The sequence below is a fragment of the Jannaschia sp. 2305UL9-9 genome (assembly GCF_041403465.1).
In the GTDB taxonomy this organism is placed as follows: domain Bacteria; phylum Pseudomonadota; class Alphaproteobacteria; order Rhodobacterales; family Rhodobacteraceae; genus Jannaschia.
The window spans coordinates 168,339-395,424 of the sequence record NZ_JBGEHM010000001.1 but is presented as its reverse complement, the minus strand read 5'-3'; the positions used below and the strand labels follow the sequence as shown (position 1 = coordinate 395,424).

215 protein-coding genes and 3 tRNA genes (1 of these 218 running past the window's edge) are annotated in these 227,086 nt (G+C 65.3%); 110 read left to right on the top strand and 108 right to left on the bottom strand.

The window, feature by feature from the left end; translation table 11 throughout:
* Positions 1–13: 13 nt before the first annotated feature.
* Genes V6N07_RS01910 through V6N07_RS01900 form a run of 3 tightly spaced genes read left to right on the top strand, consistent with a single transcriptional unit; the run spans position 14 to position 2,775 of the window.
* Entirely contained in the window at positions 14–877 is an 864-nt protein-coding gene (locus V6N07_RS01910) for an ABC transporter permease (protein ID WP_371153601.1), read from the top strand.
* Positions 878–1,675 (top strand): ABC transporter permease, encoded by a 798-nt coding sequence (locus V6N07_RS01905; protein WP_371153600.1) that lies wholly within the window; start codon positions 878–880, stop codon positions 1,673–1,675.
* Positions 1,672–2,775: an ABC transporter ATP-binding protein gene (locus V6N07_RS01900; protein WP_371153598.1), complete on the top strand. Its 1,104-nt coding sequence runs from the start codon at positions 1,672–1,674 to the stop codon at positions 2,773–2,775. The genes V6N07_RS01905 and V6N07_RS01900 overlap by 4 nt, the downstream gene beginning before the upstream one ends.
* Positions 2,776–2,839: 64 nt before the next feature.
* Here the strand turns inward: V6N07_RS01900 and V6N07_RS01895 are convergent, their stop codons facing one another.
* The 5 genes from V6N07_RS01895 to pdxH all read right to left on the bottom strand — a co-directional run bounded on the left by V6N07_RS01895 (position 2,840) and on the right by pdxH (position 9,020).
* Positions 2,840–6,502, bottom strand: a complete 3,663-nt coding sequence (locus V6N07_RS01895) for a vitamin B12-dependent ribonucleotide reductase (protein ID WP_371153597.1) — start codon at positions 6,500–6,502, stop codon at positions 2,840–2,842.
* Positions 6,503–7,097: 595 nt separating this feature from the next.
* A tRNA-Pro gene (locus tag V6N07_RS01890) sits at positions 7,098–7,174 on the bottom strand.
* Between the two features lie 62 nt (positions 7,175–7,236).
* A complete protein-coding gene (locus V6N07_RS01885; protein ID WP_371153596.1) occupies positions 7,237–7,734 on the bottom strand; it encodes a DUF192 domain-containing protein in 498 nt (165 codons plus the stop codon).
* Positions 7,707–8,231: a cold-shock protein gene (locus V6N07_RS01880; RefSeq protein ID WP_371155365.1), complete on the bottom strand. Its 525-nt coding sequence runs from the start codon at positions 8,229–8,231 to the stop codon at positions 7,707–7,709. Before V6N07_RS01880 ends, V6N07_RS01885 begins: the two co-directional genes overlap by 28 nt.
* A 177-nt stretch (positions 8,232–8,408) precedes the next feature.
* Positions 8,409–9,020, bottom strand: a complete 612-nt coding sequence (pdxH, locus tag V6N07_RS01875) for a pyridoxamine 5'-phosphate oxidase (RefSeq protein ID WP_371153595.1) — start codon at positions 9,018–9,020, stop codon at positions 8,409–8,411.
* Between the two features lie 93 nt (positions 9,021–9,113).
* On the opposite strand from pdxH, the gene fabI reads away from it, so the two are divergent.
* Genes fabI through gpt form a run of 4 tightly spaced genes read left to right on the top strand, consistent with a single transcriptional unit; the run spans position 9,114 to position 11,663 of the window.
* Positions 9,114–9,929 carry an enoyl-ACP reductase FabI gene (gene fabI / locus V6N07_RS01870; RefSeq protein WP_371153594.1) on the top strand — a complete coding sequence of 272 codons (816 nt, stop codon included), beginning with the start codon at positions 9,114–9,116 and terminating at the stop codon, positions 9,927–9,929.
* Positions 9,929–10,543 carry a LysE family translocator gene (locus tag V6N07_RS01865; RefSeq protein WP_371153593.1) on the top strand — a complete coding sequence of 205 codons (615 nt, stop codon included), beginning with the start codon at positions 9,929–9,931 and terminating at the stop codon, positions 10,541–10,543. Before fabI ends, V6N07_RS01865 begins: the two co-directional genes overlap by 1 nt.
* A complete protein-coding gene (locus tag V6N07_RS01860) occupies positions 10,540–11,151 on the top strand; it encodes a LysE family transporter (RefSeq protein ID WP_371153592.1) in 612 nt (203 codons plus the stop codon). Before V6N07_RS01865 ends, V6N07_RS01860 begins: the two co-directional genes overlap by 4 nt.
* Before the next feature lie 11 nt (positions 11,152–11,162).
* Positions 11,163–11,663, top strand: a complete 501-nt coding sequence (gene gpt / locus V6N07_RS01855) for a xanthine phosphoribosyltransferase (protein WP_371153590.1) — start codon at positions 11,163–11,165, stop codon at positions 11,661–11,663.
* Positions 11,664–11,696: 33 nt separating this feature from the next.
* Here gpt and V6N07_RS01850 read toward each other — a convergent pair whose 3' ends face one another.
* Both V6N07_RS01850 and V6N07_RS01845 read right to left on the bottom strand, forming a co-directional pair.
* Complete coding sequence (locus V6N07_RS01850) at positions 11,697–13,049, bottom strand: cytochrome P450 (RefSeq protein WP_371153588.1); 1,353 nt, start codon at positions 13,047–13,049, stop codon at positions 11,697–11,699.
* Positions 13,046–14,242, bottom strand: coding sequence for a hypothetical protein (locus V6N07_RS01845; RefSeq protein WP_371155364.1), 1,197 nt, complete (start codon positions 14,240–14,242; stop codon positions 13,046–13,048). The genes V6N07_RS01850 and V6N07_RS01845 overlap by 4 nt, the downstream gene beginning before the upstream one ends.
* A 79-nt stretch (positions 14,243–14,321) precedes the next feature.
* Between V6N07_RS01845 and V6N07_RS01840 the strand changes: the two genes are divergently transcribed.
* Positions 14,322–14,543 carry a sulfurtransferase TusA family protein gene (locus tag V6N07_RS01840; RefSeq protein WP_371153586.1) on the top strand — a complete coding sequence of 74 codons (222 nt, stop codon included), beginning with the start codon at positions 14,322–14,324 and terminating at the stop codon, positions 14,541–14,543.
* Between the two features lie 47 nt (positions 14,544–14,590).
* Here V6N07_RS01840 and V6N07_RS01835 read toward each other — a convergent pair whose 3' ends face one another.
* Positions 14,591–18,025, bottom strand: coding sequence for an indolepyruvate ferredoxin oxidoreductase family protein (locus V6N07_RS01835; RefSeq protein WP_371153585.1), 3,435 nt, complete (start codon positions 18,023–18,025; stop codon positions 14,591–14,593).
* Positions 18,026–18,119: 94 nt separating this feature from the next.
* On the opposite strand from V6N07_RS01835, the gene V6N07_RS01830 reads away from it, so the two are divergent.
* Positions 18,120–19,025, top strand: a complete 906-nt coding sequence (locus tag V6N07_RS01830) for a LysR family transcriptional regulator (protein WP_371153584.1) — start codon at positions 18,120–18,122, stop codon at positions 19,023–19,025.
* A gap of 154 nt (positions 19,026–19,179) precedes the next feature.
* On the opposite strand, the gene V6N07_RS01825 is transcribed toward V6N07_RS01830, so the two are convergent.
* Complete coding sequence (locus V6N07_RS01825; protein WP_371153583.1) at positions 19,180–19,596, bottom strand: hypothetical protein; 417 nt, start codon at positions 19,594–19,596, stop codon at positions 19,180–19,182.
* A 62-nt stretch (positions 19,597–19,658) separates the two neighbouring features.
* Entirely contained in the window at positions 19,659–20,084 is a 426-nt protein-coding gene (locus V6N07_RS01820; RefSeq protein WP_371155362.1) for a SufE family protein, read from the bottom strand.
* Positions 20,085–20,229: 145 nt separating this feature from the next.
* Here V6N07_RS01820 and V6N07_RS01815 point away from each other — a divergent pair, with 145 nt between their 5' ends.
* Positions 20,230–20,655 carry a hypothetical protein gene (locus V6N07_RS01815; RefSeq protein ID WP_371153581.1) on the top strand — a complete coding sequence of 142 codons (426 nt, stop codon included), beginning with the start codon at positions 20,230–20,232 and terminating at the stop codon, positions 20,653–20,655.
* Between the two features lie 16 nt (positions 20,656–20,671).
* Here V6N07_RS01815 and V6N07_RS01810 read toward each other — a convergent pair whose 3' ends face one another.
* The 5 genes from V6N07_RS01810 to V6N07_RS01790 form a co-directional block, all read right to left on the bottom strand.
* The gene (locus V6N07_RS01810) at positions 20,672–21,802 is read right to left on the bottom strand and encodes a cobalamin-independent methionine synthase II family protein (RefSeq protein ID WP_371153579.1); all 1,131 of its coding nucleotides are present in this window, start codon (positions 21,800–21,802) and stop codon (positions 20,672–20,674) included.
* A 103-nt stretch (positions 21,803–21,905) separates the two neighbouring features.
* A complete protein-coding gene (locus V6N07_RS01805; protein ID WP_371153578.1) occupies positions 21,906–22,865 on the bottom strand; it encodes a cupin domain-containing protein in 960 nt (319 codons plus the stop codon).
* A gap of 64 nt (positions 22,866–22,929) precedes the next feature.
* Positions 22,930–23,898, bottom strand: coding sequence for an ester cyclase (locus tag V6N07_RS01800; RefSeq protein WP_371153577.1), 969 nt, complete (start codon positions 23,896–23,898; stop codon positions 22,930–22,932).
* Positions 23,895–24,914, bottom strand: a complete 1,020-nt coding sequence (locus tag V6N07_RS01795) for a LacI family DNA-binding transcriptional regulator (protein WP_371153576.1) — start codon at positions 24,912–24,914, stop codon at positions 23,895–23,897. The genes V6N07_RS01800 and V6N07_RS01795 overlap by 4 nt, the downstream gene beginning before the upstream one ends.
* Before the next feature lie 32 nt (positions 24,915–24,946).
* Positions 24,947–25,702: an SDR family NAD(P)-dependent oxidoreductase gene (locus tag V6N07_RS01790; protein WP_371155360.1), complete on the bottom strand. Its 756-nt coding sequence runs from the start codon at positions 25,700–25,702 to the stop codon at positions 24,947–24,949.
* 140 nt (positions 25,703–25,842) lie between these two features.
* Here V6N07_RS01790 and V6N07_RS01785 point away from each other — a divergent pair, with 140 nt between their 5' ends.
* A complete protein-coding gene (locus V6N07_RS01785) occupies positions 25,843–26,415 on the top strand; it encodes an exopolysaccharide biosynthesis protein (protein WP_371153575.1) in 573 nt (190 codons plus the stop codon).
* Positions 26,416–26,425: 10 nt separating this feature from the next.
* Here V6N07_RS01785 and V6N07_RS01780 read toward each other — a convergent pair whose 3' ends face one another.
* From V6N07_RS01780 to V6N07_RS01765, 4 genes are all read right to left on the bottom strand, one after another.
* Complete coding sequence (locus V6N07_RS01780) at positions 26,426–27,358, bottom strand: ester cyclase (protein WP_371153573.1); 933 nt, start codon at positions 27,356–27,358, stop codon at positions 26,426–26,428.
* A gap of 95 nt (positions 27,359–27,453) precedes the next feature.
* Positions 27,454–28,779 carry a histidinol dehydrogenase gene (gene hisD, locus V6N07_RS01775; RefSeq protein ID WP_371153572.1) on the bottom strand — a complete coding sequence of 442 codons (1,326 nt, stop codon included), beginning with the start codon at positions 28,777–28,779 and terminating at the stop codon, positions 27,454–27,456.
* Positions 28,780–28,875: 96 nt separating this feature from the next.
* Positions 28,876–29,862: an alpha/beta hydrolase gene (locus tag V6N07_RS01770; protein ID WP_371153571.1), complete on the bottom strand. Its 987-nt coding sequence runs from the start codon at positions 29,860–29,862 to the stop codon at positions 28,876–28,878.
* Between the two features lie 58 nt (positions 29,863–29,920).
* Complete coding sequence (locus tag V6N07_RS01765) at positions 29,921–30,664, bottom strand: alpha/beta fold hydrolase (RefSeq protein WP_371153569.1); 744 nt, start codon at positions 30,662–30,664, stop codon at positions 29,921–29,923.
* 128 nt (positions 30,665–30,792) lie between these two features.
* On the opposite strand from V6N07_RS01765, the gene V6N07_RS01760 reads away from it, so the two are divergent.
* The 4 genes from V6N07_RS01760 to V6N07_RS01745 all read left to right on the top strand — a co-directional run bounded on the left by V6N07_RS01760 (position 30,793) and on the right by V6N07_RS01745 (position 32,742).
* Positions 30,793–31,545, top strand: a complete 753-nt coding sequence (locus V6N07_RS01760) for a metalloregulator ArsR/SmtB family transcription factor (protein WP_371153568.1) — start codon at positions 30,793–30,795, stop codon at positions 31,543–31,545.
* A gap of 90 nt (positions 31,546–31,635) precedes the next feature.
* Positions 31,636–32,067 (top strand): hypothetical protein, encoded by a 432-nt coding sequence (locus tag V6N07_RS01755; RefSeq protein ID WP_371153567.1) that lies wholly within the window; start codon positions 31,636–31,638, stop codon positions 32,065–32,067.
* On the top strand, positions 32,064–32,474 hold the full coding sequence (locus V6N07_RS01750) for an MAPEG family protein (RefSeq protein WP_371153565.1): 411 nt from the start codon (positions 32,064–32,066) through the stop codon (positions 32,472–32,474). The genes V6N07_RS01755 and V6N07_RS01750 overlap by 4 nt, the downstream gene beginning before the upstream one ends.
* Before the next feature lie 52 nt (positions 32,475–32,526).
* Positions 32,527–32,742, top strand: coding sequence for a hypothetical protein (locus V6N07_RS01745; protein WP_371153564.1), 216 nt, complete (start codon positions 32,527–32,529; stop codon positions 32,740–32,742).
* On the opposite strand, the gene V6N07_RS01740 is transcribed toward V6N07_RS01745, so the two are convergent.
* A complete protein-coding gene (locus V6N07_RS01740; protein ID WP_371153562.1) occupies positions 32,739–33,461 on the bottom strand; it encodes an RlmE family RNA methyltransferase in 723 nt (240 codons plus the stop codon). The genes V6N07_RS01745 and V6N07_RS01740 overlap by 4 nt on opposite strands.
* A gap of 106 nt (positions 33,462–33,567) precedes the next feature.
* Positions 33,568–34,683: a Ppx/GppA phosphatase family protein gene (locus V6N07_RS01735; protein ID WP_371155359.1), complete on the bottom strand. Its 1,116-nt coding sequence runs from the start codon at positions 34,681–34,683 to the stop codon at positions 33,568–33,570.
* A gap of 267 nt (positions 34,684–34,950) precedes the next feature.
* Here V6N07_RS01735 and V6N07_RS01730 point away from each other — a divergent pair, with 267 nt between their 5' ends.
* Genes V6N07_RS01730 through V6N07_RS01715 form a run of 4 tightly spaced genes read left to right on the top strand, consistent with a single transcriptional unit; the run spans position 34,951 to position 39,182 of the window.
* Positions 34,951–35,262, top strand: coding sequence for a virulence factor (locus V6N07_RS01730; RefSeq protein ID WP_371153560.1), 312 nt, complete (start codon positions 34,951–34,953; stop codon positions 35,260–35,262).
* Positions 35,262–36,164, top strand: coding sequence for a methylenetetrahydrofolate reductase (locus V6N07_RS01725; protein WP_371153559.1), 903 nt, complete (start codon positions 35,262–35,264; stop codon positions 36,162–36,164). The genes V6N07_RS01730 and V6N07_RS01725 overlap by 1 nt, the downstream gene beginning before the upstream one ends.
* The gene (locus V6N07_RS01720) at positions 36,161–37,147 is read left to right on the top strand and encodes a methyltetrahydrofolate cobalamin methyltransferase (RefSeq protein ID WP_371153557.1); all 987 of its coding nucleotides are present in this window, start codon (positions 36,161–36,163) and stop codon (positions 37,145–37,147) included. The genes V6N07_RS01725 and V6N07_RS01720 overlap by 4 nt, the downstream gene beginning before the upstream one ends.
* Positions 37,148–37,187: 40 nt before the next feature.
* Positions 37,188–39,182, top strand: coding sequence for an ASKHA domain-containing protein (locus tag V6N07_RS01715; protein WP_371153556.1), 1,995 nt, complete (start codon positions 37,188–37,190; stop codon positions 39,180–39,182).
* On the opposite strand, the gene V6N07_RS01710 is transcribed toward V6N07_RS01715, so the two are convergent.
* The 6 genes from V6N07_RS01710 to V6N07_RS01685 form a co-directional block, all read right to left on the bottom strand.
* On the bottom strand, positions 39,183–39,812 hold the full coding sequence (locus V6N07_RS01710) for an ATP-binding cassette domain-containing protein (RefSeq protein WP_371153554.1): 630 nt from the start codon (positions 39,810–39,812) through the stop codon (positions 39,183–39,185).
* Entirely contained in the window at positions 39,805–41,490 is a 1,686-nt protein-coding gene (locus tag V6N07_RS01705) for an ABC transporter permease (protein ID WP_371153553.1), read from the bottom strand. The genes V6N07_RS01710 and V6N07_RS01705 overlap by 8 nt, the downstream gene beginning before the upstream one ends.
* A complete protein-coding gene (locus V6N07_RS01700) occupies positions 41,474–42,667 on the bottom strand; it encodes an ABC transporter substrate-binding protein (RefSeq protein ID WP_371153551.1) in 1,194 nt (397 codons plus the stop codon). Before V6N07_RS01700 ends, V6N07_RS01705 begins: the two co-directional genes overlap by 17 nt.
* A 10-nt stretch (positions 42,668–42,677) precedes the next feature.
* On the bottom strand, positions 42,678–43,283 hold the full coding sequence (locus V6N07_RS01695; protein WP_371153549.1) for a CDP-alcohol phosphatidyltransferase family protein: 606 nt from the start codon (positions 43,281–43,283) through the stop codon (positions 42,678–42,680).
* A gap of 88 nt (positions 43,284–43,371) precedes the next feature.
* Positions 43,372–44,577 (bottom strand): organoarsenical effux MFS transporter ArsJ, encoded by a 1,206-nt coding sequence (gene arsJ, locus V6N07_RS01690; RefSeq protein ID WP_371153547.1) that lies wholly within the window; start codon positions 44,575–44,577, stop codon positions 43,372–43,374.
* Positions 44,574–45,569: an ArsJ-associated glyceraldehyde-3-phosphate dehydrogenase gene (locus V6N07_RS01685; RefSeq protein WP_371153546.1), complete on the bottom strand. Its 996-nt coding sequence runs from the start codon at positions 45,567–45,569 to the stop codon at positions 44,574–44,576. Before V6N07_RS01685 ends, arsJ begins: the two co-directional genes overlap by 4 nt.
* Before the next feature lie 129 nt (positions 45,570–45,698).
* On the opposite strand from V6N07_RS01685, the gene V6N07_RS01680 reads away from it, so the two are divergent.
* Positions 45,699–45,788, top strand: a tRNA-Ser gene (locus V6N07_RS01680).
* Positions 45,789–45,905: 117 nt separating this feature from the next.
* Here V6N07_RS01680 and V6N07_RS01675 read toward each other — a convergent pair.
* Genes V6N07_RS01675 through V6N07_RS01665 form a run of 3 tightly spaced genes read right to left on the bottom strand, consistent with a single transcriptional unit; the run spans position 45,906 to position 48,180 of the window.
* Positions 45,906–47,222, bottom strand: coding sequence for an MATE family efflux transporter (locus tag V6N07_RS01675; RefSeq protein ID WP_371153544.1), 1,317 nt, complete (start codon positions 47,220–47,222; stop codon positions 45,906–45,908).
* Positions 47,219–47,722 carry a PaaI family thioesterase gene (locus V6N07_RS01670; RefSeq protein WP_371153543.1) on the bottom strand — a complete coding sequence of 168 codons (504 nt, stop codon included), beginning with the start codon at positions 47,720–47,722 and terminating at the stop codon, positions 47,219–47,221. Before V6N07_RS01670 ends, V6N07_RS01675 begins: the two co-directional genes overlap by 4 nt.
* Positions 47,719–48,180: a PaaI family thioesterase gene (locus V6N07_RS01665; protein WP_371153542.1), complete on the bottom strand. Its 462-nt coding sequence runs from the start codon at positions 48,178–48,180 to the stop codon at positions 47,719–47,721. Before V6N07_RS01665 ends, V6N07_RS01670 begins: the two co-directional genes overlap by 4 nt.
* 114 nt (positions 48,181–48,294) lie before the next feature.
* Here V6N07_RS01665 and V6N07_RS01660 point away from each other — a divergent pair, with 114 nt between their 5' ends.
* The 9 genes from V6N07_RS01660 (at position 48,295) to V6N07_RS01620 (ending at position 56,721) form a co-directional block, all read left to right on the top strand.
* On the top strand, positions 48,295–48,672 hold the full coding sequence (locus V6N07_RS01660) for a MerR family DNA-binding transcriptional regulator (protein WP_371153541.1): 378 nt from the start codon (positions 48,295–48,297) through the stop codon (positions 48,670–48,672).
* A gap of 253 nt (positions 48,673–48,925) precedes the next feature.
* Positions 48,926–49,321: a MerR family DNA-binding transcriptional regulator gene (locus tag V6N07_RS01655; RefSeq protein ID WP_371153540.1), complete on the top strand. Its 396-nt coding sequence runs from the start codon at positions 48,926–48,928 to the stop codon at positions 49,319–49,321.
* A gap of 69 nt (positions 49,322–49,390) precedes the next feature.
* Complete coding sequence (locus V6N07_RS01650) at positions 49,391–51,166, top strand: acyl-CoA dehydrogenase C-terminal domain-containing protein (RefSeq protein ID WP_371153539.1); 1,776 nt, start codon at positions 49,391–49,393, stop codon at positions 51,164–51,166.
* A gap of 57 nt (positions 51,167–51,223) precedes the next feature.
* Complete coding sequence (locus V6N07_RS01645; protein ID WP_371153538.1) at positions 51,224–51,451, top strand: hypothetical protein; 228 nt, start codon at positions 51,224–51,226, stop codon at positions 51,449–51,451.
* 185 nt (positions 51,452–51,636) lie between these two features.
* Entirely contained in the window at positions 51,637–52,272 is a 636-nt protein-coding gene (locus tag V6N07_RS01640) for a glutathione S-transferase family protein (RefSeq protein ID WP_371153537.1), read from the top strand.
* Positions 52,273–52,282: 10 nt separating this feature from the next.
* Positions 52,283–53,494: an acetyl-CoA C-acetyltransferase gene (locus V6N07_RS01635; protein ID WP_371153536.1), complete on the top strand. Its 1,212-nt coding sequence runs from the start codon at positions 52,283–52,285 to the stop codon at positions 53,492–53,494.
* Positions 53,495–53,498: 4 nt separating this feature from the next.
* Positions 53,499–53,948, top strand: a complete 450-nt coding sequence (locus V6N07_RS01630) for a hypothetical protein (RefSeq protein WP_371153535.1) — start codon at positions 53,499–53,501, stop codon at positions 53,946–53,948.
* Complete coding sequence (locus V6N07_RS01625; RefSeq protein ID WP_371153534.1) at positions 53,948–56,137, top strand: 3-hydroxyacyl-CoA dehydrogenase NAD-binding domain-containing protein; 2,190 nt, start codon at positions 53,948–53,950, stop codon at positions 56,135–56,137. Before V6N07_RS01630 ends, V6N07_RS01625 begins: the two co-directional genes overlap by 1 nt.
* A 221-nt stretch (positions 56,138–56,358) precedes the next feature.
* Positions 56,359–56,721, top strand: coding sequence for a hypothetical protein (locus V6N07_RS01620; RefSeq protein ID WP_371153533.1), 363 nt, complete (start codon positions 56,359–56,361; stop codon positions 56,719–56,721).
* Here V6N07_RS01620 and V6N07_RS01615 read toward each other — a convergent pair.
* Together V6N07_RS01615 and V6N07_RS01610 are read right to left on the bottom strand one after the other, a co-directional pair.
* The gene (locus V6N07_RS01615) at positions 56,715–57,347 is read right to left on the bottom strand and encodes a Type II secretory pathway, pullulanase PulA (protein ID WP_371153532.1); all 633 of its coding nucleotides are present in this window, start codon (positions 57,345–57,347) and stop codon (positions 56,715–56,717) included. The two genes, V6N07_RS01620 and V6N07_RS01615, sit on opposite strands and share 7 nt — an antisense overlap.
* Positions 57,344–58,243, bottom strand: a complete 900-nt coding sequence (locus V6N07_RS01610) for a DMT family transporter (RefSeq protein ID WP_371153530.1) — start codon at positions 58,241–58,243, stop codon at positions 57,344–57,346. Before V6N07_RS01610 ends, V6N07_RS01615 begins: the two co-directional genes overlap by 4 nt.
* Before the next feature lie 76 nt (positions 58,244–58,319).
* On the opposite strand from V6N07_RS01610, the gene V6N07_RS01605 reads away from it, so the two are divergent.
* Together V6N07_RS01605 and V6N07_RS01600 are read left to right on the top strand one after the other, a co-directional pair.
* On the top strand, positions 58,320–59,966 hold the full coding sequence (locus V6N07_RS01605; protein ID WP_371153529.1) for an AMP-binding protein: 1,647 nt from the start codon (positions 58,320–58,322) through the stop codon (positions 59,964–59,966).
* The gene (locus V6N07_RS01600) at positions 59,963–60,952 is read left to right on the top strand and encodes a hypothetical protein (RefSeq protein ID WP_371153527.1); all 990 of its coding nucleotides are present in this window, start codon (positions 59,963–59,965) and stop codon (positions 60,950–60,952) included. The genes V6N07_RS01605 and V6N07_RS01600 overlap by 4 nt, the downstream gene beginning before the upstream one ends.
* A gap of 21 nt (positions 60,953–60,973) precedes the next feature.
* Here V6N07_RS01600 and V6N07_RS01595 read toward each other — a convergent pair whose 3' ends face one another.
* Together V6N07_RS01595 and V6N07_RS01590 are read right to left on the bottom strand one after the other, a co-directional pair.
* Positions 60,974–63,235 (bottom strand): glycosyltransferase family 2 protein, encoded by a 2,262-nt coding sequence (locus V6N07_RS01595; RefSeq protein ID WP_371153526.1) that lies wholly within the window; start codon positions 63,233–63,235, stop codon positions 60,974–60,976.
* Entirely contained in the window at positions 63,232–64,290 is a 1,059-nt protein-coding gene (locus V6N07_RS01590; RefSeq protein WP_371153524.1) for a glycosyltransferase family 2 protein, read from the bottom strand. Before V6N07_RS01590 ends, V6N07_RS01595 begins: the two co-directional genes overlap by 4 nt.
* A 189-nt stretch (positions 64,291–64,479) precedes the next feature.
* Between V6N07_RS01590 and V6N07_RS01585 the strand changes: the two genes are divergently transcribed.
* Positions 64,480–65,454: a phosphoadenosine phosphosulfate reductase gene (locus V6N07_RS01585; RefSeq protein WP_371153522.1), complete on the top strand. Its 975-nt coding sequence runs from the start codon at positions 64,480–64,482 to the stop codon at positions 65,452–65,454.
* A 15-nt stretch (positions 65,455–65,469) separates the two neighbouring features.
* On the opposite strand, the gene V6N07_RS01580 is transcribed toward V6N07_RS01585, so the two are convergent.
* The 7 genes from V6N07_RS01580 to V6N07_RS01550 form a co-directional block, all read right to left on the bottom strand.
* Positions 65,470–65,910 carry a hypothetical protein gene (locus tag V6N07_RS01580; RefSeq protein WP_371153520.1) on the bottom strand — a complete coding sequence of 147 codons (441 nt, stop codon included), beginning with the start codon at positions 65,908–65,910 and terminating at the stop codon, positions 65,470–65,472.
* Between the two features lie 29 nt (positions 65,911–65,939).
* Positions 65,940–67,718: an SLC13 family permease gene (locus V6N07_RS01575; protein ID WP_371153519.1), complete on the bottom strand. Its 1,779-nt coding sequence runs from the start codon at positions 67,716–67,718 to the stop codon at positions 65,940–65,942.
* A gap of 118 nt (positions 67,719–67,836) precedes the next feature.
* On the bottom strand, positions 67,837–68,649 hold the full coding sequence (locus V6N07_RS01570) for a YmdB family metallophosphoesterase (protein ID WP_371153517.1): 813 nt from the start codon (positions 68,647–68,649) through the stop codon (positions 67,837–67,839).
* 105 nt (positions 68,650–68,754) lie between these two features.
* Complete coding sequence (locus tag V6N07_RS01565; protein WP_371153516.1) at positions 68,755–69,918, bottom strand: carbohydrate ABC transporter permease; 1,164 nt, start codon at positions 69,916–69,918, stop codon at positions 68,755–68,757.
* 48 nt (positions 69,919–69,966) lie between these two features.
* Positions 69,967–70,986, bottom strand: coding sequence for a carbohydrate ABC transporter permease (locus V6N07_RS01560; RefSeq protein ID WP_371153515.1), 1,020 nt, complete (start codon positions 70,984–70,986; stop codon positions 69,967–69,969).
* Positions 70,987–71,208: 222 nt separating this feature from the next.
* Positions 71,209–71,580 (bottom strand): STAS/SEC14 domain-containing protein, encoded by a 372-nt coding sequence (locus V6N07_RS01555; protein WP_371153514.1) that lies wholly within the window; start codon positions 71,578–71,580, stop codon positions 71,209–71,211.
* 120 nt (positions 71,581–71,700) lie between these two features.
* Positions 71,701–72,921: an ABC transporter substrate-binding protein gene (locus tag V6N07_RS01550; RefSeq protein ID WP_371153512.1), complete on the bottom strand. Its 1,221-nt coding sequence runs from the start codon at positions 72,919–72,921 to the stop codon at positions 71,701–71,703.
* 201 nt (positions 72,922–73,122) lie between these two features.
* Between V6N07_RS01550 and V6N07_RS01545 the strand changes: the two genes are divergently transcribed.
* From V6N07_RS01545 to V6N07_RS01515, 7 genes are all read left to right on the top strand, one after another.
* A complete protein-coding gene (locus tag V6N07_RS01545; protein ID WP_371153511.1) occupies positions 73,123–74,088 on the top strand; it encodes an ester cyclase in 966 nt (321 codons plus the stop codon).
* 92 nt (positions 74,089–74,180) lie between these two features.
* The gene (gene argC, locus V6N07_RS01540; protein WP_371153510.1) at positions 74,181–75,089 is read left to right on the top strand and encodes an N-acetyl-gamma-glutamyl-phosphate reductase; all 909 of its coding nucleotides are present in this window, start codon (positions 74,181–74,183) and stop codon (positions 75,087–75,089) included.
* An 82-nt stretch (positions 75,090–75,171) separates the two neighbouring features.
* Positions 75,172–75,708, top strand: a complete 537-nt coding sequence (locus tag V6N07_RS01535) for a tetratricopeptide repeat protein (protein ID WP_371153509.1) — start codon at positions 75,172–75,174, stop codon at positions 75,706–75,708.
* 81 nt (positions 75,709–75,789) lie between these two features.
* Positions 75,790–76,833, top strand: a complete 1,044-nt coding sequence (locus V6N07_RS01530) for a FliG C-terminal domain-containing protein (protein ID WP_371153508.1) — start codon at positions 75,790–75,792, stop codon at positions 76,831–76,833.
* A 122-nt stretch (positions 76,834–76,955) separates the two neighbouring features.
* A complete protein-coding gene (locus V6N07_RS01525; protein ID WP_371153507.1) occupies positions 76,956–77,963 on the top strand; it encodes a ligase-associated DNA damage response exonuclease in 1,008 nt (335 codons plus the stop codon).
* The gene (locus tag V6N07_RS01520) at positions 77,960–78,838 is read left to right on the top strand and encodes an alpha/beta hydrolase fold domain-containing protein (protein WP_371153506.1); all 879 of its coding nucleotides are present in this window, start codon (positions 77,960–77,962) and stop codon (positions 78,836–78,838) included. Before V6N07_RS01525 ends, V6N07_RS01520 begins: the two co-directional genes overlap by 4 nt.
* The gene (locus tag V6N07_RS01515; protein ID WP_371153505.1) at positions 78,835–80,433 is read left to right on the top strand and encodes an ATP-dependent DNA ligase; all 1,599 of its coding nucleotides are present in this window, start codon (positions 78,835–78,837) and stop codon (positions 80,431–80,433) included. The genes V6N07_RS01520 and V6N07_RS01515 overlap by 4 nt, the downstream gene beginning before the upstream one ends.
* 16 nt (positions 80,434–80,449) lie before the next feature.
* Here the strand turns inward: V6N07_RS01515 and V6N07_RS01510 are convergent, their stop codons facing one another.
* The 5 genes from V6N07_RS01510 to V6N07_RS01490 all read right to left on the bottom strand — a co-directional run bounded on the left by V6N07_RS01510 (position 80,450) and on the right by V6N07_RS01490 (position 84,726).
* Positions 80,450–81,223: a gamma-glutamyl-gamma-aminobutyrate hydrolase family protein gene (locus tag V6N07_RS01510; RefSeq protein WP_371153503.1), complete on the bottom strand. Its 774-nt coding sequence runs from the start codon at positions 81,221–81,223 to the stop codon at positions 80,450–80,452.
* 173 nt (positions 81,224–81,396) lie between these two features.
* Positions 81,397–81,825 carry a heme-binding protein gene (locus V6N07_RS01505; RefSeq protein WP_371153501.1) on the bottom strand — a complete coding sequence of 143 codons (429 nt, stop codon included), beginning with the start codon at positions 81,823–81,825 and terminating at the stop codon, positions 81,397–81,399.
* Between the two features lie 58 nt (positions 81,826–81,883).
* Complete coding sequence (locus tag V6N07_RS01500) at positions 81,884–83,992, bottom strand: malate synthase G (RefSeq protein ID WP_371153499.1); 2,109 nt, start codon at positions 83,990–83,992, stop codon at positions 81,884–81,886.
* 64 nt (positions 83,993–84,056) lie between these two features.
* Positions 84,057–84,209 carry a DUF2256 domain-containing protein gene (locus tag V6N07_RS01495; RefSeq protein ID WP_371155358.1) on the bottom strand — a complete coding sequence of 51 codons (153 nt, stop codon included), beginning with the start codon at positions 84,207–84,209 and terminating at the stop codon, positions 84,057–84,059.
* Between the two features lie 61 nt (positions 84,210–84,270).
* Positions 84,271–84,726, bottom strand: coding sequence for a MarR family winged helix-turn-helix transcriptional regulator (locus V6N07_RS01490; protein ID WP_371153497.1), 456 nt, complete (start codon positions 84,724–84,726; stop codon positions 84,271–84,273).
* A 132-nt stretch (positions 84,727–84,858) separates the two neighbouring features.
* Here V6N07_RS01490 and hmgA point away from each other — a divergent pair, with 132 nt between their 5' ends.
* Both hmgA and V6N07_RS01480 read left to right on the top strand, forming a co-directional pair.
* Positions 84,859–86,151: a homogentisate 1,2-dioxygenase gene (gene hmgA / locus V6N07_RS01485; RefSeq protein WP_371155357.1), complete on the top strand. Its 1,293-nt coding sequence runs from the start codon at positions 84,859–84,861 to the stop codon at positions 86,149–86,151.
* An 82-nt stretch (positions 86,152–86,233) separates the two neighbouring features.
* A complete protein-coding gene (locus tag V6N07_RS01480; protein WP_371153495.1) occupies positions 86,234–87,175 on the top strand; it encodes a fumarylacetoacetate hydrolase family protein in 942 nt (313 codons plus the stop codon).
* Positions 87,176–87,207: 32 nt separating this feature from the next.
* On the opposite strand, the gene V6N07_RS01475 is transcribed toward V6N07_RS01480, so the two are convergent.
* Positions 87,208–88,338, bottom strand: coding sequence for a mandelate racemase/muconate lactonizing enzyme family protein (locus V6N07_RS01475; RefSeq protein ID WP_371153493.1), 1,131 nt, complete (start codon positions 88,336–88,338; stop codon positions 87,208–87,210).
* Between the two features lie 51 nt (positions 88,339–88,389).
* Positions 88,390–89,325, bottom strand: coding sequence for an ornithine cyclodeaminase family protein (locus V6N07_RS01470; protein ID WP_371153491.1), 936 nt, complete (start codon positions 89,323–89,325; stop codon positions 88,390–88,392).
* 162 nt (positions 89,326–89,487) lie between these two features.
* Here V6N07_RS01470 and V6N07_RS01465 point away from each other — a divergent pair, with 162 nt between their 5' ends.
* The 4 genes from V6N07_RS01465 to V6N07_RS01450 all read left to right on the top strand — a co-directional run bounded on the left by V6N07_RS01465 (position 89,488) and on the right by V6N07_RS01450 (position 94,139).
* Positions 89,488–91,911 (top strand): FAD-dependent oxidoreductase, encoded by a 2,424-nt coding sequence (locus V6N07_RS01465; RefSeq protein WP_371153490.1) that lies wholly within the window; start codon positions 89,488–89,490, stop codon positions 91,909–91,911.
* Between the two features lie 174 nt (positions 91,912–92,085).
* Positions 92,086–92,673 carry an NTP transferase domain-containing protein gene (locus V6N07_RS01460; RefSeq protein ID WP_371153489.1) on the top strand — a complete coding sequence of 196 codons (588 nt, stop codon included), beginning with the start codon at positions 92,086–92,088 and terminating at the stop codon, positions 92,671–92,673.
* 102 nt (positions 92,674–92,775) lie between these two features.
* Positions 92,776–93,240: a cytochrome c gene (locus V6N07_RS01455; RefSeq protein ID WP_371153487.1), complete on the top strand. Its 465-nt coding sequence runs from the start codon at positions 92,776–92,778 to the stop codon at positions 93,238–93,240.
* 11 nt (positions 93,241–93,251) lie between these two features.
* Complete coding sequence (locus tag V6N07_RS01450; RefSeq protein WP_371153486.1) at positions 93,252–94,139, top strand: c-type cytochrome; 888 nt, start codon at positions 93,252–93,254, stop codon at positions 94,137–94,139.
* 78 nt (positions 94,140–94,217) lie between these two features.
* On the opposite strand, the gene lipA is transcribed toward V6N07_RS01450, so the two are convergent.
* Positions 94,218–95,174 carry a lipoyl synthase gene (lipA, locus tag V6N07_RS01445; RefSeq protein ID WP_371153484.1) on the bottom strand — a complete coding sequence of 319 codons (957 nt, stop codon included), beginning with the start codon at positions 95,172–95,174 and terminating at the stop codon, positions 94,218–94,220.
* Positions 95,175–95,326: 152 nt separating this feature from the next.
* Here lipA and V6N07_RS01440 point away from each other — a divergent pair, with 152 nt between their 5' ends.
* Positions 95,327–96,835 (top strand): catalase, encoded by a 1,509-nt coding sequence (locus V6N07_RS01440; RefSeq protein ID WP_371153483.1) that lies wholly within the window; start codon positions 95,327–95,329, stop codon positions 96,833–96,835.
* A 54-nt stretch (positions 96,836–96,889) separates the two neighbouring features.
* Here V6N07_RS01440 and speB read toward each other — a convergent pair whose 3' ends face one another.
* Positions 96,890–97,852 carry an agmatinase gene (speB, locus tag V6N07_RS01435; protein ID WP_371153482.1) on the bottom strand — a complete coding sequence of 321 codons (963 nt, stop codon included), beginning with the start codon at positions 97,850–97,852 and terminating at the stop codon, positions 96,890–96,892.
* Positions 97,853–97,952: 100 nt separating this feature from the next.
* Here speB and V6N07_RS01430 point away from each other — a divergent pair, with 100 nt between their 5' ends.
* On the top strand, positions 97,953–98,447 hold the full coding sequence (locus tag V6N07_RS01430; RefSeq protein WP_371153480.1) for a flavin reductase family protein: 495 nt from the start codon (positions 97,953–97,955) through the stop codon (positions 98,445–98,447).
* Between the two features lie 12 nt (positions 98,448–98,459).
* Here the strand turns inward: V6N07_RS01430 and V6N07_RS01425 are convergent, their stop codons facing one another.
* The 3 genes from V6N07_RS01425 to cysS all read right to left on the bottom strand — a co-directional run bounded on the left by V6N07_RS01425 (position 98,460) and on the right by cysS (position 102,383).
* Complete coding sequence (locus tag V6N07_RS01425) at positions 98,460–99,236, bottom strand: squalene/phytoene synthase family protein (protein ID WP_371153479.1); 777 nt, start codon at positions 99,234–99,236, stop codon at positions 98,460–98,462.
* 94 nt (positions 99,237–99,330) lie between these two features.
* The gene (gene cimA / locus V6N07_RS01420) at positions 99,331–100,938 is read right to left on the bottom strand and encodes a citramalate synthase (protein ID WP_371153477.1); all 1,608 of its coding nucleotides are present in this window, start codon (positions 100,936–100,938) and stop codon (positions 99,331–99,333) included.
* Between the two features lie 47 nt (positions 100,939–100,985).
* Positions 100,986–102,383, bottom strand: coding sequence for a cysteine--tRNA ligase (cysS, locus tag V6N07_RS01415; protein WP_371153476.1), 1,398 nt, complete (start codon positions 102,381–102,383; stop codon positions 100,986–100,988).
* A gap of 196 nt (positions 102,384–102,579) precedes the next feature.
* Here cysS and V6N07_RS01410 point away from each other — a divergent pair, with 196 nt between their 5' ends.
* A complete protein-coding gene (locus V6N07_RS01410; RefSeq protein WP_371153475.1) occupies positions 102,580–103,752 on the top strand; it encodes a pyridoxal phosphate-dependent aminotransferase in 1,173 nt (390 codons plus the stop codon).
* A gap of 60 nt (positions 103,753–103,812) precedes the next feature.
* Here the strand turns inward: V6N07_RS01410 and eda are convergent, their stop codons facing one another.
* The 3 genes from eda to hisI all read right to left on the bottom strand — a co-directional run bounded on the left by eda (position 103,813) and on the right by hisI (position 106,823).
* The gene (gene eda, locus V6N07_RS01405) at positions 103,813–104,445 is read right to left on the bottom strand and encodes a bifunctional 4-hydroxy-2-oxoglutarate aldolase/2-dehydro-3-deoxy-phosphogluconate aldolase (RefSeq protein ID WP_371153474.1); all 633 of its coding nucleotides are present in this window, start codon (positions 104,443–104,445) and stop codon (positions 103,813–103,815) included.
* Between the two features lie 73 nt (positions 104,446–104,518).
* On the bottom strand, positions 104,519–106,324 hold the full coding sequence (gene edd / locus V6N07_RS01400; protein WP_371153473.1) for a phosphogluconate dehydratase: 1,806 nt from the start codon (positions 106,322–106,324) through the stop codon (positions 104,519–104,521).
* 121 nt (positions 106,325–106,445) lie between these two features.
* Positions 106,446–106,823 (bottom strand): phosphoribosyl-AMP cyclohydrolase, encoded by a 378-nt coding sequence (gene hisI / locus V6N07_RS01395; RefSeq protein ID WP_371153472.1) that lies wholly within the window; start codon positions 106,821–106,823, stop codon positions 106,446–106,448.
* Between the two features lie 49 nt (positions 106,824–106,872).
* On the opposite strand from hisI, the gene V6N07_RS01390 reads away from it, so the two are divergent.
* Entirely contained in the window at positions 106,873–107,328 is a 456-nt protein-coding gene (locus V6N07_RS01390) for an iron-sulfur cluster assembly scaffold protein (protein ID WP_371153471.1), read from the top strand.
* A gap of 57 nt (positions 107,329–107,385) precedes the next feature.
* The gene (locus tag V6N07_RS01385; RefSeq protein ID WP_371153469.1) at positions 107,386–108,813 is read left to right on the top strand and encodes a methyl-accepting chemotaxis protein; all 1,428 of its coding nucleotides are present in this window, start codon (positions 107,386–107,388) and stop codon (positions 108,811–108,813) included.
* Between the two features lie 246 nt (positions 108,814–109,059).
* Here the strand turns inward: V6N07_RS01385 and V6N07_RS01380 are convergent, their stop codons facing one another.
* The 5 genes from V6N07_RS01380 to V6N07_RS01360 all read right to left on the bottom strand — a co-directional run bounded on the left by V6N07_RS01380 (position 109,060) and on the right by V6N07_RS01360 (position 115,228).
* Positions 109,060–109,185: a hypothetical protein gene (locus tag V6N07_RS01380; RefSeq protein WP_371153468.1), complete on the bottom strand. Its 126-nt coding sequence runs from the start codon at positions 109,183–109,185 to the stop codon at positions 109,060–109,062.
* Positions 109,186–109,286: 101 nt separating this feature from the next.
* On the bottom strand, positions 109,287–111,371 hold the full coding sequence (gene recG / locus V6N07_RS01375) for an ATP-dependent DNA helicase RecG (protein ID WP_371153467.1): 2,085 nt from the start codon (positions 111,369–111,371) through the stop codon (positions 109,287–109,289).
* Positions 111,368–113,611, bottom strand: a complete 2,244-nt coding sequence (ligA, locus tag V6N07_RS01370; protein ID WP_371153466.1) for an NAD-dependent DNA ligase LigA — start codon at positions 113,609–113,611, stop codon at positions 111,368–111,370. The genes recG and ligA overlap by 4 nt, the downstream gene beginning before the upstream one ends.
* Positions 113,612–114,142: 531 nt before the next feature.
* Entirely contained in the window at positions 114,143–114,856 is a 714-nt protein-coding gene (ctrA, locus tag V6N07_RS01365; protein WP_371153465.1) for a response regulator transcription factor CtrA, read from the bottom strand.
* Between the two features lie 93 nt (positions 114,857–114,949).
* Entirely contained in the window at positions 114,950–115,228 is a 279-nt protein-coding gene (locus tag V6N07_RS01360) for a DUF1153 domain-containing protein (protein WP_371153464.1), read from the bottom strand.
* Between the two features lie 125 nt (positions 115,229–115,353).
* Here V6N07_RS01360 and mnmA point away from each other — a divergent pair, with 125 nt between their 5' ends.
* The 4 genes from mnmA to V6N07_RS01340 all read left to right on the top strand — a co-directional run bounded on the left by mnmA (position 115,354) and on the right by V6N07_RS01340 (position 118,737).
* Positions 115,354–116,493: a tRNA 2-thiouridine(34) synthase MnmA gene (gene mnmA / locus V6N07_RS01355; protein WP_371153463.1), complete on the top strand. Its 1,140-nt coding sequence runs from the start codon at positions 115,354–115,356 to the stop codon at positions 116,491–116,493.
* A gap of 241 nt (positions 116,494–116,734) precedes the next feature.
* Positions 116,735–117,166 carry a DUF2852 domain-containing protein gene (locus V6N07_RS01350; protein ID WP_371153461.1) on the top strand — a complete coding sequence of 144 codons (432 nt, stop codon included), beginning with the start codon at positions 116,735–116,737 and terminating at the stop codon, positions 117,164–117,166.
* An 87-nt stretch (positions 117,167–117,253) separates the two neighbouring features.
* Positions 117,254–117,703, top strand: a complete 450-nt coding sequence (locus tag V6N07_RS01345; RefSeq protein ID WP_371153460.1) for an RDD family protein — start codon at positions 117,254–117,256, stop codon at positions 117,701–117,703.
* A gap of 167 nt (positions 117,704–117,870) precedes the next feature.
* Positions 117,871–118,737, top strand: coding sequence for an arginyltransferase (locus tag V6N07_RS01340; RefSeq protein WP_371153458.1), 867 nt, complete (start codon positions 117,871–117,873; stop codon positions 118,735–118,737).
* A 21-nt stretch (positions 118,738–118,758) separates the two neighbouring features.
* Here V6N07_RS01340 and V6N07_RS01335 read toward each other — a convergent pair whose 3' ends face one another.
* Entirely contained in the window at positions 118,759–120,354 is a 1,596-nt protein-coding gene (locus V6N07_RS01335; RefSeq protein WP_371153456.1) for a divergent polysaccharide deacetylase family protein, read from the bottom strand.
* A gap of 109 nt (positions 120,355–120,463) precedes the next feature.
* Between V6N07_RS01335 and V6N07_RS01330 the strand changes: the two genes are divergently transcribed.
* The 6 genes from V6N07_RS01330 (at position 120,464) to lexA (ending at position 125,326) form a co-directional block, all read left to right on the top strand.
* Positions 120,464–121,045, top strand: coding sequence for an aminodeoxychorismate/anthranilate synthase component II (locus V6N07_RS01330; RefSeq protein ID WP_371153455.1), 582 nt, complete (start codon positions 120,464–120,466; stop codon positions 121,043–121,045).
* Positions 121,042–122,058: an anthranilate phosphoribosyltransferase gene (gene trpD, locus V6N07_RS01325; RefSeq protein WP_371153454.1), complete on the top strand. Its 1,017-nt coding sequence runs from the start codon at positions 121,042–121,044 to the stop codon at positions 122,056–122,058. The genes V6N07_RS01330 and trpD overlap by 4 nt, the downstream gene beginning before the upstream one ends.
* A complete protein-coding gene (trpC, locus tag V6N07_RS01320; protein WP_371153453.1) occupies positions 122,055–122,867 on the top strand; it encodes an indole-3-glycerol phosphate synthase TrpC in 813 nt (270 codons plus the stop codon). The genes trpD and trpC overlap by 4 nt, the downstream gene beginning before the upstream one ends.
* Positions 122,864–123,346 carry a cyclic pyranopterin monophosphate synthase MoaC gene (moaC, locus tag V6N07_RS01315; RefSeq protein ID WP_371153452.1) on the top strand — a complete coding sequence of 161 codons (483 nt, stop codon included), beginning with the start codon at positions 122,864–122,866 and terminating at the stop codon, positions 123,344–123,346. Before trpC ends, moaC begins: the two co-directional genes overlap by 4 nt.
* Positions 123,343–124,521: a gephyrin-like molybdotransferase Glp gene (glp, locus tag V6N07_RS01310; protein WP_371153450.1), complete on the top strand. Its 1,179-nt coding sequence runs from the start codon at positions 123,343–123,345 to the stop codon at positions 124,519–124,521. The genes moaC and glp overlap by 4 nt, the downstream gene beginning before the upstream one ends.
* Before the next feature lie 115 nt (positions 124,522–124,636).
* A complete protein-coding gene (lexA, locus tag V6N07_RS01305) occupies positions 124,637–125,326 on the top strand; it encodes a transcriptional repressor LexA (RefSeq protein ID WP_371153448.1) in 690 nt (229 codons plus the stop codon).
* Positions 125,327–125,378: 52 nt separating this feature from the next.
* Here the strand turns inward: lexA and V6N07_RS01300 are convergent, their stop codons facing one another.
* A complete protein-coding gene (locus V6N07_RS01300; protein ID WP_371153446.1) occupies positions 125,379–127,472 on the bottom strand; it encodes a ComEC/Rec2 family competence protein in 2,094 nt (697 codons plus the stop codon).
* Between the two features lie 119 nt (positions 127,473–127,591).
* Here V6N07_RS01300 and gltX point away from each other — a divergent pair, with 119 nt between their 5' ends.
* The 3 genes from gltX (at position 127,592) to V6N07_RS01285 (ending at position 130,885) form a co-directional block, all read left to right on the top strand.
* Positions 127,592–129,004 (top strand): glutamate--tRNA ligase, encoded by a 1,413-nt coding sequence (gene gltX / locus V6N07_RS01295; protein WP_371153445.1) that lies wholly within the window; start codon positions 127,592–127,594, stop codon positions 129,002–129,004.
* Positions 129,005–129,087: 83 nt separating this feature from the next.
* Positions 129,088–130,383 carry a citrate synthase gene (locus tag V6N07_RS01290; protein ID WP_371153444.1) on the top strand — a complete coding sequence of 432 codons (1,296 nt, stop codon included), beginning with the start codon at positions 129,088–129,090 and terminating at the stop codon, positions 130,381–130,383.
* Positions 130,384–130,486: 103 nt separating this feature from the next.
* Positions 130,487–130,885 carry a hypothetical protein gene (locus V6N07_RS01285; RefSeq protein ID WP_371153442.1) on the top strand — a complete coding sequence of 133 codons (399 nt, stop codon included), beginning with the start codon at positions 130,487–130,489 and terminating at the stop codon, positions 130,883–130,885.
* 12 nt (positions 130,886–130,897) lie between these two features.
* Here the strand turns inward: V6N07_RS01285 and V6N07_RS01280 are convergent, their stop codons facing one another.
* The gene (locus V6N07_RS01280) at positions 130,898–132,001 is read right to left on the bottom strand and encodes a DUF6456 domain-containing protein (RefSeq protein ID WP_371153440.1); all 1,104 of its coding nucleotides are present in this window, start codon (positions 131,999–132,001) and stop codon (positions 130,898–130,900) included.
* 205 nt (positions 132,002–132,206) lie between these two features.
* Between V6N07_RS01280 and V6N07_RS01275 the strand changes: the two genes are divergently transcribed.
* A complete protein-coding gene (locus tag V6N07_RS01275) occupies positions 132,207–132,488 on the top strand; it encodes a DUF6477 family protein (protein ID WP_371153438.1) in 282 nt (93 codons plus the stop codon).
* 7 nt (positions 132,489–132,495) lie between these two features.
* Here the strand turns inward: V6N07_RS01275 and V6N07_RS01270 are convergent, their stop codons facing one another.
* Positions 132,496–134,040 carry a trimethylamine methyltransferase family protein gene (locus V6N07_RS01270; protein WP_371153437.1) on the bottom strand — a complete coding sequence of 515 codons (1,545 nt, stop codon included), beginning with the start codon at positions 134,038–134,040 and terminating at the stop codon, positions 132,496–132,498.
* 139 nt (positions 134,041–134,179) lie between these two features.
* On the opposite strand from V6N07_RS01270, the gene guaA reads away from it, so the two are divergent.
* Positions 134,180–135,769, top strand: a complete 1,590-nt coding sequence (gene guaA / locus V6N07_RS01265) for a glutamine-hydrolyzing GMP synthase (protein WP_371153435.1) — start codon at positions 134,180–134,182, stop codon at positions 135,767–135,769.
* Between the two features lie 10 nt (positions 135,770–135,779).
* Here the strand turns inward: guaA and V6N07_RS01260 are convergent, their stop codons facing one another.
* Together V6N07_RS01260 and V6N07_RS01255 are read right to left on the bottom strand one after the other, a co-directional pair.
* On the bottom strand, positions 135,780–136,265 hold the full coding sequence (locus tag V6N07_RS01260; protein ID WP_371153433.1) for an N-acetyltransferase family protein: 486 nt from the start codon (positions 136,263–136,265) through the stop codon (positions 135,780–135,782).
* Positions 136,265–137,812 (bottom strand): helicase HerA-like domain-containing protein, encoded by a 1,548-nt coding sequence (locus V6N07_RS01255; protein ID WP_371153432.1) that lies wholly within the window; start codon positions 137,810–137,812, stop codon positions 136,265–136,267. Before V6N07_RS01255 ends, V6N07_RS01260 begins: the two co-directional genes overlap by 1 nt.
* Positions 137,813–138,242: 430 nt before the next feature.
* Here V6N07_RS01255 and V6N07_RS01250 point away from each other — a divergent pair, with 430 nt between their 5' ends.
* Positions 138,243–138,935, top strand: a complete 693-nt coding sequence (locus tag V6N07_RS01250; protein ID WP_371153431.1) for an invasion associated locus B family protein — start codon at positions 138,243–138,245, stop codon at positions 138,933–138,935.
* 54 nt (positions 138,936–138,989) lie between these two features.
* On the opposite strand, the gene V6N07_RS01245 is transcribed toward V6N07_RS01250, so the two are convergent.
* The 4 genes from V6N07_RS01245 to V6N07_RS01230 are packed head-to-tail and all read right to left on the bottom strand — an operon-like array spanning position 138,990 to position 143,183.
* Positions 138,990–140,198 (bottom strand): beta-ketoacyl synthase, encoded by a 1,209-nt coding sequence (locus tag V6N07_RS01245; RefSeq protein WP_371153430.1) that lies wholly within the window; start codon positions 140,196–140,198, stop codon positions 138,990–138,992.
* Positions 140,198–140,470, bottom strand: coding sequence for an acyl carrier protein (locus V6N07_RS01240; RefSeq protein WP_371153428.1), 273 nt, complete (start codon positions 140,468–140,470; stop codon positions 140,198–140,200). The genes V6N07_RS01245 and V6N07_RS01240 overlap by 1 nt, the downstream gene beginning before the upstream one ends.
* Complete coding sequence (lpxD, locus tag V6N07_RS01235) at positions 140,460–141,566, bottom strand: UDP-3-O-(3-hydroxymyristoyl)glucosamine N-acyltransferase (RefSeq protein ID WP_371155355.1); 1,107 nt, start codon at positions 141,564–141,566, stop codon at positions 140,460–140,462. The genes V6N07_RS01240 and lpxD overlap by 11 nt, the downstream gene beginning before the upstream one ends.
* A gap of 36 nt (positions 141,567–141,602) precedes the next feature.
* Complete coding sequence (locus V6N07_RS01230; protein ID WP_371153426.1) at positions 141,603–143,183, bottom strand: murein L,D-transpeptidase; 1,581 nt, start codon at positions 143,181–143,183, stop codon at positions 141,603–141,605.
* A gap of 291 nt (positions 143,184–143,474) precedes the next feature.
* Here V6N07_RS01230 and V6N07_RS01225 point away from each other — a divergent pair, with 291 nt between their 5' ends.
* Positions 143,475–144,038: a YcbK family protein gene (locus V6N07_RS01225; protein ID WP_371155354.1), complete on the top strand. Its 564-nt coding sequence runs from the start codon at positions 143,475–143,477 to the stop codon at positions 144,036–144,038.
* Between the two features lie 69 nt (positions 144,039–144,107).
* Here V6N07_RS01225 and V6N07_RS01220 read toward each other — a convergent pair whose 3' ends face one another.
* The 5 genes from V6N07_RS01220 to V6N07_RS01200 all read right to left on the bottom strand — a co-directional run bounded on the left by V6N07_RS01220 (position 144,108) and on the right by V6N07_RS01200 (position 152,157).
* Positions 144,108–145,178 (bottom strand): ABC transporter ATP-binding protein, encoded by a 1,071-nt coding sequence (locus V6N07_RS01220; RefSeq protein ID WP_371153424.1) that lies wholly within the window; start codon positions 145,176–145,178, stop codon positions 144,108–144,110.
* A gap of 68 nt (positions 145,179–145,246) precedes the next feature.
* Positions 145,247–145,678: a hypothetical protein gene (locus V6N07_RS01215; protein ID WP_371153423.1), complete on the bottom strand. Its 432-nt coding sequence runs from the start codon at positions 145,676–145,678 to the stop codon at positions 145,247–145,249.
* 138 nt (positions 145,679–145,816) lie between these two features.
* Positions 145,817–150,334, bottom strand: a complete 4,518-nt coding sequence (locus V6N07_RS01210; RefSeq protein WP_371153421.1) for a Hint domain-containing protein — start codon at positions 150,332–150,334, stop codon at positions 145,817–145,819.
* Between the two features lie 825 nt (positions 150,335–151,159).
* Positions 151,160–151,244 (bottom strand) — tRNA-Leu (locus V6N07_RS01205).
* Between the two features lie 55 nt (positions 151,245–151,299).
* Positions 151,300–152,157: a neutral zinc metallopeptidase gene (locus V6N07_RS01200; RefSeq protein WP_371153420.1), complete on the bottom strand. Its 858-nt coding sequence runs from the start codon at positions 152,155–152,157 to the stop codon at positions 151,300–151,302.
* A gap of 70 nt (positions 152,158–152,227) precedes the next feature.
* Between V6N07_RS01200 and V6N07_RS01195 the strand changes: the two genes are divergently transcribed.
* Together V6N07_RS01195 and V6N07_RS01190 are read left to right on the top strand one after the other, a co-directional pair.
* Positions 152,228–152,806 carry a YqaA family protein gene (locus V6N07_RS01195; RefSeq protein ID WP_371153419.1) on the top strand — a complete coding sequence of 193 codons (579 nt, stop codon included), beginning with the start codon at positions 152,228–152,230 and terminating at the stop codon, positions 152,804–152,806.
* Positions 152,803–153,267, top strand: a complete 465-nt coding sequence (locus tag V6N07_RS01190; RefSeq protein ID WP_371153418.1) for a disulfide bond formation protein B — start codon at positions 152,803–152,805, stop codon at positions 153,265–153,267. The genes V6N07_RS01195 and V6N07_RS01190 overlap by 4 nt, the downstream gene beginning before the upstream one ends.
* Positions 153,268–153,285: 18 nt before the next feature.
* Here the strand turns inward: V6N07_RS01190 and V6N07_RS01185 are convergent, their stop codons facing one another.
* Complete coding sequence (locus V6N07_RS01185) at positions 153,286–153,564, bottom strand: usg protein (RefSeq protein ID WP_371153417.1); 279 nt, start codon at positions 153,562–153,564, stop codon at positions 153,286–153,288.
* Between the two features lie 203 nt (positions 153,565–153,767).
* On the opposite strand from V6N07_RS01185, the gene gyrA reads away from it, so the two are divergent.
* The 5 genes from gyrA to gluQRS all read left to right on the top strand — a co-directional run bounded on the left by gyrA (position 153,768) and on the right by gluQRS (position 160,382).
* Positions 153,768–156,527: a DNA gyrase subunit A gene (gyrA, locus tag V6N07_RS01180; protein ID WP_371153415.1), complete on the top strand. Its 2,760-nt coding sequence runs from the start codon at positions 153,768–153,770 to the stop codon at positions 156,525–156,527.
* A gap of 109 nt (positions 156,528–156,636) precedes the next feature.
* Positions 156,637–157,470: a LysR family transcriptional regulator gene (locus V6N07_RS01175; protein ID WP_371153413.1), complete on the top strand. Its 834-nt coding sequence runs from the start codon at positions 156,637–156,639 to the stop codon at positions 157,468–157,470.
* 61 nt (positions 157,471–157,531) lie between these two features.
* Positions 157,532–158,881, top strand: coding sequence for a methylenetetrahydrofolate--tRNA-(uracil(54)-C(5))-methyltransferase (FADH(2)-oxidizing) TrmFO (gene trmFO, locus V6N07_RS01170; protein WP_371153411.1), 1,350 nt, complete (start codon positions 157,532–157,534; stop codon positions 158,879–158,881).
* Positions 158,878–159,495: a class I SAM-dependent methyltransferase gene (locus V6N07_RS01165; protein WP_371153409.1), complete on the top strand. Its 618-nt coding sequence runs from the start codon at positions 158,878–158,880 to the stop codon at positions 159,493–159,495. Before trmFO ends, V6N07_RS01165 begins: the two co-directional genes overlap by 4 nt.
* Before the next feature lie 11 nt (positions 159,496–159,506).
* The gene (gene gluQRS / locus V6N07_RS01160) at positions 159,507–160,382 is read left to right on the top strand and encodes a tRNA glutamyl-Q(34) synthetase GluQRS (protein WP_371153407.1); all 876 of its coding nucleotides are present in this window, start codon (positions 159,507–159,509) and stop codon (positions 160,380–160,382) included.
* On the opposite strand, the gene V6N07_RS01155 is transcribed toward gluQRS, so the two are convergent.
* Entirely contained in the window at positions 160,379–161,542 is a 1,164-nt protein-coding gene (locus V6N07_RS01155; RefSeq protein ID WP_371153405.1) for a M20 aminoacylase family protein, read from the bottom strand. The genes gluQRS and V6N07_RS01155 overlap by 4 nt on opposite strands.
* 56 nt (positions 161,543–161,598) lie before the next feature.
* On the opposite strand from V6N07_RS01155, the gene mazG reads away from it, so the two are divergent.
* The 11 genes from mazG to V6N07_RS01100 all read left to right on the top strand — a co-directional run bounded on the left by mazG (position 161,599) and on the right by V6N07_RS01100 (position 171,881).
* On the top strand, positions 161,599–162,465 hold the full coding sequence (gene mazG / locus V6N07_RS01150) for a nucleoside triphosphate pyrophosphohydrolase (RefSeq protein ID WP_371153403.1): 867 nt from the start codon (positions 161,599–161,601) through the stop codon (positions 162,463–162,465).
* Positions 162,466–162,536: 71 nt separating this feature from the next.
* Complete coding sequence (locus tag V6N07_RS01145) at positions 162,537–163,544, top strand: extracellular solute-binding protein (RefSeq protein WP_371153401.1); 1,008 nt, start codon at positions 162,537–162,539, stop codon at positions 163,542–163,544.
* A gap of 94 nt (positions 163,545–163,638) precedes the next feature.
* Positions 163,639–164,577: a nucleoside hydrolase gene (locus V6N07_RS01140; RefSeq protein WP_371153400.1), complete on the top strand. Its 939-nt coding sequence runs from the start codon at positions 163,639–163,641 to the stop codon at positions 164,575–164,577.
* A gap of 49 nt (positions 164,578–164,626) precedes the next feature.
* On the top strand, positions 164,627–166,015 hold the full coding sequence (locus tag V6N07_RS01135) for a YdiU family protein (protein ID WP_371153398.1): 1,389 nt from the start codon (positions 164,627–164,629) through the stop codon (positions 166,013–166,015).
* 35 nt (positions 166,016–166,050) lie between these two features.
* Positions 166,051–166,458, top strand: coding sequence for a Fur family transcriptional regulator (locus V6N07_RS01130; protein ID WP_371153396.1), 408 nt, complete (start codon positions 166,051–166,053; stop codon positions 166,456–166,458).
* Positions 166,459–166,545: 87 nt separating this feature from the next.
* A complete protein-coding gene (locus tag V6N07_RS01125) occupies positions 166,546–166,917 on the top strand; it encodes a PilZ domain-containing protein (RefSeq protein ID WP_371153395.1) in 372 nt (123 codons plus the stop codon).
* Positions 166,856–167,761, top strand: coding sequence for a DMT family transporter (locus tag V6N07_RS01120; protein ID WP_371153394.1), 906 nt, complete (start codon positions 166,856–166,858; stop codon positions 167,759–167,761). Before V6N07_RS01125 ends, V6N07_RS01120 begins: the two co-directional genes overlap by 62 nt.
* A gap of 30 nt (positions 167,762–167,791) precedes the next feature.
* Positions 167,792–169,069 (top strand): phosphopyruvate hydratase, encoded by a 1,278-nt coding sequence (gene eno / locus V6N07_RS01115; RefSeq protein WP_371153393.1) that lies wholly within the window; start codon positions 167,792–167,794, stop codon positions 169,067–169,069.
* 231 nt (positions 169,070–169,300) lie between these two features.
* On the top strand, positions 169,301–170,209 hold the full coding sequence (locus tag V6N07_RS01110) for a DMT family transporter (protein ID WP_371153392.1): 909 nt from the start codon (positions 169,301–169,303) through the stop codon (positions 170,207–170,209).
* Complete coding sequence (locus tag V6N07_RS01105) at positions 170,206–170,634, top strand: cupin domain-containing protein (protein ID WP_371153391.1); 429 nt, start codon at positions 170,206–170,208, stop codon at positions 170,632–170,634. The genes V6N07_RS01110 and V6N07_RS01105 overlap by 4 nt, the downstream gene beginning before the upstream one ends.
* Positions 170,631–171,881 (top strand): cation:proton antiporter, encoded by a 1,251-nt coding sequence (locus V6N07_RS01100; protein WP_371153389.1) that lies wholly within the window; start codon positions 170,631–170,633, stop codon positions 171,879–171,881. Before V6N07_RS01105 ends, V6N07_RS01100 begins: the two co-directional genes overlap by 4 nt.
* A 95-nt stretch (positions 171,882–171,976) precedes the next feature.
* On the opposite strand, the gene V6N07_RS01095 is transcribed toward V6N07_RS01100, so the two are convergent.
* From V6N07_RS01095 to V6N07_RS01075, 5 genes are all read right to left on the bottom strand, one after another.
* Positions 171,977–172,582: an HNH endonuclease gene (locus tag V6N07_RS01095; protein ID WP_371153388.1), complete on the bottom strand. Its 606-nt coding sequence runs from the start codon at positions 172,580–172,582 to the stop codon at positions 171,977–171,979.
* A 226-nt stretch (positions 172,583–172,808) separates the two neighbouring features.
* Positions 172,809–173,465: an alpha/beta hydrolase gene (locus V6N07_RS01090; RefSeq protein ID WP_371153386.1), complete on the bottom strand. Its 657-nt coding sequence runs from the start codon at positions 173,463–173,465 to the stop codon at positions 172,809–172,811.
* Positions 173,462–174,133, bottom strand: a complete 672-nt coding sequence (locus V6N07_RS01085) for a DNA-3-methyladenine glycosylase (protein WP_371153384.1) — start codon at positions 174,131–174,133, stop codon at positions 173,462–173,464. Before V6N07_RS01085 ends, V6N07_RS01090 begins: the two co-directional genes overlap by 4 nt.
* On the bottom strand, positions 174,063–174,791 hold the full coding sequence (locus V6N07_RS01080) for a precorrin-6A/cobalt-precorrin-6A reductase (protein ID WP_371153382.1): 729 nt from the start codon (positions 174,789–174,791) through the stop codon (positions 174,063–174,065). Before V6N07_RS01080 ends, V6N07_RS01085 begins: the two co-directional genes overlap by 71 nt.
* Complete coding sequence (locus V6N07_RS01075; RefSeq protein WP_371153381.1) at positions 174,781–175,806, bottom strand: cobalt-precorrin-5B (C(1))-methyltransferase; 1,026 nt, start codon at positions 175,804–175,806, stop codon at positions 174,781–174,783. The genes V6N07_RS01080 and V6N07_RS01075 overlap by 11 nt, the downstream gene beginning before the upstream one ends.
* Before the next feature lie 97 nt (positions 175,807–175,903).
* Here V6N07_RS01075 and cobA point away from each other — a divergent pair, with 97 nt between their 5' ends.
* From cobA to V6N07_RS01060, 3 genes are read left to right on the top strand one after another with little or no spacing between them, the layout of a single operon-like run.
* Positions 175,904–176,749 carry a uroporphyrinogen-III C-methyltransferase gene (gene cobA / locus V6N07_RS01070; RefSeq protein ID WP_371153380.1) on the top strand — a complete coding sequence of 282 codons (846 nt, stop codon included), beginning with the start codon at positions 175,904–175,906 and terminating at the stop codon, positions 176,747–176,749.
* Between the two features lie 49 nt (positions 176,750–176,798).
* On the top strand, positions 176,799–178,058 hold the full coding sequence (locus tag V6N07_RS01065; RefSeq protein WP_371153378.1) for a cobyrinate a,c-diamide synthase: 1,260 nt from the start codon (positions 176,799–176,801) through the stop codon (positions 178,056–178,058).
* Between the two features lie 52 nt (positions 178,059–178,110).
* Positions 178,111–179,337: an MFS transporter gene (locus V6N07_RS01060; protein ID WP_371153377.1), complete on the top strand. Its 1,227-nt coding sequence runs from the start codon at positions 178,111–178,113 to the stop codon at positions 179,335–179,337.
* 21 nt (positions 179,338–179,358) lie between these two features.
* Here V6N07_RS01060 and V6N07_RS01055 read toward each other — a convergent pair whose 3' ends face one another.
* The 5 genes from V6N07_RS01055 to V6N07_RS01035 all read right to left on the bottom strand — a co-directional run bounded on the left by V6N07_RS01055 (position 179,359) and on the right by V6N07_RS01035 (position 185,558).
* On the bottom strand, positions 179,359–179,994 hold the full coding sequence (locus V6N07_RS01055; protein ID WP_371153375.1) for a response regulator: 636 nt from the start codon (positions 179,992–179,994) through the stop codon (positions 179,359–179,361).
* A 4-nt stretch (positions 179,995–179,998) separates the two neighbouring features.
* Positions 179,999–182,161, bottom strand: coding sequence for a sensor histidine kinase (locus V6N07_RS01050; RefSeq protein WP_371153373.1), 2,163 nt, complete (start codon positions 182,159–182,161; stop codon positions 179,999–180,001).
* Between the two features lie 228 nt (positions 182,162–182,389).
* A complete protein-coding gene (locus V6N07_RS01045) occupies positions 182,390–183,643 on the bottom strand; it encodes an ABC transporter permease (protein ID WP_371155353.1) in 1,254 nt (417 codons plus the stop codon).
* 10 nt (positions 183,644–183,653) lie between these two features.
* The gene (locus V6N07_RS01040) at positions 183,654–184,457 is read right to left on the bottom strand and encodes a taurine ABC transporter ATP-binding protein (protein ID WP_371153371.1); all 804 of its coding nucleotides are present in this window, start codon (positions 184,455–184,457) and stop codon (positions 183,654–183,656) included.
* 93 nt (positions 184,458–184,550) lie between these two features.
* On the bottom strand, positions 184,551–185,558 hold the full coding sequence (locus V6N07_RS01035) for an ABC transporter substrate-binding protein (protein WP_371153369.1): 1,008 nt from the start codon (positions 185,556–185,558) through the stop codon (positions 184,551–184,553).
* Between the two features lie 598 nt (positions 185,559–186,156).
* Here V6N07_RS01035 and V6N07_RS01030 point away from each other — a divergent pair.
* The 12 genes from V6N07_RS01030 to V6N07_RS00975 all read left to right on the top strand — a co-directional run bounded on the left by V6N07_RS01030 (position 186,157) and on the right by V6N07_RS00975 (position 200,182).
* Positions 186,157–187,554, top strand: coding sequence for an aspartate aminotransferase family protein (locus V6N07_RS01030; RefSeq protein ID WP_371153367.1), 1,398 nt, complete (start codon positions 186,157–186,159; stop codon positions 187,552–187,554).
* A gap of 61 nt (positions 187,555–187,615) precedes the next feature.
* Positions 187,616–187,837, top strand: coding sequence for a hypothetical protein (locus V6N07_RS01025; protein WP_371153366.1), 222 nt, complete (start codon positions 187,616–187,618; stop codon positions 187,835–187,837).
* A 53-nt stretch (positions 187,838–187,890) separates the two neighbouring features.
* A complete protein-coding gene (locus tag V6N07_RS01020) occupies positions 187,891–189,390 on the top strand; it encodes a PLP-dependent aminotransferase family protein (RefSeq protein WP_371153364.1) in 1,500 nt (499 codons plus the stop codon).
* Between the two features lie 149 nt (positions 189,391–189,539).
* A complete protein-coding gene (gene xsc / locus V6N07_RS01015) occupies positions 189,540–191,312 on the top strand; it encodes a sulfoacetaldehyde acetyltransferase (protein WP_371153363.1) in 1,773 nt (590 codons plus the stop codon).
* 79 nt (positions 191,313–191,391) lie between these two features.
* Positions 191,392–192,330 carry a phosphate acyltransferase gene (locus V6N07_RS01010; RefSeq protein ID WP_371153361.1) on the top strand — a complete coding sequence of 313 codons (939 nt, stop codon included), beginning with the start codon at positions 191,392–191,394 and terminating at the stop codon, positions 192,328–192,330.
* On the top strand, positions 192,327–193,409 hold the full coding sequence (locus tag V6N07_RS01005; RefSeq protein ID WP_371153360.1) for an acetate/propionate family kinase: 1,083 nt from the start codon (positions 192,327–192,329) through the stop codon (positions 193,407–193,409). The genes V6N07_RS01010 and V6N07_RS01005 overlap by 4 nt, the downstream gene beginning before the upstream one ends.
* Positions 193,406–196,225: a molybdopterin oxidoreductase family protein gene (locus V6N07_RS01000; RefSeq protein ID WP_371153358.1), complete on the top strand. Its 2,820-nt coding sequence runs from the start codon at positions 193,406–193,408 to the stop codon at positions 196,223–196,225. Before V6N07_RS01005 ends, V6N07_RS01000 begins: the two co-directional genes overlap by 4 nt.
* Before the next feature lie 133 nt (positions 196,226–196,358).
* Entirely contained in the window at positions 196,359–197,117 is a 759-nt protein-coding gene (locus V6N07_RS00995; protein WP_371153357.1) for a 4Fe-4S dicluster domain-containing protein, read from the top strand.
* Complete coding sequence (locus tag V6N07_RS00990; RefSeq protein WP_371153356.1) at positions 197,117–198,004, top strand: dimethyl sulfoxide reductase anchor subunit family protein; 888 nt, start codon at positions 197,117–197,119, stop codon at positions 198,002–198,004. The genes V6N07_RS00995 and V6N07_RS00990 overlap by 1 nt, the downstream gene beginning before the upstream one ends.
* Positions 198,005–198,060: 56 nt before the next feature.
* The gene (locus V6N07_RS00985; RefSeq protein ID WP_371153354.1) at positions 198,061–198,765 is read left to right on the top strand and encodes an ABC transporter permease; all 705 of its coding nucleotides are present in this window, start codon (positions 198,061–198,063) and stop codon (positions 198,763–198,765) included.
* Positions 198,759–199,406 carry an ATP-binding cassette domain-containing protein gene (locus V6N07_RS00980; protein WP_371153353.1) on the top strand — a complete coding sequence of 216 codons (648 nt, stop codon included), beginning with the start codon at positions 198,759–198,761 and terminating at the stop codon, positions 199,404–199,406. Before V6N07_RS00985 ends, V6N07_RS00980 begins: the two co-directional genes overlap by 7 nt.
* On the top strand, positions 199,403–200,182 hold the full coding sequence (locus V6N07_RS00975) for a substrate-binding domain-containing protein (protein WP_371153352.1): 780 nt from the start codon (positions 199,403–199,405) through the stop codon (positions 200,180–200,182). Before V6N07_RS00980 ends, V6N07_RS00975 begins: the two co-directional genes overlap by 4 nt.
* Before the next feature lie 14 nt (positions 200,183–200,196).
* On the opposite strand, the gene V6N07_RS00970 is transcribed toward V6N07_RS00975, so the two are convergent.
* From V6N07_RS00970 to V6N07_RS00960, 3 genes are all read right to left on the bottom strand, one after another.
* Complete coding sequence (locus V6N07_RS00970) at positions 200,197–201,663, bottom strand: carboxypeptidase M32 (RefSeq protein ID WP_371153351.1); 1,467 nt, start codon at positions 201,661–201,663, stop codon at positions 200,197–200,199.
* A gap of 3 nt (positions 201,664–201,666) precedes the next feature.
* Complete coding sequence (gene ctaA, locus V6N07_RS00965) at positions 201,667–202,797, bottom strand: heme A synthase (protein ID WP_371153350.1); 1,131 nt, start codon at positions 202,795–202,797, stop codon at positions 201,667–201,669.
* Positions 202,798–202,946: 149 nt separating this feature from the next.
* Positions 202,947–203,684, bottom strand: coding sequence for an RNA methyltransferase (locus V6N07_RS00960; protein WP_371153349.1), 738 nt, complete (start codon positions 203,682–203,684; stop codon positions 202,947–202,949).
* A 195-nt stretch (positions 203,685–203,879) separates the two neighbouring features.
* Between V6N07_RS00960 and V6N07_RS00955 the strand changes: the two genes are divergently transcribed.
* Positions 203,880–204,491: a thiamine phosphate synthase gene (locus V6N07_RS00955; RefSeq protein WP_371153348.1), complete on the top strand. Its 612-nt coding sequence runs from the start codon at positions 203,880–203,882 to the stop codon at positions 204,489–204,491.
* 17 nt (positions 204,492–204,508) lie between these two features.
* On the opposite strand, the gene V6N07_RS00950 is transcribed toward V6N07_RS00955, so the two are convergent.
* The 3 genes from V6N07_RS00950 to V6N07_RS00940 all read right to left on the bottom strand — a co-directional run bounded on the left by V6N07_RS00950 (position 204,509) and on the right by V6N07_RS00940 (position 206,400).
* On the bottom strand, positions 204,509–205,342 hold the full coding sequence (locus V6N07_RS00950) for a lysophospholipid acyltransferase family protein (RefSeq protein ID WP_371153346.1): 834 nt from the start codon (positions 205,340–205,342) through the stop codon (positions 204,509–204,511).
* Positions 205,343–205,360: 18 nt separating this feature from the next.
* The gene (locus V6N07_RS00945; RefSeq protein WP_371153345.1) at positions 205,361–206,110 is read right to left on the bottom strand and encodes a GNAT family N-acetyltransferase; all 750 of its coding nucleotides are present in this window, start codon (positions 206,108–206,110) and stop codon (positions 205,361–205,363) included.
* A 107-nt stretch (positions 206,111–206,217) separates the two neighbouring features.
* Positions 206,218–206,400, bottom strand: a complete 183-nt coding sequence (locus tag V6N07_RS00940) for a DUF3553 domain-containing protein (protein WP_371153344.1) — start codon at positions 206,398–206,400, stop codon at positions 206,218–206,220.
* Positions 206,401–206,411: 11 nt separating this feature from the next.
* On the opposite strand from V6N07_RS00940, the gene V6N07_RS00935 reads away from it, so the two are divergent.
* Positions 206,412–207,041 carry a histidine phosphotransferase family protein gene (locus V6N07_RS00935; protein WP_371153343.1) on the top strand — a complete coding sequence of 210 codons (630 nt, stop codon included), beginning with the start codon at positions 206,412–206,414 and terminating at the stop codon, positions 207,039–207,041.
* Between the two features lie 15 nt (positions 207,042–207,056).
* Here the strand turns inward: V6N07_RS00935 and V6N07_RS00930 are convergent, their stop codons facing one another.
* Both V6N07_RS00930 and gmk read right to left on the bottom strand, forming a co-directional pair.
* Positions 207,057–207,575, bottom strand: coding sequence for a gamma carbonic anhydrase family protein (locus V6N07_RS00930; protein ID WP_371153342.1), 519 nt, complete (start codon positions 207,573–207,575; stop codon positions 207,057–207,059).
* Entirely contained in the window at positions 207,572–208,234 is a 663-nt protein-coding gene (gmk, locus tag V6N07_RS00925; protein ID WP_371153341.1) for a guanylate kinase, read from the bottom strand. Before gmk ends, V6N07_RS00930 begins: the two co-directional genes overlap by 4 nt.
* Positions 208,235–208,555: 321 nt before the next feature.
* On the opposite strand from gmk, the gene V6N07_RS00920 reads away from it, so the two are divergent.
* A complete protein-coding gene (locus V6N07_RS00920) occupies positions 208,556–209,176 on the top strand; it encodes a PAS domain-containing protein (RefSeq protein ID WP_371153339.1) in 621 nt (206 codons plus the stop codon).
* A gap of 82 nt (positions 209,177–209,258) precedes the next feature.
* Here the strand turns inward: V6N07_RS00920 and V6N07_RS00915 are convergent, their stop codons facing one another.
* Positions 209,259–210,623 (bottom strand): class II 3-deoxy-7-phosphoheptulonate synthase, encoded by a 1,365-nt coding sequence (locus V6N07_RS00915; RefSeq protein ID WP_371153338.1) that lies wholly within the window; start codon positions 210,621–210,623, stop codon positions 209,259–209,261.
* A 156-nt stretch (positions 210,624–210,779) separates the two neighbouring features.
* On the opposite strand from V6N07_RS00915, the gene V6N07_RS00910 reads away from it, so the two are divergent.
* Entirely contained in the window at positions 210,780–211,817 is a 1,038-nt protein-coding gene (locus V6N07_RS00910) for a GlxA family transcriptional regulator (protein WP_371153337.1), read from the top strand.
* Here the strand turns inward: V6N07_RS00910 and V6N07_RS00905 are convergent.
* The 10 genes from V6N07_RS00905 to V6N07_RS00860 all read right to left on the bottom strand — a co-directional run bounded on the left by V6N07_RS00905 (position 211,807) and on the right by V6N07_RS00860 (position 222,220).
* Positions 211,807–212,076: a hypothetical protein gene (locus V6N07_RS00905; protein ID WP_371153335.1), complete on the bottom strand. Its 270-nt coding sequence runs from the start codon at positions 212,074–212,076 to the stop codon at positions 211,807–211,809. The genes V6N07_RS00910 and V6N07_RS00905 overlap by 11 nt on opposite strands.
* A gap of 31 nt (positions 212,077–212,107) precedes the next feature.
* The gene (locus tag V6N07_RS00900) at positions 212,108–214,837 is read right to left on the bottom strand and encodes a glutamine-synthetase adenylyltransferase (RefSeq protein WP_371153333.1); all 2,730 of its coding nucleotides are present in this window, start codon (positions 214,835–214,837) and stop codon (positions 212,108–212,110) included.
* A gap of 136 nt (positions 214,838–214,973) precedes the next feature.
* Positions 214,974–216,194 carry a cysteine desulfurase gene (locus V6N07_RS00895; protein WP_371153332.1) on the bottom strand — a complete coding sequence of 407 codons (1,221 nt, stop codon included), beginning with the start codon at positions 216,192–216,194 and terminating at the stop codon, positions 214,974–214,976.
* A gap of 90 nt (positions 216,195–216,284) precedes the next feature.
* A complete protein-coding gene (locus tag V6N07_RS00890; RefSeq protein WP_371153330.1) occupies positions 216,285–216,716 on the bottom strand; it encodes a YIP1 family protein in 432 nt (143 codons plus the stop codon).
* Between the two features lie 52 nt (positions 216,717–216,768).
* Positions 216,769–218,022 carry a Fe-S cluster assembly protein SufD gene (gene sufD, locus V6N07_RS00885; RefSeq protein WP_371153329.1) on the bottom strand — a complete coding sequence of 418 codons (1,254 nt, stop codon included), beginning with the start codon at positions 218,020–218,022 and terminating at the stop codon, positions 216,769–216,771.
* A gap of 1 nt (position 218,023) precedes the next feature.
* Entirely contained in the window at positions 218,024–218,779 is a 756-nt protein-coding gene (gene sufC, locus V6N07_RS00880; protein WP_371153328.1) for a Fe-S cluster assembly ATPase SufC, read from the bottom strand.
* A 13-nt stretch (positions 218,780–218,792) separates the two neighbouring features.
* On the bottom strand, positions 218,793–219,152 hold the full coding sequence (locus V6N07_RS00875; RefSeq protein ID WP_371153327.1) for a hypothetical protein: 360 nt from the start codon (positions 219,150–219,152) through the stop codon (positions 218,793–218,795).
* The gene (gene sufB, locus V6N07_RS00870) at positions 219,149–220,657 is read right to left on the bottom strand and encodes a Fe-S cluster assembly protein SufB (protein ID WP_371153326.1); all 1,509 of its coding nucleotides are present in this window, start codon (positions 220,655–220,657) and stop codon (positions 219,149–219,151) included. Before sufB ends, V6N07_RS00875 begins: the two co-directional genes overlap by 4 nt.
* Positions 220,657–221,691, bottom strand: coding sequence for a cysteine desulfurase family protein (locus tag V6N07_RS00865; RefSeq protein WP_371153325.1), 1,035 nt, complete (start codon positions 221,689–221,691; stop codon positions 220,657–220,659). Before V6N07_RS00865 ends, sufB begins: the two co-directional genes overlap by 1 nt.
* A 70-nt stretch (positions 221,692–221,761) precedes the next feature.
* The gene (locus tag V6N07_RS00860) at positions 221,762–222,220 is read right to left on the bottom strand and encodes an Rrf2 family transcriptional regulator (RefSeq protein ID WP_371153323.1); all 459 of its coding nucleotides are present in this window, start codon (positions 222,218–222,220) and stop codon (positions 221,762–221,764) included.
* 217 nt (positions 222,221–222,437) lie between these two features.
* Here V6N07_RS00860 and V6N07_RS00855 point away from each other — a divergent pair, with 217 nt between their 5' ends.
* The 6 genes from V6N07_RS00855 to V6N07_RS00830 all read left to right on the top strand — a co-directional run bounded on the left by V6N07_RS00855 (position 222,438) and on the right by V6N07_RS00830 (position 226,736).
* A complete protein-coding gene (locus V6N07_RS00855; protein WP_371153322.1) occupies positions 222,438–223,091 on the top strand; it encodes an alpha/beta hydrolase in 654 nt (217 codons plus the stop codon).
* A gap of 161 nt (positions 223,092–223,252) precedes the next feature.
* The gene (locus V6N07_RS00850) at positions 223,253–223,489 is read left to right on the top strand and encodes a hypothetical protein (RefSeq protein WP_371153321.1); all 237 of its coding nucleotides are present in this window, start codon (positions 223,253–223,255) and stop codon (positions 223,487–223,489) included.
* Positions 223,482–224,075, top strand: coding sequence for an HD family hydrolase (locus tag V6N07_RS00845; protein ID WP_371153320.1), 594 nt, complete (start codon positions 223,482–223,484; stop codon positions 224,073–224,075). Before V6N07_RS00850 ends, V6N07_RS00845 begins: the two co-directional genes overlap by 8 nt.
* A gap of 371 nt (positions 224,076–224,446) precedes the next feature.
* Entirely contained in the window at positions 224,447–225,655 is a 1,209-nt protein-coding gene (locus tag V6N07_RS00840) for an NADP-dependent isocitrate dehydrogenase (protein WP_371153319.1), read from the top strand.
* Positions 225,656–225,781: 126 nt separating this feature from the next.
* On the top strand, positions 225,782–226,402 hold the full coding sequence (locus tag V6N07_RS00835; RefSeq protein ID WP_371153318.1) for a YitT family protein: 621 nt from the start codon (positions 225,782–225,784) through the stop codon (positions 226,400–226,402).
* 1 nt (position 226,403) lies between these two features.
* Positions 226,404–226,736: an SMR family transporter gene (locus V6N07_RS00830; protein WP_371153317.1), complete on the top strand. Its 333-nt coding sequence runs from the start codon at positions 226,404–226,406 to the stop codon at positions 226,734–226,736.
* Here V6N07_RS00830 and alaS read toward each other — a convergent pair.
* Positions 226,733–227,086, bottom strand: the end of a protein-coding gene (alaS, locus tag V6N07_RS00825) for an alanine--tRNA ligase (RefSeq protein WP_371153316.1). Its footprint extends 2,292 nt past the window's final position; only the last 354 of its 2,646 coding nucleotides appear in the window; its start codon lies beyond the right edge, outside the window; its stop codon occupies positions 226,733–226,735. The two genes, V6N07_RS00830 and alaS, sit on opposite strands and share 4 nt — an antisense overlap.

The window sequence follows — 227,086 nt, the reverse complement described above, 5'->3', positions numbered from 1 at the left end:
GTTGGTTCGGGGGATGTCGTTGAATCAGGAAAGCAAACGCGGGCTGACGTTGATCGCGCCGCCGTTCCTTTATGCGATGGCCCTGCTGGCGGGGCCCTTGTTGGCCGTTCTCGTGTTCAGTTTCTGGACGCAGGATTACCTGACCATCGACCGGACACCAACGGTCGCGAATTACACACGCGCATTCACCGACCCCATCTACCTGACGATCCTTGGTCGCAGCCTCGTGATCTCCGGGGTCGTGACCTGCGTGACCGTGATCCTTGCCTTTCCGGTCGCCTACTACGTCAGCTTTCACATCCGCGCGGACCGCAAGTCGCTGTGGCTGTTCCTGATCACCATTCCGTTCTGGACCAGCTACCTGCTGCGCATCTTCCTGTGGAAGGTGATGCTCGGGTATAATGGCGTCATCAACTCGGCCCTCACCGGCCTTGGTATCGTGGATGAGCCGCTGACCTTCATCCTCTACAACGCGAATGCCGTGGTGATCACCCTGGCCCACGCCTTCGCCCCTTTCGCGATCCTTCCCATTTTCGTGGCCCTCGAAAAGATAGACCGCAGCCTGCTCGAGGCCGCCCGCGATCTGGGCGAGAACGCCGTCATGACCTTTCTGCGCGTGACCCTGCCCCTTGCCATGCCGGGGGTCATCGCAGCCCTTCTGATCGTCTTCATCCCGACCGTCGGTGACTACGTCACGCCCGCACAGGTCGGCGGGCCGGGTGGCCTGATGATCGCGAACCTGATCCAATCCCACTTCGGCGGGCTCAACGATGCGCCGATGGGGGCAACCCTGTCGATCATCGCCATGGCCAGCGTGACGGTCATCGCGCTTGCGACCGTCTGGATCGCGCGGCGCCTGTCCGGTGGGGGGCGCTGAATGCTGCGCGGCTATGTCATCGCCTTCCTGGTGTTCCTCTATGCGCCGATCCTTCTGCTGCCGGTGTTCGCCTTCAACGACGGCACGGTCATCGCGTTTCCGCTGAACGGGTTAACGACGAAATGGTTCGCCGAACTTCGAACGAACGGAGAGTTGCACGCCGCCCTCGTCAATTCGCTATTCGTCGCGGGAACCGCCTCCGTTCTTTCGGTCCTGCTGGGCCTTGCGGCGGCGCGCGCGAACGTCCGCTATCAATTCACCGGCAAGGCGGCGGCGATGGGTCTGATCATGCTGCCGCTCGTCCTGCCGGAAATCATCGTCGCGGTGTCGTTGCTGGTGGTCGCGGTGCGGATGTTCGGGCTGGACCTGTCGCTCTGGACGGTGATCGCGGCGCATGTCCTGATCTGCACGCCCTTCGCCATCGCGATCCTGAACGCCAGCTTTCAGTCCCTCGATCCCAGCCTGGAGGAAGCGGCCATCGACCTTGGCTGCACCCGACCCGAGACGTTCCGCCTGATCACCCTGCCCCTTGTGACACCGGGCATCGTCGCGGCCCTGCTGATCAGTTTCACGATCTCGCTGGACGAATTCATCATCGCCTTCTTCCTCACGGGGTCGGACCCGACGCTGCCCGTCTATATCTGGTCGCTGCTGCGGTTTCCCCGGATGATCCCGGTGGTCATGGCCCTGGGCACGATCCTCGTTTTGGTCTCGATCGGAATCCTCGTGCTGGCTGAATGGAACCGACGCCGCGGCCTTGCCCGCATGGGCGCCAAAGATACCGGAGGGTTCCTGTGAACCAACACGCAACCACCCCCGCCAAGGGCGACCCGCTGATCCGTCTGCGCGGTATTCACAAGTATTACGGCGATTATCACGCCCTGCGGGGCATTGATGTCGATATCGGACAAGGGGAGTTCTTCTCCCTCCTCGGGCCATCGGGCTGTGGCAAGACCACGCTTCTGCGTGTGATCGCGGGGTTCGAGGACGTGTCGGAGGGGACCGTCGTCCTGTCGGGCAAGGACATGACGACAGTGCCGCCCAACAAGCGGCCGACGAACATGGTGTTTCAGTCCTACGCCATCTTCCCTCACCTGACCGTCGCGCAGAACGTCGCCTTCGGCCTGCGCAAGCGGTCGGACGTGCCGAAGCAGGACCGCGACAAGCTGGTCGATGAGGCATTGGCGATGGTCGGGCTTGGCGGATACGGCGCGCGCGCCGCCCATGCCCTGTCCGGTGGTCAGCGGCAGCGCGTCGCCCTTGCCCGTGCGCTGGTCCTGAAACCGCGCGTCCTGTTGCTGGATGAACCTCTCTCGGCACTCGACAAGAAGATGCGCGAACAGATGCAGGTGGAACTCATTCGCCTGCAACGACAGGTCGGCATCACCTTCATTCTGGTCACCCACGATCAGGAGGAGGCGCTGGTCATGTCCGACCGCATCGCCGTGATGTTCGAAGGCAACGTCGCCCAGATCGCCGAGGCCGAGGCGCTGTATCGTCGCCCGGTCAGTCAGCGTGTGGCAGAATTCATCGGCGTGATGAACTTTCTGCCCGCCTCCGTCACCGGCGACACCGTTACCGTGGCGGGCCTTGGCGACATGCCGCGCGCCGCCCTGCAATCGACGGCGATCACGGATGGTCCCACCGTCGCAGGTTTCCGCCCCGAAACGGCGACCCTGCTTTTCCCCGGGCAGGAGGCCAGCGAACGAATGGCCAAGGGCTGCGTGGTCGAGGTCGTCTATTACGGCGACATGACCTACTACGACGTTCGACTGGACGGGGCCGACAGAAACGTCCGCATTTCCATGCGCAACGTCTTCGGCCGCCCGGTCCTGGAAATCGGCGCCGAGGCACGCCTGTCCTGGTCACCTGGCGCGGTGACGTTGTTCTCGGCCTGAGCCGCACGAAAAAGGCCCCGGAGCGGAAAGCTCCGGGGCCTTTCTCATCCTTCCGACCCGCAGGTCAGCTACAACCGGACGTGCCGCCGCAGGTGTTGCACTTCATGCAGGTGCCGTTGCGCACCAGCGTGTAGTTGCCGCATTCGCCGCAGGCCTCGCCCTCGTAGCCCTGCATCTTCGCCTTGGCGCGCAGGTCGATGCCCGTCGAGACGGCGACGGTCGAGGTTTCGGACGTCGTGACCTGCACCTTCGCGTCGCCGGAGGCGATCTCGGCCGCAACGCGATCGGCACCGCCGCGCAGGGCGACGAGGTCGCTGGGCAGGCGCTTGCGCAGATAGCCCGAGGACGTGACCGACTTGATCGCTTCCAACGACTTGCTGGCAGCCGACGACACCGGACCGAGGTTGCCATCTTCGCCGCGCATGGCTTCGGATTCGCCAATGCTGTCGAAGGTGGTGCCCTGCGGTTTGACATGCGCCAGGTCTTCGCGGTCCAGATAGCTGACCGCCAGTTCCCGGAAGATGTAGTCGAGCACGGAGGTCGCGTTCTTGATCGAATCGTTCCCCTGAACCATGCCCGCCGGCTCGAACTTGGTGAAGGTGAAGGCGTCCACGAACTCCTCCAGCGGCACGCCGTATTGCAGGCCGACACTGATCGCGATGGCGAAGTTGTTCATCATCGCCCGGAAACCGGCACCTTCCTTGTGCATGTCGATGAAGATCTCGCCCAGCTGGCCGTCCTTGTATTCGCCGGTGCGCAGATAGACCTTGTGCCCGCCGACGACCGCCTTCTGGGTATACCCCTTGCGACGCTCGGGCATCTTCTCGCGGTGCGAGCGGACGATCTCCTTGACGACGACCTTCTCGATCACCTTCTCGGCCAGAACCTGCGCCTTTTCGGCGGGCGTGCCCGTTTCCAGAACCTCGGCGGCCTCGTCGTCATCCTCGACCAGCGATGCGGCCAGCGGCTGCGACAGCTTGGAACCATCGCGATACAGCGCGTTCGCCTTGACGCCCAAGGACCACGACAGCTCGTAAGCCGCCTTGCAGTCCTCGATCGTGGCCGAGTTCGGCATGTTGATCGTCTTGGAGATCGCGCCCGAGATGAACGATTGCGCCGCCGCCATCATGTGGATGTGGCTGTCGACCGACAGGAACCGCTTGCCCTTCTTGCCGCAGGGGTTGGCGCAGTCGAAGACGTTCAGATGCGCGTCCTTCAGGCCCGGCGCCCCTTCGAGGGTCATCGTGCCGCAAACGTGGTCGTTCGCCGCGTCGATCTCCGCCTTGGTGAAGCCCAGGTGGCGCAGCAGGTCGAACGTCGGATCGTTCAGCTTGGCCGCGGGCACGCCCAGCGTCTTGGTGCAGAAATCCTCGCCCAGCGTCCACTGGTTGAACACGAAGCGGATGTCGAAGGCGGACGGCAGAGCCGCCTCGATCTTTCTGATCTCTTCCTGTCCGAACCCGTGACCGATCAGCGCGGTGTGGTTGATGCCCGGCGCCTGCCCCAAGCTGCCGTGACCGACGGCATAGGCGATGATCTCGGCGATCTGCGCCTCGCCATAGCCCAGCGTGCGCAGGGCGGCGGGCACCGACTGGTTGATGATCTTGAAGTAGCCGCCGCCGGCCAGCTTCTTGAACTTGACCAGCGCGAAATCCGGCTCGATCCCGGTGGTGTCGCAATCCATGACCAGACCGATCGTCCCGGTCGGCGCGATTACGGTGGATTGCGCGTTGCGGAACCCGTTCTTGGCGCCCAGTTCGACGACCCCGTCCCAGATTTCCGAGGCCAGCTCCGTCAGGCGCGCATCCGGGCAGCCCGCGATGTCGAGGGCGACCGGCTTGACGGCCAGCGCCTCGTATCCGTCGGTCTTGCCCTTGGCCGCCGTGCGGTGGTTGCGCATCACGCGCTGCATGTGGTCGGCGTTCCTGGCGTAACCGGGGAACGGGCCCAACTCTCCGGCCATCTCGGCGGAGGTCGCGTAGGACACGCCCGTCATCACGGCGGTCAAGGCACCGCACAGGGCGCGGCCCTCGCGGCTGTCGTAGCCCAGCCCCATGTTCATCAACAGGCCGCCGATGTTGGCATAGCCCAGGCCCAGCGTGCGGAAGTCATAGGACCGCTGCGCGATTTCCTTGGACGGGAACTGCGCCATCGCGACCGAGATTTCGAGCGTGATGGTCCACAGGCGCGACGCGTGCATGTAGAGATCGTGATCGAAGCTGCCGCCCGCCTTGAGGAACTTCAGCAGGTTCATCGACGCAAGGTTACAGGCCGTGTCGTCGAGGAACATGTATTCCGAGCAGGGGTTCGACCCGCGGATCGCGCCATCTTCCGGGCATGTGTGCCAATCGTTGACGGTGTCGTGGAACTGGATGCCGGGGTCGGCACAGGCCCAGGCCGCGTGGCCGACCTTGTCCCACAGATCGCGCGCCTTGACGGTGCGGGCGACCTTGCCGTCGGTACGGTTCAACAGCTCCCAGTCGGCGTCCTTTTCGACGGCGTGCAGGAAGGCGTTGGTGACGCGAACCGAGTTGTTGGAGTTCTGACCCGAGACGGAATTGTAAGCCTCCGAATCCCAGTCGGTGTCGTAGACGGGAAACTCGATGCTGTCGTAACCCTGCTTGGCGTATTGCAGCACGCGCAGGATGTAGGCTTCGGGGATCATGTGCTTCTTGGCGGCGCGGATCACGTCCTTCAGGGCGCTGTTCACCGCCGGGTCGGTCGCATCGGACAGCGATCCGTCCCAGGCGCGCACGGCCTCCATCACCTTGGTCAATTGCGCCTGATGCGCCTTGGACCCGGCAACGATGGCGGCAACCTTCTGTTCCTCGATCACCTTCCATTCGATGAACTGTTCGATATCGGGGTGGTCCATGTCGACGATGACCATCTTGGCCGCGCGCCGCGTCGTCCCGCCCGACTTGATCGCACCCGCCGCGCGGTCACCGATCTTGAGGAAACCCATCAGGCCGGACGACTTGCCGCCCCCCGACAGCGCCTCGCCCTCGCCGCGCAGGTGGCTGAAGTTGGTGCCCGTGCCGGAGCCATACTTGAACAGGCGCGCCTCGCGGACCCACAGGTCCATGATGCCGCCCTCGTTCACCAGATCGTCGTCGACGGACTGAATGAAACAGGCGTGCGGCTGCGGATGCTCGTAGGAGGACTTCGACTTCACCAGCTTGCCGGTGAACGGGTCGACGTAGTGGTGCCCCTGCGCCGGGCCGTCGATGCCATAGGCCCAGTGCAGGCCGGTGTTGAACCACTGCGGGCTGTTGGGGGCGCCCATCTGGCGGGCCAGCATGACGCGCATCTCGTCGAAATAGGTGCGCGCGTCCTCCTCGGTGGTGAAATAGCCACCCTTCCAGCCCCAGTAGGCCCAGGCACCGGCCAGGCGATCGAACACCTGCTTGGAGGACGTCTCGCCGCCGAACCGCTCCTCCTCCGGCAACTCGGCCAGGGCGGCCTCATCCGGGACGGAGCGCCAGAGGAACTCCGGCACGTCCTTTTCGCGGACGGCCTTCAGCCGCGCGGGCACGCCGGCCTTGCGGAAATACTTCTGCGCGATGACGTCGGAGGCAACCTGGCTCCAGCCTTCGGGAATCTCGACGGCCTCCAGGCGGAACACGATCGTGCCATCCGGGTTGCGGATCTCCGACGTGGTGTTCGTGAACGCGAGGGCCGCGTAAGCGTCCTGATCCGCTTGGGTGAGTTTCCGTTCTAGGCGCATATCATGCCTCCGCTGCACGTTTTTTGACCGCAATCACGCGTGCCGCCCGGTCCGAAGCCCGCCGCTAACATAGCGAGAGCGTCCGGTATCTCGAGGTCGGAGCGTGATGCCACTTATTTTCAAGCGGGTGTGAGTGCCACCATATCTGGTAGCTCCCGCCTACAGGGAGACTACCTAGAGTGGCCACATGGACGTGGCAACGATTCTCCTGAAAAGTTCTGTGGATCGATCGGGGGATGAAATCGGAATAGCTTTCCCGCCCCGTTCGGCGTCCCGTTCCATCAACGCACCGGGCGAAGCAAAACCCGATATCCTTTGCCTTCCTGCGGCCACGCCCGCTCGATCGGGCCTGTGGACAGAACCCTGGCGCACGACAACACCGTTGCGCGAACGACACATGAAAGAGCACACCCGGCCAGCCCGCTGATCCAAAGGACACTGCCCATCAAATCGGCAGATGCCGCAGACTTGCGCAGAGGTCCCGGCGCAAACCCGAACAGATATAGATGCAGATCCAAACGAACGTTTTTACGGGCAAGAAACAACAAACCCCCAACACTGACGTGATGGGGGTCTGATTGTCATCTTCAAAAGATGGTCGGGGCGAGAGGATTCGAACCTCCGACCCCCTGTACCCAAAACAGGTGCGCTACCAGGCTGCGCCACACCCCGACTGCCGTGCGCCTATCACCCCTTTCACGCCGGGGACAAGCCCTCAGATGCAGGGGACAGGCCTAGTTTTCAGTCGCACAGGCCCAGATCGCGTCATCCTGCGGCATCGCCGGGGACCGCAGCGTATCACCGGGACCGATCCCCAGCGTTTCGGCCAATCCGCCATTCACCTCCAGCACGGCGCGTGCGGGAACCTCGGACAGGATGACCGTCTCGTCATGCGGTTGCGCGTTGGCGTGCACCTTGAGGATCTCGCCCGTCTCGTCGACGAAGATCATGTCGAGGGGGATCAACGTGTTCCGCATCCAGAAACCCAGCGGCTGGGTCCGGGGATAGACGAACAGCATCCCGGAAAGGCGTGGCATGTCTTCGCGGAACATCAGGCCGCGGGCCTGATCTTCGGGGGTCAGCGCCAATTCGACACGGAACCGCACCTGCCCCCAGTCGCCGCGCACGTCGACCCGGTCGGGACGGCAATCGGCGGCCGCAACCGGCAGCGACAACAAGGCGACCGCAGCCGCCGCGCGCCAGATCACTTTGGCTGTTTGTAGAATTCCCATCGACGCACCTCCAGGGCCAGCTGTCCGCGCGCCCCGTCGACCGCGCGCAGGCAGATTGCCTCCCCGGGCGCGAGGTCCGCAAGACCGAAGCGGCGAAGGACCTCTATGTGAACGAAAATGTCATCATCGTCCCCGAAGGCATTGGCAAAGCCGAAACCCTTTGCCTTGTCGAACCACTTGATCCGCGCAGGCAGATACGCAAGCCCCTCGGGAACGGGTTGCAGGTATTCGGGCGTCTCCTGCCCAAAGGACGCCGACTCGACGGGTTCGGGCGCCTGGATGTTCAACACCTCGGTCGCCTGCAATCCCCGGTCACTGGTCTGCACCCGCAATTCGATCGGACTGCCGTCCGCGACGGAGCTTTGTCCGAAATTGCGAAGGACGTTCACATGCAGCAGGACATCGCGGTCTGTCTGTTCAGACACCACGAAGCCAAAGCCACGGCTTACGTCGAACCACTTGACGTGGCCCCGAACGACTTCCGCGTCGGAGTCGATCGTTTTATCTGAATCAGACCCGCTCAAGACGAAACCTTCCCTAAAACGCGGTAAAATCGATTTTATCGAGCCCCCATTTGTCTGGGATCATGCATCAAAGGGCAAGAGGGCCTAGCGTAAAAGATGACGCATTGCCACATTTCCACACGTAATGCGCGAACCTTGGCAAAAGTGCCACTACGGGCTGAGGCGCGCAACGTTCCATTCCCCTTGACCGGGATGACCACGGGTCCACCGAAAACGATCATGCAGACGGAATGGGCCATCGGCCCAGAATTCCATCTCCGTGGGACGAATCCTGAACCCGCCCCAGAATGGGGGCCGCGCGGGGGACGTGCCATGTGTTGCGGTCACCTTGGCAACCTTGGCCATCAACGCAGCCCGGCTATCGAGGGGGCGCGACTGCTGCGATGCCCAGGCACCCAGCCGTGACTGAAGGCTGCGCGACGCGTAATAGGCATCCGCCTGCGCATCATCGACCAGTTCCACCGGGCCGCGCACCCGGATCTGTCGGCGCAGGGATTTCCAGTGCATGACGAAAGCCGCCTTCGGCTGCGCCGCCAGTTCCTGCCCCTTCGTGCCTTCGAAGTTCGTATAGAAGACGAAGCCATCAGCCTCGATCTCCTTCAGCAATACCATGCGCACGTTCGGCAGGCCGTCCGCATCGACCGTGGCAAGGGCGATGGCGTTCGGGTCCTCGGGTTCGGTCCGGGTCGCCTCGGTCAGCCATTCCTGCGCAAGACTGAAGGGATCAGCGCCTGCAAATATACCGGTTCGATCTGCTGCCATCAGACTCTGCCCCTCGTAAACCTTGCCGCACTATCGGCAATCGCCTAAAGCCACCCGCAACGCAAGGCAATGTGCCAACGGACTGGAGAAGACATGTCGGGGATCATGGCAGGCAAGCGCGGGCTCATCATGGGGCTTGCCAACGACAAATCCATCGCCTGGGGCATTGCCAAGGCATGCCACGACCAGGGTGCGGAAATGGCATTCAGCTACCAGGGTGAAGCGCTCAAGAAGCGCGTGGCCCCCCTGGCCGCGCAGGTCGGGTCGGACATCGTCCTGCCTTGCGACGTCAGCGACGGCGCATCCATCGACGAGATGTTCGCAGCCTTGGCTGGGCATTGGGATTCTCTGGACTTCATCGTCCATGCCATCGGCTTCTCGGACAAGTCCGAACTGCGCGGCCGGTATCTCGACACATCGCTCGACAACTTCACGATGACGATGAACATCTCCGTCTACTCCTTTACCGCGGTCCTGCAGCGTGCGGAAAAGATGATGAAGAACGGCGGTTCGGCCCTGACGCTGTCGTACTACGGCGCCGAAAAGGTGATGCCGCACTACAACGTGATGGGTCTTGCGAAAGCGGCGCTGGAATCCTCCGTTCAGTATCTGGCCGAGGACCTTGGCAAGGACAACATCCGCGTCAACGCGATCTCGGCGGGCACGATCAAGACGCTGGCCGCATCGGGGATCGGCGACTTCCGCTATATCCTAAAGTGGAACGAGAACAATTCGCCCCTCCGCCGGACGGTCACGCAGGAAGAGGTAGGCAAATCCGCGATGTATCTTCTGTCTGACCTGTCCTCGGCGGTTACGGGCACGATTCATCACGTGGACGCCGGGTATCATGTCGTCGGGATGAAAAACCCCGACGCGCCCGACATGACGCTGGAAAAGAAGCCCACCTGATGGACGGGCTGACGGTCGCGCATCTGCTGGCATTCAATGTCGCGTTGCTGGTGGCCGTCGCCGGGCCCGGCCCCGCATTCGTTCTGTGCGTGCAGGCCAGCCTGCGGGGTGGCCGCCGCGAAGGAATCGTGACCGGGGCCGGATTGGCCGTCGTCGCCGGCCTCTGGACGCTTGCGGCATTGCTCGGGCTGGAAACCCTCTTCTCCGTCTTCCCGCTGGCCTACACGATCCTGAAGGTCGGGGGCGCCTTCCTCGTGCTGGCCTTCGCGGTCCACACCTGGCGCACGGCGTCCGATCCCGTGGCGACGGCGGTGCCGACCCCGTCGCGGCAGGCCTTTCTGCGCGGCGTTCTTCTGAACCTCGGCAACCCCAAGAGCATCCTGTTCTCCGCCGGCGTCCTCCTTGTGATCTTCCCGCCCGGTCTGTCCGGACCTGCGATGGCCCTGATCACCGTGAACCACATGCTGCTGGAACTGGCCGTCTATGCGACATTGGCGACCCTTCTGAACCGCGCAATCGTGCGGGATCGCTATCTTGCGATGAAGCCCGTGATTTCCAAGGCGACTGCGCTGATCCTCGGCGGGCTGGGCCTTCGCCTGCTGGTGACGTCATGACCGCGCTGGCCATCGCGACCGTGGCGCTTGTCCACCTGCTGGCAGCCATATCGCCGGGCCCGTCCTTCGTACTGTCGCTGCGCGTGGCGGCCGCCGAAGGGATGCGCCCTGCCCTTGGCCTTGCGCTCGGCTACGGAATCGGCGCTGCGATCTGGGCGACGGCGGCGCTTGTCGGCCTGACGATCCTGTTCGACCTCGTGCCGATGCTGTTCACGATCCTGCGTGTCGGTGGTGCGCTTTTCCTGATCTGGATCGCCATCATGATGTGGCGCCACGCCGCGGATCCGCTGCCCGCAGCGGATGCCGACCGCCCGCGCGGGGTATTGTCGGCGATCAGACTGGGGGTTCTGACCATGTTCGCGAACCCCAAGCCTGCGGTTTTCTTCGGGGCCGTGTTTCTCGGCTTCGTGCCGTCGGACGCAAGCTGGGCTGCCAAGGCCCTGATCGTGCTGAATGTCCTGTGGGTCGAGGCGGCGTGGTACATCCTCGTCGCACGCCTGTTTTCCCTGCCGCGTCCGCGCGCGGCATATGTCCGCTTCAAAACCATACTCGACCGGATGCTGGGGGGCGTGCTTGGCCTTCTCGGTATCCGCCTCGCCCTGCCGTAGGAGTCTGTCCCATGTCCGAAAAACTGCCACACGAAAAAGGCTTCCACATCAGCTGGGACCAGATCCATCGAGACAGCCGCGCGCTGGCATGGCGGCTGGATGGAAAGGGCCCGGACGACGGTCACTGGAAGGCCATCGTCGCCATCACGCGCGGTGGCATGGCCCCGGCGATGATCATCGCGCGGGAACTGGACATTCGCCTCGTCGACACGATCAGCATCAAATCCTACGACCACCAGTCCCAGGGCGAGGCACAGGTCCTGTCACGCCCCGAGGATGACATGGTCGGCGACGGCACCGGCGTCCTCGTGATCGACGACCTCGTGGACAGCGGCAAGACACTCGAAGTCGTGCGGCGCATGTACCCCAAGGCGCATTTCGCCACCGTCTACGCCAAGCCCAAGGGCGAACCGATGGTCGACACCTTCATCACCGGCGTCAGCCAGGATACCTGGATCTTCTTTCCGTGGGACATGGCTCTGCAATACGTCGAACCCTATCGCGGCACCTGATCCGACGATGCGCGGGGCGGAACACGCCTCCCCCTATCGATCCCCGCGCGGGGTCAGCCTGAGGTGGATGCCGTCGCGCGCGCGCACGGTCAGATGGGCAACGGGCACGGGCGCCGGGCCAACGGCGTCCAGACGATAGGCCTGCACCACGCGGGACAGCAGCAGGACGCCCTCCGCCATCGCAAAGCCCGCGCCGGTGCAGACGCGCGGCCCCGCGCTGAATGGAATGTAGGCCTTGCGCGCGCTTTCTGTCGTGCTGTCGCGGCCCCACCTGTCGGGGTCGAAGCCGTCGGGGTCGTCCCATAGCCGTTCATGCCGGTGCAGATGCCACGGGCTGAGCACGATCTGCGCGCCTTTCTTCGCATTGCGCCCCCTGAACACCTCGTCCCGGGTCGTTTCGCGCACCATCATCGGCACGGGCGGGTAAAGGCGCAGGGTTTCGCGAAAGACATCGCGTGTCAGCGGCATGCGGCTCAGGTCACCGATGGCAAAATCCGCCCAGTTCGCCGGCGCCTCGGCGGCCACGCGTTCCTGCACCTCGGGATGCGTTGCCAACAGGTACAGCGCCCAAGCCAGTGTGGAAGCCGATGTCTCGTGCCCCGCCAGAAAGAAGATCGCGACCTGATCGACCATCTCGCTGCGCGAAAACAGGTGGCCGGTGTCGGGATCGGGATAGGTCATGATCTTGGTGGCCAGATCGTCGGGGGCATCCCCCGCGGCGATCTGTTCGGCACGTCGATCGACCAGGGCCGTGATCGCGCCCCGAATGGCCCGTGCCGCATCCAGCGTGCGCCGCCTGTGCGGGCGCGGCAGCCACCGGGGCAGCGGCAACAGGGCCGAGACGTTCAGCAGGGGCTGCGTCCGCTGATAGGCGCGGAATTGATGAAAGACGCGGGCGGCCAGATCATCCTCGATCGGGACGGAGAACAACGTGCGAAAGATGACGTCGGCCGCGGCGTAGCTGGCCAGCTCCTCCACCTCCTGCACGCCCGGGGCGATGCGTGACATCATGGCGCCTGCCGCGTCCTTCATCGCGGGAAACGCCTCTCTCAGGCGCCCCTTGCCGAAGGCAGGGTCGATGATCCGCCGTTGGCGCTTCCACTCCTCGCCGTTGGTGACGAAAACCGACCGCCCGAGCAGCGGGGCAAGCCCCTCGCGGACGCGGTCCGACTTGGGGAAATCGTCCGGCCGATCCTTGAGGACCAGCTCGATCAACGCGGGATCATTCATCATGAAACTGCGAAAGAACGGTGTCCGGAACTCTGCCATCCACGCCCGGTAGAGGCGCGCGGGCTGGGCGGACAGGATATCCTGTCGAAACCGCCGCCCGTATTCCAGCAGGCTGACGCGGTCCGGGCGCGGCTCCGGCTTGGGTGGGTGGGTCATGCGGCCATGTCGGTGAAGGTGTTGATCGGCCGCGTCAGGCGCGAAGGGCTGGGCGCGCGCCCCGCGAACCGCTGTCGCAGGGTCACGGGCCCCGCCGTGATGCGGAAATAGTCGTAGTCGCCGGGGTTATCGAATGCGCAGAGATACTGAAAATGCAGGCGGAAATAGCGGCGTTTCAATTCCTGCTGCTGACGGTCCGACAGCGTCTGGGTGAAGGCGGCCGAAATCACGAGGGGCCAGCGCTGTTCCTTCGGGGATACGCCCGTCACCGCCACCGGATCGCACAACGCAAAGGCGCAGCCATCGCCTGGCGCGGTGACATCCACCCATGCGACGAAATCCTGTGCCGCCATCACATTAAGATCGGCCCGCAACCGATTGGCTTCAGGTAGGAAACTGACCATCGGAACGACGTGACCAAGGCTCAGGAACGCAACCTTGCCCGCAGGCAGGCGCCCCGCCCTGATCAGGTCGGCCAGCACCGATATCGCAAGATGCGCGCCCGACGAATGGCCGACCACCAGAACCTCGTCCACGTCCGAAAGCGCCGCCTCGGCGATGCGGTCCGCGAATGTGGCCATGCGGGCCTCCAGTTCGGGCGGGTTGGCGCCACGCCACCGCGCCGAGAACGCGTAGTCGTGCATCAGGTAATAGGCAAAGATCCTGGGATCCTTGGCCTTGAACCAACGCAGAACGACCGTGATCAGGCACAGTGCGACGGCAACACCGAGCAGCGCGCCAACCCAGCCGCCAACGGCCCAGTCGACGATCAGGGCCGCCCCCCATCCGACAAGGCAGGCGACGACCAGCTGCACCAGCAGCACGACAATCGGATAGAGCGCCGCAATTACCGGTCCCTGCCGCAACCGCATCAGGCGGAACAGAGCCCCCGTTCCGATGTAGGCCCAAGCGGTGCGTATCAGTTGCAGATACGTCGCCGGAATGGACCGGGACATGGAGTTTGCCACGATGTCGGACCAGACGAGGACTTCGACCTCTGCCTCCACCTCGGCGCCGTCCATCTGGGCCGTAACCTGCCACGAATAGGCGGTGTCCCCCTTTGCCTGTGTCAGGGCATAGCCGGAAACGGCCGCCTGTGCCGCGCCTTCCTTGCGATACAGCTCCCGATACCGGCGCGGATGGAACGGGTCATAGCCCGGAATATACAGGACGCGGCGGCGACGGACGGTCATGTCTGGTTCCAAATCCTTCACGGTCTTGCCCTTCTGCGTGCCATGATGGCAGATGCGCAGGGCAAAAATAAGGTGCCGCATGTCCGACGATATCGATCTGGAAGTAGACGCCTTGGGGTTGCTGTGCCCCCTGCCCGTCCTGCGTCTGCGCAAGCGGATGATGGATCTGCCGAGCGGTGCGCGCGTGCGCCTGTTGGCGGATGATCCCGCCGCGCATGTGGATGTGCCGCATTTCTGCGCGGAGGCCGGTCACACCTTCGAAGGCGCGACCGACACCGCATTCACGGTTCGCAAGGCCTGAACCCTGTCACCGGTCGGCGTATCGGCGGGCTGGCCGCCGATACGATCCTACTCTGCCGCCTGCGACATCGGCGTGCCACCGGCGCGGATGACGGCCAGCAGTTCCTCCCGCCGCTTTGCCGCCTGCCGTGCGTTCGCCTCCTTTACCGGGCCGAATCCCCGGATCGTCAGGGGCAGTTCGGCCAAAGCCAGAACCGCGTCGCGGGTCGTGTCCGTGACCAAGGGCAAAACCTCGGCCATGTCGCGTTCGTATTCCGCGATCAGGGCGCGCTCCATCCGCCGCTCATCGGTCCGACCGAAGGGGTCGAAGGGCGTGCCGCGCAGAACCTTGCCCTTGGCCAGCAGCGGATAGGCCCGCTCGATCCATGAACCGAAAGCGCGTTTGGCGGGGCGGCCATCCGATCCCGTCTTGGTCAGCATCGGGGGCGCCAGATGATAGGTCAGCTTCAGGTCACCGTCGAACGCCTGCAGCGCCTTGTCACGGGTGCTGCGCAGCAGGCGCGCGACCTCGTATTCATCCTTGTAGGCCAACAGCTTGTGATAGCCCTTGGCGACCGCCTCACGAACCCCCTCGTCCGCGATCCCGTCCAGCATACGGGTATAGCGGCGGGCATAGCGGCCCGACTGATAGGCGCGCAGATGGCTTGCGCGCGCCTCGATCCGGGCCTCGGTCGTCTGCGGCAGGGCCACCAGCTTGTCGGCCAGCATATCCGCCGCCTCCGCCGGGTGAACGACGGCCCAACGGCCAAGGTCGAAGGCGCGCTGGTTCCCCTCGATCGCCGCACCGTTCAGCTCCACCGCCCGCAGGATCGCGTCGCGCGACAGGGGGACGAGGCCGCGCTGCCACGCAGCACCAAGGATCATCATGTTGGAGAAGATCGTGTCCCCCAACAGTTTCTCGGCCAGCGCCGAGGCATCGAACATCGACAGCCGGTCGCGCAGCCGCGCCTCCAGCGTCAGGCGCAGGCGGTCGGCGGGCAGTTTGAAGTCCGCGTTGCGGGTGAAATCGCCGGTCACGATCTCATGCGCGTTGACGACGGCGCCGGTGCGGCCCGTCGCGGTCAGGGCCAGCGTCTTGGCCCCCGCGCTGACGACAAGGTCGCCGCCGATCAGGGCATCCGCCTCACCCAGGGCGACTCGGATCGCGCTGATGTCGGACGGCTTTTCGGCCAGTCGCACGTGCAGGGCGACCGCGCCGCCCTTCTGCGCAAGGCCGGCCATTTCCATCATGCCCGCACCCTTGCCATCAAGATGGGCCGCCATCGCCATGACCGCGCCGATGGTGACGACCCCGGTGCCGCCCACGCCCGTGATGACCGTGTTCCACGTGCCGTCGATAGTCGGCAGCACAGGATCCGGCAGGTCGGGCAGGTCCAGCGCCACCGTCTCCGGCTTTTTCAGTGTCGCGCCCTCGACGGACACGAAGGACGGGCAGAACCCTTTGACGCAGCTGTAATCCTTGTTGCAGCTGGACTGGTCGATCGCCCGCTTGGTTCCGAACTCCGTCTCGACCGGCACGAGCGAGACGCAGTTGGATTGCACCCCGCAGTCGCCACAGCCTTCGCAGACGTCCGTGTTGATGAAGATGCGCTTGTCCGGGTCGGGGAACTGCCCCCGCTTGCGGCGGCGGCGCTTTTCGGCGGCGCAGGTCTGGATGTAGAGGATCGCGCTGACCCCCTCCACTTCGGCCATGCGCGCCTGCACTGCGGGCATCTCCTCGCGTTCGTACCAGTCGAGGCCGGAGGGGAACTTGGCGCGGTCCACCTCCTCCTTCTCGTCGTAGACGACGGCGAGGGTCTTGACCCCCATGGCCAGAAGCTCCCGCGCGATCTGCTCAGGCGCCAGATCGCCCTCGTTGTGCTGACCTCCGGTCATGGCGACGGCGTCGTTGTACAGGATCTTGTAGGTGATCGTCGTGCCCGCGGCCAAGGCCGCCCGGATCGCAAGGATGCCGGAGTGGTTGTAGGTCCCCTCGCCAAGGTTCTGAAACACGTGCTTGCGCTTGGAAAACAGCGATTCCCCGACCCAATTCACGCCCTCGGCCCCCATGTGGGTGTAGCCTTCGGTCGAACGGTCCATCCACAGCGCCATGACGTGGCATCCGATGCCCGCCCCCGCGCGCGACCCGTCGGGCACCTTGGTCGAGGTGTTGTGCGGACAGCCGGAGCAGAACCACGGCGTGCGCACCGCGATGTCGGAGGCATTGTCGGCGCGCCGTGCCTCGGCGATGCGGGCCAGGCCCACCTCGATTCGATCGGTGCCGCGCCCTTCCTCCTTCAGGATGCCGCCCAGCTTGGCGGCAATGTCGGTCGGGTCCAGCGCATAGGCCTGCGGGAACAGGCGTTCGCCATTGCCCTTGGTATAGCCATAGACGCGGCGACCCCGGCGGTCGTCGAAGATGGCCTCCTTGACCTGCACCTCGATCAGTTTGCGCTTTTCCTCGACGCAGACGATCAGGTCCAGGCCCTCGGCCCAGTCGTGCAGGCCCTTGGCGTCCAGCGGCCAGGTCTGTCCGACCTTGTAGGTGGTGATGCCCAGACGTTGGCATTCCGCCTCGTCCAGCCCCAGCAGGCCCATCGCATGCACGAGGTCGAGCCAGTTCTTGCCCGCCGCCACGAAGCCGATCTTCGCCCCCGGCTTGCCGTGCATCCGCTTGTCCATCCTGTTGGCGTGGCTGAATGCCTCGGCGGCCCAGCGTTTATAGCCGAGCAGGCGTTCCTCCTGCGGGATCCAGTGGTCGTTGAGGCGGATGTTCAGCCCATCTTCGGGCAGCTTGAAATCGGGTGTGACGAAGGACATCCGGTCGGGCCGCCCATCGACGACGGAGGTCACCTCCACCGTGTCCTTCATCGTCTTGAGGCCGACCCAGACCCCGGCGTACCGCGACAGGGCCCAGCCGTAGACGCCGAAATCAAGGATCTCCTGCACGCCGGCGGGGGACAGGACGGGCATGTGCACATCGACCAGCGCCCAGTCGGATTGGTGGCAGGTGGTCGATGATTCGCCCGTGTGGTCGTCGCCCATCGCCATCAGGACGCCGCCATGGGGCGACGTGCCCGCCATATTGGCGTGGCGCATCATGTCACCGGACCGATCCACCCCCGGTCCCTTGCCGTACCAGAGGCCGAAAACGCCGTCGTAGCGCCCTTCGCCACGCAATTCCGCCTGTTGGGTGCCCCACATGGCGGTACCGGCAAGGTCCTCGTTCAGGCCGGGACGGAAGGTAATGTCGTTTGGCGCCAATACCTTGGCCGCGCGGGTCATCTGCATGTCGACCGCCCCGAGGGGCGAGCCGCGATACCCCGTGACGAAACCGGCGGTATTCCGCCCAGCCCGCCTGTCACGCTCCTTCTGGATCAGCATCAGACGCACGAGCGCCTGAGTGCCGTTCAAAAGAACCTGTTCCTTTTCAAGGTCGTACCTGTCCGAAAGTGAAACGTCCTGGCGCATGGTGAAATCCTCCCGAGAAGGAATATAGGTCATAATTTATGACCTAAGAAGGGTTTTCTATCCCATTACATGTTATCTTCACTTATGTGGTGTGCGAAGGGAGGAGCCCCTTGCTGGAAGAATTGTGATGGATTGGGACAAACTGCGCATTTTTCACGCCGTCGCCGACGCGGGGTCCCTGACCCATGCGGGCGATATCCTGCACCTGTCTCAATCGGCGGTGTCGCGGCAGATTCGCGCGTTGGAGGAGTCGCTGGACACGACGCTGTTCCACCGGCACGCGCGCGGGTTGATCCTGACCGAACAGGGTGAATTGCTGTTCGACGCGACGCAGTCGATGACCAAGCGTCTCGACGCCGCCTCCGCCCGTATCCGCGACACCGAGGAGGAGGTCTTCGGCAACCTGCGGGTGACGACGACAATCGGGTTCGGCTCGATCTGGCTGGCCCCGCGCCTGCCCAAGCTCTACGCCAAATACCCGGACCTCAACATCGACCTGATGTTGGAGGAGCGCGTTCTCGACCTGCCCATGCGCGAGGCCGATGTTGCCGTCCGCATGAAGGAGCCGTCGCAGGCCGACCTCGTGCGCAAGCGGCTGATGGACATCCGGATGCAGTTGTTCGCGACCCCTGCATATCTGGCGGAAAACGGAACCCCCAAAACGCTGCACGACATGTCGACCCACCGCCTGATCTGTCAGCAGGCGGGCGCGACACAGGTCAGTGCGGGCGCCACGCTGGTGCGTGAACTGATGACCTATGAGATCGGGCGCACATTGACCGTGAACAACTATTTCGGCGTCATGCAATCCGTCCTCAGCGACCTTGGCATCGGCCTTTTGCCCGACTACCTGCAGCAGGATTTCCCCAACCTTATTAGGGTCTTGCCGTCAATCGAATCTACCGAGGTGCCTGTCTTCCTTGCCTTCCCGGAGGAGCTGCGCGGCTCTCGCAGGATCGAAGCGTTCCGCGACTTCGTGCTGGAAGAGGTAGTCGCCTATCGCAAGTCGCGCCAAGGGGCCGCTGCCTCCTGAGCCATGCACAAATCGCATAGCGGAGTTGCACCGATCGGTTTAGATTGTGCCTTGTCGGGTGGCACTGTGCGTATTAATTTGGCCTTCGAAGGACGCATTTGCGCCCTTCACCTCCCTGTTGGACTTGGCCGAGCTGAATGCTCGGCCTTTTTTTTCAGAAGCACCCGGAAAAATCACCGATCGATGGCGTCAGGACGAACACGTTCTGCACCTGTCGGGGCGTGCCACAGACGAAGACACCGATACGAAACGGGCGGCCCGACTGCATCAACGCCTCCATCTCGCCGTGATAGGCGCCGAAAACCTGAACGGCGGCCGGAATCATCGCACGCAGGCCGCGGTCCGAAAAGACCGGGTCCCATTCGTCCCCCGCATGTCGGATCCCGAACCTGTGATAATTCGCCCGGTCCTGCTGCACGACGGCGGCCGGGCTGCCCAGCCGCGCGCCACGCGAATTGCGCAGATCCTCGGGCCCGATGGTCGTGATGTAATAGGCCAGCTGATCATAGGCGCGCGCCTGCGTCGCGCCGAATGCCAGAAACAGCAGGGTCAGGATCTGTGCGATACGCATCCAAGAGTCCTTTCGGCTTGTGCACCGATGCTAGCCGCGCACGACCCGTCAGGCAAGATTCGTCAGGCGGCGGCTTTGGCGGCAACCTCGCGGATGCGCTGCACCATGGCGCGCAGGCCATTGGACCGCTGCGACGAAAGGTGTTCGTTCAGGCCAAGGCGCCCCATCTCGGCCACCGCATCGATACGCCCGACCTCTGCCACCGATACCCCGCCATAAAGCTGGTGCAGCACTGCGATCAGGCCACGCACGATCATCGCGTCCGATTCACCGTCGAAGTCGAACGTCGCCTCCGGGCCCTCGCCTTCGATCCGCGGGTGCAGCCACACCTGGCTGGCACAGCCATCGACCTTGGTTGCGGGCACCTTCAGCGCGTCATCCAGCGGCGGGAACGCCTTTCCCATGTCGATGACATGCCGATACCGGTCTTCCCAGTCGTCCAGAAATTCAAACGTCTCCACCAGATCTTCGAACCGGTCCTGTGCCATGATGCCCCCATGAATGCTGTTGCCCCTCAGGTAGGCGGCGGCTGGGGCGACGTCCACCCGCTTCCCAAGCGCGGCACGATGGGCTAGCCCCATGACCATCAAACGCGCGGCGGGGGACAGGATGAATCCGGGACGGAAATTTGTGATGATCGCTGGCCTCGTGGCCCTGACGGGATGCGGATTGGGTCAGTCGCGCCTGAACCCGGTCAATTGGTTCGGGTCCAGCACGTCGGAAGCCGTGGCCGAGGCCCGCGCCGAGACGAGTCAGCCCGTCATCGATCAGGTCCTGTCGCTCGAAGTGGCCGCCACGCCCAGCGGGGCGATCATATCGACCGTGGGCCTGCCCCCGACCCAGGGCTTCTGGGAGGCGGAGCTGGTGCGGATGCCCACCGACGACCCGAGCGTCGCGCTGTTCGATTTCCGCATTCTGCCCCCCATCAACCCGCGCCCTGCGGGCACGCAGCCCTCGCGCGAGGTGTTGGCCGGCACGATCCTGTCGACGCAGGATCTGGCCGGTATCCGCACGATCGCCGTCCAAGGCGCGCGCAACCGTCGCAGCGTGCGCCGCTGACGCCCTTGGCCGCGCGCTACAGCCGCGCGTTGGCCAGCGCCGTTCCATCCGCAAGGGCGCGCAGCTTGGCATAGGCGATGTCCGGGTCGACCGCGCCAAATCCCGCGAAGGTGCCAAAGCCGCAATCGCTGCTGGCGATGACGCGGTCGGCGCCGACGATATCGGCGAAGCGGCCAAGACGCTCGGCCACCACCTCGGGGTGTTCGACGAAGTTCGACGTGCTGTCGATGACGCCGGGGACGAGGATCTTGTCGTTCGGGATCTCCGCCTTGCGGTCGCGGAACACCTGCCATTCATGGGCGTGGCGGGGGTTCGACGTCTCGAACAACAGCTGGGCGGCATTCACGCCGAGAAACGTCGAGAAAACCGTGTCCATGTCGATGTCGCAGACATGCGGCCCCTCGTAGTTGCCCCAGCAGATGTGCACGCGCACCCGCGACGGGTCGATGCCGGTCAGGGCCGCGTTCAGGGCCTCGACATGGGTCGCCGCGATCCTCAGGAATTCCGCGTCCGACAGGTCCGCGAACAGCATGTGCCGCGACAGGGCAAGGTCCGGGCAATCCAGTTGCAGGTACAGGCCCGCATCGACGATGGTGCGATATTCCTCGCGCATCGCGTCGGACAGGGCGGCCAGGTATTCGTCCCGCGTCGGATAGAAATCGTTCTGCAGGAACAGGGAGATGACGCCGGGGCTGGCCGCGTTCATGAACCCTTCGGCGGCACCATGCGCGGCCATCGCGGATTTGAGGTTGGCGATGTCGGTCTGCAACTCCGCCTGCCCCTTGGACCGCACCTCGCCCGTGCACATGGGGCGCGCGTACTTGGGTGTGCCGCCGTCCTCGGCCAGACGCTTCAGGAACGTCGGAAAGCGTTTCAGGTCGGCGGGGGCATTGCGCGGGCTGTCGCCGGAAAAGCCGGTGTAGCGGTCCTTGACGTAGGTGGCATAGCTGATCTTGCTGGTCTCACCGTCCGAGACGACATCGATCCCGGCCTCGACCTGGCGACGCACCGTCTCGGACGCGGCCGCGGTCATCTGCGCGTCGAAGGCCGCCTGGTCATAGGCTTTGCCCTGCTCGCGGGCGAAGATGAAATCCACCGTTTCCTGAGTGCGCGGCAAGCTGCCGACATGGGTGACTTTGATGGTCATCTGTTCCTCCTCACGGGTGCAGGTTGGGGCGCCACGGGGTGATCCCCGTAGGCATGTTTCGAACGCGGCGATGCCTGTCCGGCGCAGGCAGGATGACCTGCGATCAGGACCAGAGCATCGACGGCCCGGCCGGATCGTCCGTGCCGACGATATGATAGAGCGCGGCCTCCCCCTCCATCGCGGGCACGGCGGCATGGGACAGACCCGCGGGGATGGAGGCCGTGTCGCCGGGGGCCAGCGTATCCTCGCCACCGGGCCAGGTCACCCGCCAGTGCCCCCGCACCGGCATCAGGACGGAGGGACGGTCGTGGCTGTGCGGGGTATCGGTGGCAGAGGCGCGGGTGATCAGATCGACTTCGAACCCCGGCTTGTCGCGAATGATCCCTTCGGCGCCGATCACCTTGCAGGGTTTCGGGTTTGCCAGTGCCATCAGATCGTTGAACCGCCGCACGCCCCAACCAACGACCTGCATCGGCGACAGTTCGGGGTAGTCGGCCAGTTCCGCCTCGGTCAGGGTCGGCATCGGTGCGACGCCGTCCGGCAGGGCCTGCCCGGCCTTGGTGTCATAGAGCTTGCCCGTCTCGGCCAGAACCAGCCCGTGATCACGCGCGTCCTCGATCACCTGCGGGGCCCAGATGACGCCGCCGCCCGCGTCGTCGCCGCCGAGGATCGCCATGATCATCGCGTAATCGGTTCCGATATTCTCGAATCCCCGAAAGATGCCGGTGGGGATGTTGATGATGTCCCCCTGCTCCAGCACAACCTCGCCCGCATCGCCGTTGCGGCCCCAGAAAAAGCGCCAGCGCCCCGACAGCACGAAGAACACCTCGGCCGTGCGATGCGAATGCAGCGAGTTGCGGCACTTGGGCGGCTGCCCCGCCGCGCCGATGTTGAACCCATGGGGCGTCGTGATGTGGACGTGCTGATCCGCGCTTTCGCTGACCCCGCCGCCGATGATGGTGAAGTTCTCCTTCTGGTTCGAACCGGGGGTATGGGCGTCGATGAAGGCGGTCTTGCAGGGTTTCAACGCGCCGTAGCGCACGATCGTGGGGGCGGAGGTCATGGTATCTTGGGCTTTCGAGAATGTGTGGAACGGCGGGCGCAAGGGCGAGACGACGGGGCGCGCGTCACGGCGCGCCGAGGTGGATCTGCTTCCAGATGGCGGTCTCGTCATAGACGGTCCATTCGCGGCGCAGGCCCCAGGGGCCGAGCTCCGCGTGGGTGATGCCCATGACGTATACCATCGCGCCGCTCGGCACGCCGAAACCGCCCCATCCGCTGTGCTTGCCCCACAGGGACCACCGCACGGCGGCGCGGGGCGGCATCATCGGATCCTCGCGCCCGATGACGTGGTCGATCCTGAACTCCGCGTCCGGAAAGGCCGCGCGCAGTTTCATCCAGAACCCGTCTGCGGATCCGGGGCCATGGGCCGTGACGCCGCCGGGATATTCCAGTTGCGCCGCGCGGTCGTAGACTTCGGGGATCGCGCGCAGATCCGCGCCCATGATGCGGGTCAGAAGCTCGGCAAGCTTTCCGCCCCACGCATTGTCGTTGCCCCGTCCCTGATAGGGGCCGGCACGGTCGCTCTCGGGGGTCAGGGGGCGCACGGCGGCGGTGCGTCCGCCTTCCCGCTCGATCAGGTCGGCGGCATAGGCTTCGGGGGTCCAGCCAAGCTGTCGCACGATGGCGCCCTGATCGCGGATCAGCCATTCGTCATCGATGGCAATGCCGCGCACGTGGCAATCGGCCATGATGCGATAGGTCAACCGCTTGTTCGTCGCCGCCCCATAGACGCCATCCCCGGCATGGGTCGCGGTCGACAACAGGCGATGGGACGACAGGCACCCCGTTTCGGACCCTTCGCCCGACCAGATGACATCCTCGCCCAGCAGGGTGCGGTCGGGAAATTCGGCCAGCGTCGCCATCGTGGCCCCGATGACCGACTGGTTGCCGATCACGACCGAGGCCGGGGACCGGACGACGATATCCGGGGCATAATATTCGTGCAGGGTCGCGATGCCGCGATCCTCCCAGATCTCCTTGGTGATCCCGATGATGTAGTCGGGCAGGTCTTTCCATCGGTTGGAGAAGGTCATTCGCTGTGTCCTTGGGGCAAACGTGCCGAGGACCGCACCACAAGCGGTCCGTCGATTTCGATTTTCTGCGCCTGGCGACCCGGCGTGCCGATCTGGGCCAGCACCTCTCGCACGGTGGCGTCGACCATGCGGCGCGCGGGCTGTCGCAGGGTGGTCAGGTCGTAGGACGGCCAGGCCGCCATCGCGATGTCGTCATAGCCGACGATGCTGACGTCGTCCGGCACCGACAGGCCCATCTCGTGGCGCAGAACGTCCATGACCGACAGGGCCATGTAATCATTGCCGACAAAGATGGCATCGGGCGGATCGGACCGCCGCATCATGTCGCGCGCCGCCCCTGCCGATGTATCGCGGTCGTACCGACCATCGGCCTGCGCATACACGCCGTGGCCCGCTTCGGCCAATGCGTCGGCGAACCCTTGGGCCCTGTCCCGCCCGGTGGAGGACCCCTGCCAGCCGGAGATATGGGCAATCCGCTCATGCCCCCCGGCCAGCAGGAATTCTGCCACGCGGCGCCCGCCCGCGCGATTGTCGGACGTGACCGCGGACAGGCCATCGCCCGTGATCCCGCGGTTGAACAGCACGACGGGAAGGCCCGCAGCCGCACATTTCTCGACGAGGGCGCCCGACAGGTCGACGGAGGCCGCGATCAGCGCATCGACCTGATAATCCATCAGATCATCGACGACCCGGTCCAGATCCACGTCGGAGTTCCCCACCGTCCAGATCAACAGGTGATACCCCTCGGCCTGCAACGCGTGGGACAATCGTTCGACCGCATCGGCAAAGAACGGGTTGTGCATGTAGGCCACGACCAGTCCGATGATGCGGGATTGCCCGGTGATCAGGCTGCGCGCGAGGACGTTGGGCCGATACCCGAGGTCATCCGCCGCCTTGCGGACGCGGCTTTCCATTGCCGGGCTGACCGAGGCGCCCTTGGTGAAGACGCGGCTGACGGCAGACTGACTGACACCGGCGACGCGTGCCACGTCGAGGGATGTGACCTTGCGCGCCATTCAATCGGTCCTTTTCCCGGAAAACCGTCGCATCAATCCGCCGTCCATCCGCCATCGACGAGGATCGACGTTCCGGTGATCATCGCGCTTGCATCCGATGCAAGGAACAGGACCGGCCCCATGATGTCCTCGACCTCGCCGATACGGGGCAGCTTGATCTTGTCCTCGATCCACGCCCGCCGTTCGGGGTCGGCAAAGGTCGGTGCGGTCAGGGGGGTCCTGATGAAGGTCGGGCAGATCGTGTTGACGCGGATGCTGCGGGGGCCCCATTCGATGGCCATCGCCTTGGTCATCCCCTCTACCCCGTGTTTCGTCGCGCAATAGACGGCGCGATCCACCCCGCCAACGTGCCCCATCTGACTGCTGATCTGGATGATCGATCCGCCATTGGTCATGCCCTCGGCGACCATCTGGGCCATGAAATACGCAGCCCGCAGGTTGATGCCCGTCACCGCGTCGAAGTCCTGCGCCGTCGTGTCGGCGGCAGGGCCATGGCGCGCGATGCCAGCGGAATTGCACAGGATGTCAAAGGGGCCATGGGTGGCGATGACCTGTCGCATCGCGTCAAGGTCCGATACGTCCAGAACCACGCCCTCGGCCGAATGACCCGCCGCCCGCAAGGCCGCCACGGCCTCGGCGACGCCATCGGGTGATCGCGCGGCCACCACGACATGTGCACCCGCCCCCGCAAGGGCCACGGCGCAGCCAAGGCCGATACCCCGCGTGCCACCCGGAACGAAGGCACGGCGGCCATCAAGACGGAATGACGGTGTTTCGGGTAGGGACATGGCGGCCTCGGTTCTCTGCATACCTATGCAGACACCCTTGGGCGGTCACGATCAAGGCCAATATTTGAACCATGGCGGCAGTGACGCGTTTGCCCGAGACTATAAACTGCACAGCCGGCCTGTTGTCGGCGGGGGGCCTGATGACCAAACCGTCCGAAATCCTCGATACCTTGCAAGGTCTCGCCGACGATCAGGATGACGTCGACGTGGGATCCATCCTGTCGAAACTGGGCCACCGGTCCACCGGCGCCATGCTGGCCCTGCCGGCCGCGCTGGAACTGACACCGATCGGGGGCATACCGGGGGTTCCGACGGTTCTGGCGACGATCGTGGCCATCTTCGCGGTCCAGATCCTGTTCGGACGTGATTGCCTGTGGTTGCCCGGTTTCCTGTCACGCAGGTCGGTTTCATCGGACAAGATGTCGACCGCCGTGTCGAAGATGCGACCTGCGGCGAAATGGGCGGATCGGCACCTTGGGCAACACATGCTGTTCCTGATCGACGGTGTGGCGCACAACATTGCCGCACTGGCCGTGCTGGCATTCTGCGCGACGGTCCCGGTTCTGGAACTGGTGCCCTTCGCCTCTTCCATTCCGACATCCGTGATCGTGCTGTTCGGTGTGGCGCTGTTGACCCGCGATGGTCGCGTGATGGCCGCGGCATGGGTCGCCTCGGCCTTGGCGGTCGTGGGTCTGGTAATGCTGTGGCCCTGACCGGGGCGTGTCAAAGCAGCTGGCGCATCCGCGCCAGCACATCGACGCCCAACTGATCCCATACGTGCAACAGATCGACCGTGACCCAGTTTTCGCGGATCAGATCCCCCTCGACCCGCCAGAAATCGAGCGAGCGCATTGTGATCGCCTGCCCTGCTCCGGCAATGCCCAGCCATCCGCCGCCCGTGACCCGCATCGACATGCCCGGCCATGCGGTAAAGCCGACGTAATTTCCGGCGGCAAAGAAATGTCCCTTGTCGACGTGGCCCCGGCGATCCGGCATCGCGTCCAGAAACGGGATCTGGTGGTGGTCCCTGAACCCGCGAATGCCACGGATGTTGCCGATGCCACCCGGACCATACCAACTGCACCGGGGGTGCCAAAACCGCGGCAGCTGCATCGCCTCCTCGCCCTGTGGTGAAAGGTGCAGATGGTCCAGCATGTCGCCGACAACCCGCATCGCGGCGGCCCCATCACCAGAAATGCGCAGGCCATCCTGCGTCATCGGTCCCGGCACGCGTCCCGTCGCGCCAAGGGCCGGTCCCATGGGCCAGACCCCAAGCTGCAACATCAGGTCCGGCAAATCCCAGATCACCTGCGCCTCGACGGCCTGCCCGTCCTCGACGCGATAGAACTCGTGAAACCGCAGCGACACCAAACGCCCGGATGGCGGCATTCCCAGAAATGCCCCCTCCATCCGACCGCTGTAGTGCCCCGCCTGCCCCAGCCAGACCTGCCCACCCGCGTCCGCGCCGGTCAACGAGATCTGGACCCGCCGCTCACAATCCGGGATTGCCGCCCAAAGCGGTTTCAAGGCCACATCCGCAAACCCGGTGCCTCCCGTCACATCGCCGAAGGGATGACACAGATGCACGGTCGCCGCGCTGTCGATCCCGCCCGCCAACTGCGAAACCGACACATCCCTCGGATCAAACACGCCCATCGGCTTCCCTTCTTTGTTCCCGAAATATCCCGGAGAGCACGAGAGGCAGCGCCTCTCGTCGGGGCGCAGGGGGCTCGATGCCCCCGAAGGCCCGGTTACTCGGCGGCATCGCGATAGGGCGCGCCCTCGCCATAAGGCACGTTGACGCCGCCATAGCGGCGGACGCGGACGTTGCATTGTTCGGCATGGCCCACGAACCCTTCGAGCATGCACAGACGCGACCCGTATTCGCCGATCAGCGTTGCCGCCTCATCGGTCGTGATCTTCTGGTAGCTGTGCGTCTTGAGGAACTTGCCGACCCAAAGACCGCCGGTATATCGCCCCGCCTTCTTCGTCGGCAGGGTGTGGTTCGTTCCGATCACCTTGTCCCCGTTCGACACGTTGGTGCGCGGGCCAAGGAACAGCGCGCCGTAGGAATGCATGTTGTCCAGATACCAATCGTCCCGGTCGGTCATGACCTGCACATGCTCCGACGCGATTTCATTCGCCTGGGCCAGCATTTCGTCGTGGTCGTCGCACAGGATGATCTCGCCGTAATCATCCCACGAGACCTTCGCCGTATCCGCCGTCGGAAGGATGGTCAGCAGGCGCGCGATCTCTTCTTTCGTTTCCTCCGCAAGGCGGCGCGAGGTGGTCAACAGGACCGCCGGCGAATTGTAGCCATGCTCCGCCTGCCCCAGCAGGTCGGTGGCCACGATCTCTGCATCCACGGTGTCATCCGCGATCACCATCGTTTCGGTCGGCCCCGCGAACAGGTCTATGCCGACGCGCCCGAACAACTGCCGCTTGGCTTCGGCGACATAGGCGTTTCCCGGACCGACCAGCATGTGCACGGGCTCCATCGTTTCGGTGCCGATGGCCATCGCACCGACCGCCTGAATACCGCCGAGGACGTAGATCTCATGCGCGCCACCCAGGTGCATCGCGGCGATCACGGCCGGGTTCGGGCGGCCCTTGAACGGCGGGGTGCAGGCCACGATCCGCGGCACCCCCGCAACGCTGGCGGTCGCGACGGACATATGCGCGCTTGCCACCATGGGAAACTTGCCGCCGGGCACATAGCAGCCGACGCTTTGCACGGGGATGTTGCGATGCCCGAGGATGACGCCGGGCATCGTCTCGACTTCCACGTCCTTAATGCTGTCACGCTGTATCTGCGCGAAGTTGCGGACCTGTTCCTGTGCGAACCTGATGTCGGCCAGCTCCCGGTCCGACAATTCGGCGATCAGCGCATCGATCTGTGTCTGCGACAGGCGGAAACTGTCGGGGGCATAGTTGTCGAATGTCTCGGACAGGGCGCGCACGGCGGCATCGCCCCGCGCCTCGATATCCGCAAGGATCGCTTCGACCGATGCACGCACACGTGCGTCATCCTCGGCGCGGGCCCCTGCGGATTTCGCGGTCTTCAAATGCTCTGCCATGATGATCCCCCCTTCGGTTGCGACACGATAGGCGCGCGGGGCGGATTCCCTCAATGGCTTTTTGCATACGCTTGCAAAAAACCCGTCAGGCGGGCGTCAGAGGGCGCCGATCCACTCGGTGAGGCGTGTGATGGCATCCGGCGTCTGCGCCGGGCTCAGGATGTCACCGGCGATGACGTGATGGCTGGGGTCGTCGCCTTCGGGCAGATCGACGCGTTCGACCGTGGCGGGCGCGCCCCACCGCGCGGCCACGTCAGCCGTCGCCTGCGGGTCGACGACCGTATCCTCGGGCGAGAAATAGAACAGCGCGGGGACCTCTGTCGCGGCCCAGTTCAACGTTGCCGCATGATCCACCAGCGCCTGCATCGGCAGGACGGAAACGGTCGGATAGGATGTCGTCCAATGCTGCGCGTGACGCGCGTTCTCGGGTTCGAACGACCGCGTCTCACCCGCGAGGAAGGGCACCCAGTACCGTGCGGCGGGCCATGACAGCAGTGCGCTCATCGGGTTGGCCACGCGAAAGTTGGGCGAGATTAGGACGATGCCCGCCAATCCCTCGCGCTCGGCAGCAAACGCCGGATCCGCCGCAAGGACGGAGGCCAGCGTGCCACCGGTCGACGCGGAAATGATGACGACGCGATCGCCCAGCCTGCGCCCCACGGCCATGGCCTCGGCCACGTCCTCCAGCCAGTCGCCCGCATCGGGCTCTGCCATGGCGGCCCCGTCACGGCCATGACCGGTAAGCCGTGTGTAGAACAGGTTCGCGCCGAGGTTTTCCGCCACACGGTCGGGCACCGGCCGGGTTTCCCAGAGGTCGGCGGAAAACCCGTGGATATAGACGATGGCAAGATCCGTGCGACGTCCGGGCACGTTTGCCCACAGGATTCGCTTGGCGGCACCGGGCCGCAGGTCGAGCACCTGCGCCTCGGCATCCGCAAGCCACCCGTCGAGGTTCTCGGGGATGATCTCGGCGTCGAAGGCGATCTTGCGGTCGACCTCCTCGTAGGGACCGATCAGCCACAGCGCGCCGATCGCGACGCCGAGGATCAGCGCGATCGTCACGACGATACGAAGAATTGCCATGGCCCGCCCCTCCTGCCCCTTTGGGTTGCAGGGTTATCGGGCCATGGCCGGACGCCGGTCAAGCCGCGATGCGGGACAATACCTCTTCGACGCTGCGTTCGATCAGTCGCAGGCAATCGTCGGTGGAAAAACGGTGATCCGCACCATCGACCAGCGTCAGCCGCATGTCCGGCCCTTTGGCATGGGACAACAGGCGCAAGGCCGTTTCGGTCGAGACATCCGCATCCGCCGTGCCCTGAAGGAACCGCACCGGACAGGCCAGCGGCAGTGGTGTGCGCAATACCAGGCGGGACCGTCCATCTTCGATCAGGCGCCGCGTGATGATGTAGGGATCGCCGTATTCGGACGGCAAGGCGACCTGCCCGTCCGTCATCATGGCCCTGCGCTGCGCGTCATCGAAGCCATCCCAGAAGCCGTCCTCGGTGAAATCCGGGGCCGCCGCGATCGTGACAAGCCCGGCAAGGCGCGCACCAAGGTCGCGGGAGAGCAGCAGGGAAATCCACCCCCCCATGGAGGACCCGACCAGCACGACCGGTCCCGGTGCGACATGGTCGATCACGGCGCGCGCATCGTCGGCCCAGTCACCGATGCAGCCATCCTCGAACCGCCCACCCGAGTCCCCGTGCCCGGAATAGTCGAGACGCAGGAACGCCTGCCCCCGTGCCTTGGCCCAGGCCTCCAGCGCGACGGCCTTGGTGCCCCCCATGTCGGACTTGAATCCGCCCAGAAACACGACCGTCGGCCCCCGACCGGAGGATGCGTGAAACGCAAGGGTGCGGCCGTTGCGTTCGAGTGTCTGCATGGGTGCCTCCGATGGATATGCGGCGCAGATCACCTTGGACCGGCGGGACATGCAAGGGGATTGCCCGTCAGGTGACTCGTTAGTCACATATATTGACAGGTGACTATTGGGTCACCTAAATATTCAGTATGGATTCGCTTTTCAAATCACTTGCTGACCCGTCCCGACGCGACCTGCTGGACGCCCTGCGCCAAACTGACGGTCAGACCCTGTCGGAGCTGGAGGCCACGCTGCCCCTGTCCCGCTTTGGGGTCGCAAAACACCTCAAGGTGCTGGAGGAGGCGGGCCTGATCACACGCGTCAAGCGCGGCCGCTTCACGCATCACTACCTCAACGCCATGCCCCTCGCCGATGCGATGGCCCGCTGGGTCGAACCGTTCCGCGTTGCTCCGGCGGTGCGTGGCCTGCGCGATCTGCGCGCCCGGTTGGAGGCATCGGCACCGCAGGACCCGGATTTTTCGCTGACGACCTTCATCGCCTGCGATGCGGCGACCCTTTGGGCGGCGGTGACAGATACGGTGCGGATCGCCCGCTGGCAGCCGCAGCTGACCGACGTCAGACGGCATGGAGACGCGATGGTATTCGACACTGGCCGCTCGTCCGCCCCCGTGGCCTGGCAGATCGTCGAGGAGGTGGCGGAGACGCGCCTCGTCATGACCCTGCCCCCGCGTCCGGACAGTTCGACGCCTTCGCGCGTGGTGCAGTCGATCACGCCTGACGGGCCGTGCTGCCGCTTCTCCATCGATCATTTCGATCTGGGCGGACGCCTGTCCCCCGGTGCCGCGCTTGCGCTGGCCTGGGCCCGCTGGGCCGCCGCGATCAAGACCTGGATCGAAACGGGAACCCCTCTGCGGATGACGGGCATGGGGGCGCTGATCTGACATTTTACACAACCGACACACCCGTCAGCTTTTCAACGATGCATCGAAGATGCCCACCAACCCTGCGACTTGACCCACAAGGATATTACGATGACCGCCAAACCCGACTACGTGCTGCGCACCTTCATACGGTGCAGTCAGGATGCCCTCTGGTCCGCGCTGACCGATGCGGATGCAGCCGCGAACTATCATCCCTATACGCCCGACGCCGTGCGTGACGGGGACGCAATCGTCTACAAACTGCCCGATGGGTCGGACATGTTGATCTGTCGCGAAACCGCCCGCACGCCGAAGACCCGGATCGAGGCGGAGTTCGCGCCCCAGTGGGCCCCCGATATCCCGGTGTCGCGCTTTGTCTGGATCATCGCGCCGGAGGGGCCGCATTGCGCCCTGACGCTGGAACACTACGACATCCCGGAAGGTGGCGGAGGATACGCCGACGGTTGGGAACGTCTGGTCGCGGGCCTCAAGACATGGCTGGAAACGGGCGAACCCACTCGCATCGGGGGGCACGGCGCATGACCCCGGAACTGTGGTGGATGACCTGGACCGCAATCCTCGCCGGATCGCTGTGGATACCCTATATCGTCGGCATCAATACGGAGCCGGAAACACCCGACCGGGGCGACCCGTTCAAGCGTCCGCCGGCGCAATCGCAGATGCGCGCTTGGGTCCACCGGGCGCATCGCGCGCACCTCAACCTGCTGGAACAGTTCCTGCCGATGCTGGCCCTCGTCCTGATTGCGAATGCCGCCGGGATCAGCACCACAGTGACCGTCTGGGCCTGTGCCGCGTTCTTCGTGCTGCGCGTGGTGCATGCCGTGGGGATGATTGCCGGATGGGCGGGATTTCCGCTGCGACCGGTGATCTTCCTGCTGGGCTGGGCCTGCATTCTCGCGATGGGGATCAGCATCATCGCGCCAAACTGACGCGGCCGGACCCAATCACGGTCCCATGCGTTTGGTGGGAAAGGAGATGACCATGGTCAAAGCCAACCCCGACGGGCAACAGCCCATGCCCGCCTCGCCGGATCCCGACGAGCCGGAAAAGAAAAACCACTTCGGTGAAAGCAAGGCGCAGGAAAAGCCCCGCGACGGCAAGACGAAATACGATGTGCCTGCGGCCGCGGAGGACGACTTTGCCATCGACGAACAGCGCGCAAAGCCGATCCGCGGCAACGAAGCGCCGAAGGATTAACCCTGTGGTCGCCCTCGGAACCCCTGGGCGACCACGAATTTTTCGGAACTGTCGGACCGGCTTGCGCCCGGTTTGACGTTCGCGACCTTCTCGAAATTCTGCTTCAGCTGCTTTTGCAGATCCCCCTCGGCCCCGCCGGCCAGAACCTTGGCGACGAAAGTGCCGCCGGGGGCGAGGACGTCGAAGGCCAGCTCGGCCGCCGCCTCGCACAGGTTGATGATGCGCAGGTGGTCGGTCTGCTTGTGCCCCGAGGACGACGCCGCCATGTCGGACATCACCACGTCCGCTTCACCGGCCAGCCATTCCTTGACCTTGTCGTCGGCCCCTTCGGACATGAAGTCGAGAACGTGGATCTCGGCACCCGAGATGCCGTCGATCTCCTGCAGGTCGAGGCCGATCAGACGCCCCTGTTTCTTGTTCGTGCGCGACCCATCGGAATTGATGCGCGGTGCGGCAACCTGCAGCCACCCGCCGGGCGCGCAGCCAAGGTCGACCACGCGCGCCCCCGGCACGAGGAAACGATACTTGTCGTCCAGTTCCATGATCTTGTACGCGGCGCGGCCACGATACCCCTCGGCCCGCGCGCGGGCGACGTAGGGGTCGTTCAACTGCCGTTCCAGCCACAATTTGGACGACAGCCTGCGCCCACGGGCGGTCTTGACCTTGACGGTCAGGTCCCGCTGTCCGCGTCCGGAGGTGTTTTTCGGTGGCTTCGTCATCGCAAGACCCTTCGTTCAAAGGTCTTTCCCGAGTTTTCCGCGAAAACTCCAGACCCGTAGAGGAGATTTTGGCGGAATCTCCAGAGAGGTCCCCTAGCAAAGACCGTCAGTAGGGACCATCGTCCAACACACCATCCGCGGACATCTGCGCATAAAGCAGCCCTTCACGCAGACCGCGGTCCGCCACCGAAAGGCGATCGGTCGGCCAGACCCGCAACAACGCCTGCAGGATCGCGGCGCCCGACATGATCAGGGAATGCCGGTCGCGCCCGATGCGCGGATCATTGCGCCGACCTTCCACGCCAAGCGCAAGATAGCCGCGAATGACACGGTCGATCTGATCCGTGGTCATGCGCAACCCGTCGACCTTGTTGCGGTCATAGCGGCGCAGGTTCAGGTGCGTCGCCGCGACCGTCGTGACCGTGCCGCTGGTGCCGACGATCTGAAAGCCGGGGTCGCTGTCGCCCTCGGCGTCCTCGTAGGGCGAAAACTCCTGCAGGCATTCCTCGAAGTGCCAGGACATCAGGGCAAAGCGCGCGGCGTCGTCGGTCACATCGCGGAACTGATCCTTGAGGGTGGCAACCCCCAGCGGGATGCTGATCCAGTCGACGACCTTGGCGGCGGGGAACGGATCGCCCGCCCCCGGCTGAAACCCCGAATGCAGGCGCATGATGGCCCGCGCGCGGTCGTGACGTGGCACGCGCGTCAGGTCGATCCAGACCAATTCGGTCGATCCGCCACCGATATCGACGACCAGAAGCTGTTCCGTCTTGGCCGAGACCAGCGGCGCACAAGACACGACGGCAAGACGCGCCTCCTCCTCCGGCTCGATGATCTCGAGGACGAGGTCGGTCTCCCGCTCGACCAGCTTGATGAACTCGGTCGCGTTGGTGGCCCTGCGGCACGCCTCGGTCGCGACGAGGCGCATGCGGCGAACGTCGTGCAACTCCAGCTTGCGACGACAGATCTTGAGCGCGCCGATCGTGCGCGCCATCGAGGATCGCGAAAGACGGCCCGACTGCTCCAACCCGTTGCCCAGCTGGACCGACTTGGAAAAGCTGTCCACGACGTGAAGCTGCGCGCCCTTGGGTTGGGCGATCAGCATCCGGCAGGAGTTCGTCCCCAGATCGAGCGCGGCATAAAGTTCGGCAGGATCCGGGCGCGCGTCATGTGTTTTGGCGACCTGCGCGACGCCGGACACGCGGCGCGCGCGTCCTGGCATGCGGTCACGGTCGACCGGGTGGTCCGGTGGCATCAGTGCCTCCGTATGTAAGGTTGATGACAGGGTAGCGCCCGCAAGGGGCATCCGGCAAGGTTTGTTCATGATGAACTTGAAGGATTCGACAACCGCCCCCCCTCGCGGAGGGGCGCGCCCTGCCGTATGCGAATGCAACGCGTGTCGCCATCAGACGCGGCGAAGTCGATAAACAGCATCTGATCCGGGGACGGCGTCCCTATATCTCGTCAGAGGCTCACTGCGGGAGATGTCATGGCCCAGATTACCGTTGTCTACTGGCGCGATATTCCCGCCCAGGTCCTTGCCGGCAAAGGCCGGCGCGCTGCCAAGGTGCAGCTGTCCGAACGTTTCGAACAGGCGATCGACCGCGCCGCCATGCGGTCCGGCGCGTCGGAAACGGATGCCTACCTCGCGGATTGGCGCAAGGTGCCCGAGGGCGACGTCGACGCACCCGACGCCGATGCCGCCGCCGCCCGCGCCGCCGAGCTGGAGGCCGCATGGACGCCGGACCGCCTGCGCGCCGTCGCCATGGCGGGTGGCACCGAACAGAAGGACGACGCGTGATGGCCATCCTCGGATTCAAGCGCAAGGAGGCGTCGCCGCCACCGCACGACGCACAGCTTGCGGCCTTTCTGCAAGGCGCCTCGATCGAGGTGATGCCCCGCACCGCCACGAAGGTCGAGGACTTCGCCGCCATCCTGCCGCGCGGAACGCGCGTCTACATCGCGCATATCGATGGCACCCCGATCGACGAGATGGTCGCCACGGCAGCCCGTTTGCGCGCCGAGGGGATGGAGCCGATGCCCCATTTCCCCGCCCGGATCATCAAGGACCGCACCACCCTGACCGATTGGATCGCGCGCTACCGGGGCGAAGCGGGCGTGGACCAAGGTCTGATCCTCGCGGGCGGCGTGGCCGAGCCCATTGGTGACTTCGCGACCTCGATGGACCTTCTGTCGTCCGGCGCCTTCGAGGGGTTCGCCCGCCTGCATGTCGCCGGCCACCCCGAAGGCAACCGCGACATCGACCCCGACGGCGGGATCAAGAACGTCTCGGATGCCCTTGCGTGGAAACAGAAATTCTCTGAACGCACCGATGCGGAGATGGCCATCGCGACGCAGTTCTGCTTCGAGGCGGAGCCGGTCATCGAATGGGCCGATGCAATCCGTGCGGCGGGGATCGACCTGCCGGTGCATATCGGCGTGGCCGGGCCTGCAAAGCTGCAAACCCTGATCAAGTTCTCCATCGCCTGCGGCGTCGGCCCGTCCCTGCGCGTGCTGCAACGGCGCGCGGCGGATGTGACCAAGCTCCTGCTGCCGTTCGAGCCGACGGAGGTTCTGACCAAGCTGGCCGCGCACAAGGCGGCCAACCCCGACTTCAATATCGCCTCTGTCCACGTTTTCCCGTTGGGCGGCATCAAGGCGTCGGCCACGTGGCTCGAAACCCATTCCAAGGATGAAGAATGACCCGCACCGTACTGGAATCCAAGACAAAGACCGTCGTCATCGGTTTTGACGAGCCGTTCTGCGTCATTGGCGAACGCATCAACCCGACAGGCCGCAAGAAGCTTGCCGCCGAGTTGGAGCTGGACGACTTCTCCACCGTCGAGATGGACGCGCTGGAACAGGTCGCCTGCGGGGCGATGGTCCTCGACGTCAACTCGGGCGCGGTGTTCACCAACAAGATGGCCGAGGATCCGCGGTACGCGGACAACAACTTCGTCGAACCCGCGTTGATGAAGGCGCTGGTGGAGCGGGTGCAAGCCTTGGTCGACGTGCCGCTGTGCATCGACTCCTCCGTGCCCGGCGCGCTGGAAAACGGGCTGGAGGCCGCCGAGGGGCGCCCCCTGCTGAACTCCGTCACCGGGGAGGAGGAGCGGCTGGAACTCGTCCTGCCGCTGGTCAAGAAATACAACGTGCCCGTCGTCGCCATTTCGAACGACGACACCGGCATTTCCGAAGACCCGGAGGTCCGTTTCGCCGTCGCGAAAAAGATCGTGGAACGCGCAGCCGATTTCGGCATTCCGGCCCATGACATCGTGGTCGACCCCCTCGTGATGCCCATCGGCGCGATGGCGACCGCCGGGCAGCAGGTGTTCACCCTCGTCCGTCGCCTGCGCGACGAGTTGGGTGTCAACACGACCTGCGGCGCGTCCAACGTCAGCTTTGGCCTGCCCAACCGGCACGGCGTCAACGCGGCGTTCCTGCCCATGGCGATCGGCGCGGGCATGACCAGTGCGATCATGAACCCCATTCGCAGCCAGGAGATGGAGGCCATTCACGCCGCCAACCTGCTGATGAACCACGACCCCAACGGCGGCAACTGGATCGGGTTCACCCGCGTCCTCGACGCGGTCAAGGAAGGCGCGACCTTCGCCGAGGCGGCCAAGGCCGCCAAGGCGTCGGGGGCACGGTCCGGCGGGCGGCGCGGCGGGCGGCGGCGGGCCTGACCCGCGCAGCCCCCCGAAACCCCGATAGAAGGCGCAGTTCATGAGCGATCATCACGTCATCTTCATGCCCTCCGGCAAGCGGGGGCAGTTCCCGACGGGCACCCCCGTCCTGACCGCCGCGCGCCAGCTTGGCGTAGACTTGGACAGCGTCTGCGGCGGGCGGGGCATCTGCTCCAAGTGCCAGGTGCAGCCGGGATCGGGGTCGTTCAGCAAGCTGGGCGTGACGGTGGATGCGGATGCCCTGTCCCCGTTCAATGCGGTCGAGCAACGCTATGACGACAAGCGGGGGCTGGCCCCCGGTCGGCGGCTGGGTTGTCAGGCGACGGTGCAGGGCGACGTGGTCATCGACGTGCCCGCCAGCAGCCAGGTCCACCGGCAGGTGGTGCGCAAAGCCGCGTCCGACCGGGAAATCACGCTCGACCCGTCCACGCGCCTCTACTTCGTTACCGTGGAGGAGCCGGACATGGACGCGCCCTCCGGCGATCTCGAACGTCTGCGCGAGGCATTGGCCGTGCAATGGGACATCACCGGCCTGACCCTGCCGATGCCCCTGTTGCGCGACCTGCAGAAGGTGCTGCGCAAAGGCGCGTGGCAGGTGACCGTCGCGGTGAACCACCAGACGAACAGCATTGCCGCCATCTATCCCGGATTGCGCACCGATCCGTTGCTGGGGCTGGCGATCGACCTCGGCTCCACCACCATCGCGGCGCATCTGTGCGACCTGTCCACGGGCGCGGTTCTGACGTCCGGCGGCGTGATGAACCCGCAGATCCGCTTCGGCGAAGACCTGATGAGTCGCGTCAGCTATGCCATGATGAACCCCGGCGGCGACGTGGAGATGACGCGCGCCGTGCGCGAGGGCTTGGCCGAACTGGCCACCGAACTGGCCACCGAAGCGGGCGCCGCGATGGGCGACATCGTCGAGGCGGTGATCGTCTGCAACCCGGTGATGCACCACCTGCTGCTGGGCGTGGACCCGGTCGAACTGGGCCAGTCGCCTTTTGCGCTGGCCACCTCAGACGCCCTGCGGCTGGAGGCGCGGGAGGTCGGGCTGGACGCCCTCGCCCCCGGTGCACGGCTTTACGTGCTGCCTTGCATCGCGGGCCACGTGGGCGCCGATGCCGCCGCCGTCGCCCTGTCCGAGGCGCCCGATCAGGGCGACGCCATGACCCTGATCGTGGATGTGGGCACCAATGCCGAGATCCTGCTGGGCAACCGTGACAAGTTGCTGGCCTGTTCGTCGCCCACCGGACCCGCGTTCGAGGGTGCGCAGATCAGCGCAGGACAACGCGCGGCCCCCGGCGCCATCGAACGGGTGGAGATCGACCCCGTGACCAAGGAGCCGCGTTTTCGCGTCATCGGGTCCGAGGTCTGGTCCGACGATCCGGCATTCGCGGAGGCCACGAAGGACAGCGGCATCACCGGTATCTGCGGCTCCGGCATCATCGAGGCGGTGGCCGAGCTGCGCCTCGCGGGCCTGTTGGATGCGAATGGCCTGATCGGATCTGCCGAACAGACGGGCACGCCCCGCTGTGTGGTCGAGGGGCGGACGCATTCCTACGTTCTGTGGGACGACGGCGATCGCCGCATCCTTGTGACCCAAAGCGATATCCGGGCGATCCAGCTTGCGAAATCCGCGCTCTATGCCGGTGCGCGTCTGCTGATGGACGAGGTCGGGATCGACACGGTCGACAAGGTCACGCTGGCCGGGGCCTTCGGGGCGCATATCTCGCCCAAGCATGCGATGGTGCTGGGCATGATCCCGGACGCGCCGCTGGATGCGGTCGGATCGGCGGGCAACGCGGCGGGGCATGGCGCGCGCATGGCGCTGTGTTCGGTGGCGATGCGCGACCGGATCGAAGGATTGGTGCGCCGCATCCAGAAGGTCGAGACGGCAGTCGCCCCCCGCTTTCAGGAACATTTCGTGGCCGCCAACGCGATCCCCCATGCGACCGCGCCCTTCCCCCATCTGGGCCCCCTGCCCGACGTCAGCTTCAATACCGCGTCCAAGGGACGGCGGCGCAAGCGCGTATAGCTATAGCCGCAGGATTGGCCCATCGGCGGCGGCCGCATCGCTGGCGTCATGGGTGACCATCAGGACCGGGATCGCGGCGGCGCGGGCCCGGTCGAACACCAGACGGCGCATCTGGTCCCGCCGGTCGGCATCCAGTTTCGAGAACGGCTCATCCAGCAGCAAGGCGCGCGGCTGGGACAGCAGGACGCGCATCAGTGCGATACGCGCCGCCTGACCGCCGGACAGGGTGGCCGGATCGCGGTCCGCGAAATTGTCCAGCCCGATGTCCGACAGGGCCGCGACGACACGCGCGCGCCGCTCGCCCCGAGAACCGCCACGCGGCAGCCCGAAGCCGAGGTTCGCGGCCACGTCGAGGTGCGGGAACAGCAGCGGGTCCTGATACAGGATGCCGATGCGCCGCGCCTCCGGCGCATGGTCCGCAAGGTCCACCCCATCCAGCAGAACGCGGCCCGAAGCACGGAAGATCGATGGCAGATGCCCCATGATGCACGACAGCAGGGTCGATTTCCCCGCCCCGCTTTCCCCCATGAGGGTCACGATCTGCCCCGGTCCGATGACCGCATCCACGGACAGCAGTGTGCGCGCGCCTTCGGTGATCCGCACGTTGTCCAACACCAGCCCGCTATCCATGACGCAGCCCCCGACGATTGCGAAAAACAAGGGCCGGAATGGCGAGGGCCAGGACGAACGGCCCGAACGCGGCCGCCGTCTGGCCCAACCCCCAGACGCCGATGGCGCGGCGATCACCGCCTGCGGCCAGTGCCACCGCCTCGGTCGCGAGGGTCGAAACCCGTCCGCCCCCCAAAAGCAGCGTAGGCAGATACTGGCCCACGCTGACCGCCATGCCCACCGCCGCCGCCGTCAGAACCGGGGCAAGCAGCATCGGCATCCGCAACGACCAGAGCACACGGTCCGGCGAGGCGCCAAGCCCGGCGCCCACACGCGCGAACCGTCCGTCCCACGCGCGGAACGGCCCCGACAGCGACAGGAAAACGTAGGGCAGTACGAAGATGACATGACCGAAGATGACCATGGGCATTTCATATCCGTTGCCGATGGTCGCCGGGATCAACAGCAGGCCGGGCAGGAATGCGACCTGCGGGATCAGCAGGGGCAGATACAGAAGCCACAGCGCCCGCTGGCCGACCGACAGGCCGAACCGGTGTTCAGCCTCGAGGCAGCCGATCGCCAACAGAACCGCGATCAGGGTCGACAGGGCTGCTATCTCCATGGTGCAGGCGGCGACCATCGTCATTTCCGGGCCGAACCGGGACCAGCTGCGCAGGGTCAGGGCATCGGGTGCGAGATCCGGAAAACGCCAGCCTGCGGCGACCGACCACAAGGCCAGCGCCGCGATTCCGGCCAGCACCGCGATGGCCGATACGGTGGCAAGGATCAGGCCAAGGCCGCGGGCCGGCCCCTCGGGCAGGGACAGCCCCGACCAGATCCATCGACGCCCCAGACAGGCGGTGACCCGTTCGCCCCCGACCCACCCGGCCAGCACCATGAGGACGAGGCCGCCCTGAACCATCGCCGCCGCCGCCGCGACCGACCGCTGACCCAGATCGGGGTCCAGCATCCAGCGCGTGACCTGAACCGACAGGCTGGGCGGTGTGTTCGGCCCGAGGATCGTCGCTACGTCCACGTTGGTCATGCCATAGACCAGCACCACGAGGACTGGCAGACGGACCTGCGCATAGACGCCGGGAAAGACCGCCTTGAACCATGCCGCGACACGGCCGGCCCCAAGGCTGCGCGCGACGGCCATGCGCCGCGCCTGATCGACCTGCCCCAGGGCCGCCAGCATCATCAGCAGGAGGAACGGCAATTCCTTTGCGATCAACCCCGCCGTCAGGGTCAGCCCGTGCCGATCCTGCACGATCAGAAGATCGGGCGGCACGTCCCACCCGAGCGCCAGTGCGGGCAAACGCATCAACCACCCCGACGGGGCGACCAGAAAGGCAAGGCCAAGGGCGGCCGCCGCATGGGGAACCGCCAGAAGCGGTGAAAGCAGCCGCTCCAGCCACCGGAACGCCGCGGTGCCGTGCCAGCCCGCAAGGATCAGGCTGGCAATGGCGAGGGCCCCGATGGTCGACAGGACGCCAGAGGTGACCGAGACGGCCATCGCATCGACCAACCCCGGCCAATCGCGTACCGCGGCAAAGGCGGACAGGCGCAATCCGGGCCCCAACGGCCCCAGCCCGAAAGCCGGCAGAAGTGTTCCGAACAGGCCAAGCAGAACCGGCCCGGCCAGAACACCGGCCGTCAGGAGCGGCAGCGGGCGCAGCACCTTAGTCGGCGACACCATAGCGCGCGACCCAATCGGCCGACAGGCGCTCTGCCCAGCTCGGGTGCGGCTCCGGCAGGGCCTGGCCCAGTTCGGCGGGCGACAGGGTCGCGACGCCAAGGTCCAGCGCGTCGAACGCGGCGCGGTCCTCTGCGCTCAGCTTATCCATCGCCAGAACCGTGCCATAGCCCAGGATATCGGGCGTCTGGGCGCGCAGCTGCGCCTCGGGGGACAGGATGATGTCCGCCACGACCATCGCCCCTGCCGCCGCATTCGCATTGAAGGGGATCGCCACGAAGGACGCATTGCCAAGGGTGCCCTTGTCGAAGACATAGGTGCGGGCGGTATCCGGCAGTTCGAAGTTCGCGATGGCTGCCGTCGCCTCTCCGGGTGAAAAGCTGATCGCGATGTCGACCTCGCCGTCGTTCATCAGTTGCAGCTGCCGCGGCCCGGTCTGGGGATAGGCCCGGCCCTGACGCCAAAGCACCGGCGTCAGCGCGTCCATAAACGCCCAGAGGGTCGCCGTCACCTCGTCGTAGTCATCGCCGACGGGGTCCTGCAACACGGCTGGATCGGCCACCAGATCGATCAGCATCTGCTTGAGGAACGTCGTGCCAAGGAAATCCGGCGGCTGCGGAAAGGTGAACCGGCCGGGATGCGCCGTCGCCCATTCGAGCAGTTCGAGCGCGGAGGGCGGCGGGTTCGGCAACCGTTCCCCATCGTGGATGAAGACGACCTGCGCCATCGCCCACGGGGATTCGTAGCCTTCGGTCGGCACGGTGAAATCGGTGGTGACGGTCTTCCCCTCCACGTCGACGAACTGCCAGTTTGGCAGGTCTTCGGCAAAGGGTCCAAACAGCAGGTCCTGCTCCTTCATGGAGGCGAAGTTGGCGCCGTTGATCCAGATGAGGTCGACCGCGCCGCCGGTATCCTTGCCCGCCGCCTTTTCCGACAGGACAAGGCCCACCGCATCGGCGGTATCGGCCAGCTTGACGTGTTCCAGCGTGACGCCCTTTTCCGCCGCCTGTTCACCGATCCACGCGATGAAATCGTTGGTCGTCGTCGACCCGCCCCATGCGTGCCAATAAACGGTCTGGCCATCGGCCTCGGCCAGAACGGCGGGCCAGTCGGCGGGGTCGGGTTGCGCGAAGGCAGGCAGGGTCGTCAGGGCGAGTGTGGCAAGCAGCGGCAGGCGCATCGGGCCTCCTTCAATCGGTCAGGATGTTGCGGGCGTTCAGGACGCGCGCGGTTGCGGTGACGAGGCATAGCACGCCGAACCCGAAGGCCAGCGGCACGAACCATGCCGGGGCAAGGCAGAGAAGGACGAAGAAGGCAATCGTCTCCGTCCCCTCCAGCAAGCCGGATGAGTAATAGAGGGACTTGGATCCCTGCGCCGTGGTTTCCAGACCGCGTTTGCCTGCCATCGCGGCAAAGCCGAGGAACGAGGTGCCGTTGACATAGAACGACAGCAACAGGAACGCGGCGGCGGTGGCATTGGCCGGATCGGCCAGCGCAAAGGCGAAGGGCACGGCGCCATAGAACAGGAAATCCGCCCATATATCGAGGTATCCGCCAAAGTCGGTCTTGCGGGTCGCACGCGCCACGGCCCCATCCAGACCATCCGCGAGCCGTGATGCCAGAAGAGGGACAAGCGCCCAGCCCGCCGCCCCGAGCGCGATCGTGACAGCGGCAAGAATGCCGAGGGCCAGCCCAACAAGGGTGACACCGTTGGCCGTGATGCCCCGCGCCGCCAACCGGCGTCCGACCGCGTTCAGTGGCGGGTCGATCAATCGGCGGGCGGCGGCGTCGAGCATGGAAAAGGGTCTGCCTTGGGATTGGTGTCCCCACCTGCCCCGGATGACCCCGTCATGGCAACACGGGCCACGCGAATGTGAGCCGTCGTCAGACCGTCCGAACCGGCTCCGGTATCCGGGTCAGGGCCAGAACCGACACGAGGACCATCGCCGCCGATGCCCCGAGTGACAGCGGCAGGCCCCCTACCTGATAGCACAGCCCCGACATGACCGTGCCAAGCAGACGGCCGCCCGCATTCGCCATGTAATAGAACCCGACGTCCATCGTGATGCGTTTCACACCGGCAAATTCGAGGATCAGAAAGGAATGCAGCGCCGAGTTGACCGCGAATACCGCACCGAAGATCAGCAGGCCGGCCAGCACGGGCCAGGCGACCTGCGGTGCCACGGCGTTCAGGATCGCGACCAATGCGGCGACTCCGGCAAGGACCAGCGCCGCGGTGATCGCCTTGGGCACGGTGCCATCGCGCAGCAGTTTGGGCGTGAACCCCTGCACGGCGCCGTATCCGATCACCCAGGACGCCATGAAGGCACCCGTGACATAGAAGGCCGCCGCCTCGTCCCCGTCTGCGGCCAGATAGGACGACAGCCAGATCGGAAGGGCGACCACGAACCAGACATCCCGCGCACCGAACAGGAACATGCGCGCCGCCGACAGCCAGTTAATGCGCGGATCCTTCGACAGAACCTGCGAGAACCTGGCCCCCTTGTCGCGCATCGACAGATCCGCCGGCAGGAATGCCAGAACCGCAACAAGGATGACGGCCAGAACGCCCGCCATGATCCACAGCGCAGGTTCGAACCCGACCGAGGCAAGCAGACCGGCACCGACGAAGAACCCGATCCCCTTGATCGCATTCTTCGACCCGGTCAGCGCGGCGACCCAGCGGAACAGCCCCCCGTCCGGCGCCAGCAGTTTGACCGCGGATTTGCTGGCCGTCTTGGCAAGGTCCTTGGCCACGCCGGAGGCGCCCTGCACCAGCATCACGAAGATCACGGAGGTGCCGATGGCCCATGCCGGGTCCAGCCGGGTCAGCGCCACGAGCGCCGCGACCTGAAGCCCGAGCCCGAGGTGCAGTGTCAACGCAAGGCCGAACCGTGCCGCCAGCCACCCGGCCGTCAGGTTCGTCACGATGCCCGCGATCTCGTAGAACACGAACAGCCAAGCCAGTTGCAGCGGCGTGAAGCCAAGCGTGTGGAAGTGCAGGAGCACCAGCATCCGCAACGCCCCATCGGTCAGCATGAAGGACCAATAGGCCCCCGTGACCGCCGCATAGCCGCGAAGCGAGGTCACGCCGCGGCAACCATGCGCGCGATATCCGCCATGCGGATCGCATAGCCGAATTCGTTGTCATACCAGGCGTAGAGCTTCAGGTGCGTGCCCTGCACGACGACGGTGGACGGCGCGTCGATGACGACGCTGCGCCGGTCGTTGAGAAAATCGCAGGACACCAGCGGACGATCCTCGACCCCGAGAATGCCGGCCATCCCGCCCGCCTCGGCCGCGCGGAATGCGGCGTGGACGTCGTCGACCGTCACCTCGCGGGCCATCTCGAACGCGCAATCGGTCAGCGACGCGTTCAGAAGCGGCACGCGCACGGCGTGTCCCATCAGACGCCCTTCCAGATCGGGAAAGATCTGCATGATCGCCTTGGCCGATCCGGTGGTCGTCGGGATCAGGTTCATCAGGGCGGAACGCGCGCGGCGGGGGTCCTTGTGCGGACGGTCCACGATGGTCTGGGTGTTGGTCACGTCGTGGATCGTCGTGAAGCTGCCGTGGCTGATCCCGAAGGCATCGCGCAGGACCGACACGATCGGCGCAAGACAATTGGTGGTGCAGCTTGCCGCCGTCAGCAGGCGCTGCGATCCGTCATACTGATCGTGATTGACACCATAGACGAGGTTCAACGCATCGCCATCCTTGACCGGAGCACTGACCACGACCCTGGGCACGCCTGCGTCGAAGTAGGGCTGCACCTTGTCGCCGGTCTTGAAGACCCCGGTGCAATCCAGAACCATGTCGACCCCGTCAAGCGGCAGGTCCTCGATCCGGCGATGGGCCGTCAACGGCAGGCGGCTGTCGCCGGCAAGCAGGACATCGCCCTCGGCGCGGACGGGCCGCGACCACCGGCCATGCACGCTGTCGAATTCGAGCAGCAGGGCGTGCTGCTCCGCATCCCCCGCCGCATCGTTGACACCCACGATCTCGATCCCTTCGGGGGTTTCGAGCAGGTCGCGCAGCACGAGTTTGCCGATACGGCCCAGACCGTTGAGAAAGACCTTCATGCGATTCCCCTGTATTTCACCGCCGCCCTACTGCCGCGCTGTAACGAAACGATGACACGCGCAATGCTGTCCGGTGATGCACCGCTCGCCCTTGCCGAACCACCTTCCTGCGTGTAGCGAAGCCGCGTCGGAGGTGTGGCCGAGCGGTCGAAGGCACCGGTCTTGAAAACCGGCAGGCGTGAAAGCGTCTCGTGGGTTCGAATCCCACCGCCTCTGCCATTTCCCCTGCCCCGATCGGCGGCCTGTGCCCCCTTTCCCGATCCGAGCCGCCCAAGGTTGTTCCGAAGCTGACCGTGCGTTTGGACAGGGCAAATGGCGCGATGGTACTGTCCGGCGTCACTCTGCCCGGCCTGCCGCCGCCTCCAACGCCGGATAGCGGGCGCCGAGGGTCACGGCGCGTGTGACGAAGGACACGAGCAGCGCCATCCACAGGCCGTCATTCCCGTATTGCGGAACCAGCAGGGTGACGGCCACGAAATAGGTCACGAAGCTGATCACCATCATGTTGCGCATGTCCCTTGTGCGTGTGGCCCCGATGAACACACCGTCCAGCATCCAGGACGCGACCCCCAGAAGCGGCGTGATCACCATCCACGGCAGATACTGCCGCGCGGCGTCCCGCACCTCGGGGGCCTTGGCCATCAGGTCGATGATCCAGCCCCCCGCCAAGTGGAATACCAACGACAGGCCCAGAACCGTCGCCACGCCCCAGGCCCCCGTCATGATGACGCTGCGACGCAGACGCGCCCGGTCACCGGCGCCGAAATAGCGACCGACCAAGGCTTCGGCCGCGAAGGCAAAGCCATCCAACGCATAGGCCGTGATATACAGGAATTGCAGCAGGACCTGATTGGCGGCGAGGGTCACGGTGCCGAAATCTGCCCCATATAGAAGGAACGACACGAATGTCGCCTGCAACAGGACCGACCGGATCAGGATATCCGTGTTGACCACGGCCATGCGCCGCAGCCGGGCCCCGTCGAATACCCGCGCCGGATCGCGCCAACCGGGTACGCGCAGGAAGTCGCGACAGAACCACAGCCCAAGCGCGGCGCCCCCCCATTCCGCGATGAAGGTCGCGATGGCGACACCTTCGACACCCCAGTCGAGGCCAAGCACGAACCACAGGTCCAGCGCGATGTTGATCCCGTTCATCGCGACCTGAACCACGAGGACGGCGGCCGTGCGTTCCTGGGCGATCAGCCAGCCGGTGATGCCATAGACCGCGATGGCCGCCGGGGCGGACCAGATGCGGATCTGCATGTAGTCGCGGGCCAGTTCCTCTACCGCCGGTTCGGCGGGCGAAATGGCGAAGGCCCCGGCAAACAGCAGAGGTTGCAGCACGATCAGCGACAAACCAGCGGCCCCCGCGATCAGCAGGGCCCGAGACATCAGGGCGACGAGTTCCACCTTGTCGTCGGCGCCGATGGCCTGCGCGGCCAGACCCGTCGTGCCCATCCTGAGGAAGCCGAAAATCCAGTAGACGGCCGACAGGATGATCGCGCCGACGCCCACCGCCCCGATCGGGGCCGCCTGCCCCATCTGACCGACCACGCCGGTATCCACCGCGCCAAGGATCGGCACGGTCGCATTCGACAATACCACGGGGATCGCGATCCGCAGGATGCGGCGATGCGTCAGGTCCGGTGTCACCCGTCGCGGCGCGGCATCAGGAAATGGCCGGTTCCCTGTGCAAACAGGCGATCGCGATTGTCCTGCCATGCCTCGACGTGGACGGAGGCATAGCGCCGGCCCGACCGGTTGATCCGCGCACGTGCATAGGCGTCGCGCGGCAATCCTGCGCGCAGGTAATCGATGCTGATGTCGATGGTCTTGGGCACGCGCGGCAGGGTTTCGGGCGACAGGGCGTCGACATCGATATGGCCGGCCTCCAGATCGTCCCACAGCATTGCCCATGACAGGGTGACGATGGCCGTCACCTCGAGAAAGGCCGCCGTGGCCCCACCGTGCAGGGCGGGCAGCATCGGATTCCCGATCAGCTTGTCGTCGTAGTGCAGCACACCCGTAAGTTCATCGCCGCGGCGATCGAAACTGATCCCGAGGAACCGGATGTAGGGCACGCCATCGACGAGGGCCCGCAGGGCGCTGTCCCGCCGTTGCTTGATGACTTGAACAGGCTCGGGCCGCTTCATGCCGATGCCCCCCGGTCCAGCGTGAAGGCCCCGTTGGCCACGGCCACGGGCCCCTCGCCATCTTCGTCGAACGCCTCGGCCCGCACGAAGGCAACGGATCGGGTGACATGATGACAGGTGGCGCGGGCGGTGATGCGCTGCCTCGGGTTGGCCGCGCGCATGTAGTCGATGCGCAGATCCATCGTCGCCGTCGACAGGGGGGCCGTCGGGTGGCACAGCACGGCCGCGCCGCCGCAGGTGTCCATCAGGGCGGATATCGCGCCACCGTGAATGACGCCCGTGGCCGGATCCCCCACCAGATCGGGGGACCAGGGCATCGAGATCACCGCCACACCGGCGGCGACTTCCTCGACCTGCATCGACAGGGCCGCGCAATGCGGCAGGGCCGCGATGAACTGATGGGCGGCCCGGTTTCGGGCGGCTGTCTCGGGCGGGACGGACGGCGGCGTTTGTGTCATGCATCACCCTTGCCGCAGGCCCCTGCCCCCGGCAACCCCCCGCCGAATGCCCCCGAGACAAGATGGACATACCGGGCGACCTCGTGCGACCTTGCGCGCGGGAGGACGATGCCGATGACGGATACGCTCGACTTTAAACAGATGTGTGCAAAGTTCGAGGTCACGCCTCGGACGCTGCGGCATTATGAATACATCGAACTTCTGGCGCCTCGGCGGGATGGCCGGGCCCGTCTGTATGGCCCCCGCGACGTGGCGCGCATGACGCTGATCCTGCGGGGGCGGAAGTTCGGTTTTTCCCTCGAGGAAATCCGTCAATGGCTCGAACTCTACGATGCCGACCCCGAGGGGCGCGTCCAGAAGGAGCGCTGGATCGAGCTGGCCGACCGGCAATTGGCCGAACTGGCCGAACGCCAGCGCCACATAAAGGAAGCCATCGATGAACTGGCCTCCCTGCGCGACAACGTGCGCAATGATCTGAACACCGGAACCTGAATGCAAAGCGTCTTCGCACAGGTACCCGCGCCTTTGCGAACGCATGTGAATGCATGTCAAATATCTATACGCTGAGGGGCCGCCGGATGATACTTTCGTGCGCCGATCCCGATTGACGCGACGGGAAGTTACGTCAACGAGAAAGTGACGTGACGTCGAACTTACGTCAACGTAATCCTTTCTTGTATTGCCTGCCTCAGGTTTGCATTTCGGCCGAGCGCCAGAATGAAACGAACCTGAGGAAGACATAAGGATGTCAGATGTTTTGATGACGATCCGGCAAATGTGCGACGAGTTCGAGGTGACCCCTCGGACACTGCGCTTTTACGAAGCGAAGGAGCTGCTGTTCCCGCATCGCGAAGGCCAGAAACGTCTGTTCACACGCCGCGACCGGGCGCGCCTGAAACTGATCCTGCGCGGGAAACGCTTCGGCTTCTCGCTCGAGGAAATTCGCCAACTCCTTGATCTCTATGATCTTGGTGATGGTCAGTTCACACAGCTTGCCCGGACGTTCGAGATCGGTCGTGACCGGTTGGCCGAAATGGTCCGCCAGCGCGACGACCTGAATACGGCCATTGCCGACCTGGAGGAACAGCTGCGGTGGGGCGAGAAGATGCTCGCCCAGATGCAACCCCGAAAGGCCGGCTGACGAAATTGCGGGGGGAAGGAGAAGCCCCCCATACGATCAATCGCCCGCGCGATCCCAGGAGGAGACGACATGCCAAGCTACACCGCCCCCACCAAAGACATGCAGTTCGTTCTGCACGATGTGCTGCGCGCATCCGAGCAGGACATTCCCGGCTATGACGAGATGGATCGCGATTTCACCGGCGCGGTTCTGGAAGAGGCGGGAAAGCTGGCGTCCGAGGTTCTGCACCCGCTGAACGCCGTGGGCGACACCGAGGGATGTGTGCTGGAAAACGGCGTCGTGCGCACCCCGACCGGTTTCAAGGCGGCGTTCGATCAGGTCCGCGAAGGTGGCTGGACGGCGCTGGACTGCGATCCGGAATACGGCGGCCAGGGCCTGCCCTATCTGATGCAGACCGGCGTGGGCGAGATCCTGTCGTCGGCCAACATGGCCTTCAACATGTATCAGGGCCTGACCCACGGTGCCTATTCCGCGATCCACGTGCATGGCACCGACGCGCAAAAGGCCAAGTGGCTGCCCAAGATGGTGACCTGTGAATGGACGGGCACCATGAACCTGACGGAGCCGCATTGCGGCACCGACCTCGGCCTGATGCGCACCAAGGCGGAGCCGCAGGACGACGGCAGCTACAAGATCACCGGACAGAAAATCTTCATCTCTGCCGGCGATCACGACATGGCAGACAACATCGTCCACCTCGTGCTGGCCAAGATTGCCGGCGGGCCCGAGGGGATCAAGGGCGTCTCGCTGTTCATCGTGCCGAAGATCATGGTCGACGACGAGGGTAACCTCGGCGCCCGCAACGGCGTGTCGGTCGGCAAGATCGAAGAAAAGATGGGCATCCACGGCAACTCCACCTGCGTCATGAACTACGACGAGGCGACCGGCTATCTGCTGGGTGCGGAGCACAAGGGCATGCGCGCCATGTTCACCATGATGAACGAGGCACGTCTGGGCGTGGGTCTTCAGGGATATGCGCAGGCCGAAATCGCGTATCAGAACGCCCTCGCCTATGCGTTGGACCGCCTGCAGGGGCGCGACGTCACCGGCGTCAAGAACCCCGAAGGCCCGGCCGATCCCCTAATCGTGCACCCCGATATCCGCCGCAACCTGATGGATCAGAAGTCCTTCGTCGAAGGCGCGCGGGCCTTCACGTTCTGGGGGGCGCAGATGATCGACCGCGCCCACCGCAACGAGGACAAGGACGCCGACGGCCTGATCTCCCTGCTGACGCCCGTCATCAAGGGGTTCCTGACCGACAAGGGATTCGAGTACGCCACGGCGGCGCAGCAGGTCTATGGCGGCCACGGCTACATCGAGGAATGGGGCATGTCCCAGTTCGCGCGCGACGCCCGGATCGCCATGATCTACGAAGGGGCCAACGGCGTTCAGGCGCTGGACCTCGTCGGTCGCAAGCTGGCGCAGGACGGCGGCAAGCACGTCATGGCATTCTTCGAGATGGTCAAGGCGTTCTGCAAGGACAACGCCGAGGATGAAGCGATGAAGGGGTTCATCGAACCGCTGAAGGCCGCATCCAAGGATCTGCAGGCCGCGGGCATGTATTTCATGCAGAACGGCATGAAGTCCCCGAATGCGGCGCTGTCCGGGTCGTATGACTTCATGCACATGATGGGTCACGTCTGTCTTGGCCTGATGTGGGCGCGGATGGCAAAGGCCGCCATGGGCAAGCTGGAAGAGAACGGCGCCGACCGCGACTTCCTCGAGGCGAAGATCGCGACCGGTCGCTACTACATGGCGCGGCAGTTGCCCGCCACGTCGATGCACCTGTCGCGGATCCAGACCGGCCCGGAAACTGTCATGGCCCTCAAGGCCAGCGCGTTCTAAGCATCTGGCGCGGTTCGTCCGCGCCAGACCTGCCATTCGAACAGGACAGAGGCCGCAATGCCCAGACCCCAACGCCTGACCCGACGTTTTCCAGCGCAGATGTCCGAAGCCGGTTATCGTCGGCTTCGCAAGTTCGCGGAAGAGTCCGGTCTCGACGAAGGTGAGGCGCTGTCGTTCCTGTTCGAGAACCTCGACAGCGTGATGCATCGGGAAAACCTGCCGCATCGGCTGAACCTGCATCGGCAGATGCTGGAACGCCGCGCGCAGAAGGATGTTCCGGGTTGATCCCCCGGTGCATCCGGCAGGACGGCCGGGCTGCTGGGGCCGTAGTGATGCGGTGACTGGTGTCGCCACGGGCGCCGCAGGGGCGGGATCATCCCGGCCGCAGAACATTTCGGAAGGAACGGGGGCAAAGATCCCCGACCGCCGTCGAACATGGGAAGATCCACACGTCAGGGAGGGCGCGTGACATGACCATTCAACTGCACTGCTTCGGCGAGAGCGGGAACAGCTACAAGGCCGCCCTCGCGCTGGAATTGTCCGGCCTCGCGTGGGAGCCGGTGTTCCTTGATTTCTTCGGCGGTCAGGCACGCACCCCCGAATGGCGCGCCATCAATGGCATGGGCGAGGCCCCGCTTCTGGTCGACGGGGACTTCACGCTCAGCCAGTCGGGCGCGATCCAGCAGTGGATCAGCGACCGTACCGGCCTGTTCGGCGGACAGGGGGATGCGCGGTACGAAGTGCTGCGCTGGACCCTGTGGGACAATCACAAGCTGAGCAGTCAGGCCGGCATGACCCGGTTCCTGATGAACTTCCTGCCCGAAGACAAACGCCCCGCCGAGGTGATCGCCTTCAACAAGGGCCGTCTTGCCAATGCCTATGCCACGCTCGACGCGCATCTGGCGGGCCGTGACTGGATCGTGGGGGACGGGCTGACCAACGCCGACATGAGCTGTTGCAGCTATCTCTACTATCCCGAACCTTTCGGCTTCGTCCGCGCGGACTGGCCAAATATCGACGCCTGGCTGGACCGCATCAGCGCCCTGCCCGGCTGGAAACACCCCTATGACCTGATGCCCGGACGTCCGTCCGATCGTGGCCTGTAAGGAGACCCCGATGACCGAAGCCTATATCTACGACGCCATCCGCACCCCCCGCGGCAAGGGCCGCAAGGACGGCGCCCTGCACGAAGTCACCGCCGCGCGCCTGTCGGCGCAGGTGCTGGACGGTCTTGCCGATCGCAACGGCCTGCATGGGCACGCGGTCGAGGATGTAATCTGGGGCAACGCGACCCAGGTCGCCGAACAGGGTGGCTGTCTCGCGCGGACCGCCGTGCTCGGCTCCTCCCTCGACGAACGCATCCCCGGCCTGTCAATCAACCGCTTCTGCGCAAGCGGGATGGAGGCCGTGAACCTTGCCGCGAACCAGGTGCGTGGTGGCGCCGGTGAAGGATACATCGCAGGTGGCGTGGAATGCATGAGCCGCGTGCCGATGGGCAGCGACGGTGCCGCCGTGGCCGTCGACCCGTCGATCGCGATGGACAGCTATTTCGTGCCGCAGGGTATCAGCGCGGATATCATCGCGACCGAATACGGGTTCAGCCGCGATGACGTCGATGCCTATGCCGCTGAAAGCCAGCGCCGTGCGAAAGCCGCGTGGGACGATCGCCGCTTCGACCGCTCGATCCTGCCGGTGCGGGATATCAACGGTCTGACCATTCTCGACCACGACGAATACATGCGGCCACAGACCGATATGCAGAGCCTCGGTGGTCTGAACCCCGCGTTTCAGGCGATGGGAGAGGTGATGCCCGGTTTCGACAAGATCGCCCTGATGAAATACCCGCACCTTGCGGCCATCAACCACGTTCACACCGCAGGCAACTCTTCGGGTATCGTGGATGGGGCCGCCGGCGTCCTGATCGGCAGCAAGGCCTTCGGCGAGGCCTGGGGCCTGACCCCGCGCGCCCGCATCCGCGCCACGGCCAAGATCGGGACCGACCCGACCATCATGCTGACCGGCCCGGTTCCGGTCACCGAGAAGATCCTTGCCGACAACGGCATGTCCATTTCGGACATCGACCTGTTCGAGGTGAACGAGGCGTTCTCGTCGGTCGTGCTGCGCTTCATGCAGGCGTTCGATGTCGACCACGGCAAGCTGAACGTGAATGGCGGCGCCATCGCGATGGGGCACCCGCTCGGCGCATCCGGCGCGATCATCATCGGAACCCTGCTCGACGAGATGGAGCGCGCCGACCGCGAAGTCGGTCTTGCGACGCTCTGCGTGGCCTCCGGCATGGGTGCCGCCACGATCATCGAAAGGGTCTGAGCGGATGGCAGACGCGAAACCGATCTATCAGGCGTTTCTGGACGAGACATCGGAATTGATGTGGAACCAGGACTACGCCACCTACGCGACGCGGATGCAGTATCCCTACCGGATGCGGACTGCGGCCAAGGACACGTTCAACGAGGTGCCCGAGGATTCCGTCGCCTGCAGCCGCGCGTTCCGCGAGAACCTGACGGCGATGGGGGCACAGGCCTTTCACAGGATCTGCATTCAGGCCGAGTTCGAGACCAGCAACCGTATCCACGGCGTGCATACCACCTATATCCTGCGCGGCGCGACGGAGCTTCTGCCCCCGTTCCGCACGCATCTGACGCTGCACTTTGTCGACGGCATCTGGCTTGGCGGGGATGTCGTCGCCGAGATCCGGAATGCCGACATCAGCATCAATGCGGCACCCGTATCCAATGTAACTTCGATCAAGAGGGCTATGTGATGTCCGATTTCACTCTGACGAAAGACGCCGACGGCGTTGCGACGATCACCTGGGACGTTGTCGGCAAATCGATGAACGTGCTCAGCCTCGAAGGTTGGGACGATCTGGACGCCTGCGTCACCGACGCCCTGGCCGACGATGCCGTCAAGGGCATCGTCATCACGTCGGGCAAGGACACCTTCGCCGGCGGCATGGACCTGAACGTCATTGCCAAGATGAAGGCGATGTCCGGCGACGACCCGGCACAGGGCCTGATGGACGGGTTGATGAAGTCGCACGGCATTCTGCGACGCATCGAACGCGCCGGCATGGACCCCAAGACCAACAAGGGCGGCAAGCCGGTGGCCTGCGTCCTGCCGGGTACCGCACTGGGCATCGGGTTCGAGATTCCACTGGCCTGTCACCGCATCTTTGCCGCCGACAATCCGAAGGCCAAGATTGGCCTGCCCGAGATCATGGTCGGCATCTTCCCCGGCATGGGCGGCACGACGCGGCTGGTGCGCAAGCTGGGCGCGATGACCGCGTCGCCCTTCCTGCTGGAGGGCAAGCTGTCGGACCCTGCAAGGGCCAAGGCCGCCGGTCTGGTGGATGAAGTCAGTGCCGACCCGATGGCCGACGCCCGCGCCTGGGTCCTGTCGGCGACGGATGCCGACATCCTGAAACCCTGGGACGCGAAGGGCTACAAGATGCCCGGCGGCGCGCCATACCATCCGGCCGGTTTCATGACCTTCGTCGGTGCGTCGGCGATGGTGAACGGCAAGACCCAAGGCGTCTATCCGGCGGCCAAGGCCCTGTTGTCGGCCGTCTACGAGGGCGCGCTGGTGCCTTTCGACACGGCGCTGAAGATCGAGGCGCGGTGGTTCACCCACGTCCTGATGAACCCTTCGTCCGAGGCGATGATCCGGTCGCTCTTCATCAACAAGGAAGCGCTTGAAAAGGGTGCCAACCGTCCGGATGTGGCCGATGAAAAGGTCGCACGCGTCGGCGTCATCGGTGCGGGCATGATGGGGGCGGGCATTGCCTATGTCTCCGCGAACGCGGGTATCGAGGTCGTCCTGATCGACCGGGATCAGGCCGCCGCCGACAAGGGCAAGTCCTATTCCGAGGGCATCCTCGACAAGGGGATGAAGCGCAAGAAGGTGACCGAGGCGAAGAAGGCCGAAGTGCTGGGCCGCATCACCGCGACGACCGATCTGCAAGGCCTCAAGGACTGCGACCTGATCGTCGAGGCGGTGTTCGAGGATGTCGGCGTCAAGGCCGAGATGACCAAGGCCGTCGAGGCGGTCGTGGGCGAGGATGCGATCTTTGCCACCAACACCTCGACCCTGCCCATCACCGAACTGGCCAAGGCCAGCGCGCGACCGGATCAGTTCATCGGCATCCACTTCTTCAGCCCCGTGGACAAGATGATGCTGGTCGAGATCATCAAGGGTCAGCAGACCGGCGACCGGGCGGTTGCCAAGGCGCTCGACTACGTGCGCCAGATCCGCAAGACGCCCATCGTGGTGAACGACGCGCGCTTCTTCTACGCCAACCGTTGCATCATCCCCTACATCAACGAAGGCATCCGCATGGTCGCCGAGGGGGTGAACCCGACCCTGATCGAGAATGCCGCCAAACTTCTGGGCATGCCGCTGGGGCCGCTGCAACTGGTGGACGAAACCTCCATCGATCTGGGCGTCAAGATCGCCAAGGCGACCCGCGCCGCGATGGGCGATGCCTATCCGGACGGTGCCGTCGACGAGGTGCTGTTCGCCTTTGCCGACGCGGGACGGCTGGGCCGCAAGAACGGCGCGGGCTTCTACGACTACGACGCGGCGGGCAAGCGCCAGGGCCTGTGGTCCGAGCTGTCCACTCGTTATCCGCATGCCGAGGCACAGCCCGATCTGCACGAGGTTCAGAACCGGATGATCTTTGCCCAGGTTCTGGAGGCAGTCCGCGCGTTGGAGGAAGGCGTGCTCGAGGATATCCGCGAAGGCGATGTCGGCGCGATCCTCGGCTGGGGCTTCATGCCCTGGTCCGGCGGGCCCTTCAGCTGGCTGGACATCGTCGGCGCCGATTGGGCCGTCGAAACCTGCGATCGGCTGAGCGAGGCACATGGCGCCCGGTTCGCCACCCCGGCCCTGCTGCGGCAGATGGCCGAAGATGGACAGACGTTCTACGGCGAAACGGCACGGGCGGCCGCCTGAGGTCTGCGGACGCAATCATGATCGGCGCGGGGGCAAGCCTTCGCGCCGACCATGGCCATCCGTGTCGATGACCAACCGGCCCCGAACTTTGGCGAAGGAACACGGAGCCGCCCAAGGGTGCCCCGATCGTTTCCCAAAACGGTCCGCAGTGTTTCACCATCCTGCCCGAAACGGGGCGCAGGATGGCCCGTGCAGCCCCCCTACCGACTGGGACATGGGAAATGAAACGACTGACCCTACTTACCATCGCGTTCGTGATGATGTCGGGCGCCGCCTCGGCGCTCGACTTTACGCGGATCGCCAGCGAACATTCCTTTCGCAACTTCATCGCGGATCGCACCCTTGTGGACGATTTTGGCGGAACGCTCGTCTTTGCGGGCAACGGCGGGATCGCCGGGCGCAAGGACCGGTCCACCGTGACGGGGGGCTGGGTCTGGAACAACGGCGCGCTGTGCCACCGCACCCGTCTTGACGGGATCACCGTCGAGACGGATTGCAAACACCTGTATCTGCGCGGAAATACCGTCGTGATGCAGCAGAAGCGTGGTCTGTCGACCGAAGAGATCTGGACCTTGCGTCAGTAGGCATAGCCGAATTGCGCGATATCCTGCGCGCAGAGGTCCGCAACCATGTCACGCGTTTCAGCGTCGTAATAGCTGCGCCAATCCATGATCCGGTCCGAAACATTCGTCACCGGCAGGGACAGCGAAAAGCCCAGCAGCGCCTCGAACGGGGCAAGATCCTGTTCCAACGCCTCCAGCCGGATGAAGATCGGCTCCGCTCCGCCGGCGACGTAGGACGCATAGGGATTGCGGCGCAGCCCGGTCGCCACGTCAACATCGGACAGGAACCCCCTCAGATCATGGGATTTCGCCGCGACCGCAGCGGGGTGATCAAATGTCTGGACACGCAGCCAGTGATAATAGCTGACCATGCGATCCCACGGATTGCGCACGAGGGTCACGGGTCGCAGGGTCGACAGAACCCCTGCCGGCAGCAGCCCCGCGATATCCGACAGTTTCGAATGCTTCCACAGACGGCCCGCCACCTGCGCGCCTTTCAGGCGTCCCCGTCGCCGCACCGCCTTGGGCGTGTCACCGATCAGGATATCGTCGGCCTTGGCCCGCGCCTCCAACGCCAGCGACATAGCGGTGCCCGCCGTCTTGGGAATGTGGACGAAGACATAGCCGCGACCGGGCGAGACGATCATGTGGCGGCCCCCCGTTCCCCGCGCAGGGCGATCATGCTGCCCGCAGCCGCGATCAGGCCAAGCCCCAGCACGCCCAGCGGCCCCATGGTATCCCCCCAGACAAGCCAGCCAAAGAAGGCCGAGAACCCGAGGACGGAATATTCGAAGATCGACACCAGCGATGCCTCGGCGAGTTGATAGCCGCGCGTCAGCAAAAGCACGGCAAGCAGGGACCCGACCGCCTGCAGCGCGCAGAGCGCCCAGACCTGCGGTGTCGGCCAGACCCAGCCGCGCGTCAGGAACCCCGCCCCCTCCACCCCCAGCAGGGATGTCACCGCCACCCCGCCAAGGCCCCAGACCGCCATCGCGGTGAAGATGCCCATCGACAGGACGATGGCACCCTCGTCCCCGCACCATTCCCGCGTGGCAATCGCACCGACGGCGTAGAAGGCCCCCGCCACGACCGGCAGGAACAACAGCGGAGAAATCGCGGAGGCATCCGGCGACAGCACCATGACCGCCCCGCCGAAGCCGACCGCAACGGCAGCAATCCGCACCGGTCCGATCCGCAGGCCGAAGAACGCCACCGAAAAGATCAGGATCCAGATCGGCGCGGTGAACAGCCCGGCGGCCACCTGTGCGACAGGCAGAAACCCGAGCGCGCCGAAATAGATGATCATGGCCGCCGAGATGATGGCGGACCGCCCGATCACCCCCCGCCAGTTGACCACCCGCAACCTTCGCCGCGTCACGAACAGCCAGCACAGCACAAGCGCCCAGATCATCGCGCCGCGCACGATATGAAAGGTCCACAGGCTGGATTGCCGGGCGATGACCTGAACGAACTGGTCGATGAACCCGATGACGGCCATGCCCGTCAGGATGACACCCGCTGCGGCGAGGGGATTGTTCTGCATAACTCTTGTCCTCGCCCGGTGGGTCGCTGCACTATCGCGGGCTGCAGGAGCATTCGCAATACGGGGAGGGTATCGCATGGGCTGGCTGAAGGACGAGGCGGGACTGGACAAATGCGCCGCAAACCACGTGGCGCTGACCCCCCTGTCACACCTGAATCGTGCGGCGCAGGTCTGGCCGAACCGCGCGGCACTGATCTATGGCGACGACCGCTGGACCTATGCACAGTATCGCGACCGTGTGACCCGGCAGGCCGCGATGCTCGTGTCGCTTGGCGTGGCGCCCGGCGACGTCGTGGCGACCCTGTTGCCGAACGTGCCCGCGCAGGTCGAGGCCAGCTTTGGCGTCCCCGCCTGCGGCGCGGTCCTGAACACGATAAACACCCGGCTCGACGTGGATACGGTGGCCTATATCCTCGACCACGGCGGCGCGAAGGTCGTTCTGGCCGACAGCCAGTTCATCCCCCTGGCCGAAAAGGCCGCCGCGATGCTGGATACGCCCCCGACCCTGATCGAGGTGCCGGACCCGGTGGCCGGATACCCGGCCAGCGGGCGGCACCCTGTCTATGACGACCTGTTGCAGGCGGCGGACCCCGACCATCGCTGGCACATGCCCGAGGACGAGTGGGAAAGTATCGCGCTGAACTATACCTCGGGCACGACGGGGCGGCCAAAGGGGGTCGTCTATCATCACCGGGGCGCCTACCTCATGACGATGGGCACCGTCGTCAGCTGGCGCCTGACGCTCTATCCCCGTCTGCTGACGATCGTGCCGCTGTTCCACTGCAACGGGTGGTGCCATTCCTGGATGATGCCGCTTGTCGGTGGAACGGTGGTGTGCTGCCGCGACATATCGGCGGCGGCCATCTTCGATGCGCTGGCGGACGAGGGCGTCACGCATTTCGGGGGGGCGCCGATCGTTCTGAACATGCTGGTCAATGCCACCGAACGGCGCGCCTTCGACCAGACGGTCGAGGTCTTTACCGCAGGCGCGCCTCCGCCTGCCGCGACGTTGGCCAAGATGGCGGCGCTTGGCTTCAACGTCACGCATGTCTATGGCCTGACCGAAACATACGGGCATGTGTCCGAAAATATCTGGCAACCCGGAGAATGGGATACGTTGGATGAGGCGGCGAAATCGGCATTGCGGGCGCGGCAGGGCGTCGCCTTTCCGATGATGGAGGGATTGGACGTGTTTTCCGACACGCTGGCGCCCGTGCCCGCCGATGCCACCACGCAAGGAGAGATCGCGATGCGCGGCAACGCGGTGATGAAAGGCTACTACAAGAACCCCGAGGCCACGGCCGAGGCGTTTCGCGGCGGCTGGTTCCGGTCAGGCGACATCGCCGTCAAACACCCTGACGGATACGTGCAGATCGCCGACCGGGCCAAGGACATCATCATATCGGGCGGCGAGAACGTCAGCTCGGTCGAGGTTGAGGGCGTCCTGATGCATCACGATGCGGTCGACCTGTGCGCCGTGGTGGCCCGCCCGGACGAGACATGGGGCGAGGTGCCTTGCGCCTTCGTAGAGTTGAAGCCGGGCGCCGATGTGACCGAGGCCGAACTGATAGCGCATGTTCGTGCCAGGCTGGCCGGGTTCAAGACGCCGAAGTCCGTCGTGTTCGGTGAGTTGCCCAAGACATCGACAGGCAAGATCCAGAAATTCGTCCTGCGGGATCGCGCGAAGGCGATGGACGGCGATACCGGTGAGAGCACGCATTGACAGCAATCGATGGCATTGAACGGCTTGAGACAACCGGACTGTGGCGCCCCGAGGCGGGCGCACAGCGGCAGGAAGTCTATGTTTCGATCGGGGAAGCCGAACTGGTGGTGCAGGACCGCAGTGGCAGCGCCCTGTCCCATTGGTCCCTGCCCGCGCTGATACGCCTGAACCCCGGACGCGACCCGGCGCGCTATGCCCCCGCGCGCCGCGCCGACGAGGAGTTGGAGATCACCGAACCGGAGATGGTCGCGGCCCTCGACCGGGTGGTCGACGCCGTGGCCCGCGGTCGACAGCGCCCGGGCCGCCTGCGCCGGATCCTGACGGGTCTGACGGTCGGCGGGGGACTTGGCCTTCTGCTCATGTGGTTGCCCGACGCGTTGCGCGATCAGGCGGCGGGGATCCTGCCCCAATCGCAGCAACAGGACATCGGCAACCGCATGCTGTCGGAACTCACGCTGCTGACGGGGCCGCCGTGCCGCACCGTTACAGGGGACGAGGCGTTGGAGACGCTGCGGTCGCGCGTCCTGCCGACGACGCCGGCGCGTCTTGCCGTCCTGCGCGACCTGCCCCAGCCCGCGCTCGCCCTGCCGGGCGGGGTGCTTGTGCTGTCGGACACGCCGCTGGTCACGCAGGACGATCCCGATGTCGTGGCCGGGCACCTGCTTGCCGCCGCCGTGACCGCCGCGGACGCGCCGCCCCTCGTGTCCTTCCTGCGCAGCCTGACCACGGTCGACCTGATCCGGCTGATGGTGGCAGGTGACGTCACCGACGAAGAAATCACGAGCTATGTCGAGGGGATCCTTCTGGATGCACCGGCGCTTTTGCCGGCGGAAAACCTGCGAACCGCATTCGCCGCGTCCGGCATCGCCTGGACCCCCTATGCGGAGGCGACCGGCCAGCCGGTCGGGACGGTGACGCCCTCGGACATGGTGCCCGCGTTGAACGATACCCTGTGGTTGACCCTGCGCGAAATCTGCAATGGCTGAGGCCGCGGATGGCGCCCGTGCCTAGTGCGAGGCGTCGTCCACGTCCTCGACGGTAAAGAAGAAGTCCTTTGGCGGGGTGCTGCCTGCGATGTCGTCGGGCACGCAGTCGGGCCCCGCCAGAAAGACATTCGCCCCGAAATGCGCGTGCATCCGGCTCAGGCGTTTCATCCGGTCCGAGGTGATGCTGTCGTAGAACGCCGCGAAGGCCCGTGCCTGTTTCAGTTCGGCTATCTTGGCACGGTGCGCGGCGACGCAGGCGTCATGCTGCGCGGCCACCCCCGGCAAAGCCGTCAGGCGGTCCCGTTCCGCCCCGGTGGCGACGGCGCGACGCTGGATGGAGGTGTCGATCTCGGCGTTGTTGTTCATCCGGAACCAGTAGCCAAGCCCCTGATCCCGATCGACGTGGTTAACCCGGCCCCGGTCGCGCTTGACCAGGAAACTCTCGGCGTCGCGCACCGCGTAGTGGTTCAGCGTGACGAGGTCATAGCCGTAGGTCTCGGTCGTCGATCGCCAGCCGCTGCGCAGCATCTCGTTCGGCATGGGGCGACCGGAGCCGTTGACCCACGAAATCTGTTCCCACAGGTCGGGCTTCAGGCCCTTCGGGCGATGCACGCCCATCTTCTTGTAGAGGCCGATGTTGCGGAACAGCGTCTTGAATCCCCAGGCCTGATGCGGCTTGCGGATCAGATGCGGGGCGCAACGCGAAAAGCGTTCCGTCACCGGCTGATCCGCGAACTGGTCCAGATCGTCGTTTCCGAACAGGCGCCACGTGACCGAGATCATGTTGGCATCGCCCACCGCGGCATAGAGATCGCGCAGCGTCCCCTCACCCGCATGGATGTTCAGGTATTCGTCCACGTCCATGCAGATGGCCCACCCGGCCCGCGCCATGATCGCCTCGTCCTCGGCGGCGGCAAGGGCGGCGTGCTGGGGTTTCATGTCGGTCTGTCGGAACGGGTTTTCGCGGTGTTGCAGGACACCGGCATCCTGCAACAGGTCCAGCAGGGTATCCGTGCCATCCGTGCAATCGTTCGTGTAGACGAGGAAGTCGTCGACCCCGATGGCCCGATGATGGGCAATCCAGTCGAGGATATAGGGGCCTTCGTTGCGCATGCAGGTCACGATGGCCGTGCGCCCCGGAACACTGGCAGGCAGCTTCCCGCCCGCCCCTTCGCTGATCGGGGGCAGCACCGGGTTGTGCGCGAACACGCCCTTGGACAACCGCAGCAGATCATCGTCGAGGATGAGCCCCGCCTTCGGAGCAAGCGGCAGGTCGCCGCCTTCGGTCACGCGCAGGGCCATGGCGCGATAGAAATAGACCGCGTGCCGTGGTTCGGGTTGCAGGTTGCCGATGCGGACCATTCGGAACGGCGCATCCGCAGGGATCCGGGACGGCGCGCAGGCCCACCGGCGATGCCCGCCCGCCTCGTCGAACAGGTCGCAGACATGGTCACCGAACGCCGGCTGCTGTCCCTTGCGCACACGCCATGGATAGACGCGCCGCCCGATCAGAGGGATGACGCCCGCGTCTGCCTGTTCCAGCTTGTCGAACACGCGGTGTCCCGACGCCGCCGGGGCCAGCATGTCGCACAGGTCCAGCCACACGACGCCCCGTGCCAATGTCAGGAAGCGCCAGCGTAGTGCCTCCAGCACGATCAGATCGGCCAATGGCGCGGTCCACGGATCGTTCGCGGGCACCTCCATCCGGTCCTTGCCGGGGCTGTCCGGTGCGCCATAGACGTGCCGTTCCGACGGTTTGCGCGCGCCCAGTGGATGCGGCGCGGAAACGACCACCACCCGTTGCAGGCCCGCGACCCCACGGTCCAGCAAGCGGCGCAGCGCGGGTGCCAGCGGGGCCTCGTCCGGGCGCCGGCGATCGAGGATTAAGGCGGCCTCCATACCGTGGTGCCGCGCGTGATGCGTCAGCCATGCGGCGACCGTTTCGGGCGTTTCGCCATTCCGGGTCGCCATGGCCACGTTGAGGCGTGCGAACAGCTCCGGCTCCGGCTGTACGGCGACTACTGCATCTTGCGCACCGTCAAGCGGAACGGGAACGGAATCGCCCCGACCGTCCCAGATGCCCCGCACCATCAGCGACTTGCCGACCGACGTGATGGACACGGGCCTGAGACCGCTGCGCGCCACGATCCGGTCCGGCGCGACACCCCGCCCCAGAAACAGGCGCACATCGCGCGTTCCGTCCTCGCGCGCCCCTTCGTCCAGAACATCAAGAATACGGACACCCTCGACGGTATCGGCACCGAGGCTTCGCTCTTCGATCATGTCGCGTCCCGTCCGGCCAGTTGGGCCTGTCTCAAGAGTGCGCGCCCCAGCCGGGGGTCCGGCGCGATGGACCCGCCTGCAAGGACCAGGCGACCGCACAGGTGCGCGCCCTCGGCCGACGCGAGAACGGTCTCCAACTGCGTTGCATGCCAGTCGCGGGCGCGCGCCTCGGCTGTCGCGACGCCGGGCAGAGCGCGCAGATCGGCCAATGTCGCGTGCAGTTCGGGCAGTTGGGGCGCGATCATGTCACAAGGCACCTGGTTGAAGTTCCGTTCGATCCAATAGGTCAGGTCGATTGCCTTGTCGGTCCGGTTCGGCAATCCGCGCAACCGTTTGGCCAGAAATTCATGGATCGACCGGGTCGAGTAGTGGTTCAACTGCACCAGCCCGCCCGACACCTGACGCGGGGGATGCAGGATACGGGCGGGGCTCTCTGCCAGATCCGTGCTCAGGGCGCCGGTGCAATCGGCAAAGGCCGGAGGCGCCGATTGCGCGGGTCGGTGCACGCCGAAACCGGTGAACGGGCCATCCCGGTGGAACAGGGTCTTGAAGAACGAGCCGAGCGCCGGGAACACCATGTCCACCGGGGCGCAGCGGCTGAACCGCTCGGGCGTGATGCCCTGCCCCGGTGTCAGACGCCCATCGCAACCGAACAGGCGCCAAGGCAGTGCGATCGCCTGCGCCGCCCCGCAGTTCGCGATCAGTTCTGCCAACGTGCGGGGGCCATTCAGGGCGATGAATTCGTCGACATCAAGATGCAGCAGCCAGTCGAACCCGTCCAACGCAGGATGATCCCACGCCTGTCGCAATGCACGCCACTGCGGCGTCGGCCCGGCCAACCCGCGCACCGTTCCCTGCGGCACATGCACGACCCCGGCGGGGCTCAGTGCGTCGAGAACGGCCTCCGTCCCGTCGGTGCAATCGTTGCTGAAGGCGAGGATGCGCGACACGCCCAGCCCGCGCAGATGGGCGACCCATTCGGTGATGAAGGGCCCCTCGTCCCGCAGACAGGTCACGACGGCAACGCGGGGCGCGCCTCTTGATTGGTCTGACATCAACGCCCCGTCCCCGCGTCCGAAATATAGGTTAACAATCGGCGGCCTGTCGCCTGATTGACAGCCAACCGGGCGCGAATGCCCGCTGACGTCACGCAATTAATCCGGAATCGGGGCGATTTTATGCCAGATGGTCAGGGGATTCGGCTGTATCGTGGGGGCGACGCCACTGCCCGCCAAGGATCGCCCATGTCACAGCCCGAGACATCGACAAATTCCGCCCAGACCGCCCTGCGTCATGCCGCGGGCGAAGCGGGATGGCTGCGTGATCTTGGAACGGCCCATCAGGCGTTGTTCCGCCCGCTGGGTGCGACCCTTCTGGTGGAATTCGACACGGCGGCGGGCGTTACCGCGCGCAAGAACCACCTGCCATGGTCGACCGGTCTTGCGGGCAAACGCGATTGGTCCACCCTGACCGTCTTGTCCAAGGGACGCACATGGTTTCGCGCCCCCGAGGTGATCGCGTTTTTCGACGATCTGACGGATGAAGGTTTCTTCGACGATTTCGACAGCGTGATCTTCGCCGGTGCGGGCGTGGGCGGCTATGCGGCTGCGGCCTTCAGCCTTGCGGCGCCGGGCGCGACCGTCTTTCTGGTGACACCCTACGCGACGCTCGACCCGGACATCACCCCTTGGGAACGGCGCTTCCGGCGGGACCGGGCGATCGCTTTCGGCCCGCGCTACGGCTATGCGCCGGACATGTTGCAGGGCGCAGGCCGCGTGTTCGTCATCAGCGATCCGACCGAAATCCGCGATTCGATGCATGCGAGCTTGTTTCGCGGCCCCCATATCACGCATCTACGCGCGCCCCACGGCGGCGGTCGCCTTGCCGCGCGGTTGGAAGCGATGGGAATTCTCGACCGCCTCGTCGCGGGGGCGGAAAGCGGCGCGCTTACCCCGCTTCGGTGGGCGCAGCTGTGGCGCGCGCGGCACCGTGATCCGGTCTGGCAGGCCAATGTGCTGCGCAAGCTGGATGGAATGAACCGCCCGTGGCTTCAAGCGATCTTCGCGGGCTCGGTGCTGGATGCGACCGGGTCGCCCGCGGCCAGCCGCCGCCTGAATGACGCACTTGCCGCGTTGGCGGGCGCAGGTCGCAGCGCCCCCGCCGGTCGCAGCCCCGCCCCCCCGAAGGAGCGGGATCGCCTGCTTCTGGCAGGCGAATAACGCGGGGCGACGGGCCTAGCCCGCGGGCTGTTCCTCGAACCGGACGTTCGGGCCGAGGGGCGATACGAACAGTCGGCGTTGACCGCTGACGTCGGTGACGAACACCTCGGCCCGCGGACCCGGCTGCCCATCAGGGCCCTGCGGCACGCCGGTCGGATCCTCGATCACGAAACGCGCGCTGCTGCCGCCCCGAACGAAGGTCACCGTGTATGGCAGTTGATACCCGCAATCCGCCGTCACGCCGGACCAGCCGCCCGGAACCCCTTCGGGGCGCTGCGACACGCAACGGGCACCATCGCTAAGCCGGATGGTCAGCCGGCTGGGCGCGGCCACGACGCTAACGATGCGGGCCTCACCCGACGGGGTGCCGTCGGGCGTGGCCGAGACACTCTCGTCGATGACAGGCACACATGCGGCTGCCAACAGGGGCAAGGACAAAAGGAAAGCTGGGCGCATCGGGCACCTCCGAATTTTCTGCTGATCGGCTAGAGCGGCCAGATCACGGGAATCAGGGCCGCCGAAACGCAGGCGACAAGAACGTTCATGCCGATACCCACTTTAGCAAAGTCCGTAAACCGATAGCCGCCCGGACCATAGACCAGCATGTTGGTCTGGTATCCGATCGGTGTGGAAAAGGCACAACTGGCCCCGACCATCACCGCGACGACCAACCCACGCGGATCGACACCAAGGGATTGGCCAAGGGCGATGGCCACGGGGGTGACGACCACGGCTACCGCATTGTTCGACACGACCTCGGTCAGGGTGGAGGTCAGCAAAAACACCGCAAGGACCAGACCCCAGGGCGGCAGATCGGCCAACAGGGGGGCAATCGCGGTCACGATCATCTCGACCGCGCCCGATGATTCCAGCGCGGCACCAACCGCCAGCATGGCAAAGATCATGGCCAGAAGACGCCCGTCGATGAAGGCAAACGCCTCGTCCGCATCGACGCTGCGCGTCAGCAGAACGGCAACCGCACCGATGATCGCCAAGGCAAAGATCGGGGCCATCCCCATGGCCGACAGGATGACGATGCCCGCCACGGCGGCGACGGGTATCCATATCTGTTCACGACGATAGGCGCGTTCGGTCGGCTGGTTCACCTCGACAAGGTTCATGTCCTGGGCAAGGCGGCTGATGTCCTCGGGCGCGCCCTCCAGCAACAGGGTGTCGCCGACGCGCAGGACGACCTCGTCCAGCTGACCGGAAATGTTGCGGTCCCGCCTGTGCAGGGCAAGCGGATAGACCCCATAGCGCCGCCGCAGGCGCAGCGCGCCCAACCTGCGACCCACAAGCCGCGCATCCGGGGTGATCAGAACCTCGACCGTCGTCGTCTCGACGGCGCCGACCTGGTCCAGTCGCTTGAGGGACTTGTTGCGCTGCAAGGTCAGCAGTTCGGCCATCTCGGTCCGCAGAACGACGCGATCCCCGACCTCCAGCGTGACATCCGACAGGTTCCGCCGCAGCGACGCGTCACCGCGCACCACGTCGATCAGCCTGACGCCCTCTCGCTGGAACAGCTGAACGTCCAGCGCCTCGCGCCCGATCAGGTTCGATTCGGCCGGAATGACCGCTTCGGCAAAGAACTTGGCCCCCTTGCGATTGGACAGCATCGCCGCCATCGACGTCCGCTCGGGCAGAAGGTGCCGGCCGAAGAAATAGAGATACAGCAGGCCGGCAATCGCCACCGGAATGGCGAGGGGCGAGACCTCGAAGATGGTGAATGGCTCCAACCCGCGGGTACGGGCAACGCCGTCGACCAGCAGGTTCGTCGATGTGCCGATCAGGGTGATGGTCCCCCCGAGGATCGAAGCATAGCTGAGCGGGATCAGCAGCTTGGACGGGGCAAGCTTCATCGAACTCGCGAGTTTCACGAAGACCGGAATCATCACCACGACGACCGGCGTGTTCGCCACGAACCCCGAGGCGATCAGGACGAACCCCATCAACATCGCGATGGCCATTCGGGGTTGCGTGGCGGCACGCCCTTCGGCAAAGCGGGTGAACCAGTCCAGTGCACCGGTCCGCACCAGCCCCCCCATCAGCAGGAACATCGCCGCGATGGTCCATGGTGCCGGGTTGGACAGGACCGCGACACCCATGTCGTAAGGCAGGATCCCGATGATCAGCAGGAATGTCGCGCCCGCCATGGCCACGACCTCTGTCGGATAGGTTTCGCGTACGAACAGGACCAGCATGACGGCAAGCGTGGCGATGGTGATCCACGCCTGCGCCGCCTGCGGCAGGTCGATCCACGTCATCGCGCGCCCACCTGCACCGGGTGAACCGCCGATGACCTCGGACCGGGCGAGCGGACCGGCCGGCGCATGCATAGCCACGCGGTCAACGATCGCATGGCCCCGTCACACCGGTCCTGCTTCACGTCGGACCCGATTGCGACAAACGACCCCCGACCCGGACCTGCGCGACCTGCGTCGCAAGGCCGGTCGCATCGTCCGTTTCGACGAACAAACCACAAAGCGTCGCCTCCTGCGCGGCGGGTTCGAACCTGTCCTTGGTCATGCCGGTGACGAACCGGCGCAGCGGTTCGGTCTTTTCCATGCCGATCACGGAAACATAATCGCCGCACATGCCGGCGTCCGTCTGATACGCCGTTCCGCCGGGCAGGATCGTCGCATCGGCGGTCGGCACATGGGTGTGCGTGCCCACCACCACGCTGGCCCGCCCGTCGCAGAAATGGCCCATGGCCATCTTCTCCGAGGTCGCCTCGCAATGCATGTCGATCAGGATCGCCTGCACCGACCGCCCGAGGGGGTGGGCCTTGAGGATCGTGTCGATGGGGTGAAACGGGTCGTCGTACTGACGCGACATGAACACACGTCCAAGGACCTGCGCGACCAGCAGTTTGCGTCCGCCGATGTCGAAGATACGCGCACCGGCCCCAGGTGCCGTCTTGGCATAGTTGATCGGCCGCAGGATCCGCGCGTCGGCCTGAATCGCCTGCATCATGTCCTTCTGATCGAAGGCATGATCGCCGAGCGTCACGACGTCGGCACCGGCCTCGAACAGCGCCTTGGCCTGCCCCGCGTTCAGCCCCCTGCCGGAGGAGGCGTTCTCTCCGTTGACGATGACGGCATCCAGTTGCCAGTCGGTCCGCAGGCCGGGCAAACGATCAGTGATGGCGGAACGGCCGGCGCGACCCATGACATCGCCGAGAAACAGAATACGCATTCCACCCGCTTACGCCCCCTGCCCGCCCCTGAAAAGAGGTTTCACCGCAGGATCGCCCCCGGGCGGAACCTCGTGCGCCGGAAAAAGGCCCCGCCTCGCAGGGTCTTACCCTTTGACGGCCCCGGCGGTCAGGCCCGATACGATCTGCCGCTGGAATATCATCACCAGCAGGAACAGCGGCGCGGTGATGCTGACCGCCGCGGCCACGGCCTCGACCTGATCCGTCGTCGTCGTCTCGCGGTTGAAATAGCCCGCGATCGCCGGAACCATCGTCTGGTTCGACGCATCGAGGAGCAGGGATGTCACGAGGAAATCGTTGTAGGCCAGCAGAAAGCTGAACAGCCCCGTGGTGATGACCCCCGGCCACATGACAGGCATGATCACCCAACGAAACGCCTGAAAATGCGTGCATCCGTCGACCCGCGCGCTTTCGTCCAGATCGACCGGGATGTTCTGGAAGAACGACCGCAGCATCCAGATCGTGAAGGGCTGGTTGATCGACACGAGTACCGCGATCACCGCCAGCGGCTGACCATAGAGGGTGGGCGCGTTTTCCCCGAGGATCGGAGACAGGATCTCGGCCGAGTTGATGAACACGGGCAGGTATCCGGCGACCAGCACCGAATGCGGCAGGGCCCGGAAGATCAGCGCGATGATCAGGATCCAGAACGCGAAGGTGGAGCCGGAGCGCGCAAGCCCGTAGCCCGCCAGCGTTCCGACCGTCAGGGACACCGAAACGACACCGACGGTGACGATCATGGAGTTCCTGAAGTTCTCGTAGAAGGCATTCTCGACCCAGACCGCCTGATAATGCTGTGTCGTCAGGCCAAGCACCGGTTTGCCCAAGGGGCCGAGCAACGCCTCGAGCGGGGCGGCCACCACGGGCAGGACGAAGAAGAACCCGATCACGAACAGCACGCCGAAGCCGACGGCGATCACCGCCCAGCTGAAGATGCGCTGCGCCGTCCCCTCGCCCGACGCCATCGGCATCAACCAGCGCGTCGCCGCCTTGATCCCCCCCCAGGCCAGCGCGATCGCCAGCACGATATCGACGACGGACACGCCATTGCCGTCCGACAGGGTGCGCGGACCGATCAGGACGTCCCAGGCCGAGGACGAGAACGCGTCGACCGGCGATTTGAACGACATCGTCAGAACCCAGAACAGCGGGAAGGCGGCAAGCAGGAGCCAAGCCAGCAGAAACGCGTTCGATGCGATCTTCAGGGACAAAGGCTGGCGCATCGCGCGCGGGATGGAGGCGTCCGACATCGGCTCAGGTCCTTTGATCTGCGGGCACGGGGGCAAGGGGCATCGTGATCACGCCCCCCTGTGGTCGCGCCATGTCCGGCGCAGCGGGGCGGCCAGTAGCACCACGACCCCGATCATCGTCAGCATTGCCGAGGCGCTGGCCGACGACACCGCCCGGTTGCCCGCATCGTCCGGTGTCAGGTAATCGTAGGTCAAGTATTGCAGCGTGATGCGATAGCTTTCGGACGAGAAGCCGATCACCTCCTCGAAGGCGCGGTAGGCGTCCATCAGGTGGATCAGCGTGATGAAGACGATAAGCGGCATCAGGTGCGGGATGACCACATAGCGCAACCGTTCCCAGCGCGAGGCCCCGTCGATCACCGCCGATTCCAGCGTGTCCTGGTTCACCGTCTGAAGGCCCGCGTAGAAGATGACGAAGGCAAAGGGTGCCACGTGCCAGACACGGTAGAACATCATCAGGAACTCGATCGCCACACCGTTCGCCGCGATGCTGAGGTCGGTGTCGAACAGCGCCTCGAGCCAGACGGTCACGATGCCGTCGCCATAGAACAGCCACCGGATCGACAGCGCCCCGATGACCGGCGTGATGATGAACGGCAGGAGCGAGATGAAGATGACCGGGCCCTTCACGGCCTTTGTCGCATTGTTCACGACCACCGCAATGGCAAGGCCGACCCCGAGGACGAAGGGCAACGTGATGAGGGTGAAGGTCAGGGTGAAGCGCAGGGCCTTCCAGAAATCGATCTGAAGAATTGCGCCGATGTCGAAAGACGGCAGCGCATTCAGGAAACGCTCCCCGCCCAGCACATTGGCGTAGGACGCGAAGCCGACCCATTCCGTCGTGGTGATCATCTTGCCCGCGTCATCCAGAACCGGGATCGTCTTGACCTCGGTCACGCAGGTCTGAGCCAGAAACCCGGCCGAACAGGTCTCGACCTCCTGCGTGGTGAAGACGGGCTGCGTCACCTGAAACGAGTTGAGGAACACCGTCACGAGGGGGAAGGCGATGAACAGCAGCATCAGAAAGACCGATGGCCCCACGAACATCGCGAATGTCTTGAACTTCATCGCCAACCCCCAAGCCCGCGTCCCAGTGAGGCAAGCGTTGCATACGTAGTCATCGCCTGTCACCCGGTTTGTGCGACGCGCCCCGGAAGGTCGACGAAATAGACCCGCGGCGTTACCCGGTCTGCCCTATCATGCGGCAACCTGACCGGATTCGACCCGGCCCCCGTTTCCCGCATGGCAAACGCCGTTACGGGCGCATCCCTGTCCTGTCGATGTCGGAGCTCAGCCTGTTCTGGCCAACCAGGCCTCGGCATCGTCGATGTCGTCGGTGTCGAATGCCCTGATCTTCAGGCCGGGCAGAACCGCCCCCTCGATCTGCGCGGCGGTGCGCAACCACATCGCATCGGAGATGACGGCACATCGAGAGAACCGTCCGAGCAGGCCGAACAATTGCGGCAGCCGCTGCATCTCGACCACGAGGGCCGAGAAATCCGGCATGGCAAAATCGGAAATACGGTAAAGCATCGCCCCACCGGACATCCCCTCGCTCTGCGACAGCAGGGCATCCAGACCGGCGCGCATTTTTTCCGCGTCGATCTTGCCCGCGATCGTGATGTCGACGCGGGATGGCCCCTTCTTGGTAATCTCGAACATGTCTGGTCCTTTCCGATGCGGGCTGAACGTGCAGCACGGTAGCACCTTTCGCCCGTCCACCAAAGAAAAGGACCGCCCCCCCGCAAGGGAGGCGGCCCGTCGATGGCCGTGCGGGTGGGCTTATTCCAGCAAACCGGCTTCGCGGGCTGCGGCCGTATAGGCCTCTTCCACGGCGGCGAGCGCCTCTTCCGCGGTCGCGTCACCGGTGAAGAACGCAGGCAGTTCATTGCCCAGCGCGGTGTGCATCAGGCCCATCTGGCTGGTCGAAGGATAGCTTGGTGGCGCGGGTTGCGCGGTGGCCGTGGCGATGGCGCCGCTGGCCATTGCCGAGGGCTGGTAACCCTCGACCAGCCAGATCGCATCGTCGTTGTTCGCGCTCACCATCTCGGAATCGAGACCTTCCATCGCGACGCGGAAAGCCGCCTCGGCGGTGGCGTCATCGATGTTCTTGGCGATGACGATACCGTCCCACCAAAGCGTCGTGGCGGGCGACCCGCCGTCCATCGCCGTGGGTGCCGCGGCGGACCCGACTAGGCCGACGACCTGGCTTTCAGCCTCGTCATCCATGGCCCCCCCGCGCGAAGCCCAGAGGTTCGCCATCGCGATCTTGCCCTGCTGGAACTGCTGCTGGACGTAGGTGGAATCGGACACGAGGTATTCGGGGTCCATGAATTCCGTCAGCCCCGACATCATCACGAGGGCCTGGCGCCCTGCTTCGGTGTTCACGTTCGGCGTGCTGTCGTCGTTGTAGAAGGTGCCGCCGAAGCCGACGAACATGTTGTTGAAGTCCTGCGCGAGGTTCCAGCCGGACTTCATGGTCGCGCCCAGCGGATAATCGACGACGCCCGCTTCCTGGATCGTGGCCGCAACGGCCAGCAATTCGGAATAGGTCTTGGGAACCTCCAGCCCCAGATCCTCGAAGATGTCGGTCCGGTACATCAGGTGCTGGGTGTTCACCATCATCGCCACGGCCATCACCTGACCATCGATCTGGATCAGCTGGTTCGGCGTCAGGTTCTGACCATACTTGGCGACCAGATCGTCCAGCGGTCGGATCGTCCCCTCGTTCAGCAGGGGCGTGATCGTGCCGTTCGACACACCGCCCAGCGCATAGAGCGAGGGATCAGCGGCGAAGGCCGCGGGCTGCTTCGTCCGAAACTCCTGATCCAGCTCGGCCTGCACCATGCCGCATTCGGCCATGGCATCGGTCACGGCCTTCCAGGCCTCGAACCCGGCCGAAAGGGACTTCACCTCGACCTCGTTCTCGAACGCGCAGGCCGCCATCGCGGTCGACCCCATCATCGCAATCACCCCGGCAAGGGCCAGTTTCTTCATAAGCATCGTGAACTCCCTGTTCGTGATCATGTAGCGGCGCCGGATTGTTCCCGGTCATCCGATTTCGCGGTGCGGACTTGCGGTTGATGCCCGCCAGAACCCGCTTGCCACGCTGCGCGGCATCCGTAATCTGCCGCACTGCATACGCTTGCAAAGACGCTAGCCGTCCGGTTGCGCAACTGGCAAGCCCGAATTTCCGGTGATGGAATGACAGACGACCGTGCGATTGTTCGCCAAGGCCTGGCGCGCCTTCTGACAGACCCCGACCCCAAGGCAGCCGCCGAGGCCATTCTCGACCCGGACGCGGTCTGGGACATGATGGCCCCGCTGGGCACGATTGTCGGCCGCGATGCCATCGTGCAGCGGGTCATCCTGCCGCTGCGTGCCGCCCTGCCCCATGTGCAGCGCCGCGATGAGATCGTGATCGGCGGCGAAAACCGCCGCGACACGGGCGGCAGATGGGTTGCCTGCGTCACGCATTACGTCGGCACCCACACCGCGTCGCTCTGGGGGGTCGCGCCCTCCGGCCACCTCGCGTTCCTGCGCAGTGGCGAGTTTCACCGGCTGGGCTGCGACGGGCGGATCACACAGAGCCGCATCATCATGGATCTGCCCGACCTGATGCGACAGGCGGGTCGGCAGGCCTTCTCCGTATCCCTGGGTACGGAAATGCTGTTCCCCGGTCCCGCGACCCACGACGGTGTTTGCCCGAACCCCGATGGCGGCAGCGCAAGCCTCGACCTCGTGGAACGCATGCTTGGTGCGCTGCATGTCTATGACCCGGTCACGCGGGCCAGTGCCGCGCAGACCGGCGAAGGCGGCACCTGGGCCGATGACATGATGTGGTATGGCCCCGGCGGCATCGGATCCAACCATCGCTGGGACGGTTTCGTGGCCGACCACCGCGATGCGTTCCTGACGGCCTTTCCCGATCGCAAGGGCGGCAATCACTATTGTCGGATCGGCGACGGCAATTACGCGGCCGTTTCCGGATGGCCGTCAATGACAATGACGCACCGTGGCCCATACCTTGGTGTCGAGGCGACGGGACGCGCGCTGACCCTGCGCGTGATGGATTTCTATCGCTGTGCCGACGGCCGGATTGCCGAAAACTGGGTCCTGCTGGATTACGTCGACCTTTTTAAACAGATGGGCCACGACATCCTGTCCTGAATGCGGATCCGACCGGGGGTGGTCACGCCTCCGGTTGCAAGGCTCGGGCTGGTCGCCTATTTCCGACGTACGCGTCACGAGGAGGCCGCACCATGCCCACAAAAGTGTTCATCGACGGCGAGGCCGGAACGACCGGCCTGCAAATCCGCGACCGACTGTCGGCACGCGCCGATATCGAACTGGTCTCCGTCGACCCGGATCAGCGCAAGGACGAGGCCGCGCGCCGCGATGCATTCGCCGCCGCCGACGTGGCGATCCTCTGCCTGCCGGATGATGCCGCCCGCGCCGCCATTCCCCTGGCCGGCGGCACCCGCCTGATCGACGCGTCCACCGCACACCGGGTTGCGGACGGCTGGACCTACGGGATGCCCGAACTGCCCGGTCAGCGCGACAGGATCGCCAAGGCCGCCCGCGTCGCGAACGTCGGCTGCTATGCTACGGGGTCCATCGCCATTCTGCGCCCATTACGCGAGGCCGGGGTTCTGCCCGCCGACCACGGCACGGTCCTGACCGGGATCTCGGGGTACTCCGGCGGCGGCAAATCCATGATCGCGGATTTCGAGGCCGGGCGCGTGCCGGATCATTTCCTCTATGCGCTGGCGCAGGGGCACAAGCACGTGCCCGAAATCATGGAATATTCGCATCTCGACCGCAAACCGCTGTTCCAGCCGGCTGTCGGGAACTTTGCCCAAGGCATGGCCGTGCAACTGCATCTGCACGCGGACCTCCTGCCCGGTGGCGTTGCCGGACATGCCCGGATCGAGGCCGCGTTGCGCACCTTCTACGCGGGCGATCCGTTCGTGTCGGTCGTTCACGCAGGCGACCGGATCGATCCGCAGTCCTTGAACAACACCAACAAGCTGCACCTGTCGGTTCAGGGCGACGGTGCAGGGCGCGTGACGGTCGTGGCCGTGCTCGACAATCTTGGCAAGGGCGCATCCGGTACGGCGGTGCAGAACCTCAACCTGATGATCGGTGCCGAGGAAACGGCGGGCCTGTAACCTGACCGCAAAGGCAATCGGTTCTGGACGCCGACGGAAACCGCCCCATCCTTTCGCATGCCATCTTGCGAAAGGATCCTCCATGCGCCCCATGCTTTGCCTTGCGACCCTTCTGATTGCCTCTCCGGTGGCGGCCCTTGCCGCAGGGACAGGCAGCACGGCGCCTACCCCCACCGAAACGACGCAAACCTGCACCGGCGCACAAGTTTATGATGCCGAGACCAAGACCTGTGTCGATGCGCAGGAAAGCCGCCTCGACGATGCTACACGGATCGACGCCGCCCGCGAACTGGCCGCGTTCGACCGACCTCGGGATGCGCTGGATGTGCTGGCGCATGTCACCCGCAAGAACACGCCGGAGGTTCTGACCCTGCGCGGCTTTGCGACGCGCAAGGCCGGAGATTTCGACGCGGGCCGCGCGCTCTACGAATCCGCGCTGGCGATCGACCCCGACTACATCCTCGCACGCAGCTACCTGGGCCAGGCCCTTGCCGAACGCGGTGACACGGCCGCCGCCCGCCAGCAGCTTGCGATGATACGGCAGGCCGGCGGTCGGGAAACCTGGGCGGAAACGTCGCTTGCCGATGCGATCCGCACCGGTCGCGGGTATTCGCACTAGGGGCACGCCGCGCGAAAGCATTTGTTAAGACGCGTCGGGCAGACAGGTGCAAACCTTGCACGGATCCCCATGCCCGACGCCATGACCAGTTACAGCCCTGATTTCTCGCTCCCCACGTCCGGTCGCCCCCTGACCCAAGGTCAGAAAGCGGCGGTCATCATCCGCCTGCTGGTGAATGGCGGGGCGGATCCGGGGATCAGCAAGCTTCCGAAGGATCAGCAGCGGCGCCTTGTCCGTGAAATGGCCTCCCTGCGGTTTGTCGACCGTCAGACGCTGGCCAAGACAGTGGCGGAGTTTGCCTCGGAACTCGACGGCATCGGCCTGCATTTCCCGAGGGAGGTGGACAGCATCCTTGCGACGCTGGACGGACGCCTGTCCCTAGATGTGGTCGAGGCGGTGCTTGCCGAGACCGGGGGCGATGTCAGCGGGTTGGGCGAGGCTGCGTGGTCCGGCATCGCGACACTGGACGATGCGGTCATCGAGGACCTGATGGCAGGCGAGACGAGCGAGGTCTGCGCGATCCTGTTGTCGAAGCTGCCCGCCAGCAAGGCCGCCGCCCTGATCGGACGCCTGCCACCGGAACGCGCAGACGAAATCGCCGCCGCTTTCGGCCGGACGGAGGATGTCACCCCGGACGCGGTATCCCGGATCGGCAACGCGTTGGGCCGGCAGTCGGACGCCCGTGCCATTGCCGCCTTCGACAGCGACGCCGTCGTGCGCGTGGGCAACATCCTGAACGCGGCGACGTCTACGGTGCGCAAGTCGATCCTCGACCGTCTGGATACGACCGACCCGGATTTTGCTGCCCGTGTCAGGGCCGCGGTCTTCAGCTACGAAAATATTCCCGCCCGGCTGTCTCCTCGGGATGTGCCACGGGTGTTGCGCGGCGTCGAAAACGCCGTCGTCGTTACCGCGATTGCCGGTGCCCCCGACGAGTTGAGCGCGGTTGGCGAATTTCTTCTGGCGTCCATATCCTCCCGACTTGCAGACCAGATGCGCGAAGACATCGCCGACACGGCCAATGTGCCCGCCGAACAGACCGAGGAGGCAATGTCCGTCATCGTGGCCGAGATACGCCGGATGGAGGAAGACGGCGAAATCGCGCTGCTCGCGCCCGAGGATTGAGAGGGCTGCGCACACAATTCCAAACCTGATTCCTGATCGCGTATCCGACGAATTTCAGATCGCCATGACAGCGCGGGCCAATTCCCTGTCGCCAAGGGGCACGCCTGCCCTATCCTTCGGACATGGTTTTGGAATTCCACGAACATGGCATCTATTGCCCCGCGGGCGACTTCTACATCGACCCCTGGCGTCCGGTCGACCGCGCCCTGATCACCCATGGGCATGCCGATCATGCCCGTGACGGTCATCGCCGCTACCTTGCGACACATGCGGCCGGTCCTGTCATGCGTCACCGGCTGGGCGACATCACGTTGGAAGGCATCGCCTATGGCGAGGTGCGTCAGATCGGCGATGCACGGGTCAGCTTTCATCCCGCGGGCCATGTCCCCGGTTCGGCACAGATCCGCGTCGAACACGGTGGAGAGGTCTGGGTCGTCTCGGGCGACTACAAGGTCGGGGCCGATGCCCTGTCCGAACCGTTCGAACCGGTGCGTTGTCACGCCTTCATCACCGAATGCACCTTCGGCCTGCCGGTCTTCGCGTGGCAGGATGAGGCCATGCTGGCCGCCGACATCAACGAATGGTGGGCAACCTGCCGCGCACGCGGACAGCACGCGGCATTGGGCGCCTATTCGCTGGGCAAGGCACAGCGGGTGATGAGCATGGTCAACCCGGATATCGGTCCGATCCTGACCCATGGTGCCGTCGAGAACACGAATGCGGTGCTGCGCGCGCAGGGTCTGTCCCTGCCGGATACCATCCGCGTGACGCCCGACCTCGACATCAAGGCACATCCCGGCGCCCTGATCATCGCGCCCCCATCCGCACTGGCCGGTCCCTGGCTGCGCCGTTTCGGCCCCGTGTCGACCGGCATTGCCAGCGGCTGGATGGCCCTGCGGGGTGTGCGGCGCAGGCGTGCGGCGGATCGCGGGTTCGTGGTCAGCGACCATGCGGACTGGGCCGGGCTGAACACGGCCATCGCGGAAACCGGTGCGGAAAAGATTTTTGCAACCCATGGCTACACCGCGACGTTCCGTCAGTGGTTGGAGGAACAGGGGTACGACGCCGGGATCGTCCAGACCGAGTTCGAGGGCGAACAACTTGACCGCGAAGAGGAGCAGGCAACATGAGCCGCACCTTCGACATGATGCAGCGCTACTCCGCGCGCTATATCGACCGGCCTCTTCTGGCCCTGCCCCTGCCCGTTCAGGTGCATCGCCTGTTGTTCGACCTGCAGGCGCGTCTGGCCACGCATCGCCCGATGCTGCCAACCCGGTGGCGCACGATCGGCGGGGTGCGGACCCGGATTTCCCGGCCCAAGGGCGCGCGGGGGCGGATCCTCTGGCTGCATGGCGGCGGGTTCGTTCTGGGCTCGCCCGATACCCATGCCGCCCTGACCGACCATCTGGCACTGGCGACAGGGATGGAGGTGTGGTGCCCGCGCTATCGCCTTGCGCCCGAACATCCATGGCCCGCCGCCGTGAACGACTGTATCTCCGTCGCGCGCGCAATCGCGGACACCACCGGGCGCCCGTTGCACCTTGGTGGCGACAGCGCGGGGGGCAACCTTGCCCTGATGGTCCTGCGCGATGCGGTGGAACGGAACATGCCCCCCCAAAGCGTGACGCTGATCTCGCCCGCCGTCGATCTGCGGGCCGACCGCGCCGATCCGGATGACGATGACGAGATGCTGCTGCCGCGTGCGTTCCTGCGCCGCTGTCGACAGGCCTATCTTGGCGATGCCCCCGGCACGGACCCCCGGCAATCCCCCCTGACCGTGCCGTTTCCGGCTTGTCCGCCCGTGCATATCGAACTCGCCCGCCGCGAGGTCTTGGAAGGCGACAGCAACGCCCTGATCGCGCACCTGCGTCGCGGCAGGACCAAGGTCACCGTTCACCGCGAAGCGGACGTTCCCCATGATTACCACGTCAGCGCCGGGCGGTCGGACGCGGCGAACGCGGGCGTCCGCCGCATCGCGAACCATATCCTCGGAACGACCGCATGAACCGGTTTGCGGCGCTGTTCACCGCGCTTGACCAGACAACGAAGACCAAGGCCAAGACCGATGCCCTTGCGGCCTATTTTCGCGAGGCCCCCGAGGACGACCGCCTGTGGACGATCGCGCTTCTGTCCGGTCGCCGGCCCAAGCGCACGGTGACGGCCAACCGTCTTGCCGAATGGGCCGCGGAGCGCGCGGGCCTGCCCGATTGGTTGTTCCGCGCCAGCTATGACGTGGTTGGCGATCTGGCCGAGACCATGCATTTGGTCCTGCCGCCCCCGACGCAGGACAGCACGCGCAGCCTGACACAGTGGATTGCCGAGATCCGGACCCTGTCCAAGGCCGACGACGACACGAAGAAGGCCGCTGTCCTTGATGCGTGGGACCGGCTTTCGGGGGCCGAACGGTTCGTGTTCAACAAGCTGATCACGGGCGGGTTCCGGGTCGGGGTCAGTCAGAAGCTGATGACCCGCGCGCTCTCTGCCGCCACCGGGATCGACGAGGCGGAACTGGCCCACCGCCTGATGGGCAGCTGGACGCCGGAAACGACCAGCTACGATGCCCTGATCCTGACCCCCGACCCCGAGGCGAACCTCAGCCGTCCCTACCCATTCTGCCTTGCCTACGGGGTCGAGGGCGACGTGGCGGAGCTTGGCCCCCCCGAGGATTGGATCGCGGAATGGAAATGGGACGGCATTCGCGGTCAGCTGATCCTGCGGGGAGGGCAGCACCATCTGTGGTCGCGGGGGGAGGAGTTGATGACGCACCGCTTCCCCGAACTTGCGCGCGCGCTCGACTACCTGCCCGACGGCACCGTTCTGGATGGCGAAGTGCTGGCGTGGGATGCACAAGGCGCAAAGCCGATGTCCTTCGCCGCGTTGCAAAAGCGGATCGGGCGCAAGACGGTGCCGAAATCGCTGTTGACCGAAGCACCCGCCGTTCTGCGCGCCTATGACCTGTTGGAAGTCGCGGGAGAGGATCTGCGCGCCCTGCCCTTCGCGGACCGCCGGGCCCGGTTGGAGGCGATGCTGAGCCGGGTACCGGCGGACGCGCCCGTCATGCTGTCACCCGTCGTGCCATTCGACAGCTGGGAGGATCTGGCAAGGATCCGGTCCACCGCCCGCGACGCGCAGGCCGAGGGGCTGATGCTGAAACGCGCCTCATCGCCCTATCACGTGGGTCGCAAGAAAGGCGATTGGTACAAATGGAAGCTGGAGCCGCTGACCATCGACGCCGTGATGATCTATGCACAGGCAGGCCATGGGCGGCGCGCGAACCTCTATACCGATTTCACCTTCGCGGTGGCCAAGGGCAATGAACTGGTGCCGTTCACCAAGGCCTATTCCGGCCTGACGGATGCGGAGTTTCGCAAGATTACCGCATGGGTGCGCAAGAATACCCTGGCGCGGTTCGGCCCGGTCCGCCAGGTGCCCCCGGAACAGGTGTTCGAAATCGCCTTCGAGGGCATTCAGAAAAGCACCCGCCACAAGTCAGGCGTCGCGCTGCGCTTTCCGCGCATGCTGCGCTGGCGCCACGACAAACCCGTGTCCGAGATCGATACCTACGAGCATCTGCTCGGGATGCTGGAAACCTACGGCTAGGCCGTTTCCGGCGTCATCATCCCGCTTGGCGAAGGGGCATGTTCCGTCCGGCACGCCAGGCGCGGCAGGCGTCGCCGAATGCCTCGAACAGGGGCCGTGATACCGGGTCCGCGGCCGCATTCCATTCGGGGTGCCATTGCACGGCCATGCAGAAACCGGGTGCCCCGTCGATCCAGATCGCCTCGGGCGTGTCGTCGGGGGCCCAACCATCGATACGCACGCGGGGGCCCGCCTGCTTGATCCCCTGCCCATGCAGCGTGTTCGTCTGTACGGCGTCGGACCCCATCAGGCTGGCGAAGGGGCCACCGGGGGCAAAGCGCACCTCATGCCGCAGGGCGAACTTTTCCTCCAGCGTTCCGTCGGGCGGCATCCGGTGGTTCATCCGCCCCGGCAAATCGCGTATTTCGGGGTGCAGGGTCGACCCGAATGCCACGGCGATTTCCTGAAACCCGCGGCAGACGCCCAGAACCGGCTGTCCCCGTTCCACCGCGGCACGGATCAGTGGCAGGGCGACGCGATCACGGTCGCGGTCGAACGCGCCGTGGGCGTCCGTCGGTTCCTCGCCGTATTCCTCGGGGTGGACGTTCGGACGGCCGCCGGTGAACAGAAACCCGTCGAACACCTCCAACAACTCATCCACCCGCGACACCTTGGGGTCGCCTGGAAACGTCAGCGCGATCGCGTCCGAGACGTGGGCGATGGCATTGGTGTTCATCGCACCGTTGCCATGGGCCGGATACTGGTCGTTGATCAGAAACTGGTTCGAGATGATGCCGACGGTCGGGCGCATGACTATCCTCCGGTTGGTCGCACACTAGCTATTGTGCGACGGTGCCACCAGCCTCGGATATTCACAGACGACCATGCGTCTGCGCACGGTCTAGGGACCGCCCACGCAAAGGGCAGTCCTGCGGGGTCGGGCCGCAATAAGCGGCACCCGACCACCACGCTTCGTAAGGGCCCTCAGGCCTCGCCGGCGAACCCGGCGGCCGCGATCCCGGCCAGACCAACCTCGGCATCGTTGTCGGAGGTATCACCGGTCACGCCGACGGCCCCGATCACGGCGCCCGCCACGTCGCGCACCAGAATGCCGCCCGGCACCGGAATGACCTGTCCCCCGTACACGCCGTTGACCGCAGCCATGAAATAGGGCTGCTGCTCTGCGCGGGCCATCTGCGCCCCACCGGCCATGCCCAGCATGACCGCACCATAGGCCTTGCCGTGGGCAACCGCGAAGCGACCGGGCGCGGCCCCGTCCTCGCGCTCGAACGCCTTGACGTGACCGCCCGCGTCCAGAACCACGACGGACAGCGGCTTCAGCCCCATGTCGCGCCCTTTGGTGATGGCGGTCCCGATGATGGTGCGGGCCTGATCCCATGTAATCTCTGTCATGGTCTGTCCTTTTGTAGGTGTCGGGCGGGGGCACATCCCCCACCCGTTGAAGTTTGGGTCAGCCTGCCGCCTTCAGTTCGAGGCGACGCGCATGAAGAACCGGTTCGGTATAGCCGGACGGCTGTACCCGCCCCTTGAAGACCAGGTCCTCGGCAGCCTTGTAGGCAATACTGTCGAAGTCCGGCGCCATCGGCGTATAGGTCGGATCATCCGCATTCTGCCCATCGACCACGGCCGCCATCTTGCGCATGCCCGCGTGGACCTGTTCTTCGGTGATGACACCGTGGTGCAGCCAGTTGGCCAGCGCCTGGGACGAGATACGGCAGGTGGCGCGGTCCTCCATCAGGCCGACGTCGTTGATGTCCGGCACCTTGGAACAGCCGATGCCCGCATCGACCCAGCGGACGACGTAGCCGAGGATCCCCTGGGCGTTGTTCTCGATCTCTGCCGTGACTTCGTCGTCGGACAGGTTGCGCCCCTCCATCACCGGGATGGTCAGCAGATCGTCCAGCGTGCCGCGTGCCCCGCCCGCCGCCAGCTCATCCTGACGGGCCAGCACGTCGACCTTGTGGTAGTGCATGGCATGCAGCGTCGCGGCGGTGGGCGACGGCACCCATGCACAGGTCGCACCGGCCTTGGGGTGGCCGATCTTCTGCTCCAGCATCGCCTCCATCATGTCGGGCATGGCCCACATGCCCTTGCCGATCTGTGCGCGACCCTTCAGGCCGCAGGCCAGCCCGATATCGACGTTGCGATCCTCGTAGGCGGCGATCCACGGCGTGGCCTTCATCTCGCCCTTGGGCAACATCGGGCCCGCCTCCATCGAGGTGTGGATCTCATCGCCCGTGCGGTCGAGGAACCCGGTATTGATGAAGGCCACACGCGATCTGGCGGCGCGGATGCATTCCTTGAGGTTGGCGGAGGTGCGACGCTCCTCATCCATGATGCCCAGCTTGACCGTGTTTGCAGGCAGGCCCAGCAGGGTTTCGACGCGGGTAAAGATCTCGTCCGCAAAGGCGACCTCGGCGGGCCCATGCATCTTGGGCTTGACCACATAGACGGAACCGGCAACGGAATTGCCCCCCTCGCGCGCCAGATCATGCATCGCGATCAGGGTCGTCACGGCGGCATCCATCAGGCCTTCGGGAATTTCCGACCCATCAGGCAAAAGGATCGCAGGGTTCGTCATCAGGTGGCCGACATTCCGGATCAGCATCAGCGCGCGGCCCTTGGCGGTCACGGTGCCCCCGTCGGGCGTGTCGAACGTGAGGTCGGGGTTCAGGGCGCGGGTAAAGGTCTTGCCGCCCTTCGTGACCTCTTCGGTCAGATCCCCGCGCATCAGGCCAAGCCAGTTCGAATAGGCGCCGACCTTGTCCTCGGCGTCGACACAGGCGACGGAGTCTTCGCAGTCCATGATCGCGGACAGGGCGGATTCGAGCCAGACGGAATCGATGCCCGCCGGGTCGGTTGCGCCGATGACCCCCGTCGGATTCACGCGAACTTCGACCTTCAAGCCGTTGTTTTCATACAGGTAGCAGGGCGCGCCATCCAACTGGCGTGTTCCGATGAACTGGTCCGGGGCGGCAAGCTTGGCCCCCGCCACGTCGGACAGGTCCGACCAGTTGCCCGAGGCTAGGGGGACCGCCTGGTCCAGAAACGCCTTGGCCTTGGCGATGACACGGGCGCCGCGCTCGGCGTCATATCCCTTGCCGCCGGGCAGGTCGCCGATCGCGTCGGTTCCGTAGAACGCATCATACAGGTTGCCCCAGCGCGCGTTCGCCGCGTTCAGCGCATAGCGCGCATTGGTGATCGGCACGACCAACTGCGGTCCGGGGATATGCGCGATCTCGGGGTCGACGCCCGTCGTCTCGATGGTGAAATCCTCGCCTTCCGGGACAAGATAGCCGATGTCCTGCAGGAACGCCTTGTAGGCATCCGCATCATGGGCCTGACCGGCCCGCGCGCGATGCCAGTCGTCGATCTTGGTCTGGATCTCTTCGCGTTCGGCCAGAAAGGCCGCGTTCTTCGGGGCGAGGTCACCGACGATTTCTGCAAAACCGGACCAGAAGGCCTCCGGGTTGACGCCCGTGCCGGGCAGTGCCTTTGTGTCGATGAACTCCGCCAGAGATGCGGCGACGGACAAGCCGGATTTGTCGATGCGCGTCATAGGTCTCTCCCAAAAGTGTCAGGAGCGGATTAACGCCAAAGTTTCCTATCGGCAACAGGATTGGTTAGTTTTCCTTACCGATTCCGCGACGCGCCGACCGACATCGGTCCGAACAATAGCGCACCTCGTCCCACACGGCCGCCCATTTCTTGCGCCATGCAAAGGGTTTGCCACAGGTGGCACAGGTTTTGGTGGGCAGGTCGCCCTTGCGTCTCATCTTGCCGGCCATGCCAGTGCAGATAGGCCGCAGATCGATGATGGCAGGGTCTCGGGCCGCACTAAATCGCATCGACATCATCAGAACGGCCGGCCAGACGCGTCAGGCAGGCGATCAGGATGCGGCGTTCCTGCGGGGAAAACGGTGCCAGCAGGTCCTGATCGAACTGCCATGCCGCCCCGATCAGATCCCTGAAAGCGGCCTCTCCGGCCTTGGTAAGCGACAGCATCGCCTCGCGCCGGTCATCGTCCCGCGTCGTCCGGGTCAGAAAGCGCTTGTCGCTCAGGGCCGCGACCGCCCGGCTGACCTTCGTCTTGTGCACCTGTGCCCGGTCGCAGATGTCACGCGCCCGCATCGGTCCGTAGCGGCCAAGGTGGAACAGAACGCGCCATTCCGTGCGCAGCATCCCGTAACGGTCGCGATACGTGCGCTGAAACGACTTGCCCGTGTTCTCGGCGGCAAGGTTCAGAAGGTAGGGCGTGAAACGGCTCAGATCGAAATCGGACGGGTGGGACATCGGGGATCCGGCGTTGTTGGTTACAAAATCAACCAATATCGATGTACGGACGAATTGCGAGGTATCGACGACAGGGCACATGCATCCGGCCTGACCCGCGCGCCCGGCCCCGGGGGGCCGAACGACGGCTACATGCCCGGCTTTGGCAACGACTTCGAGACGGAGGCCCTGCCGGATGCCCTCCCGCAGGGGATGAACTCCCCCCAGAAATGCGATTATGGCCTCTACGGAGAACAATTGTCCGGCACGGCCTTCACGGCCCCCGGTCACCGGAACGAACGGACATGGTGCTATCGCATCCGGCCTAGCGTCAGACATACGCATCGTTTCCGACGGATCGACCTGCCGCATTGGCAGACGGCGCCGCATGTCATCCCCGATGTCACCTCGCTGGGGCAATACCGCTGGGATCCGCTGCCGCATGGGGACGCGCCCGTGACGTGGCTGACGGGCATGCGCACCATGACCACGGCGGGCGACGTCAACACGCTGGTCGGCATGGCGGCGCATGTCTATCTGGTGACCGAGAGCATGACGGACGCCTATTTCTACTCGGCCGATTCCGAACTCCTCGTGGTGCCGCAGGAAGGGCGCCTGCGGTTCTGCACGGAACTGGGCGTGATCGACCTTGACCCGCAGGAGGTGGCAGTTCTGCCCCGTGGGCTGGTCTACCGCGTCGAGGTGCGAGAGGGGCCGTGCCGGGGCTTCGTGTGCGAAAACTACGGTCAGGCCTTCGACCTGCCGCAGCGGGGCCCGATCGGGGCCAATTGCATGGCCAACAGGCGGGACTTCAAGACACCGGTCGCCGCCTTCGAGGATCGGGAGGTCCCCTCGACGGTGACGGTGAAATGGTGCGGACAATTCCACGAGACACGGATCGGCCATTCGCCGTTGGACGTCGTGGCATGGCACGGCAATTACGCGCCCTACAAATACGACCTGCGGACCTATTGCCCGGTCGGCGCGATCCTGTTCGACCATCCTGACCCGTCGATCTTTACCGTTCTGACGGCGCCATCCGGGGTGGAGGGGACCGCCAATATCGATTTCGTCCTGTTCCGCGACCGCTGGATGGTGGCGGAGGATACCTTTCGCCCGCCATGGTACCACAAGAACGTGATGTCCGAGCTGATGGGCAACATCCACGGCATCTACGATGCGAAACCCAAGGGGTTCGTCCCCGGCGGCCTGTCGCTGCACAACATGATGCTGCCCCATGGCCCGGACCGGGCGGCGTTCGAAGGGGCGTCGAATGCGGACCTGCAGCCAGCAAAGCTAAAGGATACGATGTCCTTCATGTTCGAGACGCGATTTCCGCAGCATCTGACCCGGTTTGCCGCCGAAGAGGCCCCCCTGCAGGACGATTACATCGACTGCTGGGAAGATCTTCCAAAGCTGTTCGATGGCACGCCGGGGCGCAAATGAGGGGTTTCGCGCGACTGCGTCGCACGACCAACCGGGGGCTGCGCCCCCGGACCCCCAAGGTCCGGATCGCGCGGGGGCACCCATGAAACTTGCAAGTCTGGATGACGGCACGCCTCAGGGGCGCCTTGTCGTCGTGAGTGGCGACACCTGTCGCCCGGTTGCCTGCGGGTCGATGATGGCTTGGCTCGAAGGGGGCCGCGATGCCTTGGGCCCGCCGGAGCCGCTGACACGCCTGCTTGCGCCCTTGCCGCGTAGTCATACGTTTCTCGACGGATCCGCCTATGTGAACCATGTCGATCTGGTGCGTCGCGCGCGCGGCGTGGACATGCCGCCGCGGTTCTGGACGGACCCTCTGATGTACCAGGGCTGTGCGGTGTTCGCGCCCCATGACGCGGCGCTGTCCGGTGATCCGGCGTGGGGCATGGACATGGAGGCGGAGGTCGCCGTCATGACCGGCGAGGTGCCTCGCGGCGCGGGACCGGATGAGGCCGCGGCCGCGATCCGGTTGATCATGCTGATCAACGATGTCTCGCTGCGCACGCTGATCCCCGATGAGCTGTCCAAGGGGTTCGGGTTCGTCCAATCGAAGCCCCCGTCGACCTGTTCCCCCTTTGCCGTGACGCCGGATGCCCTGTCGGGTTGGGACGGACGCAAGTTGCACGGCACGATGTGCGTGGATCTGAACGGGGTGCCGTTCGGACGGGCCCGGGCAGGCGAGGACATGACCTTCGATTTCGGCACGCTGATCGCCCATGCGGCCAAGACGCGCCCCCTGCCCGCCGGGACGGTCATCGGGTCCGGGACCGTGTCGAACCGCGCGGCGGACGGCGGCCCCGGCGCACCGGTCGCCCTGGGCGGCGCCGGATATTCGTGCATCGCCGAGCAGCGGACGGTCGAGACGATCCTGCATGTCGCACCGCAGACGCCGTTCCTGACGCCGGGCGATCAGGTCGACATCTGGATGACCGACGCGGACGGCACCGACCTTTTTGGCCGTATCTCGCAAAGGGTCACGGCGATCTGATCGGACGCCGATCCGGTCGTGTCGCGCCCGGGTTACATGACGGTCCGCAGGTGCGGGGATTGCAACCGGGGGACGAGGATATTGGCCGCCTCCAGCTTGTCCCAATCGAAGGTCACACCGATGCCGGGGGTATCGGGCGCGACGGCGCGGGCGTTTTCCACCACCAGCGGCCGAATGGTATAGCTGTCGATGGGGAAGCTGTGCACTTCGATCCAGCCGGCGTTCTGCTGCCCCGCGACCAGTGACACATGCAGCTCCTGCATCCCGTGGCTGCACGCAGGCAGGCCATAGTCGCGGGCCATGCGCGCGACCTGAAGCCACCCGGTGATGCCACCGCAGTTCGATGCGTCGGGCTGGATGAACCGAAGGTCGGCCTGATCGAAGGCATAGCCGAACTCGTGAATGGTGTGCAGGTTTTCGCCCATGGCAAGGGGCATGCCTGTCTGTTCCGAGATCCGCGCATAGCCGGCATAATCGTCCGGGATGGTCGGCTCTTCGAACCACATCAGGTCGAAGGGGCGAAACGCCTCCGCGGCGGCGATGGCCTGATCGACGGACATGGCGTAATTGGCATCGACCATCAAGGCGACATCCGGCCCGATCAGATCCCGCACGGCGGCGACGCGGGCGACATCTTCGGACAGGGTCGGTTTGCCGACCTTGATCTTCACGCCCTCGAAACCGCGCGCAAGATACCCGCGAACGTTGTCGAGCAGTTTCGGCAGCGCAAAGCCCAGATCGATGCCCCCGCAATAGGCGCGACAGGTCTGACCTGCCCCGCCCGCCATCTGCCAGAGCGGTTGACCCAGCGCTTTGCCGCGCAGGTCCCAAAGCGCGATATCGACCGCGGAAATAGCGAAGGACGCGATTCCGCCGCGCGCGACGTAGTGGACGTGCCACTGCATCTCTTCGTAGATCGCCTCGACGTCGGCGGCATACCGGCCGATCAGGAAGGGGGCCAGATCATGTTCGATCATCGCGGCGATCGCGTGCCCCCCTTTGCCACCCGTATAGGTATACCCCGTGCCTTCGGACCCGTCGTCCAACCGCACGGTCGCGGTGATCAGTTCGAAATGATGGTGATCGCCGTGCTTGGCATCCACCAGAACCTCGGCCAGCGGGATGTGGAACAGACGCACGTCCACGGATTCGATCTTGCTCATGTCCCTGTCTCCACTGGCCCGTCGTCGCGGACGGTCGTTCACCCGAATGATCTATTTTTCATCTAGATAGCGCGTCAGGCACAGGGACGACAGGGCAAGATCACCCAAGGCGTGCCCCCGGAACACGAATGCCGTGCGGTCAGCTTCCGATGCGCGGCCGACCGTCGTGCCAAGGACCAGACCGGACAGGTCACCGTGGATGTGATCGGGGTCGCACAGCTTCGCCTCCATCGCCCTTTCCTGGACCAGATCATCCACGGCGACGCGGTCCAGCACCCCGAAACTGTTCCGGTGCCACGGCGCGGCAAGGTCGACGACGGCGGCGAAGGCACCGGGCGGCATGTCCGCGGCGTCGAGGAACGGGTCCGCGCCGCCCGTATGCGTCACGGTAGTCACCAGCAGATCGGAACCGGCAACGACTTCGGTTGCCGTATCGCAGGCCGTGGCGGTCAGGCCCAGCGCGGTGGCATGTGCGGCGAACTTGTCCTTGTTGGCCTGACCACGCCCGAAATAGACCACGTCCCGCAGTGGGAACATCTCGGCAAAGGCATCGAGGTGGCTGATCGCCTGCACCCCGCAGCCGACAAAGCCCGCGACGGCCGCATCGGGCCGGGCCATGTGGCGGGCCGCCGTGGCGCTCAGACCGGCGGTGCGCACCGCCGTGATCCAGTTGCCGTCCAGAATGGCCAGTGGCCGCCCCGTCACGCTGTCCAGCATGGTCACGAGACCGTTGATCTGTGGCAGGCCCCTGGCGCTGTTTTCGGGGTTCAGAACGACCATCTTGACCGCCAGGTGCGATGGCCCGTCCATCGCGGCCAGCGCGGCCATCATGTAGCGCGAATCCCCGGGGATGATCGTCGCCTTGGGCGCGGCCCAGACGCGTCCGGCCTCCGCGCCCCGAATGGTGGCTTCTATCGCGTCCACCACCTCCGTCTGCGACAGGTTCAGGGCGATCAGATCCGCCGCGTCGAGGTATGGAATGGTCATGGTGCCTCCGCTGTTGGCCGTGCGCATGATCGGGTGCAACGGGGGGCAATCGCAAGGCCCGCAACCCACGGGAACGACGAAAAACGACCTCTGCCCGTCGCTACGCGGCGCGTGCTGGCGGGGCCGTGTCATAGCCTGATCCCATCAGACAGGAGACGGGCGATGCAGGATACGGCAAGGGTGGTGGTGATCGGCGGCGGTGTGGTCGGGTGTTCCGTCCTCTATCACCTCGCGAAGGGTGGCTGGACCGATGTCCTTCTGCTGGAACGGTCCGAGCTGACCTCCGGGTCGACATGGCACGCGGCGGGCGGGTGCCACACGATCAACGGCGACCCCAATGTCGCCAAGCTTCAGAAATACACCATCGATCTCTACCGGGAGATCGAGGAGCTGTCCGGTCACGCGACCGGTTTTCACATGACCGGCGGGGTCCTCCTCGCCTCGACCGAAGATCGCTTCGACTGGTTGAAATCGACCGTCGCCAAGGGCCGCCTGCAAGGCATCGACGCCGAGATCATCACCCCCGAACGCGCGCATGAGTTGATGCCCCTGCTTGACCCGTCCAAGTTCGTCGGCGCGGTCGAGACGACGGTGGACGGCCACCTCGATCCCTCCGGCGTGACCTATGCCTATGCCAAATCCGCCCGCAAGCTGGGCGCCAGCATTGAAACCCACACCAAGGTCGAAGCCATCACCCGCAACTCCGGCGGATGGACGGTGCACACGAACAAGGGCGACGTCGCCTGCGAACATGTGGTCAACGCCGGGGGCCTGTGGGCGCGCGAAGTGGGCCGCATGGTCGGGCTGGAAATACCGATCCTCGCGATGGAGCATATGTACCTGCTGACCGAGGACATGCCGGAGGTGGCCGAGGTCAATGCGACCACCGGCAAGGAGGTCATCCACGCCGTCGACTTCGACGGGGAACTCTACCTGCGACAGGAACGCGGCGGGATGCTGATGGGCACCTACGAAAAGGCCTGCGTGCCATGGTCCGTCCGCGAAACCCCGTGGGAGTTCGGGCACGAGTTGCTGCAACCCGACATCGACCGCATCGCGCCCTCGCTGGAGGTCGGGTTCGAGCATTTCCCCGCCTTCGCCAACGCCGGCATCAAGCAGATCATCAACGGCCCCTTCACCTTCGCCCCCGACGGCAATCCGCTGGTCGGCCCGATCCGGGGACTGCCCGGCTTCTGGTCCGCCTGCGGCGTCATGGCGGGGTTCAGCCAAGGGGGCGGTGTGGGGCTGAGCCTCGCCAACTGGATGATCGACGGCGATCCCGGCTTCGATGTCTGGGCGATGGACGTGGCGCGCTACGGCGATTGGGCGACGCTGGCCTATACCAACCCCAAGGTGCAGGAAAACTACGCCCGCCGGTTCTCGATCAAGTTCCCGAACGAGGAGCTGCCCGCCGCGCGGCCCCACAAGACCACGCCGATCTATGACAAGCTGCTGGGGATGGGCGCGCAGATGGGCGACAGCTGGGGGTTGGAGGCACCTTTGTGGTTCTCGCCCGACGACACGCGCGACGTGTTCAGCTGGCGCCGCTCGACCGACCACGACCATGTCGCCGCCGAGGTGCATGCCTGCCGCAACGGGGTCGGCATCATGGAGACGTCGGGGTTCTCGAAGTTCGCTGTCCGCGGGCCGGGCGCGCGCGATTTCCTGGACCGGGTGTTTGCCTGCAAGATCCCCCAGCCGGGCCGCATGGCCCTCGCCCCGATGCTGAAGGAAGACGGCAAGATACAGGGCGACCTGACCATCTCCTGCCTCGCCGAGGGGGATTTCTTCCTCGCCGGGTCCGGCATGGCAGAGGTGTTCTATACCCGCTGGTTCGAGAAGTTCATGCTCAAGGACGGCTCCGTCACCTTGGAGGTGATCGGCCTCGGCATGGTCGGCCTTGCCATCGCTGGCCCGAAATCGCGCGCCCTGATGGAGGCGGTGACCGGTCAGGACATGTCGAACGAGGTTATGCGCTTCATGGCCGTTCGCCACATGAATGTCGGGCTGGCCCCCGCCATCGTCGGGCGCGTCAGCTTCACGGGTGACCTCGGCTACGAGCTGTGGATGAAGCCGGAATACCAACGCAGCATCTTCGACCTGCTGATGCAGGCGGGGGAACCGCTGGGCATCAAACCCTTCGGCCTGCGCGCGCTGAACTCCATGCGGCTGGAAAAGAACTACGGCGGCTGGGCCCGCGAATACCGCCCGCTTTACGGGCCCGTCGAGGCCGGCCTTGACCGCTTCGTCGCCTATTCCAAGGACGCGGCCTTCGTCGGCAAGGACGGCGCGCTGGCCGAACGCGACACCGGCGGCGCCCTGCGCCTGATGGGCTTCACGGTCGAGACGACGGATGCCGATGTCATCGGGGATGAGCCGATCTGGCTGAATGGCGAACGTGTCGGTTTCGTCACCTCGGGCGGCTATGCGCATCACAGCGGTGTCTCGATGGCCTTGGGCTATGTCGACAAGTCCCACGCGGCCAGCGATGGCAACTGGGCCATCGAACTCCTCGACGAACTGCGCCCGGCAAAACCGCAGCATGCACCGCTATTCGATGCCAACGGCGCACGCCAGCGCGGCTGACACGGGCCGTGCCATCAACCGCATATTAAGGTTAACGCCCCCCCTTCTTTGTTCCCGCAAATATCCCGGGGGGGCCGCAGGCCGGGGGCAGCGCCCCCTCTGCCCCCGATGCGAACGACGCGCCGGAAACCATCGACACTTGAACTCTCGCCCCCTCTGCGTAGGAAGCAGGGCATGAGACCCGCACCCGCCATCGTGATCCTTGCTGCCGGCGCGTCGTCCCGCATGCGGGGCGATGACAAGCTGTTGCAGCCGGTCGCCGGAACGCCCCTGATCCTGCGGGTCGTGCGCATGGCCTGTGCCGCCTGTGCTGACGTGACGGTCGTCCTGCCAAAAGGCGACACCTCGCGCCGCGCATGGCTGGGCGACACACCCGCACGGCTGATCGAGGTGGAGGCGCGGGAAATGTCCGCCTCGCTTCGCGCGGGTGTCGCGGCCTGCACGGCGGATGCCATGATGGTCGTGCTGGCCGACATGCCCGAGGTGACGGGCGACGATCTTTGGACGCTGATCACGGCATGGCGCAACAGCACCGCCGGGATCCTGCGCGCCACGGGGGCCGATGGCACGCCCGGTCAACCAGTCATCTTCGCGCGCAGCCTGTTTGCGGCGCTGCAAGATCTGACCGGTGACGAAGGGGCCCGCCGCCTTCTGCGCGATCACGAGGTCACGCATGTGCCCCTGCCCGCGCGCGATGCCCTGACAGACCTTGATACGCCCGAGGACTGGGCCGATTGGCGCGCCGCGAACCCCGACGCCTGACCGCGGCGACGTCACGTTTTCGCGCAGACGGACAAAGCCGGTTGACGCAGCGGCAGGATGCCGCGCCTAATCGGATGCAGCAAACCACCCTGGAGCTGCGCCATGAAACTGTCTAACCTTGCCATCCTGACCGCCACGATCACCGGCGTTGCCGCCGCCGGATTTGCCGCAAGCCACGCGCGAACCCCGGCGGAAATCGCGGCGCGCAAGGGACAGATGCAGTTGATTTCCGTCCACATGGGCGTGATCGGCAACATGGCGCGCGGCAATATCGACTATGATGCTGCCGCCGCGCAGGAGGCGGCGGACAACCTTGCCGCCATTGGCATGATCTCCCAGACGCTGTTGTGGCCCGAGGACACGGCCGGTCACGAAGAAAGCCGCGCCCTGCCCGCAATCTGGGAGGATCGCGCCGGTTTCGATGCCGCATGGGATGATTTCAGCACCGCGACCGTGGCCCTGCAGGGGGTTGCCGGGGATGGCCTCGATGCCCTTAGGGGCGGTCTGGGCGGCGTCGGCCGCACCTGCGGAACCTGTCATGACACCTACCGGGCCTCAGCCAACTGAACGGCCCGATCATGCGTCGTCTTGTCCTCGTGGTTTCGGCCCTGGTCCTGATCGGCGGGGGCGCGGTCATCTGGCTGACCCGCGCCACCCCCCTTCCCCCTGAAAGCATCGCAGGGCTGCCTGGCGATGCCGCGCGGGGCGAGGACGTGTTCTGGGTCGCTGGCTGCGCCTCCTGCCATGCGGCGGACGGGGCGGAAGGTGCGGCTCGGCTGATCCTGACCGGTGGACAACGGTTCCCCTCCGACTTCGGCACCTTCGTCGCGCCCAACGTTTCCACCCATCCGGAGGCGGGGATCGGCGATTGGACGTTCGCGGAATTCGCGAATGCGGTGCAACGCGGCGTGTCCCCCGAAGGCGCGCATTATTATCCCGCCTTTCCCTATACCGCCTATGCGCTTGCCGCGCCGCAGGATATCGCGGACCTGTGGGCCTTCTGGCAGGGGCTGCCGGCCGCCGACACAGTGCCGCCGGGCCATGATGTGGGCTTTCCCTTTTCGCTGCGCAGCGGCGTCGGCGTCTGGAAGGCGCTATTCGCCCAGGATGGGTTTCAGGTCGACGCGGACGATCCGGAGGTGCTGCGCGGTCGATACCTCGTCGAGGCGCTGGGCCATTGCGCGGAGTGTCATACCCCCCGCACCGCATTGGGTGGATTGGACCGCAGCCAGTGGATGGCCGGCGCGCCGGACCCGGGCGGGTCTGGGCGGGTCCCCGGCCTGACACCGGCCACCTTGACCTGGTCGCAGGACGAGATCGCCCAATACCTGAACGACGGTTTCACGCCCGACTTCGACAGCGTCGGTGGCCACATGGTGTCGGTTGTCCGCAATCTTGCCGAAACAACCGAGGCGGACAGGCGTGCGATCGCCGCCTATCTGAAGGCGCTTCCGCCGCGTCCCTGACGGGATTTCTTCGGCTTTTCGAAAAGCCGACGGGTTGCCACATCGTTGCGGCAACCCCGATCCGCGCCCTGCGGCCCGTTAAGCGTGGCCAAGCTTTTTCAACCGGGCATCCCGCAGGCGGGCAAAGTCGTCGCCCGCATGATAGCTGGACCGCGTCAGCGGTGTCGCGGAGACCATCAGGAACCCCTTGCCGTAGGCCGCCTTCTCGTAGGAGGCGAATTCTTCCGGGGTGACGAACCGGTCGACGGCGTGGTGCTTGGGCGTGGGTTGCAGATACTGACCGATGGTCAGGAAATCGATGTCGGCGGCGCGCATGTCCTCCATGACCTGGATGACCGACTGACGATCTTCGCCCAGACCCACCATGATGCCGGACTTGGTGAACATCGTCGGGTCCAACTCCTTCACGCGCTGCAACAGGCGCAGGGAATGGAAATACCGCGCACCGGGCCGAACCTCCGGGTAGAGGCCGGGAACGGTTTCGAGGTTGTGGTTGAAGACATCCGGCTTGGCCGCGACGACGACTTCCAGCGCCTCGGGCGCGCAGCGGATGAAATCGGGGGTCAGGATCTCGATCGTGGTGCCCGGTGCACGCTTGCGGACGGCGCGGATCGTCTGGGCAAAATGCTCGGCCCCGCCGTCCTCCACGTCGTCGCGATCGACGGAGGTGATCACGACGTGGTTCAGGCCCAGTTTCTGAACGGCATCGGCGACGCGCCCCGGCTCGAACACGTCCAGCGCCTCGGGTGGCTTGCCCGTGGCGATGTTGCAGAAGGTGCAGGCGCGGGTGCAGACCTCGCCCATGATCATCATCGTGGCGTGCCCCTGCGACCAGCATTCGCCGACATTCGGGCACCCCGCCTCTTCGCAGACGGTGACCAGCTTGTGCTCGCGCATGATCTTGGCGGTCTTCTTGTAGCCATCACCCACGGGGGCCTTCACCCGGATCCAGTTCGGCTTCTTCGGCTGCGGATTGTCAGGGCGGCGCGCCTTTTCGGGGTGGCGCTGCTCGGGAATTTTCAGATCGCGCGGCATGGGAACCCTCCTGTCTGTTCCGCGTAGATAGCTGCTTCGGCGCCCCGCTGCCAGTGCCGCGGCCGGGATGTCGCAGGGAAATCGGCCCGTTTCGGGAACTGGCGCGCCAATAGTGCGTTTTCCGCGGAACCACATTTGCATACGGAGACACCATGGCCGAACGCCTGACCAGCACCTCGGGTGCCCCGCTGTCCACGAACGAGAACTCCAAGACCGCCGGATCGCGCGGACCCCTGCTGGTCGAAGACCACGCCCTGTTCGAGAAACTTGCACACCAGAACCGCGAACGTATCCCCGAGCGGACGGTTCACGCCAAGGGCTGGGGCCTTCAGGGCAAGTTCACCGTCACACATGACATCACGCAATATACCTGCGCCGACATGTTCAGCGCGGTCGGCAAGACGACCGAGGTCCTGTCCCGCTGGTCGACCGTCGCGGGCGAACGCGGTGCCGCGGACGCCGAACGGGACGTGCGGGGCTTCAGCCTGAAGTTCTATACCGAGCAGGGCAACTGGGACATGGTGGGCAACAACACCCCCATCTTCTTCGTGCGCGACGCCTACAAGTTTCCGGATTTCATCCACACGCAGAAACGCCACCCCAAGACGAACATGCGTTCCCCCGAAGCGATGTTCGATTTCTGGGCGGGTCAGCCCGAGAGCGTGCACCAGGTCACGATACTGATGTCGGACCGCGGCATCCCGCGCAGCCCGGCACACATGAACGGCTACGGCAGTCACACGTTCTCGATGTGGAACGCGGCGGGAGAGCGTCACTGGGTCAAGTTCCATTTCAAGACCCAGCAGGGCAATGAATGGTACAGCGATGCCAAGGCCGCCGAGATCATCGGGCAGACGCGCGAAAGCTATCAGGAAGAGTTGTGGAACATGGTCGAGGCGGGAAATTTCCCGAAGTGGACGATGTACCTGCAGGTCATGCCGGAGGCCGACGCCGAAAAGGTGCCCTACAACCCCTTCGACCTGACGAAGGTCTGGCCGCATGGCGACTATCCACTGATCGAGGTCGGTGAGCTGGAGATGAACACGATCCCGGAAAACTACTTCCAGATGGTCGAGAACGCCGCCTACAACGTCAACAACGTCGTGCCCGGCATCGGGTTCAGCCCGGACAAGATGCTTCAGGCGCGCATCTTTGCCTATGCGGATGCCCACCGTTACCGGATCGGTACGCATTACGAGGCGCTGCCGCCGAACGCCCCGCGCGCGGCGAAGGTGAACCATTACCACAAGGATGGCTCCATGCGGTTCTTCACCAACGATTTCGGCAACCCGAACGCCTATTACGAGCCGAACCAGTACGACGGCCCCGTCGCCGACGAGACGGTGGCAGAGCCGCCGATGAAGATCGACGCCGATGCGATCATCGCCCGCCACAAGCAGTTGGAGGACGAGGCGGACTACGTTCAGCCGCGCGCCCTCTACAGCGAGGTCATGGACGATGCGGAGCGTGACCGCCTGCACAAGAACATGGCCGGCGGCATGGCCCCGGTATCGGATGCGGTCAAGGAACGCTGGCTGGCGGTTCTGGGCAAGGTGCATCCCGACTACGAAGCGGGCGTTCGCCGTGCCTTGCAGACCGGTGACCATGGCGATCCGTCCCTGCCGGTGACGGATGACACACCCCTCGAAGTCGACGCCTGACAACACGCGCCGCCCGTTCCATCGGGCGGCGCGATTTCGGTCGGGGCGCGCGGTCTACGTCCTGCGCGTCCACCCCCACAGGCACATCAGCTCCATCAGCACATGCGCGCCGGCGATGGCCGTGGCCCCGGTCGTGTCGTAGGGCGGCGACACCTCGACCACGTCGCCGCCGACCATGTTGATGCCCGCCAGATCGCGCAGGATCGCCGCCGCCTGCCCCGACGACAGACCGCCCCAGACGGGCGTTCCCGTGCCCGGCGCGAATGCCGGGTCGAGGCAGTCGATGTCGAAGGTGACATAGCAGTTGCGATCGCCCACGACGTCCTTGATGCGGCGCGCGACCTCGCCGGGCGCGGCTTCGTGCACGGCGCGCGCGTCGATCGTCGTCACGCCCAGCGTGTCCGGATTGACCGTGCGGATGCCCACCTGAACCGAGGTGGTGGGATCGATCACCCCCGTCTTCACGGCCTTGTAGAACATCGTGCCATGGTCGATCCGGCTCATGTCGTCATCGGGCCATGTGTCGGAATGGGCGTCGAACTGGATCAGGGACAGGGGGCCATATTTCTCGGCGTGGGCCTGAAGGATCGGAAAGCTGACATAGTGGTCGCCCCCCATCGTCAGGCAGCCTGCCCCCTGCTCCAGGATGCTGCGGATATGGTTGCGCAGGGCGCAGGGGAATTCGGTCACCTTGGCGTAATCGAACCCGCAATCGCCGTAATCCGCGACCGCGAATTCGTCCAACGGGGAAAAGTCCCAGTAGTATGGCGGATCAAAAGGTTGCAGCGTGCTGGCCTCGCGGATGGCGCGGGGACCGAACCGCGCGCCCGGACGATGCGTGACCGCCTGATCGAAAGGCACCCCCGTGATCGCCAGATCATACCCCGTCAGATCCTTGGTATAGCGCCTGCGAAACGCCGACGTGGCGCCGCCGAAGGCGTTCTCGAAAGCCAGTCCCTTCGCCTCGGATCGGGTGAAGCCCGTGTCTACCTGGTCCCGTGCATCCTGCAGTGCCATCAACGACTCCTTCTTGACCCTGCATCGCTAGCGCAGCTTGCACGACAAATGAAAGCCCATTGCCTCTCGACACGGGCGCAGCATCGGCTAGATGCGCTGCATGGAACAATTGCGCGAAGATTTCGTCCAGGCGATGAGCCGGGCCGCCGCCACCGTCAGCGTGGTGACCACCGATGGTCCCGCCGGTCTTGCAGGCGTGACCGTGTCGGCCATGACCAGCGTCAGCGCAGACGGCGAGGCGCCCACCATGCTGGTCTGCGTCAACAAGGACGCAAGCGCGGCCGACCCGATCCTGCGCAACAAGTGTTTCGTGATCAACGTTCTGGACGCATCGCAGCAGGCCATCGCCGACACCTTCGCAGGCCGCAGCGGGGCGCAGGGCGCCGAACGGTTCGACGGCCTGACCACAGAGCGGCTGCACACCGGGGCGCCCGCCCTGCCCGGCCTTGCGGCCTTCGATTGCGAAATCAAGGCTGTCGACCTGATCGGGACGCATCACGTCATCATCGGTGCGGTGCGGGCCGTCCGCGTCGCCGAGACGGGCACGCCCCTCATCTACGGCATGCGCAGCTATCTGCGGGCCGAGAAGGCCTGATCGGGCCCGACCTCAGAACCGGCCGAGCAGCGCGGCACGCGCCCGGCGCAGCGACTGGGTCAGCCCGACAGGCCGCACCAGACCGGACAACGCCGTCTCCGGATCCTTGCGCACCGCTTTCAGGACAGGGCCCACACCCGCCATGACCGTCAGCACACCGCGCGCGGGTCGCGACATGCGCGTGGCGCGCGCTTCGTCCAAGGCGGTCAGACCTGCATCCGCAAGGGCGGCCATCTCCTCGACCGGGTCGCCGTGCGGCAAGGCGTGATGGCTGCGCGCGATCAGGTCGGGCACCGCCGTCAGATAGGCCGCCACACCCTGCGCGCGCCCCGCCTGCCGGATCGCGCCTTCCTCGCCGGCACCGGCAAGGCGCGCGGCCGTCCAGAGCAGGGTGCCGGCCGTCGCGTCTAGATAGGCGATCAGGCCGGCGCGCCCCCCCTCGGGCGCGGATTTGTCGATGTCGGCGCGCCGTGCCTCGATCAACGTATCCAGGGTCCGCGCGCCCTCGGCATCGAGGACCGCAGCCAGCGGGGTGACGACCTCGTGGCGCCGAACCGGGCCTGCGCCGCCGATCTCCTCCAACGCGTCGCGCCACCATTGCAGGCGCATCTCCGCGATCAGCGGCTCCTGCGTGACCCAAGGCGCGCGCGCGACCTCGACGTTGAAGGCGTAGAGCGGGAACAGCATCTCGCGCTGCGCGATGGGCGCGGCCATGACGGCGGCGAAGCGGTCGGGATCGCCCCGCTCGACGATGCCGGCGCAGGCGGCGATATCTTCGATCAGGGTCATGTCGGGCGCGCCCCGTGCAGGAGCGCACGGCCTGCGCGGCCCGTCATGCCAGCGTCATCACCCGTCAGGCCGGAAGGGACAGTCAGGAAAGCAATCATAGCGTCTGACATAGCTTCCATCGCACGGCATCCAACAAGGCTTCGAAACTGGCGTCGACGATGTTGGGGGATACGCCGACCGTGGACCATCGACGGCCCTCCCCATCCTCGTGGTCGATGATGACCCGGGTCACGGCCTCGGTCCCGCCCTGCATGATACGAACGCGGAAATCGGTCAGACGGATATCGTCGATCGCCTCCTGATAGCGGCCGAGATCCTTGAACAGCGCCTTCGACAGGGCGTTGACCGGCCCGCGGTCGCCCCCCGTCTCGTCCATGCTTTCCGAAACGGACAGCTTCTTTTCCCCATCCACCTTCAGCACGACGACCGCCTCGGACAGCGAGATCATCTGGTCGTACTTGTTCTTGCGACGCTCCACCGTGACGCGGTAGCGCTTAACCTCGAAGAAATCGGGCAAGAGGCCCAGCGCCTCGCGTGCAATGATCTCGAAACTCGCCTGCGCGCCGTCGTAGGAATATCCCGCATCCTCGCGGCTCTTCACCTCTTCCAGGATGCGGCGCAGGGCTTCGGTGTCGTCCGTCGGCAGGCCCGCGTCCCCCAACCGCTTGCGCAGGTTGGACAGCCCGGCCTGGTTCGACATCGGCACGATGCGCTGATTGCCGACCGTTTCGGGCGGGACGTGTTCATAGGTCGTCGGATCCTTCAGGATCGCACTGGCGTGCAGCCCCGCCTTGTGCGCGAAGGCCGAGGCGCCGACATAAGCCGCCTCGCGCCGGGGCACCCGGTTCAGAATGTCATCCAGCCGCCGCGAAACCCTGAGCAAGCCGGGCAACTTGTCCCGCGTCACCCCGATCTCGTACTTCGAGGCATAGGGCGCTTTCAGCAGCAGTGTCGGGATCAGGGACGTCAGGTTCGCGTTGCCGCAGCGTTCGCCCAACCCGTTCAACGTGCCCTGCACCTGACGCGCGCCCGCCTCGATCGCGGCCAGCGAAGCGGCAACCGCCTGTTCGGTGTCGTTGTGGGTGTGGATGCCCAGGTGATCGCCCGGCAGGTCCAGCGCCGCGATCACCTCGGCGATACGCCCCGGCATCGTCCCGCCGTTGGTGTCGCACAGCACGGCCCAACGCGCACCCGCGTCCAGCGCGGCGGCAAGGCAGGCCCGCGCATAAGCCGGATCGTCCGCGTAGCCGTCGAAGAAATGCTCTGCGTCGAACAGGGCCTCGCGCCCCTGTGACACGATATGCGCGATGGAGGCGCGGATGTTTTCCAGGTTTTCGTCCAGCGTGATGCCCAGCGCGGTATCGACGTGAAACGGATGCGTCTTGCCGACCAGACAGACGGCGGGCGTTCCCGCGTTCAGGACAGCGGCCAGCACATCGTCATTCTCGGCCGACCGCCCGGCCCGCTTGGTCATGCCGAAGGCGGTCATCGTGGCGCGGGTCTTGGGCGCATGTTCGAAGAACTCGCTGTCCGTCGGGTTGGCACCGGGCCAACCGCCCTCGATGTGGTCAACACCCAGATCGTCCAGCATCCGCGCGATCTCGGCCTTTTCGCTGGCCGAGAATTGCACCCCCTGCGTCTGTTGCCCGTCACGCAAGGTCGTGTCGTAGAGGTAGAGACGTTCCTTCCTCTGCTCGGACATACCTCGGGGGGGCGTCGCGGACGCGGGGGGCTGCCCCCCCTCCCCGCTCACAGCAAACCCTTCAGTTTAGACGCGTCATATGATCTACTTATCTCGACTTCAGGGCCAGCCGACGTGACACGAACACTCATCCCAAGCTCTAATAGTGCCTTCCGAATATGATCAGCCGCTACGAACTCGCGGTTATCCCGGAATTCTGACCACTTTCTGACTACAGCCCTGACATCATCTTGCGGTTGCGAAACCGCTAAACTCGCGATTACCGTAACTCCATCCAGAACAATTCGCGAATTAACTATTTTCTCTATATTTAGCCCCAACAGGGCCGCCGAAGCCGCAAGTGTCGCGCCATCGCCCGTCTTCGCAATCCGGTGAAGCTCCGCGATCGCGCCGGGGGCATTCAGATCGTCGCGCAGCGCGGTCAGGACCGCCGCGTCCGGTGTCCCGCCGTCCGCGGCCATCGCGCGCCATTTGCGCAACGTCCCCTCCGCCTCCCGCGCCTTGGCGTCGGTCCAGTCCATCGGCTTGGAGTAATGCGTCGACAGGAAGACGAAGCGGATGACCTCGCCCGGCACGCCCTTGTCCAGCAGGTCGCGGACGGTGAAGAAGTTGCCAAGGCTCTTGGACATCTTGCGCCCTTCGACCAGCAGCATCTCGTTGTGCAGCCAGACCTGCGCGAACCCCGCGTCCGGATCGGCGCAGCAGGATTGCGCCAGCTCGTTCTCATGGTGCGGGAACATCAGGTCGTTGCCGCCACCGTGGATGTCGAACGACGGGCCCAGCAGCGCCTTGGACATGGCCGAGCATTCGATATGCCAGCCCGGCCGCCCGCGTCCCCACGGGCTGTCCCATCCGGGGGTGCCCGCGTCAGACGGTTTCCACAGGACGAAATCCATCGGGTCGCGCTTGTAGGGCGCGACCTCGACCCGCGCACCGGCGATCATGTCGTCGACCGACCGCCCCGACAGCTTGCCGTATTCCGCGAAGCTGTCGACCGAGAACAGGGCATGCCCCTCGGCGGCATAGGCGTGGCCAGAGGCAATCAACCCTTCGATCATCGCGATCATCTCGGCGATATACTCCGTCGCCCGCGGCTCATGCGTGGGGCGCAGGTTGCCCAGCGCGTCCATGTCGGCGTGATACCAGCCGATCGTCTCGTCGGTAATGTCCCCAATGCTCCGCCCCGTGGCGGCGGCCCGTGCGTTGATCTTGTCATCCACGTCCGTGAAGTTGCGCACATAGGTGACGCGGTCCGCGCCGTGGTCATGGCGCAGCAGCCGGAACAGCAGGTCGAACAGGATCACGTTGCGCGCATTCCCGAGGTGCGCGCGGTCGTAGACGGTAGGCCCGCACAGGTAGAGGCGCAGGTTTTCGGGATCGAGCGGGACGAACGGCACCACCGTCCGGGTCATCGAATTGCGCAGGCGCATCTGGGGCCGGTCCATCCGGTCTCTCCTCATCGTCGGTGGCGGGGGGTGGCCGGGGTGCGATCTCGCAGGCCACCGGGGCCCGCCGATCATCTCAGCGGGCGGGACAGTGGCAAATGATGCAGGTCACGCGTTCCATGACGCGGCGGTAGCACGACGGCGGACCCCGTCGCAACCGTTTGACAAGGGCGCGTCGCAGGTGTCCGGTGCGGCCATGACACAGACTTCAAACAGAGTGCGCACCCTCGCCCCCGGTGGCGACGATGGCTGGGCCATCTTTCACCGCGCCCGCGCCATGCGCGCAGCAGGCGTTTCCCTGGCCGATCTGACGGTTGGCGACCATGATATCGGCACCGATCCGGCGATTCTGACCGCGATGGATGCGGCGGCGCGTGGTGGGCACACCGGCTATGCCGCGATCGCGGGGACAGATGGCCTGCGCGATGCGATCGCGGCCCGGGTTTCGACGCGCACCGGTGTGGCGACCACGCGGGACAATGTGCTGGTGACGACGGGCGGACAGGCCGCGCTGTTCGCCGCGGCGATGGCGTGCATCGACCCCGGTGGACGCATCCTGTTCCCCGACCCGTATTACGCCACCTATCCCGGCACCGTCCGCGCGGCGGGGGGCACGCCCGTGCCCGTGCCCACCCGGCCCGAAGACGGGTTCCAGCCGCGCCGCGCCGCCCTGGAGGCGGCAGGCCCCGCCGATGCCCTGTTGATCAACACGCCCAGCAATCCGACGGGCGCGGTCTATGACGCCGATACGATGGATCAGATCGCGCAATTCGCGACCGCGAACGACGCGTGGCTGATCTCGGACGAGGTGTATGACACGCAGGTCTGGTCGGGCACGCACGTCAGCCCCCGCGCCCTGCCCGGCATGGCCGAACGCTGCTTCGTCGTCGGCTCCATGTCGAAAAGCCATGCCATGACCGGCAGCCGGATAGGCTGGCTGATCGGGCCGGAGGCGGCGATTGCGGACCTGATCGTTCTGGTGACGCATACGACCTATGGCGTGCCCGGCTTCATCCAGGACGCGGCGGAGTTCGCCCTGTCACGAGGGGATGCGTTCGAGGCCGCGATCGCGGCACCCTTCCTTGCCCGGCGGGATGCCTGCCTTGCGGTATTGGCAGAGCAGTCGGTCGTCGGCGTGATCCCGTCCGGCGGGGCGATGTATCTGATGCTGGATATCCGCGCGACCGGGATGTCGGCCTTCGATTTCGCGGCACATCTGCTGGAGGCGCATCATATCGCGGTGATGCCGGGCGACAGCTTTGGCAAGGCCGCGGCGGGGCATTTGCGCGTCGCGCTGACACAGCCGGAGGAACGTCTGATTCCGGCCCTGACCACGATCCTGTCGGTCGCAAAGGAAATGGCGGCCTGACGGCCGCCATGAACTGCGCTTGATCGGCCCTGCCAAATGCGGGGCCCTGCCTGCCTGACTTCAGGCGCGGGCGTCGCGGGCCAGAGTCTCGATCCCGGCCCAATCGCCCGCCACCATCATCGGCTTCGGCGCCACCCAGCTGCCGCCGACGCAGACGACGTTCGGCAGGCTGAGATAGCTCGCCTTGTTCTGCGGCGTCACGCCGCCGGTCGGGCAGAAGGAGATCTGCGGGATCGGCGCGCCGATGCCCTTGAGCGCGGGTGCCCCGCCGGATGCTTCGGCCGGGAAGAACTTCAGCATGTCGAAGCCCTTCTCCAGCAGCAGCATCGCCTCAGTCGCCGTGGCGGCGCCGGGCAGCAGTGGCAGGTCTTCGTCGATGCAGGCCTGGATCAGGGTATCGGTCGCACCCGGCGACACACCGAACATCGCGCCCGCCGCCTTGGCGGCCTTGACGTCGGCCGGGGTCAGCAGCGTGCCTGCCCCGACGATACCGCCCGGCACATCGGCCATCGCGCGGATGCAATCCAGCGCGACCGGCGTGCGCAGCGTCACTTCCAACGCCGGCAGGCCACCGGCGACCAGCGCCTCGGCCAGGGGACGGGCGTGGTCGACATCGTCCAGAACGATGACGGGAATGACCGGCGCCTTGGCGGCGATGTCACGGGCGGCTTTGGATTGGTCTTCGGGGGTCATGGTGTGGTGCCTCTGGCTGGCGTCTGGTTTGAGAGCTTATAGGAGCAAAGAAGCCGGGAAGGCCACCGGGGGATCAGACGACCACCCCGGCCCCTTCGTCGGACCGACCGGCCGTTGCGCGGAACACTTCGAACAGCTCGCGTCCGATACCATGGCTGTTGCCGGACAGATCCGGTGTTGCGGCGGCGCGATCCTCGACACCTTCGGTGATGACATCCAGCTTGCCGCCGGCGGCATCGACGCGAATGACATCCCCGTCCTGCAGTTTCGAGATCAGACCGCCGTCCAGAGCCTCCGGCGCGACATGGATCGCGGCAGGCACCTTGCCCGATGCGCCCGACATGCGGCCGTCGGTGACCAGCGCGACCTTGAACCCGCGCTGCAACAGGACGGTCAGGACCGGGGTCAGGCCGTGCAGTTCCGGCATGCCGTTGGCGCGCGGCCCCTGAAAGCGCACGACGATCACACCGTCCTGATTCAACTCGCCGGCGCGGAAGGCATCCTTGACGGACTGCTGGTCGTGGAAGATGCGCGCCGGGGCTTCGACGACATGAAGTTCGGGTGCTACCGCACTGATTTTCATGACACCAAGGCCGAGGTTGCCCTTGACCTGACGCAGGCCGCCGGACTTGGCGAAGGGCGCGTCGGGCGTCTTGAGGATCTTGTCATTGAGGCTTTCGCGCGCGCCGGGTTCCCATGTCACGCGATCGCCGGACAGCTTCGGCTCCTGCGCGTAGGCCACCATGCCGGTTCCGGCCACGGTCGCGACATCGTCATGCAGCAGACCCGCCTCGAGCAGGTGACCGATCATGAACGGCAGGCCCCCCGCGGCGTGGAAATGGTTCACGTCGGCAAGGCCGTTGGGATAGACGCGCGCCATAAGTGGCACGGTATCCGAGATCGCGTCGAAGTCGGCGCAGGTCAGCTGCACGCCGGAGGCGCGGGCCATCGCGATCAGGTGCAGCACGAGGTTCGTGGACCCGCCCGTCGCCATCAGGCCGACAAGGCCGTTCACATAGGCGCGTTCATCCAGAACGTCACAGACCGGCGTGTAGGCATTGCCAAGGGCCGTAATCTCGGTCGCGCGCTGAGCCGCATAGTCGGTAAGCGCATCGCGGAGCGGCGTGCCCGGATTGATGAAGGAGGATCCGGGCAGGTGAAGCCCCATGAATTCCATCAGCATCTGGTTGGAGTTCGCGGTTCCGTAGAACGTGCAGGTCCCCGGCCCGTGGTAGGAGGCCATTTCAGCAGCCATCAGGGCCTTTCGGTCGATCTTGCCCTCGGCATAGTCGCGGCGGACCTGCGATTTTTCTTCGTTCGGCAGACCGGAGACCATGGGCCCGGCGGGCACGAAGATGCCCGGCAGATAGCCGAAGGTGGCCGCCGCGATCACGAGGCCGGGCACGATCTTGTCGCAGACCCCAAGGTAGAGCGCGGAATCGAACGTGTTGTGCGACAGGGCCACACCGGCGGCCAGCGCGATCACGTCGCGCGAGAACAGCGAAAGCTCCATCCCGACCTGACCTTGGGTGACGCCGTCACACATGGCCGGAACCCCGCCCGCGACCTGTGCGGTTGCGCCCACGGCCTGCGCCGCGGCCTTGATGCGGTCGGGGTAATCCTTGAACGGCTGATGTGCGCTCAGCATGTCGTTGTAGGCGGTCACGATACCGATGTTCGGCGTCCGCTCGGCCACGAGCGCGTCCTTGGCATCGCCCATCGCGGCATAGGCGTGGGCCTGGTTGCCGCATTCGAGGTGGCCGCGACGCGGCCCTTCCTGCGCCTGTGCCCGCATCCGGGTCAAATAGGCATCCCGCGTCGGGCGGGAACGTTCGCGAATGATGTCGGTGATTTCGTCGATTCGGCTGTGCAGCGGCATGAACGGCCTCCTTTTTCTTCTCAATGCACCGTTAGCGCTAACAATTCAAGTATCGGAGCGGGAGATCCCCCCTGTCGGCGGCGATATGCCCCATGTCTGCGCGGGCGGGACCTGCGCAAGGTCAGGCCTCGGGGGACATCAACTCGACCTCGGTGCCATCCACGACCGAGGTATAGAAGCAAACCCTGCGATTCGTGTGGCAGGCCGGGCCGGTCTGATCGACAATCGCCAACAGGCAATCGCGATCGCAGTCGACACGCAGGTCGATCAGTTTCTGCACGTGCCCCGAGGATTCCCCCTTGATCCAGAAGGATTGGCGCGATCGGGACCAATAGGTCACGCGCCCGGTCGACAGGGTCTGCGAGACGGACTCCGCGTTCATCCATGCCATCATCAGGACTTCGCCGCTTTCGGCGTCCTGCGCAATACAGGGAATGAGGCCGTTTGAATCGTAGGTCAGGCTGGCGGGGTCAAATGTCACGGGGCAGCACCTTTGCATCCGGGGGTCGCAACGCTACCTAGGCGTCGAGAGACGTGAAAGGAAGCGCATGTCGGACGCCGATCTTATCAAGCTGTACTCTGGCCGCATCCTTGAATTGGCCGCCGATATGCCCGCAACGGACCCGTTGACGGCGCCTGATGCCGTGGTGCGCAAACGTTCGCCGCTCTGCGGATCGACGGTGACCGTATCGCTGACCTGCGAGGACGGTCGGATCACGGGCTATTCGCAGGACGTGAAGGCCTGCGCCTTGGGCCAGGCTTCGGCCTCGGTTTCGGGCAAGGAGATGATCGGGCTGGGTCTGGACGAGGTCCGCCATGGCCGCGACCAGTTGCGCGCGATGCTCAAGCAGGACGGACCCGTGCCCGACGCCCCCTTCGCCGGGTTCGAGGTTCTGACCCCCGCGCGGGACTATGGCAATCGTCATGCATCCATCCTGCTTGCGCTGGACGCGACGGTCGAAGCGCTGGAAAGCGTTGGCAAGGCGCTGCACGACGCCACTTAATCCTCTGGTAGCAAATGGATGCTAGGCCCGGCGCATCCCAGCGTCGGAGCCTTGTTCATGTCAGCCCATCCGCACCGGCCCACCGTCGGACGGCCTGTCACCGGCGGCCAATCGACACTGACCGAAGATATCGTCCCGCTCGGCTACATGGTGTTCGATCTTGCCGCGTTCATCGATGCGATCGACGAAAAGGCGACGGTCACGCAAGCCGACGTGGCGACCCTGCGCGATGCGGCGACCCGGATCAGCGATGCCATCACGGCCGTCAATGACGGCATTTCCGTTCTGTCCCGCACCGCGCAGGAGACAGAGGATGCCGCCGCAGGACGCATGGAATCCATTGCGGCCAATACCGACCGTTTTCGCCGCATGGCCGAATGGGGCACCGCCATCTCTGCACGAACCTACAGTCTGGAAGCCGCGCTTGGCGACATCGTCGGCGCAAACGGACAGATCGCCCGTATTGCAAGACAGGTGAACATTCTTGCGGTGAATGCCTCGATCGAAGCGGCCCGCGCCGGTGATGCGGGGCGCGGATTCGCGATCGTTGCCGAGGCGATCAACGAATTGTCGCGCAAGACGGCAGATGCCGCCGGGGGCGTGTCCAACAGCATCGCATCCCTGGAGGAATGGACCCGCAGCATGCGGAAGGATGCCGAACTCTATGCCCCGGATTTCAAGAGTGGCGTCGAAGGCGCGCTCGAGACACGCCGGGTGGTCGAGGGGATCGCGGCGGACATGACGAAAGCGCGCAATCAGATCGAGAAGCTCGAACAATCGATGCTGTCCCTCGATCACGACAACACGAGGGCGGAGCCGATCTATGATGCGCTGTCCCGGTCGTCTCGCGAAACCGCGCAGGAGGTTGGCGAGGCGCGGCTTCGGTCCAGCCAGATGATGGATCTTTGCGAGACGCTGCTGCAGCGGTCCGTGCAGATCGACGATGGTGGACCGGATCGGCGGATCATCGACTACACGCAGACACTTGCACATCGGGTCAGCGAAGCGATGCGCGACGGAATGCGCCGCGGCCTCATCGATCAGAGGGCCCTGTTCGATTTCCGATACAGGGAGATCCGCGGCACGGACCCGGTGCAGCATGACACGGCATTCGCCGGTTTCACCGACCAAGTGGTTCAGGATATCCTGGAAGAGGCGCTGACCTTCGACCCGTCCATCACGTTTTGCGCGATCTGCGATCGAAACGGCTATATCCCCACGCATAACCTCAAGTTCTCGCACAGGCCGTCAGATGACCCCGCGTGGAACGCCGCGCATTGCCGGAATCGCCGCATCTTCAGCGACCGGACCGGCACCAAGGCCGGGGCCAACCGCGCGCCCTTTCTGATGCAGGTCTATCGACGCGACATGGGATCCGAAGGCGTGGTGATGATGAAGGACGTCTCTGCCCCGATCATGATCGATGGCCGCCATTGGGGGGGCCTGCGTATCGGTTGCCGGTCGCAAGCCGCCGAAAGGGGGTGACCCCTGCCCCCTTACGCACGGGGGCCGGGCATTAAAAAAAACCGCCGCACTCCGAATGTCGGAGGCGGCGGAGAGGGGGCGTCGCTGTTTGCCGGGCAGTCGCCGCGAGGTGTCAGAGGCCTCGGGCTGGTCACACATCACGGGGGGCAGACCCGGATATGCAATCGGTCGGACATGGGGAAGATCGGACCGAAGGTGACTTGCAAACAGGACGCGGGCAGAAACGGGGTCAGGAACGAAAGCGGATCAGGCGATCAGCGTGGGCAGGTGCAGCAAGCTCAGCATGAGGGTCACGAGCCAGACGCCACCAAGGACGTCGGTCAAGGGTTCACGCTCGAACTGAGAAATCTTGTCCTTGATCTTGCGGGCCATCTGGTCACCTGTCTCGCTGCTCTTGTTGTTCTTTTGTTCTCATACCGGAAACAGCCTGTAAAGAACTTTATTAGAACAAATGAGAACAAACAGGGTTTCCGTTAGCCAACGGACAACAGCCGAAGGGCACGATCCTGTTCTGTCAGCCATAGCAACATGCGTGCCGCCTGCCCCCTTGGGCCCGTCAAATCGGCGTCCTGGGTCAACAGGGCACGCGCATCGGTGCTGGCCACGTCCATCAACCCGGCCTGCCGTTCCAGATCCGCGATGCGAAACCGGGGCAGGCCCGATTGCGCCGTGCCGATCACGTCCCCTGCCCCACGCAGGGCCAGATCCTCTTCCGAGATGCGAAACCCGTCCTCGCTTTCGCGCAGGATGCGCAGCCGAGCCTCTGCGATTTCGCCCAGCGGTGCCTTGTAGAGAAGAAGGCAGGTCGAGGCCGCCGCCCCACGCCCCACACGGCCGCGAAGCTGATGCAATTGTGCCAGACCGAAGGTTTCAGCCCGTTCGATCACCATGATGGAGGCATTGGGGACATCGACGCCGACTTCGATCACGGTCGTCGCGACCAGAACGCTCGTCTCGCCGGCGACGAAACGCGCCATTGCGGCGTCCTTTTCGGCGGGCGGCATCTGACCGTGGACCAGTCCGACCCTGCCCTCGCCCAAGGCGGCGCGCAGGCTGCGGAAACGTTCCTCGGCGGAGGTCGTGTCGACAACTTCGGATTCCTCGACCAGCGGACAGACCCAGTAGGCCTGCCGCCCCTCGGCCACGGCGGCGCGCAGCTTCGCAACGACATCATCGATCCGCGCAACCGGCACCGTAGCCGTCTGGATGGGCGTGCGGCCGGGCGGTTTTTCGTCAAGGATGCTGATGTCCATGTCGCCATATTGCGTCAATGCGAGGGACCGGGGGATCGGCGTTGCCGTCATCACCAGAACATCACAAGCCGCGTTCTTTTCGCCCAGCAACATGCGCTGTCGAACGCCGAAACGATGCTGTTCGTCGATCACGGCAAGGCGCAGATCGGCGAATGCGACATCGCGCTGAAAGACCGCGTGGGTCCCCACGAGGATATGGATATCCCCGCGGGCCAGCGCGGCAAGCTTTGCCTCGCGCTCCCGCCCCTTGTCGCGGCCGGTCAGCAAGGCAAGCACGACGCCCGCCGCATCGGCCAGCGGGCGCAAACCCGCCGCATGCTGGCGGGCCAGGATCTCGGTCGGCGCCATCAGAACGCCCTGCCCCCCGGATTCCACGGCCGTCAGCAGCGCCATCAAGGCGACAAGCGTCTTGCCCGCGCCCACATCGCCCTGCAACAACCGGTTCATCCGGCGCGGCTTGGACATGTCGTCGGCGATCTGATCGACGCTGCGCTGTTGCGCGCCCGTCGGGGTGAAGGGCAATGCGGCCAGAACCTTGCGGCGCAGACGCCCGTCCCCCACGGTCGACACACCGGGCCTTGACCGGTCCTGTGCCCGCGCCAGCGCCAAGGTCAGTTGGTGGGCAAACAGCTCATCATAGGCCAGTCTCTGTCGGGCGGGCGCGCCGGGCGAAAGGTCCGCCGCCCCGTCAGGATGATGCGCGTCTGCCAAGGCCGCGCCGAACCCGGGCCAGCCGCGTTCCGCCATCAACTGGGGATCGATCCACTCTGCCAACGAAGGCACGCGGGTCAGGGACGCCGCGACCGCCTTGGTCATCATCTTGGCCGTGATCCCGGCGGTCAGGGGATAGACCGGCTCATAGGCTGGCAATGCCTCGCCTTCGGTCAGGATGTGGTCGGGATGCGGCATCTGCGCCACGCCGTCATACAGCTCCACCTTGCCGGACAGGATGCGCCGCTGCCCCGTGGGCAGCAGCCGTTCGTGCAGGTCGGCGGAGCCGCGGAAAAAAATCACCTGAAAGGTCGTCGCCCCGTCCGACACCTCGACCCGATAGGGACGGCCCCGCTGCGCCGGCGGAACGTGGCGGACGACCGTGACGGCAATGGTGACGACACCCGGCAGAACGGCATCCCGCAGCGACGCAACCGGCGCACGGTCAACGCCACCGACCGGCAAGGTGAACACGAGGTCGCGCGGGGCCGCGACCGCCATGTTGGCGAACAGCCGCGCGGTTTTGGGGCCGACGCCGGGCAATGTCTCCAACCCCGCGAACAGCGGGAACAGGGGTTCCGGCCGTCCGGTCATGCGTTGCCGATCAGGGCAAGCCACGCATCTTCGTCCAGCGTCTCGATACCCAGCTGCGCCGCCTTGGCGGCCTTCGACCCCGCGCCCGGCCCGGCCACGAGAATATCCGTCTTGGACGAAACCGACCCCGATACTTTCGCCCCGAGGGATTCGGCCGTGGCCTTGGCCTCGGCGCGAGTCATCTTTTCAAGCGATCCCGTGAAAACGACCGTCTTGCCGGCGACCGGGCTTTCCTCGGCCGTGGGTTCCGGCGCTTCGATGGTCAGAGCCGCAAACAGATCGTCGATCGCCGCGCGTTCCTGCGGGGCAGACAATGCATCGCACAACGCCAGCGCCAGTGTCGCGCCGATCCCGTCGATCCCGACCAGATCGTCCCACGCCGCACGTGCAGGCGCTTCGACCGGGGCCCACGCCAGGGCACGCGCGTCGGACAGGCGCGCCCGGCGGCCTTCGTCTTCGGCCTTCGTACGCTCCGCCAGTTCCGCTTCGGCAGCGGCCCGGTGACAGGACGCTGCGGGGATGGCTGCGTCGACGGTAGCCGCCAAGGCATCCCAGCTGCCAAAATGGCGGGCCAGATCGCGGCCAGCCACCTCGCCCAGATGCCGAATGCCAAGGCCGAACAGAACACGGGCCAGCGGCTGTGTGCGCGCCGCCTCGATCGCATCGAAGAGGTTCGTGGCAGAGGTTTCGCCCCAGCCTTCGAGGTTGGCAACCGTCTGAAGCCCGGTGCCATAGCGTGCCTGCAACCGAAAGATATCGACGGGGGCATGGATCCAGCCGAGGTCGTGAAAGCGCTCGATCTCCTTGTCGCCAAGGCCGTCGATATCGAGAGCAGACCGCCCCACAAGGTGCTTGAGGCGGGCAACGCGCTGCGCGGGACAGACAAGCCCACCGGTGCAGCGACGCACGGATTCGCCGGGTTCGCGCAGGGCCGGACTGTCGCAATCGGGGCATCTGTGCGGCATTTCGAAAGGTGTCGTTCCTTCGGGGCGCGCGGACAAGTCGACATCGCGCACCTTGGGAATGACATCCCCCGCGCGATAGATTTCCACGCGGTCCCCGACGCGCAGGTCGATGCCATTGCGGATGGGGTGCCCCTTGGCGTCGCGCCCGGCGATATAATCCTCGTTGTGCAGGGTCGCGTTGCTGACGACCACCCCGCCAACGGTCACGGGGTCGAGGCGGGCCACCGGCGACAAGGCGCCGGTCCGCCCGACCTGAACATCGATTCCAGACAGCCGCGTCCAAGCCGTCTCGGCCGGGAACTTGTGCGCGATGGCCCAGCGTGGCGTCGTCGAGCGAAAGCCCAGCCGCCCTTGCAGGCCAAGGTCATTCACCTTGTAGACGACGCCGTCGATGTCATAGCCCAACTCTGCCCGGCGTGCCGCGATGGCGCGATAGGTCGCAAGCATGTCTTCCGGCCCCTCGCACAGCGCGGTTTCCGGGTTGGTCGAAAAGCCCATGTCCGCAAGACGGCCAAGCGCGGCATGTTGCGTGTCCGCCAGCGGTTCGGAAAGGCTGCCCCATGCATAGGCAAAGAACCGCAGCGGACGCGCAGCGGTGATCGACGCATCCAGCTGCCGGAGGCTGCCGGCAGCCGCATTGCGTGGATTGGCGAAAACCTTGCTGCCCTCCGCCGCTTGGCGGTCGTTCAACGCGGCGAAATCCGCATGCGCCATATAGACTTCGCCCCGCACCTCGAGAACGTCGGGCGCATTCGGAACCGTCTCGGGGATGTCGGAAATCGTTCGTGCGTTTGTCGTGACATCCTCGCCCGTCTCACCGTCGCCCCGCGTCGCGGCGCGCACCAGTTGACCGCCTTCGTACCGGACGGACAGCGACAGGCCATCGATCTTGGGCTCGGCCGTGTAGGTCAGATCCGCGCCGGCCTCGAGGCCCAGGAACCGACGGATGCGGGCGTCGAACTCCGCCACGTCCGCATCATCGAACGCATTGCCGAGCGACAGCATCCTGACTTCGTGGGCGACCTTGCCAAACCCCTCCGCAGGCGCGGCGCCGACCACATCCGATGGGCTGTCGTCCCGTTTCAGATCGGGGAACGCCTGTTCGATCGCGGCATTGCGGCGTTTCAGGCGGTCGTATTCGGCATCGCTGATCCGTGGCGCGTCTTCGGTGTGGTAGGCCGCGTTGGCATCGGCCAGCACCGTCGCCAGGCGCGCCAGTTCGTCGCGCGCCGTGTCCTGCGTCAACGCGGCTATGTCGGTCTCGGACTGCGTCACGGTACCCTCATTCTTGGTTCTGGTTACGGGTGATATGGGCCGCGTGACAGCGTTGCCAGTGATTCCGTCGGCGAATTGCCCCCGCCGCTTCCGCGTCGACACCGATGACCGTGCGATCCTTGTTACGTGCGGGCGGTGAGGTCGGCAAACCCGGCCACGGGGACGAGGCCTGTCGTTCCAACCCTGTGAATGGGGTTTCGGCAGAGCGCCAGGTTGCCCTTCAGATTGCAGCCACCCCGGCAATCCGGTCAGGATGGACCATTTGCTTGCGCGGTGGGGTTGGCCCTGGCTCGCGTCGTTACGCCCCCGGCGGGACATGTATGGTTGCTGAAGGATACAAGGGCCCTTCTCGTATCCTGCAAGCCCGACCCCGATGGCGGACGATCTCTGCCTGCAAGTCGGTGAACGGCCAGTTGCGTCAGATGACGCTCGGCCCATCCATGATGAATGACATGGGGGATACGGAACAATGAAAAACGCCACCCGGACAATGCCCGAGCGGCGTTCCGTGCACACCGGGGCCGATCGCGGTCAGGCCGAGATCAGCCCGCGGCTTTCTTCGGAGGCTTCCTGCGGATCGCGCAGGACATAGCCGCGCCCCCATACCGTCTCGATATGATTGAAGCCGCCCGTGGCTTCGGACAATTTCTTGCGCAACTTGCAGATGAAGACGTCGATGATCTTCAACTCGGGCTCGTCCATGCCGCCGTAGAGATGGTTGAGGAACATCTCCTTGGTCAGGGTCGTCCCCTTGCGCAGGGACAGCAGCTCCAGCATCTGGTATTCCTTGCCGGTCAGATGGACGGTGCGCCCTTCGACCTCGACCGACTTTGCGTCGAGGTTGACCTCGACCGTGCCGGTCTTGATCACCGACTGGGAATGACCCTTGGACCGGCGCACGATCGCATGGATGCGCGCGATCAGCTCATCCCGGTGGAACGGTTTGGTCATGTAGTCATCGGCCCCGAATCCGAAGCCGCGGATCTTGTTTTCCGTGTCATCGGACCCCGACAGAATCAGGATCGGAGTCTCGATCCGCGACATCCGCAGCTGCTTGAGGACGTCATGGCCCGTCATGTCAGGCAGGTTCAGATCGAGCAGGATCAGGTCGTAATCGTATAGTCGGGCAAGATCGATCCCTTCTTCCCCCATGTCCGTAGAGTAGACATTGAGATTCGCACTCCCAAGCATCATTTCGATGCTCTTGGAGGTGGTGGGGTCGTCTTCGACGAGCAGGATTCGCATGGCCTTCTCCCGGAGGTACTGAGGTGTAGGCCAACCTTTGCCTGAAATAGTTAACTTCTGGTTACTGTGAAATGGCCGATCCGGGTTTACAACTCAGGACTGTCGAAACTGTTGTATCAGTGTGGTTTTCAGGCCATCCGTCCCGTGGGCGGATATCGCCGACGCCCATCCTGCGTATTCCTCTTCGGACAGATCATACCATTCGATCGCCTCATTGAGCGTGATGAGGCCGGATTCGACCCCCATGACGACCATGGCCTTGCGCCGCGCGACCCAGCGCGTCGTTCCCCTTGGCGGCAGGTCGGCGCGCGTGATCTGCGACCCATCGGGCAGCGTCACGACACGCGGACCCGGCCCCTTCCTAAGAAACATCGCCACCTCCTGTTTTTCTTGCGACCTCTGTTTGTGGTTCGGGTCGTTAAACGAGGGTGAAGCTGGACCTTGAGAATAGGTCATATTTTCCTATATCTGGCGGCAACCTCCGTCGGAGATACGACATGCCCCTCGATACGACCCTGAATTCCCTCGGCCTGCCCAAGGCCCCTGCCGACACCCGTGTCGTCGTCGCCATGTCCGGCGGCGTCGACAGCTCGGTCGTGGCCGCGCAACTGGCCGAGGAAGGCTACGACGTCGTCGGCGTCACCCTGCAGCTGTATGACCACGGTGCGGCGCTGGCCAAGAAGGGCGCCTGCTGCGCCGGCCGGGACATCCATGATGCCCGCCGGGTCGCGGAAACGATGGGCTTTCCGCACTATGTCCTCGATTACGAGAACGCCTTCCGGGAATCCGTCATCGACGAGTTCGCCGACGCCTATCTTGGCGGTGCCACGCCCGTGCCCTGCATCCGGTGCAACGAGCGGGTGAAATTCCGCGACCTGCTGGAAACGGCCAAGGATCTGGACGCCGATTGCATGGCCACCGGTCACTACATCCAACGCAAGGTAGGCTCCGGCGGGCCGGAGCTGCACCGCGCGGCCGATCCGGTGCGCGATCAATCCTATTTCCTGTTCTCGACCACCGATGAGCAGCTGTCCTACCTGCGGTTCCCCCTGGGACACCTGCCCGACAAGGGCGCGACGCGGGCCCTGGCGGCGAAATACGGCCTGCCCGTTGCCGACAAGCCCGACAGTCAGGATATCTGCTTCGTGCCGAACGGCGATTACGCCGCTGTCATCGAAAAGTTGCGCCCCGACTCCGCGCAGCCCGGCGCCATCGTGGATATGGACGGGCGTGAACTGGCCCGGCACGACGGGGTGATCCATTACACCATCGGTCAGCGCCGCGGCCTTGGCATCGGCGGCCTGTCCGAGCCGCTTTACGTCGTCAAGCTGGACCCCGAGACGCGGCAAGTCGTCGTGGGCCCGAAGTCGGCCCTGTCGACCCGGCTGGTGCCGTTGCGCGAAATCAACTGGCTTGGGGATGAGCCGCTGTCCGCCCGCGAGGAATGGCATATCGGCGTCAAGGTGCGGTCGACCCGTCCCCCGCGCGAGGCGATCCTGCGACCCAAGGCGAACGGTCTGGCCGAGGTCGAACTCCTCACCCCGGAGGAGGGTGTCTCGCCCGGCCAGGCCTGCGTGTTCTACGACATGGACAGCACCCGCGTATTCGGTGGCGGCTGGATCTGGCGCGGCTACTGACGCCTGCGGAGCGCAACCACCCCCGGCGCCGGATGCGCACCTGACCCCGCGAACCATCTGTCATGCAGTGTATCGCATCACCGCCCCGGATTTCCGGCGCGGTAATGCCGCGTGTCAGGCCGAACGAATCTTATGTAAATCCCTTTAACTTTTTTCGAGGACCCTCTTGTCAGGCCCCTTTCGCCTTCCCATCTCTGATCATGTGAAAGACATTCACATCAACCAATGAGGAGAGAATTTGATGACACCGTCCCATGCCTATTCCGGCCCCGAGACCTCCGGTAACTGGCTTACCCGTACCGAAGCGTGGCTCGACGCCCGCGGCAAGGGCGCCTGGATCGCCACGATGGTCCTTGGGTTTATCTTCTTCTGGCCCGTTGGTCTCGCCCTTCTCGCTTACATGATCTGGAGCAAACGCATGTTTTCCGGCCGCAATTCCCCGATGTCCTGTTCCCCCCGTGCCCGTGGCGCGATGACGCGCATGCGGTCGTCCGGCAACATGGCCTTCGACAGCTACAAGGCCGACATGCTGCGCCGGCTGGAGGAGGAGCAGGAAGCCTTCCAGAGCTACCTGAACCGTCTGCGCGAAGCCAAGGACAAGGCCGAGTTCGACCAGTTCATGGACGAACGCGCAAAGCGCAAGCCGGACACCGACTCTCCGGTCGAGACCTGATCCCACCGGCGCGCCCCGCGATCATGGGGCGCGCCGAGCCACCATTCCGACATGCCCTTCCAGTCATTGAGAAAGCCCACCTAGAACATGACGTATACCGCCGCACCCACCGCCCTGCCGGACCCGGTCCGCGCCCCCGAATTCTACAGCGGCATCCTGTTCAAGCGTGCCGTGGCCTGGGTGATCGACGTGACGCTGATCACCGTCTTCACCTTTCTCGTCGGCCTTGCCACCCTGTCGATTGGCTGGTTCCTGTGGCCGATCACCTTTCTCGTCACCGGCTTCCTGTACCGCGTCGCCAGCCTGTCGAACCGGTCCGCGACCTGGGGCATGCGCCTGATGGGGATCGAACTGCGTGATATCGAGGGCGACCGCTTTGACGGAACGACAGCGGCGATCCATGTCCTCGGCTACTATGCGTCGATGGCCTTCGTCCTGCCCGCCCTGGCATCCTTGGCCGCGATGTTCGTGACCGACCGCAGGCAGAGCCTGACGGACCTCATCCTTGGATCGGCGGCAATCAACCGCCCGTCCTGACCCTTACAAGAACTGTCGAATTTGTGGATAATCCGGGCTTTATGGCCCGGATTGATTCCGTTTGCGAGGCAGGTCACCGCCAATCCCTGCCGATCGTTGCCGTTTTTCGTTGACCTGACTCGGGTGGTAGCTAGGCTCCGACATGGTCCTCAAGAAAGTTCTCTCCTATGCGCCACAGTCTGCCGCTGACGCCGCAATTCTATGTGACGGCACCGCAGTCCTGTCCCTATCTGGATGGGCGGCGGGAGCGGAAACTGTTTACCGCATTGCAGGGATCCGGCGCAGCCGAGTTGAACGACAAACTGTCCAAGCAGGGCTTTCGCCGGTCGCAGAACGTCCTCTATCGCCCCAGCTGTGCGGATTGCACCGCCTGCCTGTCGGCGCGCATCCGGGTCGCGGATTTCGCGCCCAACCGGTCACAGCGCAAGGTCCTGAAACGCAACGCTCATCTGCGGCGCGAGGTGACATCACCCTGGGCCACGGAGGCGCAGTTCAAGCTGTTCCGCCACTACCTCGAAACGCGCCATGCGACGGGCGGGATGGCCGATATGGACATTTTCGAGTTCGCCGCGATGATCGAGGAGACCCCGATCCGCACCCGTGTGATCGAATACTGGGACGACCGTAACGCCAGCGATCCGGCCAAGCCGGACACGCGGGTCGAGCGTGACGCCGCTTCCGGCTCCGCCTTGCGCGCCGTCTGCTTGACGGACGTCCTCGATGACGGCCTGTCGATGGTCTATTCCTTCTACGATCCCGACTTCCCGCAGGACAGCCTCGGGACGCAGATCATCCTCGACCATATCGAGATCGCGCGCGAAGCCGACCTGCCGTATGTCTATCTCGGATACTGGGTCCCCGGCTCTCCGAAGATGAGCTACAAGGCGCATTTCAGTGCGCTGGAACTCTACAAGAACCGGGCGTGGCGTCCGATCGGCGCGCCCGAGGACCACATCCACGAGACGCATCCCTTGGCGGTGGAGCCCATTTCCGAACAGGTCGCCCAGATCGATCTTCCGCAGACGACAGGTTGACGGCACGCTCGTCGCGAAGCCCTACCCGTCGATCGCCGCCCGCAGCAAATGGCTGACAGGCGCCACGGCGACCGCCTCGGACCGCCGGCCGAGCGCCCATGAGAACAGCGCCGTGACCGTATCGGGCGAGGTGCGCCCGACAACCATCGCACGCCCGTCCTGCGCCGCTTCGAAGGTTGCCCGGTCAAGATAGCGGGTGATGACGGGCGCGCGCTCTCCGTCCGCATCGATGACACGATAGAGGCTGTCTGCCGGAATGCCGTCGCGCTGGGCGTTCGCGACGCCCGAATTCAGCCCGCCGCCATAGGTGACAAGACCCAGCCCAACCTCCGCCATCGGTGGCAACAGCGCGGACAGCGCCTCGCGGTTGCCAGAAAACCCTCCGTCCTCGCGATCGAGGATACCGACGGCGCCCGGCATCTCGGCAAGCGCGCCGGTCAGGGCGATCTCGATATCCTGCGGGGCGTCCGATACCGGCAGGCCCGTGGCCAGCATCAAGACCTCGTGCCCCGCATCACGGTAGAACTGCATCGTCTCGGCCGCATCCGGCGCGGTCGGATCGACCGCGAAGGTCACCGGAAAATCGAACGCCAGCAGGTTGTCGCGCGTCATGCCTGTCGATGGATCATCGATCAGGATGATGGAGAACAGCGGCAGATCCAGGGGGTTCGAAAACGGTTCCGCATTGGCGATGATGGCCGGCTCGGGGGTCTCACCTGCCTCCGCCCCCGTCGCATCCTCTGCCGCGCGCTCGCTGTCGAGGACGATGCGGCGCGGAATGATGAAGGGCGCCTCTTCTTCCTCCACTTCGGTCCGCTCGATGACGACGGGGTCGGTGACCAGCACCACCGGCCCGTCGGCTTCGGCGTTCGTTTCCTCGCTCTCCTCGGCCGGCGACTCGGCCTCCTGGTCCGTCGGGGGCTGCGACGTCGGCCCGGTTTCGGGCACGTCAGGGTCCTGCGACGGCGGGGCGGCGACGGTTTCCACGGGCGCGGCAAGGATGATTTCCTGCTCGACCACCGTCGTCTCGACCTCGCGAAAGGTTTGGGGCGCGCCTTCGCTGACGGTGGCGGGCCGCGCAGGCGCATCGCCCGCGGCCGGGGCCGTGACGGATGCGATCGCCCTGCCCGGCTGGGGCTGGGACGCGGTGGCGGTATCGGGGGCGGGCGCGTCGGTCGGCACATCCGGGTCCGGGCGCACGATGGTGACATCGGTGCGCAAAACGGCGTCCGCACCGGGGGTCATCGGTTCCTGATCCACGGGGGGCAGGTTGAACTGACTGCCCGCCGGCAGGGCAAGCGCCTCGTCCGGGGTCTCATCGGCGGAGGCCTCGGAGGTCGCATCGGCGACGACATCGACCGTGGCGGTCGGCACAACCTCGCCGACCGTGACTTGCAGACCGCTTTCGCGCGGCAGACCCTCGGGCCTTTTCGGGGCCGAATCCTCGGCTGCGCCCATCTGCGGCGCGACCGGAATACGGGTGGAATCGATCTGGCCCGGTGTGGGTGCCAGCAGGGATACGGCCCCGACAAGCAAGCCAGACAACACCGCGCCACTGCCCGCGCCGACCAAAAGCCCCCGCCACATGCGCGTTCCCTTCGATGTTTCGTAACCCATTGACCCCGACCTGTCCTGCGCCGCCTTGACCCTGCCCCCGGGCCTTGGGCATGTATAGCCCGCACGTGCCCGGCATGGCACCCCCGATGGCCCCCGAGGAGGGACAGGCTTGCTCCTGCTGATAGACAACTACGACAGCTTCACCTGGAACCTCGTGCACTATGTCGCCGAACAGGGCGCCGAGGTGAAGGTGGTCCGCAACGACGCAATGGATGTGCAGGCCGCGATGGCCCTGAGGCCTGCGGGCGTCCTGCTGTCCCCCGGTCCCTGTGATCCGGATCAGGCGGGCATCTGCCTGCCGATGGTGCACGCCTGCGCCGAAACGGGCACACCCCTGCTGGGAGTCTGCTTGGGGCATCAGGCGATCGGCCAAGCCTTCGGTGGCAAGGTGGAGCGCGCCGCGGACATTGTGCATGGCAAACTGGGCCGTATGGAAAACGACGGGACGGGCGTATTCGCCGGCCTGCCGTCGGCATTCGACGCCACGCGCTATCACTCGCTGATCGTCGAGCGTGACAGCCTGCCGGATGACCTGGTGGTGAACGCATCCTTGGCGGATGGCACGATCATGGGCCTGCGCCACCGTGACCTGCCGATACATGGGGTGCAGTTCCACCCCGAGAGCATCGCCTCCGAGAATGGACACGCGCTGCTCAAGAATTTCCTCGATATGATGCCGGTGGCAGCATGACCGATCTGCGCCCGATCCTGAACGTTGCCCCCGATCGTCCCCTGACGTCGGACGAGGCGACGCAGGCCTTTTCGACCTTCTTCGACGGCGATGCCACGCCTGCGCAGATCGCCGGTCTGCTGATGGCGCTGCGCACGCGGGGCGAGACAACGGATGAGATCGCCGCCGCGGCCGCGGCGATGCGGGCGCGTTGCAACAAGGTCGCCGCACCGCCGAACGCGATGGACATCGTCGGCACGGGCGGCGACGGCAAGGGCACGCTCAACATCTCGACGGCCACGGCCTTCGTCGTCGCGGGTTGCGGCGTGCCCGTGGCCAAGCACGGCAATCGCAACCTGTCTTCGAAATCGGGTGCGGCGGATGTCCTGACACAGATGGGCATCAACGTTCAGGTTGGCGCCAAGGTCGCGGAAAAGGCGCTGCGGGACGTCGGCATCTGTTTCATGATGGCCCCGATGCACCACCCTGCGACGCGGCATGTCATGCCGGTGCGCGGGGAACTCGGGACCCGGACGGTGTTCAACATCCTCGGCCCCCTGACGAATCCGGCCGGCGTCAAACGTCAGCTGACGGGCGCGTTTTCCCCCAAGCTGATACGTCCCATGGCCGAGGTTCTGGGCGCCTTGGGGTCGGACGTCGCGTGGCTGGTCTACGGCCATGACGGGACGGACGAAATTTCCATCGCCGGTCCGACATCGATCGCCGTTCTGGAAAACGGGACGGTCACCGAACGTCAGATCACGCCCGATGACGCTGGTTTGCCGACCCATCCGTTCGAGGCCATCCTCGGCGGCGAACCCGCCGAGAACGGAGAGGCCTTCGGCGCCCTGCTCGACGGAAAGCCCGGTGCCTATCGCGACGCCGTTCTTCTGAACTCGGCGGCGGCCCTCGTGGTGGCGGGCGTCGCACCGGATTTGCCGTCCGGTGTTGCCATGGCCGCGAAATCCATCGATGAGGGTGCGGCCATCGGCAAGGTCGAGGCCTTGGCCCAGCTTACCGCGGAGGCAGTATGACAACGCCCACCATTCTCGAGAAGATCAAGGCCTACAAGCTGGAAGACGTGGCCGCCCGCAAGGCCGAGCGCGGCCAGGAAGCGATCGAGGCGGCCGCCCGCGCCGCCCCAACCGTTCGCCCGTTTGGTGACGCGCTCCGCGCCGCGACGCCGACCGGCTATGGCCTGATTGCCGAAATCAAGAAGGCGAGCCCGTCCAAGGGCCTCATCCGGGCCGATTTCGACCCGCCCGCCATCGCCGAGGCCTATGCCCTCGGCGGCGCGACCTGCCTTTCCGTGCTGACTGACGGTCCTTCGTTTCAAGGCGACGACAGCTATCTGGTTTCCGCGCGCGAGGCAGTCGACCTGCCGGTGCTGCGCAAGGATTTCCTGTACGACCCATGGCAGGTTGCCGAAAGCCGCAGCCTCGGGGCCGATTGTATCCTGATCATCATGGCCAGCGTCTCGGATGCGCAGGCCGCCGAACTGGAAGCCGCCGCGACCGAATGGGGCATGGACGCCCTGATCGAGGTCCACAATCAGGAGGAGTTGGAGCGCGCATCCCTGCTGTCCTCCACCCTGCTCGGCATCAACAATCGCGATCTCAACACCTTCGTGACCGACCTGGCCGTCACGCGCGACCTGTCGCGGCACGCGCCCGAGGACAGCCTGCTGATTTCGGAAAGTGGCCTGTTCACACCCGAGGATCTGGCGGACATGGCGCAATATGGCGCGCGGTGTTTCCTGATCGGGGAAAGCCTGATGCGTCAGGACGATGTGACGGATGCGACGCGCAAGCTTCTGGCGCGGCCCTTGGTGGCGCTTCGGTGACGGACCTTACACATTTCGACGGCAATGGCGCCGCGCATATGGTCGATGTGTCCGGCAAGGCCGTGACCGACCGCATTGCCGTGGCCGAGGGCCGCGTTTCGATGTCGTCCGAAACACTCGCGATCGTGACCGAAGGCACGGCGCGCAAGGGTGATGTTGCAGGTGTCGCCCGCCTTGCCGGGATCATGGGCGCGAAACGCACCGCCGACCTGATCCCCCTGTGCCACCCCCTGCCGTTGTCGAAGGTGTCGATCGACATCGCGCCTGCGCCCGAATTGCCGGGTCTCACCGTCACGGCCACCGTCGGAACGACCGGCCAGACGGGCGTGGAGATGGAGGCGCTGACCGCCGTCTCCGTCGCCTGCCTGACGATCTATGACATGCTGAAGGCGGCGCAGAAGGACATGGTGATCGGTCCGGTTCAGCTGGTATCGAAAACCGGTGGCAAGTCCGGCGACTGGCAGGCGAAGGCCCCGTGATCTCGGTCGAAGAGGCGCGTGCCGCCTTGCTGGGTCTGGCGACACCTCTGCCGGTCGAGACGGTGCCACTGCGCGCCGCCGCGAACCGCACGCTGGCCGGGCCATTGCTTGCGCTGCATGATCAGCCGTCGTTCGCCGCCTCGGCCATGGACGGCTATGCCGTTGCGGCCGATACATGTCATCCGGGTCAGACGTTCGAGGTCATGGGCGAAAGCGCCGCCGGCCATCCCCATGTCGGTGCCGTCGCGCAGGGGCAAGCCGTCCGCATCTTCACGGGCGCGGTCCTGCCCCAAGGGGCAAAACGCGTCCTGATACAGGAGGATGTGGACCGGGACGGCAATCGGATAACCCTGCGGTCCAATCCCGATGACGCACGCCACATCAGGCCAGCGGCGGGGGATTTCGCCAAGGGAATGCCCCATCATCCGACGGGCCCCCTTGGCGCGCGGGATATCGCCCTGTTGGCGGCGATGGGCCACGGTGTCGTTCCCGTCGTGCGCCGCCCCAGCGTTGCGATCCTGATGACCGGGGACGAATTGCGCGCGCCCGGACAGGCCCTGTCTGCGGGCCAGATCACGGCATCGAACGGCTATGGCCTTGCCGCCATGTTCGACGGCATGGGCGCGATCACGCGGCTTCTGCCGATCGCGCGGGACACGCGCGACAGCCTGAACGCCGCGATGGACTTTGCCACCGGCGCTGACCTTCTGGTGACAATCGGCGGCGCGTCGGTCGGGGACCACGATCTGATAGCGGAGGTCTTGCGTTCGCGCGGGGTGGACATGGCGTTCCACAAGGTCGCGATGCGCCCCGGCAAGCCGCTGATGGCTGGCCGGATCGGCGACATGCCGATCGTCGGCCTTCCGGGCAATCCCGTGTCGGCAATGGTTTGCGGGTTGTTGTTCATCAGGCCAATGATCGCGCGGATGCTGCACCGGCCTGACACGGACAACACGTTGCAGGCCTCCCTTGCCCATGCGATCGGCGCGAACGGCCCGCGTGCCCATTACATGCGCGCCAGTATGGGGAAGGACGGGCGCGTCAGCGTGGCGCCACAACAGGACAGCAGCTTGCTGTCGGTCCTCGCGTCCTGCGATACGCTGGTTGTCAGGCCACCCCATGATCCGGCCCGGAATGCCGGTGATACGGTCCTCTGCATCCCGCTGCCCCATTAACCCTTTCTAAACGAAGGACGGTCAGTGTTCCAAAGAGCGATCCATCCGGTTGACACAAAACCGGAACTTTCATAGAACGAAATAGGATCACACCGTAAGGAATGGGGACTGGGACATGCTCACGCGAAAGCAACGCGATCTTTTGGCGTTCATTCACAAACGGGTGCAGCGGGACGGCGTCCCACCTTCCTTCGATGAAATGAAAGACGCGCTGGACCTGCGGTCCAAGTCCGGCATTCACCGTCTGATCACGGCTTTGGAGGAGCGGGGCTTCATCCGGCGTCTGGCGCACCGCGCCCGCGCGATCGAGATCACGCGCCTGCCAGATGACATGGCGGCGTCCACCGGCTTCGTGCCCCGGATCATCGAAGGGGACAAGCCCAACGACCCACCCGCAGAGGCACGTTCCGTTCAGATCGATGCGCGGGAACTGCCGCTGATGGGGCGTATCGCCGCCGGTGTCCCGATCGAGGCGATCAGCGAAGTATCACGCCATGTGGCCGTTCCGGGTCAGATGCTGGAACGCGGTGGCGAACATTACGCGCTGGAGGTCAAGGGCGACTCGATGATCGACGCGGGCATCAACGATGGCGACGTCGTGGTGATCTGTGAACAGGGCACCGCCAACAACGGCGACATCGTCGTGGCCCTCGTCGATGATCAGGAGGCGACCCTGAAGCGATATCGTCGATCCAAGGGGATGATCGCGCTCGAGGCTGCGAACCCTGCATACGAAACCCGCATGTTGCCCGAAGACAGGGTGCGCGTGCAGGGACGTCTGGTCGGCCTGATCCGCAGCTACTGAGGGGCCAGCCCCGTTACGGGTTCAAGGATACGACGTTCCGGTCGCCGGTCGATCACTCGACCGATTCGCGTCCGGCACGTGTCCACGGGCGCCGCCCCTGTCCTTCGGCGCTCGTACGGATCGTGATCGTGCCATCCGGATCGGCTTTGGTGATCGCAAGTGCTCCAGTCTCGCGCAGGCTGCGCTCATCGAAGATACGGCATTGGCCGGAGGGTGCTTCGACACGCACCGGCGTCACGATCCACAGCGCCTCGGTCGCGCATCGGTTCAGCGCAGCATCAAGCCCGGTCTTCCCGCGCAGGGCGACAATCTCCGGCAGATCCGGAGGCACGCCACGACGGGACGCGGCCTGCCACTGGCTTGCGCCATCGCCGTCGTTTTCCAGCCAGTTCATCGCGGCAAAGGCGGCGCCCTCGTCACGGCTCAACTGACGGCCTTCTGCGGTCATGATACCGACAACCCTGCCATCCGACGCGATGAGGACGTCCGGTCGTGGGCTGCGCAACCAGAGCATTGCCGCCACCACAACAAGCGACAGCGCAAGCCAGCGCCCGCGCCCCACCGTGCAGCCGAGGACCGCCATGCCGAGCCCGAGCAATGGCAGGACCACAGGACCGGGCGCCTTTACATGTCCGACCGATCCCGGCAGGCCGGCCACGAATTCCGCCACACCGATGATCCACGCGATCCCCTGACCGGCCAGCCAGAAGGGCGCGACCTCCAACCCGAGGCCAAGCGGCCAGAGCAGCAGCCCGAGCAGCAGGAGCGGCATGACCAGCATGCCCATGGCCGGGACCGCCAGCAGATTGGCGAGGACACCGAACTGTCCCACGCGGTTGAAGTGCAGCGCGGCGAAGGGCGCGGTCGCAGCCCCCGCGACGATCGAAGAGATCAGGAGGGAGAGGATACCTCCGCGCCATCCCGTGAACCACGCCCCCCATCGATGATGGTGACGCAGTGGCGCCAGACCGCGGAATGCCACCACGAGAGCGCCTGTCGCAGCAAAGGACATCTGAAATCCGGGGCCCGTCAGGCTTTCCGGTCGCCAGACGAGGACGAGGATCGCGGCCAGCGCGACCGACCGCAAGGACAGGGCCCGCCGTCCGACGAGGATCGCGATCAGCATCACGGCGGCCATCACGAATGCCCGTTGCGTGGCCACTGATCCGCCGGAGAGGAACAGGTAGAATATCGCAAACGGAAGGGCGCAGGCCGCCGCCCATGCCCGCGTCGGATGGCGCAGGGCGACAGCGGGCCACAGGGCCAGCCCGCCCCGCACCGCCCAGAACACGAAACCCACCAACAGACCCATATGCAGGCCGGAAATTGCCAGAAGATGTGCAAGGTTGGAGGCGCGCAGCGCATCGACCACGTCGTCGGGCAGACCGGACCGGTCGCCGGTCGTGATCGCGGCCGCAACCTCGCCCTGAACCCCCGGCAGACGCGCCCGCATGCCGTCAGAGACCAATGTGCGCAACCGGGCGATCGCGACCGATAGCCCCCGATCCGGGGGAGCGGTACGCAACAGGTCCACGCGGCTGTAGCCGATCGCGCCCAGTTTCAGGAACCACGCATGACGCTGAAAATCGAAGCCCCCGGGTTCGGTCGGACCGTTCGGCCCGGACAGATGTGCGGTGGTCATGACCTGATCGCCGGGCGCGACGGTCTCGGGGTCAGGCCCATGCAGCGAAACACGCGCCCGCCGTGGCGTCGCATCCGGCGCGATCCCGTCGAGGCGCACCTGATCCAACGTCAACCGCACCGCCCCGGAGCTTGAACGGTCGATATGCACCACCCGCCCTTCCACGGAACCGTAGTAGCGAAACTCCAGCACCGGGCCGGCAACCACGGCGGTGCGCGCGATACCGGACAACAGACCGCAGACGAGGGCGGCCATCAGCAAGGCAATGACGCCGGCGCCATCCCGGCAGGCATAGGCAACCGCAAACAGGGTCATGGCGCAGATAGCGAGCCCGGCCGCCTGCCAGGCCAACGGCTCCACCGGCAAGGCGAAGTACAGGCCGACACCCGTTCCGAAGGCAACCGCCACGAAAGGCAGGCGCCGTCCGCGCAGACCCTGGCATGCCTGCACCATCCGGAGGGGAACACCGCGCAGCGGACCCTGCGTGACCTGCGCCTGGTGCATCCTTGTCCTCCGTCCGAGAGGTCCATAGAACCCCCGAACGAGGATGGCGGCGGATGGTTTACAAAACATTAACCGTCGCCTGACAAACAGCCCTCAGACCGTCCCGGAGACCCGCCCGCATGTCAGCCCCCGTCGTCACCCGTATTGCCCCGTCGCCCACAGGCTACATGCACATCGGCACCGCCCGCACCGCCCTTTTCAACTGGTTGTTCGCCCGTGCCCGGGGGGGCAAGTTCCTGCTGCGGGTCGAAGATACTGACAAGCAACGCTCCACCCCCGAGGCGACCGAAGCGATCTATGGCGGGCTGCGCTGGCTGGGTCTGGACTGGGACGGGGATGCCGTCAGTCAGGCCGACAACGCCGACCGCCATGCGGAGGTCGCGCATCAGATGCTTGCCTCGGGGCATGCGTACCGGTGCTATTCCAGCCAGGATGAAATCGAGGCCTTCCGCGAGGAGGCCCGCGCCGCCGGGCGATCGACGCTGTTCCAATCCCCGTGGCGCGACGTGCCGGAGGCCGATCAGCCCGACGCCCCCTTCGTCGTCCGTCTGCGCGCCCCGCGCAGTGGTGAAACCGTCATCGCGGATGCGGTGCAGGGCGACGTGACGTTCCGCAACGATCAGCTGGACGACATGGTGCTTTTGCGCGCGGATGGCACGCCGACCTACATGCTGGCGGTCGTTGTCGACGACCATGACATGGGGATCACCCATGTGATCCGCGGTGACGATCACCTGAACAACGCCGCGCGTCAGGCACAGATTTTCGACGCGATGGGCTGGCCGCAACCGGTCTGGGCGCACATCCCGCTGATCCACGGGGCGGACGGCAAGAAGCTGTCCAAGCGTCATGGCGCAACCGGTGTCGAGGAATATGCCGCGCTCGGCTTTCCGGCGGCCGCGATGCGCAACTATCTGGCGCGCCTCGGGTGGAGCCACGGGGACGACGAGTTCTTCACCGACGCACAGGCGCTGGAGTGGTTCGACCTCGACGGTATCGGTCGTGCCCCCGCGCGCCTCGACCTCAAGAAGCTCGAGAACATCTCGGGCCAGCATCTTTCGGCGATGGCGGATGCCGATATCGTTGCGGCTGCTATCGATTTCGCCCCCCGCGACGGGCGGCCCATGCCTGATGCCGACGCCCTTCTGCCTGCGGTGCCCGTGGTCAAGGAGGCCTGCAAGACGCTTGGACAGATCATCGATCGGTCCCGGTTCGCCCTTGTCACACGCCCGGTCGAGGCAGACGAAAAGGCAGCCAAGGCCCTCGACCCGGTATCCCGTGGTATACTGAATGAATTGACGCCGCACCTGCAAACTGCTAGCTGGACGCGGGACGCATTGGAGGGGATCGTCGGTCAACTGGCAGAGGAAAAGGGCCTCGGCCTTGGCAAGCTGGCCGCACCGCTTCGGGCGGCCTTGGCCGGGCGAACGGCAACCCCCAGCGTATTTGATATGATGCTCGTCCTCGGACGGGAAGAAACTCTGGGCCGCCTCGGCGACGCGGCCTTGGAACCGGGGGCGCAGACCAGCTGATCCCCTGATATAGTCAGCACAACATTGTGCAACATCAACGGGATGACGGGGTGACCCGCCCACCCCTGGACGAGAGGACCACCATGGCAGACACTGACAAGACCGCGACCCTGAGCATTGCCGGGGAAAGCTATGAGTTGCCGATCCATTCGCCCACCGCGGGCCCCGACGTCATCGATATCGGCAAGCTCTATGGGCAGGCGGATGTCTTTACCTATGACCCGGGCTTTACCTCGACGGCTGCCTGTTCCTCGGCGATCACCTATATCGACGGGGATGCGGGTGTCTTGCTGCACCGCGGCTATCCCATCGGTCAGCTTGCGGAAAAGTCGCACTACCTCGAGGTTTGCTACCTCCTGCTCTACGGTGAACTGCCCTCCGCCGCGCAGCTGGAGCTGTTCGAAACCACCGTGACCAAGCACACGATGATTCATGAGCAGATGCACAACTTCTTCCGTGGTTTCCGCCGCGATGCACACCCGATGGCAACCATGGTCGGTGTCGTCGGCGCCATGTCGGCGTTCTATCACGACAGCACCGACATCAATGACCCGTGGCAGCGCGAGGTCGCGTCCTTCCGCCTGATCGCCAAGATGCCGACGATTGCGGCGATGGCCTACAAGTATTCGGTCGGTCAGCCGTTTGTCTATCCGAACAACAACCTCGATTACGCGTCGAATTTCCTGAACATGTGTTTCTCGGTTCCGGCCGAAGAATACGTTGTCGACCCGATCCTTGCACGCGCGATGGACCGGATCTTCATGCTGCATGCGGATCATGAACAGAACGCATCCACGTCGACCGTGCGCCTTGCCTCGTCGTCCGGCGCGAACCCGTTCGCCTGCATCGCGGCGGGTATTGCCTGTCTCTGGGGGCCCGCACACGGCGGCGCGAACCAGGCTTGCCTCGAGATGCTCAAGGAAATCGGCACGGTCGATCGCATCCCCGAGTTCATTGCCCGCGCCAAGGACAAGAACGACAGCTATCGCCTGATGGGCTTTGGCCACCGCGTCTACAAGAACTTCGACCCGCGCGCGACCGTGATGAAGGAAAGCGCGGACGAGGTTCTGGAACTGCTGGGCGTCGAGAACAACCCGATCCTTCAGGTCGCGAAGGAGCTGGAGCGTCAGGCCCTCGAAGATCCGTATTTCGCCGAGAAGAAGCTGTTCCCGAACGTCGACTTCTATTCGGGCATCATCCTCGAAGCGATGGGCTTTCCGACGTCGATGTTCACGCCGATCTTCGCGCTGTCGCGCACCGTCGGCTGGATTTCCCAGTGGAAAGAGCAGCTGTCCGATCCGGCCCTCAAGATCGGTCGTCCGCGTCAGCTGTATACCGGCCCGACCGAGCGGAACTATGTCGAGGTCGAGAACCGCTAAGGTCCTTGAAGACATCGGAAACAGGAAAGGCCCGGTCCATTCACGACCGGGCCTTTTGCATGTTGTCTGTCAGTTCTCAAAAGGCGGAATCAAGTCAGTGAGCATGCACGACCCTATCGCCGACAAGATCGACAGCCAGCTTCGGGTTCTGGACGAAACGAGGGGCCTGCCCGAAAGCGGGCGCCAGATCCTGATCGTGTCGAGCTACACTCTTGTTTCCTCAAACTTTCAGACCCAGTCCCGACCCGTCGAAAACCGAACGGAAATCATCGTGACCGGCCATCCGTCGCCCAGTTCGGATGTAACCAGCGCCCTGTTGCAATTTGTCGAGGATCGCGCGCCATCCCCGCCCCAATACGACAGCGCGAAACAACGGATCACGCTGTTCTATCCGCATGACAGGATTCACATACTCCTTGCGCAATTGGTACATGCCAATCGCTATATCTGGATCGGCAAGTTCGCGGCGCAGGACTATGCAGACATTCATTCACACGATTAGCGGCACGCGGCCCTACCGCAGCCCGTCGTAGTGGTCCTTCAGGCGCTGCAGGGCGATCCGCAGGACGATCTTGCCGGATCGGGCCGACCAGCCCATGCGCTTTTCGGCCGCTTCAAGGCCTTCGAGGAAACAGCAGACCCGCAGGACCACATCGCCCAACCCCGGCCCGAGGGCGCGCAGGGCATCGGACACGCGCGCGCGCGCATCTTCGGGGCCCGATAGCGGATCACCGGACGCCATCTGCCCGCGTCCGCCGGCGGTCAGAAACCGGTCCCAGTTCTGGCCAACGCGTGGGCCCATCTGTGCCCGCTCGAAATCTTCGCGCAGGCGTTCCCCGGCCACGACCAGATCCATCGACAGGAAGGCCTTGCCATCCTTGTCGCGTTTGCGCGCCAAGGCGCCCAACGGCGATTCCGCCAGGTTGACGCGCAGGCGTTCCTCTCCCGCCGGGCCGGGCACTACGCGGTCCTCCATCTGCATGTGCTGCGTCAGAAACGGGCTGGGCGACTCCGCCATCCCGCGGGCTTCGACGCGCTGCTTCAGGTCTTCACCCAACAGCCGCTTGAGCGCCGCGCGCCCCGCCTCGGTGATGCGGTAGCGCGTGATCCGCCCTGCCTTGAAGCAGGAAACCCAGTCCTTCAGGACAAAGGCCTGCGCCACGTTGCGCGGCAGGGTGGCGGTGCGTGTGGGCACCTCGCCGGCACCACGCAAGACGGCGGCCTGCGGCATCCCCTGCCCCACGGCCAGAAACGAGTCGGCCTCGCACAAGCGGCGGAGAATGCGTTTAGCCTCGCGGTTGAGGGTGGCATCGTCGACGAGGGCGGCGCTTTGCGGCATGGCTGACATCGCGGAGTGTTCCTTCGTATCTTTGGGGCTGTTGCCCGATTTGGCGACTTCTGCGAGCCGCTCAATCATGTCGTCCACAAGGGGATCGTCACGCCGTTGCTCCATCCTGCGGACCTGACGCAAAACCGTGGATGCGGCACACCCCCGATCCTGCGCGACAGTCCGCAAGGGCCGTCCCACACAGGCATGATCCACGTAGGTGCGCACCGATTGTGGGACCCAATCCGGAAACTGGGAAACCGCGTTTTCGATAGCGGAAGGGGGGGACATCAAAGCTCCGGCGAGTTGTGGAAAACTCCGCCAATTCACCCTCGATTGGTTACCAATAAGTTAATTGTGCACGTGGACAGCACAATTGTTTCCAAATCGTAAACATGAAGTCACAGGCGTACGCTGCACCCCGGTTTCACGCAACATGGCCTGCACATCGGTCATTGTGGCGAAACTTAGGCAAACTGAACTCAAAGGCTCTTCGATGTGCAAAATAACCAGCGAATTGAATGATCTGCGCCGCCCCAGCCTGCTGGTGGATGCGGCGAACTGCGGAACAGAGGCCTATCAGAGGCGCCGTGATCTGCGTCGCATGCTGCGGGTCGCAATTCCGCCGACGGCGCGGGCCGCGTTGGAGAAACTGCTCCCGATCGAGGCCGATCTGGAGAAGCGCCGCCGCATGGGCGCCACCACCTACAGCTTTGCCCGTCATGTGGATATCTTGGTGGCCCTGCTGGCCGAAGCGCGGGCCTTCCGCGCCTCCTGATCGGGGATCACATGTTGGCGTCCGGCATCTCTGCCTTGCGCCGGGCAACATAGGCGAACAGGGCCTCGCGCTTGGCGGGGTCCATCGCCGGTTCCTCATAGGAAGCAAGCATGGCGTCCTTGCGAATACCGGCAAGGGTGCGCGTGTCCCGCGCGCCGTCTTCCAGCCAGGTCTCGAATGGCTTGTAATCCATCAGCGTCGACCGCCAGAACGCCGTCTGATAATTCGCCTGCGTATGCGCGCAGCCGAGATAGTGCCCACCGGGCCCCACTTCCTCGATTGCGCCCATGGCCTGTGCGTTCTCGTCGATCGGAACGCCTTCGGCCATCTTGTGCAGGATGCCCAGTTGATCGGCATCCATCACGAACTTCTCGAAGTCCGCGACCAGCCCACCTTCCAGCCAACCGCAGGCGTGCAGCATGAAGTTGACGCCTGACAAAAGCCCTGCGTTCAGGCTGTTGGCGGTTTCGTAGGCGGCCTGGGCGTCCGGCAACTTCGATCCGCAGAACGACCCCGCGCTGCGATACGGCAGGCCCATGCGGCGCGCCAGCTGACCGGCGCCATAGGTGATCTGCGCCGCCTCGGGTGTGCCGAACGTCGGCGCGCCCGAATTCATGTCGATCGACGTCACGAAGGCCCCGAAGATGACCGGCGCCCCCGTGCGGACCAACTGGCTGTAGGCGACTCCCGCCATGACCTCGGCCAGAACCTGCGTCAGCGTGCCCATTACCGACACGGGCGCCATCGCCCCGCCGACGATGAACGGGGAAATGATACAGGCCTGATTGGCGCGGGCATATTCCTCCAACGCGCCCATCATCACCGAATCCAGCGTCAGAGGAGAGTTGATGTTGATCAGGGAGACGAGCGCCGTGCGCCCGTCGAGGCCTTTGCCATCCCCCCGGTCGAAAAGGATGTCGCACATCTCGATCGAATCGCGCGCCCGGCTCGGCTCCGTGACGGATCCCATGAACGGTTTGTCCGTCAGGGTCATATGCGCCAGCAGCATGTCGAAATGGCGCTTGTTCACGGGAATATCCGTCGGTTCGCAAACCGTGCCGCCAGAGTGGTGCAGCCACGGAGACTGATGCCCCAGTTTCACGAATGTCTCGAAATCCGCCATGGTGGCATAGCGGCGACCACCGGCATCGCGAACGAAGGGCGGACCATAGATCGGTGCCAGAACGAGGTTCCGGCCGCCGATCTCGACGTTGCGGTCGGGATTGCGGGCGATCTGCGTAAACGATGACGGCGCGGTCGCACAGAGTTTGCGCGCAAGCCCACGCGGGATGCGCACGCGATCCCCGTCGATCTGCGCCCCGGCATCCTGCCAGCGTTCCAAGGCCGCCGGATTTTCAGGGAACGCCACGCCGATGTCCGCAAGCACGGTCTCGGCGTTCGCCTCGATGATCGCGAGCGCCTCCTCCCCGAGGACTTCGTAGTTCGGAATGTTACGGCGAATCGTCGGTGCAACCGTGACCTTCGTCGATGTCCGTTCCGCCCGACGAGCAGCCCCGCCGCCGCCTCGCTTTCTACGCGCCGTTTCGACCATGCCACGCTCCTCTGCCGGGTTTTTTCCGCTTTATCCCCTGCATTCGCGCGAACATCGCACGGATGCGGCCACGGCGGGCGAAACACGACATGATCGGCCCACCTTGTCAGACCGCAAAGAGGCGCGTAATCGCCTGCCCATGGATATCACCCCGGATCACGAGCGTCTGCTCATCATCGACTTTGGCAGTCAGGTCACACAACTGATCGCGCGACGCCTGCGCGAGTTGAACGTCTACTGCGAAATTCATCCCTTCCAATCGGTCACCTCTGAGTTCCTGTCGGATTTCGCGCCCAAGGCCGTGATCCTGTCCGGTGGCCCGGCCAGCGTGGTGAACGAAGGCTCTCCGCGCCCCCCCGCCGAAGTGTTCGAGATGGGCGTGCCCGTCCTTGGCATCTGCTATGGCCAGCAGGTGATGATGCAGATGCTAGGCGGTGAGGTTCTGGGCGGCAAGATTTCCGGCGGTGGCGGAACGGCCGAGTTCGGACGGGCGCATGTTGCCCCCGCCGGATCGCTGCCGTTGCTGGACGGCTGGTTCACGGGCCCCGACAGCACGGGCCGCGAACAGGTCTGGATGTCCCATGGCGACCATGTCAGCCGCCTTGCCCCGGGGTTCGAGGTATTCGGCACGTCGCCGAACGCGCCGTTTGCCGTAACCGCTGATCCCGCAAGACATTTCTATGCGGTACAGTTCCACCCCGAGGTGCACCATACCCCCAAGGGCGGACAGTTCTTCGAGAATTTCGTGCGCATTGCCGGGTTCTCCGGCGACTGGACGATGGCCGGCTACCGCGAACAGGCGGTCGAGGCGATCCGCGAACAGGTCGGCGATGCAAAGGTCATCTGCGCCCTGTCCGGTGGGGTCGATTCCTCCGTTGCGGCCGCCCTTCTGCACGAGGCGATCGGCGATCAGCTGACCTGCGTGTTCGTGGACCATGGCCTCTTGCGCAAGGACGAGGCGATCGAAGTCGTCGCCATGTTCCGCGACAACATGAACCTGAACGTCATCCACGCGCAGGAGCAGGATCTGTTCCTCGGTGAGCTTGAGGGCGTCTCCGATCCGGAGACCAAGCGCAAGATCATCGGCAAGCTGTTCATCGATGTCTTCCAGAAATACGCCGACCAGATCGAGGGCGCCGCCTTCCTTGCGCAGGGCACGCTCTACCCGGATGTCATCGAATCGGTGTCGTTCAGCGGCGGGCCATCCGAGACGATCAAATCGCACCACAACGTCGGTGGCCTACCCGAAAAGATGGGCCTGAAATTGGTCGAACCCCTGCGCGAGCTGTTCAAGGACGAGGTGCGCGCACTTGGTCGCGAACTCGGCCTGCCGCCGTCGTTCATCGGGCGCCACCCCTTCCCCGGCCCCGGCCTCGCCATCCGCTGTCCGGGCGAGATCACGCGCGCCAAGCTGGATATTTTGCGCCAGGCGGATGCGGTCTATATCGACCAGATCCGCAAGCATGGCCTCTATGACGAGATCTGGCAGGCCTTCGTGGCGATCCTTCCCGTGCGGACGGTCGGCGTGATGGGCGACGGGCGCACCTACGACTATGCCTGCGCCCTGCGTGCGGTCACCTCGGTGGACGGCATGACGGCCGATTACTATCCGTTCAGCCATGAATTCCTTGGCGAAACGGCGACACGGATCATCAACGAAGTCGCGGGCATCAATCGGGTGACCTACGACATCACCTCGAAGCCGCCGGGCACGATCGAATGGGAATGATGACGCGCGCCTAGGGCGCGCGTCTTTCCATCATCACCACGTCGCGCCAGATACCCGCCATCGGACCGTAGGGCATTCGGCCCAGCCGTTCGCGCGTGCCCACGACCCGGAACCCGCAGGACCGATGCAGGGCGAGGCTTGCCTCGTTCTCGGGAAAGATCTGTGCAACGAGCGTCCAGATACCCTGCACCTCGCTCTGCGCTACCACATGTGACAACAGCGCCCGACCGACACCGCGACCGACGGCCGTCGTGGCGACATAGGTGCTGACCTCAACCACACCTGCATAGACCGGGCGTGCCGAGGTGGGTGCCCAGCCGGCAAAACCCAGAACGCGGCCTGCATCCTCTGCCACCAGCAGGTGATCGAAACCGGCCTCGAATTCCGTCCAGTCCAGCGCATCTTCGCGAAAGGACGCCTGCCCCCCCGCCAATCCATCCGACTGGATCGCCGTCAGCGACGGTCCATCATCGGGCCGGGCCAATCGCAGATCCATCAACGCCCCCGGAACAGACCGCCAAGAACACCGCGGACCAACGCACGGCCGGTCCCGGTGCCCAGCTGGCGCGCCACGGATTTTGCAAAGGTCGTGCCGATGCTGTCACCGCGCGACTTGCGCGGTTTGGCGGTGGATCGGGACACCCGCGTCCCGGTATAGCGGCGCCCGGCAGTGTATTCCCGTGTGACGACGCTTTCCGCTTCCTCGGCGGCCTCGACCTCCTCGGCCGCGCGGGCGGCGTCTTCGGCGCGCTTTTGCAGAACCTCGAAGGCCGAGATGCGGTCAACCTCCTGTTCATAGCGACCGAACAAGGGGGATGCCGCGATGACCGCCCGGCGTTCCTCCTCCGTGATGGGGCCCAGTTGCGAGGCGGGCGGACGAATCAACGTCCGCTCGGCGACGCCCGGAATGCCCTTGCGTTCCAACAGGCTTGTGACGGCCTCTCCGACGCCGACTTCGCGGATGGCGTCCTCGATATCGAAACGCGGATTTTCGCGATAATTCTGCGCCGCCTGCCGCAACGCGCGCCGATCCTTGGCGGTATAGGCACGCAAGGCATGCTGCACGCGGTTCCCCAACTGTCCGAGGATATCCTCGGGGATGTCGTCCGGGCTTTGGGTCACGAAATAGACGCCAACCCCCTTGGACCGGATAAGCCGCGCCACCTGCTCCACCTTGTCGACCAGGGCGCGCGGCGCGCCGTCGAACAGCAGATGGGCCTCGTCGAAAAAGAACACCAGCTTGGGTTTGTCCGGGTCGCCGACCTCGGGCAATTGTTCGAACAACTCCGACAGAAGCCACAGAAGAAACGTCGCATAAAGGCGTGGCGCTGCCATCAGCTTGTCCGCCGCAAGGATGTTGACACGACCCCGGCCATCGCTGTCCTTCTGCATGATGTCCGACAGGGCCAGCGCAGGCTCTCCGAAAAGATTGGCGCCACCCTGATCCTCAAGCATCAGAAGGCGCCGCTGGATCGCGCCGACCGATGCGGTCGAGATATTGCCGTAGCGCAGGCTCAGGTCCTTGCGGTTTTCGCCGGTCCAGACGAGCAGAGCCTGCAGGTCCTTGAGGTCCAGCAGGGCCAGCCCCTGTTCATCGGCAACGCGGAACGCGATGTTCAGGACACCTTCCTGCGCCTCGGTCAGGTCCATCAGGCGGGCCAGCAGCAGGGGGCCCATTTCGGACACGGTCGTCCGCACCGGATGACCCGCCTGCCCGTACAGATCCCAGAACGTGACGGGACAGGCGCGATACCGCAACGACAGGCCGATGGTTTCCGCGCGCTCCATGAAGGGTGCATGCAGTTTGTGATCCTCGGACCCCGCCTTGGCCATTCCGGACAGGTCCCCTTTCACATCCGACAGGAACACCGGCACGCCTGCGTCGGAAAATCCCTGCGCAAGGATCTGAAGGGTCACCGTCTTACCCGTACCAGTGGCCCCGGCGATCAGGCCGTGGCGGTTGGCATAGTCCAGCCGCAGGTTCTGAGGCGTGGCATAGCCGTCGCCACCGCCGCCCGCGAAAATCATGCCCGTATCACCCATAGCAGCGCGCCCCGTTCCGTTAGCGTCGAATTAACCTTCGTCTGCGATACCAAACCCCGGCGGCGACGCACAGTCCGCGTTGTTGCCAACCTCCCTGTCGACTGGCCGCGCGGCGTTGAACCCGCGCGGTCCTTTTTTACGAGCAGGGCACGGAACCTCGGACAATGGCCGGACCCCTGCCACCATCGCATCAAAATAGGATGTTGACGCCTCTCGTGGCGCTGCGTAGGCTCCGCTTCATAACAAGTCGGCCAGTCCGACGGGGAGATAAACAAAACCGAAAAGGGCCTGCTCACGGGCCCTTTTCTGCTTTTGATCAGCAGTTTGTCGCCGCTCGTGGAATGCAGGCGGGACAGACGGAAAATCCCCCTGCCCCCGCTGTGCAAAGATGCTAGACGGGCCGCAAATCCACTTCAGAAGGTGTGCCGTGATGATCGACATGCAGACCCGTTTTTCCCTTCGCCTGGCCCCTGCCCTGGCCCTGACCGCCCTGATCGGTATCGCAACGGTGCCGGGCGTGGCGACCGCCCAGACGACGGACGCCGACGCGGAAACCACAACGGAAACGACGGCAGAGCCGACGACCGAGACCAGCGAAGAGACGACCGGCGCGGATGACGCCGCCGCCTCTGTCCTGTCGACCGGCGAGCCGGTTCAACAGGCCAACACCGGTCCAAACATCTATGTTCGCGAGGAGCATGGCGACTGGGAGGTGCGTTGCCTCGAAGCGCCCGAAGGTCAGGAAGATCCCTGTCAGATGTTCCAGCGGCTGAGCGATCAGTCCGGGAACCCGACCGCTGACATCAATATCTTCGACCTGCCGGACGGTGGCGACATCGTTGCCGGTGCGACGATCGTGACACCGCTGCAGACACTGCTGACCGCACAGGTCACCGTGACCATCGACAGCAATGAGCCGCGCCGCTATCCGTTTGCGTTCTGCGACACGACCGGTTGCTTTGCGCGCATGGGCTTTCAGGCCGATGACATCGCCCGCATGCGCCGCGGCGCAAAGGCGATCATTCGCGTCGTGCCCGCCCAGGCCCCCGATCAGGCCGCTGACCTGACCATGTCCCTGACGGGCTTTACCGCCGGCTATGAGGCCGTGACGGTCGCAAACTGATACGGACCGACATGGCGTGGTCACGGGGCGTCCCATCGGGGCGCCCTTTGTCGTTCACGTCGCGCGCAACGCCAGAACCGCGTTCATGCCACCAAAGGCAAAGGCATTCGACAAGCAGGCCGTCACCCGTGTTTCGCGCGCAATGTTGGGCACGACATCCAGCGCGCATTCCGGGTCCATTTCCTGCCAGTTCGCCGTCGGGGCGATCACCCCGTCGCGCAGCGCCATGATACAGGCCAGCAGTTCGATCGCGCCGGTCGCCCCGATGCAATGTCCGTGCATCGATTTGGTCGAGGATATCGCCAAACGATCCGCATGCCGGTCGAACACATGCGCCACGGCCGCGCATTCCGTCTTGTCGTTGGCCGCCGTGCCGGTGCCATGGGCATTGATGTATCCGATGTCCGACGCGTTCAGGCCCGCGTCCCGCAGGGCCCCGGTCATCGCACGTTCGGCCCCCTGACGGGACGGCATGACGATGTCGGATGCGTCCGAGGTCATGGCGACGCCCGCGATCTCGGCCAGGATATCGGCACCCCGCGCCCGCGCATGCTCGTATTCCTCCAACACGAAGATGCCCGCCCCTTCGCCCTGCACCATACCGGACCGGGTGGCGCAGAACGGTCGACAGGTGTCGCGCGACATCACGCGCAGGCCTTCCCACGCCTTGACCCCGCCAAAGCACAGCATCGCTTCGGCTCCGCCCGTCACCATCACATCCGCCATGCCGGAGCGGACGAACTGAAACGCCTGACCGATGGCATGGTTCGACGAGGCGCATGCCGTGGCCACGGTGAAGGACGGGCCCTTGAGGTTCCATTCCATGCTGACATGCGCGGCGGCGGCGTTGTTCATCAGCTTCGGCACGACGAAGGGATGAACACGGTTCTTCCCCTCTTCGTAGACGACGCGATAATTCTGATCCTGCGTGTTCAGGCCCCCACCCGATGTGCCCAGAACGACACCGGCCCGTGCCGCCGTTTCGCCGGTGAACGTCAGGCCCGCCTGGCCAATCGCCTCGCGCGCGGCAAGGATCGCGAATTGCGTATACCGGTCGAACAGCGCGATCTGCTGGCGGTTGAAATGCGCACCCTCGTCGAAATCATGGACCTGCGCGCCGATGCGTATGGTCAGACGGTCCACGTCGGGAATGTCCAGCGGCCCGATCGCACATCGCCCCTCGCGCATGGCGTCGAGGGTTTCGGGCACATCCGCCCCAAGGGCGTTGACCGTGCCCGCCCCCGTGATGACGACACGCCGCATCAGCCGCGTTGCCGCGCGATCAGACCTTCGACCGCCGTGACGATCGCGCCGACCGACGAGATATCGAATTCGGCGGATTTGCCAGGCTCGTTCGCGTTGAACGGCACCGTGATGTCGAAGCCTTCCTCGATGGCAAAGATCGCCTCGACCACGCCCATGCTGTCGATCCCCAGATCGGCAGGGCTGGCCGCATCGGTGACGTCGGTTTGATCGATCATCGCCTGTTCGGCGAGAATGGCATGTACGCGGCTGCGAATGTCTTCAGTCTTCATGACCCCTGCCCTGCACCAGATTTGCGACAGTCTTGCGAAGGTCCGCCAGCTGTTCGGCCATGCGGGGCAGACGGCGGATCGCCTTGTAGCTGGCGACATGCGCGTCCATCTTGACCGCCGGATAGCCGAGGATGACCGACCCCGACGCCACGCGGGTAAAGATCTTGGTCGCGCCCCCGGCGACCACGTCGTCGCCGATGGTGATGTTGTCGTTGACCCCACATTGCCCGCCCAGCACCACGCGGTTCCCGATGGTCGACCCACCGGCCATGCCGACCTGACCGCAGATCAGGCAATCCTCGCCGATCCTGTTGTTGTGACCGATATGCACGAGGTTATCGATCTTGGTGCCGCGACCGACGCGCGTATCCGCAACCGTGCCCTTGTCGATGGTGGCATTTGCCCCGACCTCGACATCGTCCCCGATCGTCACGGATCCCAGGGAATGGATGCGCACCCACGGCTGTTCCACGACGTCCCCTTGATCACCCAGGCTGCGACGGGCCTTTTCGACGCCCGACTCCTGCTCGGTGACGAAGCTGAAACCGTCGCCCCCGATCACGGCGCCGGGCTGACAGACGAAGCGGTCACCGATGGTCACACCGCTGCCGATGGTCACGCGCGGATGTATCAGGGCATCGGTCCCGATATGCGTGTCGTTGGCCACGGTCACGTGACTGCCCAGACGGGCACCATCCCCGAGCGTCACATTGGCCCCGATGATCGCATAGGCCCCGATCGAGACATTGGCCCCGAGGGTTGCGGATTCGTCGATCATGGCGGTCGGATGGATGACACCGACCCCCATGTCCGGACCGGGATCCAGCGCCGAGGTGATGCCCGCCATGGCAAGCCGCGCGCGCGGAACCGTGACAGCTCCGGCCAGCCCCATCGCCTGCCAATCGGCCCCATCCCACAGGATGGCGGCACGGGCCCGTCCTTGTGTCAGGGCCTCCGCATAGGCGGGCGACATCGCCAGCGCGAGGTCATCGACACCCGCCGATGACGGCTCGGCCGCGCGGTTGAAGGTCAGGGACCCATCGCCGAGAACGGGTCGCCCCAAGGTGTCGGCAATCTCTTGCAGCGTGAACATCAGACTTCCCCGCGGGCGTGCGTCGCCCCTCAGGGGGACTTAACTGCGCTGTCGGTCCAGTTCCACCCCGGCATCGCGCAGCGCGCGCAGCAACTTGGCGTCACGGCCATATGGGTCGCCGCGATAATTCGCGCGCCCGAGCGGTGTGACCCACGCGGACCAATAGACGATATGCACGCCGATCGGATCGTCGAGGTTGACCCGACGCTCGTTCCCCGTACGCAGGATGCGGTCGAAATCGTCCTTCGGCGTCTCCGACTGTGGTGCGAGCAGATGATAGGCCAGCTCCAGCGGGCGCCCGACCCGTACGCACCCATGGCTGAACGTGCGCAGGTCGCGGCTGAACAGGTTCCGCGAAGGGGTATCGTGCAGATAGATGTTGTACTTGTTCGGGAACATGAACTTGACCCGGCCAAGCGCATTGCGCGGGCCCGGCGGCTGTTTCAGGCTGAACGGAAAGTTTGCCGCGGTGTACTGGCTGAAGTTGATGTTGTTGCGGTTCACGCGGCCCGACCGGGAATAGACCTCCAGGTGACGGGCCCCGCCACGGCGCAGCGCCGGCAGATATTCGTTGACCGTGATCGACCGGGGAACATGCCAATAGGGGTTGATGACCATATGCGTCATCGTATGGCTGAACTCCGGCGTGCGGCGATCCGGGGTATCAGCGCCCACCACGACGACGGTGTCGAAGGTCACCTTGCCTTCGTCGACGACATAGGCGTGCTGTTCGGCCAGGTTCACGAGGATATGGCGGTCTTCCAGCGGCTTGTTCATCCACCGCTGACGCTCCAGCCCGATGACGATCTGCGCCATCCGGTCGTCGAGAGAGACGTTGATTGCCTGAAGGGTGCTAGCCCCCGCTTCGCCATCCGGGGTCAGACCGTGATCGATCTGAAACTCGCGCACCGCGCTTTCGAGCGCCGCATCATAGGCAGCCACCGCCGACCGGCGAAGATACCCCATCCGGATCAGCCGATTGCGCAGCTCGACCACGTGGCGACCCGTCGAACCGGGACGCAGCGTGCCCCCCCCGACAGTCGGCCCCCAACCACCGGCGGCGCGGATCTCTTCCAGCCTCAGCTTTTCGCGCAACAACCGGGTATAGGCAGGCGACGTCGGCCACAGACCCTGCACGAAGACGTAAGGATCGCCCTCGGTGAACTGCGTGATCTGTTCGAGCCAGTCGCGCTTGGGCACTTCGACCTTGATCGTGCTGTCGACCTGCGATGGATCGAGAATGCCGCTGCTCACGTCCTGCGCATAACGCAGGAACCTGCGCGTCATCTCCACCTCCAGCGCGCCACGCGCCTCGGGCGTGGATGCGGCGGCGAAATCCGCGCGGATGGTGGCCGCATCGTAACGCCCGGCCGGCAGGCCGTGGTTGTCTGCGGCATCCAGCGCCCACAGGAAAGCGGCGCGGCGATGTTCGGCCCCTTCCCCCATCCAGATCGGCGCAAAATCACGATCGCGATAGAACGCCGCGATCGACGCATCCTCGCTGGCCGCCTGCGCCACGGCCTGCTGCATCGGCGTCACGAGGGGCGCTGCGGTCACAGCCTGCGGAACACCAAGTGCGAAGACAAGCGCAAGAGCCGTCAGGGAACGATGTAAGGCCATGAAAATCTTCCACAATAAACCGGTCGAAAAGACCCTAAGGGACTGCAACCCCGAGTCCATTCACGAATCCGTAATTCCGAGGCGTTACCCAACCCACAGTAACAGGCAGGCCACACCTGTGACGAAACCCGACGGTTTGGCGGTTTTCTGCTCAATTTTCGGGATCCACGGCTTAGCGTTCGAGAATCGGGCGCCCTGTGTCAAACGGATATCGTCACATGGGGATGAGACAACTGAGGCCGCGAAGACGGTCCGGACAGATGAATGGGGCTATAAGTGACCGATCTGAAAATGACGGACGGACCACGGCTATCGCGTCGTGGGCTTTTGGGTGCATTCGCCGCAACCGCTGTTGCTGCTGCACCAACGTATTCCAAAGCCGCAGGGTTCCTGCGCGGTGGCGGTGATATTCGTCGCATCAAGATGCACAACGCGCGAACCGGCGAGACGATGGACACGATCTACTGGGTCGAGGGTCGCTACGTGACCGACGCCCTGAAGGAGATCAACTTCTTCTTCCGCGACTGGCGCCGGAACGAAGTCAAGCAGATCGACAACCGCACGGTGGACATCATTGCCGCGACCCACAACCTCGTGGATGCGTCGGAGCCGTTCCTGCTGTTGTCGGGCTACCGCTCACCCGCGACGAACGCCATGCTGCGCTCGCGGTCCAGCGGCGTCGCGCGCAACTCGCTGCACCTGCAAGGTCAGGCCGCCGACCTCCGCTTGTCCTCGCGTTCGGTCAGTCAGGTCTCGCGTGCGGCGGCATCCTGTGGCGCAGGCGGTGTCGGTCGGTACTCCGGCTCGAACTTCACGCATGTCGATTGCGGCGTGGTCCGCACCTGGGGCCGCTGACCCCGATACGCCGCCTCAATTCCTGCAAACAACAGCCGCCCACGGGCGGCCTTTGCCGTGTGACACCGCTCAGCTTTGCGGAAACACGAAGCAGCGATCACGCCGGATGGACAGCCACATCACCGTTCCGACCTTCGGAAGGAACACGGCTGGTACCGTCGCAGTGATCCGCGAAGTCCCATCGTCCATCACGAACTCGACAAGGCTTTCCTTCCCCATGAACCGGGCACGCTCCACCGTTCCGCGCGCGGGCGTGCCTTCGGCGGGCGTCGGGTTCGGGCCATGGCCCTGTCGGTCGAAATCCAGACGGACGTGTTGGGGCCGGAAAACGATATCGACCACGGTCCCGTCGTCCAGACCGGGCGCAAGGAATGCGCCGAATGGCGTGTCCGTCAGCGCGCCCGTCACGACCCCCTGCAACGAGTTGATATCGCTGAAGAACGCGGCCGCAGCCGGATCGATCGGCGTGTTGTAGATATTGTAGGGGGCCGCCTGTTGCACGATGCGGCCATCCCGCATCAGCGCAATCTCGTCGGCCATGCGCATCGCCTCGTCCGGTTCATGCGTGACCAGCAGGACAGCCGTCCCCTCCTCCTTGAGAACCGAAAGGGTCGCATCCCGGATTTCGTCCCGCAACCGGTTGTCGAGGCCCGAGAAGGGCTCATCCATCAGCATGATGCGCGGGCGCGGCGCCAAGGCGCGGGCAAGCGCCACGCGCTGCTGCTCTCCGCCGGACAACTCATGCGGGTGCTTGTCGTCGTATCCCGCCAGATCCACACGCGTCAGCAATTCCTGCACACGGGCACCGGATACGGCATCGCGCGGCAGGCCAAAGCCGATGTTCTGGGCGACCGTCAGATGTGGAAACAGGGCGAAGTCCTGAAACATCAGGCCAACGCCCCGCTGTTCCGGCGGCACATGTGTCGCCCCGCCCGAAACGACAGCCCCGTTCAGCCAGACTGTCCCGGCGTCCTGCCGGTCGACGCCTGCGATGATGCGCAATGTCGTCGATTTGCCGCATCCGGACGGCCCCAGCAGACATGTCACCTGACCCGGAGCAACCGACAGGTCGATTCCGTCCACGACATTCCGCCCGCCCAGATGGCGGATCAAACCTTGCGTGCGCAGTCCCGGTTGCATGTATCAGAAATACCCGACTGTTACGGTCGGGATGACCTAACAGCGCCGCCAGACGGCGGCAAGCGGGGTCAAAGGACCTCGCCCACCTGCTTTTCCTGACGCGCATAGAGGTAGATCACGAAGCTGAGCGCCGCGACGAGAGCAAGCGTCACCCATGTCAGCCACCCGCCACCGACAAGCGCAATCAGGGTCGGCGATGCGACCAGAATGGCCCAGACATACAGCACCAGCAGCGAGATGAACGACAGGCCCAGCATCCAGACAGCGGGCCGCAGATGCGCCAACAGGCAAAGAGACCCGACAAGGGCCAAGGTCGCCTGCACCGCCCAGACACCGTGAACCCAGTTCGGCAGCCCGGCCAACCAGTCGAGCTGATCCTGCGGATACATCGTCAGCCATCCAGCGGTCAGCCCGTAGGACACGAGGATATATTCCGCCATCGACAGGGTGCCGAAAACGAGGGCGATGAGACCCATTACATAGAAATGCCAGCGCCGCATGATCCCTCCGCGCGTGTCTTTGTCATTCGGGAGTTACCACTTTTTCCCCCGACCACAAATGCAGATCGGGGGGCACGGTCACCCGTCCCCCCCGTCTGTCATACCGATCCGGTGTGAAATCGGCCCGAGACCTGCCTGTTACCTGACCAGAAGCTCGGCCTCGCGACGCTTGAGCATCCGACGGGCCGCGGTATAGGCCGCGCGCCCTTCCTGATTGGCCAGTTCGGGGAAGATCGCCAGGATCTCCTCGCGCTGGGCATCGGCAAGACCGTTCAGCGTCTGATCACCGGGCTGGAAGCTTTCGGTCCAGGCACCGTCGGACAGGATGACCTCGTGGTTGTCGAACATGACGTGCACATAGGTCGTCTCGCAGGCATCCATCCGCTCGATCCCCGGACGGCCGACCAGGTGTTTGGCTGCGACGAGCACTTCCCGCTCATCGAAGTAGAGCATCGTCTCGTCGTTCGAGATCAGGACGCGGTGCTGCGGCGATACCATCATGTCCCGTTCCGGCAGGCCGTGGCCCAGCGCACCCTTGCGGATCATCACCGGGCGGTAGGCTTCGTTGACCACCATTTCGGCGGCGGCCATCTTGCGTGCCCCGGTCCAGCGCAGAACCTGAATGCCATTGTCACGGGTGATGACCCGGTCGCCGGCGGTCAGGCTTTCCACAGGAACTTCACCGTTCGGCGTCGCGATCAGCGTGCCGGGGGTGAAGCAGGGTATGACGTTCTCGATCTCCTCGAACTTGGCGGTGCCACCATCAAGGAAGGTGACGATGCCATCCTCCCGATCGGCAGAGGTATAGGTGATGAAATCGACGCCGGATCCGGTCAGATCCAGGGTATCGAAGTCATCCCCGCCGCCGCCGCCATCGACGTGGTCGCCCGAGGTGACGCGCGTGAAGACGTCGCGGTCATCTCCGCCAGACAGGCTGTCGGCGCCGCCGTCCTGACCGCCCGAGATCGAGTCGTTGCCAGCCCCGCCGAACACCGTGTCATCGCCCTTGCCGGCGCGGATCAGGTCATCGCCCGCACCGCCGTCGATCAGGTCGTTGCCACCGTCGCCGGTGAGGGTGTCATTGCCGTCACCCCCCAGAAGGACATCGTCGTTGGCCGCGCCCGACAAGCTGTCGTCACCTGCGCCACCGTCCAGCGTATCGTCGCCGCCGTTGCCTTCCAGCAGGTCGTTGCCGTCACCGCCCGACAGGCTGTCGTCGCCCAGACCGCCCGAAAGGCTGTCATCGCCGTCACCACCGTCAAGCGTGTCATCCCCATCTTCACCCTGCAGGGTGTCGTTGGCCTGACCGCCGATCAGGCTGTCGTCGCCGGTGCCGCCGAACAGCTGGTCCTCGTCGATGCCGCCGTCCAGCGTATCGTTGCCAGCGCCGCCAACCAGCGTGTCGTCGTCGTCCTGACCAAAGATCAGGTCGTCACCGTCGCCACCATCGACGAAATCGAGGCCGTTGTTCTCGACCAGATCGCCGTTGTTGGCACCCGGCTCGTCGATGATGTTCAACGCGTCGGGGAAGCGGGGGTCCAGACCGGCATAGACCGTGTCATTGCCACCACCGGCAAGGATCGTGTCATTCCCTTCGCCGCCAATGATGAAATCGTCACCGTCGTTGCCTTGAACGTCGTCGTCGTCGAGGCCGGCATCGATCGTGTCGTTGCCGTCACCGCCCGTGATGGTATCGCGGTCATCACCGGTACGGATGCTGTCGTCGCCGTCACCGCCATCGACGCTGTCGCGATCGTTTTCCGTGTCATCGTCCGCGGGGAACAGGCCGGGATAGCCGATATCGGGCCGCCCGATGTCGCCGGAAACGATCGTGTCGTTGCCTTCACCACCCTGAATGGTGTCGGACCCGTCGCCGCCGGTCAGATCGTCGTCGCCATCGTCGCCGGTGATGCTGTCGTCACCATCCTGACCGTCGATGACGTCGTCACCTTCGCCGCCGGACACGGTGTCGCTGCCGCCGCCTGCTTCGATGGTGTCGTCCCCACCGTTGCCTTCGATGACATCGGCATCGTCGGTGATCTGGTCGCCGCCGCCGTCGGTCGGATCGTTGCTGTCGTCATAACCGACCAGCATTTCTTCGCCCGAGTCCTCACCGTCGACGATGCCATCGGGGTCGGCGGTGGCATCGACCGTGATGGTCACCGTGGCCGTATCCGTGCCGCCATTTCCATCCGTGACGGTATAGGTGAAGCTGTCCTCTCCGTTGAAGTCCGGGTCCGGCGTGTAGCTGACGGTGCCGTCGCCATTGTCGACGACCGTTCCGTTTGCCGGCTGCCCGAAACTGTCGATGGTCAGGGTGTCGCCGTCCACGTCGGTGTCGTTGCCGATCAGGTTGACCACGACCGCGCCGCCGTCCTCGACGGCAGAGCCGTTGTCGTCGTTTGCGACCGGGTCGTCGTTGACCGGCGTGACGCCGATGTTCACGGTGCCGGTCGTTTCACCTCCCTGCCCGTCGGACACGGTGTAGGTGAAGCTGTCGGACCCGTTGTAATCGGCATTCGGCGTATACTCGAACGTGCCGTCGCCATTGTCGGTCAGCGTGCCATTGTCCGGCTGCGTAAAGCCGGTGATGGTCAGCGTGCCGCCGTCCGGGTCGCTGTCGTTGGCCAGGGGGGTAATCGTGACGGTATCGTCCTCGTCCACCGTGACCGTGTCATCCTTGACGATCGGGTCCTTGTTGGCCGCGCCGATGACATTCTCGATGTTGAAGAACTGCGCCGTTTCACCGGTGCGATCCCCGTCCGCGTTCAGGAAGAAGATCGTGCCGTTTTCGGCGTTGGTCTCATCGTAGTCGACCTCGGCCGCAATGCCGGTCAGGTCGAGGGTGTCGAAATCGTTGCCGCCTTCGTTGCCATCGATCACGTCACCGACCGAGATGTTGACGAACACGTCCTGGTCATCGCCACCCGACAGGTCGTCCGCGCCCTCGCCACCGTCGATGGTGTCGTCGCCGCCTTCTCCGAAGATCGTGTCGACGCCTTCACCACCCAGCAGGATATCATCGCCGCCCTCGGCGTCCGTGAAGCCGATGATCGGGTCGAAGAACACGTCCGTAATGTTGATGCCGCTGGCGCCGTTGGCATCCTGCTCGTGCAGGATCTCGATCCGGCTGACCGGGCCTGCGATCGACACGGTGGCCGAATAGTCGTCTTCCGAGTCGGGGGCATAGCCGCCGTTGCTGTCGACGACGTTGCCCGTGACGGTGACCTTGGAGCCACCGTCCAGAACGACGTCCGTCGCGTCGCCGTTCTCGTCGAAGGCGCGCACGGTCACGAGGCTGTTGCCGTCGATGTCGGTGATGTTGAAGGACACGTCCTTGACGGCGGTCGAAAAGCCGAACTCGAAGCTGCTGTTGTCGCCGTTGTCGCGCAGGTCGGAGTTGAAGTTCGAGTTCGCGTTGATCGTTTCGGAGCCGGAGTCGATGCCGTCCACGTCGCTTTCAGCGGTATCGAAGGTATTCGTCGCCCGGCCGGACGTTCCCGTCGTGGTGAACGTCACGTCGACGGAGCCGGTGTTCTGGCTGGCGCCCGAGGCCGCGACACCGTTGCCGAAGCCCGACACCTCGGACCAGTTGAAGCTTTCGCGCGGACCATAGATCGGGTCACCGCCGCCGCCATTGTTGTCGCCGTAGATCAGGTCGTCGCCCGCGTTGCCTTCGACGGAATCGTCGCCGCCGCCGCCAAGCAGCGTATCGTCGCCCGCCTCGCCCAGCAGGGTGTCGTTGCCACCGTCGCCGTTCGCGGCGTCGTCGCCGGCCCCCATCACAAGGCGATCGTTGCCCTCACCACCGGTCGCGGTGTCGTTCCCCGACCCGCCCCCGATGACATCATTGCCGTCGCCACCGTCCAGCACGTCATTGCCGGGTCCGCCGATCACGGTGTCGTTGCCGGCACCGCCCTCGATCGTGTCGTTACCGGTTTCGCCATACAATTCGTCGTTGCCGTCTTCGCCGCGCACGATGTCGTCGGCAACGCCAGCGTACACGGTATCGTCGCCACCACCGGCCAGCACGAGGTCTTCGTCACCCGTGGTGCCTTCGACGCCGAGCGCGTCGTCGTTGTCGATTTGGTCGCCCGCGCTGTCGACATAGTCGATATCGATCAGCTCGCCCGCGGCGGTGCCGTTCACCACGCCGTCAGGGGCCGTTTCGGGCGTGAAGGCAAGGTTGTCGACCCCGCCCGAGCCGTTGATGACGACCGTCATGTAGGATGCGCCCTCGACATTGATGTCGAAGTCCTTGAACTCACCGTCGCGGGTGATCGGGCAGAAACGCTCAAGCAGGTTGCCGTCCGCGTCATAGACCTTGATCGTGGCGCCACGCTCGATGTCGACCATGGTGATCGAGTTGACGGTCGACGTGGATTCGAAGTCGAAACGGAAGCAGGCGCCGCTTGCGTTGTCATCCGGGTCGCTGCTGTCGCCGTCTTCCGAGGCGATCAGGATACCCCCGGCATCCGCGTTCAGCAGGTCGTCGTCCCCACCGCTGACCGGACCATTCGGATCCTGCGTGGCGTCGAAGATCATCGCCGGGTTCGAGGAATTGAGGCTGGAGATGGTCACACCCTGCGAGGTGTACTGCCCGTCTACGATCGTGCCGGCATCCAGGTCGTTGAAGTCGATCAAAGTCTTGGTCATCGTTAAAGGCTCCCATGCCGCGCCGTGGCGCGCGCGCCGCGCGGCAAACCGGCAGATAGTGTGAATGAACGGGACACGAGCCCGCGATTTGCGCTGACCGGGGTCAGTGCGATCGATATCGTGGGCGTTTGCGTCGTGGCTGCCATGACGGCACCTCCGTTCGGTCCTGCAAGACACCTACCGGAAGACGATGACGCGGATGCGGCGGGCGGACGCACAAACAAGGGCAATTTGGAGGACGCAGGCCAAGCATACGTGACGGTTCTCTTGAACCTGATGCGTGCAGCCGAAACAGCCCCACACCCCGCACGTCGTCGGCAGCGCCCCCCAAAGGACACTCACTTGTGCGGCCGCCCCCGTGGCCAGCAGACATCGCCCCCCAGTTGGGCTTGCACGAAGTTTTAGCGGAAATGGGACACCAGTAAAAGTCTGTTACTACTCAACTAAGTTAATCGTGACGAGACCGCGGCAGCCCACCCGGAGACACGCCTGTTTTTTAGGCGCCCCCAGATGTTCCTTGTCGTGCATGTGGAAACAGTAAAACAGGGGCCTGCTGGGCGGAAGGTCGGCGCGCAATCGACGAATGCACTGCAAAAGACGCAATTCACCAATTTACCACTTACGAAGGCCGCGGCGGGTTTCGCGTCATTGTTGCCGGTTCGGAGACCGAAATGTGGCACGATGAGGATACGGTAAGGATCCAGTGTTTCCCCGAACGCAACCATGACAAGCACCTGCTGTCGCGACGATGGCGACAATGGCGGCCGGTGGGGGCGAATCGTTAAGACTGGAAAACGCGCCACATGGCGGCTTTGTCAGCGTTGTTGGTACCCGTGGCCGGACTCGAACCGGCAAGCCTCGCGGCGGCGGATTTTGAATCCGCTGCGTCTACCAATTCCGCCACACGGGCAACGCTGAGCAGGGCACTACATTCGTCGATTGGCGCCGTCAACGGCTCGTGTGCACTATAGTTGGCGCGCCGAGAAGGTATCGCAGGCGCGGATGTCCGCCTGCTCGTAGCCGGTTTGAAACCACCTTGCGCGTTGCTCGGACGTGCCATGCGAAAAGGTATGCGGCTGCGGGACGCGCCCTGCCCTGCGTTGCAGCGTGTCATCCCCGATCTGGCGTGCGGCGTTCACGGCCTCCTGCAGGTCGCCGGGCTCGACACTGCCGAAACGTTCCTCGGCATAGCGGGCCCAGATTCCGGAAAAACAATCCGCCTGCAGCTCGATCCTGACGGAAATCGCATTGCTCTCGATCTCGTTGGATTGGGCGCGGATGCGATTTGCCTGCCCCAGGATGCCCAGCTCGTTCTGGACATGATGCGCGATCTCGTGGGCAACTACATAGGCGGCGGCGAAATCTCCGTCTGCGCCAAGCCGATCCTCCAGCGTGGTGAAGAACGCCGTGTCGAGATAGGCCTTGCGGTCGGCGGGACAGTAGAAGGGACCCGTCGCCCCGGATGCGCCACCACAGGGCGAGGACGTCACCTCGGAAAAAAGGACCAGTGTTGCGGGGCGATACGGCTCACCGACCTGACGGCGGAAGATCTCGGCCCAGACCTCCTCGGTATCGGCAAGGACGACGGAAACGAATTGCGCCTCGCGCTGCTCGGCCGCCGAAATCGACCGGCTCTGTTCGCTGGGGGCGCTCTGCTGACCGTCGGACAGGAACGGGGACACGTCGATCCCGAAGAACCAGCCAATCAACAGGATCGCGATCAGGCCGACACCGCCGACGCCCCCGGCCATGCCCCCGCCACCACGCCGGGACCCACGCCGGTCCTCGATATTCGCGCTACCGCGCCGACCCTGCCATCGCATCTGCGTCTCCTGCCCGTGCTATGAACCGAACCGGCTTGACCCCGCCCGGGTTCCATGTGACCGGACATCCATGATCCGAGGTCTTTATGATTGGACGCTCGCCATGGCGAGCCACCCGCGTGCACTCTGGGCGCTCGCGCTGGTAAGTTTCGTGGAAAGTTCCGTCTTTCCCATCCCTCCCGACGTCATGCTGATCCCCATGATCCTTGCCGCCCCCCATCGTGCATGGCTGATCGCGGGCGTGTGCACCGTGGCCAGCGTTCTTGGCGGCCTTGCCGGGTATGCCATCGGCGCGCTGGCCTTCGAGACGTTGGGCGAGCCGATCCTGACCGCGCTCGGCAAGGCCGACAGCTTCTCCGCCTTCACCGAACGCTACAACGATTACGGTGCCTGGGCCGTTCTGATCGCCGGCGTGACGCCCTTTCCCTTCAAGGTCATCACGATCCTGTCGGGAACGACCGGCCTGTCCCTGCCAGTCTTCATCGTCTCGTCGATCATTGCCCGCGGCCTGCGCTTCTTCCTCGTCGGTGGCCTGCTGTGGGCCTATGGCGCGCCGATACGGGATTTCATCGAACGTCGGCTGGGCCTCGTGTTCACCGTGTTCTGCGTGCTGCTGATCGGTGGCCTTTTCGGGATCAGATACCTGTGACCCGCCTGCAGCTGACCGTCCTCGCCACCCTTGGCCATGTTGCCACCCTCGGCGGTGCCTTCCTGTTCCAGGCGTTCGGATATGCCCCCTGTGCGATGTGCCTGTGGCAGCGCTGGCCACATGCCGCGGCGATCCTGTTCGGCGTGCTTGCGCTGGCGGGCATTGCCCCGCGTATCATGGCCGGCGTTGCCGGGGTCTCCGCGCTGATCACGTCGGGTATCGGTGTCTACCATGCAGGGGTCGAACAGAAGTGGTGGGACGGCCCCAGCAGTTGCACGGGCGGCGGCAGCGACCTTGGCGGCTTCTCTGGCACGGACCTGCTGAGTACCGACATCGTCGACACCGTGGTCATGTGTGACGACATCGTCTGGCAGTTGGGCCTGACAATGGCCGGCTGGAACGCCGTCCTGTCCCTTGGGCTGGCGATCATCTGGGCCATCGCCGCGCGGCGCGCGACCTGACGCTGCGATCAAGGCAGTCTAGTGGATCGTGAATTCACCCTGCACGTTGCGCCATTCGCCGGGGGCGATCATCTTGCGGTGAACAAAGCGGACGGAGTGCAGCGGCCCTTCGATCTCCTGCCCCCAGTATTCGATGAAACGAAACAGGCGCGGATGGTCCGGCGCGAGGTCGTAGTCCTGCCAGACGAAAGTGTTGATGACATGCGGGTGGTCGGGCATGTGATAGAACATCTCGGCCGTGGTCAGGCCATATCCCTTCAGCAGCAGTTCCGTCTCGGACTGCGGGGAATCTGTCATGGCTGCTCCTTTCATGGCGGGGTCTTTGCGCCCCGGACTCCCAGCCTGCCACGACCGGCTTAACAGTCAATGAAAACAATCTGTTGGCAGATGTGGCGGTTGGCTGCCAATGCAAGCGCCTGCTGGGCGTTGAGCCCATATGAAGTGGGTGCTACAACGTCTCTCAACGAGATATAGACCCGAACCACGGGCCGGAGATTCCGATGAACGACGATCCGCAAACCCCTGAAAACGAAGAAGAAGGCCCGGGCCGTGTCGTCATGGCGCATGACGGACCTCAGGTCAGCATCATCGACGAGATGCGGACCTCCTTCCTCGACTATGCCATGTCGGTCATCATCAGCCGTGCGATCCCGGACCTGCGGGATGGCCTGAAACCTGTGCATCGGCGCATTCTTTACGCGATGCATGAAACCGGCAACACGCATGAGAAGTCCTATCGCAAGTCCGCGCGCCCCGTGGGCGACGTGATGGGCAAATACCACCCGCACGGCGACAGCGCGATCTACGAGGCGCTGGTGCGGATGGCGCAGGATTTCTCCATGTCGCTGCCCCTGCTCGATGGTCAGGGCAACTTCGGATCGATGGACGGCGACAACGCGGCGGCCATGCGCTATACCGAGGTGCGGATGGACAAGCCCGCCGCCTTCCTGCTGGCCGATATCGAAAAAGACACCGTCGACATGGTGCCCAACTATGACGGCAAGGATCTGGAGCCTGCGGTCCTGCCCGCACGGTTCCCGAACATGCTGGTCAATGGCGCGGGCGGCATTGCCGTCGGCATGGCCACCAACATTCCGCCGCACAACTTGGGCGAAGTCATCGACGCCTGCCTTGCGCTGATCGACAACCCGGACCTGTCGTCCGAGGAACTGATCGAATACGTCCCCGGCCCCGACTTTCCGACCGGCGGCATCATCCTTGGTCGATCCGGCATCCGCAAAGCGTACCTCGAAGGGCGCGGGTCCGTCATCATGCGCGCCAAGACGCGGGTGGAGGAGATCCGCAAGGACCGCTACGCCATCGTCATCGACGAGGTGCCCTACCAGGTCAACAAGGCTACGATGATCGAAAAGATCGCCGAGGCCGCCAAGGAAAAGCGGATCGAGGGCATCGCCCACGTGCAGGATGAATCCGACCGGATCGGCGTGCGTGTCGTCATCGAGTTGAAGCGCGACGCCACCGCCGAGGTCGTCCTGAACCAGTTGTTCCGTTTCACGCCCATGCAGACCAGCTTTGCCTGCAACATGCTGGCCCTGAACGGGGGGCGCCCGGAACAGCTGACCCTGCGCCGGTTCCTGACCGCCTTCCTGTCGTTCCGCGAAGAGGTCATCGCCCGCCGCACCGCGTTCGAGTTGAACAAGGCGCGCGAGCGGTCGCACATCCTGTGTGGTCTGGCCGTCGCCGTGTCGAATGTTGATGAGGTGGTGCGCACCATTCGCGCCTCTGCCGATGCCGCCGAGGCGCGTCAGAAGCTGATGGAACGTCGCTGGCCCGCGCAGGACATCCTGCAATACATCGCGCTGATCGACGATCCGACCCACAAGGCGAACGAGGACGGCACCTACAACCTGTCGGAAACGCAGGCCCGCGCCATCCTTGATCTGCGCCTGCAACGCCTGACGCAGATCGGCGTCAAGGAGGTCACGGACGAGCTGGAAGAGCTGGCCAAGAAGATCAAAGAATACCTTGAAATTCTCGGCTCCCGCGCGCGCATCCTGACGATCATCTCGGACGAGCTGCGCGAAGTGCGCAGCCTGTTCGCCGTCGATCGCCGCACGGAGATCACCGACTGGTCCGGCGACATGGACGATGAGGACCTGATCGAGCGTGAGGAGATGGTCGTGACCATCACCGCCTCCGGCTATGCCAAACGCACGCCGCTGGCCGAGTTCCGCGCGCAGAAGCGGGGCGGCAAGGGCACGGCGGGGATGACCACCAAGGAAGAGGACGTGATCACCACTCTTTTCGTGGCGAACACGCATACGCCGCTGCTGTTCTTCACGACCGATGGCATGGTCTACAAGCTCAAGACATGGCGCCTGCCACAGGGTGGGCGGACGGCCAAGGGCAAGGCATTGGTCAACCTGCTGCCGATCCAGACGGGCACGGGCATCGCCGCGATCATGCCCATCGACCGCGACGAGGATCACTGGGACGAGTTGCAGGTCGTGTTCTGCACCAATCAGGGCACGGTGCGCCGCAACAAGCTGTCCGATTTCGCCAACGTGATGCGCAACGGCAAGATCGCCATGAAGTTCGAAGGCGAATCCGAAGGCTGGTCGCTGATCAATGCTCGCATCGCCTCCAACGACGTTGACGTGATGCTGGTCACCCGGTCGGGCCGTGCGATCCGCTTCCCGGCGACGGACGTGCGCATCTTCAACTCCCGTGCATCGACCGGCGTGCGCGGCATCAAGCTGGGCGAGGATGACGCCGTCGTGTCGATGGCCGTGATCCGCCACTTCGATGCGACGTCCGAGGAACGGACAGCCTACCTCAAGATGCGCCGCGCGATGGCCGGTCTGGCCGATGAGGCCGAGGGCGAGGAGGAGGATGCACCCGCCGATCCCGACTTCTCGACCGAGCGCTATTCCGAGATGTCCGCGGCCGAGGACCTGATCCTGACCATCACCGAAGCCGGGGCCGGCAAACTGTCGTCGTCGCACGACTACCCCGTGCGCGGTCGCGGCGGCATGGGTGTCAGCGCGCAGGACAAGGCCGCCCGTGGCGGTGCCATCGTCGCCGCCTTCCCGGTCGAAATGGACGATCAGATCATGCTCGCCACTTCCACCGGACAGTCGATCCGCTGTCCTGTCGATGGCATCAGTTTCCGATCGCGCAGCGCAGGTGGCGTTCGGGTGTTCGATACGCGTTCCGGGGAAAAGGTCGTTTCGGTCGCACGGGTTGCCGAGGCCGAGGAAGACGTCGCGACGGACGACGGGGGGACGGAAACGGCCTGAGCCCCGACAGACACACCCCTTGCATTCTGCAAAGACGCCATTGCGCATTTCTAGACTGCCGCCTAGTTTGGCGGCAGTAGTGCGACGGCACGATGTGTGGGCGGACGTAATGACTCTCGACAATTGGGACGACCTGAAATTCGTGCTTGCCATGAGCAGGCATGGGACGATGTCCGCCGCCGCGCGCTATCTCGACACCAATGTCGCGACCGTGTCGCGGCGGATCGAACGTCTCAGCGGCGATCTGGACACGCCGCTGTTTGAAAAACGCGGGCAGACTTTCGTCGCGACCCCTGCCGCCAAACGCCTCGCCGAAATGGCGGAGGGGTTCGATCAGACACTACGCTGGGAGGTCGGCCGCCTGCAGGCCGGGAGCGATGCGGGCAGCATTCATCTGAACGTGGCTGCGCCGCCTGCGGTCCATCAGGCCTATACCCTGCCTCGCATGCACGAGCTGTCGGAAACGATGCCGCAGGTGAACATGACGCTGACGGAAAAGGTGTTTGCGCAGGGCCTCGGGGATGCGGATATCCAGGTACGCATCGGACGGCCCGAGGGCGGGCGCCTCAAGGCCCGGAAGTTCCGGAATTATGCCCTGCGCGTCTATCACGGCGCGGACCACAAGCTGGATGGTCAGTGGATCGGAATGTCCCTGCGGTATCCGGATCACGACATCCTGCGCCAGATCTATACCGATGCGGCGGAGACGCCACGCTACCGCGTCGAGGAGATGACGCTGGTGCACCACATGGTCACCACCACGGGGCTGCCCGGGGCCCTGCCTGACTTCATGGTCCGCCCCGAGGACAACCTGGTGGTTGCGGACCTGCCCGACAACGAACTGCCCAGCGAACTGTGGATCACGTATCACGAAACGCGGCAGTCGGACGAAACCCTGCGTGCCGTCGTGGACTGGTTGTGCCGCGTGGCGGCGACCGGCTGACGCGCGGTCTGCGACGCAGGTGGCCCTTTTCGCGGGGGGCCGTCGCGGCTATGACCGGGGTATGAGCACATCTCTTCATATCATCGGCGGCGGCATGGCCGGGTCCGAGGCAGCGTGGCAGGCGGCGACCGCCGGCGTTCCCGTCGTCATTCATGAAATGCGGCCCACGGTCGGCACCTTTGCGCACCGCACCGGCTCGCTCGCGGAAATGGTCTGTTCCAATTCGTTCAGGTCGGACGACGACGAACAGAACGCCGTTGGCCTGCTGCATTGGGAAATGCGGACCGCCGGTAGTCTGATCATGGAGATGGCGGATGCCCACCGCCTGCCCGCGGGCGGGGCCCTTGCCGTGGACCGCGACCCTTTTGCCGAGGCGGTGACCGAACGCCTGCGGTCGCATCCCCTCGTGACCGTCGTGGATGAGGAGGTCACCGACCTGCCCCGTGACGGACACTGGATCGTCGCAACTGGCCCCCTGACAGGCAGCAAGCTGGCCGAGGCGATCGCCGCGGAGGCCGGACAGGACAGCCTTGCGTTCTTCGACGCGATCGCGCCGATCGTTCACGCCGATACCATCGACATGGATATCGCATGGCGCCAGTCGCGCTATGACAAGGGCGACACGGAGGACGAGCGCACTGCCTACATCAACTGTCCGATGACCCGCGATCAGTACGAGGGGTTCATCGATGCCATGCTGGCCGCCGACAAGACGGAGTTCAAGGAAGGCGAGACGGCGGGCTACTTCGACGGTTGCCTGCCGATCGAGGTGATGGCCGAACGCGGGCGCGAAACGCTGCGCTTCGGTCCAATGAAGCCCGTCGGCCTGACCAACCCGCACGATCCGACCAACAAGCCCTATGCCGTGGTGCAACTGCGCCGCGACAACAAGCTGGGCACGCTGTACAATATCGTCGGTTTCCAGACGAAGATGAAATACGGCGCCCAGAAGGACGTGTTCGGAATGATCCCCGGCCTGCAGTCCGCGTCCTTTGCGCGTCTGGGCGGCATCCACCGCAATACCTTCATCAACTCGCCGACCCTGCTGGATGAGCAGATGCGCTTGCGCAGCCAGCCCAACGTGCGCTTCGCGGGTCAGATCACCGGAGTCGAGGGCTATGTCGAATCCGCTTCGATGGGCCTGCTTGCCGGGCGCATGGCCGCCGCCGAAATCCAGGGGCAGGCATTGCCCCCCGTGCCCGAGATGACCGCCATGGGCGCGCTGGTGACGCACATCACCGGCGGGGCCGACGCGAAATCGTTTCAGCCGATGAACGTCAACTTCGGCCTGTTTCCCCCCGTCGACGCCAAGGGCGGGCGGCGCGGACGGCAGGTGCGCTACAAGATGTATACCGACCGGGCCAAGGCCGCATGGACCGACTGGCTGGGCCTGCGCGCCGCCGCGGAATGACGGGCCGGCCGATGAAACCCGGCCTCTGGGCCCCCCGCTCGGTGGAAGAGACACGGCGCATCTACGCGGACTGGGCCGACACCTACGAAGAGGACGTGAACGCGGCGGGCTATGTCACGCCCGCCCGCGTTGCGTCGGCGCTCCGGGCGCATCTGCCGGATACGACGACGCCGGTTCTCGACTTCGGCTGCGGAACCGGGCTTTCGGGTGCAGCCCTGCAGGCCGAAGGTTTCGCGACGGTCGACGGCACCGACATCTCGCCCGAAATGCTGGAACAGGCCCGCACCAAGGGCCTGTACCGGAACCTCGTCATCGGTGATCCGGAGGCGCCCCCCCAGGTCGCGGGCTATGGCGCCGTCATCGCAACCGGCGTGATCAGCCTTGGCGCAGCACCTGCCGACATGCTGGACGCGGTTCTGACACAGCTGACACGCGGCGCGCTGCTCGTCTTCAGCTACAACGACGCGACCCTCGTCACCTCGGATTATCTCGACGCGGTGGCGCAGGTTCAGGCCGATGGTCTGGCACGGTTGCTCTGGGCGGAATACGGCCCGCATCTGCCAAGGACCGAGGGCGCGATGGGATCCACCGTCTACGTCCTGTCACGGCTCTGAGCGCTGGTCGGATGATCACCCGCTTCGCCCCGTCCCCGACCGGGCCGCTGCACCTCGGGCATGCCCTGTCCGCCATCTGTGCCCATGACATGGCGCGCGCGGCCGGTGGACGTTTCCTGTTGCGGATCGAGGATATCGACCGGCAACGCTCCAAGCGCGAATGGGAAGAGGCGATCCTGCATGATCTGGCATGGTTGGGCCTGACGTGGGATGCGCCGCCGATGCGGCAGTCGGATCGCATGGCGGCCTATGACGCCGCGCTCGGCGATCTGTGGGATCGCGATCTGCTCTATCCCTGCGTGTGCAGCCGGCGCGACATCGTCGAAGCCCTCGGCGCGCCGCAGGAAGGGGTGGAGCCGGTCCATGGCCCCGACGGCCCGATCTATCCGGGCACCTGTCACCCGGTTTCTTGGGCAGCCCGCGGATCACGGGACGGGCACCATCTGCGCCTGTCGGTACGCAACGTTCTGCGCCTGCTGGACGGGAATGCGCCGCCGACCTTTCAGGAAACGGGCCTGCCCGGCACGGGGCCGGTCGTCACACCATGGGCCGATTATGCCACCACCATCGGCGATATCGTCCTCGCGCGGCGCGATTTCGGGACATCCTATCACCTGTCCGTCGTGCTGGACGACGCGGCGCAGGGCGTCACGCATGTGGTGCGCGGCGTCGATCTGTTCGATGCCACGCGCATTCACGTCCTGCTGCAACGCCTGCTCGGCCTGCCGACGCCAACCTATCACCACCACGCCCTGATGCGCGACGGACAGGGCAAGCGCCTTGCCAAGCGCGACGATGCCCGATCCATCGCCAGCTATCGCGCCGCCGGCTGGACGCCGGAGGCGCTGCGCGATCATCTGACCAGATCGCTCGTGGCCCCCGACTAGGTCAGGGGCTGGGCCGTTTCGACCATGCGCGCGAAAAAGCTGGCCCCGATGGGGGCAATCGCATCGTTGAAGTCATATTGCGGATGGTGCAGCACCGGCCCCGGCCCCGACCCGAGGAACAGGTATGCGCCCGGCCGCGCGTTCAGCATGTAGCTGAAGTCTTCGGCCCCCATCTGCCGCCCGGTGTCGCCGGTCACGGCCTCGGCCCCGACGACATCCGCCGCGACCTTGCTGGCCAGTGCCGCCTTGTCCGGGTCGTTCACCGTCGCGGGATAGCCGCGCGCATAGCGGCAGGTGGCCGTGACGCCATAGCTGGCTGCCTGCCCGGCGACGATCTCGGCCAGCCGCCGTTCGACCATATCTTGGACGTGGGTATCGAAGGTGCGCACCGTGCCGCCGACGAAGGCCGTCTCGGGGATGATGTTGTCCGCCGATCCGGTATGAATCTGGGTGATCGACACGACCAGATCGTCGGAGGCAAAGTTGTTGCGGCTGACGATCGTCTGGATGGCCGTGCCGATGCCAAGGGCGGCGACGATCGGATCGCGGGTATCATGCGGCATGGCGCCATGCCCGCCTTTGCCGGTGATCGTGATCTCGAACGTATCGACCGCCGCCATGATCGGACCGGGCGTGGTGAAGAAATGGCCCTCGGCGAAGCCCGGCGCGTTGTGGATGCCATAGACCTGGCCGATATCGAAACGGTCCATCACGCCCGCCTCGACCATGACCTCGCCACCGCCGCCGCCTTCTTCGGCCGGCTGAAAGATCAGGGCGACGCGACCGGCAAAATTGCGCGTTTCCGCAAGGTACTTGGCCGCGCCCAGCAGCATCGTGGTGTGGCCATCGTGCCCGCAGGCATGCATCTTGCCCTCCGTCTCGGAGGCGTGGGGCACACCCGATGCCTCGTGAATCGGCAGGGCATCCATATCGGCGCGCAGACCGATGGTCGGCCCCGGCCCCTGCCCTTCGATGATCGCGACGATGCCCGACGTGGCGATGCCCTCGTGCACCTCGTCGACACCGAACTCCCGAAGCTTGTCCGCCACGAAGGCGGCCGTCCGGGGCAGATCGAATTGAAGCTCCGGGTGGCGGTGCAGCCATTGGCGCCAAGCGCGCATGTCGGGTTCCAACGCGGCGATAGAATTGATCACGGGCACGGGTTGTCCTTTCCTGCAGGTCAGGGGCAGATGACGCGAAACCGAAGGGGCGTGCAATGACCGAAGCGACAGGACGGGGCGGGATGGCAGACAACGACGATCTTTGCACGACACCGGGCGGCGGCCTGCCGCGTCTGCTGGCAATCATGGATCGGCTGCGCGACCCCGACGATGGCTGCCCCTGGGACATAGCGCAGGATTTCGCCTCCATCGCGCCCTACACGATCGAGGAGGCCTACGAGGTCGCCGACGCGATCACGCAGCTTGCGGGCGGGGGCGACAGGGCGTGGTCCGATCTGGAGGGCGAATTGGGCGATCTTTTGCTTCAGACGGTCTATCACGCACGCATGGGGGCCGAGCAGGGTCGCTTCGATTTTCATTCGATTGCGGACCGGGTGGCGCAGAAGATGGTCGACCGTCATCCGCATATCTGGGGCGATCAGAGCCGGGACAAGTCCGCCGCCCAGCAGGTCGCCGATTGGGAAGCGGTCAAGGCGGCCGAGCGCGCCGGCGAAGGCGCAAGGCGCACCCTCGATGGCGTGGCGCTGGGACTGCCGGGCATGACGCGGGCCGTGAAACTTCAGAATCGGCTGGCCCGCGTGGGGTTCGACTGGGGGGACACCCGTGACGTTCTGGCCAAGATCACAGAAGAGGCGGCCGAACTGGTCGAGGCGCGCGACAAGGCCGATCCCGATGCGATGGAGGATGAATTTGGGGATCTGATGTTCGTCATGGCAAACCTTGCCCGCCATCTCGGCGTCGACCCCGAAGCCGCGGTGCGGCGCACGAACGCCAAGGTCAGCCGCCGGTTCGCCGCAATCGAGGACCGGCTGGCCGCGGACGGGCGCACCCCCGCACAGTCCGATCTGGCCGAAATGGATGCGATGTGGACCGCGGTGAAAGCGGCCGAAAAATTGCCATAGTAAAAATGTCGGGATTGACCCGACTAAAATACTCGGGAATACAGGCGCGAACCTAACGCAAGGAGGCCACGATGCTTCGTTCCGCCATTTTCGCAACCACCGCCCTGACGATTGCCGCGCCCGTTTTCGCGGGCGAAGTCAACGTCTACTCCTATCGTCAGCCGGAGCTGATGCAGCCGCTGGTCGATGGGTTCGAGGCCGCAACGGGCCACAACGCCAACGTCGTCTACATCGACAATGGCATCACCGAACGTCTGGTTGCCGAAGGCCCCCGCTCCCCTGCGGACCTGATCTTCACCGTCGATATCTCGCGCCTTGCCGAGGCAAAGGCCGCAGGCGTGACGCAGGCCGTGTCCAGCGACGTGCTGGAGGCGAACATCCCCGACGCGATGCGCGACGATGAAGGCCACTGGTATGGCGTGACCACCCGTGCACGCATCGTCTATGCCAGCAAGGAACGCGTCGGCGAAGGCGAGATCACCACCTACGAGGATCTGGCCGATCCGAAGTGGGCCGGTCGCATCTGCACCCGCTCGGGCACGCATGTCTACACCATCGGCCTCGTCTCGGCCATGATTGCCCACAACGGCATCGACGACACCCGCACGTGGCTGGAGGGCGTCAAGACCAACCTCGCCAAGTCGCCCGAAGGCAATGACCGCGCGCAGGTTAAGTCGATCTGGGCCGGCGAATGCGACATCTCGCTGGGCAACACATACTACATGGGCGCCATGCTGGCCGACCCGGAGCAGTCGCAGTGGGCCAACTCGGTGCGCATCGCCTTCCCGACCTTCGAAGATGGCGAAGGCACGCACGTCAACATCTCCGGCGTCGCCATGACCCAGGGCGCATCCAACGAGGAAGAGGCGCTGGCGTTCATGGAATACCTGTCCTCGCCCGAGGCGCAGCAGATCTATGCAAACGTCGTCCACGAATATCCCGTCGCGCCGGGCACCGCGCCCTCCGACCTCGTGGCAGGCTGGGGCTCGTTGACGCCCGATACGACGGACCTGACCGAGGTGGCATCCTATCGTGCCGACGCCCTGAAACTGGTCGAAGAAGTCGACTTCGACGGCTGATGCCCGATCCGCGCCGGATGTATTTTCGGCGCGGACCGAAATCGGCACACGGGTCATGCTGGACAATTCCCTCCGACCCGTGTGCTGTACCCCCATGACACAGAAAATCATCATCGATACCGACCCCGGTCAGGACGACGCCGTCGCGATCCTTCTCGCGCTCGCCTCGCCCGAGCTGGAGGTTCTCGGCGTCACCGCCGTGGCCGGCAATGTTCCGCTCGACCTGACCGCCCGCAATGCGCGCATCGTTTGCGAACTGGCCGGACGGCCCGACATTCCGGTCTTTGCCGGGTGTGACCGCCCCATAGCGCGCACCCTTGTCACAGCCGAACACGTCCACGGCAAGACCGGCCTCGACGGGCCACAGATGGCCGATCCGACGATGCCGTTGCAGGACGCCCACGCCGTCGACTTCATCATCGATACGCTGCGCCGCGAAGAGGCAGGCACCGTCACGCTCTGCCCGCTTGGGCCGCTGACGAATATCGCCGTCGCCTTTCGCCGTGCCCCCGACATCATCGAGCGGGTGCAGCGGATCGTCCTGATGGGCGGTGCCTATTTCGAGGTCGGCAACATAACGCCAGCCGCCGAATTCAATATATACGTCGACCCGGAGGCCGCGAAGGAGGTCTTCGCCGCGGGCGTTCCGCTGGTCGTGCACCCGCTGGACGTGACGCACAAGGCGTTGACGACGGCCGAACGGGTTCAGGCGTTCCGCGATCTTGGCACCGAGGTCGGGCGCATGGTCGCGGCCTGGACCGATTTCTTCGAACGGTTCGACAAGGAAAAATACGGCAGTGCGGGCGCCCCGCTGCATGACCCCTGCGTGATTGCCTGGCTGATCGACCCGAATCTCTTTTCCGGCCGCGACGTGAACGTCGAGATCGAGGTCGACAGCCCCCTGACACGCGGCATGACCGTTGCGGATTGGTGGCGCGTCACGGACCGTCCGGCAAATGCGCTGTTCATCGGGGACGTGGATGCGGACGGGTTCTTTGCCCTGCTGACCGAACGTCTGGCGCGACTGGGCTAGGCCGGGGCCAGCCCCGGACCCCGCGGTATTTGTGGCCAGAGGAAGACGCATGTTCACCTTCGACAACAGCTATGCGCGCCTGCCCGACCGGTTCTATACGGCGATGGCGCCGACGCCCGTCTCCGACCCGCAGCTTGTCATCCTGAACGACGCATTGGCGGCCGAGATGGGCGTGGATGCCGCCCTGCTGCGCGATGGCGCGGATGTGTTCGCGGGCAACCGGATCCCGGACGGGGCAGCCCCCCTCGCACAGCTTTATGCCGGGCATCAGTTCGGCGGCTGGTCGCCGCAGCTCGGGGATGGGCGGGCCATCCTGCTGGGCGAACATGTCGTCGCCGGACAACGCTGGGACGTGCAACTCAAGGGCTCCGGCCCGACGCCCTATTCGCGCATGGGGGATGGGCGCGCAGCCCTCGGGCCCGTCCTGCGCGAATATATCCTGTCGGAGGCGATGCATGCGCTTGGGGTGCCGACGACCCGCGCGCTGGCCGTGACCCTGACCGGTGATACGGTCCTGCGACAGGAGGGGCCGCGGCCCGGTGCGGTGCTGACGCGGGTTGCAGCATCCCACATCCGGGTCGGCACCTTTCAGGTCTTTGCCGCGCGCGAGGATGAAGACGCGCTGCGCCAGCTTCTGGATCATGCGATTGCCCGCCATGCCCCCGACGCCGAAGGGCCGATGGGCCTTTTGCGCCACGTGATGGCCGCGCAGGCCCGCCTTGTCGCACGTTGGATGGGCCTCGGGTTCATTCACGGGGTGATGAACACCGACAACATGACCATTTCCGGCGAGACGATCGACTACGGTCCCTGCGCCTTTCAAGAAGGGTATCACCCCGCCCGCGTGTTCAGTTCGATCGATACGCAGGGGCGCTACGCATGGCAGAATCAGCCTGACATCGCGCTTTGGAACCTTGCGCAGCTGGCCACGGCCCTGCTGCCCCTGATGGGCCCGCGCGAGGCTGCCGTGGAAGAGGCGACCGAGGTTCTGGACGGGTTTCGCGACCTCTATGCCGCAGAATGGGCCGATGTGATCTCGGCCAAGATCGGCGTCGGGGATGTCCGCCTCGGGATGGAATTGCTCGACATCATGTCCGAGGTCGAGGCGGATTTCACCAACACCTTTCGCGCGCTGACCACGGCACCGGATACCATTCCGGCCGGTCTGGCGGACAACCCGCGCATGAAGGATTGGCACGCGCGGTGGCTGGCCGCGGCACCCGACGCGGGCGTCATGCAGACCGCCAATCCCGCCATCATCCCCCGCAACCACCGCGTGGAGGAGGCGATCCAGGCCGGATACGCCGGTGATTTCGCGCCGTTCCGCAAGCTGACCGAGGTATTGCAGGACCCGTGGCACGAAACGACGGACAACGCCGCCTATCGCGCGCCGGCCACGCCTGAACAGGCGGTAACACGGACATTCTGCGGCACCTGATGGACGCGCCGCGTCCGCGCCGCTAGAGAGGCGGCATGACACCCACGATCCTGGAACGTTGCGAGGCGAATGGCCTGCGCCTGACGGCCCCGCGCCGCATCATCGCTCAGGTGTTGGAGGAGGCGACCGACCACCCGGACGTGGAGACGATCCATGCCCGTGCCGTCGCGCTCGACGCGTCGATCTCGTTGGCGACGGTGTATCGCACGGTCAACCTGTTCGAGGAATCCGGCATTCTGGAACGCCGTGAATTCGGCGACGGCCGCGCCCGTTGGGAAGACGCCGAGCGCGAGCATCACGATCACCTGATCGACGTCCAGACCGGGGAGGTCATCGAGTTCGTCGACGCGGAGATCGAGGCCCTGCAGGAAAAGATCGCCGAAAGGCTGGGCTATACCCTCAAGGGTCACAGGCTGGAACTGTTCGCGGTGCGCAAGACGTGACGCATTCCTTCGGTCGCGGCACGCACTTGAACGAACCCTTAACTGTTGTCGCGCTAGGTGTCGTCGCAGACGTCAGCGAGGACCGCGATGACAGACCGCCCCGAACGATTCCGATCCACGATGCAGATCACCGTCTGCTACGACGGGTCCGAAACGACAGCAAAGATACTCGACGTCTCGCGATACGGGATGAAGATCTTCTTCAAGGCTGGCCTGCCGGAGGAGGCGATCGTCGGCTTGCGGGCCCTCAACCTGACGTTGGAGGCGGAGGTGCGGTGGTCGCGGCGCGGTCATTGCGGCCTGGCACTGGGCAAGCCGCTGACACCCGACCAACTCGACATGCTGACGGGTGCGGCGCGCCCGCGGTCATCGCCGTTCTTCACGAAACCCGCGCGCAATGACCGACACGATCCGCGGCGCCCTGTTCATGACCCTGGCGATGGCCGCATTCGCGGTTGAAGACGCGCTGATCAAGGGCCTGTCGAACAGTTTCGTTCCCGCGCAGATCGTCTGGATGCTGGGCCTCGGCGGAACGCTGGCCTTTGCCGCATACCTTCGCGCGACTGGGCAGACGCTCTGGACATCCGCCTATCTGACCCGTCCGATCATGGCGCGCACGGGGTTCGAGGCCATCGGCACCCTGTTCTTCGTCTCCGCGCTGGCGGTAGTGCCTTTGGCGCTGGCCTCGGCCGTCATTCAGGCCACGCCGCTTCTGGTGGCGCTGGGATCCGTCCTGTTCTTCGGCGCGCAGGTGCGTTGGCGTCGCTGGGCGGCCATCGCGGTCGGTTTCGCCGGCGTGCTGGTCATCCTGCGCCCGACAGGCGAAGGGTTCGAGGCGACGACCCTTCTGGCCGTCTGCGGCATGCTGGGACTTGCGGGGCGCGATCTGTCGACCCGCGCGGTCCCCGCCACGATGTCCGGCCTGCGCCTGTCGTTCCTTGCCTTCGCATCGCTGGTGCCCGTGGGCCTTCTGCTTCAAGGGGTTCAGGGTCTGCCCGTCATCGCGCCGAACCTGTCGCAGATCGGCATTCTTGGATTGTGCGTTGCGGTCGGAATGATCGGATACGTCATCATCGTTGCCGCCACGCGAATGGGTGACATGGCGATCGTCTCTTCGTTTCGCTATAGCCGCATGATGTTCGCCCTGATCGTCGCGACCGTCTTTTTCGGGGAGTCGCCCGATTTCTGGACGCTCGTCGGGGTGGCCATCGTGATCGGCGCCGGTGTTTTCACTCTCCTGCGCGAGGCCAAGGTGCACCGCGCGGCTTCCAAAGCGAAACGCCACGCGTTACAGGGCAACTGACTTTATCATCCGACCCCCGGAGGCTTCCAGATGTTCACCATCACCGATATTCATGCCCGTGAGATCCTCGACAGCCGGGGCAACCCCACGGTCGAGGTCGACGTGTTTCTGGAAGACGGCACGATGGGCCGCGCGGCGGTCCCCTCGGGCGCATCCACGGGTGCCTATGAGGCGGTCGAAAAGCGCGATGGCGACAAGTCCCGCTACAAGGGCAAGGGCGTGCTGCAGGCGGTCGAGGCCGTCAACGGCGAGATCGCGGATGCCATCGCAGGCTTCGACGCGACCGAGCAGGAGGCCATCGACGGCGCGATGATCGAACTCGACGGCACCGACAACAAGGGCCGTCTTGGGGCCAACGCCATCCTCGGCGTGTCGATGGCCGTGGCCAAGGCCGCCGCGGACGCCAGCGCCCTGCCCCTCTATCGCTACGTCGGCGGCACCTCGGCCCGCGTTCTGCCGGTGCCGATGATGAACATCATCAACGGCGGCGAACACGCCGACAACCCGATCGACATTCAGGAATTCATGATCATGCCGGTGTCCGCCACCAGCATCGCCGAAGCCGTGCGCATGGGCTCCGAAGTGTTCCACACCCTCAAGGGCGAATTGTCGGCCGCGGGTCTGTCCACGGGCATCGGCGACGAAGGTGGCTTTGCGCCGAACCTGTCTTCGACCCGCGACGCGCTGGATTTCGTTCTGAAATCGATCGAGAAGGCCGGTTATCAGCCGGGTGAGGATATCTTCCTCGCCCTCGATTGCGCGGCGACGGAATATTACAAGAACGGCGTCTACGACCTGTCGGGCGAGGGCAAGAAACTGTCCTCGGACGAGAACGTCGACTACCTCGCGGCCCTCGTGCGCGACTATCCGATCCTGTCGATCGAGGACGGCATGTCCGAAGATGACTGGGACGGCTGGGTCGCCCTGACCGAAGCTTTGGGCGGCAAGGTTCAGCTGGTCGGCGACGACCTGTTCGTGACCAACCCCGCACGTCTGGCGGACGGCATCGAAAAGGGCGCCGGCAACTCCCTGCTGGTCAAGGTCAACCAGATCGGCACCCTGTCCGAGACGCTGGAGGCAGTCAGCCTTGCCCACCGCAACCGCATGACCTGCGTGATGTCCCACCGCTCGGGCGAGACCGAGGACGCGACCATTGCCGACCTCGCCGTGGCCACCAACTGCGGCCAGATCAAGACCGGGTCGCTGGCGCGGTCGGACCGGCTGGCCAAATACAACCAGTTGATCCGCATCGAGGAAGCCTTGGGCGAGACGGCAATCTATGCCGGTCGTTCCATCCTGCGCGGGTGATCGACCTGACCGGTGGTGCCGCCTCGGGCGTCGCCACCGGTCTCCATACCCAACAATCCGGCGACTGCGGGGCGCTTTCACCATGAGCACAGCGCAGTTCGATCAGAGCAGCGGAATGACGGTCGTGCCATCGGCCTGCGGTCGAACCACGCAGCCGACGCGTTTGCGTAAGTCCCATCGCACGACCCGGTCGTGCCGGCACGTCCGGGTCGCATGCCACCGGCGGCTGGCATGAGGGTGGCAACCCCGATCACGGGGGCGGATCGCCCTGCGCTGGGCATGCTGCTGATGCTGGGGTTTTGCACCCTCGCCCCGATGAGCGATGCTTTCGGCAAGATCCTCGCGATGGATTTTCCCGTGCTGCAGCTGGTCTGGGTCCGTTTTATCATTCAGGGCGTGGTTCTGACGGCGCTGGTGGTGCTGACCCGGCGCAGCTTTCGCATGACGGTACTGGGCTGGCGCCTGACGGCCCTGCGCACCGTGCTGCAGATCGCGGGCATCTGGCTGATGACGACGGGGCTGACCTATCTGCCGCTGGCCGATGCCATCGCCATCGCATTCGTCATGCCGTTCATCCTGCTGTTGCTGGGCCATATCGTCTTGAAGGAGGAGGTCGGCCCCCGGCGTCTGTCGGCATGCGGGATCGGTTTTCTGGGCACGTTGATGGTGATGCAGCCATCCTTCGCCGCCGTCGGCTGGGCCGTGCTGTATCCTTTGGGTGTGGCCGTCGTGTTCGCGGTGTTCATCCTCGTGACGCGGCGCATCGCCCGCGAGGCGGACCCCATCGCGATGCAGGCATCCTCCGGCGTGATGGCGATTGTCGGGCTTGGGGTGGCCTATGCCATCCTGCCGCGCAGCGGGCTGACCGACCTCGCACCCATTGGAAACGCCCTCCCCTCGCTTCTGGCCATGGGCTTTCTGGGGACGACGGCGCACCTGTTGATGACGTGGTCCCTGCGCCATGCCCCCGCATCCACGCTCGCGCCGATGCAGTATCTGGAAATCCCGGTCGCCGCGATCATCGGCCTTCTGGTGTTCGGCGATTGGCCGAATGGCCTCGCCCTTGCCGGGATCGCCGTGACAATCGCGACCGGCCTGTACATCCTGTGGCGTGACGGAAAGACGACGGAGCCGACATGACAGCCGATGACATCATCTCTGCCCTCGACCTGTCGCCGCACCCCGAAGGCGGCTGGTATCGCCAGACATGGGTAGCCGACGCGGCCCCGGGCGTTCGGCCCGCCGGAACGGCGATCCACTTTCTGTTGCGTGCAGGTGAGGTCAGCCATTGGCACCGCGTCGATGCCGCCGAAATCTGGCTGTGGCATGCGGGGGCGCCCCTGACCCTGTCGCGCAGCGCGACCGACGATGGCCCCGCCCATGACGTCACGCTTGGGCGCGACCTGACATTTCAGGCGGTGGTCGAGGCCGGTCACTGGCAGGCCGCCCGCAGCACCGGGGACTGGTCCCTTGTCAGTTGCACGGTATCGCCCGGGTTTCGCTTTGACGGGTTCGAACTGGCCCCACCCGGTTTCGACATTCCACGACAGGATATTACCGCATGAACATTCTTGGCCTTGCATCCCTGCTGCTGGTCGCCGCCGCGGCGTTCGGGGCGATCAACTACCTGTTCCTGAAACTCCCGTCCGCCATCGGCATCCTGATCGTGGCCTTGGTCGCAAGTTTCGGGGTGATCGCCACCGACTGGGTATTTCCCGCCCTCACCATCGAGGAGGAACTGCGCGCCCTCGTCCTCGACATCGAGTTTTCGGAGGCCCTTCTGGAAGGCATGCTGGGCTTGCTGCTGTTTGCGGGCGCCCTGCACGTCAAGGTCGCGGACCTGAAGCGCGAATGGCTGCTGGTGCTGTTGATGGCGACGATCGGCGTCGGCCTGTCGACAGCCATCGCGGGTGTCGGGTTCAGCTGGATCACCGGCGCGCCGCTGTTGATCGCGCTGGTTTTCGGCGCGCTGATCTCGCCCACGGACCCGGTCGCGGTGCTGGGCGTGTTGCGGGCCGCGAACCTGCCGAAGTCGCTGGAAACCAAGATCGCGGGCGAATCGCTGTTCAACGATGGTGTGGGATACGTCGTGTTCCTTGTCCTCGTCGGGATTGCCTTTCCGACCGGTGACGCGCACGGCACGGGCCTGTCGGGTGCGGCCCTGCTGTTCGCACAGGAGGCGTTCGGCGGGGCGGCCCTTGGCGCGGTCCTCGGGTTCGGGGCGTTCCGCGTGATGCGCCGTATCGACGATCCGCCGCTCGAGGTTCTGATAACCCTCGCGCTGGCCTTCGGTGGCTACCAGCTTGCCGTCTGGCTGCATGTATCGGCGCCCATCATGGCCGTGGTCGCGGGCCTTCTGATCGGTGACGTCGGATCGAAATACGGGATGTCCGACGAGACGCGCGCACATGTCGATACCTTCTGGACCCTGATCGACGAAATCCTGAATGCCATCCTCTTCCTGCTGATCGGGATCGAGGTGTTCGCCATCGCCTTCGAGGCAAGCTTTCTGCTTGCGGGTCTCGGCGCGATCGTCCTGCACCTTTTGGCGCGTTTTTCGGCTGTCGTCGTGCCGGTGTTCCTGTTGCGGCCCTTTGATACCAACCTCGAAAACGGCATTACCCGCATCATGACGTGGGGCGGACTGAAGGGGGGCATTTCGGTCGCCCTGGTCCTGGCGTTGCCGGAAAACGAATGGAAGCCGCTGATGCTGACGGCCACCTACATGGTCGTCCTGTTCTCGATCATCGTGCAGGGATTGACCGTTGCAGGCCTCGCCAAACGCCTGGGCGCCGCGCCCGACCTCGTCTAGCGCTCAGGGCCATATAAGGTCTCATGAGGGGCGTGCCGCGGCGGACACCCCCGTCCCCTTGCGGGGGCTGCGACGCGCGCGCGGCGCGACGGGCGTCACGCCTCCAGTTCGGCGTCCCAGTACAGGAAATCCATCCAGCTGTCGTGCAGGTGGTTCGGCGGGAACTTGCGGCCGGTGTTCATCAACTCGGATGCGGCGGGCTGACGCGGCGGTTTGCGCAGATGATACCCAACCTGCCGCAAGGAACGTGACCCCTTGCGCAGGTTGCACGATCCGCAGGCCGCGACGACGTTTTCCCAGCTGGTGATGCCGCCCGATGCCCGTGGCACGACATGGTCGAACGTCAGATCCCCCTTGGAGCCGCAGTACTGACAGCTGAACTCGTCGCGCAGGAACAGGTTGAAGCGCGTGAACGCGACCTTCTTTTGCGGCGCGACGTAATCCTTCAGAACGACGACTGACGGAATGCGGATGGTGGTGGTGGGGGATCGCACCACCTCGTCGTATTCGCTGACGATATCGACCCGGTCGAGGAACGCGGCCTTCACCGCGTCCTGCCACGGCCAGAGAGACAGCGGATAGTAGCTGAGCGGGCGGTAATCGGCATTGAGCACAAGGGCCGGGAAATGCCGCAGACCCGCAGGCTCCCGCGTGAAATCGGTTCGGAATTCCTGTGTCTTCTGTTCAGTCAAGGCGGTCATGCACTCGCTTCCCTGATCGGAGAGCGACCCGCCCGGCCCTCGGGCGCGCGGCCCTCTCGCTGTGGACTATATATGGGGAGCATCCCCAGACAAGTATCCAAATACAGCGTCGGATTAGCGCACCCCTGTAACAGGTTTTCGACAGTCGAAGACCAGTCCGGGAAATGTGGCGGACGGGCGGCCTGAACCGCCCGGCAAGGCATCTGTCACGCCGCAGGCATGCCGATCAATCCAGACCGAAGACATCCCGCAAGAAGGCCAGCGACACCTGCAATCCGTCAGGCGCGATGCCATGTCCCGTGCCCTTCATGATATGGGCATAGACACGCTCGAAACCGGCGGCTTCCATTGCTTCGGCGGCTTCGGGCAGGCTTTGCACCGGTACGACCTCATCCTCGTCGCCGTGCACCAGCAGGACCGGCGGCTTGGACCGGGCTTCCTCCGCCAAGGTGTCGGGCTTGAGCATCCGGCCGGAAAAACCAACGATCCCGGCCAGGGCATCGTCGCGCCGGGGACCAACGTGCAGCGCCATCATCGTGCCCTGGCTGAACCCGTACAGGACCGTGTCGGCCGCCGTCAGGCCCTCTCGGTCCATGGTTTCTTGCAAGAAAGCTGTCAGGTCATCGACGGCGCGGTCCATTCCGGCCATCGATTCCTCTTCCGAGGAGCCATCGATCCACGGGATCGGAAACCACTGGAACCCACCGGGCGCGCCAAGGCAATTCTCGGGCGCGTCGGGGGCAACGAAGGCCGTGTCGGGCATATGTGGCATCAGAGGGTCGGCCAGACCGATCAGGTCGGCGGCATTCGCGCCATATCCGTGCAGGAACACGACCAGCCGTTTTGCCGTGTCCGGCCCGCGCCGCTCGTAGTTAAGGCTCATAGGGTGCCCTCCCGCTGTTTCTCCACGGCGTAGTAGGCCCACAAAAGCCGCGCCGCAACCGCCCGCCACGGCGACCAGTCCGCCGCCATCGTGCGCATGGCGCGTTCTTTCGGGCGTGCATCCAGACCGAACAGCATGCGCGCGCCTTCCTGCAGGGCAAGATCGCCGTGGGCGAAGACATCCGCATGGCCAAGGCTGAACATCGCATAGATCTCGGCCGTCCATGTTCCGATTCCGGGGACGGCGGTCAGGGTGGTAACGACTTCGTCCGTCGGGGCCGTTCGCAGGGCAACGTAATCTATGTCCGCCTCGGCCAGTGCCTTGGCATAGCGTATCTTCTGCCGCGACAGGCCGCAGGCGCGCATCTCCTCCTCCGTCGCGCAGGCCGTGCCGTCCGGCGCATGCAGCCCCGCCGCCTCGCACCTGCCCAGAATTGCGCGGGCCGACGCGACGGAGACCTGCTGCCCCACGATCGCGGCAAACAGCGCGCCGAACCCGTCATCGCGCCGACGCAGGGGCAGCGGCCCGGTCAGCGTCAGCGCATGGGCAAAACGCGGATCCCGCGCGGCCAGCCATGCCGCCCCTTCCGCGACGTCTTCATCCCCGTGAATGATCCGGCCCGGGGGCGGCGTGTTCGCGGACGAAGGCGATGGCCTTTGCAATGTCATGGGTTTCCCGTCCTTCCACGGCAGGCGGCCTGTCGATCATGTGCACGATCAGGCCCAGTTGGTCGGCGGCATCCAGCTTGGCGTCATGTCCGCCGGAATTCTTCGTGACCAGATGGGTGATGCGCAGGTCCCGAAACAGGGCGGCCTCTGTCTCGGGGGTGTTCTGCGGGCGCCCGACGATCCACGACAGACCGGGCAGGTTCGCCGCCGGGTCGATGCGGCGACACCACAGGCGTGCCCCACCGGACAGAAACGGCGCGACCGACCCCGGTCCCACCGCCAGAAAGACGCGTGCGTCGTAGGGCAGGGCGACGGCCACGGAATCGGCCGTTCCATGGTGGATCCAGCCGGGCCGCCCCTGCCACGCCGGGCGCGTCAACCGCAGGTGTGGAACGCCCGCCTGCCGGCACAGGCGGGCGGTCCGTTCCGACATATGGGCGGCAAACGGATGGGTCGCATCCAGAACGGCGGCGCATTGCGCCAATGCGGCGCGAAAGCCATCCGCACCGCCAAAGCCCCCCGCGCGCATCGGCACGCCGAGATCGACGGGGCGCCGGGTATTGCCGGCCAGGGATGCCACCACGTTCCTGTCTGACACGGCGGCGCAGACGGCCCGCGCCTCGGCCGTTCCGGCAAGGATCAGGACCTTACCTCGCATGGGCAAGGATCATGCCGGCGCGGTCGATGACGACCACGTCGACCCGGGCGTCGATCATCGCGGCAACGCGGCCCTGCGCCTTGAGGGCGATGGCGGGAGCAAGCGCCGGGGCACGGGTCACGGCCTGCAAGGCGGTGTTGCAGTCGGTCAGATCCTGCCCCGCAAGATCGGACAGCCACGCAAAATCCACCTGCGACCGACCCGAGTGCAGGTCCATCGCGCCCTGCGCCAGCTTCGCCAGCTTGCCGATACCCCCGCCGACGGTGACCCGGTCGATGGGGTGACGGGCAAGATACTTGAGCATCCCACCCGCGAAATCGCCCATGTCCAGCATGGCGTGATCCGGCAGGTCGTGCAGGGCCTGCACCACCCGTTCGCTGGTGGCACCAGTGCAGCCGGCGACGTGGCGCAGGCCATCGGCCCGCGCCACGTCGACGCCACGGTGGATCGATGCGATCCATGCCGCGCAGCTGAATGGCCGGACGATCCCCGTGGTGCCAAGGATCGACAAGCCCCCTTCGATCCCAAGGCGCGGGTTCCACGTGCGTTTCGCAATCTCGGCACCGCCCGCGATGCTGACGGTGATCTCCACGTCCGGTGTGCGACCGAACAGACCGGCTGCCTCGGCCACCGCACCGTCCATCATCAGGCGGGGCACCGGGTTTATGGCGGGCTCCCCCACCGCGATCGGCAGGCCCGGCTTGGTCACCATGCCGACACCTTCACCCGCGCGGAACACCACACCCCCGGTCGATGCTTTGACCCGCACGCGGATTTCCGCGCCGTGCGTGACGTCCGGGTCGTCGCCTGCGTCCTTTATCACCGCCGCCTCGGCCCAGCCCTTGCCCGTGGCAGCATCGGCAATGGCGAAATCGGGTCTCTGCCCGCGTGGCAGGGTGATCGTCACCACCTGCGGCACACGCCCCGTCCACAACCCCTCGACCGCCGCGCGGGTCGCGGCGGTGGCGCAGGCCCCCGTGGTCCAGCCACGGCGAAGGGGTGGCGTCTCGCTCATGACGCCCTGCATGCCACGGGACCCGCGTGCCGCCAATGGCCCTCGCCATGTCGCGCGCCACCTTCCCCTGCCCGCGCGTCCACAGTAACGAAGGGGGATGACAGACTCCCTTCCCCCTCATGACTGGCCGGAACTCCAACGCGGCTGGGTCTGGCTGTGCGGTGCCGGACCGGGTGATCCCGGCCTTCTGACGTTGCATGGCCTGAACGCCCTGCGTCAGGCGGACGTGATCGTCTATGATGCGCTGGTCGGGGACGGCATCCTCGACTGGGCCCCACAGGCCGAAAAGGAATACGCCGGCAAGCGCGGGGGAAAACCTTCCGCCAAGCAGCGCGACATTTCGCTGCGCCTCGTCGATCTGGCGCGACAGGGAAAGCGCGTTTTACGCCTGAAGGGGGGCGATCCTTTCGTATTCGGACGCGGAGGAGAGGAGGCACAGACCCTCGTGCAGCACGGCGTGCCCATCCGCATCGTGCCGGGTATCACGGCGGGTATCGCGGGTCTTGCCTATGCGGGCATCCCGGTGACGCACCGCGATGTGAACCAGTCGGTGACGTTCGTCACGGGCCATGACCACACGGGCGCCGCGCCCACGGCGCTCGATTGGGCGGGTATCGCCATGGGATCGCAGGTCATCGTGATCTACATGGGCATGAAGCATATCGGCCAGATCGCCGCGCGCCTGATCGATGCGGGGCGCAGCTCATCGGAACCCGTGGCTGTCACCACCACGGCGACCCTTGCCGATCAACGCACGGTGGAGACGACCCTCGCGACGGTCGAGGCGGATATCCAGGCCGCCGGGTTGGAGCCACCTGCCATCATCTGCATCGGTCAGGCCGTCAATCTGCGCCAGGCCCTCGACTGGCAGGCGATGGCCGGGGGAGAGGCTCCGCGCAACCTCGACCCGCTTGGCCGGGCGCGTCCGGCCGAAAGCGCGTGATGCGTCTTTCGGCCTGTCACCACCGGGCCATGCGACGCGGCCCGTCCGAATGCCGGGCCTGATCCTCGCCGCCCCGGCATCGGGCAGCGGCAAGACCACGATAACCCTGGGCCTTCTGCGCGCATTGCGCGATGCCGGGCATGCGGTTCGGGGCGCGAAATCCGGACCGGACTACATCGACCCCCGCTTTCACGAGGCGGCCAGTGGCGCGCCCTGCGTCAACCTCGACGCCTGGGCGATGGGCGCGCCGATGATCGCGGGCCTTGCCGCCACGTCGGACCTGATGCTGATCGAGGGGGCGATGGGCCTCTTCGACGGCGCGCCGCCCGACGGGCGGGGGGCGGTCGCGGATCTTGCGCGCCAGATGAACCTGCCCGTGGTCCTCGTGGTGGATGCGGCACGCATGGCGCAGAGCATCGGCCCCCTCGTGGCGGGTTTTGCGCATCACGATCCCGATGTGCAGGTCGCGGGCGTCATCCTAAACCGTGTCGGAAGTGCGCGGCACGAGGCGATGCTGCGCGCCGCCTGTCCCCTGCCAGTCCTTGGCGCGGTGCCGCGCGATCCGGCCCTGTCCACGCCGTCGCGGCACCTTGGCCTCGTGCAGGCGCGGGAACACCCGACGTTGGAGGCGTTTCTCGCCCACGCAGCGACCGTCATGGCGCGCAGCATCGACCTCGATGCCCTGACGGGATTGGCCCGCGCCCTGCCCGCCGTACCGCGCGCGCCCCTGCCCCCCCCGGCGCAGCGGATTGCGCTGGCGCAGGATGCGGCCTTCGATTTTGCCTATCCCCATCTGCTCGATGGCTGGCGCGCGGCGGGGGCCGAGATCGTGACCTTCTCTCCGCTCGGTGACGAGCCGGCGCCCGACGCCGATCTGGTGATCCTGCCGGGGGGATACCCCGAACTGCATGCCGGGCGGATCGCGGGCAGCGCGGTCTTTCTTGCGTCCCTGAAGGACCGCGCCGTCTATGGCGAATGCGGTGGCTACATGGTGATGGGCGACGGGCTGATCGATGCGGATGGACAGCGCCACGCCATGGCGGGCCTTCTGAGATTGGAGACGTCCTTTGCCAGCCGCAAGCTGCACCTCGGCTATCGCCAACTGGTCGCAGAGGGCGGCCCGATGCCGGGGGCGTGGCGCGGGCACGAGTTCCACTATGCCACGACCTTGCTCGCGGATGGCCCGCCCCTGTTCACCGCCACGGACGCCGAGGATGCGCCCCTGCCCGCGATGGGTCTGCGCATGGGACAGGCAGCGGGGTCTTTCGCCCATCTGATCGCCCCGCGGGATGCCACCGGCGGATTGTAGCGTGACAATCACACACTGGACGCGGGGCCGGCGGGGGGCGTAAGCCCGTCGCATGACCGTCACCAGCATCAACACACCGCCCGACGACGCCCGTGCGAAACGCAATGTCCTCGTCCTCGTCGTCGCGCAGGCCCTTCTCGGGGCGCAATTGCCGATCAACTTCACCGTTGCGGGGCTGATCGGCCTGACGCTGGCGCCATCTGCCTTGCTGGCGACGCTGCCCATCTCGCTGATCGTGTTCGGCTCGATGACCACAGCACCGTGGATCAGCCCCCTGATGCAGGCGCGCGGACGGCGGTTCGGTTTCGTGCTGGGCGCATTGGCCGGGGCCCTCGGGGCCGGAATCTCGATGCTGGCCCTCTTGTGGGGCAGTTTCGGGCTGTTCCTCGTCGGCGCCTACCTGACCGGCATCTTCATGTCGACGCTGGGCTTCTACCGGTTCGCCGCGACGGATACGGCCAGCGATGCCTTCCGCCCCAAGGCGATCAGCTATGTCATGGCAGGCGGCCTCGTGTCGGCCTTCGTTGCGCGCTTCGTGGTGACTGGAACCGAAACGGCGACGATCATCCCCTTTCTTGCCACCTATGGCGCGGTTCTCGGGCTGAATGCGGTCGGGGTCTGGCTGTTCTTCCTGCTGGATATTCCGACACCTGCAAAACCCGCGCAGGATGCCCCCAAGGGCCGCAGCCGGGCAGAGCTGCTGCGCTCGCCCGCGATCCTTGTGGCGATCATCTGCGCCATGGTCAGCTATGCGCTGATGAACCTCGTGATGACCTCCACCCCCCTTGCGGTCGTCGGATGCGGTTTCGGGGTGTCGGATGCGTCCAACATCGTCACCTTCCACGTCATCGCGATGTATGCGCCCAGTTTTTTCACCGGGCACCTGATCGTGCGCTTCGGAACCACCCGGATCATCGCCACAGGCCTTGCGATGCTGGCCGCGGCGGGCATCGTCGCGCTGTCGGGAACCGACCTGCCGTATTTCTATATCGCTCTCATCCTGCTGGGCCTTGGCTGGAACTTCGGGTTCATCGGCGCCACGACCCTTCTGACGTCCAGTCATTCGATGGAGGAACGCGGAACCATCCAAGGTTTGAACGACGCCCTGGTGTTCGGCATGGTGACGCTTGCGTCGCTGTCCTCGGGCGGACTGATGGGGTCGGCTGCGGATGCGGTGTCGGGTTGGAATGCGGTGAACTTCGCGATGGCGCCGTTCCTGTTCCTTGCTGGCGGGGCGCTTGTCTGGCTGACCCTGCGCCGCAACCGTCGCAGCACCTGACCGCCCCGCGCCGAAGCGGGTCTATTCCTCGAGGCGCAGGCCCATCCGGGTGGCGTGCCACGAGGCTTCGGCCCTGCTGGAGATACCAAGCTTGCGATAGACGGCCTTGATGTATCCGGCGACCGTGGTTTCGGCCAGACCAAGCTCGGTCGCGACCTCGGCGGTGCGCAGACCGCGCCCGATCAGGGCCAGGACCTCCCGCTCCCGATCCGTCAGGCGCGCCTCGACCTCGACCGGGCCGGTCAGGCGAAAATGATCCATGATCCGGCGCGCGATGGACGGCGACAGGGCGGGCATCCCGTGGCTGAGCTGTCGCAGCTGCCGCGTCAGAACCCCGGCCGGATTTTCCTTGAGCAGATATCCATCCGCCCCGGCGGACAGCGCCGATACCACGGTCGCGTCGTCGGCCATGACGGTCGTGACGACGCACAGAACGCCCCCCCTGTCCCGCTTGATCTGTCGTAGCAGGTCCAGACCGCTGCCGTCGGGCAGGTTCAGGTCGATGATCGCAAGGTCCAGAGGGCGGTCCAGCATCTTGCGCGCCGTCGCGAGGTTGGAGGCATCGAGGATCTGGCACCCCTGCCACGCATTGGCGATCAGCCCGCCCAACCACAGGCGCGTTTCGGCAATATCCTCGACGATCAGGGCGTTGCGCATGCGATCATTCCCCCGCCAAAGGCAGCGCAGGCGCCGCGTCGAATGGCAGATAGGCCGACAGATGCGTGCCCCGGGTGGTCGACCTGATGTCGAAGATGCCCCCGATGGCCGCCGCGCGCAGGGTCAGGTTATCAAGCCCATTCCCGCGGACGGCTGCCGCGCTGATGCCGGAACCGTCGTCCTCGACCGTCACGGAAAGGCCCGCGGTCGTGCCCTCGACGACAACGGCCACCCGTTCGGCCCCGCTGTGCCGCAGGGCATTGCCCGTCGCTTCGCGCAGGACGGCGCGCAGGGTCGCGGCCATGCTGGCGCTGATGGTCATCTGCGGCAACGTGCCGGTCGTCCAGTTCAACCCTATGCCCGCTGCATCGTAGAGCGATCCGATCTCGCCACGCAGGTCTGCCACGACATCGCGCAGGGGCGCGTCATCGACCTTGGTATTGGCCACGATGTTGCGCAGATCGGTCAGGGTCTGTCTGATCAGGGCGTTCTTGCGTTCCGTGTTGTCGGAATGCAGCGCGCCGAGCAGCTGCACGCCGATGTTGTCGTGCACATCCCGGTCGATGCGCGCCCGCTCCTCCTCGACCGCGCGGTCACGGGCAAGGGCCAGCTTGTCGAACCGCTCGATCGCCGCAAGCAGACGCGTCGCCCGCGCGACATCGTCGGGCGCATAGAGACGATGCCCGCCCCGCGTCCAGTGCAGGCGGCGCGCGGCCAGCCCCCCCGGCCCCGGCAGATCCATCGCCGCCCCTTCGTCCACCAGAACGGGCCTGTCGACGGCAGCGGGGGCAAGGTCGATGGCCAGCGGGGCGAAGGCATCGGTCAGCATGTCATCGAACCGTTCGCTGCGCTGATCCGCGTTCGTCGCAAGGGCCACCGCGACGACCGCATCGCTCAGGTCGGGCACGCGCCTGCGCTTGCGCAGCAGGCTGGCAAGCTGATCGCGCAACGGCAGATACAGCACCACCACGAGCAGGAGTGACGCGCTGAATGCCGACACGGCCTCCAGCGACATGGCCGAGATGAGGGCGGCATCGACCGCGAACAGCAAGGCAACGCCGCCCGCGTAGTAGAACAGCCGGAAAGACCAGTCGCCCAAGTCGAACATGCGATAGCGCGCCACGCCGATGGCCAGCCCGACATAGACGAACAGGAACAGCAGAAAGGCGTGCCCCTGCCGCAGGGCCGCAGGATAGCCCAGCGCCCCCGGTATCGCCATCAGGGCGATGAAGCCGCCGCACCCGAGCAGGATCGAAGCACCGAACCACAACGCGATGCCACGGTCCTTGGGCTGTTTTCGCGCCGCCCAGATCTGTGCCAGCAGGCCCAGCGTCATGCAGGCCATCTCGACCGCCGTGCCAAGATGTGCCCCGGTTGCCCGCCCCGACCAAAGGCCCAGCGGGTTGCCCAGGTACCACAGGAAGAACACCGCCAGCGGCAGATAGATCGTCCACCCCGGCAACAAACGCCTCGGGTAGCTCCAGAGCATGGAGGTCATGCAGGCCCCGAACAGCAGCGACCCGAACATGTTGACATGCGACGCGGCGGCGAACCCCGCCTCCGGCACCGCAAGATCGCGCGTCGAATACCACGCCGCCGTCATCGCAGACAGGGCAAGGCCCAGACCCGCCATGGCAAACAGCCACGCCGCCGGATCGCGGGGGCGCAGACTGACGACCCAGCCGCCAAGCACGATCGGTGCCATGCCGACGAAAACCTGTATCCAGAAGATCAGCGGCAGGCTGCCAAACGGTCTGCTGTCGCGTGGCGTGACCACAAACTCGCCGGCATCGGTGCGCAGGGTAACCGGTCCGCCGGTCAGCATGTCGTGGATCTGCCCCTGATGCGCAAACAGCGCGGCCATCGCGGCATGCGTGGGCAGGACATCCGGTTCTTCCAGCGCGTCCTGCGCGCTGAGCGTCAGCTGCGTGCCGTCGGCGCCTTCGATCGACAGAAGGCGTGTGCCATCGACGCCTGCGGCCGGACCGGTCGGGGCCGTGCCGGTAATCGCTATGCCGGGCCCCTCACCGCCGATGACCTTGTCGAGACCGAGCCACGGCTGCGAAAGGGCGGCCCATGTCACGAGAACGGCGGCGATCGCCGCCAGCACCATCGCGATCGCCGTGCCGAGGGCGGGCCCCATCCGAAAGGTTGCCTGGCTGTTCATCGGTCCCCCCGTGCCATGCGTCTGACCACTGGGCTCAGTGGCCCACGCCGAACGCGATCGGTCAAGAGGAAGGCATCGCGGCCGCCACCTTCACCGCCGTTCGATCCCCTGAAACAGGGGGGCAATCCCCGAACCACGCGCCTTCGACGGTGCCCCGTGACCGCCGATACGAAAACGCGCGCCGGTTTCCCGGCGCGCGTTTGGCAATAGTCGTGATCGTCCCGCGACTTAGCTGCGCCCCTTCCACGGGACGAGGAAATCCTCGGCCTTGCGCATCAGGATGTCGATGCCATAGCCGATGATGCCGATCAGGATGATCCCCATCAGAACGATCTGCGTCAGCTGGAACTTGGACGCAGCGATGATCATCATGCCCGCGCCCTTCTGCGCGGCCACAAGCTCGGCCGCGACGACCGTGCCCCAGCAGACGCCCATCGCGACGCGGGCGCCGGTAAAGATTTCCGGCAGGCTGTTGGGGATGATGACATGGCGCAGGATCTGCGTCTTGGAGGCGCCCAGCGAATAGGCCGCGTGCACCTTGGTGATGTTCACGCCCGAAACACCCGCCCGTGCGGCAATCGCCATGATCCATAGTGCAGCCAGGAACAGCAGGACGATCTTGCCGCTTTCCCAGATGCCGAACCAGATGATCACCAGCGGGATCAGCGCAAGGGGTGGCACCGGGCGCATGAATTCCACGATCGGATCGAACCAGCCCCGGAACCATCCCGACAGACCCATCGCATAGCCCAGCGGGATCCCCACGATGGACCCGAGGACGAACCCCGCGAGCACCCGGATCAGGGACCAGCCGAGATGTTCGTGCAAGCCGAAGTTCTGATACCCGTTCGTCAGGATGTCGAAGAACGCGCCTGCGACCTCCTCCGGGGCAGGCAGCCAGATCGATTCCATCTGAAAGCCGGTCGACGGTGTCACGTTCAGCGACCCGCGCCGCGTCATCGTCACCTCGCCATCGCCAAAGTCGACCGTCTCACCCGCCGCGATCGGTTGTCCGTTGACGGCGATCACGGTCAGGTCGTCGCCTTCGTCGTTGGCCATCACGCGGAACAGGTCGGACCGATAGGTCGCGATGACACCGGCATCGTTCTTGGCAAAGCCGTCGCCCGGCGCGACGATCGGCGTCTCAGGCTCCTCGCCGAGGGGATGCACGATGAACCGCACCTCGGCATCATCGGTCTGACCGGTGGCGTTCTGCGCCGTGTAGGTAAAGCCGCTTTCGCCGGTAAAGGGACCGGGCACATGGATCGGCGTGATGACCGACCCGGTGAAGGCCCCCCACAGCAGGAAGATCACCACGACCGAGATGACGGAGGCGGCCCGGTTGGGACGCACCGCGCTCTCGTCTCCGAAGGTCACGGTCTTGAGCGAGGTGAAATCCTTGCGCTGCGTTCGGCGGGACACGAGGCCCACGATCAGCATGGCGGCGATGAACAGGGCCACGTAAAGGGCCAGCAGGACGATTCCGGTCATGTCACGCGTTCTCCGTCCGGCCCATGATTTCTTCTTCCATCTCCCAGATCATGGAGAGGATCTCTTCCCGCGTGCGGCCGAACTCGGGGTCCTTCTTGACCTCGCGCAGGTCCATGTTGACGCCGGCTTCGGCGAACGGCAGGCGATATTCGCGGTGGATCCGGCCGGGGCGCGGGGCCATCACGATCAGGCGTTCACCCAGAAGCAGGGCTTCCTCGACCGAGTGGGTGATCAGGATGATCGTCTTGCCGGTCTCTTTCCAGAGCTTCAGGACAAGACCCTGCATCTTTTCGCGGGTCAGCGCATCGAGCGCGCCCAGCGGCTCGTCCATCAGGATCACGTCGGGGTCATTGGCGAGGCAACGGGCAAGGGCCACGCGCTGCTGCATCCCGCCCGACAGTTCGTAGATCGCCTTGTCCTTGAAGGCGCCAAGCCCGGTGATATCCAACAGGTGGTCCGCCCCCTCGCGCCGCTCCGCGACCGGGACGCCCTTCATGCGGGGGCCGAATTCGACGTTCTCGCGCACCGACATCCATTCGAACAGCGCGCCCTGCTGGAACACCATGCCGCGTTCGGCAGAAGGGCCGATGACCTTGTGGTCGTTCAGGACGATCTGGCCTTCGGTCGGTGCGAGGAAGCCCGCGACGATATTCAGAAGCGTTGTCTTGCCACAGCCCGAGGGGCCGAGCACCGACATCAACTCCCCCGCCTTCAGGTCGAGCGAGACATTCTGGAGCGCCTGGACAAAGCTGCCATTCGGCAGGTCGAAGCGCATCGAGACGTTCTCGATGGATAGTCCGGTCATCCCTGGACCCCCCGTAAGTTGTAGTCTGATTGTATCTATCGCGCCCGGGGCAAGGCGAACCTGCCCCGGGCGGTGTCCCCGAAAGGGGGCTGATCACATGCTGGACGCAGCCGACAGCGGTCCGGCGTCAACCGTTCCCTCATAGCTGTCGAGGGCGGACGGGATGGACCCCGCACCGACGAAGACCTCGGCCACGCCGCCCATGAAGGTCGCTGCGCCACCGTCGAGCCATTTGGCGCTCAGCTGCTCTTCGACCGAGGGGAAGACGAAGGTGTCGATCGTGGCCTTGGTGGCCTCGACGTCCATGCCCGCATCCTGCGCGATGACCGGCAACATGGCCTCGGCGTCGGCGCCGCCCGCGTTCCACATGGCGTTGGCGTCGGCCGTCACCTTGAGGAAGGCGGCCAGAAGCTCGGGCTCCTCGGCGGCGAAATTGGCGGGAACGGTCGTGGCGTCGAACACAAGGATGCCCAGATCTTCCTTTTCAGCACCGGTCAGCAGGACGTTGCCATGCTCCTTCATGCGGCGCAGCGCACCGCCCCAGCCACAGGCCATGTCGAGGCTGCCCTGTGCCAGCGCGGCCGCGCCTTCGGCGGGGGCCATGTCGACCACTTCCATGGAGCCGACATCGACGCCGAAGTGGTTCATCTGGCTCAGGAAGCCATAGTGCGCGGCGGTGCCGATCGGAACGGCGACGCGCTTGCCCGCCAGTTCGGAGGCCGAATCCTTGTCGATCTCCAGCGCTTCGGCAACGACGCAGTTGTCGTTTTCCGAATAGGACACGGCCACGTCGACGACCTTGATGTCCTGACCGGCGGAGGCGGCGACGACGAAGGGCGGGATGCCTTGGCTGACCGAGATCTGCACGTCACCCGAAGCCATGGCGGCGGACATCGCGGTGCCGGTGTCGAAGGCGACCCAGTTGATCGCGACGCCCATCTCTTCCTCGTAGGTGCCGTTCACCTTGGCGAACTGGAACGGCATCGGCCATTCGAGGAAGTAGGCAACCGTGATTTCTTCGAGGTGGGCGTCGGCGAGAACCGCCTGACCCGAAAGCATCGTCACGGCCGCAACCGTCGAGGCGAGTGTTTTCTTCAGCATTGTGCGTAAACTCCATGTTGAGGATCGGCGCGATTGAACTCGTGCCATTGTTGCCCCCGTTCTGCGACGGGGAGGGGGTCGGGCCGAAACCCGCCCGGATGAGGCACCTGCGGCAGAGCCGTTAGCGCCATCAACCTGACAGGCCACCGCGCCCGCAATCTGCGGTCCGTATCGATGGCCTGAATTCTATGCATATGCCCGCGAATGTGACATCTTGGCCCATATGCTGCCTGAAAAAGCATCAATTCCGCAACGCCCCTTGGCATTGACCCGCTGTGGGTGCAGGACGCTTCCGACAGCTGCGCGTCAAAGGCCCGTCCGATTCCACGCGACCCGGCCGACAAGCGGCAACCGACTGTAGGGTTCAGGGCTACGGTCACGGTGGGGTCCTTTTACGGGGACGGCAAAGGCTCAGGCACCCCGAACCATAGGAGCGGCGGATCGCAGGTCGCAACAGCGCGGCCCATCTGGACTTAGCGCCGCGCCGCCGCTGGCCCTATCCGCTCTTGACCAATGGTGGGCAAATCCACTCATATCGGCCACGCAGGAACCGCGCGCGCCTTGCCGCCCGATCCCGCCCCACCCTTCGGAGTTGTTCATGGATACCCTGACCCCAAACGACATGTCCGCCATCGTCGAGGCGGACCGCGCCCACGTCTGGCATCACCTGCTGCCGCACAAGCCGTTGGAAACCAACGACCCCCGCATCATCGTCGAAGGCAAGGGGATGCGTGTCTGGGACCAGAAGGGCAAGGAACACCTCGATGCCGTCTCGGGCGGCGTCTGGACGGTCAACGTCGGCTATGGCCGCGTCGAGATCGCGGATGCGGTGCGCGACCAGCTGGTCAAGATGAATTACTTCGCCCAATCCGCCGGATCGATCCCCGGATCGCGATTCGCGGAACGGTTGATCGCCAAGATGCCGGGGCTGTCGCGCGTCTACTATGCCAACTCCGGGTCCGAGGCGAACGAGAAGGCCTTCAAGATGGTGCGCCAGATCTCGCACCGGCACCACGGCGGCAAGAAGTCCAAGATCCTCTATCGCCACCGCGATTACCACGGCACCACCATCGCCTGCCTGTCGGCAGGCGGACAGGAGCACCGCAACGCGCAATACGGCCCCTTCACGCCGGATTTCGTGTCCGTCCCCCACTGCCTCGAATACCGCGCCTTCGAGCAGGAGCATGGCCGCGGCCTGTCCGGTGAGGACTATGGCATCGCGGCGGCCAATGCGATCGAGGAGGTGATCCTGCGCGAAGGCCCCGACACCATCGGTGCCCTGTGCCTTGAGCCCGTCACCGCAGGCGGCGGCGTGATCCCGCCCCCTGCCGGATACTGGCAGCGTGTTCAGGAAATCGTCGAGAAATACGACATCCTGCTGCATATCGACGAGGTCGTCTGCGGCGTCGGGCGCACCGGCACATGGTTCGGGTATCAGCACTATGGCGTGAAGCCCGATTTCGTGACCATGGCCAAGGGCGTCGCCTCGGGCTATGCCGCGATCTCGTGCTGCGTGACGTCCGAAAAGGTCTTCGAGATGTTCAAGGACGCGCCCGACGATCCGCTGCATTATTTCCGCGACATCTCCACCTTCGGGGGCTGCACCGCCGGTCCCGCCGCCGCCGTCGCCAACATGGCCATCATCGAGCGCGAGGGCCTGCTGGAAAACTGCACGACACAGGGCGACTACATGCTCGACCAACTCTGGGCGCTGGCCGACAAGCACAGCGTGATCGGCGAGGCGCGCGGCAAGGGCCTCTTCCTCGGGGCCGAACTGGTGCAGGACCGCGACAGCCGCGAACCCGCCGACGAAAAGAAGGTGCAGGCCGTCGTCGCCGACTGCATGGCGCAGGGCGTCATCATCGGGGCGACCAACCGCTCCGTCCCCGGCTACAACAACACCCTGTGCTTCAGCCCGGCGCTGATCGCCACGAAGGACGACATCGACGAGATCATCGCGGCCGTCGACGGCGCCTTGGGCCGGGTCTTCGGCTGATCGCGCAACACACCGGGGGGCCGCATTTGCCAGGCGCGCGTGCGGCCCTATCTTGACGCCCATGAGCTTCAACATCGCACGATTGTTCCTGAGCAGCGTGATGATCGGCATCGTCGCGGCCACCGCCCTTCTGCTTGCCGTGATCCTGTTCGACCGGCAGGCTGCCGGCAACGTGTTCCTGACGTTGCACGCCGGGACGCAGGCGCTTGTCTGGCTCTATTTCGCGATCGCCTTTTCGCCCTTCGGGACGCTGTTCCTTCTGTGGCGGATGCGCGACGACTGAGACGGGGCCGCCCCCTCTTCTAAGTCCAGCCAACGACGACTATAGGTCCAGACATGCCGATCGCTGTCGAGACCTTCATCCTGGACCCCCGCTACCAGGGCACGCTGCAACGCCAGTTGCAGGAGATCGTGACCGGCGGGATCCTCGCAGGTCGGTTTCGCCCGGGCGACAAGCTTCCGTCCTCGCGCGGCCTTGCGCGGCATCTCGGCATCAGTCGGATCACGGTGACATTGGCCTATACCGAGCTCGTGGCAAACGACTACGTCAGCGCGCGGGGACGATCCGGCTATTTCGTGTCCGACACCGCCCCGCGCCCCCCTGCCCTTGCCGCGACCGATCACACCGCGACTGAAGGTCAGGTCGACTGGTCCCGCGCGATCGGACAGCGGTTTCCGACCGGTCCGGTCCTCAATCGTCCACAGGATTGGCGGCGCTATCGCTTTCCCTTCATCTACGGTCAGACGGACCCACGCCTGTTCGATCATCAGAACTGGCGCAAATGCGCGCTTCAGGCCTTGGGCGCGCGCGATTTCGAGACCCTGACGGCAGACAGCTACGGCCGGGATGACCCGGCCCTTGTCGAGCAGATCATTCGCCTGATCCTGCCGCGCCGGGGGATCGTCGCCGCACCGGACGAGGTTCTGGTCACGATGGGGGCGCAGAACGCCCTGTGGATGGTAGCGCAGATCCTTCTGACACAGCGGCGCACCGCGGTGATGGAATACCCCTGCTATCCCGCGCTGCGCGAGATCCTGTACCAATCGCGGTGCAACACCCTGTCGGTGCCGGTCGATTCACTGGGTCTCGACCCTGATCGGGTCCCGGCGGAAACGGATGTGCTGTTCGTCACCCCGTCGCACCATTGCCCGACCTCGGTGACGATGCCGACGACACGGCGGCGGGCCCTGCTGGAACAGGCGGACAGGGGCGATTTCCTGATCGTCGAAGATGACTACGAATTCGAATTGTCCTTCGCGGCCCCGCCGTCCCCCGCGCTGAAATCGCTCGACCGGTCGGGGCGCGTGATCTATGTCGGCAGCTTCGCCAAATCGCTGTTTCCCGGCCTCCGGCTCGGCTACATCGTGGCGCCCGCTCCCCTGATCCGCGAGGCCCGCACCCTGCGATCGCTGGTCGTGCGCCATGTGCCTGGCCACATCCAACGTGCCGCGTCCTATTTCCTGGCCCAGGGGCATTACGACGCGCAGGTCCACAAGATGTCACGCGCCTATCGCGACCGGCGGCACATCACCGAAACGGCCCTGCGCGAACATGGCATGCCGGTCGCGGGGTCCAACTGCGGCGGCGGATCGTCCTTCTGGATGGCGACGCCGCCGGGCGTGCGCGCAGACGAGCTGGCCCGGCGCCTGCGGCAGCGGCAAGTCCTGATCGAACCTGCGGGCCCCTTCTTCGATCCGGGCGATGATCCGGGGACACACTATCGCCTTGCCTATTCCTCCATCGATCGCGCCGAAATTCCCGAAGGGATCCGCCGTATTGCCGAGGAATGCGCCGCGATGACAGCCGATGGTCACACGCCCGGACACGGGGCATGATGGCGGGCCGGGCGCGCCATCGAACTGGCCCTAGGGCACGAGGGAAATTGGCCCTATCTGGCGCTTGACGCTGGTCTTATTCTTTCCGAGAGAGCGCAGTAATTCGAGGCAAAACGTCTCAATTTCCGACACATGGGGACGCTGAAATCATGAAGATGACAACCGAAGAAGCCTTCGTCAAAACGTTGCAGGCCCATGGCATCCGCCATGCCTTCGGCATCATCGGATCGGCCATGATGCCGATCTCCGACATCTTCCCTTCGGCGGGCATCACCTTCTGGGACTGCGCCCATGAGGGCAGCGCCGGGATGATGGCCGACGGCTACACCCGCGCGACAGGCGAGATGTCGATGATGATCGCCCAGAACGGTCCGGGCATCACCAACTTCGTCACCGCCGTCAAAACCGCCTACTGGAACCATACCCCCTGCCTGCTGGTCACGCCGCAGGCCGCCAACAAGACCATCGGTCAGGGTGGCTTTCAGGAAATGGAACAGATGAACCTGTTCGCCGATTGCGTCGCCTATCAGGAGGAGGTGCGCGATCCATCCCGCGTCGCCGAAGTCCTCGCCCGCGTCATCGCCAAGGCCCACCGCCTGTCCGGCCCCGCGCAGATCAACATCCCGCGCGATTTCTGGACGCAAGTGGTCGACGTCGAGATCCCTGAGCCCATCGTCTTCGAGGCTTCGCCGGGTGGCGAAAACTCCGTCGCCAAGGCGGCGGAGCTGATCTCGGGCGCGAAGAACCCCGTCATCCTGAACGGTGCGGGCGTGGTCCTGTCACCCGGTGGCATCGCCGCTTCGATGGCGCTGGCCGAGCGCCTCGATGCGCCGGTCTGCGTCGGGTATCAGCATAACGACGCCTTCCCCGGCTCCCACCCGCTGTTTGCCGGTCCGCTGGGCTACAACGGCTCCAAGGCGGCTATGCAGCTGATCTCGGATGCCGACGTGGTGATCTGCCTCGGCACCCGCCTCAACCCGTTCTCGACCCTGCCCGGCTACGGCATCGACTACTGGCCCAAGGACGCCAAGGTCATTCAGGTTGACCTGAACCCCGACCGCATCGGCCTGACCAAGAAAGTCACGGTCGGCATCGTCGGCGACGCGGCCAAGGTTGCGCGTGGCATTCTCGGGCAATTGTCCGAAGATGCGGGCGACGCGGGCCGCGCCGATCGCAAGGCCAAGATCGCCCAGACGAAATCGGCCTGGGCGCAGGAGCTTTCGTCCCTCGACCACGAACAGGACGATCCCGGCACCACCTGGAACGAACGCGCCCGGCAGGCACGCCCCGACTGGATGTCGCCCCGTCAGGCGTGGCGCGCCATCCAACAGGCCCTGCCCCGCGACGCGATCATTTCCTCGGATATCGGCAACAACTGCGCCATCGGCAACGCCTATCCGGACTTCGACGAGGGCCGCAAATACCTCGCCCCCGGCCTGTTCGGTCCCTGCGGCTATGGCCTGCCGTCCATCGTCGGCGCCAAGATCGGTCAGCCGCATGTCCCCGTGGTGGGCTTTGCCGGTGACGGCGCCTTCGGCATTTCGGTCAACGAGCTGACGGCCATCGGGCGCGACGAATGGCCCGCCATCACGCAGATCGTCTTCCGCAACTACCAGTGGGGCGCGGAAAAGCGGAACTCGACGCTGTGGTTCGACGACAACTTCGTCGGCACGGAACTGGACATGAAGGTCAGCTACGCGGGCATCGCGCAGGCCTGCGGCCTGAAGGGCGTTCAAGTCCGCACGATGGATGAGCTGACTGCTGCGCTGAACACCGCGATCAAGGATCAGATGGAGGGCAACGAGACCACGCTGATCGAGGTCATCCTGAACCAGGAACTGGGCGAACCCTTCCGCCGCGATGCCATGAAGAAGCCGGTTCGCGTTGCCGGCATCGACGCATCGGACATGGCGGCGGAGTGACCCCGGGTCACGTCATCCCATCGCAATGCGCGCATCCTACCCTTTGGTCCGTCCCGGTTGACGGGCCAAGGAGCATGTCATGACCCACCCCTTCCTGTCCCCCATTGCACCGCAAGTGCCCCAATCGCTGATCGCGCGGACGCGCGGCCTGCCGATCCCGCGGGTGGCCTTGGTGAACGCAGGTTCGGTCACCGCGATGACCGGCCTGCGCGACATGGCGACCGCCGGTCTGGCGCGGCCCGTTCTGGTCGGCGACCCGGTCCGGATCAGACAGGTCGCGATCGAGATCGGTTGGGACATCTCGGACATTCCACTTATCGATGCGCCCGGCGCCGGGGCGTCCTCGGCCGCTGCTGCGCTGGCCCGCGCGGGTGAGGCGGATGCCATCATGAAGGGTCAGGTCCATACCTCGACCTTCCTCAAGGGCCTGCTGCCGTCCGCGGCGGGGCTACGGGCGCCCGGCGCACGCTGTGGTCACGTCTTTCACATGACCCGACCGGGTGACGACCGCCCCCTGCTGTTGACCGATGCGGCGCTGAACGTGGCGCCCGACGTGGCAACCCGCAAGGCATGCCTCGCCCATGCCGTTCATCTGGCGCATCTGGTCGGCATCGAACGGCCCCGTGCCGCCATCCTCGGCGCGACCGAGGACCCGATACCGTCGATCGCCAACACCGGCGAATCCCGCGCCATCGCCGACTGGGCCCGCGATGCCCTGCCGGATGCGGATGTGGCGGGCCCCATCGCGCTGGACCTTGCCCTTTCGGCGGATGCCGCGCGGATCAAGGGATACGACGACCCGGTTGCCGGCGCGGCCGATATCCTCGTGGCGCCCGCGATCACCACCGGCAATGTCCTGTTCAAGGCGCTGGCCTTCGGCATGGGCGCCTGTGCGGGGGGCGTGGTGATGGGCGCGCGCGTGCCGATCCTGCTGACCAGCCGGGCACAGGCAACCCCGGCGCGCCTTGCCGCCGCCGCTCTGGGCATGATCGTCGCCGCAGGCGGGCCGACGCCATGATGCTCGTGATCAACGCCGGAAGCTCGTCGGTCAAGTTTGCCCTGTTCGACGCGGACCTGACACAGGTCCTGTCCGGCGCCGTGTCCGAGATCGGCGGCAAGGCCGAACTGGACATTGGCGGTGACAGGCACCCGGCAACCGCGCCGGACCACGCCGACGCGATGGATCTCGTGCTGTCGTCCCTGGCCGGTCGGGGCCACCCGGTCGAAAGCCTGACCGCCGCGGCCCATCGCGTGGTGCACGGCGGCACGGCCTTTTCCGACAGCGTCCGCGTCACGCCCGAGGTCATCGCCGCGATCGAGGCGCAGATACCGCTGGCCCCCCTGCACAACCCGCACAACGTCGCACCGATCCGCGCGCTGGCCGACCGGGCCCCCGACCTGCCGCAGGTAGCGGGCTTCGACACCGCGTTTCACACCACCCTGCCCGAGGTGGCGCTGAGCTACGCCATACCCGCCGACGACCGTGCCGCCGGGCTGCGCCGCTATGGCTTTCACGGGATCAGCTATGCGGGCCTTGTCGAGGCGCTGCGGGCGGACGGCCGCCTGCCGCCGCGCCTATTGGCCCTGCATCTGGGCAACGGCGCCTCTGTCTGTGCGATCCGCGATGGCCGCTCGGTCGCGACGTCGATGGGGTATTCGCCGACGGCGGGCCTGACCATGGGCACGCGTTCCGGCGATATCGACGCCATGGCCGTTCTGGATATGGCCCGACGCCACGGCATCGACGCGACCTCGGCCCGCCTCAACCGCAAGTCCGGCCTTCTGGCCCTTGGTGGCGCGTCGGACATGCGCGCCCTTGCCGCGGCCAACACCCCCGAAGCCGATTTCGCGCGCGCGCATTTCATACACTGGGCCGTCGCGCACGCCGGATCGGTCATCGCGCAGATGGGCGGATTGGACGCGCTGGCCTTCACCGGCGGGATCGGCGAGAACGATACCGGCATACGCGACGCAATCGCGGGGGCCCTCTCGTGGATCGGCCCCGTGCCCATCCATGTCGTGCACGCGCAGGAAGAGCGGACGCTGGCCCGCGACGCCGCCCGTATCCTTGCCGCCGCCAGACCGGAGATCTCATGACCGCACCCAAGCTGAACCTCTCTCCAAAGGTGGGTGACGAGATCCGCAAGACGACCTGTTACATGTGCGCCTGCCGCTGCGGGATCGACGTGCACATCAAGAACGGCAAGGTCGCCTATATCGAGGGCAACCGCGACCACCCGGTCAACCGCGGTGTTCTGTGTGCCAAGGGCAGCGCGGGCATCATGCAGCACAACGCCCCCTCGCGCCTGCGCAACCCGATGAAGCGCGTGGGCGAACGGGGCGAGGGCAAGTTCGAGGATATCACCTGGGACGAGGCCTACGAGATCGCCGCCTCCTGGCTGAAACCGATCCGCGAAACCGACCCGTCCAAGCTGGCCTTCTTCACGGGGCGCGACCAATCGCAAAGCTTCACCAGCTGGTGGGCGCAGGCCTTCGGCACCCCGAACTACGCGGCGCACGGCGGCTTCTGCTCCGTCAACATGGCGGCGGGCGGCATCTACACCATGGGCGGCGCGTTCTGGGAATTCGGGCAACCGGATTGGGACCGCACCAAGCTGTTCATCCTGTTCGGCGTCGCCGAAGACCACGACTCCAACCCGATCAAGATGGGGATCGGCAAGATGAAGGGCCACGGCGGCCGCGTCGTGGGCGTCAACCCCATCCGGTCGGGCTACAACGCCGTGGCCGACGACTGGTTCGGCGTCACACCGGGCACCGACGGCCTGCTGATCCTCGCCCTCGTGCATTGCCTGCTGAAGGCGGGCAAGATCGACCTCGCCTACCTGCGCGATTTCACAGACGCCCCCGTCCTGATCGACGCCGACCCGGCCAGCGCGACCCACGGCCTGGCCCTCGTGGATGACGACGGCCACAAGCTGGTCTGGGACAAGGTGCAACAGCGTCCCCGCTGCTACGACGCCGAGGACGTCGCCCCCGACCTGACCGGCACGTGGGAGCGGGACGGCATCATCCACCGCACCGTCTTCGCCCACCTGGTCGAGAAATACCTCGACGCCCAATACGCCCCCGAAGCGGTCGCCGACCGCTGCGGCATCCCCGCGCCCCGCATCCGCGCGCTGGCCAGCGAAATCGCCCGCGTCGCCTTCGACGAAGCGATTGAGATCGAACAGGAATGGACCGACTTCCGAGGCCGCAAGCACAAGACGATGACCGGCCGCCCCGTCTCCTTCCACGCCATGCGTGGCATCTCTGCCCATGCAAACGGGTTCCAGACGTGCCGCGCCCTGCACATGCTGCAGATCCTGATCGGTGCCGTGGAAACCCCCGGCGGCTTCCGCTTCAAACCGCCCTACCCCAAACCGGCCACCGCGCATCCGAAGCCGCACTGCAAGGTCACCCCCGGCGCACCGCTGGATGGCCCGCACCTGGGCTTCGTCCACGGCCCCGCCGATCTGGCGCTGAAGGACGACGGAACGCCCGCCCGCATCGACAAGGCCTTTACCTGGGAAAACCCCATGTCGGCCCATGGCATGATGCACATGGTCATTTCCAACGCCCACGCGGGCGACCCCTACCGGATCGACACGCTGTTCCTCTACATGGCGAACATGGCGTGGAACTCGTCGATGAACACGTCCGGCACGATGAAGATGCTGGCCGACAAGAACCCGGACGGCACCCATGTCATCCCGCATATCATCTACTCCGACGCCTATTCGTCCGAGATGGTCGCCTATGCCGACCTGATCCTGCCCGACACGACCTACCTTGAACGCCACGACTGCATCTCGCTTCTGGACCGGCCCATCTGCGAGGCGGAGGCGGCGGCGGACGCGATCCGCTGGCCCGTCGTCGAACCGGACCGCGACGTGAAGGGCTTCCAATCCGCCCTTATCGACCTTGGCGCGCGCCTCGATCTGCCCGGTTTCGTCAAGGATGACGGCAGCCCGAAGTTCAAGGATTACGCCGACTACATCGTCCGCCACGAACGCCGCCCCGGCGTCGGGCCCCTGATGGGGTTTCGCGGCGAAAACGGCGATCAGACGGGCCGCGGCAAACCCAACCCGGACCAGATGCAGGCCTATATCGACAACGGCGGCTACGCGATTGCCCACATCCCGGAGGAGGCGCAGTTCTACAAGCCGTGGAACAAGGCCTATCAGGACTGGGCGGTCGAGATCGGCCTCTTCGACAAGGCCTCGCCCTATCTGTTCACCCTGTGGTGCGAACCCCTGCGCCGGTTCCAGCTGGCCGCCGAAGGGCATGGCGACCGACAACCGCCCGACCACCTGCGCGCCCGGATCAAGGCGACGATGGATCCCCTGCCGATCTGGTGGGACGCGACCGAGGGGCATGACGACGACGGCGATTTCACCGTGACCGCCCTGACCCAGCGCCCGATGGCGATGTATCATTCCTGGGGCACGCAGAACGCCTGGCTGCGCCAGATCCACGGGATGAACCCGCTCTATGTTCCCACCAAGCTGTGGGAACAGCACGGGTTCGAGGAAGACGGCTGGGCCCGCGTCACCTCTCCGCACGGGGAAATAACTGTGCCCGTCGCCCATATGCCCGCCCTGAACGAAAACACCGTCTGGACATGGAATGCCATCGGCAAGCGCAAGGGGGCCTGGGCGCTGCACGACAATGCACCCGAGACGACCAAGGGCTTCCTGCTCAACCACCTGATCCACGAACTCATGCCCCCGAAACGGGACGGGATGCGCTGGTCCAACTCCGACCCGATCACGGGACAGGCGGCGTGGTTCGACCTCAAGGTGAAACTCGAAAAGGTCGCCGCCCCGGCAGACGGCAAATCGAGGCCGGACAGCGGTTCCCAAGCCTCGCCTGTCGGCACCGGCCCCGACAGGCTTGCCTGGGAGGTGTCGTGATGCGCCGTCGCTCCGTCATCCCGGCAGGCCTCTTGCTTCGGGCCGCCCTGCCTTCCTCTGGCCGTAGATACCTCGGAGAGTGCGAGGGAATGGCCCCTCGTTCCTGCCCTCACCCCACGCGAGGACCGCTGACATGACCGCCCTCCCCGCCACGACCGCCAAGAAGCTCGGCCTCGTCATCGATCTGGATACCTGCGTCGGCTGTCATGCCTGCGTCACGGCCTGCAAGGGCTGGAACACGCAGAACTACGGCGCGCCCTTGTCCGACATCGATCCCTATGGCGAGGCGGAGGGTACATTTCTCAACAGGATTCACAGTTTTCAGAGCCAGCCTCGGGCGGGACTTGCACAAACCACGCATTTCCCGAAATCCTGCCTGCATTGCGACGATGCCCCCTGCGTCACCGTCTGCCCGACCGGGGCCAGCTACAAGCGCGCCGAAGACGGCATCGTTCTGGTCAACGAAGACGCCTGCATGGGTTGTGGCCTGTGCGCATGGGCCTGCCCCTATGGCGCGCGCGAGGTCGATCAGGTGCAGGGCGTAATGAAGAAGTGCACCCTGTGCGTCGACCGCATCTACAACGATACCCTGCCCGAGGTGGATCGTCAGCCGGCCTGCGTGCGCACCTGTCCCGCCGGCGCGCGGCATTTCGGCGATCTGGCCGACCCGACCTCGGATGTCAGCATCCTCGTGGCCGAACGCGGCGGAATGGACCTGATGCCCGAACAGGGCACGAAACCGGTGAACCAGTATCTGCCCCCGCGCCCCAAGGATACGATCCAACCGGTCATGGGCGGTGACGAGGACATCCTTGCCCCATACCTCGCCCCCGTGGCCGAAGAGCCGAAGGGCCTTCTGGCCTGGGTCGATCGCGCGCTGGAGAAACTCTGATGCACCCCGCCCCCTCCGTCATCATCTTCTCATCCCTGTCCGGCGCGGGGTTCGGCCTGCTGTTCTTCCTGGGTATCGGAATGCCCGGCGTGACGGGATGGGTCGCCTTCGTGTTCTATCTGATCGCCTACCTGCTGTCGGTCGGTGGATTGCTGTCGGCTGTCTTTCACCTCAAGAACCCGAAGAACGCCTATCTGTCCTACAGCCAGTGGCGCACGTCGTGGCTGTCGCGCGAAGGCTGGGCCGCGGTGGCCGCCCTGTTGACAATGGCGGTTTTCGCGATCGGCCAGATCTTCTTCGACACATCCCTGCAACCCGTCGGGTTCATCGGCGCCGTCCTCAGCCTGCTGACGGTCTTCACGACGTCGATGATCTATGCGCAGCTCAAGACCGTGCCCCGCTGGAATCAGCTTCCGGCGACGCCGGCGATGTTCCTGACGTGCAGTGTCGCGGGCGGTGCGCTGTTGTCCGGCAACGTGGACCCGGCCTTCGTGTTCCTGATCCTCGCCGGGGCGGTCACTGCATGGCACTGGACGGCCGGGGACAAGCGTTTTGCCCAAGCCGGATCGACGATGAACACCGCGACCGGCCTGAAAGGCGTCATCAGCCTTTGGGAAAAGCCCCACACGGGCCAGAATTACCTGACGCGCGAGATGGTTTATCAGGTCGGGCGCAAGCATGCGGTCAAGCTGCGCATCATTGCGCTGATCCTGATGGCGGGCCTGCCCGCGCTGCTGGTCCTGTTGCCGATGCACCATTTCATGGCGGCGGTGGCCGTCCTGTCGCATCTGGCCGGGGTTCTGGTGCAGCGATGGTTGTTCTTCGCCGAGGCCGAGCACGTGGTCGGCCTGTATTACGGGGCGCACCGGGAAAAGGCCGCCGTCTGATCATGGCATGTCGCGTGGCGGCTTGAAGCCGCGCTGTCGTCGTGACACCCGAAATCATGGACGATATCGGACAGGCCTTCGTGGCGGCCATTGGCCTGCTGCTGACCGGGGACGGCGATCTCTATCAGATCGCGGCCCGGTCGCTGTTCGTGACCGTGACGGCCATCGCCATCGCCTCGGCCATCGGCCTGCCGCTTGGCGCGTGGCTGGCCCTGCGCAGGTTTCCGGGCCGGCGCAGCGTGATCGCGACCTTGAACGCCCTGATGGGCTTGCCGCCGGTGGTTGTGGGGCTGACGCTCTATCTTCTGCTGTCGCGGTCGGGGCCGCTTGGGGCGCTGGGCCTGCTATATACGCCGTGGGCCATGATCGTGGCGCAGATCGTGATCGCCCTGCCGATCATCGCCTCGATCGCGCATCAGGTGCTGCGCGACCTGTGGGCCGAATATCATGACCTGTTGATCGCGCTGAACGCCACGCCGCTGCAACGGCTGCGCACCCTGCTGTGGGACGGGCGGCGCGCCCTGTTGACGGCCGTTCTGGCCGGCTTCGGTCGCGCCGTGGGCGAGGTCGGGGCCGTCATGATCGTCGGCGGCAACATCGATCAGGTGACACGCGTCCTGACGACGGCAATCGCGCTGGAAACATCGCGGGGGCAATTTGCGCTGGCGCTGGGGCTGGGGCTGATCCTGCTGGCCATCGCGCTGTTGGTGAACCTTGGCGTCCATGGCCTTGCCCGGACGGAACGGCGTGGCCGATGGTGAGGTTGGAGGGCGCGTCCGTGCGCAAGCGGGTCGGTCCGCTCAACCTTGATATCGGGGCAGGCACGACCGTCGTTCTGGGGCCGAACGGGGCGGGAAAGACGACGCTTCTGCGGGCGATCTTCGGGCTGGACCGCCTTTCGACCGGACGGCGCCACAGCGCCGACGACCGCGCCTTGGGCTTCGTGTTTCAACAGCCGGTCCTGTTGCGGCGGTCGGTGCGCGACAACCTTGCCTTTCCGTTGGGTTTGCGCGGCGCCGATCTGACGCCGGTGGATGCCTGGCTGCGGCGGACGGGCCTGACGGCTCAGGCCGACCTGCCCGCAAACCGCTTGTCCGGGGGCGAGCGTCAGTTGCTGGCCCTTGCCCGCGCATTGATCGCCGGGCCACGCCTGTTGCTGCTGGACGAGCCGACCGCCCATCTGGACGGGCGCGCGACCCGACTGGTCGAGGAGGTTCTCATGGCCGCCCCCTGCGACAAGCTGCTGGCCACGCATGATCTGGGTCAGGCGAGACGTCTGGCGGACCGTGTCCTGTTCCTGCACCATGGCAAGCTGATCGAGGATGCCGCCGGCTCCGCCTTCTTCAATCGGCCGACCACATCCGAGGCCCGTGCCTTCCTTGCAGGAGATATCGTCGAATGACCCGCCTCATGCTTGCCCTGTTCCTGTGTATCTGTGCCACCTGCCTGCGGGCGGAGCCGCTGCGCCTTGCCGTCACCAGCAGCTTCGAGAACTCGGGTCTTGCGGCGCGACTGCTGCCTGCGGCCCGTGATGACATCGGGGTCGATGTGCAGCTTCTGGTCGTCGGAACCGGTCAGGCCCTGCGCCTTGGGGCGGCGGGCGACGTCGATGCGGTCCTCGTCCATGCCCGCGCGGCAGAGGAGGCGTGGCTGGCCCAGGGGCACGGCACCACGCGGACCGAGATCATGACCAACGACTTTGTCCTGATCGGCCCCGACACGGATCCCGCCGGGGTCCGGGGCAGTCCCGATATCGGCACGGCCCTGTCGCGGATTGCCGCCGCCGAAGCCCCGTTCGTCAGTCGCGGGGATGACAGCGGCACACACCTGAGGGAGCGGAGCCTCTGGCCCGCCGCTCCCGAAGGTCCTTGGTACCGGGAAACCGGATCGGGCATGGGCGCGACACTGACCGTCGCGGCGGGCATGGGTGCCTATACCCTGACCGACCGGGGATCATGGCTGAACTTCGCGGCCAAGACCGGTCTGGCCATCCTGCACGAAGGGGACGACGCGTTGCTGAACACCTATGCCTATCTGCCCGTGAACCCCGGCGCTCATCCGCATGTCAACGCGGTCGGCGCAGAGGCATTCGGCGCATGGCTTACCGGTCCGGTCGCGCGGGACCTGATCGATGGATACCGCATCGACGGACAGCCGCTGTTTACCTCCGCCCGCTGATCCGGGGTCATGGATCACCGATAGAGATCGGTGAACTTCGCCTCCAGATAGTCGAGCAACGGCCCCGCCGACGGAGCCTTGCCGGTGGCGTGCTGAATGGTGTCGACCGGTGAGCGCAGGGCGCCATACCGTTGCAGATTGTCGCGCAGCCAATCGGTCGCCGGCGTCGGATCCCCCGCAGCAAGCGACGCATCGAGGTCGGGCAAGGTCGCGCGGGCCGATTGCATCAGGCACCCGGCAAACAGGTTACCCAGTGAATAGGTCGGGAAATACCCCATCAGGCCGACCGACCAATGCACATCCTGCATGAACCCGAGCGACGGGCGGTCGACGGTCACGCCGAAATCGGCGGCGAAGCGATCATTCCAGGCCCCCTCGAGGTCCGCGACCTCCAGATCTCCGAGGATGAGCGCCCGTTCCAGATCGAAGCGCAGCATGACGTGCAGGTTGTACTGCAACTCGTCGGATTCGGTGCGAATGAAGCCCGGACGAACGGCGTTGACCGCGCGGTAGAAGTCCCTCTCCGACGCGACGCCGATGTCACCGAAGACATCGCGCATCCGACCGAACAGCCAACCGCAATAGGCCTCGGACCGGCCCAGCTGATTCTCATAGCTGCGCGACTGGCTTTCGTGCACCCCCATCGACACGCCCTTGCCGATGGGCGTCAGCAGGTGAGCCAGATCGACGTTCTGTTCGTAGCAGGCGTGCCCGACCTCGTGGATGGTGGAATAGAGGCAGTTGAACGGATCGGCTTCGTCGACGCGCGTGGTGATCCGGACATCCATCCCGGACCCACTGCTGAAGGGGTGCACGGCCAGGTCCAGACGGCCCCTGTCGAAGTCATAGCCGAAGGCGCGTGCGATCTCATGCGCCAGCGCTATCTGATCGGCCTTGGGGAAATTCCCCGAAAGACGTGGCGCGGGCGCCGCGTCCAGCGCCGCTTGCCGCAGGACGACAAGGCGCGGGCGCATGCTGTCGAACATCGTGGCCATCTCGGCGGCGGACCCGCCCGGCTCATAATCCTGCATCAGGGCGTCATAGGGGTCGCCGCCCTCGGCCAGATGCGCGGCCTCCTCCCGGCGCAGGCGGACGACCTCCTCCAGCACGGGCAGGAAGGCGGCGGCATCCTCGGACGCGCGGGCCCCGGCCCATTGCCCTTGCGCCAGCGACGTCACCCGCGCCAGTTCGGCCGCCAGACGCGCCGGAACCTTGCGGTTGCGGTCGTAGCTGCGCTGCAATTCGGCCAGGTTGGCATCGGCAACCGCATCGGGGGCATGTGCCTCGCGCAGCCAGTCGCCAAGCCGCGGATCGGTGCGGCGGGCGTGCAGCACCTCCTCCAACGCGGCCATCTCCTCGGCCCGCTGTGGGGCGGCACCGCGTGGCATGATCGCCTCCTGGTCCCACCCGGTCCGCCCGGCCACCTGTGACAGCGCCTCGGTCACGCGCTGAAACGCCATCAGATCGTCATAAGCCGCCATTGGTCAGGCCCTCACGGATTGGGTCAGGGGATACTTGGCCCGGTGCCGCGCACGGACCGTCAGACAGATCAGGATGACCGCGCCGAACTGGTGCAGGATCGCGAAATACCACGGGCTGGAATACATCACCGTGATGATCCCCAGCAGCATCTGAAGGATGGCCATGTGCATCACGCCGGAAAAGGCCAGCGTCGTCTTGCGGTTGGCGGACCGGCGCGCACGCCACCAGACGGCAACGATGGTTGCGAACAGGGCATAGCCCGTGACCCTGTGAATGAACTGCACCGTGCCGTCGTTCTCGAACAGGTTGCGCCACCACGGCGTCAATTCCCACATGCCCGGCGGGGTAAAGCCCCCGGCCATCAACGGCCAGTCGATGTAGTTGCGGCCCGCGTCGATACCCGCGACCAGCGCGCCGATCACGATCTGCAGAAAGGTGAACCCGATCAAAACACTGCCCAGCGTCATCAGGGTGCCGTCCTTGTCACGACGCGCCTGAAGCAGCGCCGCATCGCTGCGCGACATCGAAAGGACGAACCATGCGATCAGCCCGAGGATCACGAAGGCCAGCCCGAGGTGTGTCGCGAGGCGATAGGAGGCGACGTCCAGCATCGTGCCCTCCAGCCCCGAGGACACCATCCACCATCCGATCGCCCCCTGAAGTCCGCCCAGAACGCCAAGGGCGGCGAACCGGCCGGTCCAGCCCAGCGGCATCTTGCGCGTGACCAGAAGGCCGAAGAACCCGATGGCCCAGACAAGGCCGATCACGCGGCCCAACTGTCGGTGTCCCCATTCCCACCAATAGATGAACTGAAACTCGGACAGGGACATGCCCTTGTTCTGCAACTGATATTCGGGAATTGCGCGGTACAGGTCGAACTCGGCCTGCCAGGCTTCGGCGGTCAGCGGGGGCATCGCACCGGTCAGAGGCTTCCATTCGGTTATGGACAGCCCGCTGTCGGTCAGACGGGTCAGGCCACCGACGGCGATCATCACCACCACCAGCACGAACAACACGATCAGCCAGGCACGCGCGGCCCCCCGCGATCCCCGCCTTGCCGCGTCGATCACGCCGCCTTTCGTCACCGGACGCTCCGCCGAGGAGACTTCTTCGAAAATCGCGCGCTTTGCCATCTGCGGCCCCCATGTTCACGTTCGGTGACCGATCTAGGGCGTTTCCCGTCGCTCCGCATCCCCCAGATCGCCGCAGGGGACCAGTCTGCCTCTCGCCTCGCATACGTCGGGGGTGAACGGCGCCTTGGAGGCGCCCCCGGCGGGGCGTTTCAGCCGCGTTCCTTCCAGCGGACCATCTGGCGCAGGATCCCGTGGAATATCTGGGCGTCGGCCCGTGTCAGGGGCATCCGCGACCACATGTTGCGCAGGGTGCGCCGCATCGAGGCAGCCTTGCTTTCGGGAAAGAAGAACCCCGCCGCTTCCAGCCGCTGTTCGTAATGAGCGACCAGTGCGTCCATCTCGGCATGGGTGACCCAATCCGTCCCCGCCATCTCCATCTCGGACCCGGATGCACCCGTCGCCGCGCGCCGCCATTCATAGCCCATCAGCAGAACGCATTGCGCAAGGTTCAGGGATGCGAAGTCGGGGTTGGTCGGCACCGACACGATGGCATTGGCCCGCACGATGTCGTCGTTTTCCAGCCCCGCACGTTCGGGCCCGAACAGCACGGCAACCTTTTCCCCGCGCGCGCCCCGCGCATGCGCTTCGGCCATCGCCGCCTCGGGTGTGAAGACCGGTTTCGTCAGATCGCGGTCGCGCGCCGTCGTCGCGAAGACATAGGTGCAATCCGACAACGCCTCGGGGACATCCGCCGTCAGCTTGGCACTGTCCAGCAGGCGCCCCGCCCCCGAGGCAAGCGCCACGGCCCGTTCATTCGGCCAGCCGTCGCGCGGCGCGACGACGCGCATATGCTCCAACCCGAAATTGAGCATCGACCGCGCGGCGGCGCCGATGTTTTCACCCATCTGCGGGCGGACGAGGACGAATGCGGGACGTGGATCGATCATGGCAGCGGGGGTATAGGCGGCGGCGGCCGGACGCAACGGTTTCAGATGCCCGCATCCCGGTTTGCCCCCGCGATACATGCAAGGCGGCACAGGCAATCGCCCTGCACGACATCTTGCCGGTCCCCGCACCCTACTGACCACTTGCAGCAGGGTTGGACGAAGGCTAGGTCCAGCCCCGACCAAGAGGACGATCAGATGACAGATGCACCGCAGCTCTACCTCGTGACGCCATCCGACATCGACGCGTCCTTTGCCGACCGGCTTGCCGCCGTTCTGGGCGCGCATGAGGTTGCCTGCCTGCGCCTTGCCCTTGCCACGCAGGACGAGGACCGGGTGATGCGCGCCGCCGACATCTGCCGCGATGTGGCGCACAAGGCCGACGTGCCGCTGGTCATCACGGACCATGCCGCGCTGGTGGATCGCCTCGGCCTCGACGGGGTGCACCTGACCGACCCGCGTGGCCTGCGCAAGCTTCGCGCCGACTGGGGCAGCGATCCGATCATCGGGGCCTATTGCGGTGCGTCGCGGCACGATGGTCTGACCGCGGGCGAGGCGGGGGCGGATTACATCGCCTTCGGCCCTGCGGGCAACAGTTCCCTCGGCACCGGGGAACGGGCGGACATCGACCTGTTCGCGTGGTGGTCCGAAATGATCGAAGTGCCGGTCGTGGCCGAAGGATCGCTGGATCTGCCCACGATCACGGCCCTGGCGCAGGCCACCGATTTCATCGCCTTGGGTGAAGAGGTCTGGTCCGCCGAGGATCCCGTCGCCCGCTTGGCGGAACTGACCGCGCCCTTCCGCGGCTGAGCATCGGAAAAACGCCGCTAGCGGATCAACAGAACACCCGCATCCGACAGGCCATTGCGGATGCTGTCCTCGGCCGCGCGGGCCAGCGTCTTGCGATTTGCGTGATCGGCGACACGGATGGCGTCGTGGTAGATCACCTCGATCGTTCCGTGACGCGGCGCCGCCAGCATCTGCAACATGTGCTCGCCCGCGCCCTGATCGCCCCACCAACCATAGAATGTCGCCGGCTGCCCCTCGGGCGCGTGATAGGCAAGTGTCACGGGCTGCACCTGCATGTCGTCGGGCAGGTCATCGCTGAAGAATGCCGCGAACAGCGTCGTCTTGAAGGGCAGCAGGCGGATGCCATCCGTGCTGGTGCCTTCCGGGAAGAACAGCAGCTTGTGACCGACGGCCAACCGCTGCTCGATCACGGTGGCATGCTCGCGCGCCTCGCGGCGGTTGCGCCGGATGAAGACCGTGCCCGTGGCCCGCGCCAGCCATCCGATGCCCGGCCAGCCCGCGACCTCCGATTTCGACACGAAGTAGATCCGCTTGGATGCGTTGAGCGCGAAGATATCCAGCCATGAGACATGGTTCGCCACCACCGCGCCCGTCCCGGTCATGACGGATCCGCGGACGCGACGGCGGATCCCCATGATCCGAAGCGCCGCGCGACAGACGAACTGTGTGATGTGGGGCGTCATCGGCCTGCGCGCGCCATACAGCGGGCGTTCCACCGCACGAACCAGCAACAGGATCAGCAGGCATCCGAAGACGACGAGGACCACCGGGATACCACGCATGAGGATGCGCAGCATCCCCATCGCCCCGATCCGGTCCGCCGGCGGATGGGGGGCACCATCCCACGTCATGCGTCGTCCCCCGCCCGGTCATGCATCATCGGCTGTCCCATCGTCGGATGTTCCGATCGTGCGGCCCCTGCCCCGGGCCACGGGCGGCAGGCGCAGCCGCGCCATATCCAGCAGGATGCAGACATCCACGGTGTTGAACACCACGTCGCACCATGCCCCGTCACCCACCCAGGCCCCGGCACGCAGGTAGGTCTTGATGAGGGGCGGCACGGACCGCATGTCGCGCCGCTGCGCCGGCTCCTCGTCGATCGGCACGGCCGAGGGGCCACGCGCGACCGGGCGGATGTCGGCCGGGGCCAGGGCCTCGGCGCGCAGGCTGCGCAGCGCCGGCATGTGGCGCGCCGGATCCGCCCCCGCAAAGGACGCGGTCCCGACAAGGTAGTGGACGCCGGATGCCCGCAGATGATCCAGCATGCCCTGGAACATCATCAGACCCGCCATGCCGCCGCGATAATCCGGGTGGATACAGGTTCGCCCGACTTCGGCCACCGACGACCCACGGGCCAGCAGGCGGGACAGATCGAATTCCTGCGCGGTATAGGCCACCCCATGCGACAGGCGGGATGTCGCGATGACGCCACGGTCGGGATGGGCCGCATCGCGCAGCACCATGTGATCGCACAGCGGATCGAAGGCATCGCCTTCGGCCCCATCGGGCGCGACCCGGGCCGCCCCCATTTCGCGCACGAACACGTCATGACGCAGGCGCTGTGCCGCACGAACGTCGTCGGGATTGCGCGTGATCGATAGGGTCAGGCCACCTTGCATGGGGCCGAGCTAGTAGGGTGCGACGAAACGCGCAAGCGCGTCACGAGGTCCAACTGGCAGTTGCACGCCGTCAACGTTTCATTAACCTTGAAAACTTATCACGGTATTCAATCGTATACCGGTAGGAGGAGTATCCGCGTGCTGTCGATGACCTGCTTGCCCTGATGCTCGAAATTCACCGTGATCCGCGCCCCGATGTTGGATTGCACCTGACCCCGGCCCCACTCCGGCGCCTGGGGATGCTGGACGAACATGCCCGGTTCCAGCATCGCGTTTTGATCATGTGGCATGAGGGTCTCCGATGACTGATACCACCGTGAACACTAGCATGCAGAGCGACGAGGACGAGCCCGATCTGATAGCCTTGCTCGGTTCCCGCCTTTGCCACGACCTCGTCAGTCCGATCGGCGCCATCGGCAATGGCCTCGAACTACTGGAACTGTCCGGCGGCGGGTCGGAGGAGATGGCGCTGATTCGCGGCTCTCTCGATGCCGCGCTTGCGCGCATCTCGTTCTTTCGCCTCGCGTTCGGCAAGGCCGGCCCTGACGCGGTGATCGGCGCACGCGAAATGCGCGACGTGCTGGGGGCGATGTACAAGGATACGCGCACCCGCATCAGATGGATGGACGAGGAGGATCGCCCCCGCCCCGAAATGCGATTGGCCTGCCTCGCGCTCAATTGCCTGGAGGTGGCGACCCCGTGGGGGGCAACGGTCGAAGTCACGCGCAACCCGAATGCCTGGGTGTTCCATGTCGACGCCAAGCGCCTCAAGATCGATGCGCCCCTGTGGCAGGGATTGGGACGCGGCGTCCTGCCGACGGACCTCAAGGGGTCGGAGGTCCAGTTCGGCATCCTCGCCCGCGATTGCCGCCGCCTGCGGCGCCCCATCTCGGTCAGCGCGGATGAAACCCATCTCTCGCTGTTGGTCTAGTCGGCGCGACCCGGCCTAGAGGGCGCGCAGACCGGCCCGGAACCGTGCGGCATTCGCGCGGTAGTGCGCGGCAGAGGCCAGAAGGCCCGCGCGCGCATCCTCCGACAGGTCGCGAACGACCTTGCCCGGTGCGCCCATCACGAGGCTGCCCGGCGGGATGATCTTGCCTTCGGTCACCAGCGCCCCGGCCCCGATCAGCGACCCCGCCCCGATGACCGCGCCGTTCAGGATCGTGGCTCCCATGCCGATCAACGCGCCCTCCTCGATGGTGCAGCCGTGCAGCATGGCCTTGTGACCGATGGTGCAATTGGCCCCGATCGTCAGGGGATAGCCCGCGTCGGTATGCAGAACGCAGTTTTCCTGAACGTTGGACCCCTGCCCGACGAGGATCAGTTCGCCGTCCCCGCGCAAGGTAGATCCGAACCAGATACTGCTTCCTGCCTCCAACGTGACCTTGCCGATGACGTTGGCGTCCGGGGCCACCCATGCATCCGGCGCAATCCGTGGTTCGATATCGTCGAGTGCATAGATCATGGCAGGCCCCTTTCCTTGAACTCGCGGCTCAATCCGCGCGTGAAGTCGGACAGCCATGGCTGCCGGTCCCGGCGCAACCGCTCTCCGGTCAGGATTGTGCGCAGACGCTCCTCCGCGGAATCCACGTCGTCATTGACGAGGACATAATCATACTCCGCCCAATGGCTGATCTCGTCCTCGGACTTGAGCATCCGGCCGGCGATAACCTCGTCGTCGTCCTGTCCGCGGGCCCTCAGACGCCGCTCAAGCTCGGCGATGGAGGGCGGCAGGATGAAGATCGACACGACATCGCGTCCCAGAGAGGAATTGCGCACCTGTTGGCCACCCTGCCAATCGATGTCGAACAGGACGTCGCGACCGGCCGACAGCGCCGCCTCGACCGGGGCGCGCGGGCTGCCATAGTGGTTGCCGAACACCTCGGCATGTTCCAGCATCTCGCCATCCATGACCATGGCGCCGAATTCCTCGCGGCTGCGAAAGTAGTAATGCACGCCGTCCTGTTCGCCCGGACGCGGCGACCGGGTCGTGGCCGAAACGGAAAAGCTCAGGCTTGGATCCCACGCCATCAGACGTTGGGCGAGGGTCGATTTCCCGGCACCCGAGGGGCTGGACAGGATCACGGCAAGGCCGCGTCGGGTGCCTTGTGGGCCTGTGGTCATCGCATGCCTCCTGTGGTTGGCCGGTGGCAAACGAACCCCGGCGCCGTGCCCCAGCGGGTTATCGCGACACCCGACAGCGGGCAAGCGGTCCGCGTCGCGCGGCGGCCCTGACATTAACCACCGGTAAAGAAATTGCGCGCATTTTATAGCTTATTGCCATATTTCAAATGCAACGTGGCCCAATCGGCGCGCAACTGAATGATCCACGCGCCGCCGCGTCGTGGCAGGCATACAAGGGATGACACAATGGCCGGTCTTGACGATTCAGACGGCGTGCCCGCCAGAACCGGGGCCGACATACATGACATCATGGGACAACGCATGATGCGCAAATCCCCCATGCTGGAGGAGGCGTGGCGATATTGGTCATCGCTTCGGTCGGGGCGCAACCTGCCCCGGCGCGAGGCGCTGGACCCACGGGCGATGTCCCTGACGCTGGGGCATAGCATGATCCTCGATCGCGTGCGCCCCGGCACCGTCCGCATCCGGCTGGGTGGTCGTGTCATGAACAGCCTGATGGGGATGGAGGTGCGTGGCCTGCCCATTCGCGCCATCTTCGACGTGGCCCAGCGAGCGCGCGCCATCGATCTTGTCGAACAGGTGTTCGAGGCACCGGCGACGCTTGAGCTGGATCTGATCAGCCGCACCGACAGCGCCATCACCCATGCCCGTATGCTGATCCTGCCCCTGCAGGATGCGTCCGGCGCGGTCAGCAAGGCGCTGACCTGTATCGCGCTCGAAGCGTTCGACCCGGAACCGCCCCACCGTTTCACGATCCTGCGTGACCGGCTGAACCCCCTGTCGCCGACGACGGGGGCATGGTCGCAGGACCGCCTCCTTGCACAGGACGCAGCGCAGCAGCCCGCGATGGAGATGGCGGAGGCCGGCACCCCGTACACGGCCGCCCCCAGATCGCGCCCCTACCTGCGTGTCGTGAAGTAGGATCGACCCGCGCGACGCAAACGAAAAAAGGGCGCCCGTCATGGGGCGCCCTTTCGTTTATCCTGTCATTCCGATCGAGCGATCAGGACGCGGCCTGTGCCCGATCCGATCGCATTGCGGACAGTTCCTCGGCCACGAGGAACGCCAGTTCCAGAGACTGCGACGCGTTCAGACGCGGATCACAGGCGGTGTGGTAGCGGTCGGACAGATCCTCGTCCGTGATGTCGCGCACACCGCCGGTGCATTCGGTCACGTCCTGTCCGGTCATCTCGAAATGCACACCGCCGGGGATCGTGCCGTGGTCACGGTGAACGGCGAAGAATTCGCGCACCTCGGCAAGCACGCTTTCGAACGGACGCGTCTTGTAGCCGGACGGCGACTTGATCGTGTTGCCGTGCATCGCGTCACAGGTCCACACGACGTTCGCGCCCATGTCCTGCACCGTCTTGATCAGGCGGGGCAGATGCTCCTGCACCTTGCCGGCACCGAAACGCGCGATCAGGGTCAGGCGACCCATCTCGTTCTCGGGGTTCAGCTTTTCGATCAGCACCTTCAGATCCTCGGGCGTGGTCGACGGACCGCACTTGAGACCGATGGGGTTGAGGACACCTTGGCAGAACTCGACATGCGCGCCATCCGGCTGCCGGGTGCGGTCGCCGATCCAGATCATGTGACCCGATCCGGCAAGCCACTGACCCGTCAGGCTGTCCTGGCGGCACAGCGCCTCCTCGTATTCCAGCAGCAGTGCCTCGTGCGAGGTGTAGAAATCGACCGTGGCCAATTCCGCGTTGGTGTCCGACGTGAGGCCGGCGGCGGTCATGAAGTCCAGCGTGTCCTGGATCCGGCCCGCCATGTCGCGGTACTGGGCCGCGCGGTCGCCATCCACAAAGCCAAGCGTCCACTGATGCACCTGATGCACATCCGCGAAACCGCCCTTCGAGAAGGCGCGCAGAAGGTTCAGCGTCGCGGCCGCCTGGGTATAGGCCTGCAGCATCTTGTCGGGCGACGGGATGCGCGCCTCGGGGGTGAAATCCAGCTCGTTGATGATGTCACCACGGTAGCTGGGCAGTTCCACGCCGTCCTTGACCTCGGTCGGGGCGCTGCGCGGCTTGGCGAACTGACCGGCCATGCGTCCGACCTTGATGACGGGCACCTTGGCGCCGAAAGTCAGGACCATCGCCATCTGCAACATCACCTTGAAGGTGTCGCGGATCGTGTCGGCGGAAAATTCGGCAAAGGATTCAGCACAATCGCCGCCCTGCAACAGGAAGGCTTCGCCCCGTCCGGCGGCGGCCAGATCGGCCTTCAGCGTGCGCGCCTCGCCGGCGAAAACCAACGGCGGATACTTCGACAGGCGTGCCTCGACAGCGCCCAGCGCGTCGGCGTCCAGATAATCGGGCATTTGCACCCGGGGCTTCGCTCTCCAATCGGCTTTCGACCATGCCATGTCAGTTCCTCCGGTCGTCACGGTGCCCCCCGCTAGCGCAAACGGAACCGCAGGGCCAGCCGCGATGCACGGATTCGCTTGATCCCGTGTATCGATTGATGCTTTGCGGGTCTGCAGCGCCTTGGGGAAGGTGCGGCTGCATCGGAGGATACGCCCATGGCGGGTGACAAACTGCCCAGGTCGGTCTCGCAAACGCGGGTGGAACTGCCACCCGACCTGACCGCATCCGCCCCCACGAAGCCGAGCCACTATGTTTTCGTTCCCCTCGAAGGCTTTACGATGATGTGCCTTGCCAGCGCGGTCGATGCGCTGCGCATTGCGAACCGCATGTCCGGGGCGGACCTCTATTCGTGGGAAATGGTCGGGGAAGAGGGCGGCACGGTGCGCTGCTCGGCCGGAATCACCTTCGTCATGGACCGTGACCTGTCCGAGGTGGGCCGCGACGACACGGTTCTGGTCGTCGGGGGCGTGAACGTGGCGCAGGCCTCGAACAAGCGCATCGTCAGCTGGCTGCGCCGCGAGGCGCGGCGCGGCATCACCGTGGGCGGCCTGTGCACCGCGTCCTACACCCTTGCGATTGCGGGCCTGCTGGATGGCAAGCGCGCCACGATCCACTGGGAAAACCACGACAGCTTTGCCGAGGATTTTCCGGACATCAACCTGACGAAATCGGTCTTCACCGTGGACGGCAAGCGCGTCACCACGGCAGGCGGCACCGCCGAGGTCGACCTGATGCTGCACATCATCGCGCGCGACCACGGCGAGGACCTCGCCTCCCTCGTGGCGGATCAGATGATCTATTCCTCCATCCGCACCGATCAGGACACGCAGCGCCTGTCGATCCCCACGCGGATCGGCGTCCGCCATCCGCGTCTTTCGCAGGTGATCCGTGAAATGGAACAGAACATCGAGGAACCGGTCAGCCCATCGCTCCTGGCCGCCGATGTGGGCATGTCCACGCGTCAGCTGGAACGCCTGTTCCGCCGCTACCTCAACCGCTCGCCCAAGCGGTATTACATGGAGCTGAGACTGGGGAAGGCGCGCAACCTTCTGATGCAGACGGATATGTCGATCATCAACGTGGCGCTTGCCTGCGGCTTCACCTCGCCGTCGCATTTCTCCAAATGCTACCGCGCGCAATACGGCACGACGCCGTATCGCGAACGCGGGGCAAAGGCCACGCCTACGGAGTGACGCGCGCCGCGCGCCCCCCGCGACGCCCCGACCGCGCGGGCGTTTCCAGCCCCTGTCGCAGAACGGTCGTCATCGGGTGATCCGGCGCTCCGTACAGATCAAGCAGCCGGCCGATCGCCGCGGCGGTATCCGCGTGCTGGCCGAGGGCCCAGTCAAGAAAGATGGTCCTGCATTCGGCTTCGGTTATACCGTCCATGCGGTAGGCTTCGAATATCAGGGCCTTGGGGTCGTCGGGCGTCTGCCCCTGCTTTGCTGCCATCTGTCGGCTCCACCTTTGTGCCCTGCGTCAGCTAGCCCTGCCCGATACCACGGGCAAGGGCACCATCGATGACGACCGCGGCCTGTTCGGCTGCGACATCCATCGCCGCCGCGACCGCATCTGCGCTATCCTGTTCAAGACTGGTCGACAGAAACGCCTCGGCCCCCGTGCCAAGTTCGCCCGGTGGATCGCCATCGGACAACAGGCGCAGAACCTGCTGCGCGCGCGCCAGCAGGTCATAGGCATCCGACAGGCACGCCCGTTCCTCGGCGGTCAGCCACCCCGCAACGCCCAGCTGCGCGCGCACGTCGCGCGCGTCCGCCCGCGCGATCAAGGCGTGGGCCTGCGCGGCCAGTTCGATATCCTGCATCCGCCCCGGCCCGCTTTTCACCGCAAGGCCATGCCCGCGGCGCCCCGCGTCGCGCAGGCGTTGCCGCATCCCGGCCAATTCGGTCAGCACCTCGGACCGGTCATACCGCCCGCGCGCAAGGATCGCGCAGCGCGCCTCCTCGGCCAGCGCCATCGTCTCGGCATCGCCGGTCAGGGCGCGGGCGCGGGTCAGGGCCATATGCTCCCAGACCCAGGCCTCGGTCGCCTGATAGCTGCGGAACGCATCGAGCGATGTGGCCACGGGCCCCTGCTTGCCGGACGGGCGCAGGCGCATGTCCACCTCGTAGAGACGCCCATCCCCCATCGGTGCGGTCAGCGCGGTAATCAGGACCTGCGTTGCCTTGGCCGCCCATTGCGAGGGGGCCAGGGCGCGGCGCCCGTCGGACAAGGCATCCATCGGCGCGCCGTCATGCAACACCACAAGGTCGAGATCGGAGCGTGCGGTCAACCGCCCTGCCCCCAGCGATCCCATCCCCAGAACCGCCAGCTGCATGCCGGGAACGCGACCATAGCGCCGCGCCGCCTCGGCCTCGGACACGCGCCAGCAGGCGTCGAGGGTCGCCTCCGCGAGGCGGGCATAGGCGGCGCCGGCCTCCTGTGGCGTGGCAAGTCGGCGCAGCAGATGCACACCGATCCTGAAATGCGCCTCGCGGTGCCATGCCCGCACACGGGCCAGCGCCATCTCGAAGTCCAGACCATCGAGGTCCGGGGCCTCGTAGCGGTCCGGCAGGGGGCTGATGAAATCGCCGGCGATCACCGCATCGAAGACCGCCGCGTTCTTGGACAGATAGACCGCAAGGTCAGGGGCGATTGCACAGATGTCTGCCGTCAGGTCGACAAGGCTGGGGTTGGCATCGAACAGGGACAGGATCTGCACGCCGGCGGGCAGGCCCCGCAGGAACGCATCGAAGGCGGCCAGCGCCTCTTCCGGCCGGGTGGCCCGCGACAAGGCATTCAGGATCGAGGGGCGCAGGCGCGCAAAGATGCCGCGCGCGCGACCGGATCGAAGCGCGGGGTATGTTTCCCACCGTTCGGTAATGTCATCCGCCCCCGCGATTTCGGCGGTCGGCACATCGGCTTCGCGCGGCTTGAACCGTGGATCCGTGATCGCCTCGACCGCCCGCATGCGGTCACGCAGGTCGTTCACGAAGGCGTCCACATCGCCTTGACCCATGAAATTGGCCAGCCGCTGCAGGCCGGCGGCATCGGACGGGATATGATGCGTCTGGGCGTCCTGCACCATCTGCAACCGATGCTCGACCGACCGCAGGTAGACGTATTCCCGCGCCAGAACATCGCGGTCACCCGGCTTGACCCAACCGGCATCGACCAGCCGGTCCAGACCGATCAGGGTGCATTTGTGCCGCAGGGACGGATCGCGCCCGCCGGAAATGATCTGATGCGTCTGGGTGAAGAACTCGATTTCGCGGATGCCCCCCTGTCCCAGTTTGACGTGGTGGCCCGGAACGTCCCATGGCCCGGCCAGCTTCTTGTGGTCACGGATGCGCAGGCGCATGTCATGGGCGTCCTGCACCACCGCGTAGTCCAGATGCCTGCGCCAGACGAAGGGTGTCAGACGTTCGAGGAACCGCTCTCCTGCCGCGATGTCCCCGGCCGCGGCGCGTGCCTTGATCCAGGCCGCCCGCTCCCACGTGCGCCCCATCGCCTCGTAGTAGCGTTCGGCAGCCTCCATGGACATCACGATGGGCGTCGATCCGGGATCCGGGCGCAACCGCAGGTCCGTGCGGAAGACATATCCGTCCGACGTGATATCCGACATCAGCGACATCGCCAGTCGCGCCGCCTTCAACAGCTTGGCGCGCACCTCGCCATAGGCGTCTGGATCGTGCTGTTGCTCATCGAACAGCAGCACCAGATCAATATCGCTGGAATAGTTCAGCTCCCCCGCGCCCATCTTGCCCATCGCGATCGCCACAAGGCCGGCCCAAGGCCCCGGCAATCCCTTGCCATAGCGCGCCAAGGCATGGGCGAGGCTTTTGGACAGGGCGGCATCGGCAAACCGGGTCAGATGCGCGGTCGCGGTCAGAACGGGCCAGACGCCGCCCAACTCGGCCAAGGCAACCAGAACGGCGACCCGACGCTTGGCCTGTCGCAGCGCCTGTTTCGGATCGCCCGCAACGGCATCCAGATCCTGCAGGATCCGATCGAAGCTGTCTTCGGCCCTTTGCGTCCATATCCCGGACAGCCACTCCGCCTCGCGCGTCATCGCGGCCATCAGGAAGGGGCTGCACCCCGCGGTCCCGGCAACAAGATCGCGGGCATTTGCCGGTGGGTTCAGGCGATCCAGCGCCTCCGCTGCGCAACTGGCGTCGAAGGGGATCGGGCTTTGAGAGATGTGGTCCAGAAACATGCCGCGATGTGGCCCCTTGGCCCGGCCCGCGTCAACGGGCCGTGGCGGTCAGTGGCCGAACGATGGCTATGCCGGCCTAGGGCCGAGCACCGGCCCCACCGGTCCATTCACATGAAGAACGCGGCGCAAGCCATTGTCAAGAAAACAGATCGTGGCACAGCTCCAACGCATCGACCAGAACGTCCACCTCGGCCCGCGTGTTGTAGACACCGAAGCTGGCGCGGCAAGTTGCCGTGACCCCCAGATGCTGCATCAGTGGCTGCGCGCAATGGTGTCCCGCCCGGACGGCCACGCCCTTCTTGTCCAACACGGTCGAAATGTCATGTGCATGCGCCGCGCCATCCAGTGTAAAGGAGAAAATCGCAGCCTTGTCAGCACTTTGCCCCTGAACGTTCAACCAGTTCTGACCGGCCAGACGATCCGCGGCATAGATCCTCAGGTCCCGTTCATGCGCGGCGATGTTGTCCATGCCGACATCCATCATCCACTCCAACGCGGTGCCGAGTGCGATGGTCTGCACGATGCCGGGTGTGCCCGCCTCGAACTTCATCGGCGGATCGTTCCATGTGACCTCTTCGCGCGACACATCGCGGATCATGTCCCCGCCGCCCATGAAGGGCCGCATCTCGGCCATGCGTTCGGGTCGGACATAGAGCGCGCCCGACCCCGATGGGCCATACAGCTTGTGCCCGGTGACCGCATAGAAGTCGCAACCGATATCCGCGACATCGACCGGCATGTGCACGGCGGCCTGACTGCCGTCGACCACGACGGGCACACCGCGCGCATGGGCCCCTGCGGTGATTGCCTTTACATCAACAACGGTCCCCAAGACATTGGAAAGATGAGTAATTGCAATCAGCTTCGTCCGATCGGTCATCGCATCGAGGACGGCCTGCGGATCAAGGTCGCCATTCACGTCGGGTTCGACCCAGACAAGCTTGATGCCCTGCCGTTCGCGCAGGAAATGCCATGGAACGATGTTCGCGTGATGCTCCATCACCGACAGGATGATCTCATCCCCCGCCTGCAGGCGCGGTGCGGCCCAGCCATAGCTGATCAGGTTCATCGCCTCCGTCGTGCCGGAGGTGAAGATGATGTCATTTTCGGACGGCGCGTTCAGGAACCGGGCCACGGTGCCCCGCGTCGCCTCGTACCGCTCCGTCGACAGGGTCGACAACGTGTGCAACCCGCGATGGACGTTCGAATATTCCTCCCCGTAGGCCCTCTGGATACTGTCCAGCACCACCTGCGGCTTCTGCGCGGAGGCGCCGTTGTCCAGATAGACCAGCGGCTTGCCGTTCACCTGTCGCGACAGGATCGGAAACTGAGAGCGGATGGCGTCGATATCGATCATGGGGACCGCCTTGTTCGAGGTATCACAGACCGCGCCGGGCGGTCTGTCTGTCAGATAGGGGAAGACCGTCAAAGGCAAGGCGACAGGCCGTCACGGCGCGCGTTCGACCACCGTCAGCCCGCCGATCCAGATCCAGAGGAAGGCCATCAGCACGATCAGTCCGACCAGCGACAGCGCTGGACCGGGCCCGATGAACCCCGCCGTCAACCCGTGCAGCAGCATGGCAGGCGATACCGCAAGCAGCGACCAGAACAGCGCCAGCCGGGCCCCGAACCACGTGCCACCGCCGCCCACGGCCCGTGCCACGAGGTGCGAGATCGCCGCCAGCCCATAGAACAGCAGGGGCGCGACGAAGATCCACGCCATCAGCGTGCCCCCCATCAACAGCATGAAGTCCTGCCCCGTCTCGTATGCCTCGCGCGACAGACGCGGCAGCTGCGCCACGAAGACCATGAAGCAGCCGATGATCAGGAACACGAAGGCCATGTCCTCGCGCTGTCCCTGCGCGAGCAGGTCGCGCATGACGTCACGGGGCCGCAGCCAGGCGCGCGGTATGTCACGGGTGACCGACATCTCAGGCGCGGGACAGCCAATCGGCCATCAGGTCGGAAACCGTCTCGCGCAGATCCTCGTCCTCGATCTCCTCCAGGGCTTCGGCGAGGAAGCTGAGCACCAGAAGATCCGTGGCTTCGCGGTGGGGCACACCACGCGACCGCAGGTAGAACAATGCCGTCTCGTCGATCGCCCCGGTCGTGGAGCCATGCGAACAGGCCACGTCGTCGGCGTAGATCTCCAACTCCGGCTTGGCGAGGAAGACGCTGTCGTCGTCCAGCAGCAGGCTCTGGCTGATCTGGTAGCCATCCGTCTTCTGCGCGCCTTCCTTCACGAGGATCTTGCCCTGGAACACACCCGTGGCGCCGTCGCGCAGAACCTTCTTGAAGACTTGGCGGCTTTCGCAATTCTCGGCGTCATGAGTTACAAACACGGTGTCGTCATGGTGAAAGGCCCCACGCCCGAAGGCCGCGCCGGCCACGGTCGCGCTGGCATCGTCGCCGGTCAGTTCGATCACGGCCTCGTTGCGCGCCAGTTTGCCATTCGCGGAAAGGGTGAACGACTTCAGCACGCTTTCCGCGCCAAGACGGGCGAACAGATGCGTGGCATCATGGCGATCCGCTTCGGGTCCCTGAATGCGGATGTGGTGCAGCGCGGCCGCATCCGCAATCTCGACCTCGGTCACCTGGTTGGACCGGGCACCGGGGGCGCCGACCTCCAGCACTGTCAGGGAGGCGCCGCCCTCGACCTTGATCACGTGGTGCAGGATGGGGTCCCCCTCCTGCGTGTTGCGGATCAGGACGGGTTCATCGACCGCCCCGGTCGCGCGCAGCAGGATGCCGTCGGTTGCATAGGCGGAGTTCAGCGCCGCCAGCGGCCGTTGCACGGGGCTCGACCCCTTCGCCTCCAGCGTCGCATAATAGTCCCGCACCCAGTGGATGTCCGCCTCGGCGGCCTGACGCAGGGTAGACACCTCCAGCCCATGTGGCAGGCTGTCGGGCAGCGTGATGACGTCGCCCGCGACCTCGATCACGATGGCATTCGCCGCGTCGAACACCGTCAGGTCCGCGCCCGCGCCCGACACATCCGGAACCGGCTGTGTCAGTGCACGAGGGTTCGTATAGCGCCAGTATTCGTCCCGGCGCGTCGGAAGACCGATGGCCAGCAGGCGTTCCTTGGCGGCGCTGCGCGCCTGACCAAGCCAGCCGCCGTCAGACGGTTCGGCCAGGGCGTGCAGCCGCTCGTCCAGCGCAGTTTGCTGTGCAGCAGGCAACATATCAGGCCACCTCGTTCAGGATGTCGGCATACCCGTTCTGCTCGACCTCGAGCGCCAGTTCGGGGCCGCCCGACTTGACGATCCGACCATCGGCCATGATGTGCACGACGTCCGGTTTGATGTGGTCCAGCAGGCGCTGATAGTGCGTGATCACGAGGAAGCCGCGCCCTTCGCTGCGCAGGGCGTTGACGCCGTCGGACACCAGCTTCATCGCATCGACGTCGAGGCCGGAGTCGGTCTCGTCGAGGATGCACATCTTCGGCTCCAGCATCGCCATCTGAAGGATCTCGTTGCGCTTCTTCTCACCGCCCGAGAAACCGACGTTCACGGGACGCTTGAGCATGTCCGCATCGATCTTCAGATCCTTGGCCTTTGCGCGGACCTCCTTGAGGAAATCACCCGCGGAAAGCTCCTCTTCGCCGCGCGCCTTGCGCTGTGCGTTCACGGCGGTGCGCAGAAAGGTCATGTTGCCGACGCCGGGGATCTCGACCGGGTATTGGAACGCGAGGAACAGGCCAGCGGCTGCACGCTCTTCCGGCTCCATCTCCAGCAGGTCGTCGTCAGACAGATGTGCGGAACCTTCGGTCACTTCGTAGCCGTCGCGCCCGGACAGCACATAGGAAAGCGTAGACTTACCGGACCCGTTCGGCCCCATGATCGCATGGACCTCGCCCGCAGGGACGGTCAGGTCGATCCCCTTCAGGATGCGCTTGTCTTCTTCTTCCAGCTTTACGTGCAGGTTCTCGATCTTCAGCATGTCTTGTCCTTCTTCAGCGGCGCTTGCCGCGAAAATCATCGAATTTCATCAACTCGCCCCGCTTGTCGGCGGCAGCCCGTCTCTTTTCCGTCTCGTCGCGCCTGTAAGCCTCGGCCAGCGCGACCATCTTGTCGGTGTGGGCATCGTCCAGACGCTCCAGCACGTTGATTGCAATGGCGAAGGCCACAGGGCCCACCACGATCCCGCACAGGGTGGCCAGGCGATCCCATCCCAGCAGCAGATCCAGAAGCGACCCGCCGAAGGCCCCGACGACCATTGCCGGGAGGAGGAGATGCAGGCCCACGCGGGGCAAGGCGCGCAGCACCTCCAGTGGCGTCGGAACGACGCGACCGGAGGGGCCGCGGCCGGTCACCCCACCGACCCTTCCAGCGAGATGGCGACCAGCTGCTGTGCCTCCATCGCGAATTCCATCGGCAGCGCCTGAAGCACTTCCTTGCAGAACCCGTTGACCACCAAGGCCACCGCCTCCTCCTCGTCCATCCCCCGCGAGCGGCAGTAGAACAGCTGATCGTCATCCACCTTGGAGGTGGTGGCCTCATGCTCCACCCGAGACGAATTGTTGCGCACCTCGATGTAGGGAACCGTGTGCGCGCCGCATTCCGACCCGATCAGAAGGCTGTCGCACTGCGTGTAGTTGCGCGAATTCTTCGCCTTCGGGTGCATCGACACGAGGCCGCGATAGGTGTTCTGGGCCTTGCCCGCGCTGATCCCCTTGGAGACGATGCGCGACTTGGTATTCTTGCCCAGGTGAACCATCTTGGTGCCGGTGTCGGCCTGCTGGTAGTTGTTGGCGATGGCGATGGAATAGAACTCGCCCTGGCTGTCATCGCCGCGCAGGATGCAGGACGGGTATTTCCACGTCACGGCGGACCCGGTTTCGACCTGCGTCCACATCACCTTGGACCGGGCACCCCGGCAATCGGCGCGCTTGGTCACGAAGTTGTAGATGCCGCCCTTGCCGTTCTCATCACCGGGGAACCAGTTCTGAACGGTGGAATACTTGATCTCCGCATCGTCGAGCAGGACCAGTTCCACGCAAGCCGCGTGCAGCTGTGCCACGTCGCGTTGCGGCGCCGTGCAGCCCTCGAGGTAGGACACGTAGCTGCCTTCGTCCGCGATGATCAGCGTCCGCTCGAACTGACCGGTGTTTTCCGCGTTGATGCGGAAATAGGTCGACAGCTCCATCGGACAGCGCACGCCCTTGGGAATGTAGACGAAGCTGCCATCCGAAAAGACCGCTGCGTTCAGCGTGGCATAATAGTTGTCGGACTGCGGAATGACCGATCCGAGGTACTTTCTGACCAGTTCCGGATGATCCTGGATCGCCTCGGAGATGGAGCAGAAGATCACGCCCGCCTTGGCCAGTTCCGCCTTGAACGTCGTGCCCACGGAAACGGAGTCGAAGACCGCGTCCACGGCAACCTTGCGGTCCTCGGGTGCGGGTTCGACGCCGGCCAGCAGGGCCTGCTCCTTCAACGGAATACCCAGCTTCTTGTAGGTTTCCAGCAGCTTCGGGTCGACCTCGTCCAGCGACTTCGGCTTGACCGTCATCGATGCCGGGCGGGCATAGTAATACTGATCCTGGAAATCGATCTTGGGATAGTCGACCATCGCCCAGGTCGGCTCCTCCAGATGGACCCAGCGGCGATAGGCCTCCAGCCGCCATTCCAGCATCCACTCGGGCTCGTTGTTCTTTTGCGAGATCAGGCGCACGATATCCTCGGAAAGGCCCTTGGGGGCGTATTCCATCTCGATATCCGTGTCCCAGCCGTGCTTGTAGGTGCCCGACAGCGCCTTGACCGCATCGACGGTTTCGGCGTCCACGCCTTCCTTGACCTGTACTTCATCCAAGCTCATCACCGTCTCCTGTTCCTCAGGCGCAGGAAGGTTTCAACGAACCGCCCCACCTGATCTTCTGTCGTGTCCGGCCCGATGCTGACGCGTATCGCGCAGTCGGCCTCGCCCGGTCCAAATCCCATTGCGCTCAAAACGGCGCTGCTGCGTACCTTGCCACTGGAACAGGCGGATCCCGCGGATACCGCGAAACCGGCCAGATCCAGCGCCATCACCTGTGTCTCGCCCCGCCAACCCGGCGTGATCAGACAGGATGTATTGGGCAACCGTTTCGATTCCTTCCCGACTAAAATAGTCGGATTGCCCGCTCCCTCAAGACTTGTTTCTAGAAAAGTTCTAAGTTGTGCAACCCGGGCGGAGGCTCCTTCCTCAAGATCGCGCGCCGCCGCCTCGGCCGCCGCGCCGAAACCGGCGATTCCGATGATATTTTCCGTCCCGGACCGGCGGCCCATTTCCTGCCCCCCGCCCCTTATCTGGGATACGACATCAAGCCCGCGCCGGATCACGAGCGCACCGATGCCCTTGGGCCCGCCCAGCTTGTGCGCCGAGATCAGGGCCATATCGACGCCGCTCCAATCGAAGGCCACGGGCACCTTGCCGAAGGCCTGCGTCATGTCGCTGAGCGCCAGTCCCGCCGGCAGATCCTGCATCACCCCAGTTTCGGAGTTCGCCAGTTGCAGAACGCTGTCGCCCGGCACGTCCACGGACACATAGCCATCGGAATCGACGGACAGGGCGCCGTCGCCCCAGGCTGCGACGGCCTCATGCTCGACCGCCGCCGACGACAGGCCACGCCCCGCCATGGCAAGGGCCGCGCCTTCCGTCGCGCCGGACAGAAAGACGACGTCGGACCCCGTCGCGCCAAGGGCGGCGGCAACCTGCGCGCGGGCACGCTCCACCAATGCCTTGGCCCCGCGTCCTTCGGCGTGGACGGACGACGGGTTCCCGACGACATCCATCGCCGCGATCATCGCCTGCCGCGCTTCGACCCGCAGGGGCGCCGTCGCGTTCCAATCGAGGTAGACACGCTCGCCCATCGACCGTTCCTTCCGTATTTCGGTATTGCTCAGGATGACGCGGGAAGCCGGGCCTGACGCGACGCTTCGGTCACTCGTCGATGAGTTCGAACAGGTTCGGCACAGCGGGACAGGGCGTCAGTTCATTCTGCACGACATCCGACAGGCGCGTCTGATGCAGAAAGACATATACGTGCGCCGACAGCGATTCCCACAGCCGGTTCGTCATGGATTGTGCCCGCGACCCGGACACCGCGCCCTTGGCCCCTGCCCCGGTGTGCATGGCGCTGACCGACTCGTCCACCGCCTCGAGGATGTCGGAGACACGGATCTCGGTCGCAGAACGCGACAGCTGATATCCGCCCCCCGGACCCCGGACCGACACGACCAGCTTTGCGCGCCGCAGCTTGACGAACAACTGCTCCAGATACGGCAGCGAGATGTCCTGACGCCGGGAGATGTCGCCAAGCGAGGTCAGCGTGCCGTCAGGCTGCATGGCCAGATCCGCGAGGGCAACCATCGCGTAGCGGCCCTTGGTGCTCAACTTCATGACGCCCCCTCCTTGGCTATGCCCGCGTCCTCGCATTGACCTTGGCGCGGGCACCGCATACATGGCGGGATCGCGGGATCGGGTGTTTGCGGGGCTTACTGCCCCGGCCCCTGCCCCGTCAATGACGACCGACCCGGCGCCTGACGCAACCTTCGGCCAACCGCGGCGCAGATGCGCCCCATGGCCTGCGACAGACGACCCACGCGAAGGAGTGACGATGCCCGAAGTGATCTTTCCCGGCCCCGAGGGTCGCCTAGAGGGGCGCTATCACCCGCAGAAGGTCAAGGATGCGCCGATCGCGATCGTCCTGCATCCGCATCCGCAGTTCGGCGGAACGATGAACAACCGGGTCGTCTACAACCTGCACTATGCCTTCCTCGAGATGGGCTTCACGGTTCTGCGGTTCAACTTCCGCGGCGTCGGCCGGTCGCAGGGCGAATACGATCAGGGTGTCGGCGAGCTGTCTGACGCGGCGTCCGCCCTCGACTACCTGCAATCGATGAACGCCAACACCAAGCATTGCTGGGTCGCCGGCTTTTCGTTCGGGGCGTGGATCGGAATGCAGCTCCTGATGCGCCGCCCCGAGATCACCGGCTTCATCAGCGTATCGCCCCCGGCCGACCGCTACGACTTCAGCTTCCTTGCGCCCTGCCCGTCGTCCGGCCTGATCATCAATGGTGCAGGCGACCGCGTGGCCCCGCCAGCCGATACCCGCACCCTCGTGGGCAAGTTGCACGAACAGAAGGGCATCACGATCACGCACGAGGAAGTTGAAGGCGCAGGCCACTTCTTCGAGGATCCGCACATGGACCCGATGATCGACAGCGTGAAATCATATGTCACCCGCCGGTTGACCGAAAACACACGCTGACGGTGTCGTTCACGACAAAGACGTTTCAGGCCGTGCCATGCGCGGCCTGCAATCGCCATGCTGCCGCCCTTGGCGAAGGCCTCTTTCCCTTCGGACTTGGCTTGCCCCCGGCGCGTGACCTAGGATGCTCTGCGGACAGGAACCAAGTGGCAGGATGAACCATGGCCATCGCTGAAACCCTTGCAGACAAGCTGGCGACCGACGTCATTCGCCACGTCGAGAAGACCGGGGACGAAGACATCATCACGATCATGTCCCAGGCCCTTGGGGACAGCTCGCAGACCTTGCAGGAAGCGTTCATCACCTCTGTCCGGGTGCAACGCGCCGCGATCCGCGCGAACCGCCTGCTCAAGCGTCGCATCGCGGAACATGAGGCCCGGACGAACGGCGATGGATGAGGCCCGCGCCGACCTCGACGCGCGGATGGCCTTCCTTGTCGAGGCCGGGCGCCTGACGGAGGTCGACAGGGCCACGCGCGTGGTCGGCGGACAGCGGCAGGAAAATTCCGCCGAGCATTCCTGGCACCTCGCCCTGTTTGCGATGACCCTGTCCCCCCATGCGCCGGAAGGCGTGTCGATCGATCGGGTGATCCGCATGCTGCTGCTGCACGATCTGGTCGAGATCGACGCCGGGGACGTGCCGTTCTTCGGCGCGGGCGCCGAGGACACCGCCGCACAGGAGGCGCGCGAACAGGAGGCGGCAGATCGCCTCTTCGGCCTGTTGCCCCCGTCGCAGGCCGCCGAATTCCGCGCGATCTGGGACGAGTTCGAGGCCGCTGAAACGCCGGATGCCCGCTTTGCCAAATCCGTGGACCGCTTTCAGCCGCCTGTTCTGAACCTCGTGACGGGGGGCGGGTCGTGGCGTGATTTCAACGTCACCGAAGACCGCATCCATGCGCGCCTCGGCCCGAAAATCGAACGCGGTGCGCCCGACCTCTGGTCATGGCTCCGCCCCCGAATCGCGGCGTTTTTCGCGCGCGACTGATCCGGGCGGGCATCGTCCTGCGGCGCAAGCGCAGCCCAAACCCTCGGATAAAAAAGCGTAAACCTTTCGGCTAATACGCCCCGCTACGCCGCAGTGTTGCCGCGCCGGGAACAATGCCGCCTCACGGAAGCCGTTTGCGTAGGTCATTCTGTTAACGAATGACGGCTAGGAACACCCTGCTCGTCAGCAGAATCCGTCTCTGTTCCTGGTCGCGTGACCTTGAAGACGGCAGGCCCGGCCAATGGTACGGCCGGGCCGATCCCTTTCGTCGGCACCGACAAATATTCGGTATGCAATCGCATACAGACTGGCTTCCTGCGGTCAGATGCGCTAGGACGCGCGCGATACCACCCCTGACCAGAGGCTTTGGAATGACCAAGATCAAGGTAGAGAACCCGATCGTCGAACTCGACGGCGACGAGATGACCCGCATCATCTGGGACTTCATCAAGCAGAAGCTGATCGTGCCTTACCTTGATGTGGACCTGCTGTATTACGATCTGGGCATCGAAGCCCGCGACGACACCGACGACCAGATCACCGTCGATGCCGCCGAGAAGATCAAGGAAATCGGCGTCGGCGTGAAATGCGCCACGATCACCCCGGACGAGGCGCGCGTCGAGGAATTCAACCTCAAGCGCATGTATCGCAGCCCGAACGGCACCATCCGCAACATCCTGGGCGGCGTCATCTTCCGTGAGCCGATCATCTGCTCGAACGTGCCGCGCCTCGTGCCCGGCTGGACGCAGCCGATCGTCGTCGGCCGCCACGCCTTCGGTGACCAGTACCGCGCCACGGACTTCCTGTTCCCCGGCAAGGGCAAGCTGACCATGAAGTTCGAGGGCGAGGATGGCACCGTCATCGAACGCGAAGTCTTCGACGCCCCCGACTCCGGCATCGCGCTGGCGATGTACAACCTCGACAAGTCGATCTACGACTTCGCGCGCGCCTCGCTGAACTACGGCCTTGGCCGCGAATATCCCGTCTATCTTTCGACCAAGAACACGATCCTCAAGGCCTATGACGGCCGCTTCAAGGACATCTTCCAGAAGGTCTACGAGGAAGAGTTCGAGGACCAGTTCAAGGCCAAGGGCATCCACTACGAGCACCGCCTGATCGACGACATGGTCGCGGCTTCGATGAAGTGGTCGGGCGGCTATGTCTGGGCCTGCAAGAACTACGACGGCGACGTCCAGTCGGACACCGTGGCACAGGGCTTCGGCTCGCTCGGCCTGATGACCTCGGCGCTGATGACGCCGGATGGCAAGATCGTCGAGGCCGAGGCCGCCCACGGCACCGTCACGCGCCACTACCGTCAGCACCAGGCCGGCAAGGAGACGTCCACCAACTCCATCGCGTCGATCTTCGCCTGGACCGGTGGCCTGAAGCACCGCGCCAAGCTGGACGACAACGCACAGCTGAAGACCTTTGCCGAGACGCTGGAAAAGGTCGTCGTCGACACCGTGGAAGCGGGCGACATGACCAAGGATCTCGCCCTGCTGGTCGGTCCGGACCAGAAGTGGCTGACCACGATGGGCTTCCTCGAGAAGGTCGATCAGAACCTGCAGGCCGCACTGTAATATCCGGTTTCGGCCTGCCTGGCAGGCCGACCAATGCGGGGGCCAGCCCCCACACCCCCAGGATACCTGTGGAAACAAAGAAGGGGCGGTCTGGACATCGGGCCGCCCCTTTCCTACGCCGAAACCATGGCATCAGATACCGAACCGCACCGCGCCCTGCGCCACAGCCTGCTGGAAGACGCCCAGGCCTTCGTTCTTGGTACCACCCTTTGCGCGCTCGGGGTGCAATTCCTGACGGCAGAGAGCCTGATCACCGGACAGACAGCGGGGCTTGCCGTCCTGCTCAGCTATGTCTCGGATTGGTCCTTCGCGGTCTGGTTCTTCGTCCTGAACCTTCCGTTCTACGTTCTTGGCTGGCTGCGCCTCGGTCCCCTGTTCGTCGGCAAGACCGTGATCGCCGTCACGATGGTTTCCACCATCTCGACGCTGCTGCCACAGCTTGTCACGATCTCGGTCGCCTCGCCGTGGCTGTCTTCCTTTCTGGCCGGCTGCATCACGGGTCTTGGGCTGATCGTGATCTTTCGCCATGGTGCGTCACTGGGCGGCGTCGGCATCCTTGCCCTGTGGTTGCAGGAGCGGACGGGCATTCAAGCCGGTTGGGTGCAGCTGGGCTTCGACCTCGTGCTGTTTGCGGGGGCCTTTGCCGTACTCGATCCTTCGCTCGTGGCGGCGTCGTTGCTGGGCGCGGTCGTCGTGAACCTCATCATTGCCGTGAATCACCGGCGTGATCGCTACGTAGGGCGATAGCATGCGCGACTGGATGTTCCTGACCCTTGCCATCGTGTCGGAGGTCATCGGCACTTCGGCCCTGCAGGCCAGTGCACAGTTCACGCGCCTTGTTCCGGCCGTGGTCGTCGTCGTGGCCTATGCCCTGTCGTTCTGGCTTTTGGCCCTGGCATTCCGGTCGATCCCCGTGGGCATCGCCTATGCCATCTGGTCAGGCCTCGGGATCGTCCTGATCGCCAGCATCAGCTGGATCGTGTTCGGACAGAAACTGGACCTGCCCGCGGTGATCGGCCTTGGCCTGATCATCGCGGGCGTCGTCGTCTTGCAGTTGTTCTCGAAGGTCACACCGCACTAGCCGCGCAGCACGGCCTCGACCGCGGCCAGCGCCGCATCAGCCTGCGCAATGTCCGCGCCGCCACCCTGTGCCATCTCGGGACGACCGCCACCGCCGCGCCCGCCAAGCGCCTCGACCGCCGCCTTGACCAGATCGACCGCGGACACGCGATCCGTCAGATCGGACGTCACACCGGCGGCAACCGCTGGCTTGGCCCCCGTATCCGCGATCAGAACGACCACACCGGACCCGAGCGCGGCCTTCTGCGCGTCCACCATCGGACCGAGATCCTTGCCGGACACCCCGGAAATGACCTGCAGGACGGCCTTCAGACCATCGATGTCCCGCGCTTCGCCACCCTGTGCCATGGC

Coding starts and splice junctions, on each gene's coding strand:
- V6N07_RS01165 (WP_371153409.1), top strand. CDS start 158,878: ATGACGGGCCGGCCGATGAAACCCGGCCTCTGGGCCCCCCGCTCGGTG.
- V6N07_RS01645 (WP_371153538.1), top strand. CDS start 51,224: ATGCCCAGACCCCAACGCCTGACCCGACGTTTTCCAGCGCAGATGTCC.
- mnmA (WP_371153463.1), top strand. CDS start 115,354: ATGCCCCTCGATACGACCCTGAATTCCCTCGGCCTGCCCAAGGCCCCT.
- V6N07_RS00910 (WP_371153337.1), top strand. CDS start 210,780: ATGGCGGGTGACAAACTGCCCAGGTCGGTCTCGCAAACGCGGGTGGAA.
- V6N07_RS00935 (WP_371153343.1), top strand. CDS start 206,412: ATGACTGATACCACCGTGAACACTAGCATGCAGAGCGACGAGGACGAG.
- pdxH (WP_371153595.1), bottom strand. CDS start 9,020: ATGGCAGCAGATCGAACCGGTATATTTGCAGGCGCTGATCCCTTCAGT.
- sufB (WP_371153326.1), bottom strand. CDS start 220,657: ATGAGCTTGGATGAAGTACAGGTCAAGGAAGGCGTGGACGCCGAAACC.
- V6N07_RS01105 (WP_371153391.1), top strand. CDS start 170,206: ATGACAGCCGATGACATCATCTCTGCCCTCGACCTGTCGCCGCACCCC.
- hisD (WP_371153572.1), bottom strand. CDS start 28,779: ATGGCAGAGCATTTGAAGACCGCGAAATCCGCAGGGGCCCGCGCCGAG.
- V6N07_RS01585 (WP_371153522.1), top strand. CDS start 64,480: ATGTCACAGCCCGAGACATCGACAAATTCCGCCCAGACCGCCCTGCGT.
- V6N07_RS00985 (WP_371153354.1), top strand. CDS start 198,061: ATGGACGATATCGGACAGGCCTTCGTGGCGGCCATTGGCCTGCTGCTG.
- V6N07_RS01035 (WP_371153369.1), bottom strand. CDS start 185,558: ATGCTGAAGAAAACACTCGCCTCGACGGTTGCGGCCGTGACGATGCTT.
- V6N07_RS01695 (WP_371153549.1), bottom strand. CDS start 43,283: ATGCTCGACGCCGCCGCCCGCCGATTGATCGACCCGCCACTGAACGCG.
- V6N07_RS01750 (WP_371153565.1), top strand. CDS start 32,064: ATGACCCCGGAACTGTGGTGGATGACCTGGACCGCAATCCTCGCCGGA.
- edd (WP_371153473.1), bottom strand. CDS start 106,324: ATGCCGCTGCACAGCCGAATCGACGAAATCACCGACATCATTCGCGAA.
- V6N07_RS01620 (WP_371153533.1), top strand. CDS start 56,359: ATGAAACGACTGACCCTACTTACCATCGCGTTCGTGATGATGTCGGGC.
- V6N07_RS00845 (WP_371153320.1), top strand. CDS start 223,482: ATGGATGAGGCCCGCGCCGACCTCGACGCGCGGATGGCCTTCCTTGTC.
- V6N07_RS01780 (WP_371153573.1), bottom strand. CDS start 27,358: ATGGGCGTGTTTGATCCGAGGGATGTGTCGGTTTCGCAGTTGGCGGGC.
- V6N07_RS01300 (WP_371153446.1), bottom strand. CDS start 127,472: ATGCACCAGGCGCAGGTCACGCAGGGTCCGCTGCGCGGTGTTCCCCTC.
- V6N07_RS00980 (WP_371153353.1), top strand. CDS start 198,759: ATGGTGAGGTTGGAGGGCGCGTCCGTGCGCAAGCGGGTCGGTCCGCTC.
- V6N07_RS01480 (WP_371153495.1), top strand. CDS start 86,234: ATGAAACTTGCAAGTCTGGATGACGGCACGCCTCAGGGGCGCCTTGTC.
- V6N07_RS01575 (WP_371153519.1), bottom strand. CDS start 67,718: ATGACGTGGATCGACCTGCCGCAGGCGGCGCAGGCGTGGATCACCATC.
- V6N07_RS01245 (WP_371153430.1), bottom strand. CDS start 140,198: ATGCGGCGTGTCGTCATCACGGGGGCGGGCACGGTCAACGCCCTTGGG.
- guaA (WP_371153435.1), top strand. CDS start 134,180: ATGGATATCACCCCGGATCACGAGCGTCTGCTCATCATCGACTTTGGC.
- V6N07_RS01555 (WP_371153514.1), bottom strand. CDS start 71,580: ATGTTCGAGATTACCAAGAAGGGGCCATCCCGCGTCGACATCACGATC.
- V6N07_RS00905 (WP_371153335.1), bottom strand. CDS start 212,076: ATGGCAGCAAAGCAGGGGCAGACGCCCGACGACCCCAAGGCCCTGATA.
- V6N07_RS01005 (WP_371153360.1), top strand. CDS start 192,327: ATGATGCTCGTGATCAACGCCGGAAGCTCGTCGGTCAAGTTTGCCCTG.
- V6N07_RS01455 (WP_371153487.1), top strand. CDS start 92,776: ATGAAACTGTCTAACCTTGCCATCCTGACCGCCACGATCACCGGCGTT.
- gmk (WP_371153341.1), bottom strand. CDS start 208,234: ATGACCACAGGCCCACAAGGCACCCGACGCGGCCTTGCCGTGATCCTG.
- V6N07_RS01250 (WP_371153431.1), top strand. CDS start 138,243: ATGATCGACATGCAGACCCGTTTTTCCCTTCGCCTGGCCCCTGCCCTG.
- V6N07_RS01840 (WP_371153586.1), top strand. CDS start 14,322: ATGTCCGACGATATCGATCTGGAAGTAGACGCCTTGGGGTTGCTGTGC.
- V6N07_RS01030 (WP_371153367.1), top strand. CDS start 186,157: ATGGATACCCTGACCCCAAACGACATGTCCGCCATCGTCGAGGCGGAC.
- V6N07_RS01020 (WP_371153364.1), top strand. CDS start 187,891: ATGCCGATCGCTGTCGAGACCTTCATCCTGGACCCCCGCTACCAGGGC.
- V6N07_RS01500 (WP_371153499.1), bottom strand. CDS start 83,992: ATGACGCGCATCGACAAATCCGGCTTGTCCGTCGCCGCATCTCTGGCG.
- V6N07_RS01185 (WP_371153417.1), bottom strand. CDS start 153,564: ATGACAGATTCCCCGCAGTCCGAGACGGAACTGCTGCTGAAGGGATAT.
- V6N07_RS00995 (WP_371153357.1), top strand. CDS start 196,359: ATGACCGCCCTCCCCGCCACGACCGCCAAGAAGCTCGGCCTCGTCATC.
- V6N07_RS01820 (WP_371155362.1), bottom strand. CDS start 20,084: ATGGCACAGGACCGGTTCGAAGATCTGGTGGAGACGTTTGAATTTCTG.
- V6N07_RS01605 (WP_371153529.1), top strand. CDS start 58,320: ATGGGCTGGCTGAAGGACGAGGCGGGACTGGACAAATGCGCCGCAAAC.
- V6N07_RS01565 (WP_371153516.1), bottom strand. CDS start 69,918: ATGTCGGACGCCTCCATCCCGCGCGCGATGCGCCAGCCTTTGTCCCTG.
- V6N07_RS01465 (WP_371153490.1), top strand. CDS start 89,488: ATGCAGGATACGGCAAGGGTGGTGGTGATCGGCGGCGGTGTGGTCGGG.
- V6N07_RS01275 (WP_371153438.1), top strand. CDS start 132,207: ATGTGCAAAATAACCAGCGAATTGAATGATCTGCGCCGCCCCAGCCTG.
- V6N07_RS00855 (WP_371153322.1), top strand. CDS start 222,438: ATGCCCGAAGTGATCTTTCCCGGCCCCGAGGGTCGCCTAGAGGGGCGC.
- V6N07_RS01260 (WP_371153433.1), bottom strand. CDS start 136,265: ATGGATCTGCGATTGGCCCGGCCCGATGATGGACCGTCGCTGACGGCG.
- V6N07_RS01845 (WP_371155364.1), bottom strand. CDS start 14,242: ATGACCGTCCGTCGCCGCCGCGTCCTGTATATTCCGGGCTATGACCCG.
- V6N07_RS01335 (WP_371153456.1), bottom strand. CDS start 120,354: ATGGGTTACGAAACATCGAAGGGAACGCGCATGTGGCGGGGGCTTTTG.
- V6N07_RS01100 (WP_371153389.1), top strand. CDS start 170,631: ATGAACATTCTTGGCCTTGCATCCCTGCTGCTGGTCGCCGCCGCGGCG.
- V6N07_RS00840 (WP_371153319.1), top strand. CDS start 224,447: ATGACCAAGATCAAGGTAGAGAACCCGATCGTCGAACTCGACGGCGAC.
- V6N07_RS01835 (WP_371153585.1), bottom strand. CDS start 18,025: ATGACCTATATTCCTTCTCGGGAGGATTTCACCATGCGCCAGGACGTT.
- V6N07_RS01345 (WP_371153460.1), top strand. CDS start 117,254: ATGACGTATACCGCCGCACCCACCGCCCTGCCGGACCCGGTCCGCGCC.
- V6N07_RS01530 (WP_371153508.1), top strand. CDS start 75,790: ATGACCAGTTACAGCCCTGATTTCTCGCTCCCCACGTCCGGTCGCCCC.
- argC (WP_371153510.1), top strand. CDS start 74,181: ATGCCCACAAAAGTGTTCATCGACGGCGAGGCCGGAACGACCGGCCTG.
- ctrA (WP_371153465.1), bottom strand. CDS start 114,856: ATGCGAATCCTGCTCGTCGAAGACGACCCCACCACCTCCAAGAGCATC.
- recG (WP_371153467.1), bottom strand. CDS start 111,371: ATGACCGGACGGCCGGAACCCCTGTTCCCGCTGTTCGCGGGGTTGGAG.
- V6N07_RS00975 (WP_371153352.1), top strand. CDS start 199,403: ATGACCCGCCTCATGCTTGCCCTGTTCCTGTGTATCTGTGCCACCTGC.
- V6N07_RS01865 (WP_371153593.1), top strand. CDS start 9,929: ATGGACGGGCTGACGGTCGCGCATCTGCTGGCATTCAATGTCGCGTTG.
- V6N07_RS01905 (WP_371153600.1), top strand. CDS start 878: ATGCTGCGCGGCTATGTCATCGCCTTCCTGGTGTTCCTCTATGCGCCG.
- V6N07_RS01630 (WP_371153535.1), top strand. CDS start 53,499: ATGGCAGACGCGAAACCGATCTATCAGGCGTTTCTGGACGAGACATCG.
- V6N07_RS01140 (WP_371153400.1), top strand. CDS start 163,639: ATGACACAGAAAATCATCATCGATACCGACCCCGGTCAGGACGACGCC.
- V6N07_RS01705 (WP_371153553.1), bottom strand. CDS start 41,490: ATGGTGTCGCCGACTAAGGTGCTGCGCCCGCTGCCGCTCCTGACGGCC.
- V6N07_RS01670 (WP_371153543.1), bottom strand. CDS start 47,722: ATGAAGCGGCCCGAGCCTGTTCAAGTCATCAAGCAACGGCGGGACAGC.
- hisI (WP_371153472.1), bottom strand. CDS start 106,823: ATGCAAAGGTGCTGCCCCGTGACATTTGACCCCGCCAGCCTGACCTAC.
- speB (WP_371153482.1), bottom strand. CDS start 97,852: ATGGCACTGCAGGATGCACGGGACCAGGTAGACACGGGCTTCACCCGA.
- V6N07_RS01440 (WP_371153483.1), top strand. CDS start 95,327: ATGGCCGAACGCCTGACCAGCACCTCGGGTGCCCCGCTGTCCACGAAC.
- V6N07_RS01060 (WP_371153377.1), top strand. CDS start 178,111: ATGACCGTCACCAGCATCAACACACCGCCCGACGACGCCCGTGCGAAA.
- V6N07_RS01860 (WP_371153592.1), top strand. CDS start 10,540: ATGACCGCGCTGGCCATCGCGACCGTGGCGCTTGTCCACCTGCTGGCA.
- V6N07_RS01510 (WP_371153503.1), bottom strand. CDS start 81,223: ATGCGCCCGACCGTCGGCATCATCTCGAACCAGTTTCTGATCAACGAC.
- V6N07_RS00950 (WP_371153346.1), bottom strand. CDS start 205,342: ATGACGTGGGATGGTGCCCCCCATCCGCCGGCGGACCGGATCGGGGCG.
- V6N07_RS01130 (WP_371153396.1), top strand. CDS start 166,051: ATGACACCCACGATCCTGGAACGTTGCGAGGCGAATGGCCTGCGCCTG.
- V6N07_RS01910 (WP_371153601.1), top strand. CDS start 14: ATGTCGTTGAATCAGGAAAGCAAACGCGGGCTGACGTTGATCGCGCCG.
- V6N07_RS01665 (WP_371153542.1), bottom strand. CDS start 48,180: ATGACACAAACGCCGCCGTCCGTCCCGCCCGAGACAGCCGCCCGAAAC.
- V6N07_RS01010 (WP_371153361.1), top strand. CDS start 191,392: ATGACCCACCCCTTCCTGTCCCCCATTGCACCGCAAGTGCCCCAATCG.
- V6N07_RS01545 (WP_371153511.1), top strand. CDS start 73,123: ATGACAGACGACCGTGCGATTGTTCGCCAAGGCCTGGCGCGCCTTCTG.
- V6N07_RS01550 (WP_371153512.1), bottom strand. CDS start 72,921: ATGCTTATGAAGAAACTGGCCCTTGCCGGGGTGATTGCGATGATGGGG.
- V6N07_RS00955 (WP_371153348.1), top strand. CDS start 203,880: ATGACAGATGCACCGCAGCTCTACCTCGTGACGCCATCCGACATCGAC.
- V6N07_RS01460 (WP_371153489.1), top strand. CDS start 92,086: ATGAGACCCGCACCCGCCATCGTGATCCTTGCTGCCGGCGCGTCGTCC.
- V6N07_RS01655 (WP_371153540.1), top strand. CDS start 48,926: ATGTCAGATGTTTTGATGACGATCCGGCAAATGTGCGACGAGTTCGAG.
- cysS (WP_371153476.1), bottom strand. CDS start 102,383: ATGGACCGGCCCCAGATGCGCCTGCGCAATTCGATGACCCGGACGGTG.
- V6N07_RS01430 (WP_371153480.1), top strand. CDS start 97,953: ATGGAACAATTGCGCGAAGATTTCGTCCAGGCGATGAGCCGGGCCGCC.
- V6N07_RS01570 (WP_371153517.1), bottom strand. CDS start 68,649: ATGCGTATTCTGTTTCTCGGCGATGTCATGGGTCGCGCCGGCCGTTCC.
- gltX (WP_371153445.1), top strand. CDS start 127,592: ATGTCAGCCCCCGTCGTCACCCGTATTGCCCCGTCGCCCACAGGCTAC.
- V6N07_RS00890 (WP_371153330.1), bottom strand. CDS start 216,716: ATGCGCGACCTGCTCGCGCAGGGACAGCGCGAGGACATGGCCTTCGTG.
- V6N07_RS01580 (WP_371153520.1), bottom strand. CDS start 65,910: ATGCGCCCAGCTTTCCTTTTGTCCTTGCCCCTGTTGGCAGCCGCATGT.
- V6N07_RS01410 (WP_371153475.1), top strand. CDS start 102,580: ATGACACAGACTTCAAACAGAGTGCGCACCCTCGCCCCCGGTGGCGAC.
- trpD (WP_371153454.1), top strand. CDS start 121,042: ATGACCGATCTGCGCCCGATCCTGAACGTTGCCCCCGATCGTCCCCTG.
- cobA (WP_371153380.1), top strand. CDS start 175,904: ATGACAGACTCCCTTCCCCCTCATGACTGGCCGGAACTCCAACGCGGC.
- V6N07_RS01270 (WP_371153437.1), bottom strand. CDS start 134,040: ATGGTCGAAACGGCGCGTAGAAAGCGAGGCGGCGGCGGGGCTGCTCGT.
- V6N07_RS01640 (WP_371153537.1), top strand. CDS start 51,637: ATGACCATTCAACTGCACTGCTTCGGCGAGAGCGGGAACAGCTACAAG.
- V6N07_RS01055 (WP_371153375.1), bottom strand. CDS start 179,994: ATGCGCAACGCCCTGATCGTCGAGGATATTGCCGAAACGCGCCTGTGG.
- trmFO (WP_371153411.1), top strand. CDS start 157,532: ATGAGCACATCTCTTCATATCATCGGCGGCGGCATGGCCGGGTCCGAG.
- V6N07_RS01590 (WP_371153524.1), bottom strand. CDS start 64,290: ATGTCAGACCAATCAAGAGGCGCGCCCCGCGTTGCCGTCGTGACCTGT.
- lexA (WP_371153448.1), top strand. CDS start 124,637: ATGCTCACGCGAAAGCAACGCGATCTTTTGGCGTTCATTCACAAACGG.
- V6N07_RS01240 (WP_371153428.1), bottom strand. CDS start 140,470: ATGAAGACTGAAGACATTCGCAGCCGCGTACATGCCATTCTCGCCGAA.
- V6N07_RS01390 (WP_371153471.1), top strand. CDS start 106,873: ATGTCGGACGCCGATCTTATCAAGCTGTACTCTGGCCGCATCCTTGAA.
- V6N07_RS01850 (WP_371153588.1), bottom strand. CDS start 13,049: ATGACCCACCCACCCAAGCCGGAGCCGCGCCCGGACCGCGTCAGCCTG.
- V6N07_RS01215 (WP_371153423.1), bottom strand. CDS start 145,678: ATGCGGCGCTGGCATTTCTATGTAATGGGTCTCATCGCCCTCGTTTTC.
- V6N07_RS01760 (WP_371153568.1), top strand. CDS start 30,793: ATGGATTCGCTTTTCAAATCACTTGCTGACCCGTCCCGACGCGACCTG.
- V6N07_RS01825 (WP_371153583.1), bottom strand. CDS start 19,596: ATGCGTATCGCACAGATCCTGACCCTGCTGTTTCTGGCATTCGGCGCG.
- sufC (WP_371153328.1), bottom strand. CDS start 218,779: ATGCTGAAGATCGAGAACCTGCACGTAAAGCTGGAAGAAGAAGACAAG.
- hmgA (WP_371155357.1), top strand. CDS start 84,859: ATGCCCGGCTTTGGCAACGACTTCGAGACGGAGGCCCTGCCGGATGCC.
- V6N07_RS01135 (WP_371153398.1), top strand. CDS start 164,627: ATGTTCACCTTCGACAACAGCTATGCGCGCCTGCCCGACCGGTTCTAT.
- V6N07_RS01720 (WP_371153557.1), top strand. CDS start 36,161: ATGACCCGCACCGTACTGGAATCCAAGACAAAGACCGTCGTCATCGGT.
- V6N07_RS01810 (WP_371153579.1), bottom strand. CDS start 21,802: ATGACCATCAAAGTCACCCATGTCGGCAGCTTGCCGCGCACTCAGGAA.
- V6N07_RS01085 (WP_371153384.1), bottom strand. CDS start 174,133: ATGACATTGCAAAGGCCATCGCCTTCGTCCGCGAACACGCCGCCCCCG.
- V6N07_RS01110 (WP_371153392.1), top strand. CDS start 169,301: ATGAGGGTGGCAACCCCGATCACGGGGGCGGATCGCCCTGCGCTGGGC.
- V6N07_RS01380 (WP_371153468.1), bottom strand. CDS start 109,185: ATGGCCCGCAAGATCAAGGACAAGATTTCTCAGTTCGAGCGTGAACCC.
- V6N07_RS00850 (WP_371153321.1), top strand. CDS start 223,253: ATGGCCATCGCTGAAACCCTTGCAGACAAGCTGGCGACCGACGTCATT.
- V6N07_RS01635 (WP_371153536.1), top strand. CDS start 52,283: ATGACCGAAGCCTATATCTACGACGCCATCCGCACCCCCCGCGGCAAG.
- V6N07_RS01385 (WP_371153469.1), top strand. CDS start 107,386: ATGTCAGCCCATCCGCACCGGCCCACCGTCGGACGGCCTGTCACCGGC.
- V6N07_RS01285 (WP_371153442.1), top strand. CDS start 130,487: ATGCACGACCCTATCGCCGACAAGATCGACAGCCAGCTTCGGGTTCTG.
- V6N07_RS00835 (WP_371153318.1), top strand. CDS start 225,782: ATGGCATCAGATACCGAACCGCACCGCGCCCTGCGCCACAGCCTGCTG.
- V6N07_RS01065 (WP_371153378.1), top strand. CDS start 176,799: ATGCCGGGCCTGATCCTCGCCGCCCCGGCATCGGGCAGCGGCAAGACC.
- V6N07_RS01255 (WP_371153432.1), bottom strand. CDS start 137,812: ATGGGTGATACGGGCATGATTTTCGCGGGCGGCGGTGGCGACGGCTAT.
- V6N07_RS01885 (WP_371153596.1), bottom strand. CDS start 7,734: ATGGGAATTCTACAAACAGCCAAAGTGATCTGGCGCGCGGCGGCTGCG.
- V6N07_RS01815 (WP_371153581.1), top strand. CDS start 20,230: ATGATCGCTGGCCTCGTGGCCCTGACGGGATGCGGATTGGGTCAGTCG.
- V6N07_RS01125 (WP_371153395.1), top strand. CDS start 166,546: ATGACAGACCGCCCCGAACGATTCCGATCCACGATGCAGATCACCGTC.
- V6N07_RS01770 (WP_371153571.1), bottom strand. CDS start 29,862: ATGGCAATTCTTCGTATCGTCGTGACGATCGCGCTGATCCTCGGCGTC.
- V6N07_RS01895 (WP_371153597.1), bottom strand. CDS start 6,502: ATGCGCCTAGAACGGAAACTCACCCAAGCGGATCAGGACGCTTACGCG.
- eno (WP_371153393.1), top strand. CDS start 167,792: ATGTTCACCATCACCGATATTCATGCCCGTGAGATCCTCGACAGCCGG.
- V6N07_RS01195 (WP_371153419.1), top strand. CDS start 152,228: ATGATCCGAGGTCTTTATGATTGGACGCTCGCCATGGCGAGCCACCCG.
- fabI (WP_371153594.1), top strand. CDS start 9,114: ATGTCGGGGATCATGGCAGGCAAGCGCGGGCTCATCATGGGGCTTGCC.
- V6N07_RS01470 (WP_371153491.1), bottom strand. CDS start 89,325: ATGACCATTCCATACCTCGACGCGGCGGATCTGATCGCCCTGAACCTG.
- V6N07_RS01800 (WP_371153577.1), bottom strand. CDS start 23,898: ATGACCTTCTCCAACCGATGGAAAGACCTGCCCGACTACATCATCGGG.
- V6N07_RS01650 (WP_371153539.1), top strand. CDS start 49,391: ATGCCAAGCTACACCGCCCCCACCAAAGACATGCAGTTCGTTCTGCAC.
- V6N07_RS01595 (WP_371153526.1), bottom strand. CDS start 63,235: ATGATCGAAGAGCGAAGCCTCGGTGCCGATACCGTCGAGGGTGTCCGT.
- V6N07_RS00860 (WP_371153323.1), bottom strand. CDS start 222,220: ATGAAGTTGAGCACCAAGGGCCGCTACGCGATGGTTGCCCTCGCGGAT.
- V6N07_RS01755 (WP_371153567.1), top strand. CDS start 31,636: ATGACCGCCAAACCCGACTACGTGCTGCGCACCTTCATACGGTGCAGT.
- V6N07_RS01505 (WP_371153501.1), bottom strand. CDS start 81,825: ATGACAGAGATTACATGGGATCAGGCCCGCACCATCATCGGGACCGCC.
- V6N07_RS01450 (WP_371153486.1), top strand. CDS start 93,252: ATGCGTCGTCTTGTCCTCGTGGTTTCGGCCCTGGTCCTGATCGGCGGG.
- V6N07_RS00960 (WP_371153349.1), bottom strand. CDS start 203,684: ATGATCGATCCACGTCCCGCATTCGTCCTCGTCCGCCCGCAGATGGGT.
- V6N07_RS01210 (WP_371153421.1), bottom strand. CDS start 150,334: ATGACCAAGACTTTGATCGACTTCAACGACCTGGATGCCGGCACGATC.
- V6N07_RS01000 (WP_371153358.1), top strand. CDS start 193,406: ATGACCGCACCCAAGCTGAACCTCTCTCCAAAGGTGGGTGACGAGATC.
- V6N07_RS01040 (WP_371153371.1), bottom strand. CDS start 184,457: ATGACCGGACTATCCATCGAGAACGTCTCGATGCGCTTCGACCTGCCG.
- V6N07_RS01765 (WP_371153569.1), bottom strand. CDS start 30,664: ATGCAGACACTCGAACGCAACGGCCGCACCCTTGCGTTTCACGCATCC.
- sufD (WP_371153329.1), bottom strand. CDS start 218,022: ATGTTGCCTGCTGCACAGCAAACTGCGCTGGACGAGCGGCTGCACGCC.
- V6N07_RS00865 (WP_371153325.1), bottom strand. CDS start 221,691: ATGGGCGAGCGTGTCTACCTCGATTGGAACGCGACGGCGCCCCTGCGG.
- V6N07_RS01145 (WP_371153401.1), top strand. CDS start 162,537: ATGCTTCGTTCCGCCATTTTCGCAACCACCGCCCTGACGATTGCCGCG.
- V6N07_RS01495 (WP_371155358.1), bottom strand. CDS start 84,209: ATGAGACGCAAGGGCGACCTGCCCACCAAAACCTGTGCCACCTGTGGC.
- mazG (WP_371153403.1), top strand. CDS start 161,599: ATGACCGAAGCGACAGGACGGGGCGGGATGGCAGACAACGACGATCTT.
- V6N07_RS01730 (WP_371153560.1), top strand. CDS start 34,951: ATGGCCCAGATTACCGTTGTCTACTGGCGCGATATTCCCGCCCAGGTC.
- V6N07_RS01200 (WP_371153420.1), bottom strand. CDS start 152,157: ATGCGATGGCAGGGTCGGCGCGGTAGCGCGAATATCGAGGACCGGCGT.
- V6N07_RS01230 (WP_371153426.1), bottom strand. CDS start 143,183: ATGGCCTTACATCGTTCCCTGACGGCTCTTGCGCTTGTCTTCGCACTT.
- V6N07_RS01340 (WP_371153458.1), top strand. CDS start 117,871: ATGCGCCACAGTCTGCCGCTGACGCCGCAATTCTATGTGACGGCACCG.
- V6N07_RS00900 (WP_371153333.1), bottom strand. CDS start 214,837: ATGTTTCTGGACCACATCTCTCAAAGCCCGATCCCCTTCGACGCCAGT.
- V6N07_RS01350 (WP_371153461.1), top strand. CDS start 116,735: ATGACACCGTCCCATGCCTATTCCGGCCCCGAGACCTCCGGTAACTGG.
- V6N07_RS01735 (WP_371155359.1), bottom strand. CDS start 34,683: ATGCCAGGACGCGCGCGCCGCGTGTCCGGCGTCGCGCAGGTCGCCAAA.
- V6N07_RS01025 (WP_371153366.1), top strand. CDS start 187,616: ATGAGCTTCAACATCGCACGATTGTTCCTGAGCAGCGTGATGATCGGC.
- V6N07_RS00945 (WP_371153345.1), bottom strand. CDS start 206,110: ATGCAAGGTGGCCTGACCCTATCGATCACGCGCAATCCCGACGACGTT.
- V6N07_RS00940 (WP_371153344.1), bottom strand. CDS start 206,400: ATGCCACATGATCAAAACGCGATGCTGGAACCGGGCATGTTCGTCCAG.
- V6N07_RS01425 (WP_371153479.1), bottom strand. CDS start 99,236: ATGACCCTGATCGAAGATATCGCCGCCTGCGCCGGCATCGTCGAGCGG.
- lipA (WP_371153484.1), bottom strand. CDS start 95,174: ATGCCGCGCGATCTGAAAATTCCCGAGCAGCGCCACCCCGAAAAGGCG.
- V6N07_RS01220 (WP_371153424.1), bottom strand. CDS start 145,178: ATGCAACCGGGACTGCGCACGCAAGGTTTGATCCGCCATCTGGGCGGG.
- V6N07_RS00830 (WP_371153317.1), top strand. CDS start 226,404: ATGCGCGACTGGATGTTCCTGACCCTTGCCATCGTGTCGGAGGTCATC.
- V6N07_RS01790 (WP_371155360.1), bottom strand. CDS start 25,702: ATGTCCCTACCCGAAACACCGTCATTCCGTCTTGATGGCCGCCGTGCC.
- cimA (WP_371153477.1), bottom strand. CDS start 100,938: ATGTCCGAGCAGAGGAAGGAACGTCTCTACCTCTACGACACGACCTTG.
- V6N07_RS01625 (WP_371153534.1), top strand. CDS start 53,948: ATGTCCGATTTCACTCTGACGAAAGACGCCGACGGCGTTGCGACGATC.
- ctaA (WP_371153350.1), bottom strand. CDS start 202,797: ATGGCAAAGCGCGCGATTTTCGAAGAAGTCTCCTCGGCGGAGCGTCCG.
- gyrA (WP_371153415.1), top strand. CDS start 153,768: ATGAACGACGATCCGCAAACCCCTGAAAACGAAGAAGAAGGCCCGGGC.
- V6N07_RS01715 (WP_371153556.1), top strand. CDS start 37,188: ATGAGCGATCATCACGTCATCTTCATGCCCTCCGGCAAGCGGGGGCAG.
- V6N07_RS01685 (WP_371153546.1), bottom strand. CDS start 45,569: ATGAAGGTCTTTCTCAACGGTCTGGGCCGTATCGGCAAACTCGTGCTG.
- V6N07_RS01520 (WP_371153506.1), top strand. CDS start 77,960: ATGAGCCGCACCTTCGACATGATGCAGCGCTACTCCGCGCGCTATATC.
- V6N07_RS01095 (WP_371153388.1), bottom strand. CDS start 172,582: ATGACCGCCTTGACTGAACAGAAGACACAGGAATTCCGAACCGATTTC.
- V6N07_RS01360 (WP_371153464.1), bottom strand. CDS start 115,228: ATGTTTCTTAGGAAGGGGCCGGGTCCGCGTGTCGTGACGCTGCCCGAT.
- V6N07_RS01290 (WP_371153444.1), top strand. CDS start 129,088: ATGGCAGACACTGACAAGACCGCGACCCTGAGCATTGCCGGGGAAAGC.
- gluQRS (WP_371153407.1), top strand. CDS start 159,507: ATGATCACCCGCTTCGCCCCGTCCCCGACCGGGCCGCTGCACCTCGGG.
- V6N07_RS01075 (WP_371153381.1), bottom strand. CDS start 175,806: ATGAGCGAGACGCCACCCCTTCGCCGTGGCTGGACCACGGGGGCCTGC.
- V6N07_RS01050 (WP_371153373.1), bottom strand. CDS start 182,161: ATGAACAGCCAGGCAACCTTTCGGATGGGGCCCGCCCTCGGCACGGCG.
- V6N07_RS01615 (WP_371153532.1), bottom strand. CDS start 57,347: ATGATCGTCTCGCCCGGTCGCGGCTATGTCTTCGTCCACATTCCCAAG.
- V6N07_RS01225 (WP_371155354.1), top strand. CDS start 143,475: ATGACGGACGGACCACGGCTATCGCGTCGTGGGCTTTTGGGTGCATTC.
- V6N07_RS01805 (WP_371153578.1), bottom strand. CDS start 22,865: ATGACCTCCGCCCCCACGATCGTGCGCTACGGCGCGTTGAAACCCTGC.
- V6N07_RS01710 (WP_371153554.1), bottom strand. CDS start 39,812: ATGGATAGCGGGCTGGTGTTGGACAACGTGCGGATCACCGAAGGCGCG.
- V6N07_RS00895 (WP_371153332.1), bottom strand. CDS start 216,194: ATGATCGATATCGACGCCATCCGCTCTCAGTTTCCGATCCTGTCGCGA.
- V6N07_RS00930 (WP_371153342.1), bottom strand. CDS start 207,575: ATGATCTATGCACTCGACGATATCGAACCACGGATTGCGCCGGATGCA.
- V6N07_RS01475 (WP_371153493.1), bottom strand. CDS start 88,338: ATGAGCAAGATCGAATCCGTGGACGTGCGTCTGTTCCACATCCCGCTG.
- V6N07_RS01725 (WP_371153559.1), top strand. CDS start 35,262: ATGGCCATCCTCGGATTCAAGCGCAAGGAGGCGTCGCCGCCACCGCAC.
- V6N07_RS00915 (WP_371153338.1), bottom strand. CDS start 210,623: ATGGCATGGTCGAAAGCCGATTGGAGAGCGAAGCCCCGGGTGCAAATG.
- V6N07_RS01090 (WP_371153386.1), bottom strand. CDS start 173,465: ATGAGCCTTAACTACGAGCGGCGCGGGCCGGACACGGCAAAACGGCTG.
- V6N07_RS01610 (WP_371153530.1), bottom strand. CDS start 58,243: ATGCAGAACAATCCCCTCGCCGCAGCGGGTGTCATCCTGACGGGCATG.
- V6N07_RS01525 (WP_371153507.1), top strand. CDS start 76,956: ATGGTTTTGGAATTCCACGAACATGGCATCTATTGCCCCGCGGGCGAC.
- V6N07_RS01700 (WP_371153551.1), bottom strand. CDS start 42,667: ATGCGCCTGCCGCTGCTTGCCACACTCGCCCTGACGACCCTGCCTGCC.
- gpt (WP_371153590.1), top strand. CDS start 11,163: ATGTCCGAAAAACTGCCACACGAAAAAGGCTTCCACATCAGCTGGGAC.
- V6N07_RS01795 (WP_371153576.1), bottom strand. CDS start 24,914: ATGGCGCGCAAGGTCACATCCCTCGACGTGGCACGCGTCGCCGGTGTC.
- V6N07_RS01560 (WP_371153515.1), bottom strand. CDS start 70,986: ATGAAGTTCAAGACATTCGCGATGTTCGTGGGGCCATCGGTCTTTCTG.
- V6N07_RS01745 (WP_371153564.1), top strand. CDS start 32,527: ATGGTCAAAGCCAACCCCGACGGGCAACAGCCCATGCCCGCCTCGCCG.
- xsc (WP_371153363.1), top strand. CDS start 189,540: ATGAAGATGACAACCGAAGAAGCCTTCGTCAAAACGTTGCAGGCCCAT.
- eda (WP_371153474.1), bottom strand. CDS start 104,445: ATGACCCCCGAAGACCAATCCAAAGCCGCCCGTGACATCGCCGCCAAG.
- V6N07_RS01515 (WP_371153505.1), top strand. CDS start 78,835: ATGAACCGGTTTGCGGCGCTGTTCACCGCGCTTGACCAGACAACGAAG.
- trpC (WP_371153453.1), top strand. CDS start 122,055: ATGACAACGCCCACCATTCTCGAGAAGATCAAGGCCTACAAGCTGGAA.
- V6N07_RS01175 (WP_371153413.1), top strand. CDS start 156,637: ATGACTCTCGACAATTGGGACGACCTGAAATTCGTGCTTGCCATGAGC.
- V6N07_RS01120 (WP_371153394.1), top strand. CDS start 166,856: ATGACCGACACGATCCGCGGCGCCCTGTTCATGACCCTGGCGATGGCC.
- V6N07_RS01830 (WP_371153584.1), top strand. CDS start 18,120: ATGGATTGGGACAAACTGCGCATTTTTCACGCCGTCGCCGACGCGGGG.
- V6N07_RS00990 (WP_371153356.1), top strand. CDS start 197,117: ATGCACCCCGCCCCCTCCGTCATCATCTTCTCATCCCTGTCCGGCGCG.
- V6N07_RS00920 (WP_371153339.1), top strand. CDS start 208,556: ATGATGCGCAAATCCCCCATGCTGGAGGAGGCGTGGCGATATTGGTCA.
- V6N07_RS01280 (WP_371153440.1), bottom strand. CDS start 132,001: ATGTCCCCCCCTTCCGCTATCGAAAACGCGGTTTCCCAGTTTCCGGAT.
- V6N07_RS01490 (WP_371153497.1), bottom strand. CDS start 84,726: ATGTCCCACCCGTCCGATTTCGATCTGAGCCGTTTCACGCCCTACCTT.
- V6N07_RS01535 (WP_371153509.1), top strand. CDS start 75,172: ATGCGCCCCATGCTTTGCCTTGCGACCCTTCTGATTGCCTCTCCGGTG.
- V6N07_RS00970 (WP_371153351.1), bottom strand. CDS start 201,663: ATGGCGGCTTATGACGATCTGATGGCGTTTCAGCGCGTGACCGAGGCG.
- V6N07_RS01785 (WP_371153575.1), top strand. CDS start 25,843: ATGACCAAACCGTCCGAAATCCTCGATACCTTGCAAGGTCTCGCCGAC.
- V6N07_RS01080 (WP_371153382.1), bottom strand. CDS start 174,791: ATGCGAGGTAAGGTCCTGATCCTTGCCGGAACGGCCGAGGCGCGGGCC.
- V6N07_RS01660 (WP_371153541.1), top strand. CDS start 48,295: ATGACGGATACGCTCGACTTTAAACAGATGTGTGCAAAGTTCGAGGTC.
- V6N07_RS01740 (WP_371153562.1), bottom strand. CDS start 33,461: ATGACGAAGCCACCGAAAAACACCTCCGGACGCGGACAGCGGGACCTG.